This window comes from Ruegeria sp. CK3 (genome assembly GCF_056536565.1).
Map to the genome: position 1 here is coordinate 54,466 of NZ_JBQFPV010000004.1, position 230,686 is coordinate 285,151.

The following is a 230,686-nucleotide window of genomic DNA, read 5'->3' on the forward strand; positions in this document are numbered from 1 at the left end:
AGTATTTGCGCTCCGGAACCGAGTAGCGTCCCCGCGAGCGTGACCGGGCCGTTTACTGCTTTTGTATTCAATAACGTCATAGTCTTTGCCTTTTGCCCAAAATCTCGGGTCGTTTGTTGGTGCTTTCGGTTTGCCAAGATGTTCGGTCGGCAGCATCGTCAATCGCCATTCCGGCGATAGCGCATTGCCTTCGATGCCCTTTCTGTGTCGTTGGGTGCATACGATCCACCCCTTGGCCTGCAAGTCTGCCAATGCTGTGGCTGCTGTCTTCGGGGCAACACCCATCTCTGCTGCTAGTGTCCGGGTGGACAGCGCGACAACGCCATTGTTATTGAATTTCAGCCTCTTGCCTTCATAGCGACATCGGACTTTGAGATGCATGTATGCTGCTTGTGCCGTGGAGCTTAGGGCCTTCCACGCGGGTAGTCGGGTGTCTTCTTTAATCCATTTGGCGAATTGGTCGGTTCGGTTCTCATTATGTTTGTCACGCCCCATGGTGATGATCCTGACCGAGGTATATTGAAGGCGCGATAGACGGTAGCGCAGAATTTCCAGATCGCAGGTTTGCGTTCTTGGGACATGAAATTGAGTGGTCAAATGCGACCAATGCAGCGCCTGTTTTAGCGTGCCACAGGCGTGCAAGCGCATCGCGGGTCATGAAGTACCCTATTGCCTTCCATCGTGTTCCAGCACGCTCGTTTTGTGGCGTTATGCGTCTTTGGATGATCCACTGAATTCGGTCGGAGCATTCAATGATCCGAAACTTACCTAGTCGCTCTATCTCGAAGGCGTAGTGTTCACTGCTTTCGGCAAAATCGTAACGTGGGGGCGCAAGAATTCTTCCGGTGAACCCGGGTGCAATCTCTGTTTTCATTTGTGGGGCCTTTGGGCTTTGCCCATTTGCCGGGAAGATGGTAAGTTCAGACAGCTACACAGAACGGCCTCTTCCCGGACAACTGGGTGAGGTCGTTTCTATTTCTGATCGTTGAGTTGTTCGTCCTTGGGAGAGAATTCGAAAGAACAAAGCTTGGTTCGTTCAATTCGGCCATCAGAATACCGCGCTTCCTGAACGAAGGTCGCGTGCTGTTTCAAATGTTTTCGAATTTCTTGCGTTACGGGAATTCGTTCGCCGTTCTTGAACATGATCGGCTCTGACATGTCTGGGCTGATTGGCTTGAGAGTATAAGTTCGACCATATTTGAGGGTTGCTGTTTCAAGCATTGTTTTTCTCATCGTTGAAGGAAGTGATGCGCCCGCCGAGTGCGGATGCTAGTTGATTGCAGCGCTGGGCGCGGGTTACTTCACGCGCCGATGCGATTTCGCTCGTAGGAAGACCCCAGCGTTCGAACATAGATACGGATCGTGTTTCGTCCTTGGCCAGTTCGCTTTTGACAGACCTAAATGGCCGCTGGTTCGTGCCACCCTGTACGAGGGATACGAAACTTGGTTCCGGATCAGTCAATGCGCGTGCTGTGATTTCGTTGGCGCGCGGAATACGTTTCATGCTGTCGCGCCTCGTTGTTTAGTGTTTTCCCACGCTTCAATTTCTGATAGCCGCCAACGAGTGCAGCGCTCCGAAAGCTTAAACGGTCTGGGGAATGTCGGGTCGTGTTTGAGCCAATGCCAAATCGTGCCCCGATGAACATTCAATCGCTGAGCGACATTCTTATCGCTAAGTAACACTTCTAATTTTTGTATCATTGTCGCCTCGCTGGGTGATACGTCGTGTGTTGTCGTATTGACCAGAAAGTCGATAGGATCAGCAATTTGTAGAATTGGTGAAATTAGCAGATTGGCCTCCGGACCTGTAAGCAGGCACTACCTCAATGGCACTCAACTACTTATAGCGGACAGTCGGCAAACTCGGGCTTTGACCGAGTTGCAAACTTAGCCGCCAACGGCGCGCACCGCGGAACGGCTGTAGGGGGGGTCAGCCGTACTGAAAGGTTTGATTTACTAGATGCTGGAGCCATGTGCATCGCGCAATGGGCTGTAGTTACAAGTGGTTCAGCTTTTGGTAGTGCATCTTGCGGAAATGCATCTTATTGCTGAACGACAACAAGTGAATGCGGGAAAGCACCAAACATGGTATTGTCAGTTCTCGGTCGATGGGAAAACGAAACCGGTTTTCGCGACTACTTAGCGAAGCATCTCGAAGCGCTTGAGCCCGGTTTAACATTGGTTGATGTTGAGCATTCCTTACCAAATGCCGTAGGCTCAGGCGGAAGAGTGGATATCTTAGCAACCGACGCGTTGCAAAACTATGTTTGCATAGAAGTTAAACGCAGTGACAATAGTGCGCGAGCGACACTGAATGAGCTTAGCAAATACCTGACTCTTTTTTGTCAGGAATATGATGTTCAAAAAGAACGGGTGCGCTGCATTCTAGTGTCCACGCACTGGCATGAAGCTCTCCTGCCTTTGTCGACTTTTGCAGAAATTTGCGGCGCGGATGTTAGCGGCTACAAGGCCGCCATCAAAAAGGGTGAGGTTTGCTTCGAGCGCCAAGAATTGAAGCAAATCACATTTTCTCCCCAGATCAGCCCAGAAGTTTGTGTGAAGTATTTCGAAGACGAACCCGCGCGAAACAAGTATTTGAGTCGTGTAAAGGAGCGCGCAGCAAAGCTGCCGTTTATACGCATCGCTCTGCTCTGCCTTAATCCTATACCCGGATCAAAGTACGTAGATCATGTGATTATCGCGTACATTTGGAAAATTCCTTGCGAATTTTATCTAGATCTTGAGCAAGTAATTGGCGAAAAGATCGGTTGGCTCCAACCGTACGCACATCCAGATGCCAAAGCAGAAACTGACGCAACTTACTGGATTCTGAATAAGGGCGACAATCTCTCAACGTATTATTCATCTTCTGCAGAGTTTGGCACACCTGAAAAAGTGACAAACCTTTTGAAAAAGTTCGAATTCGATAGCATTAAGAAGGTTGGAAGATGGTCGACTCAAGATCTTATTAACACTGATGAAAAGCTCCTTTCCCAAATGGTGAGCTTTTCGCCGATGCAGGGTGGTGCGAAGCAAAACAATTATCAATACGCTGCAATAGCAAAGCCTCAAAACAAAATGGGTTTCGCGCGTGAAGTTTCTGATTTCCTCGATTTCTTGTCATTTTCAGAAGTTTTTAGGTCTGCGGCCAAAGATTTTCTGGAATCGCAGCGATCTTCAAAAGTTGAAGTTGTCTTTACGGCTAACCGAGGTCGCAACGCTTTTATGGACCTCTACCTATCAATTCGACGCGGAAATTCGCACCTTGGTTCTTTTTCGATCATAGTGTCCGTTGACGGAACCCCAATTAGTGGGTTGGCCGGTGGTTACTTTTGGGATGGGAAAACATTTCCGCAAGACGCAAAAAGTAACATGGAAGCTGCATTTGGAAGTACCTTTTTTGCAGTTTCGCAGGCTTTTAGCACAGCAAAGTGGGATGCAAATCATGACACGATGGAAATACATGGATTGATCCCGGTAGTTTACGAATTGTCGGAGAGCCAGCCAACGCTAATAGCACGTGGAGGCAAGATCGATTCAGAGGTCCGCTCATTTATTGAATTTGCGACGTTCAATGAAGGTTACCTCATAGACCTTGCAGAAATCATTGAGGGAATTTCTGATCTTGGCAGTCAGGACTTGTGACTTTGAAGTGCGTAAAGTTCCAAAAATTGAAAGACTAAATCACTTCCTCCCAGTCTGCAAAATTGATGAAAAAATGAAGAGTAGGACCTTGGCTGCGAAGCTAACTAAGCTCTCCGGGTTCTCCTACGTCGTCTAACGAGTTACGTCTGATGGCAGCTTTGTCCTGAGCTTCCACCGTAGCGGCATTGAAACTAGCGTAATTCAAATGCGCTAGGAGGATTGTCTGAGCCGCATTTGTTCAGCTTCGGCAAAGAAAACATAAGTTGGATCGGGTCGAAAATCTGTGCGCTGGACTGACGGGCTGGCGTCACGCCTTAGCGCGATATCACCAATGTAGTGAATTGTTCCTGTCAGCGATTTGCATCGCCGCCCCTGACATTTTTCGGTTTTGATACCTAAGCCTAGGCCGGCTTTCTACCGGCAACCTTCAGTCGCTCTCTATCTTCAACTGGAAGGCTTTTAAGTACAGCATTCATAATTGCACGAAGTCCGCTGTTTTCTGGCGGCATTCCAGGATATCCAAGAAATTCGGCGAGCATTGGTTTTCCAAACTTTAGTTTCTCCGGTTCCCTTAGGCTGAGGTAATGTGCAGAGGCTTGTTGTACGAGTCGATTAAATTTTTCACTGTCGCGCTTCGGCGTTGGCAGAGGATTCAACAGCTTCTTTAGTTTATGGCTAGCTTCCCAGTCGAATTTACTCTTCGTAACCCAACCTGAACCGAGTGATTTTGCAGGGTACTGAAAGACAAAAACTGCTCCGCCGAAGCTGTGCAATTGGTTCCAGATTTGATTGCAATATTCCCGGCTGTCGGAGTCAGGGCACAGATCGAAGCGGGGGTGGTCACGAACTATCCATTTGCCGGGCTCTAGAAAAACTTGATTGTTGCGCCTGTTATTCCCAAATTCGACAAAACCAAGAACGTCTTTGTTGCTGACACACGCCTTAGGCGCGACCGCTGCATCTTCAACTAGCAACAGTCGCATCGGAGAATAAAGGCCGCTTCCCCTGGAAGCCGGTATCAATGAGTTATTATGATACAAGAATACTCCATTTTCGTTTTCATCATTGAAAACAAGCATTTCAAGCAAATGGATAGCAACTCCACGAGCAATGCTAAACAGATCGGGCGTGTCATAGATTAAGCGGAGACGGGGTTCTAATTCAGCTAGCTTTTCGGCGCTAGTTTGACTTTCCCAATGCCATTTCGGACGCTTTCCAAACGGCTTTAGTTTCGCAAGATTCTTGTCTGCTAGAACGATCCTCTGCATGTTCCTTTCAAGTTCAAAAAGAGGTACGCAGCCTTTCGGGAGTGTCATGTCAGTGGTCCCAAAGTGATGATCTTGTTCTCATGTTGATTTCCGATCAAAAAGTCAGCCCAAGCATCCATCATGGTTCGCCGTTTCTCCAACATATCTCCTCTCCGGTAAGCAGCCTCGACACTATTGTTGATCTTATGTGCTAAAGCGACTTCAGCCATATCGCCGGGAAAGTTTGTGTATTCGGACACCCAATCTCGAAAAGTGCTGCGCAATCCGTGAGGGACCGCGGGTCGTTTGGTCACACGGTCTGTGAAACCCGGGCCGTCTTGTTTCAGATCTCTTTCATGCAAACGTTTCATTGCGGCGCTTAATGTCATATCCGACATTTGGCCGCCTTTAGGGGCAGGAAACACCAAGTCACTATCCGAGAACCGCGGAATGGCGCGCAGCAGTTCCATAGCAGTCTTGGAGAGTGGAACTCGATGCTCACGCTTCATCTTTGTTCGATCTGCCGGGATGATCCACATTCCGGCAGCCAAATCCAATTCACTCCATCGCGCACCTCGCACTTCTTGCGAGCGGGTCGCCGTTAAGGTGAGGAACTCCAGCGCGCGGCTACCAAGCCCTTCTCTATTTTGAAGATCGGAAAGCCAGCGCTGCGCATCCTCGATCTTCAGTGCGGGTTGATTGTAGGTGTTCGCGATTTTCGAAGGGGCAGGGAGCAGCTCTTTCAGATTGTTCGCCCAACGCGCCGGATTATCGCCAGACCGATGCCCTGCAACGGTGGCCCATGACAGGACTGCTTCGATGCGTCCCCGCAGGCGCGAAGCAGTTTCAGTCTTTGTTCGCCATATCGGTTCGAGAACGCGCAAAACATCTTGAACGGTGATGTCATCCACGAGCATGGCGCCAAGTTCAGGCACGGCATGAGTGGTCAGAGTATTTCTCCATTGTTGCCGGTGTTTCGCGTTCTTGTAGGCATCTAGTTTTGCGTCCAAATACCGGTCTACCGCATCTGCAAAAGACAGGCCCCTGCGCTGGGCCGCGACCAGAGCAGCTTTCTGGGCCTTTCTTTCTTCAACCGGATCAATGCCGTTTTGAATTTTGTCTTTTTGTTCGCGCGCGATTTCACGAGCTTTGGCAAGGGGAACGTTGGGATAGCCGCCGAGACCAATTTCGCGGCGTCGGTCGCCGACAGTAGTGCGCAGCAACCACGTTTTGCCGTTGTTTGGGGTGATTTGCAGGAGAAGCCCACTTACGCCACCAACGGCGACGTTCATGTTGAGCGATTTGCCGTTGCGGGAAGTTCTTCCATCATGCTGCATCCGTTTGACATCAAGCGCAGACAGTTCCTTCGATACGCGCGGCATACCACACCCCCCTACTTACCCGCCTAAAATTATGCTATTTTGTACTACAACTTTAGACGTCGTGCGACATAAATGTTGTATGTTTTCCGAATAACCTGCTGGAAAAATGCTATTTAATGCTACGGGTCACAACATTATCATGGCGGTTCCTCGGTCCGCCATTTGGTAAATCAAGCAATTTAAAATATTATAAAAAATGCATTGCCGGTTTTCTACCTGCCAAGTCACTTGCTATGCGGGTTACTGGTGTCAGGGCTTTTAAACTGACGCCAACCTTGACAGCAGCTTGTAACGGCACCTGACTTTTTTCGAAATCGCCGCTATGCCCGAGGCGCGGACAAAGCAGCCTAATGCTGGCGCAGCGGACTATGGGGCCGCGCGCCCGTCAGATCATGGACTATGTCCCGTCAATGCAGCGCGGTTTCCCGAAAGCGGACGTTCAAGCCTGCCAAATCGGCGCAATTCAAATCCGGCCGTGTGCCGCGCGAGTGTCGAGCGTTTGGGTCGCGGAAGACGCGGATCTTGATGGTCACAGACTGAATGTCGGCTCTTGGCACTGTTGCGTTTGACCTTCCTAAAGGGCAATTAACAACTGGCGGTCTGATACGAGGAAACTCACAATGCCGGAAAATATTCTTATTCTATCTTCTTTTTTCCGACAAGAATTGCATGTTCCCGCTCTATAACCCTTTCCCAATCGCCTCGCGCTTTCAGACCGGTCGATGAATCTCCCATCAGCGAAGTAACCATCAATCTTCCACGCGCTTTCGCTTCTTCTTTCGAAAACCCGGCCTGTTCAAACATCCAGGCGGCGAATTGGAAGCGCTTGCCGATGGTTCTTTGATATGATTCTTCCACCTTTTCATCGGTATTCGCCCAAACTGAGACAGCGTGATCCGGTAAGGCGGCGTCCTCTTCTATGACCTTTTTCATAAGAAGAAGAATGCGGGCTTCCGGGGGACCGCCAAAAGTCTTTGCCTGTGCGATCACTTTGTCAGTCAGTTCCTGCTCCCAATATCTGAGAACCTCATCCAAAAGCTCACGGACGTTCTTGAAATGCCAGTAGAAGCTACCGCTTGTCAGGTTCAGTCGCTTTGCCATTGGCACGACTTTTATCGCGGAAACGCCACCCTCGTTGAGGACTTCGTAGGCCAGCAATATCCAGTCTTCCTTGGTCGCGGCGTTTTTGGGTGAGGCTCGGGTGACAGTTTCTGACATTCAGATTATAGCATTCATTATTTGACATAGAGTAGTCTATGGCCGTACCGTAGACAAGTCTATGGACAACTGGGAGTTCACGACATCGTGCTCTCAGAAACGCCATGCAGAAAAGGGGGGATCAATGAAAAGCATTATGAATTCCACGACTGGCGCACTATTGGCTTTGGGTTTGTCGTTGGCTGGCACCGCTTCAGCGCAAAACGCGCTTCCGACTGGTCGAACTGCTTCTGCAATTGAAAATGGTGTTTATCCCGCGTCATACTTTCCCAACACTGAAATTCTTGGCGCGGATGAAATGCGTATCACTGCACTGGGAACGGGTATGCCTAACCAAACCAAGGCAGCCGTTTCGATCTCATTTTATGTTGAACTAGGGAATGGAGACGTTTTCCTGTTTGACGTGGGCACGGGTGCAACTGGAAACTTGTTTTCGTTGCGACCGGATTTTGCAAAAATCGACAAGGTCTTCTTCAGCCATTTGCATGTTGATCACGTTGGAGACTTCATGGGCCTCCACGTTGGGGGGTGGCTTTCAGGCAGATATACCCCGCTCCGCATCTTCGGCCCGTCCGGATCAGAAGATGAACTGGGCACTAAAGCATATGTTGATGGCATGTCCAAAGCTTACGCCTGGGACTTGGCCACGCGAACGGGCGCGCTGCCGGATGATGGCGCCAAGCTTGAAGTCACTGAATTCGATTACATGCAGGAAAACGAGATCGTATATCAGGAGAACGACGTCACGATCCGGTCTTGGCCTGCTATCCACAGCTTAGATGGCTCGGTAAGTTATTCTCTGGAATGGAATGGACTGAAATACGTCTTTGGCGGAGATACCTACCCAAACAAATGGTATGTGGAATATGCCAAAGGAGCGGACATCGCTTCTCACGAGGCGTTTCTTCCACCTGACGCTTTGGCCCCGTATTTTGGCTGGGACATGAAACAGGCGACCTATGTAGCGACGCGCGTTCATACCGAACCTGCGGCCTTTGGCAAAGTGATGTCTGCGGTCGAACCGCGTATGGCCCTCGGATATCACTCTGTTCTTTCACCCGAAAATTATCAGGCGATTTTGGAAGGCGTCCGTTCGACTTACGATGGACCGCTCACACTCGCGCGAGATCTACAGGTGATCAACGTGACCAGGGACCAGATCGTTGTTCGGGAAGCGAGTGTTGATGAATACGCGCTGCCACCCGCTGTGAGCGACGAGTACATCAATGCCCCGCGTTCAAAAGAAAAAGAGCCGTCCGACAAAGTCAATGCGGGAAAATGGGAGGGTTACACGCCACCGCCAATGCCGGATAATTAACCTTCAGGGGTGAACAAAATTCCGATTTGGCAGTATCTGTACCGACTATTCCTGATGCTGAGCCTGATGGGCTCAAGTGCACAGGCCGTTTCGGCGGATGTCGTTCTGACTAACGGATCAGAAGTCGCCCCCAATATCGCTGTCCTGCATGTCAAAGATGATGGGGTCTACGTCGACCTTGAAATCTATGTCGAAGATATTCCATTGTTTGCGGAAATGTTGCCAATAGGATGGTCATCAGATTTCGTCGGAGGTGAGCCGGAGGCTGAACAAGATACCAATCAAGGTTATGCGCAAGCCGAAGGCCGGGCGCTGTCGATTGTTGGAAGCGACGAACGGGCCCTAAACGCTGATATCAGAAAGGTGGAATACCGAACGCGCATAAACCGGGCCTCGCCGCTTGCAGGTCAGCGCGATCCATTCTCGGGTCAAATTGTTCCCAGCCCGCCCAAAGATCCGCGTGTTCTCTTCGTCGAACTGTTCTTTCCGTTTCAAAACTCAGTTCCCAAGGAGCTGACTATAGTGCCTCCATCGCGGGATGGCGAACCACTGGTAACTATCGGGATGCAGGTTTTTGACCGTGAGGTTCCGGTCACGGATTTCAGCTTCTTGTCAAAGCCGACAGAGTTAAAGATTCACTGGCCTGATCCGTGGGATAGCCGCTTTTCTGCTGAAAGCCTGAATCGAAAAGCGCAGGACGGGACCTCCACTTTTCTTTACATCGAACCCCGTGAAGTTCGGCATGAGACGTTGATCCGCTTGCGTGAACTGGCGCCTTGGATTGGTGAAACTTTCGAAGTGGGGCAAACGCTTTCGCCACAGCATAGCGCCTTGATCGTAAATCAGGCGGCGTCCTTTTTGGCTTCTCGTAACCCGGTATCAATTGATGGCAAATTAGTCCAACCGTCAAACGCTACAGCAAAACTTCTGGAGCTCACATCGCAGGGTTTTCAGGTTGTCCAGCCTGGAAAGCAAGTGTCTGTGAACAATGCGTTTATCGGAGCCATCCTGTCTTTCTCTTCGTCGGACCTTCCCGATCAGGTAACGGTCACATGGGATATGTTTGACGAGGAAATTTCCCGCGTTGCGACCATTTCAAACGATATCGCCGGGCCATTCTTTGGAGCTGTGACACCAGCAGACCCTCAGTTTCATTGGCAGAACCACTTGCTCCAATACGAAAGAGCATCTGTTACTCAGATTCCAGTTGAGCAGCAGACACGGCAGAACCCGGCAATGACTTTAATCTCCGGGGTGATCAGTGCCGCCTCACTTGGTTTTTTCCTGCTGTGCAAGGGCAAAGTTGCAAAGCGCGTAAGTTGCGTAACCGTTATTGTCGCTGCTTCGGCAACCCTGGCATTTTCGGGATATTTGCTGGAATTACCGTGGAATAAGCCCGAGCCCCCTGAGCCGCAGGTTGCGGAAGATATACTGCGCTCAATGGTCGATAACTTGAGCACGGTGACTCTGGAAGTTTCGCCGGCCGCAAGAAAGTCAGAGCTGGCACATATTGTGTCGGAAGCGTCTCTGGGTGACATCGCAACAGAGGTTGAACGTGGGCTCGCGATCCGAACGCCAGGAGGTAGTCTTGCTACGGTTACTGATATCAGCGAACTGGAATTAGAGCGCATTAACCCAACCCTCACACCGGGTGGATTTAGCACTCTGGCCAAATGGACAGTGAAAGCACAAGGCGGTCATTGGGGGCACGCCCATATGCGCGCCGTTACGTTTCGGGTGCTGGCGGAGGTCATACCTGAGTCAGGCCATTGGAAGCTGGATGGATTAACTGTAATCGAGGCTCGCGATCCAAATGCATGAGCGTTTAAGACCAAAGGTTTTTGCTTTAGGCGCTCTGTTTGTCGGTGTGCTTTTGTCACTGACGCTATCAGCCTCGGCGCATTTTTTGCTTAACCTCAACGTTCGAATTTCGCATGTCGAGCATTCCGAAGACGGTCTACGTATCTACATGCGCACGCCCATGCCTTATCTGGTTGCAGATAAGGTCGGTGATCAGAATGGTGATGCCTTGCCGGAAGCTGCACCATTCACGACCAATGCCATGAGCGACGGCCAGTTGGTCCACTTTGTCGACTGGCAGGCTGCCTTGAGCGATCCCAATGGGCTGGGGCAATTCGCCGAAGATGGACTACATCTGTTGGTCGACAATCAGCGCTTAAGAGGAACAGTTAAGTCCGTTCGCTTGCATCGAGTTGGAAATGAGCCCGGATTTGCAACTTTGGCCGAAGCTCAACAGGCCGTGGAAACCGAAACGGCCCTCATGCCACCGCTTTTTGTTGGTGACACAGTTGTCGATCTCGTCCTGCATTATGACACTTACAGTCCCATCCAATCGTATAGCATTGCGAACGTGCTGGACCCCGGCTTGCCGGATCAGGACCAAACGGCCAACCTCATTCTCGACTACGCGTCAGACACACCTCAGATATTCCGATTTCGGGGTCTGATGGCTGAACCATTGGTTGTTCAGCAACAAGGATACGGAGGATTCCTCAGTTTCGTCTGGGAAGGCATACGACATATCCTCGAAGGGTTGGATCATGTTTTGTTTGTTGTGTGTTTGGTCATTGGAGCGCAGACCCTCAGGGCGCTCTTGCTGCGTGCAACCGGTTTTACCGTTGGGCATAGCGTGACCCTGTCGCTGGGGTTTTTCGGGTTTGTGCCATCGGGCGCGTGGTTTGTTCCTGCCGTCGAAACTGGGATCGCGCTTTCTATCATATTTGCAGCCGTCGCAGCGTTTATGAGTTTTAAGGACAATGCGCGCTCTGAAGTCACGATGGTGCTTCTGACAACGCTGATTGGCCTCTTGCACGGGCTTGGGTTTAGCTTTGTGTTGCACAAGATCTTGCAGGTCACATCTCCAAACATCTGGCAAAGCCTGCTTGCTTTCAATCTTGGCGTCGAGCTTGGCCAGGTCGCCATTATTCTTGCGCTCTGGCCTGCCTTGATAGTGTGTCGGCGCGTGAACTCCAGTTTGTGGATGTCCCTACGAGTGGGCCTAGCCGGTGGATGTGCGGCTATCGCCTGCTTTTGGACCTTTCAGCGAGTTGCCGAAGTTTATTCCACGCTGACTTAAGTTTATTGCAATGGTGCGTGCCGTGATGGTTGACTGAGAGAAATGCTGACATTCGGCTGTTCCGCAGCGTTAGACAGATTGGGCAAGAAGCAGTTGGTCAGCCCGGTTTGTGCTTGGGCAACTTCTGGAAGACAGAGTTCAGCACGTTGGGCCAAGCCGATGAAATCGCCGGATCATCTCGATTTTCTCAACTTCTGCTTTCGGCGCTGGATTTAATCTCGACGCGCTGCATCGACGCGCGTCCGCTCAGAGCCCGAATTGACCGATGCTGCGGTTTGAACAGAGGTCCGCTTCAAGTAAGACGCAGAAGCTACCGTGAGCGGTCCTTCGATTTGCCAAACCTGTTCAGGACGTTGCGTGTGATCTGTTCGACTTGGTCGTCCTGCCGGATCAGGCCCGCGACCCATTCGCAGGTCGCAGCGGTGAATATCTCGCCCTTGCCACGCGGCCACGAGATGATCATTCCGTTGCCGCGTTTGCAGGCGTCCAAGGTTTCGGGCGTGACCTCTCCGAAGAGCACCTGCGCTTTGAACGCCGCATCCGCTGACCCGATGTAGAGCGTTTCACCCCAAATACCGTGATCGGCCTCGATATTGGTTGCGAGCCCCATTGCGAGGATGTCGATCTCCGGCACGGCACCATCCGTGCAGGTCGGAAAGGGCAACCCATCCTCGAAACGGTAGTCCAGCCCGTCAACCTCGTAGCCGAAAATCCGCGATCGCGCGCCCAGCGCGTCCCCATAACCGAGCCCGGCTCCGTCAAAGGCCCAATGATCGGACCGGTAAATCGTAAAGCCACCCGTACCGCCGCCAACACAGTTGCCAAGTCCGGCATAGACGCCGCGCAGGGCGTTAACACCGAAGGTCAACGCGCCGGGACGGTTCACTGGGTTCACCTCGAACGCACCCGTGACAAGGTGCTCTTGATCAGTCCCCATCAAAGGGTCCTGATCTGCGATATACTTGTAGCAGACCTGTGTGCGGCCTTCGTCCTCGATCCGGGTCTGCCACAGGAAATTCCCGGCAAACCGCGCGACATGCCCCCCGGAATCGACATAGACATCGACAGCATCGCGCATGTCCGCGCTCCAGTATTCATCGTGGCCAACGAAAACGGCACAGGCATAGCGGTTCAGAAGAGCAGGGTCGCGGTGCAGATCGTGCTGTGTGACCATGTCGAATGCATATCCCTCAGCCTCGGCCCAACGGGCGAAATGACGTTCGTAGCTTGCCCAGCCGGCTGAGGCGTATTTCTTGGAATAGCCATAGGCATAGGCCCACTCCATGTAGGGATAGCGCACCATCTCGTCAGGCTTGGTCGGCTGTTCGCGCAACGCACGCGGTGCGCCCTCGGGCAGTTTGCAGAACCCTCGCGTCCATGGCCTCTGTGTGGAGACGATGGGTGAAAAAGCATCGCCATTCGGCCCTGTGATACCCTCATAGTGATTGGACCCGCCCCAGCAATTATAGGCTAGCCAGGTGCCCGTTGCACAAACCAAAACATAGGGCGGTGGCGCAGCATCTGGCGCGGTTCTGATTAGAATGACATGGTGTTCTTCAACCACATCATCGCCCTTCCGGGCGCGAAAAGTGACCAGATAACCGCCGGGTGCCCAATCATCGGGGATGGTGAAGGCATAGGCCTCGGGCCAGCCACAGCCCTTGACCGAGCAATCTTTGGGCGTTGGATGATGCACCCCCGGAAGGCCGCTCTTGGTCAGTAGTGGCTCATAGAGTTGCCCGTCGCGGCCGATCTCAAGCTCCCATTCCGTTGCCGTGGTGGACACGTGCAGCGCAACGCGGTCCCCGGGTGTATAGCTCATTTCTGGGGTGTAGCCCCATATTTCCAGAACCGCCTCGTCACGCGCCGGGCCGATATAGTAGTTATCAAGGATATGGCGCGCCTTTGCACGGGTACGCGGCGTGGTCGCCGGTCCGGGGTGGTCCTGTGTCATATGTCTACTCCGGCAAATACTTGTCCGACCAGCTTTCGGCAGCTGCGCCATTTTCGATCATGTGCCCGATTTCCTCGTTCGTATAGCCTAGCCGTGCGAGGATTTCGCGCGTGTCCTGCCCGTATTTCGGAGCAGGTCCGGGGATCGTGATCGAGGCTTTCTCGGGCCGCACCGCATTGGGCGCGACAAGGTCGACCCACCTCCCCATCGGATGCTGATTATGGCGCACCGCGCGGAAAGTCGCCTTGGATATGTCGATCCTGCCGTCGCTTTCGAACTGCAGGCCTGCGTCGCGCGTGTCATGGAGGGAACCAAGAGGCGTGATACCCACCGAGCCGGCGGCAAAGACGCGCATCCAGTCTGTCACCGGTTTTTGCGCAAACCGCTCGGCAAGGGCGGCTTCCAATTCGGTGTCATCCTTTCCGACGAGATCGGACAGATCAGACACCCGTTTAAGGGCCGCTTCCCGCTCTGTCGGGGCAGCAAAGAACATCCAGCCATCGGCGGCGGCATAACAGCGATAGAACGGCCCCCAACCTCGCACCTCGCGTCCTGAAGGCTCGTCGAACGCTGGACGCCCTTCGAAATCATACATGAATTGCGCCTGTATCATTTCACCTGCAGCGGCCAGTGAGGCGCGGGCAACACCACCTTTGCCGGTAACCCTTAACCGTTCCAGCGCCGCTCCGAGAGCCACGCAGGCACAATGCCCGGTCAGCGCGTCGATCGTACCGAAATGAGCGTGCTCCTCGGGTGTCTTAGGGCCACCACCAAAGCGGGTCATCACACCTGTCGCGGCTTGCGCGAGGTCGTCATAGCCAAGGTGATCCGATTTCGGCCCCCGACGCGGTCCGCCCCACGCATCAAGCTGCACCAGAATGAGACGCGGGTTGATTTCCTTCAGTCGCGCTTCGCTCAGGCCCAGTGCATCACGTTGTTGATCGGTGCCGTTCATGGTTATCACATCGGCCCGCGCCACCATTCGCCAAAGCGCCTCTTGCCCCTGTTCCGAGTGCAGATCGAGCAACACGCTTTTCTTGCCTCGCTGCGCATGCAGCCCGAACACCACCGCATTCCATGGATCCACCGAAGGCCGTACAGGCTGTACCAGTGTGACCTGCGCCCCGAACCGCACCAGTGTAGACCCGATGGTCGGCCCAGCAATAACGTTGGTCAGATCCAGCACCTTCAGCTCGTCAAGCCAGAGGCCTTTGCCGTCGCCGCCCACGGGCATTCGCGGCGTCTCTGCAAGAACACCGCTCAGCGCATCGCGAAAGTCGTCCCGCTGTGGCCCTGCGGTTTTATCCATTGCGCCTGGATCATCGGCTAGCCAAGCGACGTTGCCCATCTGCCGCATCTGCCCGTGGTGGGGATCGTCAAGCGCGACCACCAGCCCCGAGGTCAACGCATGAGGGTCGGACAGCCATTCGGCCGTGCTGCGTTGCGCTGTGGCCGGAGCCTTAGCCGCTCCGAAAAGTTCTTCCCATTCATGCGCGGGACGGGTCAGGAAGGCTGCTTTCATCGCATCAGCCAGTCGTCTACGATCGCCTACCCCCACCGGATAGTTGCGCAAAGCCCATTCCGCGGGCCAATCCGCCTGATCAACATAGACATCGAAATCCGGCAGTTCTTTCAAAAGATCGCCAAGACCGAGAACCTCCAGCACTCTTTGGGGATGGTTCACGATCGAGCAGGATACGATGTAAAACCCTCGTCCATCTGCACAGGTATAGGTGCGATAGAACGGATCAAGAAATTCGGAGAGCTCGGCAAAGTTCAGGTTGTTGGGTAGGCCTTCGCGCGCGCGCCGCTCCAACTCCAACTCACGCGGAGATTTGTAGCGCTCGGGGTAGCCCTCGATCTGTTCGCAATTGTAAACCAGCCCCTCCAGCAGGGCAGACGCAAGCGGTACTTCGATGTGGTCGCCTCCCATCCGGGGCCGCGCGGCCAACGCAAATAGGACCGACATCGCGCCGAATGCGGCACCATAGGCCGAGGCCAATCCCAGCGGAGTAAAGGAAGGATTGATCCCCATCAGACGACGATTCAACCCCATGTCGGTAAATTGCCCAGTGCGCGCCGCGATCACCGCCTCCCAGGCTGCCAATCCGGCGAGTTCGGGATCGGTCGACGCAAATCCGGGAAGCGAAAGCGAGACGATGTCGGCGTTCACCTGCCTGAGCGCCTCCGGCCCAAGCCCCAGCCGCTCCATCACGCCGGGACGGAAGTTCTCGATCACTACGTCAGCGCGGCGAACCAGATCTAGCGCTGTACCGCGCCCGTTGGCTGTCTTGAGATCAAGCGTCAGCGCACGCTTGCCACGCGATAACATGTCGAAAGCGGGGTCCTGCCACCTGGGTCCACCTGGCGGATCAATGCGGATCACCTCGGCCCCGAGATCGGCCAGCATCATCCCGACCAACGGCCCGGCCAGAAAATGCCCAAAATCAAGGACACGAATGTGGGAAAGCGGGCGGTTCTGCATGGTTACTGGATCCTGTTCCGACGGTTTACCTCTACAAATCTATGAAATTGTCTGGGCATGTTTCATATTCATCCTGCCAAAAATGAGATCAGTTCCGCCAATGCGTTCCATCCACGTCTCTGTTTTCCTGTGCAATGCCTTTTCCAATATGGTGCTTGCATGCCTGCTTGAACCGTTGCGGGTGGTGCGCGATCAAACCGGTGCAGATAACAAAGTGCTCTCGATACTCATATGTGAGGTAACGAGCGACTGGACTTCTATTGTTACATTTTGACTAATTAAGGGTATGAAAGTACGTCTCCATATCGGCGTTGCGACGTTATTCACGTTCCTCACGTTAGCCGTAACAACAATGCTTGTTGCCATTCTATATTTTGGCAACAAAGAGCTCGCCATTCGTACCGCGAAAGAGTGGATGACCGAGGCCAGAAGCCAGTCAGTCGATGAGATGCTAACCGTGATACGCGGAGCGGGAAGTGTCGTATCTTCTGCATCTGTCTTTCTTTCTAAATTTACGGACTATGCTGGCTCAAGTGCAGGTTTGGACGTGCTCTATTCGCAGATGCAAGGCAATGAGCACTACTATGGCTTGTATTTTGGCGAGGAAGAATCCGGAGACTTTTTTCAGAATATTAACCTCCCAAAACATTGGAAAACATTTGGAACGAGCGCCTTGCCTGTGCCGGAAGGAGTAGATCGCGTTCAACGGATAATTTCCGAGCAATTTGGCGAGCGCGTCGAGACTTACTTTTGGTCGGATGGCCGTTCGCTGGCCACACCATTTCTAAGTGGAACCACTGTCTACGATCCTCGAACACGTCCTTGGTATCGCGGGGCGTTGGAGCAAAGCGGCGTTTACGTATCGCCGCTTTATCAATTCGAGAGCACAGGGCGTCTAGGTGCAACGTTCTCAAAAACCGTGGTTGACGACGAAGGTAAATTGCTTGGCGTAGTTGCGCTCGACATCACAATATCGGCACTTTCGCAAATTCTAGATGATATCAGGATTGGCGATCATGGTTTGGTTTTCATGCTAGATCGCGAAGGTCGCCTGCTTTCCTACACCAGCACGCGATCCGAAGGTGGAGAGCCGCGCTTCGTGAGTACCAATACGAACGAGTTAATTGAAGGTCGTAGCCAAATTATTGACAGCGTCATTGATAGATGGCGAACCAGTCAGCAGGATTTTTTTCGCATAGCTCCAGCATCCGATGAAAGAAACTATATCGCATCCGTGATGCCCATCCCTGAAGTCTTCGGTGCCCAACCCACGCTCGGGCTCATAGTGCCGGAAGATGAGTTTATAGGAGAAATTAAAAGAAACACGACTCGTGCCATGCAAATCGGCGTACTTGCTTTGGTTCTGGCTGTCTCATTTACCTTTGTTGTCGCCCGTCTGTTGAGCAAAAACCTCGTGCGCGTGGCAACGGAAGCCAGAAAAGTCAGTAACTTTGAGCTAAGTGAGAACTTGAACCTGAAATCAAATATTCAGGAAGTCGCCGAACTCGGAGCAGCCGTTGCAAGTATGAAAGCTGGCTTGTCGAGTTTCGGTGCGTTCGTACCGAAGGAACTGGTGCGCTCTATCCTTTCAAAAGCAGAGAGAATTAGCGTTGGCGGAGAGTCGCGCGACGTGACACTTATGTTCGCCGACCTCAAAGGCTTTACGCGCCAAACCGAGGGGCTTGAACCCGAAGTTCTGATGCCTGCCTTGTCCGAGTATTTCGAAGCAATGGAAAAAGAGATATCCAGTAATCAGGGTACCGTGGATAAGTATATCGGCGATGCCATTATGGCTCTATGGAATGCTCCACTCGATGATACTGATCACCCTGTTCATGCTTGCCGAGCGGCTTTGGCATGTTTGCAGGCTGAGGCGAAACTCAATTCTGATAATGAAGCGTTACCATTACGTCCGTTGCATACACGTTTCGGCCTACACACCGGTCGTGTAGTGGTCGGCAACGTTGGGTCTCTTTCAAGGTTGCAATACACTGCGCTCGGTGCTGCGGTTAATTTTGCTTCCAGACTGGAAGGGTTGAACAAAGTTTACGGCACAAGAATTCTCGTATCGTCAGATGTGGCTGTTCACGTCGAGAGCAAGTTCGTGCTGCGCGAAATTGACTTTGTCGTGCCTGCCGGGACTAGTTTTCCTAGTCGCATCTTTGAACTGGTAGCGGAAAAAGATGATGAGAGTGGTATTTTGGTGAGCGCAGCCAAAAAACGCGAACTCGAAGAATGGCGTGCATGCTATGACTTGTATCAGTCTGGAAAATGGACTGAAGCATCAGACGCCTTAAAGAGGCATCGAGAAATCGCAGCTAACAAGCTTCTTGTAGATGTCTTTATCGAACGCTGCGGCAGTTTTGCGTTTGAAGCTCCGGCCGATTGGGATGGCGTTTACCGTTTCGAGAAGAAATAAATGAGAAGCATCGTAAACTCTCGCCCCGATGGACCAGAGACCAGTCATTCACTCACAATCAAACCGGACCAGTCAAATCAGGCCAACCGAAAATGGGCATTGTATTAATGCCGGCGTATGTCGCCTTCGAACCCAATCCTACCGCCTCGGCGATTTTGCGAGCACGGTAGATACGGTGCGCGTCTTTCTACTTCTTGTGATCGCGATTGCGCCCAGCACTAAGGCACATGCAAAAGCTTGAGGAAAAGAGATGGCTTCGCCAAAAGCAAGATATCCCACGGCAAACATTGTGGGCAATTCGATGCTTCCGACGACCGCAGTTTGGGAAGCCCCAATAACAGGTGAGCATATCGTGTAAATAAGCTGGGGCACGAAAGCAGTAACCAGTCCAATACCAACAATGAAAAGCCAATCGGACTGTTCCCTTGGGAGAAGCTCTCCAACCTCAGCACCAAGTATAAGCGGCCCGAGGCCCAGTACAGACCCCAGAGAAACTGACGCGATACGTGCCAACGGCGCAATCCGTGACAACCTGTGTACCAGGACGCAAATTCCGAAGCCAAACCCAAATGGGGCGGCAAGGGATAGCAGCAGCGTTGGTAGGTATTCCGCAGCCACTGACGCAGGCGAGCCAGCAATGACAGCTGCCACCACAATCAGACCAGCGGCCAACATGGCGCGTCGCGTGGGTGCATCGCCAAATACAGCCCAAGCAATAACTAAGGTGAACACCGGATAGGTCATGTAAAGCACACCCACTGTCGATGCGGGCAACTTCTCCAGCGCCGCTACATATCCTATCCAACCAAGCCCCATTACGGCGCCAGCGGAAAGACCCCAAGTGATCTCTCGCCATGCTTTTCGGTGCACGATGAGAACCGGAAGCAGAAGAAGAGCCGCAATAATGTAGCGGTAGAATGCGACCGCATAGGGTGCAACGCCCTGTTCGGTCAGGCTGCGGCTGAAGTAGGGAACCAGGCCGAAACAGATTGAAGCAAAAAGAACACCAATAACCGCAAATGCGTAAGGGATTGGCGATCGATTTCTCACGGATGTCGTTACCATAATCTGGAGCTTCAGCGACGCTCGCGGTTCGTTGTTCCGGATTGTTCAGTTATAGGTTGCGCGCTTCGGTTTTTGGTAGATACCCACGCTGCCTTCCAAGATACATGCCCTACGCCCACAACCAGGATTTAAGTTAAGCTGACCCAAGCCGCATTCCTTGAAGAACTCTGCACGCATGCGGCTACAAACTTAACACCATTTAGCCCGTCATAAACCGTTGGATAAACAACCGACGCATCAGGCGAACTCCCATTTCGGAAAGCTTGGATCGCCTCAGCAGCCTCTCCATAGATATTGGCGAAACCTTCAAGATATCCCTCGGGATGACCCGGAGGGACTCTGCTCAACCGATTGGCAGCATCACCAGCTCCGGCTCCATTTCGGGTGATCAGGCGCTTGGGTTCGTTGTATGGTGTGAACCAAAGGTAATTGGGATCTTCTTGGGCCCACTCCAGCCCACCTTTTTCGCCGTAGACCCGCAACCGAAGTGCGTTTTCATTTCCGGGAGCCACCTGAGAAGACCACAGCATACCTCGCGCTCCGCCCTCGAAGCGAAGCAAGACGTGGGCGTTGTCATCGACTTTGCGCCCCGGCACAAAGGCCTGCAAGTCCGCCGCCAGGCTTTCCGCTGTCAGCCCGGTTACAAAGCAGGCAAGGTTGTAGGCATGGGTTCCGATGTCACCGGTCGATCCGCCCGCGCCCGAGCGTTCGGGATCAGTTCGCCACTCAGCCTGTTTGAAATCCTGCTGCTCGGTTAGCCAGTCCTGCGGGTACTCAACCTGAACCACACGAACCTTGCCAATTTCGCCGTTGGCAACCATTTCACGCGCCTGCCGAACCATGGGATAGCCCGTGTAATTGTGGGTCAAAATGAATAGGGCGTTCGCGCTTTCTGCTGCTTTGACCAGCTTCTTTGCATCCGTAAGGGTCGAGGTGAGTGGCTTGTCACAAATGACATGAATACCGCGTTTCAGGAACTCACGCGCGGCGGCATAGTGAACGTGATTTGGCGTGACGATTGAGACCGCCTCTATCCCAGATTTCAGCCGGGCTTCCCTAATCGCCATTTGTTTGAAGTCTTCATAGACCCGTTCGAGGCCGAGTGCCTGACCACTTTCAATGGATTTCTCTGGCGTCGAAGACAAAGCACCGGCAACCAGCTCGAACTTGTCGTCCAATCGAGCCGCGATGCGATGAACGCCGCCAATGAAGGCGTCGTTTCCGCCGCCAACCATGCCAAGGCGAATGCGTCTTGAGGTTTCTTCACTGCGTCCTGTGACCATCACTCAATCCCCAGCATTTTACGATTGGCGGCTTCGTCTGCGCCACCATCAGCGAAATCATCAAAGGCTTTCTCGGTCACACGGATGATGTGATCTGACACGAACTGAGCACCTTCACGCGCACCATCCTCGGGGTGTTTGAGACAGCATTCCCATTCGACCACAGCCCAACCATCAAAGTCATTCGCGGCCATTTTTGAAAACACAGCCCCGAAATCCACCTGACCATCGCCCAGTGAACGGAACCGTCCGGCCCGATCGACCCAGCTTTGATATCCGGAATAAACACCCTGCCGTCCGGTCGGGTTAAACTCGGCATCTTTGACATGGAACATCCTGATCCGATCTTTGTAGATGTCGATATTGTCCAGATAGTCGAGACATTGCAGCACGTAGTGTGACGGGTCGTATAGCATGCAGGCCCGTGGGTGATTTCCCGTCCGTTCCAGAAACATCTCGTACGTCACACCATCGTGGAGGTCCTCTCCGGGGTGGATTTCATAGCAAACATCAACTTCGCAGTCTTCGGCGTGATCAAGGATTGGCACCCAACGACGCGCAAGCTCATCAAACGCCGTTTCAATCAAGCCGGCAGGGCGTTGCGGCCAAGGATAGACATAGGGCCATGCTAGCGCGCCAGAGAATGTTGCATGTGCGGAAATACCCAGGTTTTTTGACGCTGACAGAGCCTTTTTGACCTGATCCACTGCCCATTCTTGCCGGGCTTTCGGGTTCCCGCGAACGCTTTCGGCAGCAAAGCCATCAAACGCGCTGTCATAGGCTGGGTGAACGGCCACAAGCTGGCCTTGAAGATGCGTTGAAAGTTCGGTGACTTCGACGCCATTCTCCGTAGCTTTGCCTTTGAAGTCATCGCAATAACCGGTACTGGACGCGGCTTGTTCCAAGTCGAATAACCGACCGTCCCAACTGGGGACCTGAACGCCCTTGTATCCACAATCAGCCGCCCATTTGGTGATCGCGTCCCACGAATTGAACGGTGCTTCGTCCCCCGCAAATTGTGCAAGAAACAAAGCTGGACCTTTGATCGTCTTCATAAAATTTCCTCCCCAAAACCTAAGCCTCTACGGCGGTAAATTATCCTTCAGATAGATGTCGATACGGATACGTTCCTGCGCTTTGTTGAATGGAACCTTGTCCTTAGTTGCGCGCAATAGTCGGACGGCAGAACGAACAATATGCCCGGTGTCTTGCGAGATTAAGGCGTCAAATGTGCCAAGCCTAAGCGCCTCACGACTGAGCGGAGTAAGCTCATGCGCTATGATCACCAGATCTTTGCTGAACCTGTTCTCCGAAAGAAATTGTATCAGGCCGGCATTGCCCGCTGCTGACGAGTATATTCCAACCAGATCCGGATAGGTTTCAAAGATCTCGGGCATCATCTTGTAAATCAGATCAGGGTCATCCCGGCCTTCGACAGATGCCACAACTTGGAGGTGCGGAAACTCCTCGGCCACAACAATATCAAAGCCTTGGCGACGTTCCAGGTGGTCACGCGCCAAACGGGATCCTGTAAGAACCAAGACCTTGCCGTCGCGATGAACAAATCGTCCCATCAGCTGAGCGGCGGTTCGTCCAGCCGAAACGTTATCGATTCCCACAAAATGGTCTCGCTCAGAGCTGGGCAAGTCAGACACCAACGCAACCACCGGAACGCCTTTGTCCCTGAGCCTTTTGACAGCATCGCGAACAGAAGGCGTTTCGGGCCCAAAAACGGCGACTCCGTCTACATCCAAACTGTCGACAGCATCCAGAATGTTGACGATATCTTGCGGCTCAAACGGCGCGACCTTCTGTATCGCAATGCGGGTCCGCTCGATAAATTGGTCACGGGATTGTTCTGCGATCTGACTGCTGATTGCCTCCACAAACTCGTTGTCAGTGTCCGGCAGAACAAAGAGGAAGTTGTAAACTCGGTTTCGCGCAAGGTTGGCCGCGGCCGTATCGCGAACATACCCCAGCTCATCAATTGCCTTTTGCACTTTCTGTACGGTTACGGCCCGCACGCCGGGGCGTCTGTTCAAGACCCGGTCAACAGTCGCGAGACTGACGCCCGCGACGCGCGCGAGGTCATTGACGGTTGGCTTTTTCACCAATTCTAGTTTTTGTTTTTGGTCTTCCACGTGTTCTTCAGCCCTCAATCTCCCGTGCCAAACCTTCAAACAACAAAGCAACAGCCTCAGCACCGGGATCGTTATGTCCAACTAGGTTTTCTTCGGGAACATAGGCTGCCCGGCCCGCCTTCGCACGACGAATATTCGCGGTGTTGTTCGCGCCTTCGCGGGCAGCCTCGGCCGCGTGTGTCAGACCAGATGGCAGTGCGGCAAGTGCCGGTGCCAGGGCGTCAATCATTGTCCTGTCACCGACCTTGGCACCCCCGACCTGGCTGACGCGGTTCAGGCCCTCGACAAGGGATTTAGGCACGGAGGCTCCGCTTGCACAGGCATCCCCGGCTGCGTTGAAAAAGATCGCAAGAATCACACCGGACGACCCACCCATTGTCTGGCTCAGTTCGTTGCCCAACGCCGGAAACAGCTGTGTCAGATCAGCCAGCGGCATCCGGTCGAGGCTGCCCTGTAACGCCCGAGCGGCGGTCGCCAATGTGCTTCCTGTATCACCATCCCCGGATTTTGCGTCCAGCTCGTTCAGTGTTTTCTCGGCGTTGATGAGGAGGTCGGACAACCGGGTGATCGTTTCCTTTGTTGCGGGATTGTTCGAAGGAATTGGATCGATTGGGGTCAGGCCATCAGGCAATGGTGCTACTTTGATCGGGTCGATGGAATTGACCCCGGGCCATGCAGCTAGATCAACGGGTGCTTCAAGCGCTGACAAATCGCCTTGATCTACGGGCAGAATGGAAACCGAAAACCCGTGCATATCCAGCGACGTCATCATGGGTGCCGGGCCAATGATATGGTGGGCAACACCAGTTTCGGACAACGCATGCGTGAGGACGGCCATTTCCAGCGGAGTTGTAGAACCCAGGTTGTTGACCAGTGCCACGCAGTCCCCATCGCCCACTCTTTGCTTCAGCTTCTCCACCACTGTGGACATGGCCGATACCGCATTTGAGAACTCGACTTGCTGTACGCCGGGCTCACCATGGATACCCAAGCCGAGCTCTGCTTTTCCGGGTGCGATCCTGTCTTCTTTTGGAGAACCCGGAACGGTACAGGTGTCCAGGCTCATACCGATGCTGACAACCTTTGCTATGGTGCTTCTTGCTGCTTTGGTAACGGTGTCAAGGTCAGCACCGTTTTCAGCAAGCGCTCCGGCGATTTTGTGAACAAACAACGTACCCGCCACGCCGCGTGGTTGCGGAAGGTCGGGCAGGGCGATGTCATCGTCGACAACGACCATCTCGACCTTGCGACCCAAAGCGCGGGCGCGTTCCGCCGCCAGTCCAAAGTTCAACCGATCGCCGGTGTAATTCTTGACGATCAGCAGGCACCCGGCCTCACCCGTGACCGCAAGGATACCGGCCAAAACTGCCTCGACCGAGGGTGAGGCGAACACTTCACCGCACACCGCTGCCGTCAACATACCAGCGCCAACAAAACCGGCATGGGCGGGTTCGTGACCAGATCCTCCTCCGGACACCAGGGCGACCTTCGACTTGTCCCAATCCGACCGGTAAACAACCTTGATATGCGGATAGCCGTCCAGCCGGGTAAGCTGACCGCCAGAGGAAGCCAGAAGACCGTCTATCGCCTCTGTCACCAGGGTTTCTTTTGTGTTGAGGAACTGGGCCATGCTTTTGCTCCTTAGTTCACGCGCGTGCCGGACGCGTCAAAATACAACGGGTTATTGGGACGGATTTTTATAATCTTTCCAGATGGGTAGTCCTGATGGACATCAATCAGGGTCACAACCGGGTGACCATTCAGGTCCAGGTGTAGCCGTGTTTGATCTCCCAGATGCTCGGCGCGTATCACACGAGCCTCGCTGCCTTCGCCTTCAATGATGTTTTCCGGGCGAAGACCAATCTGCGGGCCTTTGTGATCGCCTCCGAACAACTCAGACGGCAGGATGTTGATCCGCGGCAGACCCAACCGGCTGGCGACATAAACACTGCCAGGGTTTTCATAGATATCCCGGGGTGTTCCGTATTGAACCAGTTTTCCGTTTTCCAACACGCCAATATGCGTCGCCATTGTCATGGCTTCGACCTGATCGTGGGTCACGTAGAGCAAGGTTGACCCCAGATCGGCCTGAATCCTCTTCAACTCGACCCGCAGATCCGCCCGTAGCTTGGCATCCAAAGAGCTGAGCGGTTCGTCCATCAGGAAGATCTGTGGATCGCGCACCAGTGCCCGTCCGATCGACACACGCTGCATTTCACCGCCTGACAGTTCGGTGGCTTTGTTGTCCAGTTTGTGCGGAATCTGCAGGATCTCCGAGACTTCGTTGACCTTCCTCGTGATCTGATCCTCTGGCGTCTTCAGGATCGGCGACCGCAGAGGGAAGGACAGGTTCTCACGCACCGTCATATGCGGGTACAGCGAGTATTGCTGGAAGACCATCGCCACATCGCGCTGGGCAGGTGTATCTAGTCCAACGTCACGCCCGGCAATGCGCACTGTTCCTGAATCCAGTTTCTCAAGTCCGGAAATCAACCTCAGCGTCGTTGTTTTCCCAGCACCTGTCGGGCCCAACAACACCACAAAGGCCCCGTTGGGGATCGTCATTGAGATATCATCCACCGCTTTTAAGTCGCCAAATGATTTCGAGATATTCTCTAAAACGACTTCAGCCATTGCTTAGTACCTCGTCGTTCAGAGCGGACCTCAAAGCGCGCCCAGTAGACTTTTCAAACAGGGTTACTGCGGGGGAGCGAAACTCCAATCCCACTGTCTCGCCGGGATTAACGGTCTCGCGGGCATCAATCCGGGCTTTCAGCTCTCCGTTCGGGCTTTGCAGCGTCACGATCTGGGTGGTTCCTAAGTATTCTGCGGCCAGGACCTTGGCCCTGTAGGCGCTCGCATCCGACAGAAAAACATGCTCGGGGCGAACACCGAAAACCAAGTCTCCTTCTGCCCCTTCCATCAGTTTGGGCACGGCTTCGTCATGGCCATTCAATCGAACCATTTCCGAGCCAGGTTCGACCTTTCCTTGAAACGGCAAGAAGTTCATCGAAGGCGATCCGATGAAGTCCGCAACGAACATCGTAGCTGGTTTGTCGTAGATTTCCTGAGGTGTGCCGAATTGCTCGATCACAGCGTTGTTCATCACCACGATCTTGTCGCCCATTTGCATGGCCTCCAGCTGATCATGCGTGACGTAAACAGTCGTTGCGCCCATGCGATCATGAAGCGCGCGGAGTTCTTCGGCCATATGCTCACGAAACTCGGCATCCAAGGCACCCAGCGGTTCGTCCATCATGAACGCCTTGGGTTCGCGAACAATCGCGCGACCCAGCGCCACGCGCTGCCTGTCGCCGCCTGATAGTCCACCTACCGGGCTATCGAGTATATCGTTGATGCCCAGAATTCCCGCGACTTCCTCGACTTTGGCTTTGACAGCAGCACGCGGCATACCCTGCGATATCAGCGGATAACTGATATTCTTGCGTACGTTCATGTGCGGGTACAGCGCGAACATCTGGAACACGAAGGCAATGTCCCGCTCTGACGGCGGGCGCTGGCTGATCTCTTCGCCGTCCAGATAAATCTCACCCGACGTTGGAAGCTCCAACCCTGCGATCATACGCAGGGTCGTGGTTTTTCCGCATCCGGACGGGCCCAGCAGCATGAAGAACTCGCCGTCCTCAATCGTGAACGAACTTTCGCGGACAGCCGTGAAATCGCCGAACATCTTCTTTACGTTTTTAACTACGATCTGGGCCATTTCTACTCCGGGAAATGACTGACGATGATGAACATGACGGTTCCGATCAGCGTGACGATGAAAGAGTAGGTGAAGGCCCAAAGGACAAAGGGTTGCATCAGCATGAAGACACCCAGTGCAATCAGGATGGTTGCAACCATCTCCCATGGGCCGCGGCGGAGCCGTAGTAATCCGGTCAGAAACTCGCTCATTTGCGTACGGCTCCGAATGTGATCCCTCGCAGCAAGTGTTTGCGCATCAGGATGGTGAAGATCATGACAGGGATCAGGAAGATCGTGGCACCTGCTGCCACCGCGGGCCAGTCCAAGCCGCCAATACCGATAATCGTCGGAATGAACGGAGGTGCAGTCTGCGCATTCGCGGATGTCAGCAGCACGGCAAACGCGTATTCATTCCAGGCGAAGATCAGGCAGAAGATCGCAGTTGACGCGATGCCTGTGGCGGCTTGCGGCAGCACCACTTTGTAGAAGGCCTGAAACCTCGTGTAGCCATCTATGAGGGCGGCTTCTTCGTACTCTCTTGGGATTTCGTCGATGAACCCTTTCAGCAACCAAACCGCCAGGGAGATATTCACGCCCGTGTAAAGCAGGATCATCCCGAGATGCGTGTCGCTTAAACCGAGGTTTCTGAACATCAGGAAGATAGGGATAGCAACCGCGACCGGGGGCATCATCCTCGTACTCAGGATGAAGAATAGAAGGTCATCCTTAAGCGGGACCTTGAACCTGCTGAAGGCATAGGCGGCCAGCGTACCAAGGAAGATACTCAGGAAGGTTGAGCCAAATCCGATGATAACCGAATTCATAAAGCGCTCGCCGAACTTGGACGGCCCGACAATCACCATGTCGTACTGGCGGACAATCTCATCGGCCCAGTTCTGTGGTGGGTTCGCTTCCAGAAACTCCTGCGTCTGCCGTGTGCGCGTGGTGAAGAGGTTGACGTAGCCTTCAAGCGTTGGGTCAAAGACCACTTTAGGCGGGTAGCTGATCGCATCGGCCGGAGACTTGAATCCAGTCAGCAAGATCCACACCAGCGGTATCATCGTGATCAGCGCATAAGTAATGACTAGGAAGCCTGCGATCCATTTGGACCGGTTGGAGGGTTCAGTGACGGAAAAACTGCTCATCTCTGCTTCACCTTGTTCAGGGCTTTGACGTAGATCGACGCAAGGCCGAACACGGTGACGAAAAGGATGATCGCATAGGCTGACGCATAGCCCGTACGCCATTTTTCAAAGGCTTCGCGTTTCAGGTTGATCGAAGTGAGTTCCGTCACAGACCCCGGCCCACCACCGGTGAGCTGAACCACCAGGTCGAACATCTTGAAGTTCTCGATCCCTCGAAACAGCACAGCGAGCATCAGGAACGGCAGCACCATCGGGATGGTAATCGTAAAGAACTGTCGTAGCTTGCTGGCCCTGTCGATCTCAGCCGCCTCGTAGATGTAGTCGGGAATACTGCGTAGACCGGCCAGACAGATCAGCATTACGAAGGGGGTCCACATCCAGGTGTCGACAATCACAATCGCCCATGGGGCCAACGTGACGGATCCCAGCATTTCAAAGCTCGATGGGTCCTTGCCGGTAAACCAGGACACGATGTAGTTAAACAGGCCGATCTGAGGCTGGTACAGGAACTTCCAGAAGTTCCCGACAACCGCCGGAGACAGCATCATCGGCAACACGATAATTGTGGTCCAAAGATCGTTGCCCTTGAATTTCTTGTTGATCAGCCACGCCAGAGCAAACCCGATCAGGACCTGGAAAAAGATCGTCCAGAACAGGAAATGCGCCGTCGCCTGCATGTTCAGCCAGGTGTCCGAGTCCGTCAGGATACGCTCGTAATTCCTGAGACCGACATCTTTGACTTCGCGCCCGATCCGATTGGCCTTGTAGTTGGTAAAGCTCAGTTGGATGGTCCAAATCAACGGAAAGATGTTGATCGCCAGCAATAGAAAAATCGTTGGGGAGATGAATATCCAGGCGATCGCGCGGTCGGATAATCCCCGGATTTTTCGCGCAACTCGCTCGGGCGTTGCCTGCGCAACGCGATCTACGGTCCTGTCAGACATCTCTTTGCCAGTTCTTGTTGGTGTAGGACTCACGGGTGAAGGTGGAGCGGGATTGCACCCGCTCCGGCCTGTGTCCGGATTACAGCTTGCCTTCGTCTTCGAAGACTTCCGTCCAATCTTCGATCAGAAGATCCAACGCTTCCTGAGCTGTACCTTGGTCAGCAACCACGTAGTCGTGGATGCGTTTCTGCATTGCCAGCAAAAGTTCCGCATAAGCAGGCTCTTGCCAGAAATCCTGCACACCGCCCATTGCTTCTAGGAAGTCTCCGGCGAAAGGCTGGCTGTCCACGAAACCGGGATCTTCCAGCACCGAGTTGTGCGCCGAGTAGCCGCCTAGCTCCCACCATTTGGCCTGCACTTCTGGCTGCGCGAACCACTTGATGTACTCAAGTGCAGCGTCCTGTTTGTCAGAGTAGCTGACAACCGAGATACCTTGTCCGCCCAGTGTCGAACCAGCCTGATTTTGGGGTGGGTTCACGAAGAAGTCGATCTTGTCACCGCCGGTATTGGGATCGGCATAGAGACCTGGGAAGAACGCAAACCAGTTCATGGCCATGGCGACCTGACCGGACTTAAAGGCGTCCAGGCTCTCACCCATGTAAGAGTTGGTATATCCCGGAGGCGTCGCCGTTTCGTAGAATTCCTTGTAGAACTCCAGAGCTTCAACCGCTTCGGGTGAGTTTACCGCACCTTCCATGTCATATGAGCCCGGGGTGTTTTCGTATTTGAAGCCCCAAGGATACAGCGCTCCGGTGACACCCATGGTGATCCCTTCCGAGCCGCGCTCGGTAAAGATTGCTGCCCCATAGACGGTCTTGCCGTCGATCTCACGACCTTGGAAGAACTGAGCGATCTGCAGCAGCTCTTTCTGAGACTGTGGCTCACGCAGGTCCTGACCAGTCGCTTCTTTGTATGCGGCTTGGATGTCGGGGTTCTCGAACCAGTCCTTGCGATAGAACCAGCCGTTTGCATCGCCCATCGCAGGCAGCGCGTAGTAGTTTGGTGTGCCCTTGGGCCAGGTCGAGTAAGCGTAAACAGTGGCCGGCGCGAAATCGTCCATGCTGATACCTTCAGCATCGAAGAACTCGTTCAGCTGGACATAATGACCATTCTCAGCGCCACCGCCGATCCATTGGCTGTCACCAATCAGCAGGTCGCAGAGCTTCCCCCCCGAGTTCAGCTCGTTCAGCATCCGGTCCGCAAAATTTGGCCAGGGAACAAACTCGAAGTTCATTGTGTGGCCGGATTCTGCTTCGAATTCTTTTGATAGCTCAACAAGCGCGTTGGCCGGGTCCCATGCAGCCCAACAAAGCGTCAGATCTTCAGCATTTGCCTTGGTAGAAAGAGTAGTAGCGGCAAGGACTATTGCGCTGGCCGAGGCCAGTTTTGTGTAAGTCATCCATTCCTCCCTTTTTGCGCCGTCAATCGAGGATGTGCGAATCGCGGCATACTTCCAAGGCTATTTGAGGTACGCACCTCAAGTCCAGAATTTTTTGAGGTTCGTACCTCAAATAGTCAAAGAAGGTTGTTAACATCGCTTTTTAGTTATTGATTTTATTTATTTTACTTATTTGCGTTGATGCGCATGTATTTTTGACAGTTAGGATTTTTGAGGCCCTGTTGATCAAAATTGGTACAGACCGCAATCGCTGCAATGATGTGTCCAGCAGGTTTAGCGAACACGCTTTTGAAGCACTCACTGATTATTTGGTCGATACCATTGAGAATTGGAGATAGCGTCAAACAGCACGGACCACTGGGGATCGTGCATAACTCGTTTGGTCAGGTGCAGACGTATGAACACGCTCTCTATCGTCAGTTTAAACCGGTACCCAATTAAGGGTTTGAGTGCCGAGTCCATGCACACCGTGACGCTGCGAGCAGGAGAAGGGATTCCTGGTGATCGCCTGTTCGGATTCGCGCGCTACAACTCCGGTTTCGATGCGCAGAACCCTCAGCCACTGCCGAAAGATCGATTTGTTGTTCTGTTGAATGAGGCTGCACTGGCAGGTGTTAAGACGAATTTTGATACTGAGACCCAAACTCTAAAGATCAAAGCAAGCGGCAAAACACACAGCTTTAATATGCAAGCACCAGAAGATCGGATGAATGCGGCAAGTTTCCTGTCTTCAGAGATCGATTTAAAAGATCCCGAACCGCCAAATTTCGTTTCGTCTGCTCCTCATCGGTTTACAGATGTGTCTGTCGTCTCACCTAAAATGATGAATGCGATATCCGTTTTGAATCTGACGTCGGTGGAAAAATTGGGTGAACAACTGAACGCGGAAATCCACCCAGCACGCTTCCGGGCGAATATAGAGATAGAAGGCTTACTCCCGTTTTCTGAGCTGGACGCAGTTGGATCAGTTCTTAGATTCGGCGATGTCGAGTTCAAGATACTCTCGCGTACTAAAAGGTGTGCAGCCACTGAAGTGAACCCGGATACGGCCGAGCGGGACTTGAAGATACCCTATCTAATTCGGAAGTTGATGGGCCATATGGACATGGGTGTCTACGTTGCGGTGGCTAAAGGCGGAACGCTGAGCATAGGCCAGACAGGGCAAGTGTTAATTTGAATATTGTTCTCCCTGTCAAAGTGGCAGTCCCGTGCGTTTTGTCCCGCGCTCTCTCAAATTATCTGTGTCTACTCTTTCGCAGTCGTTTTCTTGCTCGCCCAGTGTAGCCGATGTAGCTCTCTCGAAAAACGATGCTCCAATTGAAGCATGTTTTGGAACGAACCTAGAAGATTTACTAACAACGTTGTTTGCGGACTATTCTTACTTCTTCTTAGGCTTGAAAGGAAGGATGAGCCTATGTGCGCTAGCCACGCGTTAGAAGGTCTTTGTGTCGTCAATGGTAATTTTGTTGGGCCCGAGTCAACTCAGTCGGTAAAAAGGCGAAAGCTTAGATGTCACCGAAAGGGAAATCTATGTGTCGCCCCGCATAGTTGCTCAACTTCACACGAACCTGACCCGACCGTTGTAGTTGGACCAGAAAAGCGATGAACCCTCGGCATCAGATGGCACCCTAAGTCAATTTTTTGAACGAAGTTGGATCTAGAGCTGCGGATAGTTTTCTGAAGCTCGAGTTTGGTCTCATATTTTTAGTAATCAGCAAGTCGTCATTTGCGGCCCATAAGGGACTTATTCATCAAAAGATCGCGTTGTGTTGCACCTGTTCACAGACCTTCTTGGTTGGGTGTCACTTGGCGAATTATCCAATGGTTTTAGTGACGCGCCCTGCGAGATCCCGCTCGGGGACTACTGCAATCCGAATGAAGCGCACACTTGGACGTATGTTCACGCGTCTGTCCTTGCGTTTCTTGGATCAGTGCAGTCTGTTGGTTTCTGAACATTTGGGGAGTACTTTCTCAATGCTTAGACACGTCCTGATTGCGGTATTTTCAGTTGCCCTACTCTCCATCGCTTCGTCTGGAGTCGCCGAGACAATGCATGTGAAGACCACTGTAACCTACCGGGAACGGATCGCGCTGCCGCCTGACGCCGTTTTGGAAGTCGAACTTCTTGATACCTCGCGTGCAGATGCACCTTCGGTTCGGCTGTCTTCCCAGAGGTTCAAACTCATTGGTGTCCCCAGAACAATTGAAATTGCCTACGACACAGGTCTCATTATTGACCGCCATACCTACACAGTGGCTGCCAGGATCATTTCCGATGGTCACGTGATGTTTCGTTCAACGACGGCGACACCTGTGCTGACCCATGGCGCACCAGATTCTGCTGAACTCGTTCTAGAGATGATGCCAAGGAGAGCGGGCAGCAACGTTGCTGACCAATCGATCTACGATACCGCTTGGGAAGTTTACGAGATCGCAGGGCGTATGCTCATTGCTGAGGACCCTCCCTCCCTGACAATTGACCAAGATGGCCAGTTTGGCCTGTACGGAGGGTGTAACAGGTTTACAGGAACTCTCGACGCAGCCAATGGTAAGTTCAGCATGCCGGACAACTTCGCGGGAACGAAGATGGCGTGCCCTGAGGAGCGAGAAAAGCTTGAGGAAGATATGATCAAAGCCTTGTCCGCTGCAGTGGGCTACGTGACAAACGGAACAAACCTGACGCTCAACAACGCAGCGGGTGTCACGGTTCTACGTCTGCGCAAAATGCCAGAATAGGCAACTGCGCCTTTCGAAGCGAGCTGGGGCAATCCTCCGCCTTGTTCTAGCGACAATCAACGAGAACCATAGGCGGAAATTCCGAGTGGATCATAGACGTTAGACTGCGTCGTTTGCGAGTGATCGTGGTAGTGGGCCTTACTTCGTGCGTGGCGTAGTGACGCCATCAGTACACGTTCCGGATTATTGATGAACTGGCTTGCATCGGCTTCGTCATTGTCTTCTCCCGCTGCAGGAGGTGCGGGCTGAAGACGGCCTTCAAGCACAGTGCCCCACACTTTGATATCGGCCAGCGTCAAAGGATCCACAGTTAGCGGATTTTCTTCGAGGATTGTGAAGTTGGCCAGTTTGCCAGGCTCGATGGAACCAATCTCATCCTCCAATTGAAGGGAATAGGCTGCGCCGATGGTGATCCCTTCCAAAGCGTCTTCGGCACTGATGCGCTGGTCCGGACCAACGACGCGACCACTCGTGGATATCCGATTGACAGCAGCCCACATGTATTTCAACGGCTCCGCAGGAGCCATCGGCATGTCCGAGTGCAGCGAGAAGGGGATACCTGCTCGAACGGCATCGCCTAAAGGCACCATGCGCTCTGTGCGCTCGCTACCAACGCTGCCTGCGGCATACCGATCTGCGAGCGTCGGCGTGTAAACGGAATTGCCGCTGACAATCGCGCCAAGACGTTTAATGCGTGCGATCTGATCAGGTTGAGCGTAGCCAAAGTGTACGACGACGGTGCGATGGTCATATCTCGGATTGCGCTGCATGGCTGCTTCGAGGGCATCCAGAAGAATGTCTAGGCCGCCGTCTCCCAGATTGTGAACATGGACCTGAAAGCCTGCGTCCCAATAAAGGTCGAAAACCTGCTTGAAGAGATCGGGTGTCATAATCCATTCACCTTCATGCCCGTCCAGGTAGCCATCGCGCATGATCATCAATTCACTGAAGATCGCTCCATCCAAAAGCAGCTTGACCTGCTTAGGTAGGAACTGGGTTCGGCCTTCGCTCCACGCCAGCATGGCTTCGGTTTCGGACAGTACTTTTTCGGGGCCCTCGGTGTTCAGAAACAAACCGCCAAGCGTCCGACCGTCCGGAATAAAGTAAAAGTTGAAAGGTGTGTCGTCTGGCCCGAACGCTTCTGCCACCAGAGCTTGAGCGTTCTGATCCACAGGGCCAGCTGGCTCTGCAAGGGTCGTTATCCCGCTGCGGTGATAATAGTCCTCTGTGAACTCCAGCGCCTCCATGACCCTTTCGATAGACGCGTAGACCGGAGCAAACTTCTCAAAGAACACATGCTCCCAGAATGCAGCCTCAAGGAAGAGGCCTTTTTCAAGGTTGGCTTGAGACCGGGCCAGTTCGCTTGACCAGCTTTCAATGTATTCTTCGGTGATATCCAGTTGTTCGATGGCCGCCGAGTTGAAGTACATCTCATGGGTGGAGCGCTGCCATACAGCAAGCGGAATGTCGGGGGCCAGTTCGTCCAAAATCGCACGGCTCATGTCCCCGTGCCACAACGCGTGATACCCCCAGACCATCAACGGCCGCCCGCTGCTTGGATCATATGTGTTGATGACCTCGGACAGGCGTTGGCGAAACTCCTCCTCGCTATTGGCAAGAGGCGCGAATCCGGCCGGCGATTGCCAGTCCTCGATGGAAATGATGGCATCCGACATCATCGCAAGCGCGCCCAGAAGCGGGTGTAAATGCTGTTCAATGAACCCAGGCACAATGACTTTGTCTTCAAAACTGCGGTCAATTGCATAGCTACCTTCGGGCAGCCGACCCTCGATACCCTCTACGGTTCCGACGTCGACAATTCGACCGTTTCTAACTGCCACGGCCTCAGCCAACGGGGCGTCCGGATTCATGGTAAGAACTTCTCCACCGACGTAGACAGTTGTGCCGGGAAACTCCGGTAAACGCTCAAAGGCGTCTTGCAAAGAGGGGGACCGTGCAGCGCCTTGAAGCGGCATCAGCGCAAAAGCGAATACTGTGAGAGACTTAAAGAACTTCATTGATGCCTCCGAATGAGATTACGGACATTAAAAAATTGCTTCGATCAGAGCAGGTTGGTCTGCGATGAGTCAACCTAAGCCGTCAGTCTCTAAAAACCGACTAAGCGGTATAAACTTGAAAGCCACTTTCGCGGCCTGCTGTGGTCTCGTGGCAGACATTCGCAGAAATTCACAGAATGACTGCATGCGAACAAAGTGGATATTTCACCAGTTAAGTGAGAGCGGCAGCAATTCTCGAATTCCCGAGAAAACGGACTGTGCTTTGATTCGAAAAACTAAGTTGTTCAGTTCTTTGAAAACCCGATTTCAACACGCTGGCCGCGGCCATACTTCAGTTGCAACTCATTTGGAGCGATAATGCCATGCCAAACACTTCGTTACTTTCAAAGTCCAATTTTCTAGTTTTTGCGCTTATTGGAGGTTTGATTATGCAAAGCCTTGGAACATCTCCTGCACGTGCTGAAGACGACCCATACGCGACGCCGCGAGAAGAATTTTCCATCCGTGACCTGCGAAATGGTTACACGGCCAAGCAAGCCTACGACCTGAGTTCTGAATGGAATTTGCAGAAGTTTCTCGACATCACCGAAGCCGGGGCGTTTTCATACATGAACCTCGCCGAGTTCCTACCGAGTTCGGTCATTCGTCGCGACGGGGCTGTCGCGATGCTTGCGACAAACCTTAACGATGCCATAGGCGCGACGAGTGTTTCAGGCACTGATGGCAATGCCGTCTCGCTCGACGAGATGATTAATGCCGATGATTCCACAGTGCAGGGCGTTATGGTTCTTCACAACGGCGAAATCGCTTACGAGGCCTACCCAGGAATGCGCCGGACGGACAACCACGTCTGGATGTCCAATGCAAAGATCCTGTCGAGCTTGCTGATCGGTCAATTGGAAGATGAGGGTAAGATCGACGTTCAGAAAACGGTTGGCGATTATGTAGATGGCACCAAGGGAAAAGCTTGGGAGAGCATAAAAGTCGTCGACATCCTGAACATGCAGTCTGGTTTGGATTTGGAAGAGAACCCCCTCTCCCGCAAAGGCGATACGCCATATGGGCGTTTTGTCAGGGCTGAGGTTGGTGTTCCGAACGAAGCAGGCGTCCTACAAACGCATAACGAAGCCCTGTTTGCCATACCCAAGCTACGGGAGCCAGCTGAGGCCTTCGAATACTCCTCTGCAAATACACAAATGCTTGGCCTCGTCATCGAAGCCGTTACGAACCAGCGACTTGGTGAAGCGATCACGGAGCGGGTTTGGAGCAAAGCTGGAATGACTGGCGACGCCACCCTTGCGCTGTCACCTCAAGGAAACGGCATCATACACGGTCTGATCAGCAGCCGCTTGATCGACATGGCAAAGATTGGTCTGCTCTACACTCCGAGCTGGGACAAAACAGCGTCAGACCGTATTGTTTCTGAAAAGATGATCGACACGATCCAAACAGCGGGTGTCGCTGAAAACTACATGAAGGGAACGCTTGGACCGCACCTTTCTGAAGCATTCCGTGAACAGCCGATGGCAAACGCATACCAATGGGATGCCGTTTTTGCCGATGGCGATTTTTACAAAAGTGGGATGAATGGCCAAGGCATCTATGTCTCGCCAGGAAAAGACGCCGTCGTGGTTTGGTACGCAACCGGAGGTGCCAGTGTCGACATGGAAGCTTACGCCAGGGCCATTGTGACTTCACTGTAGGTCAGATCACGTACTGGTGTCTCTGGCTGCGGGTCAACAGATTGTCGGTCGTTTGATGACTAGAGCATCCATTCGACCGGCAGCCACCTGACAACGGCCGTCAGGGCACGCTGTAAACCGGTGGTTTCCGGGTCTGCGGTATGGATAATGACTGTCCCATCCTGCTCTTCTTGCAGCCAGATCATCTCGCCGCTTTCGTTGAGTTCGACGCGGTAAGAAAACTCAGGCCTGTTCAATTGCTCCGCAAGCGACGCAGCAATCGTTGGGCTTTCGATCATAAGGCCCATTTCTGTATTTAGTCGCGCGGACCTCGGGTCGAGGTTGTAAGAACCTATAAATATCCGTTCTCCATCCGATCCAAAGACTTTTGCGTGTAGTCCGGACGCCGATCCAGCCAGCATCTCGGGCAGGCTGCGCTCGCGATGCTCACGCCGCAAAGCTCGAAGCTCAAGCAACTCTACACCGCTGTTCAGCAAGTCTTCCCTGTATCGCATATAGGCCGCATGAACTGGCATCACATCCGTGGCATCCAGTGAGTTGGTCAAGACGCGGACCTTCACTCCGGACTTTGCCAACCCTTCCAGAACCTCCGCGCCTCTTTCCCCCGGAATGAAATACGCAGAGACCAAGTCCAATGAGATTTGAGAGGTTTTGGCGAACTCGATAAGTTGTTCGACAATCAGGTCTTCACTTTCGACTTCGCCCAACCCTTTTGACGGGTCGTCGACAAAAAGAGTGACTTCGCTCCACTCGAACTTCAGATCATGTGCTGCTATCCGGTCGGCCAGTTCATTATCCTGAGTTGCCCTTTGATAGCCTGCGCCAACCGCAGTCTGACGTGCGGCGTCTGCCTTTGTTTTCAGACTTTTTTCCGACGGAGGTTCCAAAAAGAGCCCAGCGTCGTAAGCGGAGGCACTATTCCAGTATGCGTCGAAGGATTGCGACACCTCATCCACAATCGGGCCGATAGCGATCGCGTCTACATCCAGGTAGTGCGTTCCCGCACCGTAGTCGAAATAGATGTCACCAATGTTGCGCCCCCCAACTATCGTAGCGACCCCGTCCACAGTCATTGACTTGTTGTGCATCCGCCGGTTCAGGCGACCAAAGTCAAATGCATAGGACAGGAGTTTTGGGTTCCTCAAAGTGAACGGATTGAAAATGCGTACATTTGCATGTGGCAGGGCGTCCAGTTCGGCAAGCAAATCATCCAATCCGGAGATACCGTTATCGTCGACCAGCAATCTGACGCGCACGCCGCGCTCTGCTGCTGCTCTGAGCTCTTCCAGAAGCATCAGGCCGGTAACGTCATCTTGCCAGATGTAGTACTGAGCATCGATTGAGGATGTTGCTTCTCTCGCGAGGATCGCCCGGGCCGCAAAAGCCGCGCGTCCATTGCCCAAAGGCCTTACACCGTCGAGCCCGGGGTTACGCTCAAGAGCGTTTCTAATAGTTGCGCCTAATGGCCCGTCCCAATCTGCATATTGTTTAAACGTTGGCTCAGAAAAATTTTCTTCAGGAAGTGGAAAGGTCCACCTTAACCCGACTATGGTCACTGCCATCAGCGCCACCGAAATCAAACATATTCTGATCAGCCGCATTCAGGGTTCCGTAGTTGGCGCGCGGGATTAGCCTTACAGTTGAGATTGGCCTATCGACTGATAGTTTTTCAAGAGCTTAGGTTAGAGCATAAGATTGAGCATAGACTGGTGTCCACTATGGGCTGGATTTGACCGTTCTTTGCAATTGAGATCGATGCCTTCTGCCAGAAGTAAATGAGTGATGGTGCGTGAGCTTCGCAGGGGAACTGACCACTTAAACAGATATCGCTTCACATAATACGGGTTCAGTGACGATAGTGGTTCGGTATGGTGAGGCATTTCAGCCAATAGTCGTTTGCGCTTGCTTCTGCATCGGGAAACATGCGCACTCTTTCAAGAAACCTGCTGGGTTCCTGGCCCGGCATGATGGGTCTCAACGGCTTCGCCGTCTATTCCATCACCGCGCTTGATCAGCCAACGAGCGGCGTCTCATGCGCTCCCCGTGATTGATGGGTTCGGTTCCTCAACAAGGGCTCTAGTCGGCCGAACCGACCCAGGAAGTAGAGGCCTCGTATTCGATGATTTTTTAAACGCGGATAAGAATACGTCCTTCAGCAAGGCGAAGGAGCCGTTCAGGTAAGGAGCTTTGGCGATTGTTGAGCCGTATCGTGCCTAAGTTGTCAGGCTGCTTTCCAGTTTCGCGCGATCGACTTTAGAGGCATGGCGCTTGTCCATAGGGATGCTCTCAATCGAAACCACATTGGGAACGCCAAACCCAAGCGCAGAACGCTTCCAATCCTCGAGGTACTTTTGTGTTCCCTGGACACAGAGAGTGGGGCCAGCTTTCGTAGTGACAAGCGCGCATCGATCCACGCCCGGCCACTGCTTTGCAGCGACTTCGATCGCAAAGGGGAAAAGCGTACCTGAAGCGACTTCAATTTCGGACCCGATACGCCCCCAAAGCCACAAACGTCCGTCATCATCCAGCGTGCCCGCGTCACCAGTCCGGTGCCAAACAATATCACCTTCCTTGATTTTGTTTTGTTGTGAGTGACGCGGGTCCAAATACCCTTCATTCACATGTGCGCCGGCGACCTGAATCTCATTGTCGCGAATGCGGACCTTGATGTCAGGAACTGGGTCGCCGACGAGCAGCCCCCTCCCAGAAGCCATGTCGCGGTGATCCTCCTCCGAGATGTCGGTGGTATCGAGATGCGCGACCGGTTCAGCCTCAGTCGAGCCGTAGACACACACAACCGACAGCCTGTGTCGGCTTCTCAATGCCTCCACCAGGTTTGGAAACACCGGGCCACCACCGGTGAACACTGTGCGCAACGGCCCTATGTCCTCGGATCGAACCAGCTTTTCGCAGAGAGATGGCGGGATCAGGGCACGGGAGACGTTCTGCGCGTGAATCCACCGTTCCAACTGCGTGGGCGACAGGCGGTCCAGCTTGCTGAGCCTCCAGTTTGGCAAAACACTCGTGCGCCCGGCCGCCAGATTGATCAGGGTGAACACCGGAAAGGCAACCAGGTCGCGCTCGGCCTTGTCGCTGTGGAGGAGGGGTGCGATGGCATCGTACTGTGCCATCAAAAACGCGTGCGAGCGGGGAATGGCTTTGGGCTGATCTGTTGTGCCGGAGGTGAAGGAGATAAGGGCGATATCATCCGGTTGCACCTTGTGCACTGTCGGGGTGATGTGGCCTTCTCCGGGCGTGAGCAAGGGAAGGGGCCAAAGGCTGGGAACCAGAAACTTTAGCAAGGCATACGGGCCCGCCGAACAGAACGCTTTTGGGTTTGTTGTCCGAATGGCATGGCGCAGACCGGCCCGTCCCATGGCTGGTTCCGGCAAGACAACGGTGGCTCCAAGGGACCACAGGGCAGCCAGACTGGCATAGAGGTCTGCGTTGACCGGCATTGCCAACAGCACACGATCCCCTGGTTGGATGCCCTTGCCGTGCCACCGACCCGCCAATTTCTGAACGCGTTTGTATAGGTCCCGAAAACTGATCTGGCACCCCTTGCCGTCCACAATTGCGGTCTGGTTTGGAGCCCGCTCAACCGCAGCGGCGAAATGGGACAATAGGTCAGTCATTCAGCTTGCGCCCAAGCAGGGTATAGCGCCGGAAGATCGTTGCGCCTTCGGCGGCGCTGCGGTCAGCCGAGGTGTTGTCATCATGGATCAGCGCATGAATAGCCGTGTCGTACCCCATGCTGAATGCCGTCTTGTGAAACCTGTGGGCCAAATGCCGCCCAGCTCCCGGTTCGAGACTGGCGTAGGTCTTAAGGATGGCGGATTTCGGATTGGGGCCTTCGGCATAGTTGGGAATGCCGAACAAAAAACCTGCCAATGTCCCGTCTTTGCGGCGTGCAAACAAGATCAGGTCGCGCTTCATCATCGGCACAACCGGCATATACATGGCCAGAAAATCCGCCTCGGATATCGGCTTGTAGAACGCGTTGTTTGAGAACGCCCGGGTTGAGAGTTCAAAGACCTGACGAAAGAGGGCCTCGGGGTCGGTACCGTCCCAGGCCTCCACCACGAAGCTGCTGCTATCCGGCGGTGCGGTCGAAGAAGCGGCCTGCAGTGGCACCCGGGCCGAGAAATACCGGCTGATCTCCGCAAACCCTGCCGACCGGAAAACCTCAGGCTCATGCGGTTTGTTGCTGGGCTCCATCAGGAACGGAGCAGACCTGTCGCTGTCCGAGACAAAGCGGTAGCTGTGCCACGTATCGCCCGACATAGGCCCAATAATGCGGTTTAGGCACGCATCTTGCACCCGCTCTATCCCCTCGCGCAGAATCTCAGCACCGGCCTCAGGTGTTTTGCAGGAAAAATCACCGAAGGTTGCGGTCGGTGCGCCCTCCCAGTTCGGGCCGTTCAGGTAGACGGTCAGTTTTGCATCCGCTGTTTTGATGGTTTCTTTGGTCATGAAACAACACCTGCGCCAAGCGATCCGGCAACGCTCCAAACGTAGTAAAACAAGGGCAGGGCGAGGGCCAACAGCGTGAGACTAAACACTCTGTCTTTTTCGAACCAGTGTGGTCGGGCCAACGGCACTGCGGCTGTGCAAAGGAGTGAAAACAGTACCAAAGCCGTCAGAGGCTCGGCCCAGTTCGACTGTTCGGAATTCTGGGAAACAACCCAAGTCCGTATGGCGAACAAAACAGCTGCAGCAAGCGGTATCGCGATTGGGCTGGAACGCAGCGCCACTGCAATATGCCCCATGGCCAGCCCCATCGAACTTAGTCCAAAAAATGAAATCGCGTCCCATCCTGTTGCATGTCCCATCGCAAGCCAACCAAACCCCAAAAGTCCTAAGGCGGCGATGATATCCAGATCAGGGTACTTGCTGTCGCAAGGAGAAGCAGTGCGCGCCCATCCGTGCGCAGCAAGAACCATAATCGGCAGTACAGTATTCTGCAATTTTGCCGCGGCCAGCAGCAAAAAAACCGCAACAACATACACGCGGGTCGCATGTTTGGTCAGGCCCAGCTTGGTTCCCACCACGCCGAAACTGGCAAGAGCAGCAAAGAACAGGGCAGCCAACAGGGCAAGTTCTGCCAAAGAACTGTGGTAGTGGCCGTTCAGAAAAATCAACAAGCCAAGCGGCAGGAACAGGTTGTCAAACCCGCGCCAACTTTGCGCTTCGACCAATGTGCCAAAACCCGCCACCATAAGGCACAACATCATGATGTTGGATGGCGGGAGTTTCGACATGAACAAGAAGCAAATGATCGCAACCAACAGCGTTACGACAAAAAACACGACTGAGCCTTCCAAGCTCTTGTCGCCGTCTTCCACCACGTAGCGTTTGGTTCCATAGGCGGTCCCGGCCAGCGCAGCGGCGGCATCGGCCAGTGTCAGAACGGCGATTGGCAGGATGTAGAACAGTGTGTTTTCCCCAGCTAGCAGGAAGCAAAGCCCAACCGACAAGGCGAGCAGAAAGTCACCGTAGGACGTACGCTCTACCCCATGCAGGGTCGCGCCCAGACCCGATGAAAAGCGCGGAAGGCGGAGCACCAGCATCACCAGGATTGTGGCTGCAATCAGCATGTAGACCGGCCAGCGATCGGGAAAGAGCCAGGGTAAAAGCAACGCAAAGAGGCCGGTGCTGACATGCATCAGTTTGCGCTGTACTTCTGAACTCAACCCCGCCGTTTTGGCCAGATACCGTATGACCATCATGACGCCGATCAAGGCGACCACGGACCCCGCCGCCAACAGGATCTGCCCAAGAATAGTCACGGCTGAACCTCTTCGACGACGAAATCGGAATAGAAGAATGCCATGTCGCAGGCTTTCTGCTGCATTTCGATGTCGGTCAGGGTTTTGACGCGGTTTAAGTATTTCGACGGAACCCGACGGGGTGCCATCATGTTCCAATAGACCAATCGGGCGCTTGGCTCAGCAGCGGTCAGGATAGAACCGTAGACCTGCGGGAAGGTCTCGGGGGACATGTATTCAAAGATGTCGGACAGGTTGAAACCACTGGCTTTCTCACCGGTCGATACAAAAGCCTCGAGCGACCCAAGGCGGATGTCCAGACGATCCAATCGGGATCGGATCGTCTCATAGTGCTCGGGCCGCCAGGCCATTGGTAGCGCGTCACCGTGATTGCCTTTGAGAATCCAGTGTAGATAGGGGTTTTGCGAGGGATCAGTGGTGACCCCCGCGTGACGGATACGGCGGGCGACATGTTGCGCGGGGCTGCCCTCGACATGGTCGAAGAACGCACTGTCTCGACCCATGCGTCCCATGACGAAACGCGAGAAGAAGAGGTTCAGCAAAAGCCGCCATCGCACCGTGTTGAACTGTTTGTCGAAAAAGGTCTGGCGCTCTGTCGGCGAGCGGGGGGTGAACACCGCTTCAATGGTCCGGCGAGAATGGACGAGCGGTAGCAGCCAGATTCGAAAGATGCGAAAATAACGCTCGAACTTGCCGACACCGCCGATACCATGTTTTTCAACCTCCGGGGTCAGCGCCTTCCAGAAGGCGCGCGTTTCGACATCGGTGGCCCCCAAAACCCGGTTCAGCAGGGCACCCCGTCGCGTACTTGCGCGTGAGCCTGTGAGTTCTATGAATTCGGGATGGGTCAGAACCTGATAGGCCGCGATCCGAAGCCTGAGGCAGGCGATCTGAGCTGGCGACAGGTCCAGAACCACAACACGCTCGGGATCGAGTGTCAGCATCGCAAGCGCATTGTCCCCGGCCGAGCAGATGGACACCAGCGTCTTGCCCGCACACTCACCCAAGGCTGAGGCTAGGACATCTGCGTCCTCCCACAGTTGGGCATAGCGGATATGGTCGAAATCCGCTTTTGTCTCGATCTCGCTGCTACCCATCGCACCGCTCCACTGCGCCGCTTGCCCCGTCTACACGGATCATCTCGCCATCTTCAATCCAGTGCGTGGCGCCTTTCAGGCCGACAACGCAAGGGATGCCCAACTCGCGCGCGACAATGGCCGAATGTGACAACAGCGACCCTCGTTCAACGACGATGGCGGAGGCGTTCGAGAACACGGCAATCCAGCCCGGGTCGGTGTGGCGGGCGACCAGAATGTCTCCGGGGTTCAGGGCTTCGGTGCGCGGGTCACGGATCACACGCGCGCGCGCTTTTATCTGTCCTGCGGAACAACCCGTGCCGTGTTTCACTCGTGCCGTATCTGCCTCGGCTTCCACATCTTCTGACCAGATCGGTGCGATAGCGGGACCACGGATTTCGATACGTTCGGGCGGGTCGGAGCGTCGGGAGGAGGCGTCATACTCATGTTTGCGCCTCGCAATGATGCCTTTCAGGTCGGGTGACAAGCTGAAGCCCTCAACCGCTCCGAGAACTTCTTGAGTTGTCAGGAAGAATACATCCTTTGGTGATGAAAGCAGATCACGGGCAGCGAATTCCCGGCCTATGCCTAAAAACACACGGCGGGCATAGCCGAAGATACGCGTGCGTTCAAAGCGCAGGTTTTCCCGGTCGCGCACGCGCGCCTTGGTCCAGCCCAAAATCCATTTGGCCAAATGCCGTTTGAAGGGGTTTGACGGAAACAGCACCTTCCAGTCCGGCTCAGTACCTTCCTGACGCCCAGTCGTGGGACGTTCGGCGCTGGCTGCAATCGCTAGCAACAGGCTGGTCGGGTCGTCGCGCAGCGGAACGCTTTCCAGTTTGAGTTCCTCCGTACACCGGTCGCCGAACTTCTCAAGAAAGGCATCAATCTCGGCTTCGATCTGGGGGTGTCCGGACAAAACCGACAGTTCCGCACTGGCCTTTAGCGGCTCGGCAAGACCTGCCTGCCGGACCAGTTCTCCCATTCGGGCAATGCGTTGCGCGGGTTCCGCTGAAACGATATCGCCCTGTCCGATCATGAGGTCATTGTGCAGGGTCAACCCGTCCTCGCCCAGCCACTTTTCCAGCAGATTGCGCGAGCCACCAAAGGCAATCATACACAGGAAATCGTTGATCAGCGGCGCATCCCACCTATCCAGCAGGGTGCTTTCAATGCGACGATACTCAGCGGCCAGTTCGGTCGCATTCAAGGCATCCACATCCAGCTCCGCCTGCAAGATGTCGTTCAATCTATGATAAAAATCACGCCGGGTCCGTGGCAGTTGGATGGCTTGCCATATCAGACCGCCCGCAACTTTTGACAGTTTCGCGTAGTCCACAAGCTTGCGCCAGCCGACGGTGGGCGGCGGGGCAAGAGCATCCGTAACCTCACGTGGCATCGGTTCAGAAACGCCCATCATCGTTTCCATGTAGTCGCGGTTTAGCGAAAACCCGGGCAGCATTGCCAGCGCGCGATACCAGTTGATCAAATTGTAGTAGGCGCGCCCGTCCACCCGTCCGAGTAAGTTGTCAAACACGGTTGGATTCCGGGCAACCGTATGCCGGGACACTCCCAAAAGCCTGACGAAAGCGCGATACACCTGAGAATACACATGCAGGGCAAAGGAATAAGTCAGCGGGCTGACGATCCCCGGATAGCTTTCGACGATGTTGGAATTGTCGAAAATGGTCAGGGTCTGATCTGCAAGTGGCGTTGGGCGCAGAGTCGTGGTGATCGGTCGGGCCTGCAGAATATGCAGCCCTTGCGCATCAATCGCCCATTCGATGTCTTGAGGGGAACCGAACAGCGCCTCGGCCTTTCGGGCGAGGGCCGCGATAGATTGTGCCTCGGGCAGGGTCAAATATGCGGGGGTGCCCGGAGCGCTTTCCGGCACGCCATCCGAGCCGATGATCCAGTCTTCTCCGTCCGCTTCGCCTGACACAAGCTGCTCCGCAAGCCCGTCAATGGCCGAGATCACGACCACATTGCGACGACCACTGACCGGATCGGCGGAAAAGGCGACACCGGCCGCTTTGGCATCAATCATGCATTGCACGATGATCGCAGGGGCTTCGGCCTCGCCGCCGGATTTGACCGCCCGGTAAGTCTCAATCGTGGCTGAGAAACCGGATCGCCAGACCTGCTTGGCCGCTGCGATCACATCTTTGCCGGGGACGTTCAAGACCGTATCGAACTGTCCCGCGTGGCTGTGCTCCACACCATCTTCGGACCGGCCGGAACTGCGCACCGCGTAAGGCCCGGGTCCGAGCGTTTCAAGCGCGGCAGTCACAGCCGATTTCAGGTTCTTTTGCGCGATGGGTCCTGATTGCCCCATGCGAAATGCATCATTGAGGATGACAAAGAACGCGGGTGGGGAAAACCCGTGCAGCGCAAGATGCGAAAGGGCCGCCGCTTTCCCTCCGACAACCGAGACATCGGTGGCGTCCGTTTGGGAAACGATGAAACTCATGCAACGGCTCCGATGAGGATGGGTAGAAAACCAGCCGCAGCATAGCAGAAGAACACCCATAGGCCGGATACTGTGTCCATCCTGTTTTGGGCTTTTGCGGTGGGTGTCTGAGTGTAGCGGAGGGCGGCAATTCCGCAGGGCACAAGTGCCAGCGCGCCGATCAGGGCGGTTAGCCAGCCGACTCCGGTGGCGCTGCCTGTGCCGACAAGGAGAGCGTAGGAAACCAGGACGCAGCCGATCCAGATACGCCCCGCCAAACGAGGCCCCCAAAGGCCGGAATAGGTATCGACCCCGGCGATTTCGTTTTCCGGCGCCCACAGCTTGCGCCCGATCTCAAGGACGCAGCCATTCACAAAGGACAGTGCCAGAAATAGCCAAAGCGAGGGCGCTGCCCCGCCTGCTGGCAACCATTCGAGGCCGGTCAGTAACAAATCAATCAAGGGCATGATGGCCATATGGCTGAGCAGGTAAAGAACCGGTCGGGCCTTCAGCCAAACCGGAACGCCGAATTCAACCGTCATTGCTGCGAGCCAGATCCAGACCGCACCCAACAGCCACAAAACGGGAGGGTGCCAGAACCATGCCGCAGCAAGCGCCAGTAGGATCGTCAACAATCCAAGGCTCAGGATTTCGCCCGGCGAGACCAATCCACGTGGGATTGGCCTGTCGGGCCTGTACCGCCGGTCATCCTCGGCGTCCTTGAACTCATCGCAGACCCGCATCTGGAAGAACAACGCCATAGCCAGCACAAAACCGGCGGCAAAGGCGGGCCACTCGGGCAAGGGGCGGTCGGCCAGACGGGCTGACACACAAATGCTGGCTGAGGAGAACACCAGCAGCAGTGGGACGGTTTTCTTTAGCGGAAATCGCTCGGACTGGTAAATCCAGAATCGGTTCTGAATACTCATCTGTGGCGGGCCAGGCTTTCATGGGCGCGGGTGAAATGGCCTGCAGCTATTGCGGCGACAATGGAGATTTCGCCGCAGAGGCATGTGGCTGCGGCCACCTCGGCCAAAGCTGTGCCATTTCCGTTGCCTCTTAGGCCAAGTATGTTCAGCGCCGCTGTCTGACTGGGCAAACCGGTCCCGCCACCGACCGAGCCGACAAGGATGTTAGGAAGTGTCACCGAGCAGAACAGATCGTCGCCTCTAGGTTCCATGCGCGTGACGCCCATTGCGCTTTCGGCAACGCAGGCCGCGTCCTGTCCGGTTGCGATATAGAACGCCGCCAGCCCGTTGGCATAATGTGCCTGCGCGCCGAATTGGCCCGACAAATGCGCCCCCAGATTGGCGACACGGCCATAGTCCAGCATCGCTTCGACCGTGGTCCCCAGCGTCTTCTCGACAATCTCAGCCGGAAGCGTGACCGAGGCGCTGACCTTGCGCCCGCGCCCCGTCACCAACCCCAAAGCCGAGGCCTTTTTGTCGCCCGAGAAATTACCTTCGACATACCAGTCTTCAATCGAGACAGGGCAGCTATCTGCGATGGCGTGGCACAAGGCGTCGGTAGCGATGGTCACCATGTTCTGACCCGCAGCATCCCCTGTGGTATACCGACAAATCAGGAAAACGACGTTGGTGTCGATGAACGGCTCCAGTGAGACAAGCTTGCCATGACGGGTTGTCGCTTCGGCCGCAGATTGGAGAATGTCGACATTTGTCACCACCCAATCCACGAATTGCCCAGCCTTTAGCAGGCTCTCAAATACAAAGGCTGGTGTACGGAGCACACCTTCGTACAGAACGGCAGTGCTGACACCGCCTGAACGGGTGGCGGCGTAAGCGCCCCGGGCGTAAGACGCAACCAGCGCGGCCTCGGTGGTCGCGAGGGGGACATGGAAATCGCCATTTGCGTTCATCCCGTTTAAGCGCAAGGGGCCAATAACCCCGACAGGCAGCTTAACCGTCCCGATGAAATTCTCGATATTGGCACCGTAGATTTCGGCGTCTTCGATGGTCGCCGGATCCGCGATCTGTGCTTGATCGTCTGCGCTGGCTGTGGGCTTCAATTTGCCCCAAAAGCGTTCGACCATCTCTTTGGTCGGCTTGCGGGAGGGGCGCAATGTTGAAAACTCCGCGTCGCTCGGCGCCATCTGCTGGGGTATCTGATCGGCGTCAAAACGCGCTTTAATGCGTTGAAGCATTTCCCGAACGTGAAAAGGAATGACCAAAAGTGTGCTCCAATAGACTTTTCGTACATTTTTTGTGCAGCTAAAAACCGATGCAAGGGCAAGGTATCAGCCGCGGGATCGAAATCCAGCCAAATGTTCGCCGATCAAGTGTTTGATCCCAAGGGGTCTCGCATTCGTCGCAGAGCCCGAAGTATAAGTCTGTCAGGGGAAAGCGGGAGCAAGCCTTCTCCTCGATTTGTGCAACAAAGCCGCATGAATTCGAACTAAAAAACCAGCGGCGTTGTTCAAATTGGTGGATGCACCAACTCGCTTGAAAAATAGGCGTTTCTTCCAGAAGTGCTTACCAAAAAGGACCGAATGACTTGAAAACCCTGAATTGATCGTCAAACTTCTCGCATGAGTGAGTATTTTGATGAAATGTTCAACAGCGATGGATCGCTCAGAGGTCCATACGAAGAGATCGGTCGTTGGTTTGATGCGGAGGATGTATCACGGCTAAGAGCCAAGCAGCGCGAGGCTGAGGAAGTCTTCAGGCTGACGGGCATTACATTTAATGTCTACGGAAAAGCGGAAGCAGAGGAACGGTTGATACCGTTTGATATCGTGCCGCGCGTCATTTCCGCGCGAGAGTGGCAGCGTCTAGAACGCGGTATCGAACAGCGGGTACGCGCAATTAATGCCTTTCTTCACGACATGTATCACCGCCAAGAAATCGTTAGAGCCGGACGCGTACCAGCCGAGATGATCGCCGGAAACGAAGCGTTCCTGCCGCAGATGCTCGGCGTTTCGCCGCCCGGTCAGGTTTATACGCATATCGTCGGCGTTGACCTGGTGCGAACCGGACCAGATGAGTTCTTTGTGCTTGAGGACAACGCGCGCACGCCATCCGGTGTCAGCTATATGCTGGAGAACCGGGAAACGATGCTAAAGATGTTCCCCGAGCTCTTCAGTGCCACAAATGTTCGAAATGTTTCCGACTACCCGCGAAATTTGAGGCGATCTCTTGCAGCCTGCGCACCGGCCTGTGCCGAGGGAGAGCCCACGGTCGCGGTTTTGACCCCCGGTATCTACAACTCAGCCTATTACGAACACGCGTTTCTTGCGGACCAGATGGCTGTGGAATTGGTTGAAGGACACGACTTGAGGGTTGTCGACGGCCGCGTTTGTATGCGCACTACTCGCGGCTACAAGCCTATCGACGTACTGTATCGACGGGTCGATGACGATTTCTTAGACCCGCTGAATTTCAACCCTGATAGCGCGCTGGGCGTTCCCGGCATCCTGGATGTCTACCGCGCGGGGGGCATCACTATTGCGAACGCTCCGGGCACAGGAATTGCGGATGATAAGGCAATCTACTCTTACATGCCTGAAATCGTTGAATTCTACACGGGCGAAAAACCTCTGCTTCAAAATGTACCCACCTGGCGTTGCAGCGATCCAGAGTCTCTGTCCTACGTGCTGGACAACCTGTCCGACCTCGTGGTCAAGGAAGTACATGGGTCTGGCGGTTACGGTATGTTGATTGGCCCTACGGCCAGCAAGAAAGAGATTTCAGCTTTCCGTGAAAAGCTGAAGAAGAGACCCGGGAACTATATTGCTCAGCCGACTTTGTCGCTTTCGACGGTTCCAATTTTTGCGCGCTCGGGGCTCGCACCCAGGCACGTTGATCTGCGCCCCTTTGTTTTGGTGTCCCCAGATGGGGTTAACATCACGCCCGGCGGTTTGACACGCGTGGCGCTGAAGAAAGGATCGCTCGTCGTGAACTCAAGTCAGGGCGGCGGGACCAAAGACACTTGGGTTCTGGAGGACTGACCATGCTGGGAAAAACTGCTGGCGGGTTGTTCTGGATGTCCCGTTACCTCGAACGGGCGGAAAACACGGCGAGGCTGCTTGAAACAGGTCAGAGGATGGCGTTGACCCGTTCCAAGAACTCTGCCGAAGAATGGGGCTCTGTACTGAAAACGGCTGGCGTTTTGTATGGATACCACGCCAAGTACGATGACATTTCAAAAGACAACGCTGTGGATTGGGTGTTGCGCGATGCCGACAACCCATCCTCGATCAAGTCGGTCATCAAACAGGCAAGGAACAACGCACGCCTTGTTCGAACCGCACTTACCCACGATGTTTGGAGCGCGGTAAACGCAAGTTGGATGCAAATTGACGAGGCGATGAAGCGCCGCGTTAATGAGCGCGATTTGCCCGCCATGTTGGAGCTTATTCGCCACCAGGCCGCCCTGGTCCGTGGCGCCACTTTGGGCACCATGCTGCGCAATGATATTTTCGATTTCACCCGCATCGGCACTTTTGTCGAACGGGCCGATAACACGGGGCGCATATTGGACGTGAAGTACTACGTTCTGTTGCCCACGGCGTTCTCAGTCGGCTCGTCACTGGACAACATCCAGTGGGAAAGCATCCTTCGCTCCGTCGGAGCTGGCGGCGGTTATCGAATGACCCACGGTCAGAAAACCCGACCGTCTGACATTGCTGAGTTTTTGATCTTGGATGAGCGGATGCCCCGCAGTCTTCACTTTTGTTGTAGAAAGATTCAAGAAAACCTGTCCTACCTGAAGAAAGACTATGGCTTTGCGGGTCCGTCATGCGCCGCGTCAAATGCACTGTACGAGAAATATCTGGACCAGAAGATATCTGATATCTTTGAGTTGGGGTTGCATGAATACATTCAGGATTTTCTGAAAGATCTCGGTAACTTAAGTCGCCAGATCGAGATTGACTACCGGTTCTATGAGTAGCCCATGAAACTGCACATTCGCCATGAGACACGATACGATTTCGACGCGCCGGTCCCCTTTGGACTGCAGCAGCTTAGGAAAACGCCAAAGTCATTTCGCAATCAGACCATTGAAAACTGGAGCACTGCAGTCATCGGAGGGGTCAAGGAGCTGAGCTTTGAAGACTACCACCGCAACACAGTGGAATTGATCAGTTTCGAAGCAAATACCCAAAGCATTTCCTTGATATCCGAAGGCGTTGTGGCGGTGGAAGACACACATGGTGTCCTGGGACGCCACGAAGGGTCGACACCGCTGTGGCTTTTTAATCGGAGCACGCCTCAGACAACGCCAGGAAAAGGGGTTGCCGACGTGATCGGTGCGCTGCCCCAAGGAGAACCGCTTCAGCAGATACACGCCTTGTCCGAAATTATTCGATCTCGGGTCACCTATGAAGTGGGAAGTTCGCATCCGGGTTGGAGTGCTGAAGAGGCCCTCGCAGCGGGGTGTGGCGTGTGCCAGGACCATGCGCATATTTTCATTGCCTGCGCTCGAAAGATCGGAATGCCTGCGCGCTATGTTTCGGGTTACCTGATGATGAACGAAACCGAGCTGCAGGACGCGACCCATGCCTGGGCCGAAGTGCATTTGGACGGGCTCGGATGGGTGGGATTTGACGTTTCCAACGGAATTTCACCTGATCATCGCTATGTACGCGTCGCAACCGGTCTGGACTATGCCCAAGCTGCGCCGGTAATAGGTAACAGAATTGGGACAGCGGGCGAGCAATTGACAGTACAGTTGCAAGTCGCACAGCAGTAACGGAGAACTTAATGACCTATGCTGTGGGCATGCGGCTGAACCGCGGACTGGTGTTCATGTCCGATACGCGCACGAATGCTGGCGTCGACAATATTTCGACCTTTAACAAGATGTTCAACTGGACGGTGGAAGGTGAGCGGTCGATCACTCTGTTGACCGCAGGCAATCTGGCAACCACTCAGGCCACGGTAAGCCTGCTTGAGGAGCGTACAAAGGCACCGGAAGATCGTTCTCCCTCGATCCTGGAAGCGCCGACAATGTTTCAGGTCGCGCAATTGGTCGCGGCTACGTTGAACGATGTCATCGAAGAGCATGCCCGGTCTGGGCAGCAAGCTGACAGCGCCTTTCACGCAACGCTCATTCTGGGTGGGCAGATTAAGGGCGGGCCGTCCCGATTGTTCCTGATCTACCCAGAAGGCAACTTTATCGAGGCAGGCGACGACACCCCATTCTTTCAGATCGGAGAGACAAAATACGGCCGCCCAATTCTGGTGCGGGCCTACGATCCCGAAATGAGCTTTCCAGAGACCGTGAAACTCTTGCTCGTCAGCTTCGATTCCACGATCAAGGCGAACTTGTCTGTTGGGGCACCGTTGGATCTACTGCTTTACGATGAAGACAGTCTTGAGGCTGGCACGAGGTCCAGGTTTGAGAGTGACGATCAGTACTTTCGAACGATATCGGAAGGTTGGGGCGACGCCCTGAAATCTGCCTTGTCCAAACTTCCAGAATACAAGGCGGTGTCCGAGTGAAATACTCGAACCTCGGCTTAGTCCGCGCCCAGGTCGTTGCGCGATAATAGTTCACGCACTCGCACCAATGTCTGCTGCTGCGTCTTCCGCCGCACCAACTTGAAAGTTGGACGAAATGCCGCAAAGGGCCGTCGGTGTTTTGGGCCGCATGCGCGGTAAAATTGCCCCAAAAACGCGACCTTCACCTTAGAGCTGAGCGATATTCCACACATGTCACCGTCCGGAAGGGGTGCCGTGTCCACGGCTCCAAATGCTGCCCAGAGCGCCACCGGGGGCGGCATTTGATTGACATTTTGGGGATTTTGGCGCAGAATAATATCAAATTTAATTAACATTAAACCTATTTGAAATTTGCATATAACACTTGGTCGCCATTGGTGCAAAGCGTCCTTTTTGGCGCAATTCCCAAGTGAAATCAGCAGAAGTTCATATTTTAATCGGAGGCTTGTTTCAGCTATGCCTAGTCACTTTCAATTTGTTTTCGGTCGTGTCACTCAGAAGGAAAACGGCCAACCCGTACACGGACTACTGGTTAATATTCGCGCCGTTTTTGGCGACGTCTGGCACAAGCGAGATGACTGTAAGATCGACTTGGGGTGTGTATTGACGGCCGCTGATGGCCGATTTGTGCTCACAGTAGATCCGTCAAAAATCCCTGAGGATTGTAAATGCGAAGGCCCCATGGAACTTCGGATGAAGCTGCGCGATCGTGATGGAACGCGCATTCACAAGGCCCGGCTCAAGGTAGAAGACTGTTCCTGTAGCGAAGGCATAAATTTCGACGTTGCCGTTCCGGCAGAAGAACTCATCTGCCACCTGAACCGCCCGTTAAGCTGGGTTGCACCCGACAAGCCATTTTTACCGGACAGTATCTTGGACGACATAGAGGAAGCACTTGAGCTTGCCGATGCCGGGCGGTTGCAGCGAAAGCGCGTGGACCTCTCTGAGTGCGTTCGCCCAACGCTTGCGATCTTCGGCAATGCGCTTGATGACGCATGGCATGTTCTGAAGGGAAATATTGCTGCCAAGGGGCGATTTGTGGATGTGCTCAATGCCCTTTGCGCCACGTCGCCAATGGGTTGTGGCTGCAATGGCGCGTCCGGTGAGGACGCTGGCGGCGTGTTGCAGGACATTTTTGACGAAGATTGCAATAACGACGACTGCAAACCGGTCAAATCCAAAAATGAGTCCGCCTGCTGTTCCGACCATGTCTGTCCGACGGGAAAATCCCTGATTGCCGACGAAGACATGAGCCTGATGGTTTTCGCTGCGATGCATGTGTCCTGCGGTCACCGACCAACAATGGTCAAATATGTCGGCGCGTTGTTGGAGCAACTATGTCGTTTCCAAGTGTTAACCGCGCTACACGAAGCAGCCGTCAACCTGATCTGCAAAAAGCCTCATTCAGAGCGGCACTTTGTTGATCTGTTGGAATACGTGCTGTGTATCTGCACCGATCAGGCCCACTGCGGTCAGGTGCCTTGCTGTCACCTTTGTGTCCGCCAGCCCATTTTGGATTGCATCACAGATGCCTATCGGAACTGGTGCAGTATCGACTGTTACACCGTGACCGAGATCAACCCCGAGCGTGCTTGCCCCGGTGATACTGTCGCTATTTGCGGATGCGGCTTCGGCGATATTGCTGGGAAAGTGCAGTTCACTCAGCATGGAACGATGAATCCCGGCCCGATCGTGGAGCCGACCTCGTGGTCGGACAAACGCATCTGCGTGGTCGTGCCCACCAATGCGGGGTGCGGATTGACGATCATCCCGCCTGCTCAGACCATCAACGTCTGTGATCGTTTTCTGGACTACCGCATAAGCGGAAAGATGTTGGCTGAGTTCGAAGGCACAAGCGCTGATATCCTCAAGTTCATCGTCAAAGGGCATCAAGATGACGACTGTCTGTTGCCTGGCGAGGTCCTCAAAATCCGCTGGAAAGTTTGTGCCGCAGACACTGTGACAGTTCGCATCGTGAACACCGAGACCGGTGCTGTTATTGCACAGATTGCACCGGCCCCTGATCTGGGGCGTTGGGACTTTGATCAAACCGATTTCAATCAGACGACAAAGGTACGTGTCGAAATCGTCGCGACCGGGCAATGCAAACCAGCTACCGTCAGTCAGGGTCTGGACCTCGTTTTCCAGAACCCGCCGGACCTGTCCATCGACGGGATAGAGGTAACGCAGGCGATCCAGTATTACCGTGCCGCCCAGCATCTGACGGATCCGGCTGATCGCGGCCCAGACAACTCGTTGCAACTAGTGGCCAATAAATCGGCTTGGGTTCGGACATATTTGCGCAGCGGGCAGGATCCGAATTTCGACAACGGGCAGCTCGGCAATGTCGGCGGTACCCTTCAAGTGGAACGCCGGGTTGGCGGAGTTTGGTCCACGGTGGCCAGTATCCCTCCGTTCAATGCCCCGATGACGGCCCAGGACAGTTTCTCCAGCTATGACGCAGAGCGCCGCGATATCGATGCGACTCTGAACTTCATCATTCCGGCCAACGTTATGACGGGGCTATTGCGTCTTTCGATCACCGTCTCTTCGCCGGATGATTGCTATGGCGGAAGTGACACAGCCCAACAGCTTGTCGATGTCGACCTTGAGCAAGAGTTGCGCGTTGCAGCCGTCACGATCGGCTATCAAGGCCCACCAATGGGTGGTGGAGCGAATATTACGTTGCCAGCACCTAACGCAGCACAGGTGGCCGCTGACACCAGTTTTGCGCTTCGGGTCTTCCCGGTGGGCAGCACGCCCAACGTGCGGATCATCGACAGTCAGACCACAACACAGGGGCTGACAAACAATATGTTCCCGGCGGGTGGATGCGATCCCAACTGGACACCAATCCTCAATTTCGTGGCCAATGCGCGCACGAATGACGGCAATCAGGGTGACTGGCTTTACTATGGTCTGGTGAATGCGGCGATACCGCGTTCGCATGGCAATACAGGATGCGCCAGCGGCGGAAACGGTGCCGGCCTGTCCAACAATCCGGTCACGCTCGCGCATGAATTGGGCCATCAGGCGGGCTTACCGCATGCCCCATGCGGAGCGGTTGGCACACCGAACGCGAGCTATCCGCTGTACGAACCCTATGATACCGGCATGACAACAACCAATTCCAGCGGCAATACAGTCTATTCAGATGCGAGCATCGGCGAATACGGTCTCGACACAAATGACGGGACCATACACCGACCAGCAAACAGCGAGGATCTGATGGGCTATTGCGGCCCGCGTTGGGTTTCGATCTTTACGCATAACTACATGCTGAACCGCGCCGAATTTGACCCCGTAGCACTGGCAACAGGCGTGTCTGGCGGCAATGCGACAGGGGCAGGTGACATGGAAGTCGACCGGCAAGACCAGATACGTCCATTCGTGACGATTGTCGGGGCGGTTGACAAAGACATGCAAGCATCGGTCGCAAGCCTCGTGCGGGTTCCAACGCGACCCCTAAGAATGTCTGGCGCGCGCACTGATCTTGTCATTCAATTGATCGGCGACAACGACGAGGTTATCTCATCCGCGCCGGTCTTTACAATGGATACGCACGACGCCAATGGTGATGGCTGCGGTTGCGGCGGAGGCGGCAAAAAGGATCCGGCTGAACCGCCCTACAATTTCATTGCTGCAATGGGTGATGTCGACCTCGGAGCTGCAATTCGAATTTGCCAGGGCGATAAGACCCTATGGGAACGCAAACGACCGGCGCGGCCAATTCAAGTAGCATCGGCCGAAGCCAGTATTGGCAAATCTGGTCTAAAGGTTTCCTGGAAAACGAATGGAGCCAAACGAGGCTATGCCCCTGATATTTGGCTGCAATGGTCCGCTGATGGCGAACGCTGGAACGGCCTGACGGTTGGCGTGACGGGCAACTCAGTGGAGATTGACCCAGCCATTATCCCTGCCGACAAAGTCAGGATCAGGGTTCTGGCGCATGACGGCTATTCCACCGCGACGGCCGACACCAAGCCAGTTAAGCTACCTGCGGTCTCGCCCGAGCTTGCCATCATTCATCCCTTGGAGGGTCAGGTGGTGCGCGCAGACAGACCGCTACACCTCTGGGGCACATTCACAGGGCGAACAACAGTAAAACCTGTTGAATGGTATCTGGACGGTAAAAAGGTCGCGAAAGATCTGGATGCTTGGGTCGACGCACTCAAAACGGGTGAGCATGTTGCAGAACTGCGCGCAAAAGGTGCGAACCCAGTAGCCGTCAAATTTTCTACAAGTGCCCGCTAGTTGACCACCTTTGGTGCGCTGCAGAACACAGTGTTCCAATGATCGCATCCATTGCTGACGCCTGAAGCTCGGCGCGCTTTAGAAGTGATTGCAGAGCCTACATGGCATGAGGCAATACGCGCAGTGTGCTGAGGACTGAGAAAAGCGACAAAGACCTCACTTGAGAGTGTCTCATCAAAATCTGCACATCTTGGGCAGGGGAAATGCGCATTCGCCGGTCACATCTGGCGGAATGAAACGTTTGACCGCAGATAACTTGGCTTGGTGCACCTTCGCAACCGCCTCCGCAATTCTTGCAGCGCAGCCTTTGCAATGGCTTGCACAAAGCTGGCTTAGTCCGGCCTACGGATCGTACGGATATATCTATGTTCTGCTGATTTTTGGTTTGGCCGGCGTGAGCGTTCTGAGCGGCCGTCCAAAAGAAGTGGGCTCTCAGATACCTACGATTGCCGTGTTGTTGCTGGCCGCTTTGATCCGATTTCTAGGACAGGTTTTGGCGGTCAATATCCTCAGTGCTTGCGCGCTTGCATTGGATGTTTTCGCGCTGGTTTCGGTATTGCAGCTGCATCGTCGCCCCTTCGCGCTTTCGCCATTCTGGATGGCCACTCTGTTTTTGTTTTCTTTACCAGCCGAGATGGTCTTGCAGCGTACGCTTGGCTTCCCGTTGCAGATGGTTTCGGCGGAATTGTCCTGTCACATGCTTGGCTCTTTGTTTTCAGGTGTCGTTTGCGACGGGGTGCGCATCACTTTGGAACAGAAAGACATTCTGGTGGACTTGCCATGCTCGGGCGCGTCAGGGCTTTTGCTGTCGCTGGCTTTTGTGGTCACTCAGAACGCGATCATGCGTCCTAAACTGTATGTTGGTGGCCTCAGCGTTTTGACCGTGATCGGATGCGCCGCCTTGGGCAATAGCCTGCGCATTTCACTTCTGGCAATCGGGATTACACATGGTCTGGATGTGATGGCCGAACCTTGGCACAGCCTGATCGGCTTGGTAACGCTTGCTCTGACGGTTGCGCCCTTTGCGCTGTTTTATCGGCCCCGCAATGCGGTTGCACGTGCAGGCCGCCCACAATCCAGCCGGATCATCCTGCCGAAATCCATCAAAGCGCTTGGCGGGCTTGCTTGCCTAGTCGGCAGCATTGCCATCGTGTCCCTCAAGGCCAATCCAGTGGATGTTTCGGGCAGTGTGGCAACTCCGAACCTTCCCGCACAAATTCACGGGCATCTTATGCGAAGCGTGCCTCTGACTGCGATGGAGGCACACTACTTCGAAGCCTATGGCGGGCAGGCGCAGAAGGCTCAGTTTGGTCCGCTGGGGCTGAATGTGGTCAGCACGCGCGCACCGCTGCGGCATCTGCATGCACCGGAGATCTGCCTGAGGGGTCTGGGTTACAAGGTTCACTTTCTTGGCACACGCTATGACAGCGTTCCGAGTGCCTACTATCGCGCGATCGGCCCAAATGGGCACGAATGGCTCGTCGCAGTCAGCTACGTCTCACAAAACGGGCACGTCACACCCAGCGTAGGTGAAGCGATTTGGCGCTGGCTGAACGGCTCCGGCGGCACCTGGAGCAGCGTGCAAAGGATTACCCCATGGAGTCTGGACAGCGAGCTTCGCGCCCAACTCGACGCTGCCACGATTGCAGCTCTGGACATTCAAACCATCAAAGGAACGGACATATGATACGCCACTTTGCTTTTCTCTTCTTACTGTGCCCCGGGATTGTCTACGCCCAACCAGAAGACGACGTCGCGGGCCGATTGGTCGGTAGTAGTGCGGCGGGTCAATTGGATCTCCCGCTGCTCAAATCGGACCTTTCCGTTGATATTCAAGGCGATATTGCAACCGTTCAGGTGCAGCAGGTGTTCGTGAACCCATCAGATGATCCAATGTCGGCGGAGTATTTGTTTCCACTGAACCAAAAGGCCGCCGTCTATGCCATGCAGATGCGGGTTGGTGACGAAGTGATTGAGGCTGAGGTTCAGAAAAAGCACGAGGCCGAACAAACCTTTGAAACCGCAAAGCAAGAGGGTAAGGCCGCAGCCCTTTTGACCCAACATCGTCCCAACATGTTCACGCAGAACATTGCTAACCTGATGCCAGGGCAGCCGATCACAGTGACGCTGAGCTATGTGCAGGCGGTTCCAAAGATCGATGGCGGCTATGAGTTGGTGCTGCCACTGGTTGTCGGGCCGCGCTATCAGGGCATGGTGGACTTTGAACCGACTTCCGAGAATGTCGTGCTGTCGGACTTCCACGAAGAAGAGCTGGACGCCTCCGCCGTGGCCGAGATCGATGGCTGGGAGGTTTCCAAGCTGCCCGAGTACCCGCCGGTTCCAGGCCTGACGAACCCAGATACGATTGAACCCGCACGCGTTTCGCTGGCCCTGAACCTGCGTGGCGCGGTCCCCGTTTCCAATCTGACAAGCGCCACCCATGATCTGCAGCTTGATGAGTCCGATGGAATAATCAGTGCCACCTTCAAGGACGGACGCGTGATCGACAACCGTGATCTTGTTCTGCGCTATGAACTTGGCAGCGATCAAACAGCAGCCGGAGTGCTGGCTCATCATGATGAGCGTGGCGGTTTTGTGTCGCTGCTGATCGAACCCCCAAAGGTTCCGCAATTGGATCAAATCACGGCGCGAGAGCTGGTTTTTGTGCTCGATACCTCGGGATCAATGGGCGGCGCACCGCTGGATGCCAGCAAGCGTTTTATGGAGGCTGCGTTGCACGGTTTGCGTCCCGAGGACTATTTTCGCGTGATCAGGTTTTCTTCTGGCGCGTACGAATTCGCATCCCAAGCCGTTCCCGCCACACACGGCAACATCCGGTCTGGTTTGCGCTACGTGCGCGACCTCCGCGCTGGAGGTGGAACCGAAATCGATAACGCAATCCGGCACGCCTTTGCGACGCGGCAACCTGAGAATACACTGCGCATCGTCGTCTTTCTCAGCGATGGCTATATCGGGCGTGAAGCGGATGTATTGCGCACAATCCGGCGCCAGATCGGTGATGCTCGGATCTATGCCTTTGGTGTTGGCACTGCTGTCAATCGCTACCTTTTGGATGGGATGGCCAAAGAAGGTCGCGGCTATGCCCGATATGTCGACCCAACTCAGCGCGCGTCAGATGTTGCTGAAACGCTCGCCCAAGACCTGAAATCGCCGGTACTGACGGACATATCCGTCGATTGGGGCAGGCTGAATGTCACCGACGTAGTTCCCCAGCATATCCCTGACCTTTTCGACGGTGGCTCAATCCGGGTTATGGCTCGATACGAAGGTGGCGGGCCTACGGACATCAAGATCAATGGCTTGGTTCAGGGTCGAGACGCGCAAATGCCATTGTCTCCTAACCTGCCATCGAGGCCCACCGCTGAAGATGATATGCGCCAAGGAACTGCAATCCCATTGACCTGGGCGCGGACGAAAATTGCGGATTTGGACCGCGCGCTGGCGGTTCAGACCGGCAACCCCAGAAAGCTTGAGGCACAGATCACCGATCTTGGGTTGAAGTTCAATCTTCAGACGCAGTTCACCTCATTTGTGGCTGTGTCTAAACAGGTTGTGAATGAAGGCGAGGTACCGGCAAGAGTCACTCCGGTGGTCCTGCCTCAGGTGGCGGGCGTCGGCGCTGCAGCCTATCCCAAAACCGCGTTCAGCGGATCATCCACTCCCGAGCCTCAAGCGATTTTTGGGCTGATCATCCTGGCGGCTTTGGGTGCACTGCGTCTGACCCGAGTTCGGAGGATCACGGCATGAGGCACATACCATACAAATTGCGAACAGATGCCTGGTGGTTGGGGGACGATTTCAAATGGAGCGCACCACGTGTTCAAGCCCCACTTGACCCGGCCAATGGCAGTGTGATCTCTGATCGTGACTTGGGTGAAACTTCGACGGCGGACAGATACCGTGAACAACATTCTAATCGTAGATGATGATGCCCGTATCCGCGATGTCGTACGTTTTGCACTGGAAGATTCCGGTTTTCAAACCACCGAAGCGGGCACTGGTCAGGATGCATTAGAGCTGTTCAGAAAAACCCCGACTGACTTGGTTGTTCTGGATATCGGAATGCCCGAAATGGACGGGTTGGAAACGTGCAAGGAGCTGCGTAAAACTTCAACCGTACCTATCTTGTTTCTGACGGCACGGGATGATGAGATCGACCGCATTCTTGGGTTTCAACTTGGTGGCGATGACTATGTCATTAAGCCTTTCAGCCCGCGCGAGTTGGTACTTCGGATCAAAGCCATTCTCGCGCGCTCGGCAGCCACAAAGGCGCCCGATGGTGTGACGGTTTTTCAGGATCTACGGCTGGATCACAGCGCCCATCGTTGCACCCTAGCGGAAACCGAAATTCAGCTGACCGGGATCGAGTTCTCGGTGCTATCTATCCTCGCCAAGGCACCAAGCAGGGTCTTCGGGCGGTCGCAGCTCATCGAAATGGTCTATGGTCACAACACCTACCTGTCCGGTCGCACAGTTGACAGCCATATTCGCAATATCCGTCAAAAGGCACGGGCGTCGGGCTATCCAGACCTGATCCAGACCGTGCACGGGGTTGGTGTAAAATTGGGCGTTTGTCGGTGCTGACCGTCAAGAAAAAATGGCGGCCTTCGCTCGCACTGGTGATTGCGTTGGTCTGCATCGCATTGGTGACGCTTCCAATCACAAGCGTCCTGGGCGCTCGCTTATCCAGCAACCAGTTCGCGCGTGAAACGGAACGCAGCCTGCTGTCTCAGGCGGTTATCTTTGCCGAGGTGTATGCTGCGGCTTTCTCAGAATTCCAACATACGCCCGATGTTGGCCACAGCTTGTCCGCCGAACAGATCACGCGGCTTGAGCAGGACTTTCATCCCATAGCACCCAGTTTGGACCTGCTTCGCGGTGAGGTTTCACCGCCCAGACCTGATCCGGTTTCAATAGATGAACCTTTGGCTGCGCCATACGCGGCGATGTCTCAAACGTTGTCCCAGTTGGCCATGTCTGCAAAGAAGACGACTCTATCAGGATATGTTTTCACTGATCATTCTGGTCGGGTCATTGCCAGCAGTGGATCCGTCACCGGGTCCTTTCTGCATGTCCCGGAAGTGTCTCAAGCTCTGCAGGGGGAAACCATTTCTGTGTTGCGGCATCGGGACAATCCGTCTGAGAGGCATCTTCTGAATTCGATTAGCAGGGATACGTCATACCGCGTGTTCGTTGCACATCCCGTTGTGTTGGGCAATCGGGTTATTGGCTCCGTTTACCTGTCGCGCACGCCCATGGATCTGAGGAAGTTTCTGTTTCAGGAACGGTTCACACTGGGTTCTGTTGCCGTGTTCATGCTGGTGTCTGCGGTCGGGGTCGGTTGGATGATGTGGCGACTGGTCTCGAAGCCAATTCGCGACCTCAGCAGTCAAAGCCGAGATGTCGCAAACGGGTCGAAGCCAACGCCTGACCCGGTGCCGCACTATGGGGTGAGGGAATTGGCAGATTTGGGCAACAACGTCGTTTCTATGGCCGCAACCTTGTCAGAACGTTCCACAGCGATTGAAACTTACACGAGCCATGTCACACATGAGTTGAAATCGCCGGTCACCGCAATTCTCGGTGCGGCGGAGCTGTTGTCTGAAGGGCCATCTGCTTTAGCCGGTGACCGAAACCAGAAACTGGTTCTCAACATAAAGGAGGAAGGTCTGCGCATGAACGCGCTGCTGGCTCGTCTTCGCGAACTGGCCCGGGCCAGCATTCACACTGACGCGACTCCAACGCCATTGGCGGATATTGTCCAAGCCGCATCAGCCGAGTTTTCAGAGCACGTCATTGAGTGCCACGCGCCTTCCGACACTCGCCTACCATTGTCCAAAGATCAGGGGCACATTGTTCTGCATCATCTTTTGCAAAATGCATTCCAGCACGGGGCAACACGTGTCGACATAACATTTGATGCAGCTTCTAACAGCTTGATTGTCTCTGATGACGGCACGGGAATTTCCCCGCGCAACAGCACACGCATCAGCGAGCCCTTCTTCACGACAAGACGGGATCAAGGAGGTACTGGCTTGGGATTGTCCATTATTTCCGCTGTATTGAAACAAGCAAATGCAGTGATCGAGACAATGAACCCAGAACATGGCGCCAGTTTTCGGATCAGGTTTTGAGCCTCAGTTGAGAGTACTCTTGGCGGGTAAGCTTGGGTTGGTGCCGGCTTTCACAACTTGCTGCACGCTCCACTTTTGCAGATCGGATGACAGCGTTTTACCCAGACTGAAATTTCTACACTATTAGCTGTAGAAGTCGCGCTAACTCCCGTCAAACTTGCGCAACCTTCGGCTCTGTCGCACAAAACTAGGAGATGAGGCTAAAGACTAAACTGCGTTCACAACGACTCTGTTCTGAACGCGGTAGCCATAGGTTCATTTTTATCGCTTCATTCCTGCAGGATAGGTCGGAAAAACAACCTCCACTCGCTGCAGCTTGGGTGAATATCTGAAAATGGTCGAAGAGAGCATAGGAATCCATCGAAATGGCCAAGGCTCTTTCCCAAAAGGCAAAGAGGGAATGGCGTGATCTACGTTTCGAAAATAGTTATTTAGATTTCAAGTTCACCCGAATATTTCAAGAAACTGTTCCGAATGGCTTCATAGAGTCCGCACGACGTCGGGTGTCTAAATTTTTTTGTTCTCAATACAGTAAGTCTCTGTATCTTGGGGAGAAACGACCAGCGTTTGAACCCTGGAGATTTCACAATGGAATTGATTACAGAACAGCTTCGCGCCTTCCCGATTATGGCATTGTTTCTTTGTCTGGGTCTTGGATACGGCGTCGGAAAGTTTCGGGTCGGCAAGTTCGAATTGGGGGGCATTGCGGGCACGTTGTTGGTGGCGGTCTTCATTGGCCAGATCGGTGGTATCAACCTGAGCACCGATGTTCAGAATGTGTTCTTTTCCCTTTTCATATTCATGGTCGGTTACAATGGCGGGCCTCAGTTTTTTGCGGCCTTGAACCGAACTGCGCTGACCAAGCTACTGGCCGCGTTTATGATGACCCTCTGGGGGTTGTTTTTTGTTATCGTTGTTGCTCGGTTGGCGGGCTTGGACAAAGGGCTGGCCGCGGGGTTGGCTGCTGGCGGCCTGACACAATCTGCAATCATTGGCACCGCTGGAAACGCCATCGATCTGCTTGGGCTCGCCGCTGATGAGGCGGAAAAACTGAAAACCAACATCGCAGTAGGATACTCGGTTACTTACATCTTCGGCTCAATCGGCCCGATATTGGCAGTTAGCATCATTCCCATCATCATGCGTGTCGATCTGCGGCAAGAAGCGATTAAGTTGGCTCAGAAACTCGGCGGCGGTGGTCCCAAACTAGAGGAAGGTGAGTTCCTTCCCATGAATCGGTTCGACGCCCGCGCCTATCAAGTAAATGCCGATGCAAGCATTGCCGGAAAGTCCGTCAAGGACATCGAAAGCGGCTATGATGGCGATCTGATCGTAGAACGGTTGCTCCACGATGGCGCTCCTGTAGATCCGACCCCCGAAACGATAGTCAATGCCGGAGACGTTGTGGTTGTCTCCGGCCTCGTCGCGACTTTGACCCAGTTCGAGGGGAGCGCCAGTGGTGAAATCGGAGAGTATCCCCCTGAACTGACGGTTGTGGAGGAACGTCGCAACGTCGTGGTCACCAACCGCAAACTGACCGGTAAAACCTTGGCAGAGCTGCGCGAAGCTCTGACGGCAGATCAAAGGCGCGGTGTTCATATCTCAAAGATCACTCGCATGGGCCATGATGTCCCCGTCCTGCATAACACAGAGATCCATGCAGGTGACGAGATCAGTATTGTCGGTCACAAGGACGACCTGAACCGAGTTGCCAAAGTTGCAGGCTACGTGCCGCCTTCGGCCTCAGTCACCAATTTCATTGCATTGGGGATCGGCGTGGCCATCGGCTATCTGATCGGAGAGATCAGTTTTGTCATCGCGGGAACGAAGGTGGCTTTGGGGTCCGGCCTTGGTTGCCTGGTTACAGGATTGATCATCGGGTACATGCGTATCCGGCAACCCAAGATCGGCGGTATTAATCGTGGGGCCGCGAATTTCCTTCAGAGTTTCGGATTGGCTGTGTTTGTTGGTGTCGTTGGCCTCAATGCAGGCAAACCTGCGCTAGAGGCAATTCAGGAATATGGGATCATACTTCTGCTTTTGGGTGTTGTGGTTACATTGATGCCCATGATCGTGCAGTTCCCGATCAACTACTTCGTCCTGCGTATCAAGAACCCGGTTGAAGCCTGTGCGGTTGTGACCGGATCACGCTCGGGTAATCCCGGTTTTGCGACACTCTTGGAAAAAGCCGGAAACTCGACACCCACACCCGCCTTTACCATGACCTATGCCGTGGCCAATATCTTCCTGACACTCTGGGGGCCGTTGGTTGTGGCTTTTGTTCCGTAGGACAGACCGCACAACAATCAGAGTCCTAGCTTAGAAGGGTGAGATCAGCATGTGTACCAATCATCATGCTGATCCGATGCTTTATGCCGTTGCAGGATATCAACCGTGTAAAGGCAGCCCTTTTGAGGCACGGTAGGCCTGCACGTAGCCTGTGGCCACCGCGCGCACCGCTCTTCCGATCTGGCGATAAGCACTATCATCCAAATTGGCGAACGATACCCGCGCCGACCAGTTCGGCGCGTCAAAGCCCGATCCATTCAGCAACACGATCCCGTGGTCCTGCGCCAGTTTGAAGGATATATCCAGCGGGTGAACATTCTCTTTGATCCACTCGACAACCTCTTCGCCCACGTATTTGCGAAGCCAGAATTCGAAGTCGATAATACCATAGTATTTGTCGAACAGCGAGTTATCGGGAACTTCGATGCCCATCCCGTCGACCAACTCGTCAAAGCGATGCTTCAGAATACCCCAGCAGAATTTCTGATAGGCCTTCTCTTCGTCCATAAGCTCGACCAACGAAAACAAAGTCATCATCACCTGTTGTGGCAGCGACAGACCTGCAGTGTGGTTCAGCGCAACATCGCGGCTGTCGGCGACGATCCGGTCGATGAACTTGAACGAGGATGGATCAGGCGTCAACGTTTCGTACCGTGCGTTGACGACGGCTTTTGTTTCGTCCGGAGCATCCGCAATCATCTTGTCGAAGATGTTGTTCTCAGCCACCAAAATTGCGCCTAAACGCCACCCGGTGCAACCAAAGTACTTGGAGTAGGAATAGACCCCGATGGTGTTCTCAGGCAGATGCCCCAAGATCGACTGAAAGTTTGGAACGAAGGTCCCGTACACGTCGTCAGTCAAAATGATCAGGTCCGGGCGGCGGGTCTTTACGAACTCGACAAGCCGAGCCGAGACTTCGGGGCTGATAGCAACTGAAGATGGATTGCCCGGGTTAACTAGAAAGAGTGCTTTGACTTTCGGGTCGGACAGAATTTCGAAATCTTCGTCGTTGAGTTGAAAGTGATCCTCTTCTTTCGAAGAGACATCCACCGTGTTCAGCCCATAATCTTCAAGGACCGGCATCTCCAGATAGGGTGTGAAAATCGGTGTACCCAACGCAATCGTGTCACCGGCATTCAGCAATCGCTGGTTCTTGAGCGCTTTGAAGATGTAACACATCGCTGCGGTTCCGCCCTCAACTGCGTAGATATCAAACTTCGCATCCGGTCGGTGCCCTGCGCACATCGCCCACATAACGTATTCATGCACAATCGCTTCGTTGTGCTCCATGCACCGGTCGGGCATCGGGTAATGGTCGCCGACGATACCATCGGTCAACTCGAGTACGAAATCGTCTGGCGTAAAGCCAAATTTCTCAATCGCAAAATCAACGACTGCCACCAAAGTGCTCGCACCAGGAGGGCCGTTTCCTTCAACCGATTTGGCGCAATACGTTTTGAGCCGATCATAGCAGCCTGGCCCTTGCGGCATCCCAGCCAGACCGACCTCCGGCTCGTTCCGATGGCGCTGAGCTTCTGTCATGGCGAACTGCCCTAACAGGAAAAATGCCTCCCGTGCTTTGGTGGCGATCCAGTTTGGGTTCCCTCGACCGGCATTTAGGTATGGCAGAGCCATTTGCCGCGCCTCTTTTTGCGCCAACTTGATAAGTTCGTCTTTAATTTGGAAAGGACTTAGGTTTTCAAATTTATGCAGGTTGAGCGATTCTGGCATGACATCAAATCCTTGCGTTAAAACAGATGACGTAGTTCAGCGGATCGCATGCAAGGCAATGTGTCAATGAAAACAACGATAATTGAAGGGGTCAGTGTGCAACCGAGGATTGCGTGGCGTCATTAGAAGCTTTGGCTGCAACCTTTTTTGCAAGGTAGTCAGAGTGATAGAAATTGCGCTGAGGCTCTGAGCTGACATGCCGCGAGAAGTTGCAATGGCCGAATAGGGGACGTCACAATCATTCTGCGTGCGTATGATAAACGCCGCTTTCTGAGGGTCTGTCGAGAAGCGTAGGGTAGCGTGCCACTCTACTGAAAGTCGCTTCACAAAACACCCGGGCTGTGACGTTCTTGTTTACGTTGATGCCCAAGGTTTAATTCTAGGCGAACAGAAGCGTTTGCTCCTAATGGTTCAGAATCTAACCAGAATGCGGTTGTGCCAATGGGAAAGGCGAGTTGATCTGCCGAAACCAATTTCTCTGAAATTCTAAGAAAATTCCAACGAGCCTTGAGCAATCGACTCAAAACTCACGTTCTTCTTGTCGCTTCAAAAGATGTGTCTCAATTAGTTGAAAAGCATATCCTATGTAGACTCTCTGCAGAAATCCGACGGCGGCGATGTCTTCACGCTCCAGTGCTTTGGCCAAGTCAGAGGTCTCTCGCACCAATGAATCGTAGGCAACTACGCCAACAATCTGTTCCATGCGATGCCAGACGCTGGACGACTGGAAATATGCCTGGTTCCAGAATTCGCGCAGAGAGTGGTTTCCGATCAGAGATGTGATCAGGGTCTGTAGGCGTTGGTTCAGTTTTACGTATTCCTGAGAGTCTAGTTGCTCGCGCAGCGCGACGGCTTTTTCATGGATCGAACGCGCTTCTTCGCGGTGGTATTTTGTGACAGTGATCGGCGACAAGGCCCCGATCATCTGGGCAAGCTCCATCCTCATTTCGTAAAGATGGCGGACCCGTTCTGCTGAAAGCTCGATGACAACGGTGCCGACACCATTGCGCGTCTCTACCAATCCAAGATGCCCGATGCGCGCGATGGCATCTCTGACGGGGGTTCTGCTGACTCCGAATTCCTTGGCAAGCGCAGCCTCTTTCAGTTGAGTGCCCGGAGGGTAGTGCGCGAAGCAGATGCGTTCCAAGATTTGTTCTTGGATCTCGTCTACGGTTACCTTTGAGGGCGCCGCAATTCCTGAATCTGCGATAGTCACGGTTCTGATCCCTCTGGGTGCTCTTTGCTGTCATAGACTACCAATCAGTAGTCTCTCAACAACCGACCGTACCCAGCAATTTGGTCATCAACACCCGCTTTACGCAAGACATCCCAGGCCATGGCTTGATTGGAACAAACTACGGGTTTGTTCAGGGCGTCTTCGAGCCGTTCAATGACTTCGAGTGACCGCAACGCACCGCAGCTAATAAACACGGCATCGGCCGCCCCGGAATCGACCGAATGGGCCAACTGTTCGATCACGTCCGGTCGTACACGGATCATGTCGCTGTCTTTTTCCAGCTTCAGACCGCGTATCCTCGTGACGTGGAGGCCTCGTTCTTCAAGATACTGTTTTTCTTTCAGATTCACGTCTTCAAGGTAAGGTGTGCACACCGCGATCTTTTCTGCCGAAAGTGCTTTTAAAGCGCGAATGGCAGAGGTGATCAAAGAGGTCGCGATCGCGTTCGGTGCGCCTTTGCGCAGTTCGCGAAATACGTTTTCTTCTCCTAGGACCAAACTGCCGGACGTGCAGGCATAGCTGATCACATCCAGACTACCATCTGGCAACAAGGTCGACGCGGCGCGTGCCAGGTCAGCCCCGACTGCGGTCAGACTGTCAACTGTGATGCTGTCTGGAATGGCCACCCGGGTGAAATGTGCACCGACGCCTTCTGGCATCAGTTCCATCATATCGTCTTCGATTGTCTGCTCGGTCGCGAGTAGAACGAATCCTATTTTTGCCCGTTTGTGGCGGCCCTCATCGAACATGGATCCTTGATCAATTCTCATAGCCTGCATGCACCTCATTCATTTTGTCGTGAAAATAGTGGGTAAAATTGATTATTGACATTAAGCTGTATACAGGTCAACTGTCCCGCCAGCCTGATTGGGGTTCCTCAAGCACAGGCCGAGATTCGATCAAAGGGAGGTACCTTCGTAAATGCAGGTGTCAAAATTTCTGAAAACTGGGGCTGCCGCGCTCGGCTTTGCCGGGTTCGCCGTGTCCAGTGTATCGGCTCAGGACATCATTCTGGGCCACGTCATGGATCAGGAACACATCTTCCACAAAGTCTCCGAACAGTTCATCGAACGGCTGGACGAGCTTTCTGGTGGAACCATGTCGGTTTCTTATCACCCCGGCGGTGATCTTGGAGATTGGACATCGATCGTTGAGCAGGTCGCTCAAGGCGCTGTTCAGATGACCATGTCGTGGAACCATTCCGAGCTTGATCCGCGCTGGGACGTGTCCGTTCTGGGCTATGTCGCCAACGACTGGGAGTCGGGCAAGGAAGTCTACGGTCCCGGTTCGACAATGAATGAAGTCTACAACGACATCATGAATGACTTGGGCATGGAGTTGCTGGGTACGATCCCGACCGACTTCACCGGTTTCGTTGTGCGCAAAGGCGTTGACGTTCCTCTAGACTTCCCAACCGATGCCGAAGGTTTCAAGATGCGCGTTCCGGGTATGCCCATGGCGATCGAGCGCTACAAGGCAACCGGTTTTTCGGTCGTTCCGATGGCGTTCTCTGAAGTGCATACAGCATTGCAGACCGGTGCCATTGACGGTCGGGCCTACTCGCCGCCCTCCGAGGTTTTGTTGTTTAAGGACGTGCTGAGCGCCTATGTCTTCACGCGCGAAAACTTCGAACACACCTTCTGGACAGCAAACAAAACGTGGTTTGATGGCCTGACAGCGGAGCAGCAAGGCTGGGTGAAAGAGGCGGCCAACGAGGCTGTTACTTGGGCGTGGGAAAACGCCGAGTCCGAAAGCCCCAAGTGGTTCGAGCAGATCGAAGCGGCCGGGATTGAAGTCGTTGAACTGACCCCCGAGCAGCTGGATGCCTACCGCTCAAAGGTTGTCGCCGTCGAATACCCCTACATGGAGGAGATCATCGGCACAGAAGTGATGGGTGCCATCAAGCAGGCGGCCGGCGTGGAATAGCGCCACTTACGAACACGCGCAAAGCCCGCTTTGCGCGTGCTTCCTTATGGGGATGGGAGGGAAAATGACGAAGGATATCTTGCATACGGACAGTCTGGACGATGTCCTGGTGCCATCGCCGATCATACCGGTGCCTGCGCCAGAGGATCGCGATCTGCCTGTCTATCGCGGCCTCGATGGCCTGTACTCGCTGGAATCCAAAGTTGCGTGGCTGTTGCGCGTCATCATGTTTGTCGCAATGCTTGCCCTTGGCCTTGTCATGGCCGCGCAGGTTTTCATGCGATATGTCATTTCGTCTCCGTTCCTCGGTATCGAAGAGCTGGCACCGATGATGGCCTTGTGGATCTACTTCATCGGAATGGCGTATTGCTCGCGCGAGCGTGACCAAATCGAAGGTGGAGTGATGTCGCTGGTCTTTCGAAATCGAAAGACATTGCTTGCCCTGCGTTTGTTCGGGTCGATCCTCTGCTTGGTGGCACTGATCGTCTTTGCCAAATACGCTTGGGATTTTGCGCAGTTCAACATCAACCTGAACCGCAAAAGCTCGTATATGAAATTTCCAAAATACATGTGGGATCTCAGCATGGTCTTCGGCTTCATGCTGATGGGCTTCTACATGCTACTTCAGATCTTTCTCGAAGCCCGTGCGCTGATCACTGGCAAGGGAGGAGAATGACATGACGCTGTTCTTCGTCGCAATCGCAATTGTCATTGTCCTGCTGCTGATCGAGGTGCCCGTCGGCTTTGCCTTCGGCATCGGTGCGCTTGTCTTTGGCACTTTGCAGGGCACAGACATCTCGTTTCATGCCGGGTTTGGCTATTCGCAGGTCAGTGCGTTCTCGCTGCTTGCCATTCCGCTGTTTATCCTGTCGGGCACCCTGATGGGCGCGTCGGGGATATCCGAGCGCCTCCTGGATTTCGTCAATTCCTTCGTCGGGCGAACCAAGGGTGGTCTGGGCGCGGTGACCGTTGTGACCTGTGCGCTGTTCGGCGCGATTTCGGGATCGGCCTCTGCTGCGATTGCAGCCATCGGGAAAATCATGGTCCCGCGCATGATCAAGGAAGGGTATCCGCCGGGCCATGCAACTGCGCTAGTGGCTGTTTCTTCGGTTCTGGCTCTGATGATCCCGCCCAGCATCCCAATGATTGTCTTTGCGATTGCAATCCGCGAGTCAGTGGCCAAGTGTTTTCTTGCAACCATGGGCCCCGGGATCCTGCTGGCCGCGACCTATTGCGCGCTGAATTTCTGGTTTCTGCGCAACAACACGACGATTACAGTTGCAGAGAGACTTTCTTTTTCCGGCACCGTGAAAGAAATCGGCCAAACCGGTAAGCGTGCGAGCCTTGCGATCATCATGCCTGTTATCATTTTGGGCGGCATCTACAGCGGCATCGCCACTCCGACGGAGGCCGGTTCGATGGCTCTGGTCTATACGCTCGCTGTCGGTCTGTTGATCTACCGCACGCTGCCGTTCGACAAATTGTTTGCCTCAACAGTCGAAGCCGCGCGTCTGACCGGCGCGATCCTGATGGTCCTATTCTTCCTGTTCGTCATGAGCCGCGGCATGGTTCTGGCAAAAGTGCCGACCCAGTTTGCCGATCTGTTGCTGACGATATCGGAAAACAAGATTGTTGTCCTGTTGCTGATCAATCTGCTGTTGCTGATCATGGGCATGATTATCGACGACGTATCGGGTGGAGTTCTGGCTGCGATCATTCTTCTGCCTGTAACGCAGAAGATTGGTTTGGATCCGATCCATTTCGCTGCCATTGTCGGTACGAACCTGGGACTGGGCAACATCTCTCCACCTTGCGCACCGCTGCTTTACATGGCCGGGGGCGTCACCCGACAACCCCTGTCAACCTATGTCGGCCCGACCTTGAAGTTCCTGCTGTTGGGTCACCTGCCGATGGTCTTCGTTGTTACCTTCGTGCCGCCGGTCGCTCTCTTCTTGCCGGGTCTCTTAGACTGAGGCGCGAAAACGCCGCCCGCGTGGAAGGTGGGCGGTGTTGAAATTCACAATCGAAATGGCCGCCCGTGCGACAATGACAGGACGGCCTCAGGATCAACCCTGCCATCGGTTTTGGCGTCATGCCGTTGGCTTTTCTTGAAGGATGAAGGCACATGCTTGAACATGCAAAACAAAGAACGATTAAGCTTCAGAGCCGCATGAAGGACGCAGGCATTCAGAAGGCCGTGTTTACCGATGAAAGCTCAATGGCCTATCTGGCAGGTTTCTGGGGCTACCTGGGGATCGAGTTCGGGCGCCCCACGATGTTGGTGGTGGACGCGGATGACTCGCCTGTCGTCATCACGCCGCTGATGGAGTCGGAGATGGTCGCCGCGATGACATGGGTCGAAGACGTGCGCACCTGGGAAGATATCGGACAACGCACATGGGGCCGCGCGCTGGCCGGTGTTTTGGGCGAGAACCCATCCGAGATCTGGGTTGAAAAGGGATCGATCCCTGCAATTGTCCGCAATCATCTGGACGAGACTTATCCGGGCGTTCCTCTCAAGGATATCTCTCCGGTACTGGGCGCGATGCGGACCATCAAGTCACCCTTCGAAATAGAAGTGATGAAACAGGCTGGAGAGATCGCTGGTGCGATGATGCTTGCGGCGCATAATTCCTTGAAAGTAGGCGCACAGGAATACGAGAGCGCGCTGGCGGTAATTGATGCAGGTTCGCGCAAGGCGGCCACTTTCCTGACCGACAAGGGTTGGGACAGCTTCGTCTCGCCCATGATCCACAACCTGCAGATTGTTCAAAGCGGCAAGAATACCTCGATGGTGCATGGTCGTGCCGGTGTGAAAGCTTATGAAAAGTTTGATCCCGTCTATTTCTGCTTCTGCAACATGGCGCAGTTCAAACAGTACAAGCTGGGCTTCGACCGTATGTTCAACATCGGCGAAGTGAAAGACCTAGACCGCGAGGTGCAGCAGGCTGCGATTGACGCACAGCAAGCCGCGATCCACGCGATCCGCCCGGGCGTTCTGGCCGAAGACGTCGCTGCAGCCGCTAACGAAGTCTATCAGGAACGCGGTTATGAAACCGGCTACCGTACCGGTCGATCCATCGGTGTTGCATATCTGGAAGCGCCGGAGCTCAAAGCCGGAGACAAGACAGTTCTGCAGCCGGGCATGACCTTTGCGGTAGACGGCGGCATTTCGGTCGATGGTGTCACTGCAGGTCGGATTGGTGACTCGGTGGTCGTTACGGAAACCGGGTTTGACTACATCACCAACTATCCGCGTGAGATCCTGCTGAGCAAATAAATCAACGGCGGTGGAAACGGTTATGGCAGCAGATTGCCAAATGGTTGAACTATCGCGACTGTTGCTCACGAGCTCGGCGCGCGTATTGCGCGTCGGAAGATTCATCGGAACCTGCGTGGATGGGTAACATGCAAAAACTGAAAAAAGAGACTCTGACAGGTATCTGCAACCAGATGGCCTCGCACGACTGGAGCGATGCGGAAATAGACGAACTTGTAGACCCGAAACTAGGCATCATTACCGGATTTCAGGAGTTGTTGGACGAGTTGGAGGTCCTTCGCAAGATCGACCTTGGCACGATACCTCCGGCCTTGACTGTTCAGAAGCGATAGACAGATGACAAATGAAATAGCGTTTGACACTGTCCGCGGTCTTAAGTCCAGGCTTGATGCCGGTGAAATAACGCCAACTGAACTGGTCGCGGTTTTTGCCGAGCGGATTGCAAGGCACAATGACCGTTCCAAGGCCTTTATCACCGTGACAGATAAATCTGCGCGCCAGGTGGCCAAAGCCCTCACGCGCGACGATTTGGAGCGGGCGCGTTTTGCGGGTATTCCATACGCATCCAAAGATCTTTTCGACATCGAAGGGGTTCTGACATCAGCTGGATCGCGCGTGTTTCATGACAGAATTGCATCGGAGGACGCCTTTGTCATCGCCCGTATGCGAGAGGTAAACGCGCTGAGCCTGGGCAAGACCAATCTTCATGAGTTTGCTTACGGCGCAACCGGCGAAAATGAGGTCTATGGAACCTGCGTGAACGCCTATGACCCAAGCCGACTGGCCGGAGGATCGTCCAGCGGATCAGCGGCAGCGGTGGCCTTCGGCTTGGTCCCTGCCAGCCTGGGCACGGACACTGGCGGATCAGTGCGCGCGCCTGCGGCGTTGAACGGGCTAGTCGGACTGAAACCAACCATTGGCCGAGTGCCGACGACGGGTGTGGTGCCATATTGCTGGACGTTAGATCATGTGGGCATCATGACTCGAGACGTCACAGATTGCGCTGATTTACTCGGGATCATTGCGGGCTACGATCCTCGTGATCCGGGTTCGCAAAACCTTGCGGTCGAAGACTATGCCGCAGCGCTCGATGGCGATATCTCTTGGTTGCGCATCGGCATTCCCACAAATTTCTATTTCGAGCGAACTGATCCAGAAATCTTGACAGCATTGGAAGATGTCAAACGCTTTGTGACTGCGAAGGGCGCGGCATTGATCCCAGTGACCTTTCCGGATCTTGAACATAGCCGCGCCGTGTCTCTCACCGTTCAGATGCCGGAAGCTCTGAGCGCGCATTCGGCCTATTTGCAAGACCGGGGTGAGCTTTATGGGCAGGATTTTCGCGCCGGATTGGCGCTGGGACAGACGCTCCTGGCGGAACACTACATTCGGGCCAAGCGCTTCGTAGAACTCTATCGGCAAGAGACCAACGCGTTGTTTGATGAGGTCGACCTGATCCTGACGCCGGCGACGCCGGAAATTGCGCAAAAGCTGGGAACCGTGAAGACAACCCGTGACGGTGTGGAAGAAGCAGTTGGCAATGCCACTACGCGTTTTACTACCTTCTTTAACATGTCCGGCCATCCTGCGCTGACGATGCCATGTGCAATGCACTCGGAAGGATTGCCGATTGGGTTGCAGCTGGTTGGCAGGTATTTCGAAGAAAGCACGGTTCTTCGTGCCGCCTTTGCCATTGAAAACGACGGGGCGTTCACAATCCCGCGCCCGAATGTAGACGGCTAGGGATGAAACTTCGAACCTTTATCGTCGATGCCTTTTCAGACTGTACGCTCAGCGGAAACCCTGCTGGCGTTTGCCCACTGGATCAATGGCTGCCTGTACAGGTCATGCAATCCATCGCGAGTGAGCTGAACCAATCTGAAACGGTGTTTTTTGTTCCTCGCGCAAATGCGCGCAACCGCGCAGAGCATGCCGAATTCGACATACGTTGGTTCACCCCAACGCGCGAGGTGGATATGATCGGGCACGCGACCCTTGCGGCCGCTCATATCGTGCTCTCCGATCTCGAGGTTGGGTTGGATTCAGTCACCTTCCATTCTGAATCCTCCCGGATGACCGTTCGACGTGGGGATAACGGATTGCGTCTGGATATGCCCGCACTTGTGCCAGAGGTGGTCGATGTCCCCATGGGGCTGATCGAAGCACTTGGGAAGAAGCCCTCGGCTTTGTTGGCCGCAAAGCACTATCTGGCTGTTTTTGAGAGCGAAAATGACATTCTGAGCTGTGCTCCAGATTTTGCTGCTTTGGCAAAACTACCGTTACCCGCAGTGATCATATCGGCGCAAGGGACAGGGGAATTTGATTTCGTTTCACGGTTCTTTGCCCCAGCAAATGGTGTGCCAGAAGATTCCGTATCAGGCGTTTCACATTGCTGTTTGACGCCATACTGGTCTCGGAGACTGGAGAAAAAACATTTGTTGGCTCGTCAGCTTTCTGCGCGAGGTGGAGTCATTGCTTGTGAAGCGGATGGCAACCGCGTCATCCTTGAAGGCGTTGCTGTTACTTCGTTGGAGGGTTTTTTGTTCGCTCAATAGAGCGACTGTCAACCGACCCTGGGCGCCAAACGGACCGCAGAGGCTCTTAGGCACGTTTCTGCCGCGCTGATCGTGCTGGATGGCTTGCGACTTTTGGTGGTTTTGACATATAAGTCGAGATAACCCCCGGGGGGGATATAGAAACGCCGCAGAGGCACTGAAAACGTGAGAGCAGTTCAAAGATATACGCAGAATGCGATGGCAGCTTTACTCTGCCTGTCTTTGATCTTTTGGTCGCTTCAGCCAAACGTGGGCCATGCTCCGACAGTGATTGAAACTGTGCAGGAGCATTTGCAGATCATTGCAGAGCACGGGCATACCCATGGCTTTGAAGAAGATTTGTTGTGGGCGATGCACGGGCACAGTCATGATGGTGCAGATCACGACCACAGCCAAATGGTCATACCGGAACCGGAAAATGCGCTGTCACTGGCCTCGCTCTCAGATGACAGGGCGTTCGACCGAGTGCCGGACGGCCCAACCAAGAACTACGGTATAGACCGGCCTCCGCGCGTGTGAAGTCGCCCCAATCGGGGTTTTCGACTTCACATAACAACGGAGAACATCCATGAATCTAATCTCACGGGGTCTGGACAGGCGCGCGACGCTCCTGCTGGCCCTCACTATAACCAATCTGGCGCTGAGCACGTCTCAGGTGCTGGCTCATAACGTCACGGAAGGCGATGCGGGCTATATCCAGGAAATCTGGGGCGTGAACATCATCCCCTTAATGTATCTTGGCGCCAAACACATGGTCACTGGCTACGATCACATCCTATTCCTGCTTGGCGTCGTGTTCTTTCTCTACCGAGCCAAGGATGTCGGCATCTATGTCAGCCTCTTTGCGATCGGTCACTCGACGACAATGCTGTTGGGCGTTTGGTTCGGCTGGGGTGTAAACGCATATATCGTCGACGCCATAATCGGCCTTTCGGTTGTCTACAAGGCGCTCGACAATCTTGGTGCGTTCCAGCGCTGGTTGGGGTTTCAGCCAAATACCAAAGTAGCGACGCTGGTTTTTGGCCTGTTCCACGGACTGGGTCTGGCGACCAAAATTCTCGACTATGATATCGCTCCCGAAGGGCTTCTTGCCAATCTGTTGGCGTTCAACGTGGGTGTGGAACTTGGCCAGCTTACAGCCCTTGCGATCATCCTTATCGTCATGGGGTTCTGGCGCAAAAGCCCGTACTTCTTCCAGCAAGCTTACAGCGTAAACGTCATCATGATGACCCTCGGGTTCATCCTGATGGGCTATCAGATCACCGGCTATTTTGTCGCCGCGTAACGGAGTTCAGAACATGTTCAACAAAGAAAGACCAAGTCTTGAGGAACTGCCAAGCTCGGCACAGCTTATTCGCTCGACCGTCATTGCAGGTGCGTCTGCCGCTGTGATCCTTGTCACGGTGGTATTGCCGGCCGAATACGGGATCGATCCGACCGGCGTTGGCCGCGTGCTCGGGCTGCAAGAGATGGGCGAGATTAAATCGCAACTTGCGGACGAGGCCGAAGCTGACCGCAATCTCGAAAGCCAGGATCAGTCGAGCCTGATGAACGACGTCCTTGGCCTGTTTGTCGGGTCGGCTCATGCGCAGGAGGCCGAGGTTTGGCAGGACGAAACCAGCTTTATACTGACGCCCGGAGAGTCGGCTGAATGGAAGCTGGTCATGGAAGAAGGCGCGACGGCTGACTACCGCATGGCCGTGACAGGCGGTCGGGTGAACTTCGATCTGCATGGTCACGGTGGCGGTCAGTCGACCACTTATGAGAAAGGCCGCGGGTCGACCGGTGCCGAGGGCACGATTGAAGCGGCCTTTGCCGGTGAACATGGCTGGTTCTGGCGCAACCGAGATTCTGGTGACGTATCAGTGATGGTACAAGTCCGCGGGGACTACAGCGAGATCGTCGACTAAACGAAGTACCCGCCGCGCAGGTTTTCTGCGCGGCGGGCCATTTAGGCAAAGGGAGTTTAGTACTGCATCATATCAATACACTGTCCACGCCCGTCTTGGCGCCGTGTGGCGACGTGGTAGGACGCTGTCGCCAATTTGCTCATCTATTGGCTATGTGTGTCGCGCCCAATATTCACCTTACAGGCCAAGCCCCCCAGGCGCTTCGATGTTCCAAGTTCCAGCGTTCCACCGTAGGCGGCCAATAAATCAACAGAAATAGGCAGCCCCAGTCCTGTTCCTTTTACAGAGGTATCGAGGCGACCGCCGGAACGCAGGACCTCAAGCCGGGCCTCCTCTGGGATTCCGGGTCCGTCGTCCTCGACGCGAAGTTCGATGCCGCTGCCCGTGCGCCTGGCGGTGATTTGGAATGTCGTCCGGCTCCACTTGAGGGCATTGTCGAGGAGGTTCCCGATCACTTCCTCGATGTCCTGTGGGTCTATGCGAACGTGAAGACCAGCCTCGCAATTCGAAACAAGCGTCTTCCCCTCGCGTTCGGCCATCACCGAGAACAACCGGGACAGTCGTTCCACCGAATTCGACAGGTCTGTCCTGGAATGGGTCAACTCTCCGGTGTTTGATGCGCGCATGCGCGCAAGTGAACGGCTAAGCTGGGCGTCAATTCGGGTTAGGGCTTCTTCCGCAGGCTCTGTGTGTGCACCGGCATCCGACAGTTCTGCCAATTCGTTCCGCAAGATAGCCGTCGGTGTTTTGAGGGCATGCGCCAGATCTGCCGCTTGTCTTCTTGAACCTGAGACAATCTCGCGGTTTCGATACAGCAGTTTGTTGAGATCTTCCACCAGGGGAGAAACCTCCTCCGGGTAGTCTTCGGGAGCCAGCTCATCGCCTCGATCCCAACGATGAGCGACATCGGCGCGCAATTTCCGGAGCGGGCCAACAATGGCGGACATCAACAAAAGAGAACTTGCTACTCCGATCAACCCAACCAATCCGAAAACCGGGAGCAGGTATCTTTGTGCAGCGCTGCGTTCGTTGATCAGTTCGCTCCTGCTTTCGGCGACAGTTACGCCCCACTCCGTTCCGTCTTCGAACGTGATCTTTTGATAGACGCTGCGAATGGCTTCGCTATCTGGACCGGAGGTGTTCCAAATGATTGTTTCGTTATTTCCGCGCGGAGGCTCGGCGATCGTTTCATCAAAGAGTGAAGCGGATGTATAGATTGCGCCGGTACTGTCCGTTACTTGCCAATACCGCCCCGAATATGGCGTGCTATACGCAGGATCGAATACCAACTGCCGTAGGGTTTCAGGGTCATCCGTGGTGGCGCTGAGGCCAACAACAACCTGCGTGTGCCGGTCTTGTAGCGTTGCGTCGAACTGCTCCAGAACGCGCGTATTGATGTAGGAAAACACCATCAGCGTACCGACCCCTACGGACAGCGCTCCCGAAGCGATACCTCCGAGTAATGCCCGTTGGCGCAACGAGAGCATTAGGCGGAATCAATCATATAGCCGCGACCCCGGACGGTTGTGATCAAATCGGAGCCCAGTTTTTTGCGCAGGCGGGTCACAAATACTGCAATAGTGTTGGAATCTCGGTCGCCGTCATATTCGTAGATGTGTTCAGACAGCTCAGTACGCGACACCATGCGACCGATGTTGTGCGCCAGATAGGTCAGCACGGCGATCTCCTGCGCGGTCAAATCGACAGGTATGCCCCCAACGGTGACCCGACCATTCCGCGTATCCAGAGAAACCTCACCCATCTCTATCACGGGGTTCAACTGACCGCTCTGACGTCGCAAGATGGCCCGTACCCGTGCCGCCAATTCAGGCATGTGGAACGGCTTGGTCATATAGTCATCCGCGCCGGCATCTAGGCCGTCGACGCGTTCGCTCCAGCCATCTCTGGCCGTCAGGATCAATACCGGGGTTTTGACACCCGCGCTGCGCCATTCGCGCAGGACCGAAATGCCGTCACGCTCAGGCAGGCCGATGTCGAGGATGATCATGTCGTACGGCTCAGTCGACCCCAGATGCAGGGCATCTGTACCATTGTTGGCCACGTCGACCACGCGACCTTCCGCACCCAATAGCTTTTTGACTTGCTCACAAAGCTGGGGTTCGTCTTCAGCAAGGAGTATTCGCATATCCAGAGACTACAGCTAAATCAGCGCGATCTTAACTCTAATTTTTGCCGCCACCGTTGCCGCCACTGTTGCCGCCACCGTTGCCGCCGCCATTGCCGCCACCGTTGCCGCCGCCATTGCCGCCACCGTTGCCGCCACCGTTGCCGCCACCATTGCCGCCACCGTTGCCGCCGCCATTGCCACCGCCGTTGCCGTTGCCGTTTCCATTTCCACCGCCGTTGCCGTTGCCGCCAGCATTGCTTCGACCTGCACTGTTCCCACGGGTGGCAGAGGCGCTCTGACCGTTGTTGCTTTGGGATTTGGTCGAATTGCGTGCGGCTTCGGAAATCTCGCGCCCGGTACTTGAGCGGTTCGAGACGACTGTGCCGGTTTCGGCGTTCACGATCACGCTGACGATCTTTCCGCCCGGCTTTTTGACCAGAATACGATAGTAGATCTTGTCTGTTTTGAATGCGCGCGCATCAACAGGGGTTCCGCCGTATGCTTTCTTCACGCCTTTGATGACACGGTTCAGCCGTATTGCACTGCCTGACAACGTCGCCATGCGCAGTTCAGACTGTTTGAGTTCGCGTGCATCTGCCGCCGCTTGTCCCCCGGACAAGGCGGTTAGCAAAGCTGCAACCACAAAAAACGCTTTGGCCTGCATAACACCCTCAAACACCTTCATTGAAGACTACTAGGCCAGACATGAACCGATGATGAACAAGCAGTTAGCCCTGCGTTCAAGCGACCTCAAGTTAAATCAGTGGCAAGGGCTTTGATTCGACTGCGAGTCATACTGCCGAAACACTGTGGTCAACCTCAGCACGCTGATTGTCGTTGCTGAAGGTTTTGAGGAGATTGAAAATGAAAACCACCAAGTGCGGACTGCTTAAAGCTTCGACGATCGCGATTGCCTTGTTGGGGTCAACGGCCATTGTAGCCAGCGTCGCAGCTCCTGATTTTGCTTATGCCAAGCCGGGTAACGGTAATGGTGGCGGCAATGGCGGTGGAAACGGCAATGGAGGCGGAAACGGTGGTGGTAACGGCGGCGGAAACGGCAACGGCAACGGCGGTGGCAATGGAAACAGCGGCGGCAATGGCAACGGTGCTCAGGGAGATCGCGGAGACAACAGCTCGGCTGGAAATGGTAGCCGTGGCAACGGGGCAGACAAAAGCCGTGGCGGCACCAGAGTCGGGATATTCGGACAAGGGAAAACAAAGTCTCAGTCTGCTCGGTCCGGTACGAAAAAAGGCGGCGGGTTCTCTCTGAAAGATCTGTTCAACGGGAATGGCAAAACTCGCAAAACGGCAACCACCTCAAGGGTTGCCACGACAACCCTTCGAACGCAGAAGGCCAAGGTGCAAAAAACGGTTCGTCAGACTGTCATTGTAGAAGAGTCCAAGCGTCCCGTTTCCCGCACCAAAGGTAATCGTATGGCTGCGCTGCTTGGTGCACACCCGTCCGAGTTGGGCGCACTGAACGCGGCCAATGCAAGTCCAACGGCCCTCGCCAATGCTGCGCCCAATTCGCGGGTTGGCCGAATTGCCACGTACCGCGACACTGTGCTGGCCGGAGAACCCTTGCGCGAGGAACTGGAAGAACAGTTGGAGCTCCTTGAGGGGCTGGAAGAACCAGATCGGACAGTTCAAGAAATCGAGGATGACTTGGAAGTCGCATTGGGTGAGGTTCAAACCAACCGGGACACGGTCGCAGAGCTTGAACAGGCATTGGAGGACGCGGGTGGTAGCGATCCGGATATCGAAGCACAGCTAGAAGATGCCCAAGCTGATTTGGACGCTTCGATTGATGAAGCCCAGACTTTGAATGACGAGAGACAGGCAGCCATTGAATACAACGAAGCTGTTGAAGAGGTGGAAGAGCTGACAGAACTTGTAGAAGAGCAAGATCTGGCTGAACGTGAGGCCCTGGAAGCTGCTGCCAACAAGCCTGTCACCGATGCAGTCGAGGAACAGGTCAAAGCCCTGCTGGGACTGTGACCTGAGGCTTCCCGGCCATCGCCAGCCTCTACTTCAGGATGAACTGAAGGCGGGAGCGTCGATAAGCCTTTCGGATACCAAGTTGGCAGGTCAACCCAGTCGACCTGCTAGGCGCAAACTCTTGATGATTGCGATGCGCAGCAAGAAAATCCCGCCCCAAGTTGGGACGGGATTTATGTTACAATTCCGATGTTTAGGACGAATATCGAGAATTGTCGGGGGGGTCAGCTGGTTTGCCTTCAGAAGTTCTGGTGAGCCTCGGATAGCCGCTTGTTTTTTATGATCTCTGTCAGTGCATTTTCAATAGGAGGGAAGCGGCTATTGCTCGAATTCATCGTGGTTTGCAGGCGCTCTTCAGCAGATTCGCTAGAGGTCCGCATCGCAATTTCAGTGCTGCGATCTTCAGTCATAAAGGCAGGCTTGACCATTTTGTTCCCCTTGTTTTCGTCAAACGATATATGTCTCGTTCGATCCAACTTAGTCAGTATGCCTAAAGTTGTTTGAACCCACTGCGAATACACTGTTCACGTTCGGTTAATGTTGTTTACGAAATAAGAACAAACGATTTGTCCGGTCGTGCGCCTCTTCAATTACCTCATTCCAACTTGACGGTTTGAAAGGTCGTTAGCTGAGTCTGTCGTGCCACCGAACCATCGCGTCATAGTGGTAGACTTCAGCGGTAAGCCAGTCTCCGCCTATTGTATTGGCCAAATCCCGACGGGGATCATAAATGGAAGACGCAGTTAAAGGAGGCAAAAGGATGAAAACGGCTCTAGCAATCACAGCGACGGTGTTCGTAATGCAAACCGGGCCGGTTGCGAGTGCGAGTTTTGACGTCCAGTCTCTTGATCTTAGAAAGACTGTTGGGTCGCACAATGCTATGCAGCCTGTTCTAGTGAAATCAAAAGCAGGACATTGCCCACCGGGCTTGGCCAAAAAAGCAGTTCCGTGCGTCCCCCCCGGACAAGTCAAACGATACCGAGCTGGGGATTACATCTACGATGGCTATGTGCGAATCAACGATCCCTACAGATATGGTCTGAAAAGAAACGGTTACTATGTGCGGGCCGGAAACTATGTCTACGAGGTAGATCGACGAACGAACGAAGTTCTGAACCTGATCGGTGCAATAGCGGATATTCTCAACTGACGGCCAAATGGCGTAAAAAGAAAACTGGGGAGAATCGGCTGATCCGTAGGCCGTCAAGTGCAGCCTTTTCCTGCCATGGGCCAACAACCTCAATTGCTACAATGCGACCCGCCAAAACTTACATTCGTTACAACCGAAAGATTGTGGAGTAGGTTGCGGACGCGGACTAAGCCGTCCTTCGATGTCTGGCGGTGAGCAATTTTGTTGCGCTTTATTGCCAGCAACTAAACCGAGGGAAAGCGCAGTAACGGGCACTACCTGCAGTCGCCGACATGCAGGCAAAGACGTCGCGATCATTCTGCAAAGACAGTACTTTTTCTGATCCGTTGCATTCCATGACGCGTAGTCACTCAATGAATGACTTGGGTGAGGTGTACGGATTTGCAAGTCGTCTGGTTCAAGCGAGATCTCCGTGTTTTGGATCATGCGGCCTTGGCACGCGCGGCCAGAGTTGGCCCCGTGTTGCCGCTATATGTTGTTGAACCTGAACTGTGGCTGCAGCCTGATGCCTCAGAACGGCAATGGAGTTTTGTTTCTGAAACACTTGCGGAATTGCGGGAGGCAACCGCTCAGTTGGGGCAGCCACTCGTCGTTCGTATCGGGACAGTGATTGAGACACTTACGGAGCTGAAAAAAAAGGGATTTCTGGAGGGCTTATGGTCTCACGAGGAGACGGGCAACGATTGGACCTATCGCAGGGATCAAGATGTCGCTGCCTGGTGTCGCGACGCGGGTGTCCCTTGGCATGAGATTCAGAACCACGGTGTTATCCGCCGACTGAAGTCACGAGACGGCTGGGCGAACCATTGGGACGTGCAGATGTCGCAACCTACAGAAAAGGCACCGCAGCTTGCGCCATTGCCCATAGAGCTTGGCGCGCTCCCAAGCAGCAAAGATCTTGGCCTTGCAGGGGCCGTATGTACGGGTCGGCAGAAAGGTGGGCGTCAAGTGGGGCTGGGGCTTTTGAACAGCTTTCTGAACAAAAGGAGCATTGACTACCAACGTGCAATGTCCAGCCCGTTGAGTGGTGCGACGGCATGTTCGCGGCTGTCTCCCTTTATTGCGTGGGGCGCGATCTCTGTTCGCGAAATTGCGCAACAGACGGAAAATGCGCGGCGCACGCTTCCCGCAGGTGCAGGGAAGTGGCAGAAATCGATGCGATCCTTTTCAGCGCGTTTGCACTGGCATTGTCATTTCATTCAAAAGCTGGAGGACGAACCGCAAATAGAGTTCGAAAACCTTCACCCGCTCTATGATGGCTTGCGCCCCAAGGAACCGGATGCGGCGCTTTTGCAAGCCTGGTCAACAGGTGAGACAGGGTATCCTTTCTTGGACGCCTGCATGCGATCTCTGCGCGCGACGGGTTGGTTGAATTTCCGCATGCGGGCAATGGTGATGGCAGTCGCAAGCTATCATTTGTGGCTGCATTGGCGTTCGCCGGGCCTGCATTTGGCCAGGATGTTCACCGACTATGAGCCAGGTATCCATTGGAGTCAGGTCCAGATGCAATCTGGCACAACCGGCATCAACACCATCCGTATTTACAACCCCGTAAAACAAGGCCGGGATCAGGATCCGAACGGCATATTCATTCGTCGGTGGGTGCCAGAACTGGCAGAGATACAGGATGCACATCTGCATGAACCTTGGCATGCGGACAATGCGGGTGCGGTTCTTGACCGAAAATATCCTATGCGCGTGTTTGACCACCTGGCGGCGGCAAAGGCTGCGCGAGAAAAGGTGTGGGCGGTGAGGCGCGGGCCCGAATTTCGCGATCGAGCGCACGCAATCGCCTCCAAACATGCAAGCCGAAAGACTGAACGCTCTCGTAAAAGAAAAGCCAGAACAACGCGGAATGCGGCTCAACTTGACCTACCGTTCGGAGACATCACGTGAAGATGCGCAAGAAGGCGGATTTGCCGCAAAAGATCTGTCCAGTCTGCCAACGTCCCTTCGTGTGGCGTAAGAAATGGGAGAAGGTCTGGGATGATGTCAAATACTGCTCGAAACGCTGCAAGGCTGCCGCATGACTTTGGAAGTTCCTGTGGCGGATAACGCTTTTGAACAGCAGCAGTTCGAACCTACGCGCGCCTCAGGCCTGAGGCGTCTGGAGCAATTTTTACCCCGCGCTGGACGCGACTATGCGCAAAGTCGAAATTATGACTTTGGCCCCAATCGACGCGGCAATGTATCGACTCTCTCGCCCTGGCTACGACACCGCTTGCTAACTGAGGAAGAGGTTCTGTCACGCGTTCTGTCCGCACATGGTGAAAAGCTTGCCGACAAGTTCATTCACGAAGTGTTTTGGCGCACGTATTTCAAAGGCTGGTTGGAGCAACGGCCAAGTGTTTGGTTTAGCTACCAAAGAAACTTGGTGGCACAATTGGAGCGTTTGGAAAACGATGCAACATTGAATGCGGCGTATCGGGATGCTGTCTCAGGACATACGGGTATCGAGTGTTTTGATCACTGGATGCGCGAGTTAAACGCGACAGGGTATCTTCATAACCACGTGAGGATGTGGGTGGCCTCCATTTGGATTTTCACGCTCAGACTCCCCTGGGAACTGGGCGCAGATGTCTTCATGCGCCACCTCGTAGACGGCGATCCGGCATCAAATACGCTAAGTTGGCGTTGGGTGGCGGGTCTCCACACAAAGGGAAAAACCTATCTCGCGCGCGCCGACAATATCGCGAAATACACCGATGGGCGGTTTCAGCCCCAAGGCTTGGCCAACGTCGCTGAGCCGCTGGTTGAGACAGCAGATCATCCACGTATCGAATTCAACCCGCAGTCAGAAAAACCCCTCTCAAAGCCATATCTGCTGCTGGTGACAGAGGAAGACATGTCCGCAGCAGATATCACATTACTTCGCCCCTCAGGTGTGGTCGGTCTGCTTGCCACAGATGGTCGTTCACCGGGTCAGGTCGGTGATTTGCCATCTGCTTTTGTCGAACACGCAATGAATAGCGCACTCTCGCCGTTTGGAGAGATTGGGCAGGCCAAGGATGATTGGTCCGAGCCCCTGATCAGGGCTGCCCAAGCAAACAATGTTGATACGATTGTCACCCCCTATTGTCCCATCGGTCCGACACGCGTGTGCTTGGACCGTGCCGAACCGAAGCTGAACGAGGCCGGCATTCATTTGCGTCGTCTGTTGCGTCCTTACGATGCGCACGCATGGCCGCACGCTAGGGCAGGGTTCTTTGGCTTCAAGAAGAAGATCCCGTCCATAATGCAGGCCCTTAATCTGACTTGCTAGCCGTTTAAACAAAACCGGGAAAACGCCGTGACATACGCCGCAATTGTGCTTCCAAATCAAATTTTTGCAGAACACCCCGCATTTGATATGCCGCTGCAAAAGGTGATCTTGTTTGAAGACCCGTTGTTCTTCGGTGACCCGCAGTATCCCGCCAAAATGCACAAGCAGAAGCTCTGGCTCCATAGGGCGAGCATGGCCCGGTTTCGCCAAGAGCTCGAGATCAAGGGCTTTGATGTGGACCTCTTTGAGTATGAGCCCTCCGCGAAAGCGTGCCTTCATTTGTTCGAACGGCTTTCTCTGGATCAGATTTCTCGGGTCGTGATGGCTGATCCCGTCGATTCAGTTGTTGAAAAGCGTTTAAGTGAGGCATCGCAAGCAACAGGAATTGCGATTGAATTCCTGCCTTCGTCCGGCTTTCTGAACACACGTGCCAGCAATCAGGCATGGTCTGCCGGCCGAAAACGTTGGTTCATGGCGGAATATTACAAAAGCCAGCGACGCCGATTGAACATCTTGCTTGAGAACGATCAGCCCTTGGGCGGCCAGTGGAGTTTCGACGAAGACAATCGCAAAAAGGTTCCAAAAGCCCTGCTACAAAGCTTGCCTTGGATAGATTGGCCGCAGCACGACAGTGTGGACCAAGCGGCGAAAGACAACGTTCTGTCTGAATTTCCCGACGCGCGCGGACATCTCGATACTCTTTATTATCCAACTTCGCACGCGGCTGCACTGGCGTGGCTTCACCAGTTTTTGGAACGGCGTTTCGAGCAGTTCGGTGATTTTGAGGATGCGATTGTTGATGGCGAAAGTTGGCTTTGGCATGCTGTCCTTACACCTGCATTGAACATTGGCTTGATCACGCCACAGCAAGTCATTGACGCAACTCTGGACCATGCCCAGCGTAAGAATACGCCCCTCAACTCTGTAGAGGGGTTTGTCCGTCAGATCATAGGGTGGAGAGAGTTCATGCGCGCCACCTATGAGGACTTGGGCGTACGTATGCGCACAACCAATCATTGGCGTCACAACCGACCAATGCCTTCGTCCTTCTATGACGGCACAACAGGGATAGACCCGATTGACGATACGATCAGACGGATCCTGCATACAGGCTACTGCCACCACATCGAAAGGCTGATGGTTCTAGGCGGGTTTATGTTCTTGTGTGAAATCAAACCAGACGACGTCTACCTGTGGTTCATGGAAATGTTCGTAGACAGCTACGATTGGGTCATGGTTCCAAATGTTTATGCAATGAGTCAAAACGCGGATGGTGGGCTGATCACGACCAAGCCCTATTTTTCAGGATCAAATTACATTCGGAAGATGAGTCATTGGGGCAAAGGCGAATGGGCCGAGATTTGGGACGGCTTATATTGGCGCTTCATTTTCAAACACAAAGACACGCTTTCAAAAAATCCGCGTTGGGCCATGATGTGTCGCACAGGCGATAGGATGTCGCTGGAAACAAAAGAGAAGCATCTGGAAAAGGCCAACTCTTTTCTGGCCGAATTGAACTGAGTGCAACTACGGTTCCGCTCAATGAGGGTTAGGGAAGTTTACGCCCATTGCGTGTCACGATTAGTGTTGCTTTGCCTATGAGGTGGTATAGTCGGTTACCGCTGCTCGGCAACCAACTTGCCAGATTGTGGACAGCCAAGCGGAAAACGCTTCTGCAAACCGCGTATTGCCAGCTAGCTCACCATAATACTGGCTTTGCTCGATCCACAATTTCGGATCGGCCTTGGAGGCCCGAGCAGTGTTTTGCAAATGCTCCCATTGGGGGTCGTTTGGCGCGATCTCCGAGCCATCTTCACGAACGCCTGCGCACATCCGGCACCAGAAGGCTTCGGCCAGTGCCAAACCAGTCAGAGAACGGCCGGAAGCAATGGCATCGCGCAACGAAGGCAGCAAGAACCCGGGATGTCGTGAAGACCCGTCAAATGCCACGCGACGTGTCGTGTCGCGGATGGTGCTGTTTGCAAATCGCTTTTCAACCAATCCAAGATATTCAGTTGGCGTGGTGCCGGGAACGGCTTCGACATAGGGCAAGATCTCTTCTGTCTGAACCTTCTCGAAAAACGCTACGATGTCCGGATCCTGCATGCAGTCTGAAATCGTCGGTACGTTCAGAATTTCCCCAATATTGGCAAGCAGCTGATGACCTCCGTTCAGGATGCGCAGCTTCATCATTTCATATCCGTGAACATCGTGGGTCATCGTAACCCCAGCCTGTTCGAGCGGCGGTCGCCCGGCACAGAAGTCATCCTCGACGACCCATTGACGAAAATTCTCATGCGAGACCGGAGCGCGATCGTCGATTCCAAGCGCCCGACATTGCGAAATGACCTGCTCGGTCGTCGCGGGCACGATGCAATCCACCATCGAGTTCGGGAATGCGCCCTTTTGGGCGATCCAGTCGGCCAGCTCCGTGTCGACCAGACGTGCCAAACCAACAATGCAGGTCTTTAGAATTGCGCCGTTGCCCTGAAGATTGTCGCAGCTAAGCGCCGTAAACGGTTCCAATCCATTCTCACGTCTTTGCCTGTATGCCTCGACCATCGCACCGAATACTGTGCGTGGCTCATGCGGGTTCTTCGCATCGTACCTTATGTCTTCATGATCCAAGTTGAACACGCCGGTGTTGGCATCCAGAAAATAGCCGCCCTCGGTTACAGTCAGGGACACAATTCTGATAGACGGATCAGCCATCCGGCGGATGAGTGCTGCGTTACCTGCCTCAATCGGCAGATAGTCGATCATCGGGCCTATGACCTCTGCGGATATTCCTTGTGGATCCAACTCGATCAACGTGGTCAGGCAATCCTGCGCCAACAGCCTCTCACGCATCTCAGCGTCGTAGCTGCGCACTCCGGCTCCGATAATGCCCCAATCGTAGGCTTGGCCCTGCTGCAAGAGCTGATGAATGTACCACGCCTGGTGGGCGCGGTGGAAATTTCCAAGACCGATATGAACAATGCCCGGCGTCAGCTCCGAACGCTTATAGTTAGGGGTGCCGACAGTCGCTGGGAGGTCTGCAAGCCTGTCTTGCCGCAGCTGGATCAGAGGGTTTGAGTGTGCCACTGGGTTCATCAGCTCATCCAATTTCCACCGTCGACATTGTAGGTTTGTGCAACGATGTATTTTGCCTCGTCCGAGGCGAGAAACACTGCCATGCCTGTCAAGTCTTCGGCCCGGCCCATGCGGCCATAGGGAACGGCAGCGGCCACTTCGCGTTTCTTCTGTCCCGGCAGTTTACCTTCGTGTTTGGCAAAGAACGCATCGACGCCGTCCCAGTGTTCGCCGTCCACCACACCTGGCGCGATCGCGTTCACGTTGATCCCGTGCGCGATCAGGTTCAGGCCCGCAGATTGGGTCAGGGAAATGATCGCGGACTTGCTGGCACAATAGACGGCGACCAGCGGTTCACCGCGCCGCCCGGCTTGCGACGCCATATTGATGATCCGGCCTTTGGTGCCATGTGCGATCATATGGCGCGCGACGGCTTGCATGGTGAACAAGGCACCGGCAACGTTGATGTCAAAGACACGCTCATAGTCCGCGCGCTCAATCTCGACAATCGGGGCGGCGGTGAAGATCGCCGCGTTATTGATCAATACATCGATCGGGCCGAAATGCGATGCCGTGTGGGCAATGGCGCCGTCGATACTCTTTTGGTTCGTCACGTCCATTTCGACGGCCAGAGCGGACGCGCCGATTTCGGCTGCGGCCTGGTGGGCGCGTTCGATGTCGATATCCGCGATGGCAACACGTGCGCCTTCTGCGACATAGGATTTGGCAAAGGCCAGCCCGATGCCGCGCGCGGCCCCGGTGATCAGAGCGATTTTGCCATTCAGACGGGTCATTCGATCCGCAGTCCTTTTTCGTCGAAGCGGTGGATGACGTCGGCCCGTGGCGTCAGGTGAATACGATCCCCGTGACGGAACCCTACCTCGCCATCGGCGCGAACCGTGATCGTCTCGGCCAATCCGGTGTCGTGGACGTGGAAGAAGGTGTCCGAGCCCAGATGCTCTGAGACGCTGACAACCCCGGACCACTCGCCCTCGGTTTCTGAAACAGCGATATGTTCCGGGCGGATGCCGATGGTTTTCGCGCCATGTTTTGCGGCCTCTTCGCCCTCGATGAAGTTCATCTTGGGCGAACCGATAAAGCCCGCGACAAACAGGTTGCGCGGTGTGCGATACAGCTCCAGTGGGCTGCCGACCTGTTCGATTACTCCGGCCTGAAGGACAACGATTTTGTCAGCCATTGTCATGGCTTCGACCTGATCGTGGGTCACGTAGATCATCGTGGTCGCCAGGCGTTCGTGCAGCTCACTGATCTCTAGCCGCATGCCAACGCGAAGTGCCGCGTCGAGGTTTGACAGAGGTTCGTCGAACAGAAACGCCGCTGGTTCTCGCACGATAGCGCGCCCAATGGCGACCCGCTGGCGTTGGCCGCCCGACAGCTGGCCGGGGCGGCGGTCCAGATAGTCGGTCAGGTTTAGAACGCTGGCGGCACCTTCGACGCGTTTGTCGATCTCGGCCTGATCCAGTTTCGCCATCCGCAGGGGAAAGGCGATGTTCTTGCGTACCGTCATGTGGGGGTAGAGAGCATAGGACTGGAACACCATCGCCAGCCCTCGTTTCGCGGGTGGCACATCAGTGGCGTCCGCCCCGTCAATGTCGATAGAGCCCGAGGTGATATCCTCCAACCCAGCGATCAGACGCAGCAGGGTGGATTTTCCGCAGCCCGAGGGGCCGACGAAAACGGTGAACTCGCCATCTTCGATGGTCAGGTCCAGCGGTGGAATGACCTGTACGTCGCCGAAGCTTTTGGTCACGGACTTGAGTTGAATACGTCCCATGTGTCGTGTTCCTTATTTCACAGCGCCGAAAGTCAGGCCGCGGACAAGTTGTTTCTGGCTGAACCAGCCGAGGATCAGGATTGGTGCAATTGCCATGGTCGAGGCCGCGCTGAGCTTGGCAAAGAACAGGCCTTCGGGGCTGGAATAGCTGGCGATGAACGCTGTCAGCGGAGCCGCGTCGACGGCGGTCAGGTTGAGGGTCCAGAACGCCTCGTTCCACGCCAGAATGAAGTTCAGCAAAACGGTCGAGGCGATACCGGGGATGGCCATGGGGGTGAGAACATAGAGAATTTCTTCTTTCAACGTCGCCCCGTCCATCCGTGCGGCTTCCAGGATCTCACCCGGAATTTCGCGAAAATAGGTGTACAGCATCCAGACGATGATCGGCAGGTTGATCAGCATCAGGACGACGACCAGTCCTCCGCGTGTATCTAGCAGGCCCAACCGAATGAACAGCAGGTAGATCGGGTAGAGAACGCCGACCGCAGGCAGCATCTTGGTGGACAGCATCCATAGCAGGATGTCCTTGGTGCGCTTGGACGGCACAAAGGCCATCGCCCAAGCAGCGGGGACGGCGATGATGACGCCCAGAATAGTCGAGCCCCCGGCTATGATGACCGAATTCCACAGGAACCGCATGTAATCGGACCGTTCCTGCACGATGGCGTAGTTTTCCAACGTCCAGTTGAAGTTCAGGAACAGCGGTGGGCTGGCGATCGCCTGTGCCTCGGTCTTGAAGCTGGTCAGGATGGTCCAGAGGATCGGGAAAAAGATCAGCAAACCAACGGCCCAAGCGAGGGCGGTATTCAGCGATTTGCGGCGGGTTGTGACAGCGCGGGCCATGTTCTTACCTCCTCACGCGTCCAGGTTCTTGCCGACGATGCGCATCAAGAAGATCGCAACGATGTTGGCTAAGATGATTGCGTAGACACCTCCGGCTGATCCGAGACCAACATTCTGGCTTTCCAGCACACGCTGGAAGATCAGGTAGGTGAGTGTACGGGTGCCGAATGCGCCGCCGGTGGTCACGAAGATCTCGGCGAAGATCGACAAAAGGAAGATTGTCTGGATCAGGATCACGATGGTGATCGCGCGGCTCAGATGCGGCAGGATGATGTGGTAGAACCGCTTCAGGACCGGCGCGCCGTCCATCTCGGCCGCTTCCAACTGCTCACTGTCCAGCGACTGGATTGCGGTCAGCAAGATGAGGGTCGCAAAAGGCAACCACTGCCATGAGACGATCATGATGATTGAGGTCATCGACGCCTCGGACAACCATGAGATCGGCTCGGCCCCGAAAAAGCGCCACAGATGGGCCAGCAGGCCGTTTACCGGATCCATGAACATGTTCTTCCAGACCAGCGCGGACACAGTGGGCATGACGAAGAAGGGTGCAATCACAAGGATGCGGACAACCCCTTGACCCCACATCGGTTGGTCCAAAAGCATCGCCAGGAGGATGCCCAGGATAACGGTGATGACCAGAACCCCTCCGACGATCACAAGCGTTGCCTGAACCGCGGGCCAGAAGGAGCTGGACGATACGAACCGGACGTAGTTGTCGAAGCCGACCCAGCCCAGATCGCCACCGCGCAGGGGCAGATATTTCTTGAAGGAAAAATACAGCGTCATCGTCAGGGGCACGAGCATCCAGCCAAGCAGCAGGACCACTGCAGGTGCCATCATCAGGCGCGCGACGGATCGGGAATGTTGAGTAGCCATTACGCAAACCCTCTCTGTTCAGGCGTAGCTTAGCCTGCGAGAAAAATGTGGGTTGTGGAAGGGGTGAGCGGGGGGGCAGCTCTTCTGCCCGCCCGCGTGGGAGGATGCCTCAGTACCCTGCGGCTTCCATTTCTTCGGCGGTGAAGGCCTGCGCTTTGGCAAGTGCTTCCTCAACCGTTTGCTGTCCGGCGTAGACTGCCGAGAACTCTTGGCTGACCTGTGTCGCGATACCCGCGAACTCTGGGATCGCAGCGAACTGGATACCAACGTATGGGACAGGTTTGACCGTTGGGTTGTTTGGATCAGCGGACAGGATCGAGTCCAGCGTCATCTTGGCAAACGGAACCTTCTGGTATTCCGGGTTCTCATACAAAGAGGAGCGCGCACCCGGCGGTACATTTGCCCAACCTTCGTTTTCAGCAACCAGCTCAATATAGTCTTTAGACGTTGCCCATTCGATGAACTGCTTGGCTGCGTCTTCTTGCTGTGTACCGGCCGGAATGGCCAGTGCCCAAGCCCAAAGCCAATTGGAGCGTTTGCCCAATCCGGTGTCGGGTGCCAGCGCAAAACCAACGCTGTCCGCGACGGTTGAGTCGTCCGGGTTGGTCACGAATGACGCCGCAACAGTGGCGTCGATCCACATGCCGCATTTGCCTTGCTGGAACAATGACAGGTTCTCATTAAACCCGTTGGTAGCATAGCCTGCCGGACCGGATTCCGTCATCATTTCAACGTAGAAGTTCAGCGTGTCAGACCATTCGGGCTGATCGAACTGGGGCTTCCAATCTTCGTCGAACCAGCGCGCGCCGAAGGAGTTGGACATCGCCGTGATGAACGCGCCGCCTTCACCCCAACCGGCTTTGCCACGTAGGCAGATGCCGTTGATGTCGGCGTCTCTGTCGGTCATCGCCGCCGCTGCTTCTTTGATGAATTGCCAACTAGGCGCCTCGGGCATTTCCATGCCCGCCTTTTCCATCAGGTCAGTACGGTACATGATCATCGAGCTTTCGCCGTAGAACGGCGCCGCATACAGCGTTCCGTCATGGCTTAGACCGCCCGACATCGCCGGCAAAATGTCACCGACGTCGTACTCTTCGGACAGTCCGTCAAGCGGCACCAGCCAGCCATTTGCGCCCCAAATCGGGGTCTCGTACATGCCGATGGTCATGATGTCGAACTGACCACCTTTGGTGGTGATGTCAGTGGTCACGCGCTGGCGCAGTACGTTTTCTTCCAGCGTCACCCATTCGACGTCGATACCCGTCGCTTCGGTGAATTTGTCGGTATAGCCCTGCATCCGGATCATGTCGCCGTTGTTTACTGTGGCGATCGTGATGGATTGTGCGTGGGCCGCGGCCGTCGCGACGAACGTCAAAGCTGTCGCCGCACGAAGTGCGTGTTTCAAGTACATCCCTGTCCTCCCTGAGCTTGGATGCTGTGCAGAAAGACTAGTTCAAGATTTGTCGCGGCGTCAATAAAAACTTTACGCGCGTTAATTTTTGGCGCTATGCGGATTCCCTGAGAACCAATCGTGCCGGGAAGAGGGTTTCTGTCCGCTTCTCAAATTTCCCTCCGTTTTCAATGAGTTCGAAAAGCGTTTCGACACTTCGGGCCGCCACATTGTCATAGTCATGCGCCGCGGTTGTCAGTGAGGGGCATGTGAACTTTGCAAAGGGATGATCGTCGTTCGAGGCCACACGCAGCGCGCAATCCTCTTTCCGCCCGACGCGAATCCCCTGTTCAAAACACGCTGCCAGAAAGCCGATCGCCAATCGGTCATTGCTGCACAAAACCGAATCCGTGCGTAACTTGCGTTCATCCAAAACTTTGAGCGCACCCTGTCGACCAATCTCCTCAAAGGCCCAGCCAGCGCCTTCGATTTTGATCACATGCGGCTCAAAACCCAGGCGCTCCATCACCTCGACATATGCCTTCCGCCGTTTGTTGGCGTTGGGGTTTGCAGGTGTCCGCATTTCGAAGAATGAGGGCGGCTCGCCAGTGCGGGTCATGTATTCCACGGTCTGAGACACAAAGCTGAAATTGTCGGACCCGATAAACGCCGCGCCCAAACCGTCAAGGTTACTGTCGAACAGAACCGTCGGCACACTGGCACAGAATTTCTCGATCGCTGACTTGTCAGAGATACGCCCCAAAGGCGCCAACAACACGCCCGCAGGTTTCAAGGATTGCAAACCGTCCAGGATTTCGTTTTCCAGCTTTTGTTCACCGTGAGCGCTGAAAAGGAACGGACGATACCCGGCTGCAATACAGCTTTGTTCAAGATACCGAGCGATTTCAGCAAAGAACGGATCAGCCAGATAGGGCACGACAATGCCGATATTCTTGGTCAGTTTACGGTTCTGGTTCACCGCATAGATGTTCGGGCGATAGTCAAACCGCTCCAGCGCCTCTTCGATACGCGCTCTTGTCGTTGGGCGAACGCTATCGGGATCGTGGAAGTATTTGGACACAGTGGGCCGCGAGATTCCGCTGAGCGCCGCGAACTCTTCCATATTCTTGATTTTGGTCATGCCAGTCTGCCTGCGGATCACAGCCGCTTTGATCTTATCTTACTTTTACATATTCTTTGCGCGCGCTAAAAAGATCAATAGCCAGTCAAGTTCCGTGTATTTCTGCAGGCGCCGGGTTTGAATGTATCTCGGGATTGATACCAGGACATCGGCGGTTAAGCTTGTTTGATCGAATTTTCGCGACGTCCTCAATGGGGAATACAACGTCTTCGCAACACCCCGGCTGGTCAGAGCAGCACCCAAACCTTTGGTGGAAGGCGACGCTTGATGCGTTGAACCAGCTTTCAGGGCCAATCGCGCTATCAGTGCGGTCGAATGACCTTGTTTCAGTCATTTTCTTTGGGCACGTGGGTCGGTTTTCTACCATCGTAGATAAACGCGTTTCAAACGCATTCGATCTGCTTGAATGTTTGCAGGAACTGGAACTCAGGGCTTTTTCACCTAAGTCGCCCCGCCTAACATTCCATTTTGGTGAAATTGGTGTCGAGCTGAAGATATACTTGGCGGAGGACCGTAGAGAATTTTGGTAGAGAGCCCATACTGGAAGTGCTGTTGTCCAGTATTTCGCCGACGCATAAAATTTCCGCCACCCCACCAGCTGCGTTTTAGACAAAGAAGCGGTCATTGATTAAGAGCGCAGCGAATTTTTAGCGCTAGCGTCCGAATTGCAGAACAAATCGCCTGATGTTGACGCGGCCAAATTCACTGCTGCATTGCTACGCCGAATAGACCGTAGCAATGCGGCACATTTCCCAAGCGTAGACATTAAAGGACGTCAAAGTTCCACGAATATGATCTGCGTCAAGGCGGAAATGCCGAGATTATGTTAAACATCTACAACTCGGGATCGAAAATGAGGTCTCCGAGAAATGCCGCTACTTCTGGCAAATGCTTGAAAGTAAGGAGGCGTGAAATGACAGCCAGAATTCTAAACTCAGCCGCAGCAGTGCTTTTATCGAGCATTGTTTCGCAAGCCGCTGCCGAAATGGATGGCCGTACACTTGCCGATATCTGCACTGACGGGGATGCGCTGCAACTGGGCTATTGTATGGGGTATATGGCCGGATATCGCGAAGGAAGAGACACGACTTGGCACATTGCCCGAACCACAAAAGGTTTGGTAAGCGAGCCATTTGAGAATACAGAAGAGTTTTCTGATCCGCTTCGCTCCGGCAGGTGTGTTTTTCCTAGACTGCCGAACCACCAAATGCGTGACATCGTGGTGAACTATATCTCGGATCACCCTGAGACATGGGGGGAGAGTGCTGGTTCAGCAATCTCAAAAAGCCTTTGGAGCGCGTTTCCCTGTGAAGAAAAAATGTAGCCGTTTTAAAGGCCAACGTGGTCAGCGTCGTGCAGAAGCACATAGTTCATACGTTTAGCGCAAGCCAAACCGATAAACTCATTTCGACCCGCAGTCGCGAATTGCCAATTGCTGCAAAGCGGTCCCTGGACGCTTGCCGGAGTGCTTTGCGCAATTCTGCAAGAATTCGCGGAGATTAAGAAAACAGAATTGTCTGCGCTGGCCGAAAGTCAGCCGGACCTCAATGACAGCAGAGAGTTGTCATCAAATGGTTGTGCCGATGATCCGAATGCTTGTCCGCGACTGCATGTTCCGCAACTAAGACATCCGACACAAATGCAGTGAAAGATCAGTTTCGAGTTGAACCAATTTGGCAGCTTTCGATGACCGCTATCGGGAAATGACGCTGTACCGTACCACTTCCGCATTTTGTGGTGTGGGCGTCGGCACGCTCGCTGCAGCCGCTAAAGGCCGGATTGTTCGCATAGCTGACGACTGTCCAGAAGGCTCCACCGTTTATTCCTGGGTCAGGACAGCTTGCCGTTTTGGCCCAATATTGCCGAAAGCCTGTACCCCTTCTGAGCGAAAGAGTTTCACGAAACTAGAAAGAACCGTATTGTAGGTGACACGGTCAGTCAGGCTGTCACGTCGGAGGTCAAGGATTGGCCGTCCGAAGCTCCAGCCCAGACGCATGGTGTAGGCCGCTTTTTGCAATATACCTTTGAAGCAGGCAGGGCGTCCTAGCCTGCCTGCTTCTCCGGGTATTCAAGCGGTATTATGCGTCTGAGCGCAGGATGACGGGCGTGATCCGCGTGCCTTCGCCCTGAACATAGGCCATCTGAATGATCAACTCGGCCAGAGGTTCCAGATACCGTGCACTCAGCATCGCCCCGCTATCGACCGGGTCATAATTGATGGCACGCACCAACTCGGCCACCGTTTCTTTTGCCCTAGCATCGTCCCCGGCAAGGAACACCTGAGGGCGGATGCCGCCATAGGTCGGATCCGAGTCAACGACATCCGCGAAGATCGCGTTGAAGGCCTTTACGACCGGAACGCCCGGCAGCTTCGACTGGCAAACCTCACCTGCGGATGTGGTATGCCCCAGGGTCAGAGCCATGTAGTCATCGGTCAGGGGGTTGGTGCAGTCGACCACCACCTTGCCTTCCAGCGATCCCAGAGTCTCCAATGTATCGTCCAGCGCCGTGAACGGGACGGCGATGAACACAACCTCGGCGTGTTGAACCAGATCGGTTGCAAGGCCACCTTTTATACCATGTCGGTCCGCAGCCTCGGCCCCCCGTTCGGCATCCCGCGAGCCGATGTGAACCACATGTTCCGTTGCAGAAAACCGGCGCGCAAGCGCGTTGGCGACATTGCCGGTTCCGACGATAAGCAAATTTCTTGAGTTGGGCACGACGACGTTCTTCCCCTTGATAATGTTGCGATTCCGAGGATAGTGGAATCGGTATCATGATGATAATTGTTTTTTGCGCTCTCTTTCAGATTGCAGCGCTTCATGCGGGCGGTTGGTGTGTTTCAGTCGTGCCGTAAGTGCCCGTTGGCAGGGTGAATGGTGAAACAACACGATGGCAATTGATCTCGACGATTGGCTGCGCGCGCTTGGAATGGAGCGCTACATCTCGGCGTTTCATGATCATGATGTGGACGGCAGCCTGCTTCCGACGATTACTGCAGAAGACCTCAGGGATATGGGGATCGCATCGGTTGGCCATCGCCGTCAGTTGCTGAACGCGATTGCCTTGCTGCGCAGCGGGCAGGCGTCGGACCTGGCAAAAGGCCCTTTTGCGGAAAAGGCGGATCGTAGCCACTCGGTCGCGCCGCAACAGCGACGGCAGCTGTCAGTGGTGTTTACGGATCTTGTCGGCTCGACCCAACTGTCCGAACAATTAGATGCAGAAGAGCTTTCGACCCTATTGACCAGCTACAAAAGCGCCGTGACCGAGATCGTCGAGGAGTATGGCGGCTTTGTCGCGCAGTATCTGGGAGATGGCGTTCTGGCCTATTTCGGCTGGCCGCAGGCCTATGATCATGACGCCGAACGGGCGGTCCGATCGGGGCTAAGCATCGCCGACTCGATGCACTTTCTGGGGCGGCCGCATGGGGTTAAGCTGAATTGCCGCATTGGCATCGCAACGGGCAATGTCGTTGTCGGAGACCTGATCCGCAACTCATATATCGAAGAGGATCAGGCCGTCGGGCGCGCGCCCAACCTGGCTGCCCGTATCCAGTTGATGGCAAAACCGGGCACCTTGGCGATCTCGGATGAAACCAAGAAGATTGTCGAAGGCAAATTCGATCTGACCGATCTGGGAAATCACAAATTGAAAGGCTTCCGCGGCGAGGTGCGTATCTGGCGCGTCGAAGGCGCAACGGACGGCCCTACCCCCGATTTCAAGCGTCGGTCAAAAGAAAAGCTGCCGATCATCAATCGCAAGGTTGAACTGGCCCAGTTGGATAGCGCGTGGGAGCGGGTCGAGCAGGGCGTACCGCGGTCGACGCTCATTTCTGGTGAGCCGGGGATCGGTAAGTCTCGACTGGTGGAAGAGTTCGTATCGCATGTGCTTGAGGCCGAGGGCGACGTTCTGCGCTTTCAATGCTCGCCCTTTCACACCAATGACGCCTTGTATCCGGTACTGAACCAAATCTGGTCTATGGTTTTGGGCGGGGGGCAGCTTTCGGCCGAGGACACGGCCCAGCGGCTGGAACAGATTTTTTCGGCTACAACCCTGGATCCGGGCAAGACAGCCTCATTGGCGGACGCCTTGATGCAGTTTCGCGAACACGGGCGCGACACCACGCTGCCGCTTGATGCGCTGGGACGGAAAGAGATGACGTTTCAGGCGCTGATTGCTCTGTTCGAATGGTATGTGCGCGACAAGAAAGTGCTGGTTGTCTTCGAGGACCTTCACTGGATCGACCCGACCACAAAAGAGCTTTTGGGACGGCTGCTTGAGACGTTCAAAGATGAGCAGGTCATGGTGCTGCTGACCGGCAGGCCCGCGTTTCAAACCGCGTGGGAGGTCAATACGCGCATCGAACTGACCCGGCTGTCCAACGAGGAAATCGGTGAGATTGCGGCGCATGTCTACGATCTGAAACCGGTGCCGATGCCGGTGCTGGAATTGATCGCGGATCGGTCCGACGGGGTGCCGCTTTTTGCAGAGGAGCTTTCCAAGTCGTTCATTGAAACCGGGGTCTTTGACCGATCCGATGGGGGCGGCACCTCGATTGATGAGACGGCGGTACCGACCACGCTGAACGAGTTGTTGGTCGCCCGCCTTGATCGTCACCCCGAATCCCGCCGGATACTGCAGACGGCTGCGGCCATTGGTCGGGATTTTTCCTTCGACGTTCTGTCTGCCGTGATTGATGAATCCGATCATGCGCTGTCGGCTCATTTAAACACGTTGGTATCGGCGCAGATTATTGTTCCCGCCCCGGCTGCGGCTCGCAGATACTCATTCCGTCACGCCCTGATGCGCGATGCAGCGTATGAGACCATGCTGCGATCCGTGCGTGCAATGGTGCATGCGCGTATTGCGGCTGTACTTGGTGCGCGGTTTCGCAAAATCACGCCCGCCCATGTTCTGGGCAGCCATTGGGGGTTGTCCGGCAACCATGCGGAAGCAACACGGTGCTTCCAGCAAGCGGCGGAGCAGGCAAGTTCGCGCTACGCGAATACAGAGGCCACGGCCTATTTCAAATCCGCGTTGAACCATCTGGAACAGGTCACCCTTTCGGACGGGTTACACCCCGGCACACTGCCGGAACGTGCCGATCTGCTGGAACAGCTTGGCACCGTCTTGACCTTGGTTCACGACCTTGACGGCGCGGTTGCGGCTTATCGTGAGGCCGTAGGGTTGGTTCAAGACAACCCGCGGAAAACTGCTCGGTTACACCGTCTGACCGGCAATGCCTTGCAACAGGATCGCGCGGGATCACTGGCCGAACTTGCCGCCGCCGAGGCCGCGCTGGATCAAACCGCGTGGCGGGACGACGCCGAGCTGCTGCGGGAGTGGATCGACATCCAGCTTAATACGCTAAACGTTCACTACTGGAGTGGGGACGGCGAAGCGATGTCTCAACTGGCGGCTGGACTGGCGCAGGATGTGGGCAGCATGACCGCCGAACAACGCGCCGAGTATTTCGATCAACTGGTGCTGCGTGACTTAAGAATGTCGCGTTATGATCCGACCGAGGACACGATTGAAACCGCATCGAACTATGTGTCTGCGGCTGAGGAAACTGGTAACCTCGCCATAGTTGCCTCGGCCATGTTTATCCTTGGGTTTGTCAATCTGCACTGCATCCGCCTGCCTCAGGCACAAGAGGCGATGAGCGCTGGTCTGGAGGCCGCGCGCCAATCCGGTCACCGCAAGATCGAGTTGCGCTGCATGACCTATCTATCCCTCGTCTACCGGCGCATGCACAACCCATCCGAGGCCACGCGCCTGTCTCACGAAAGCATTGCGCTGGCGCGGGAACTTCAAATGCATGAATACATCGCATTGGCAACCGCCAACCTGTCGTGGGAGGCTTGGCAGCGCGGCGCAGACAGCACAGCGTGCAAGCTGGCCCGTGACGCGATGGTTCAGTTCGAGAAGACCTCGATTGCTTACCCGTTTGAATGGTCCGCGCTGTTGCCTTTGATTGCATCCAGCCAGACTCAGAAAGACCTGTCAGAAGTACCCAACCTGTGCGCCCGCCTTCTGGACAGCAGCCAGCAAAACCTGCCCGAGACGCTGCGCAATGTCGTGGCAGATATCGCCACCCTGACAGGCTCGGACGACATGCCCCTGATCAAACAGCGCATCGCTGCGTTGATCGACGCTGCACGCTATTCTGGGTTCCTCTAACACGGCTCATTTGCGCAAGAATGCTCCGGCCCGAGGGAAAGCTTGCGGCACCGGGTTCGATTTGCTGTAGTGAACGTGCCTGTATTGAGTGGAGGAGACATAATGTCCGAAAGCGATATTGAGAACTTTAGACACGACCTGATTATTGCAAGCGATGATGGCACAGTGTTGCATATCCCGCGTGAGGTCTGGGACAACAAAGCCTATCAGGTTGATCCTGAGAAGTACCAGAACGACAAGGGCTGGGCCTTGGTGCGAGAGCTTCTGGAATGTGGTGTGAACCTTGCCACCATCCCGCCCAAAGACTTCCTGCCGCCTGACAAGTTCGAACCCGAAGGCACCTGCTATCTGGTCAATATCGACGGGCTGAAACAGAGGCACAAATTCACACGCAGCTAGGATCAGCCCCGCTGAAAGACATGGGGCAGGAGGGGGAAGACCAGCACCGAGCGCCTGCCCACGCGGTTCCGTCCGTACAGGTTCTGGACCGCGTCTTGCCCCATATGAAACGCCTTGGCGTCACCCGGTTGGCCGATCTGACCGACCTGGATTGCATCGGCATTCCCGTCTACACCGCGCATCGTCCGAATGCGCGGTCTCTGGCCGTGACGCAAGGCAAAGGCGCGACCATCGCGGATGCAAAGGTTTCGGCCTTGATGGAGGCGGTCGAGCTCAGCTGCGCTGAAACTCCGGTTTTGCCCCTGCGTTTGGCAAGCGCCGATGACTTGGCGAAGTCGGAAAACGTGATTGATCTTGAGAGTCTGCCCCGGATTTCAGATCACCCTATTTCGCGCGGCAAATCCGTGCTTTGGGCCGAGGGCAAGGCGCTCTCAGATGATCATTCGGTCTGGGTTCCTTACGAGCTGGTCCATATGGATTACACGCTGCCCCTGCAGCCCGGGTTGGGGTGTTTTCTGATGTCGTCGACCGGCCTCGCCTCGGGCAGCAGCGTTGATGAGGCTACCTGTCAGGCTCTGGCCGAAACGCTGGAGCGTGATGCGGTGACTTTGTGGAAGCTCAACCCAAGCAACATGGCGTCCTGCCGGGTCGATCTGCACTCCGTCACAGACCCGACTTGCAAAGCGCTTCTTGACAGGTTCGACGCCGCAGGCGTGGCTTGCGCGATCTGGGACGTGACCTCGGACCTTGGAATTCCCGCATTCTTTGCAACAATCATCGACCGTCAGGATGACACGAGACGTGGCTTGCAGGCGGCCTCGGGGGCAGGGTGCCACCCTGCGCGGGGCATCGCCTTGTCTCGTGCCCTGACCGAAGCGGCGCAAAGTCGGCTGACCCTCATCTCAGGCGCGCGGGATGATCGCACGCGCGACTATTATGAAGCACGGCGTAATGCGGAAACGCTCTGGTCGCAGCGCGCCGAGATCGTTGAGGCGGACACGCCACACCGGTTCGATCGAGTGCCGTTTCATCAGGTCCGCTCCCCTCGTGATAGCCTTGACTGCATGCTGGCCGCGCTAGAACGGGCCGGGCTTGAGGTGCCGGTTGCCGTTGATCTTTCGGTTCCCGACCTGCCCGCAACGGTCATGCGGGTCATTGCGCCGGGGCTTGAAGGTACATCCTACGCGCCCGGATACCGCCCCGGAGCGCGCGCGCGGAAGGTGTCATGAGCCAAGGTGACATCGTCCTCTTTGCCGGTCCTTCCCTGCCGCGCCGGTGTGACGTGGAAGACCGGTTGCCGATCCGGCGTCTTGGGCCTGCGGCGCAGGGCGATCTGCTGAAGGCAGCGCTTGCTCGCCCGCGTGCCATCATCCTGCTGGATGGCTATTTCGAGGCCTTGCCTGCCGTCTACCACAAGGAAATCCTGTGGGCCTTGTCCGAAGGCATCCCCGTCTATGGTGCCGCCTCGATCGGTGCTCTGCGCGCGTGTGAGCTTGGCAGTTTTGGCATGATCGGGGTCGGTGAGATCTTTGAAGCGTTCGCCCAATTCCGGCTTGAGGCGGACGATGAGGTCGCCCTGATCCATGCGCCTGAAGAGGTTGGTTTTGCCAATCTTTCCGAGCCACTGGTGAACATCCGCTGGACTCTAGAAGCCGCTGTCGCCGCGCAGGTTGTTGAGCGGCAGTTGGCGGATGCCCTTGTCGCAGCCGCCCGTCGCAGGTTCTATCCTGATCGCAGCTTTGACAGCCTCCTGGAAGACTGTGCAGCTTTGGACCCGGCCGCCGCAGAACGCCTGAAGCTATGGCTCCCTGAGGGTCGAATTGATCAGAAAAACCGGGATGCTCAGGCCTGTTTGCTGCGTGCCGAGAGCGACTGGCTGAACGACACGCTACCCGACGCGCCAGCTTTCGAGTTTCGGCATACGGATGCGTTCGAAACCCTTCTGACAGGTGTGCTGTCACATAACCCAATTAACGATCCCGAGGTTCTCATACGATGCAAGACCGCCTCCGGTGATCGGTTCGACGCGCTGCGCCTTGCCGCTGAGATCGACGCACTGGCTCTTGCGCTGGACCAGCACTCCGGGCAACCCGTGCCAGGCGAAGACCTTGTGCGTGCAGTATCAGAGTTTCGGCAGCAACACCGCCTGCTTGATCAGCAGGCGCTGCAGCACTGGCTGAGTCGAAACGGCGTGGATATCGACGCCCTGTCCCGGAAGTTGGAAGAAAGCGCGCGGATCGCCCGGGCGCGGCAACAGATTGAGCCCCACCTGAACGACCGCATGCGAGACTTGCTGGTCTTTGCACAGGGGTCGTCACAACCCGGCGACAAAGGCTAGCGCTGACGCCGTTTTCGTTCGACCTTGCGCTTGATTTTGTCCTTCTTGCGCTTGGTGCTCACGGCCTTGCGCCTGGTTGCGCGTCCCTTCGGTCCGCGTCCTCGGGGCAGGGCCTGATCGTCAATGGAAAGCAACTCTAATTCCAAGCCGCCCGTAACAGGCGTTGCCTCGGTCAGGCGCACGGTGACACGTTGCCCAATCGCTATGATCAGACCGGTGTCCGAGCCCATGAGGGTTCCCGCTTCGCGGTCGAAATGGAAGAACTCACGCCCCAGCGATCGGACAGGCACCAGCCCGTCCGCGCCGGTTTCGTCCATCTTCACGAAGGCCCCAAAGCGCGCGATGCCGCTGATCCGGCCCTTGAACTCATTGCCCACACGTTCGCTGAGATAGGCCGCCAAATAGCGGTCAGTCGTGTCGCGTTCAGCCATCATCGAGCGTCGCTCAGTGTCCGAGATATGCGTCGCGGTTTCGTCAAGCCGGGCGATTTCTTCCTCGGTCAGACCGTCATCACCCCAGCCATGGACCGAGATCAGCGCGCGGTGGACGATCAGGTCAGCATAGCGACGAATGGGCGAGGTGAAATGTGCATAGTTCCGTAATGCCAACCCGAAATGACCGAAGTTTTCGGGATTGTAATAGGCCTGCGCCATCGACCGCAGGGTCGTCAGGTTGATCAGTTCCGCATCTTCGGTGCCTGCCGCCGCGTTCAGCAGGGCGTTTAGGTGGCGGGTTTGCAGAACCTGACCCTTGGCAAGGTTCAGGCCAGCGGCTTGGGCCGTTTCACGCAAGCTCTCCAGCTTTTCAGGCGCGGGTTCCTCGTGGACGCGGAACAGCAAGGGGCGACGTTTCGCAATCAGCGTTTCAGCCGCGGCGACATTGGCGAGGATCATGAATTCCTCGATCAGCTTATGCGCATCCAAACGGTCGCGGAAGGCGACGCTGGTCACCTCTCCCGTCTCGGACAGAACGATCTTGCGTTCCGGTAGGTCCAGTTCCAACGGTTGCCGCGCTGCGCGCGCGGTTTTCAGCGCGGCATAGGCGGCGTAGAGCGGTTTCAAAACCGTCTCCAACAGCGGTCCGGTGCGGTCGTTGGGGTTTCCGTCGATGGCCTCCTGCACCTCGGCATAGTACAGCGACGCGGCCGAGCGCATCAGGCCGCGGACGAAGCGATGGCCGATCTTGTTGCCCTCAGCGTCGATCTGCATCCGCACGGCGATACAGGCGCGCGGGACGCCCTCGTGCAGGGAACACAGATCACCGGACAGACGATCCGGCAGCATCGGTACGACGCGATCCGGGAAATAGCTGGAGTTACCGCGTTTGCGTGCTTCGCGATCCAACGCGGTGCCGGGCTGCACATAAGCGGCGACGTCGGCGATGGCGACCCAGATCACATGGCCGCCGGGGTTCTTGGGATCGTCATCGGCATGGGCATAGCAGGCGTCATCATGGTCGCGCGCATCCGAGGGGTCGATGGTCAGCAGCGGCATGTCCCGCAAGTCTTCGCGACCCTTCAGACCAACGGGTTTGGCCTTGTCCGCTTCGGCGATAACCTTGTCGGGAAAATCGTCGGGGATGCCATGTTGATGGATCGCGATCAGCGACACAGCCTTTGGCGCGGACGGGTCGCCCAAACGTTCGACAATACGGGCGCGGGGCAGGCCCATGCGGGATTTGGGTCCCGCCTGTTCGGCCTCGACCAGCTCACCATCTTTCGCCCCATGCACCGCACCTTCGGGCACTTGCCATTCGGTCTGGCTGGCTTTGTCGATGGGAACGATCCGCCCGCCCTCGGCCCCTTTGCGGAACAGGCCCACAATTTTGCGCGGATTGGTCCCGATACGGCGGATCAGGCGGGCCTCGTAATTGTGGTCTTCTTCCTGCACCACGGTCAGACGGGCCAGAATCCGGTCGCCTTCGCCCAAGGCAGGGTCGCTGGCGCGAGTGATCAGCAGAACAATCGGCTCAACCCCTTCCCCATGCCATTCCAATGGCCGCGCGAACAGGTCGCCATCCTCATTGGGGGCCTTCACCTGCAGCACGCTGACCGGAGGCAGACGGTCCGGGTCGCGATAGCTGCGCTTGCGCTTTTCCAGATGTCCTTCGGCCTCAAGCTCCTTGAGGATGCGTTTCAGATCAATCCGATCCGCGCCCTTGATGCCAAAGGCCTTGGCGATATCGCGTTTCGAGGTCAGGGTGGGGTTCGCCGAGATCCAATCCAGGACCTCTTGCTTGGTGGGGATGCGAGTCATGGGTTTGGCCTAGCACGGCGGTGCGACGGCGTCATGACTAAAATCGCAGCCCCCTGAGCCCGTCAGGCGAAGTAGTCTTTCAGGATGCGGGTATAGATCGCCTTGAGTTGTTCGATCTGAGCCACCTCGACGCATTCGTCCACCTGATGCATGGTCCGCCCAACCAACCCGAACTCGACTACCGGACAGTGGTTCTTGACGAACCGCGCGTCGGACGTGCCGCCCGTGGTCGAGAGCTCGGGCGTTACGCCGGTCTCGGCTTTAACGGCGTTAGATACCAGATCGGACAGCGCGCCCGGAGGGGTCAGAAAGCTTTCGCCCGAGATCTTGATCCGGGTCTCAATCTCAACGCCGTAGTCTTGCGCCACCTGATCGGCCTCCTGCAGCAACCAATCGCCGAGGACAGCCCCGGAATGCAGGTCGTTAAAGCGGATATTCACCGCCCCGCTGCATTGCGCCGGGATCACGTTGGTCGCGGCATTGCCAGTGTCGATTGTCACTACGGCCAGCGTAGAGGCATCAAAGTGATCGCTGCCCTGATCCAACTCGTGACTGGCGAGCCGATCCATCAGCCGCGCCATCGCTGGCAGAGGGTTCTTCGCCCGCTGGGGATAGGCCGAATGCCCCTGCACCCCGGTCACCGTAAACCACGCAGTCATTGAGCCGCGACGACCGATCTTGATCATCTCGCCCATATGGTTTGGACAGGTCGGCTCGCCCACCAGACAGACCGACATCCGCTCCTCCGACTGATCCATATAGTCAAGCAGAGCCGTCGTGCCGTCCAGCGCATCGCCTTCCTCATCCCCGGTAATTGTTAGGATGATGGCCCCGTCGGGAGGCGTGTCGCGGACGAAATCAACAGCTGCGGCGGCAAAGGCCGCGACTCCGGACTTCATATCCGTTGTGCCGCGTCCGAACATAACGTCGTCATGTACCTCGGCCCCAAAGGGGGGCTTGGTCCATGCGGCCTCGTCGCCCACCGGAACAACGTCGGTATGGCCGTTGAAACCAAAGCTGCGCGCGTGCCCTTTGTCACCCCAACGGGCGAACAGATTGCAGATGCCACCGCGATCCACCCGCGCGCAGTCAAACCCCGCATCTGACAGCAGATTTTCCAACAAGACCAAAGCCCCCCCTTCAACTGGTGTGACCGATGGGCAACGGATCAAATCCGCTGTCAATTGAACTGCGTCCGTCATTTCGGGCCTCGGGGTTGGGTTTTCGTTCAGGTTACCGCACAGATTCAACGAATTGGCCGGATTGCCAACCCCAATCCGCCAGATTCCCCCGGTAATTCCCACAATGTGTCGAGTTGAGACGCCAATAAAACATGGTGCTTTACCCTGCGGTGACCTTGCTGTTTTGACCTCAATCGCGCTACAGGGCGGCGAAACAGGTAATTTGACCATGAAACGCGCCTTTTACGCATTGATCAGCCTGACTTTCGCCGTTCTCGCACAGCAAAGCCTGGCCCAAACCTTGAACGTCACCACGGTGACCCGCCCACCGTTTTCCTATGTTGAGGACGGTGCCGAGGCTGGTTTTTCCATGGATCTGCTGGCAGCCCTCGCCGAGTCGCTGGAGTGGGAGTACTCCGTCACCCGGGTCGAGGCTTTCGGTGACATGCTGGGGGCCGTGCAGGATGGAACGGCGGATCTTGCGATCGCAAATATCTCGATCACCGCGCTGCGCGAGACGCAGATGGATTTCAGCCAGCCGATCTTCGAGGCCGGGTTGCAGATCATGGTGCCCTCGGATTCGGCGCGCAAGCCGTCGTTGCTGCAGGCGCTGCTGTCGGCCGAGCTGTTCTTTGCCATAGGCCTGGCCTTTGCCATCCTTCTGGGGGGCGGCATGCTGATGTGGGGTTTCGAACGTCGCGCGCAGCCCTATTTCGACCGAAAATTGAACGAGGCATGGTTCCCATCCTTCTGGTGGGCACTGAACTTGGTCGTCAATGGCGGCTTTGAAGAGAGGATGCCCCGTACGCCCTTTGGCCGGATTTTGGGCGTCATACTGGTGGTGTCGTCCCTGTTCATCGTCTCGGTCTTCACCGCCCGGATCACAAGTGTGATGACGGTGGATGCGATCACCGGAAATGTGAACTCGGTCAATGACCTTTACGGCAAGAATGTCGGCACGATCGAGGGATCGACGGCTGCCAGTTTCCTCAACCGGCGCGAGATCGAATACGTAGCCTACCCCGGGCTTGATGAAATGTTGGACGCTTTCAAGGCCGAAGACCTGAACGCCGTCGTTTTCGACGCCCCGGTCCTGTCCTATTTCGCCGCCCATGAGGGTCGCCGTATCGCCACGATGACCGGAGGGATATTCCTGCGCGAAAACTACGGCATAGCCTTCCCGACGGGATCGCCCTTGGTGGAAGAGGTCAATCAGGCGCTGCTGGCTTTGCGCGAAGACGGCACCTATGACGAGATTTACCGCAAATGGTTCGGGTCGCGAAACTAACAGGCTGGCCTCTGGTTTCGCGGGCACAGCTAGCTGAGCGTACAAGCTGAAACGCTACAATTATCGCCTATGGATATCAGTGGTGCGGGTGGAGGGACTTGAACCCCCACGCCTTGCGGCGCCAGAACCTAAATCTGGTGCGTCTACCAATTTCGCCACACCCGCAACCGGACGCTTATGCGTCGGACTGGAGCGCTGGATAGCAAAGCTTTCCCGCCAGCGCGAGGGGTAAAATCCATCCAAAGGCAAGTTTTTGCGCTTGAACAAAACGCCATTGCGATTCGCTGGTATTTGCCAAGCGCTGCGGTATAGTCCGCGAAAGTTGCCAATTTGCAGACCATGCGGTTCGTCGCGAGATAGATGTTTTTGAAGGAGAACCCCATACACGTTGGGGTTGAGGCATTCTTATGAATCGTGCGCCTTAATGGCGCCACATTTGAAACGCCAAAATATCTTATTCGCGTCAAAATAACACCGCCTTGAACGGGCTTCTTGGTCGCGTAGGAGTTAATGAGTCTTTTCTGCCATTTAGGCGCCCTTACGAGTTTTTTTGCTCAACTCCAGTCTCGAGGTTCTTTGCTGTGACCGATCCGAACAACTCCGCTGCCCACGAGCAGGATGCCGTCATCTTTGCACGTGAGAGTTTTCTGGGTGAACTCAAAACCCTGAACCGTGACTACCCCAATACCGGCTTTGGAATTTCACTGCGCACCCATTCGGGTCAGCACTATCTGCTGGCAAACGCGCGGATGCCGCTGCCCGCCAGCAAGTCTGACGGCTTTCCGACCGGGCGTCGTGTGGCCTGCCTGGAAAATGGCGACCGCTTCAGCTCGATCGAGGTTCTGGCAGATTCCGAAGGCTATGAAACCATTACACCACGGGCCGAGGCCGAGATTCTGGGCAACGCCCTGAACCTGATTGCCCGTATCGACACCCTGACCGGGATCCCGGCTCAAGGCGCGGACCACGCGCACCGGATCGCGGCAACAGGAACCGGAGGCTAAACATGGCGCGCAATGACCACCTTTTGTCTGTGGGCAACGAAGCTCTGATGCCGATGACGTCGGCGATGACGTCGTTGTCATCGCAGATCGACCAACTGACAGAGGTGGCGGATGCGCGCTCCTCGGCGCGTCTGGCGACGCTCAAAACGCGGATGGAGAACTTCACCGCCAGCGTGACGATGGTGGGGCAGGTCAAAGCAGGCAAGTCCTCGATCGTTAACATTCTGGCAGGCCGTCCAGCGTTGCTACCGTCGGATGTGAACCCGTGGACTTCGGTGGTTACGACGCTGAACATCAATACGCGCCCGCCGGGTGACACAAAATCCAAGTTCACCTTCTTCGAGCAGGAAGAATGGGACAACCTGATGGTGGGCGGCGGTCGTCTGGGCGAGCTGGCCAACCGCGCCGGTGCGGATGACGAAATGGACGATATCCGCCGCCAGATCGGTGAGATGAAGGCCAAATCAGAAGAACGTCTTGGCAAGCATTTCGACCTGATCCTAGGTCAAAGTCACCAGTACGATTACTTCGACGAAGAGCTGATCCAGCGCTACGTTTGTCTGGGCGATGAGGACGATCCGGATATCGACCCCAAGACCGGGCGGTTCGCCGATGTAACCAAATCGGCCGAGCTTTATATGGACATTCCGCAATACCCGATTGCGCTGAAGCTCTGTGACACGCCCGGTGTGAACGATACCTTCATGGTGCGCGAGCAGATCACGCTGCGCAGCCTGCGCGGGTCCGAGGTTTGTGTTGTCGTGCTGGCCGCAAGCCAGGCGCTGACCACGATGGACATGGCGTTGATGCGGATCATCGCCCAGTTCGAAAACCGTCAGATCGTCCTGTTCGTGAACCGAATTGACGAGCTGGCTGATCCGGTTAACCAGGTGCCCGAGATCCGCGACCGGATTCAGGACACGCTGAAACAGAACAACATCGACGCCAACACGAGTGTTGTCTTCGGCAGCGCCCTCTGGGCCGAGGCGGCCTTGACCGGCAACCCGGATATTCTGACCGAGGAATCGCGCGAGACCCTGAACACCTTCTACCTCGCTGCAGGGTTCGGGGATCAGGCACCGTCGCTTGACAAGATCTGGGCGCTTTCGGGCCTGCCCGATCTGTTACTGGCAATGAACGAACGCATCGCCGAAGGGGCAGGGGCCAGATTGCTGGACCGCGTGCGTCACCGGGCGCGCAACATTGCCAGCCAGATTCGCGCCACCGCAGTCGCAAAGACCCTGTCCGGGGGTGAGGGCGTCGTTCGCGATCTTGACGGCGCGTCGCCTGAAGATGCGATTGCCGCTGTTTCCGCCGAGTATGACAAAAAGGCCGCTGACCTGACCGCCAAGCTACGCGACAAGGTGCTGGAGCGTTTGAACTCGGCCGAGACGAGTTTTGTCAAACGTGCCACCGACTCTCTGATTTCGCATCTTGAACAGAATGGTGAACAGGGTACGTGGCAGTATGATCCTGCCGGGCTGCGGACGCTGCAAAAAGCGGCGTATTTCAGCTTTGCCCGTTCGATGCGCAAGGAAGCCGGCGCGCTCTATTCGGCAGCCGCGGCGGATGTAGAGGCGCTATATCAGAAACTGCTTGGCAATCATCTGGGTGAGTTCAATATCGAAGCCCCGATTGTGCCCCGTGTACCGCCTCCGCTGGGGATCGGTCGCACCATCGCGCTGGACCTGCAAAGCACATGGTGGCGGCGCTGGTGGCAGCGGCGCAAGGGGTTCGAAGCTTATGCATCCGATTACACCCGTCTGATCGCGTCCGAGGCGAACTCGATCACCAAGGATATCGAAGAAAATCAGGTCGCCGCCGTGCTTGAAAACGTGCGGGCCGTCCTGACCGACTTCCTGCGCGAGCAGAAGGAAACCCTGCTGAATATCTCGGCCACGGCCGAGAAGGATGCGGGGCAGAATCCGGCGCTGATGGCGGGTCTGCAATTGCAGAAATCCCGTGATGAGATTCTGGGCAGCATCCTCAAAGATCTAAGCAACGAAGCGGCGTAAGTAGAAAAATGGCAAAAGACATCCAAAACCGTTTCATCACCCCCAAGGCATGGGAGCGTATCGAGCAGTGGTCGCGCCGCAAGCCGGTTTTCGCCCTCATGGGCGAGTTCAGCGCCGGTAAATCGACGCTTATGAATTTTCTGCTGCGCAAGCAGGCCTTGCCGACGCAGGTCACCGCAACCCAACTGCCGCCGGTTTGGTTCAGCTATGGCAACCGCTCGGCTTACGTCAAACGCCATGATGGCAGCACCGAAGATATCTCGCTGGATCAGCTTGAGAGTGTGGGTGTCAACGACGCGCAGTTCATTCGGATTTTCCTTGAGGCCGATATTCTTGAGGCGGTGGATCTGATCGACACGCCCGGTATCTCGGACCCCAAAATCTCGACCGATGTTTGGCAGCGCGCTGTCGGACAGGCCAATGGCGTTCTGTGGTGTACCCATGCGACGCAGGCCTGGCGGGAAACTGAACGTGCGACATGGGTCTCTCTGCCCGAACGGTTGCAGAACAATTCGATCCTGCTGATTACGCGCGCCGATGCGCTGGGCCAGAAGGACCGCCAAAAAGTTCTGCGGCGGGTCAACCGCGAGGCGGGGCATCTGTTCAACCGTTCAATCCTGTTTTCCGCCCGCGATGCGATTACCGCGCGTGACAAAACCGGCGACCCCGAGATGTGGGCGCGCAGCGGTGGTGGCAAGATGATCGACTGCTTCCTTGGGATCACCGAGCAGATCATGGACACCCGCGCCGGCCATCTGTCGCGGTACCAAATTGACAAGAGCCAGTCTGAGGGCCCGCTGGTGCGCCCGACCCGGCCCAAGCGCAAGGACGAGACCGCTGACGTCGCGCCGCTGCAGCTGGTGGATCCGGTTCCTTCGGAGACCCCGGAGGTGGCAGATCAGGACAGGGGCGTAGTCACCAATTTCCCAGTGCGCCCGTCCCGCGTCGAACGACGCTCGGACGAGGTGGAGCGGGAGCGGATCAATGCGGACGAGGCCGAGCGCCTGCGCGCCGAAATGGTCCCGACGCCGGACCCTCAACCCGCCGAGACGGAAGAGGACCAAATGCGGGCCCAGTTCAGAGAAGAGCCCAAAGACCCGCTGGACCTGTCCTCTTTCGCTGATAACGAGGCGGACCTGGACGTGTTCGAATTCTCGGGTGCGGAAGACGAAGATGAGAATGTCTTTGCCGAAGAGGATGAAACACCCAGGCCCGCAAATGATGTGGCTGAGGCAGCGCCTGAGGCTGAGGAATCTGAAGACCTTCTGGAATCGCTCAACAAGACCTTGTCCAACACACCCGAGGTTGTGCCGACGGAGGCCACAGAAGACCAGTCGGATGCGCCCGGGATCGAGGTTTCGGTCTCGTCGATCACGGCATTGATGGCGGAACAGTCGGGAAGCGATGACGACGACTTTGAACCGGAGCCCGAAACCAACGGTCTGGTTGAAGTGCGACTGATGCCGCAGCCCGAACCGGAAGAGGTTGAGGAAGATGCAACCGAACGGCTGCTGGACATCCCCGCAGGTGAGCTTCCCAGCGCAGCCGCAATGTGGCGAGAGCTTGCCGCCGCAGGGGATCTGCCCACAGATGCTGAGGGGCTTCAACGCGCGTTTTTGGCCTTCCTGGCTGAGTTCGACCAGATTGCCCTTGAGCATATCGAAACTCAGGCCAAAGAGGCGATCAGGTCCATTCCCAAAGCCGGGGAACACAGAGGGGCAGAATGGCATGTTCTGTAGCCTTCGCCGACAAGACACGAAGAAGGTCAGGGTCTAGATGTCTATTCAAGTTGCTCTGACCGCTGCTACGGAGACTATACCCGACTGCGTTGCAGCCGGGTATGTCGACATGGAAACGGGGATGTTGCTGGGCACAAGCGTCAAGGACCCTGATGCCTCGGACGTGCTGGACACGCTGGCTTTGGCCGCGGCAAACCTGTTTCAGGGGCGCGGGGTGGTGGCTTTTGAAGCCATGTTGCGTGAAGCAGGTGGGGATACATCTGAAACACCGGGATTTGGGGAAATCGCGGTGTTTTCCGGCGACAGGTTGATCATTTTCCAGCGGACCCGGGAGTATCCCGAACATGTGGTCTGCTACATCTGCAGCAACAGCGCGAATGTAGGGTTGGCGCTTACCAAATCACATCTCAGCTTAGGGCCGGTTGGGGCCGCAGTCTGAACGGGACCAGAGGGGGTCACGGTATGATGGATACGAACATACTCGACATGCTCGACAATATCGGGCGGTCCTCGGTTGCACGTTTGTCGCCTGCCGTCCCGGTCGAGGGCGAGAGCTCGGTTGCGCGCCGTGCTGGTGTGCTGCGCGCTATTCGTGGCACTGTTCTGCCGCGTCGCTTGGAGTTTACCGCGGCCAACGGAGATGTGCTGGCAATCGAGGTTAGCAATGCCCGCGTGACCGATGTGTTCCGCGTCCGATCGGGTATGGTGCCGGATTTTGAAACCGAACCACGCGAAGGGCTGATCGGCAAACTTGCGCAGCTGGTGTCGGACATCGCCGACGCACCAGCGCCGCTGGAATTTGTCTCGCTGAAACCCGATGCCGAGCTTGAGGCCGATGACGTCGGTGTCACGCTTGGCGAAATCGAAATGGCCTGCGCCCGGATTGAACTCCCGGCCGAGCCAATTGTTTCGGTTGTACCGGATGTTGAAGAGCCTGCGTCTCAGGTATCGGATGTGGCGTCGGCCGCGCGGGGGTTCTTTGACAGCTCTGAGCGTTTCGCGCAGGCGCGTGGCCTGATCGACGGGGGTGATCCTCAGTTCGAAGGGGACGCGGCATTGAGCCCCGATGCTGATCTTCTGGCGTGTTTCATGGCGGATTTGACCGGATGGAACGACGATAGCCAGTCCGAGCTGCAGCAACCTCAGCTGATTGTCATGCGTCCTTCTGGGGGCAAGGGGGCTGCCGTGGCGGTGGTGCAGGATCAAGAGCAGACCGCAATTGCCGTGCATGACGCGCGCAAGCTGGGTGCCGTTGTTGGCCTGTGGACCAAACTTTCCGGGGGTGACTCATGAGTGCCTCCCGATCCTTCAAATTTTCCATCAATTCAAACCAGTGTTTCTTGTTACCAGGGTAAAAAGTTATGAGTGAGACCAGTCGCCGCGAGCTTATTCGCATCGCCGAAGACATGAACGAGACAAGCAATGACGAAACCCGTCAGTTCATCTCGCGCATTGTCGGAGACCTTTCGGGGTTGAAACCGTCGATAGCCTTTGTCGGGCAGATCAAGGCGGGAAAATCGCGTTTGATCAATGGCTTCACGGGGCAGGCCGAATACCTGCCCTCGGATGTGAACCCGTGGACAACGGTGATCACCGATATGCATTTCGGCCATCCTTCGGGCCGCACCGAAGGGGCAGAATTCCACTTCTTCGACAATCACCAGTGGCAGGCCTTGATCGCCGAAGGTGAAGAGCTGCGTAACATGTTCCCTGATGAAGAGGACAGCTATAAGCGCGAGATGATAGAAGAGCAGGTCGAGGCGATGAAAACCCGCGCCCGTTTGCGTCTGGGCGACAGTTACGAGCAACTGCTAGGTCAGCACCACGATCTGGAAGACCTGAACTCGGACGATCTGGCCCGCTATGTCTGCGCGGGCGATGATCCGAGCGATAGCGAAACCCACGATCCCGGCTCGGATCGGGGACTTTACAGTGATATCACCCGAAAGGCCGAGGTCTATTTTGACATCGGCCATTTCCCGTTTCCGCTGACAGTTACCGACACGCCGGGCGTCAATGACCCGCTGCTGATCCGCGAGGAAATCTCGCGCCAATACCTCAAGGAATCGGATTTCTTTGTGGTGGTTCTATCCGCACATCAGGCCTTGTCGCGGGCTGACCTAAAGCTGTTCCGCCTGATGCAGGCGCTGGAATTGGGCCAGATCGTCGTCTTCATCAACCGCGTGGATGAGCTGGGCGGCGGGGCCGAGGACGCCGGCAAGGTGCGCAGCGATGTTCTGGACGGTCTGGAACAAGCGCTGGGGAATTCGGACATTGACGTGCTGATGGGCAGTGCCCAATGGGCGCATTATGCGCTGACCGGGGATGAGACCGGCGTCAATCACGATGACGTTCTGGCATGGCTGCGCGCTCATCCCGAGCAGATGAAGCAGTATCTGGACGGTGTGGAAGAGATCAAGCAAGGCCCCGGCCCGATCAGCCGCGAAGGCGTGCTGCGCTTTGCTGCCATGATCGCTTCGGGTCTTCCGGATCTGCGGCGGCATGTGACGCAGGCCTTGGCCGACGGACCGCGCAGCGAACAGCTACGGATGGCGTGGCAGCATTTGAACAGTTTCGCGCAAGGCGAATTGGAAAGGTCGCAGGCCGAGCTGCGCGCGCTGGAGTCCGAGGATGGCTCGACCACAGTCGATCTGGACGAAAACAACAAGACGCTTGGCGAACTCAGGGCGCTTGTTGCCGACAAGACCGAGGTGATGACGCGCGACATGGACGACGTGCTGGCCAATCTGCGCGGCGTCATGGATGACACGGTGGCCGAGGCGGTCTCGGCCGTGGTGCGTGGCCCGGATGGCAATTCGCCTCTGCTGGCGAAAGGTGCTGAGACCGAGCTGAACTTTACCCCTTTGCGCGACCGGATGCGCGAGTTGATTCAGGGGGCCACGCAGGTCGTCCGCCAACGCATGCTGAGCGAGCTTTACGCGATCGACATGCAGGCCAACGCGGCCCTGCGCGCATTGCCCGGATGGCAGGACCCGGTCGACAACCGCATGAACACCAGCGCTGTGCGGTGGTTCCGTCCGGACACGACGGCGCTTACTCGCGGTATTACGGTGGAGTTGCGGGTGAACTGGCTGTCACGCCTGATTTCGCGCAAAAGCGTCGTAACCCGTGCTGAGCGGATGATCGTGCAGGAATTCGAACTGATCGGGGACGATCTGATCGATACGGCTCGTGAAAACATGATGGAGCGGCTGAAAACAGTTCTGGACCACTATGTGGCGCTGTTGGGCGGTTATCTTGAACACCGGACCGGTTCGGGTGAAACTAATGCTCAGGCCGAAGCGCAGGATGCGTTCGATCGGGCCCGTCGCATCGCCGATGAATTGGAAACGGTGTTCGGCCCGGTGCGCACGGATGAAGGACAAGCAAAGGCAGCGGAATGATCGAATTTCCCGGAACCGAACAGGACGTCAGGCAGCTCGAGCGCTTTCTGAACGCAACCGAATCCCTGCCAATGGATTCGGCGCTGGAGGATATGCGCGCGAAGGCTCTCGCCCATGCCGCGCGTCTGTCCAATGCGGTCAATATCGGTTTTGCGGGGGAATTCGGGGCGGGTAAGTCCAGCCTCGCCAATATGCTGGCCGGGGCGGACATTCTGCCCACCGGTCCACAGCATCTGAAGCTGCCCCTTGTGATCGTCGCCTATGCGGACGCACCGGAAACCACCGTTGGCTGGTGGGACAAGGAGCCCAAGACTTACTCAGGGATCGTGCTTGAGAAAGCGGCCGAGGATAAGCCCGACTTCATCTCGGTCGGGTTGAACACGCCCGCGCTGCGTGAGATTTCTCTTTTCGACCTTCCCGGCTCGGGCGCGTTGGATGAGACCTATAAACCAACGCTCGACCTGCTGCGTTTCGTAGACTGCGCCATCTGGTGTACAAACGGCACAAACGCTTGGCGCGAGACCGAACGTCATCTCTGGGCACAGGTCCCGCAGGAATTGCGCGACAACAGTCTGCTGGCCGTTACGCATACCGATTTGCCTCACGTCCGTGATGCTCTGGACCGTGTGCTTGCCCGGTTGAACAAGGAAAAAACAGGCCTTTTCAACGCCGTGGTTCCAATCGGTACGCCTGTCGCCGTGAAAGCCATGGCGCAAGAGCCTGAACCAGATTTTGATCTGTGGGAAAACTGCGGCGGTCAGAATCTGGCCGAGAAGGTGCTCGAGGCGGCTTCCGCTCGTCGGATGCATGACCTGAACGCAGCCCGCAAAGACATTGCCGAGCTGTTTCAGCCATTTCTGGAAACTCTCGCTGGTCCCGAACCAGAGCAGGAGGCCGAAAGTCCCTCGGTTCAAGCTGCGCTTGGATCGGCCCTGCCACCGTTGAACAACCCGATCCTCGAAGACTGGCTGGCCGCGATTGCCAGCATCTATGAGGACCTGCGTGAATCCTCGGATATCGAACCGGCCGCGTTCCTGCAGAGCTGTCAGGAAATCGTCGAAGACTTTGCCGAACGTCTGGAACAGGGCGGCGAGATCGACCCCGATGCGGACTGGATTCCCGGCGAGTTCGAAAAGGCCACCGACCTTCTGCTGCTGCTGCAGTTCGAAAGCGGCGACGCACCTTTGCGTGATGCCATCAGCATTCTGGCGCAGCTGAGCGACAACCTGGCTTGGGCTGGTAGCACTGTGGCGACCGAGCAGTCCAAGACCGGAACCTGACGCTCTCCACCTGGAATTGAGCTGCACTGCGGCGATTCGAGGCCTGTCCAAAATGATTCCCTATTGTTTCGAATTCGTAGACCAACCGCTTGTTTTGGTCGGTTCAGTTTTCGAATTATATATGCGAATTTACCATATCTATGATTGCAAAATGGGTCCAGCACTATATGTTGATTTAGGGGAAATACGATCCATAGTGAAGCCATGAGGCGGCCCCAATAAAGTCAAATTTGAAACGTCTAACCGGACTTAAGTGTCCTGCGGTTGTTTTTGGTTATGAGTTCGCGGGCTGATTGCCCAGTTTTCTGTACCGCGATTTGAGAAATACGGGCGGATTGAAATGAGCCATAACCAGGCTGTCGGTGCATCGCACGACGAACCAAAAATTGAAGGTCTGCAACCCGGAGCCAAGCTCCTGCGGGGGCAGTATGAAATCCTGAGCTATCTCAGCAATGGTGGCTTCGGAATCACCTATCTGGCCCGTGACAGCCTGGAACGGGACGTGGTGATCAAAGAATGTTTCCCCGGCGCGCTCTGCCGTCGCGATGGAGACCTGGTCGAAGCCGCTGATCCCTCCTACTCCGAAGACCTGCGCGCGATCGTGGACCTTTTCATCCAGGAAGCGCGCAACCACGCGCGGCTGGTGCATCCCAACATCGTCGATGTGCATCAGGTGTTCGAGGACAACAACACCGCCTATATCGCCATGGACCTGATCCGCGGGTGCGACCTGCTGGACTACATGGAGAAGCCCGAGAACGAAAGCGGCCCTGACTTCATCGTGCAGGTGACCGAAAAGATGCTGTCGGCGGTCTCGTTCATCCACCAGAGCGGCATGCTGCACCGGGACATTTCCCCTGACAACATCCTGATCGACGAGAATGGCGATCCGGTTCTGATCGACTTTGGCGCTGCGCGCGAGCAGGCGGCGAACAAGTCGGCAGCGCTGTTGACGCTGCGGGTGATCAAGGATGGCTACTCGCCCCATGAATTCTATGTGCGCGGCGCTGAGCAAGGCCCCAGCAGCGACCTCTATGTGCTGGCGGCAACGCTGTATCACGCGATCAGCGGTGAGCGTCCGATTGACGGTCAAAGCCGCCTGAACGCGTTCAATAACGGACAGGAAGACCCCTACACCCCGCTGACCGGACGGTTCGAGGGCTACCCCGAAGGGTTCCTGGAAGCGATCGACAAGGCGATGGAGGTTCACGCCACCGACCGTCTTCAATCGGCGCTGGACTGGTTGCGCATGTTCCGCGGGCCGGGGGTGATGTTCGATACATTCGCCTATCGTCCGGTTTCAGTCATCGTCGGCATGGACCGGGAGGACAAAGAGGCCGAAAAAGCGCGGATCAAGGCCGAAAGCGAAAATGCCGAGGCGGTTGTGACCGCTTTGTTGGCGGGCAATTCCGACATTGTCATGGGCAATGAGGACAAGGCCGAAGAAGATCTGTCCAAGCTCTCGCCCCGCGAGGAGCCAGTGGTTGCCGTTGATACGGTTGTCAAAAGCGGATCGAGCGGCAATGGCAAGCTGTTGGCAGGTGTGGCTGTTGTAGCCATCGCACTAGCCGCAGGTGGATATGTGATGATGTCCGGTGATGCGGACAAAGTCGAGACAGCGGCGGCGGTGACCCCTGCGACGGAAGCGGCGGAACCCGCAACCGCAGCGGTGGAATCCGAAACAGCGGCAGTCGAACCGGCCCAAACAGAAGAGCCTTCACAGGAACTGGAACAAGTCAGCGCTGCAGTGCAGCCTGTTGAGCAGGAGCCGGGTGAAACTGCGGAGACGGTTGCCACAGAAGCAGCCCCCGCAGAAACGGTGACCGAAGAAGCAGCGCCTCAAGAAACAGCAGTCGCGAACGAAGAAACCGCAGCCGCACCCGAAGCAACGGCAGCCGCGCCCGAAGTGACCGCGCCTGAGGCTGAGGCCCCGGCAGCTCCGGTCAATCTGGCCGAGGCTCAGGTGGCGTTCTCGCATTGGGATGTTGAGGTTCCGTTTGATACGTCCCGCCGTCGCGCCTCGACCGGCAACATGTTCTCAATCACGGGTGTGGATGCCAATCAGGATATGTCTGTTATTGGCGAGTGGGTTCAGCGAGGGGCTACCATCTTTACTTTGAATGGCAAGCCGGTACGCGACGATGCCTCCTTTGCGGCACAGGTGCTTGAGAACCTGCAGGTGGATCCCGACGGGTATCTGCGCGTAGCAGCGCGCTACCGTCCTCTGGGTGAGACACGGGCGCAGAATGGTTTGCTCGCTTTGCCTGCATTCCGCTCGATCGGGTTGGAAAACGGCTACGGCTTTAGCGTCAACGGCAATGGGGCCGGTGGCTGGCAGACAGTTGTGACAGAGGTGCCCGAGGGCGCGACGGGCAGCTTGCAAACAGGGGATGTGCTGGTCAGCGAGGCCGAAACGGGTCTTGCGTTCGAAGGACCGGAAAGCCTCGATGCGGTGTTGGCGGAACTGGTGTCGGGCGAACAGCCTCAGGCGCAGTTTGCGGTATCGCGCAACGGTACCGATGCCAACGCAACCATGCCTCTTGCGCAGGAGTGATCAGACCGGTTCGAACGTAATCTGCCAGCGTGTGTTTGCTGAGGGTGGGCCTCGAAAGACAGCCACCCTGACGGGATCCGGCCCGGCGCAGAAAGGTAAAAAGTTTCCTGGTTTCAAGATTGAAGACCGCAGCGCGGACAGTCGCGGTGCGGGTAGCGAAACGGCACAGAATTGTGTGCCAACAAGTTGAAGGTGTCGACACCATGTTCAAATACAAAAGCCCTCTCAGCCGGCTTCTAGAAGGTGCCGGCAAAGCCAAAGAAGAAGAAACGACTGAGGCAGCAGTCCCGGCCGAGGAAAAGCCCGAACCGATTGCGGATTTCAACGCGCTACGCGCGGCGCTGGGCGGCGGCAATCTGGCCTCTGAGGCGTATGAAGAGACTTATGACGAAGAGGATGAGCTGACCGTTGAAGGCGAGATGCCCGAGTTTTCGGATGCCGAGGACGTGGCTGAGGACACTGAGGAAGAGACGTCCATCTTCGCAGAAGAGGCTCCGGTGACCGAAGAGGTGGCTGAGGATATAGCGATTGACGAGCCGGAAGCTGACGAGCAGATCGTGACCCTGCATCTGTCCGAAGACGAGCGGGTCGAAGCGCCGGTTCAGGATGAGGTCGAAGTGGCAGAGCCCGAAGCGATCGAACCTGTCGCAGTCGAACCCACTCCGGAACCGACCGCCGCGCCGGTCGAGCCTGAGGTCGAAGTTCACGAACCGGTGGCGGAAGCCCCCGCACCGCAGGCTGAACCGCAGCCCGAACCCGAGGTGCAGGTCGCATCGGTTGAGCCGACACCGACTCCAGTGCCAACTCCGGCCCCGGCCCCAGCTGAGGACCGCCGTTCGCGTGTAAAGACCACTTTCCTGGGCTTCGAACGCGCAGATACCCACGTACAGGATCTGATCGAAACCGCCGAGCCGGTTGCCAAGACCAAAGCCGCGCAAGAGACCTTCCCGGTGGGTTGGCTGGTTGTTACCCAGGGCCCCGGCCGTGGATCCAGCATCACCCTCACGGAAGGTCTGATGCAGATCGGTCGCAATGATGATCAGGCCATCCAGCTGGATTTCGGCGACACCGGCATCTCGCGCAGCAACCATGCCGTGATTGCCTATGACCCTGAAGATCGCAAATGCTATCTGGGTCACGGCGGCAAGGCCAATCTGGTGCGCCTGAATGGTAAGCCGGTCCTCAGCACCGTGGCGCTGTCCAATGGCGACCTGATCCGCATCAGCGAAACCTCGATCCGTTTCATGGCCTTCTGCGACGAAGGTTTTGATTGGCGGGATTCCTGATAGATGCTCGCGACTCCGGCATATGACGTTGCGCTGATCCTGAACCAGGGTCAGCGGGACACGCAGGAGGATGCTATCGCTGCGCGTATGTTCGACGCGGCGGATGCAGGCTATGTGGTGATTGCTGACGGTATGGGCGGGCATGAGGCCGGTGAGGTCGCCTCAAGCCTCGTTGTCGCTGCCTGGCGCGAGGCGTTGGACACCGAGCTGGAAAGCGACACCCTGTCAGAACGCGCGGCGATAGATGCGCTGCCATTGGCGGCGATGCAGGCCAACGCATTGATTTCGAACCGCAATGAAGAACAGGGCGAAGGCTGCAACATGGGGTCCACCTTGCTGGGCACCTTGCTGTTGGGGCAGCGTCTGTTCTGGATTTCGATTGGCGACAGCCCGCTCTACCTGTTTCGGGACGGCGCGCTGATGCAGATCAACGAAGACCACTCGATGGGGCCGATGATCGACGCGCAGGTTGCTGACGGTACGCTGACCGAAGCGCAGGCGCGGTCTCATCCGGACCGCAATCAGCTAACCTCGGTCATCATGGGCGGTTCGATTCCCAAAGTGGATTGCCCGGAAGATCCGCTGGCAATGACGGCTGCGGACATCCTCATCCTGGGCAGTGATGGCCTGCAGACCCTGACCGATGACGAGCTTCAGGCGGTCGTAGGCAGCCACGCGCAGGCATTGGCGCAAGAAATCGCAGAGGCACTGCAACAGGCAGTGCTGGAGAAGAACAACCCTGATCAAGACAACCTCTCAATCGCAGTCGTGAAACTTGCGAAACAATAATAAGGCAAAGCAACGGGACCCATGAAAAACACATTGATCATATCGAGCCTGGCCCTGGCGGCGGCGACAGGTGCAGCATCCGCGCAAGAGGCGTGCTCGAACTACGAGATTCAGCGCGGCGACAGTCTGCGAGAGCTGGCGATTCAGGTCTATGCGACGGAAGATTTCCGCATCATTTTTGACGCCAACCGCGATGTGATCGGATCCAATCCGAACATCATTCGGGTCGGTGACGTGCTGGCAATGCCCTGCCTTGAAGATATCGGTCGTACTCCGGTTCTAGCTGATACCGAGGCCGAGCGTCTGGCCGCCGAAATGGCTGCCGAGCTGGTCAAAGCTGCCGAAGAGCGCGCAGAACAGGCGATCGCCGAGGCCGAAGCCCGTGTTGCCGCCGCCGAAGCTGAGGCCAAGCAAGTCAGTGAACAGGCCGTGGTTGAAGCCAAAGCCGCCGCGCGCGAGGAAATCGAGGCCGCACGCGCCGAAGGCGCCGCCCTGATCCGCGATGCCGGGACGGGCGAACGCCCCGAGGTGCGTGACCGTCAGGTGCTATTGATCACCGGCGGCGACTATCAGCCCTTCACGGACGAAGCACTGCCACACCGTGGCCTCTATACGCACCTGGTGGAAACCGCGATGCTGCGCGCCGCGCCTGAGCAGGCCTACAAGATTCAGTTCGTAAACGACTGGAACTCGCATCTGGATCTGTTGATGCCGACGCTTGCGTTCGATGGCACTTTCCCCTGGTCGCGTCCGAATTGCGAAGAACCCGCGGCGCTGTCCGAAAACGACCGCAACCGCTGTGAGACCTACAACTTCTCGAACCCGTTCTACGAAGTGGTCGACACGTTCTTCGCCCGCGAAGGCACAAGCTATGTCGAAGCGCTCAGCTACGCTGATTTCGCCGGAACGACGATCTGCCGCCCCGAAGGTTGGTCGCTGTCACATATGGATGCGGTCAGCCTGTACGAGCCGATCATCACCTTGCTGCGCCCGGAATCGCCGGACGAGTGCTTTGAAGCAGTGATGACGGGCGAGGCCGACATTGTCGCAATCGAAGCGCACCTGGCCGACGGAGCCATTGGTCGCCTTGGTTACGAACACCGCATTGTCGAGAACCCGAATTTGGCGGCGATCAAGTCGCTGAATGTCATGACGCACAAGGACAACCCGGACGGAGAAGCGATTCTGGAAACGCTCAACAAGGGTCTGGCGATCATGCAGCAATCCGGCGAATGGCGAGACATCGTCTCATCCGCTCTTCGCTATCAAATGGAAAACGGCTGAAAAAACTGAAAAGCCATCTCAAATTTTATCTGGAGAAAACACCGAATGCCCAACTTCACGCTCCATAATGTTGCGTTGACAACCGCTGCCGTATTGACGGTCAGTGCCGGAGCCGCTGCCGCCCAACAAGCCTGTACGAATTATACCGTACAGGACGGCGATACCATGGCGTCCATCGCGCTGACCGCGTATGGCACGTCCAACTACCAGCCGATCTTCAACGCGAACCGCGATGCGATTAGCAACCCCAACGCGCTGGATCCCGGGCTGTCTCTGGTCCTGCCTTGTGAGGACGGAAACCTGCCAAACGGTCAGAGCGCAAGCGACATCATCGCGGCACAGCAGGAACGTTTTGCAAACTCTGCGCAGAGCAGTGCGTTCAAACGGCCGATCAAACTGGTGACCGGCAATGGCTGGGCTCCGTTCGCGGATGAAACCCTGAACGGTGGCGGGTTCATCACCCGTCTGGGCACCACAACACTGCAGCGTGGTGGCAATAACGAGCAATTCTCGATCAGCTTCGTGGATGACTGGAACTCGCATATCGAAACCCTGCTGCCGCTGGGTGCGTTCGACGTGTCTATGGCCTGGAACATCCCCGACTGCACCAACCGCAGCTATGAATGGTCATGGGAGACCGAGGTCCGCTGCACGCAGTTCCACGCCTCGGCTCCGGTCTATGACATCGTGTTCGGTTTCTACAGCGTGCCCGAGGGCAAATACGCCGGAGCCACCAGCTTTGACGACCTGCACGGCGCCACGGTCTGCCGTATGGAAGGCTGGCCTCTGCACGATCTGGAGCAAGAAGGTTTGCTGCGCGACGATACCATGACGGTTGTGCAGCCCGCCACCGCACGGGAATGCCTGGATGCGGTCATCACCGGAACGGCTGACATCGCCACGTTCGAATTGCAGCTGTTCGCAGACGCCATGAGCGAAATGGGCCTGAATGCCAACGACCTGGTCGAGAACCCCTATGTCTCGACCCTGTCGTCCCTTCGCTTCATCACTCACCGGTCCAATCCTCAGGGTCAAAGATACCTTGCCCTGATGAACAAGGGCCTCAACGAAATGCGTGAAACCGGGGAATGGTACGCCATCATCTCGGATAGCCTGAATGAGCACAACGAAAGACTGCTAGACGCAATCAACTGAAACCTCATCTCCACATTCCAACTTATGGGAGGAATAAAAAATGCTAAGAGAAAAACTCAATACCAAAGTGATGACGGCAACCGCCGTCCTCACACTCTCCGCAGGTGCTGCAGCAGCGCAGGAAGCCTGTTCCAACTACACCGTGCAGGACGGCGACACGATGGCAACCATCGCCATCGCAGCCTATGGCACATCGAACTATCAGCCGATCTTCAACGCGAACCGCAACGAGATCACCAACCCCAATTCGCTAGAGCCCGGCTTGGTCCTGGCTCTGCCGTGTGAGGATGGTAGCCTGCCCAACGGTCAGTCGGCACAGGAAATCATCGCGGCAGAAGAACAGCGTGCGGCCAGCGTGAAACGGTCGAACGTCTATGCACCGCCGATCAAACTGGTTGCGGGCAACGGCTGGGAACCGTTCACGACAGAATCTCTGAGCGGTGGCGGCATCATGACCCGTCTGGCAACGACCAGCCTGCAGCGTGCCGGCAACAGCCGCGACTTCTCGGTCAGCTTCGTGGATGACTGGTCCTCGCACCTGGACACTCTGCTGCCGTTGGGCGCATTCGACATCTCGATCGCCTGGACGCTGCCCGACTGTACAAACCGTTCCTATGAGTGGTCTGAGGCAACCGAAGCCCGCTGCACGCAGTTCGTGGCGTCTGTTCCGATCTACGACGTTGTTGGTGGCTTCTTCACGCTGCCCGAAAGCGAATACGCCGCCGCAACAGAGTTTTCGGATCTCGAAGGCGCAACCCTTTGCCGTATGGCGGGTTGGAGCATGGTTGTTCTGGAAGAAGTTGGCCTGAACGGCAAAAATCTGAACCTGATTCATCCCAACTCAGCGCGTGAATGCCTGGATGCCGTTCTCACCGGCACAGCAGACGTTGCTGCATTCGAGGTTGAGCTGTTTGCCTCAACCATGAATGACATGGGTTTGACATCGGACGATATCGTCGAGAACCCCTATGTTTCGACTCTCTCGTCGATGAGCTTCATGGCTCACCGTTCAAACCCGTTTGCCCGCGAATACATCGCAATGATGAACAAAGGTTTGAACGAGATGCGCCAGTCCGGCGAGTGGTACGCGATCATCTCGGACACGCTGCGCGAGCAGAACGAAAAGCTGAACGCCGGTTCGAACTGATCCCTCGGTTCAACTGACGCGGAAGGGCCGGTTGTTTCAGCCGGCCCTTTTTCTTGTCATGGGGACAAATCCGGTGTTTGAATTCGATATGTTCGGCACGACCGCGCCAGCGGTCCGAACGCTCTGACTTTCCACAGGACTGACCCATGATCCAAGACAACCCCGCGCTTATTGGTGCCATTCGCGACAGGTTCGCCCATGTCGACACGTGCCCTTTTCAGGGCGAACGCATTTTCTTTGAGAATGCAGGCGGCGCCCTGACGTTGAAATCGGTAGCTGAGACCTCGGCTTTCTATGCGGCGATCCCGGACAATCCGGGCCGTATCAACCCTGCGGGGCAGGGTACGCAGAATGTGATCAACAAGGCCAAACAGGATCTGGGCGTGTTCATGAACGCCTCAGGCGGCCAGTTCTTTGCAGGCGAAAGCGGCACCGAGCTGTTGTTCCGCTTGATCCGTACCGCATGTTTGGCCGCACCCAAAGGGGCCAAAGTGATCGGGTCCTCCATTGAGCACCCAGCCACCCGCAGCGCCGCACGCCGCTGGGCCGAGATTGCAGGGCTCGACTATGTGAACGTGCCGCATGACAACGATACCGGTCTGGTCACGCCTCAGGACTACACCGCACTTATGACCCCGGATGTGGCGGTGGCGACGATCCTGCATGCCTCACCTGTTACCGGCATGGGTATGGATGTGGCCGCGATCTCGGCCGCGATCCGGGCGGTTGCGCCGGATTGCATGATCATTGTCGACGGCATCCAGCACGCGGCCCACGGGCAGCTCGATCTGGATGCCTACAACGTCGATGGCTATGCGATCTCACCCTACAAAGTGTTCTCGCGACATGGATACGGAATTGCGTGGATCTCTGACCGGCTGACCCATACGCCGCACGACATGCTGATCGACGCACCCGCGACAGGGTGGGAGTTCGGCACCCGCGACACAGGTTCCTATGCGACGGTGTCGGATGTGGTGTCCTATTTCGACTGGCTGGGTGGGGAAGTATCGGAAGAGACCGACCCGCGCGCGCGGATCGAGGCTGCGGGTCGTGCTATTCACACCTATGAAACCCATCTGACCAACACCGCAATCAACGGCACCGGAAACCTGCCAGGTTTGCGCGATATGGATCACGTCACCATTCTGGCCGGGGCCGACAACCCGGCGCGAGAGGGGCTAGTATCGATTGTGGTCAAAGGCAAGGCATCCGAAGATGTGGTCGAGACGCTGAATCATCACGGCATCCGAACCCATACGCGCAAGGCCGACCATTATTCGGGCAATGTGCTGGGGCCATTGGGGCTATCGGACTGCATCCGCATTTCCTTCTGTCACTACAATACGGAACAGGAAATCGCACGCCTCTTGGCCGCCGTCAAAGAGCTTGGGGAAGACGCGTAGCGCTAAAGTCTCTGCCCGTCCTCGCCAAAGGTGAGGACGTTTGCCTGATCGAACGCGATCCCTGTCTGCGCACCCGGTTCAACCCTGTGTTGGCCGAAGGCGCGGATGGTGAAGGGTTTTCCGGTTCCGATATCGACCATGATATTCGTATCGGCGCCCAGGTTTTCCACATGCACCACGGTGCCGGATAGAGCTCCGCTCTCGGAATGAGTGGCGTATTCAGGGCGGATACCGAAATAGGTGCCCTTTGGGCCGCCGATCATATCCGCCGGGACAAAATTCATGGCGGGGGAGCCGATGAACTCGGCGACGAAGCGGTTGGCGGGGTTGTTATACAGCTCCATCGGGCTGCCGATCTGCTCCACACGCCCGTCCCGCAGGACCACGATCTTGTCGGCGAGTGTCATCGCCTCGGTCTGATCATGGGTCACGTAGATCATGCTGGCGTCAATCTGGCGATGCAGATTGGCAATCTCGACTCGTGTGTTCAGGCGCAGGGCGGCGTCCAAATTGGATAGTGGTTCATCAAACAGGAACAGTTTCGGGTTGCGCACAATCGCGCGCCCGATGGCTACACGTTGCCGCTGGCCGCCTGACAGCTCGGCAGGGCGACGCTCGAGGTACTCCTCAAGCGACAGCATCCGGCTGGCCTCGGAAATGCGGCGCGAGATTTCATCCTTCGGGTGCCCGGCCTGTTTTAGCCCAAGCGCCATATTTCCCCGCACGGTAAGATGCGGATAGAGCGCGTAGGATTGGAACACCATCGCAAGCCCACGTTTCGCCGGGGGCACGGTATTGACCTGCTCACCGTCGATTTCGACCGTGCCTGAGGTTGCATCCTCCAACCCCGCAATCACCCGCAACAAGGTCGATTTTCCGCAGCCCGAGGGACCAACGAAGACCACGAATTCGTTCTCCTCGACGGTCAGGTCGATGTTCTTCAGCACCTTAACCGGCCCGAAGGATTTACACACTTTGCTCAGCTTCAGGGCGGTCACGTCACGCCTCCTTCAAGTCAACCGGCTGTCCGGTTCGAATGCTTTCATCGGCCGCCAGACAGATCCGCAGGGATTGCACCGCGTCGCTCATGTGGCGGGTCAGGTCGATATCCTCGGCGATGGCGCGCAGTATATAGGCTTGCTCTGCATCGCACAGCTCCTGATGGCCCGGTTCGCCGTCCATTTCGATCAGACTGTCCCCATCCGGGCGATGCACCAGAATGCCGCCCACTTTGGTGTGCCCGTCCACATCGTCCGAGGCACCCTTGTTGCCTTCGGTGATCGAAACGGCCCCGTTGGGTGAGACGATGTCTTTTACGAAGAATGCGGTTTCGGACATCATTGGGCCCCATCCGGCCTCGTACCAGCCGACTGAGCCGTCCTCGAACACCACCTGGAACTGACCGTAATTGTACATATCCGGTGCGATCTCGTCCGACAGGCGCAGGCCCATGCCATTTACCCGAACGGGCAGGGCGTCGGTGATCTGGCACATCACATCCACATAGTGGACGCCACAATCTACGATCGGCGAGGTGGTCTGCATCAGCGCCTTGTGCGTCTCCCATGTCGGGCCGGTGGATTGCTGGTTCAGGTTCAGGCGGAACACATAGGGGCCGCCCAGATCGCGCGCCTCAGAGATCAAACGCATCCACGAGGGGTGGTGGCGCAGGATATAGCCGATCACCAGCTTGCGTCCCGTTTCTACCGCTTTGGCGACAACGCGGCGCGCATCCTCGACCGTGGTGGCCAGAGGTTTTTCGACAAACACATGCGCGCCAGCCTCCATCACAGCGCAGGCATAATCAGCGTGGCTGTCGGAATAGGTCGCGATAACCACCAGATCAGGCGCGGTTTCGACCAAAGCGGTGTGGAAGTCCGAGAAGGCGGGGTAGCCCTGCAACTCCGACTGATCGACCTGGCCAGAGCGATTGACCAACCCAACAATCTGCGCGTCGGGATGATGGTGATGCGCCAGCGCGTGGCTGAGGCCCATATTGCCCAGACCTGCGATAAGGACTCGGATCATTTAACCGCCCCCGAAGTGATGCCGCGGATCAATTGCCGCGAGAAGATGACATAGAGAACCATGACCGGCAGGATCGCCATGCTGAGCGCGGACAGAACAGCGTTCCAGTCGGTGACAAACTGCCCGATGAAGACCTGACTGCCCAGCGTCAGTGTCTTGGTTTCCTCGGCTGGGGCCAGGATCAGTGGGAACCACAGATCGTTCCAGATCGGGATCATGTTGAACACCGCCACCGTCGCCATGGCTGGACGCACAAGCGGCAGAACCAGACGGAAGAAGATCGTGTATTCGCTGAGACCGTCAATACGGCCTGCGTTTTTCAGATCGTCGCTGACCTGCCGCATGAACTCGGACAAGATAAAGACGGCCAGTGGCAGGCCCTGCGCGGTGTAGACCAAGATCAGGGCCATCAGCGTGTTCACCAACCCGGTCGCGACCATCATCTCGAGGATGGCGACCGTGCCGATACGGATCGGGATCATGATGCCCAAGGCCAGATAGAGGCCCATCAGGGTATTGCCGCGAAAGCGGTATTCGCTCAGGGCAAAGGCCGCCATTGCGCCGAACAGCAGGATGAAGAACAGCGACACCACCGTGACGATCATCGAGTTCTGGAAGTAGAGGAAGAAATCCCCCTGTTTCATCACGGTCTGATAGCCGATCATCGAGAATGTCTCGGCATCCGGCAGGGCCAGCGGTTCACGAAAGATCGCCTTGCGGGACTTGAAGCTGTTGATCACGATCACGAAGACCGGGAACAGCGAGATCAGGGTGTACAGGATCAGCGCGCCATGCATGGCGGCGATATTGAACGGGTTTCTGCGGGCTTTGTTCATCTTGCTACCCTCAGAACTGATACCGGCGGATGCGGGTCTGGATCAGGAACAGATAGACGCAGACGCCAGTCAGAATGATCGCAAACATCCCCGTCGCGATGGCTGAGCCCATATGCGGATCGCCCAGCTGCAACTGGAACCCGAAGAATGTGCGGTACATGAAGGTGCCCAGAATGTCGGTCGAGAAATCGGGACCTGCCAGCGCACCTTGGGCGGCATAGATCAGGTCAAACGCGTTGAAATTCCCCACGAAGGTCAGGATCGAGATGATGCCGATCGACGGCAGGATCAGCGGCAGTTTGATCTTCCAGAAGGCGGCCATACCGGTGATGCCTTCGACCTCGGCGGCCTCAAGGATTTCTTCTGGGATTGAAAGCAGGGCGGCATAGATCAGCATCATCGGGATACCGACAAACTGCCAGACTGACACGAGCGCCAGGGTGGTCAGGGCATAATCCTCTTTCCCCAACCACGGAGCATAGAGGGATTTCAGGCCAACAGCGGCCAGCATGTCCGGCGCAATGCCCCAGATCGGCGACAGGATCAGTTTCCAGGCAAAGCCAACGATCACGAAAGACAGGATTGTCGGAATGAAGATGGCCGAGCGGTAGAAAGCGGCAAACCTCAGCCGCGGGTGGCTGAGCATGGCGGCCAGAGCGATGCCGATCGGGTTCTGCACCAGCATGTGAATGAAGAAAAACCAGAAGTTGTTACCTAACGCATTCCAGAACGCATCCGACCATAAGGGATCGCCAAAAAGCGTGCGGAAATTGTCCAGACCGACAAAAACGCGGGATTGGTCAACCTCGGTATAAAGCGCCAGCCGCAGCGTGTTGAACAGCGGCAGGATCATTACGGCGGTGTAAACCAGCACGGCGGGCGCAAGGAACACCACTATGTGCCATTTGATCCGGCTGTTGCCCATCTTATGCCTCGACTGTTCTGGGTGGGTCCGGCCCGAAGGCCGGACCCGTTGGTTTCGTGAGTGGTTATTGGTGCGGTGCGTACCAGGAGGCGAGGCCATCCTGCAGGCGCTGCCCAGCGTCCTCGGGGCTTTCTTCGCCCTTGATGACCTGAGCCGAGGCGTTCCAGGTCTCGTTCTCAAGGTTCGGCGTGCCGCGCGACAGGATCTGGTAGGTCGAGCGGATGGTCGAGCCACACTCGCCACGCCAGCTTACGAACTCCTGCGCCAGTGGGTCATCCATCGCGACGTCAAAGCTGGACAGCGAGAAGAAGCCGGGCAGGGCGTTGGCGTAGATGGTTGCGAACTCTTCCGAGCCAACCCAATCCAGGAAGGTGCGCGCGGCCTCAGCGTTGGGCGAGGCTGCGTTCAGGCCGATGGCGATATCGGTGTGATCCGAGATATAGCACTCATCGCCTGCATTCTGGACCGGAGGCTTAAACGCACCCATTTCGAAATCGGCCAGATTGTTGAAACCGCTGATCTCCCAGCTGCCAGCGGGATAGACGGCTGCGCGGCCCAGAGTGAACAGGTTCTGGCTGTCCGGATAGGTCTGGGCTTCGAACCCATCGCCCATATAGTCACCCCATTTCGCCAATTGGCGATAGGGTGCGACCCATGCTTCATCCGTCAGCTTCTGTGAGCCTTCGATCAGAGCCAGACGCCCCTCTTCACCCTTCCAGTAGTTCGGGCCGATATTGTTGTAGCCCATGGTTGCCGCTTCCCACTGGTCATTGGTGCCCATGGCCATCGGGATATAGGTGCCGTCCTCTTTGATCTTGTCGAGCGCCGCGAAGAACTCAGCCTCGGTTGTGGGCACGTCGATGCCCAGCTCGTTGAAGGCGTCCTTGTTGTAGATAAAACCGTGAATGACCGAGGCCATGGGAACGCAGAAGGTCGCCGCACCATCATCGGTCTGCCATGCAGATTTCGCAACGTCCGAGAAATTGGCCATGCCGCCCAGATCGGACAGATCCGTCAGGTGACCGGCCTCATAAAGACCAAGCGAAGTGTCAAACGGACGGCAGGTGATCAGGTCTCCGGCCGACCCGGCATCCAGTTTGGCGTTCAGGGCGGCGTTGTATTCTGCAGGGGCCGAAGGCGTGAATCGAATCTTGATATCCGGGTTCTGTGCCTCAAACGCGGGGATGATCTTTTCCTGCCACAGGGCCAGATCGTCATTGCGCCAGCTTTCGATAGTCAGAACCGTTTCGGCATATGCGGCGCCTGCAAGGGCCGACGACGCCAGCAAAACGGCGCTTAGTGATACTTTCTTCATGGTCTTTTCTCCCTTGGTATTTTGTTTGGTTTTAAAGTTGTTTCAGCGCTGGGCGCAGGTTGCCATCGGATTGCGCCAAAAGCGCCTCGGCCCGCTTCGGGCTTTCGGCGCCTGCGGCCAGCAAGATTGCCTGTTTCACGTTGCCGGACGCGCGGGTCAGTGCATCACTGGCCTGATCTGCCGGGACCCCGGCGATTTTTCCAACGATCCCTTCGGCGCGTTGGCGCAGTTTGTGATTGTCGGCGATGACGTTGATCATCATCCCGTCATGCACATGCCCAAGGCGGATACCCATCAGCGTGGACATCATATTCAAAGCCACCTTCTGCGCCGTCGCGGCCCCAAGGCGCGTGGAGCCTGCGATGGGTTCGGGCGGCGTGTTCAGATGGACAGCGCAGTCTGCGCAGGCGAATAGCGGTGCCTCTACGTTGTTGGCGATCCCGATGACTTTGGCACCCTGCGCGCGCGCATGGCGCGCGAATTCGACGGCGTAGGGTGTGCTGCCACTGGCCGAAACGGCGATCACAGCGTCACCCTGCTGCACATTGGCCGTCGCTGTTTGCGCTGCTGTTTCGTCATCTTCGGTATGACCGGGCATCGCCGCGCCCTGTGGTATCCCGCCCGCCATGCAGATTGCTATGGACTCAGGCGAAAGGCCGAATGTCCCGGACAGTTCAGCTCCGTCCGCCAGTCCCATTAGGCCCGAGGAACCGGCCGCAGCGTAGTAAATCTTGCCGCCCTGACGCACCGTATCCGTAAGAATAGCAGCCCCCTCTGAGAGGGCATCCAAGCAACCGTCAAGCCTACCCAATGCTGCCTTCTGCGCCTCAAGCAGATAGTCAAGGATGTCGACATCTGGCCGCAGGTCAAGCCCTTCGACCTCGTCGCGCAGCATTTCGGTTTGCGGCAGCATTTGATTCCTCCCCAGATGAGAGTAATACCTATATAATACCTTTTGTCTACCTCTCGTTGGGAAAATATGACAAAAACCCCTGATATGGCCAATAATTCTCAATTTACATAAGCCGAGGTCTTTTTTTTCTGCAAAAGGTATCTTAAAGGTATCTATATGGATGAGTCCTTCCAATACCTGATTGCAATCGACGGCGGTGGCACAAAATGCCGGTTCGCGATGGTCACACCTGACGGTCGGGTCGAGGTGACATTGGGTAGTGCCAATGCCTTCTCGGATCGACAGAAGGCGCTGCGCACTCTCGATGAGGGGCTGCAGGCCTTGGCCGATAAGGCGCAATTGCCCCGAGCACATCTGGCCGAGATTCCGACCTACGCGGGGCTGGCTGGGGTGACGGATGCCGTTGCGGCGTCGGAGGTTGCGCGCAGTCTGCCCTCGCGGATCGTCGAGGTCGAAGATGACCGAAGATCGGCGGTTGTGGGCGCGTTGGGCGCGCAGGACGGTTCTGTGATCGGCGTTGGAACGGGATCCTTTCTGGCCCGTCAGGCCGATGGGCGAACGCAGTTTATTGGCGGCTACGGGGCTTTGATCGGCGATCAGGCCTCGGGCAACTGGTTAGGCGTTCAGCTGCTTCGACGCGTTCTATTGGCGATGGACGGCATTCAACCCCACAGCGCGCTGACCCGAAAAATCAGCGCGGAATACGACGACGATCCCGTGCAAGTCGTTGCGTTTGTTGGTCTGGCGAACCCCTCTGATTTCGCAGGCCTCGCTCCCGAGATCATCGCGGCTGCGGCTGGTGGCGATCCCGTAGCGCGAGATCTGTTGCAAAGCGGCGCCGACTATCTGGCGCAGGGGCTGCGCGCCCTCGGTCACACCGACGGATCGCCCATCTGCATGATCGGCGGGGTCGCACCGCACTATGCAGACTATCTGCCGCTTCACATGCAGGCCTGCCTGACCGAAGCTAAGGGCTCACCGCTTGACGGTGCCCTCATTTTGGCGCGTCACCTGGCCGAGCGGGCAAAGGTAGGGGCGGGCTGATGAGCGACACGATCGAGACATTCCTGAAACCTGCCGATTGGCTGCAGGAGGCGACAGGCCCCCTTTATGTAAGGTTGCGCAAGCGGCTTGAGCAAAGCATCGAGGCCGGGGTTCTGGCCGAAAGCGCCCCGCTACCGGGCGAGCGTGAGATGGCCCATCTGACGGGCCTCTCCCGTGTCACCGTCCGGCGCGCGCTGCAGGATTTGGTCGAGCGTGGCATCATCGTGCAGCGTCAGGGCTCGGGCAGTTTCGTGGCGGACGGAACGCCTCGGGTCGAACAATCGCTGTCTCTGCTGACCTCCTTTACCGAAGACATGACCCGTCGGGGGCTGGATTCGACCAGTGAGTGGTTGGAGCGGGGCATCCACACACCCTCACCGGAAGAGGTTATGGCGCTGGCCCTGTCCTCAGGCGAAGAGGTGGCGCGGCTGTCGCGTCTGCGTATGGCCAATGACAGGCCAATGGCGATTGAGCACGCGGCCCTGCCGGTCGATATCCTGCCGCATCCTGAAGGCGTAACATCCTCGCTCTACGAGGTGCTGGAACGCGACGGCAACCGCCCGGTGCGCGCCATGCAGCGGATTTCAGCGATCAACCTTGAGGCCAACGATGCTGCCGTTCTGGGGGTCGAGCCAGGCGTGGCCGGGCTGCGGATCGTGCGGACCTCGTTCCTGTCCAATCGACGGGTGGTGGAATTCACCCGCTCTGTCTATCGCGGTGACGCCTACGATTTTGTGGCCGAATTGCGCCTTGCAAACAGCTAGGAAAGCACATGCAACAGCAGATCACCCGGATGCGCCGGGAAATCGATGAGATACCCGAAGCGGTCGAACGGCTGCTCAGCCGGGGTCAAAAGGACATTGCGTCCACGGCCGAGGTCGCCCGGACCCTTGATCCCGCCTTTCTAACGAGCGTGGCGCGGGGGTCTTCAGATCACGTCTGCACCTATCTCAAATATGCATCAGAAATCCTGTTGGGCCTGCCGGTGGCCTCGGTTGGTCCTTCTGTCGCGTCGATCTACAACGCGCCGCTCCGGCTGCAAAACAGCTTGTGTCTGGCCGTGTCTCAGTCCGGGCAAAGCCCGGATATCCTGGCGATGGTACGCAGCGCGGCTCGTGATGGCGCGCTGACCATCGGGTTGACAAATGATGCGGCCTCTCCGCTGGCGGCATCCTGCGCCCATACGATTGATATTCAGGCGGGCCCGGAACTGAGTGTAGCCGCGACCAAGACATTTGTGTCCTCGGCCGTGGCAGGCCTGTGGGTCTTGGCTGAATGGGCGCGGGATGAGGCGCTTTTGGCGGCCATTCGCGGCTTGCCAGAACGGCTGGCGCAGGCTGCGCGTATCGACTGGCCTGAGGTTCGGGCCGCGATTGGGGCAAACCCGTCGCTGTTCACGCTTGGGCGCGGGCAAGTGCTGGCCATGTCCAACGAGGCCGCGTTGAAGTTCAAAGAGACCTGCCAGTTGCACGCGGAGAGCTATTCTTCGGCCGAAGTGCTGCATGGGCCGGTCTCGATTGTCGAAGAAGGGTTTCCTGTCCTCAGCTTTGCGGCTGCCGATGCTGCAGAATCCGCGCTGTCCGAGGTCGCCGACGCGATCAGCGCCAAAGGGGCCCGCGTTTTTGCGACCACGACCAAGGTCAAATCTGCGTCGCCGGTCGAACATGTCCGCACGCTACACCCGCTGACCGACGCGCTGAGCCTGATCGTTTCGTTCTACTCCATGGTCGAGGTTTTCGCCGCCTCGCGCGGCATTGACCCGGATGCCCCCCGGCACCTCAAGAAGGTGACGGAGACGGTATGACGGAGACGACCCACGCCCTCATCGGAGCGGGTATTCTGACGCCGGACGGCATCGTGAAAGACCACGCGCTGTTGCATCGGGGTGGGCGGGTTGATGGCGTCGTTCCCATGTCGGAACTTGGCTCTGGGCATGTGCCAGTCGCGCTGGAGGGTGGACTTCTCGCGCCGGGTTTCGTCGATCTGCAGGTCAATGGTGGCGGCGGGGTGATGTTCAACAATCAGCCGGATGTTGATGCGCTGAAGATCATGGCCAAGGCCCATGCGCAGATCGGGGCGACCTCGATCCTGCCGACCTTGATCACGGATTCGCCCGAGGTCACCGCAAACGCCATCTCGGCCGCGATTGAGGCCGTGCGGCAAGGCGTTCCGGGCATCTTGGGTTTGCATCTGGAAGGGCCGCATCTGGCCGTCTCCCGCAAAGGCGCGCATGACGCTGCCTTTATCCGCCCGATGGAAGATGCGGACGTCGCGGTCCTGCTTGAGGCCGCGGCTCAATTGCCGGTGCTGAAAGTGACACTGGCACCCGAAAGCGTCTCAAACGCCCAGATTGAAGTGCTGACGGCGGCGGGTGTGTTGGTTTCTTTGGGGCACACCGATGCCAGCTATGAGGTCTGCGTTGCTGCCGCAAAGGCCGGCGCGCGCTGTGTAACGCATCTGTTCAATGCGCAAAGCCAGATGCAAGGACGCGCGCCGGGAACCGTTGGCGCGGCATTGGCCGAGGGGAAATTCTCGGCAGGATTGATCGCGGACATGATACACGTTCATCCCGCCATGATCCGCAATGCGCTGAACGCCAAGCAGGGGCCGGGTGAGATCTTTTTGGTCAGCGATGCCATGGCGACGGCAGGGTCGGATATCCGCGTGTTTGAACTCAACGGCCGCGAAATCCACCGGGAGGACAATCGCCTGACGCTGGCCGACGGAACGCTGGCAGGCGCGCATCTGGAGTTGCTGCAAGCGGCGCGGAATCTTACCGAGCAGGTCGGTGTGCCGTTTGCTAAGGCCCTGCAGATGGCCAGCCTTGTGCCCGCGAACTTGATCGGCAATCGTCAGATCGGACGTCTGACCAGAGGCGCGCTGGCACATGTCCTGCATATCGGCCCTGAGGAGGACCTGCTGGCTGTCTGGCAGGACGGGCAGAAAATCCGCGGCTGACGCTGTCGGCGGAACCACTCTGCGTGCTTTGAAAATCGCCCATTTTGCGCTATCCTGAGCCAGAGCAGTAATCAGGAAAAATCGGAATGCGTAAATGCATAGGCGGCGTCATGACCGCCGCATTGTGGGCATCCATGATGCAGGCAGGTTCAGCAGAAACTTCCAAAAGGTCAGAAAATCGACTTTTGGACAATGCGATACAACTGGCCTCGGCGGACGTGGTGGTCTCCCTCCGGCCGGTGCCGCGACCCTCGGCTGAGGCCGTTCGGGTGTCGGTAGAAGGCAATGCCCGCTTTCAGGCATGGCTCGGCGCGTTTCAGCGGCGGGCGGTGGCGCAGGGGATCACTCAGCAGACATTGGATCACGCACTGGCCGGGCTGAGCTATGACCAAAAGGTCATCAAACGGGATCGCAATCAGGCCGAGTTCTCAAAGCCGATCTGGGAATATCTGGACGCGGCCGTCTCGGGCACGCGCATCTCCAATGGTAGCGCTGCCTTGGACCGGCATCGGAAAGTCCTGCGGCAGATCGAGGCGCAGTATGGTGTCGAAAAAGAGGTTGTGGCCGCCATTTGGGGCCTCGAGACCTCCTTCGGGTCCTATCGTGGCAGCAACCAGACGATCCGTTCGCTGGCGACATTGGCTTTTGATGCCCGCCGTGCTTCGTTTTTCGAGACCCAGTTGATTGCCGCTTTGCGGATCATTCAGGCCGGGGATGTAAGTGCGGGTCGTATGGTGGGCAGCTGGGCTGGCGCAATGGGGCACACGCAATTCATGCCGACCTCGTATCTGGACCACGCGGTTGATTTCGATGGCGACGGGCGGCGCGACATCTGGTCGGAAGATCCGACAGACGCGCTTGCCTCGGCTGCCGCTTATCTTGCCCGGCACGGGTGGACCAAGGGGCAACCCTGGGGCGTCGAGGTGCGGCTACCCCATGGATTCGACTATGCGACGGCCAAGCGGGATTACACTCTGATGCCATCTGACTGGGCGGCGCGTGGTGTGGTCGGGCTGGATGGCAAACCGGTGCGAGACCATGGACGGGCGGCGATCTTGCTGCCGGCGGGCGGGCAGGGCGTTGCGCTGATGATCTTCAACAATTTCAGCGTGATCGAGGCGTACAATGGCGCGGATGCCTATGTTATCGGCATCGGCCACCTATCGGATCGTCTGAGCGGAGATGCTCCGTTTCAGGCCAGTTGGCCGCGCGGCGACCGCGTGCTGAGTTTTACCGAGAAGAAGGAATTGCAAACGCGGTTGACGCAGGCCGGGTTTGATACTCAGGGTATAGATGGGCGCACCGGGCCGAATACGGTGAATGCGGTGCGGGCCTATCAGCTGGCTCAAGGACTGCTGCCAGATGGCTATGCGTCCATTCGTTTGCTTGAGCGGTTGAGGTAGGGGAAGGGGGCTCTGCCCCCGCCGCCTATTGGCGTCTCCCCCGGGATATTTTCAGCCAGATGAAGGGCGGATCAGGAGGCCGCTTTCATCAGGCCCTGTGCGATGATCTCGGCTTGTGCTTCGTCTAGGGACTTGTGGATGCGTACGAACATCTCGTCGATGTCCGCCGTAGTAAGGATCAGAGGCGGAGAGATGATCATCCGGTCGCCCACATGCCGCATGATCAGGTTGTTGGCAAAGCAGCGGTCGCGGCAGATATAGCCCACCGTGCCGGGGGCCGAGGCGAATTTGGCGCGGCTGGCTTTGTCGGGGGTAAGCGCGATCGACGCCATCATGCCGACGATCTTGGCCTCGCCCACCAGCGGGTGATCGGCCAGCGCCTCCCATTTCTGTTTCAGGTAGGGGGCGGCTACGTCGCGGACATGCTCGACGATCTTTTCCTCTTCGAGGATGCGCAGGTTTTCCAGAGCAACAGCAGCCGCGACCGGGTGGCCGGAATAGGTGTAGCCGTGGTTGAATTCCGTGCCGCCGATCACTTCGGCGATCTCGTCATTGACGATGGAGCCTCCGATAGGCGCGTAGCCCGAGCTGAGGCCCTTGGCGATGGTCATGATATGCGGCTTGATACCAACTGTTTGCGATCCGAACCAGTTGCCGGTACGGCCAAAGCCACAGATCACTTCATCGGCGATCAGCAGGATGTCGTATTTGTCGCAAATGCGCTGGATTTCGGGCCAGTAGGTATCGGGCGCAACGATCACGCCGCCTGCGCCTTGTACGGGCTCGGCGATGAAGGCCGCGACGCGATCTTCGCCGAGTTCCTGGATGGCGTCCTCCAACTCGCGTGCACGGGCGAGGCCGAACTCTTCGGGCGATATGTCACCGCCTTCGGCCCACCAGTTGGGTTGATTGATATGGTGGATGTTCGGGATCGGAATACCGCCCTGTGCGTGCATTCCGGCCATTCCGCCCAGCGAGGCAGAGCCCACCGACGAGCCATGATATGCATTGTGCCGGCTGATGATGATGTTCTTGTCGGGCTGGCCTTTTTCGGCCCAATAAGTGCGCACCAGACGGATGTTGGTGTCGTTCGCCTCGGACCCGCCAGCGGCGAAGAACACGTGGTTCAGATCGCCTGGGGCAAGCTCGGCCAGTTTGTTGGCCAGTGCAATTGCAGGCACGTGGGTCGTTTTGAAGAAGGTGTTGTAGTACGGAAGCTCGCGCATTTGGCGGGCGGCGGCGTCGGCCAGCTCATCGCGCCCGTAGCCGATATTAACGCACCACAGGCCGGCCATTGCGTCCAGGATCTGTTCGCCTTCGCTGTCTGTCAGGTAGACGCCATTGGCGCGGGTGATAACGCGCGCGCCCTCTTTCCCCAGCGCTCCGTTGGCAGAGAACGGGTGCATGTGGTGGGCGGCATCCAGCGCCTGCAATTCAGCGGTGGGCATGTGGTTTGTGATCGTGGACATCCGAAAGACTCCTGCAACGGTGGTTGCGAGTCACAATATGATCAAATTATTTCCTGTCAATCGAATCGGTGTTTTCTAGATGTCCGAGGCAGACTCGATCATCAGTTCCATGCCTTGCTCGATATCCTGAGCGGTCGCTTTCGCCACTTTTTCCGCATCCCCGGCGCGCAGCCCTGCGATGATATCCTTATGGCGATCAGGCAGGCTTTGAGTGCCGAAGCGGCCGCAGACCACACGTAAGGATGGCCCGAATCGAAGCCACAGACGCTCGGCCAGATCGCTCAGAACGGGCGCATCGGCATGTGCATATAGCGTTTCGTGGAATCTGTGGTTGAGATGCAGGTAGCCGTGAACGTCACCATCCGCGATCATCTGGTCCAATTGCTGGTCGATAGATTCCAGTTGATCAACGTCGCTGGCGGACATTTTGGCGGTGGATCGCCTTGAAAGCTCTGATTCTATGGCAATTCTGGCGAAGATCACCTGCTCAACATCACCGCTGGACAACAACGGCACACTGACCCTGCGATTGCCCTGAAACACTAATGCGCCGTCCGAGATCAGACGTCGAATCGCCTCGCGCACGGGGGTCATGCCGACGCCGAGCGAATCAGTAAGGCCCTGAATAGTGACGGGCTGACCTGGGACCAGCTCGCCGAACATGATCATGGATTTCAGGGTGTGGTAGACCTGTTCGTGCGCGGGCCGTTTCCCGGCGTCAATATTGGGCTTTGGTGCCTTATTTTTGATCAAATCCAATTGGTTTGCCTTGTCTCGATGGGTGCCGACTTGCCGGGCTGTTGACCTTTTGGAACCATAGTTCAGAAAGTCGAAAAACGCAAAACTTGATCAAATCCAAAAAAACGGGACAATACCCACCATAATCGCAGGGAGAACAAAAATGATGTTCAAGACGCTGACACTGACAGCGGTTCTCGCATTGGGGACTTCGGCGGCCTTCGCCGAAGAGGTGCGAGTCTATAACTGGTCGGACTATATCGACGAGGAGCTTCTAACGAAGTTCGAGGAAGAGACAGGGCTGACCCTGATCTACGACGTGTTCGACAGCAACGAGTTGCTGGAGACCAAGATGCTGGCCGGTGGGTCGGGCTATGATGTCGTGGTGCCCTCGGGTACGTTCCTTCAGCGCCAGATTCAGGCCGGAGCGTTCCGAGAACTGGATACAGCTCAGCTGTCCAATGCTGGCAACCTTTGGGATGTCATCCAAGAGCGTACTGCCGGATACGACCCGAACAATGCTTATTCGATCAACTACATGTGGGGCACCACGGGCATTGGTGTGAATGTCGGGAAGGTGAAAGAAGCGCTTGGGGATGACGTTGCGCTGAACAGCATGGATTTGGTGCTGAAACCCGAAAATATGGAAAAACTGGCCGAGTGCGGAGTGCATTTCCTGGATGCCCCCGCCGAAATGATCCCGATGACGTTGCAATATCTGGGTGAGGACCCGGATAGCCATGACCCGGACGTCATCAAGAAGGTCGAGGAAGTTCTGACCGGCGTGCGCCCCTATATCCAGAAATTCCACAGCTCGGAATACATCAACGCGCTGGCCAATGGCGATATCTGCGTTGCAGTTGGTTGGTCGGGTGACATTCTGCAGGCCCGTGACCGTGCGGCCGAGGCCGACAACGGCGTTGAGATCGAATACCACCCCTTCGCCGAAGGCTCGCTTATGTGGTTCGACCAGATGGCTATTCCGGCGGACGCTCCGAACCCGGAAGGCGCGCATAAGTTCCTGAACTTCATCCTTGATGCCAACAACATGGCGGCGGCGTCGAACTATGTGTACTACGCCAACGGCAACAAGGCCTCGCAAGAGTTCCTTGAGGAAGACGTGATCGGTGATCCGGCGATCTATCCGGATGATGCGACGATGCAAAACCTCTACATCACGACGCCTTACCCGGCAAAAACGCAGCGGGTTGTGACCCGTATGTGGACCAAGATCAAATCGGGCACCTGATCCGATTTCGCGTAAGGCGGCGGGGATCGCCTTGCGCCCACTTCCAGATTGTCGAACGGGGGCCGTTTTGAACTCTGACGTCTTTGCGCCGTGGGATGACCCGCAGGCGAAACCCTTGATCCAATTCCAGAATGTCACCAAACGGTTTGGAGATTTCACGGCCATAGACAATCTGTCTCTGGACATTTTCGAGAAAGAATTCTTTGCCCTGCTCGGTCCGTCGGGTTGCGGCAAGACCACGATGATGCGGATGCTGGCGGGGTTCGAAACGCCGACCGAAGGGCACATCATTTTGGGCGGTCAGGACATTGACCCGATCCCACCCAACAAACGCGCAGTGAACATGATGTTCCAGTCCTACGCGCTGTTTCCGCATCTCAGCATCTGGGAAAACATCGCCTTCGGTCTGCGCCGGGACAACATGCCCAAGCATGACCTTGAGGACCGGGTGGAAGAGATGCTGCGCCTGACCCGGCTCGAGCAGTTTGCACGCCGTAAGCCACATCAGATCTCGGGCGGTCAACGGCAACGGGTCGCGCTGGCGCGGTCGCTGGCGAAGGCGCCTAAGCTGTTGCTTTTGGACGAACCTCTGGGTGCGTTGGACAAGAAACTGCGACAGGACACGCAGTTCGAACTGATGGATATTCAGGAGAAGACCGGCACGACCTTTGTGATCGTTACCCACGATCAGGAGGAAGCCATGACCGTCGCCAGCCGCGTGGCGGTAATGGATCAAGGTCGCTTGATGCAGGTCGCCACGCCCGATCGCATCTATGAAAACCCGAACTCGGTCTATGTCGCTGACTTTATCGGCGACGTAAACATCATCGAAGGCCACGCCACCGCGAATGGTGAGGAAACCTATCGGATCGACTGGGCCGAAGGGCAGGCTCCGCTGACGGCAACCTCGGCGAACGGCTTCTCGGAGGGTCAGGCCTGCCATCTGGCGATCCGGCCCGAGAAGGTGACGATCTCAACCGACCGCCCTGCCGAGGCAATCAATGCCGTGCAGGGCAAGGTGTTGGATATCGCTTATCTGGGCAACCTCTCGACCTACCATGTCGAATTGCCGAACGGCACGATCATCAAGGCGCAGACGGCCAATACCCGCCGCATCTCGCGCCGGTCATTCACATGGGAAGACCCGGTCTGGCTGTCCTGGACAGCGACGGCTGCGGTCCTGTTGGCAAGCTGATGCGTCGCGCGCTGCTGATTGCAGTTCCTTATGTCTGGCTGTTGGCGCTGTTTTTGGTGCCGTTTTTCATTGTCCTGAAAATTTCACTCTCGGACACGGAACTGGCGATCCCGCCTTACACGCCGACCCTGGACCTGTCGCAGGGCTGGGCAGGGATCAAGGATTTCTTCAGCCAGCTGGATTTTGAGAATTTCGTCTGGCTGACCGAGGATGACCTATATTGGAAGGCCTACCTGTCCAGCCTGAAGATCGCGGTCATCTCAACCTTTCTGACGCTGCTGGTGGGATACCCGATTGCCTATGGCATGGCGCGCGCGCCGGCTGAATGGCGACCGACACTGATGATGCTGGTGATACTGCCGTTCTGGACCTCATTCCTGATCCGCGTCTACGCGTGGATGGGGATCCTTTCGAACGAAGGGTATCTAAACCAGCTTCTGCTGTGGACGGGTATCATCTCGACCCCGCTGACGATTCTGAACACCAATACGGCTGTCTATATCGGGATCGTCTACACCTATCTGCCGTTCATGATCCTGCCGATCTATTCGTCGTTGGAGCGCATGGATGAGTCACTGATCGAAGCCGCCGAGGATCTGGGGTGTTCGCGCCTCCAGGCCTTCTGGCTGGTAACGATCCCCTTGTCGCGCCCCGGCATCATTGCGGGCTGTTTCCTTGTGATGATCCCGGTGATCGGTGAGTTTGTGATCCCCTCGCTTCTCGGCGGCTCGGGCACCCTGATGATCGGTAAGGTCCTGTGGGAGGAGTTCTTCTCAAACCGTGACTGGCCGGTGGCAAGTGCTGTAGCAGTGGTACTGCTGCTGATCCTCGTAGTGCCGATTGTGCTGTTCCAGCGCAACCAGCAGAAACAGGCGGAGGCCGAGAAATGAACAGATTAAGCTGGTTCAACACGGTTTCCCTGACGCTAGGGTTCGCGTTCCTGTACATCCCGATGATCATCCTGATCATCTTCAGCTTCAACGAAAGCAAGCTGGTCACGGTCTGGGCTGGGTTCTCGACCAAATGGTACGGAGAGTTGGCTCAGAACGAAGCGTTTCTGGACGCGGCATGGGTGACGATCCGGGTGGCGGTGTTCTCATCGACGCTGGCAACCATTCTGGGTACCGCCGCGGCCTATGTCCTGGTACGCGGAGGGCGCTTCTTTGGCCGCACCCTGTTCTCAGGAATGATCTATGCGCCGCTGGTCATGCCAGAGGTGATCACCGGCCTGTCCCTGTTGCTGCTCTTCATCGGCATCGGATTGGACCGGGGGATTCTGACCATCGTTCTGGCCCATACGACCTTTTCGATGTGCTTTGTGTCGGTCGTTGTCTCCTCGCGTCTTGTGACCTTTGACCAGTCGCTGGAAGAGGCCGCCTTGGACCTTGGCTGCTCACCCGCGCAAGCGTTTCGTCTAGTGACCCTGCCGATCATCGCGCCGGCGGTGATCTCAGGCTGGCTGCTGGCGTTTACTCTGTCTCTGGATGATCTGGTGATCGCGTCCTTTACTTCGGGCCCGTCTGCCACGACCTTGCCGATCAAAATCTTTTCGGCCGTGCGGCTTGGTGTCAGCCCTGAGATTAACGCGCTGTCGACCCTCATGATCGCGGTTGTGACTATCGGCGTCATCACCGCCTCATTGGTCACTAAGCGTGCCATGATGCGGCAAAAGCAGGATGAGATGGCCGCCGTGCGCGCCGAATGAAACGGATATTTCCAGACTACACCTATGGTGATGGACCAAGGCAGGGGTGCTGGTGGGACGAAACGATCGCCGCCCCCGCCTGGCCTGAACAGCAGGGTGATTTGCAGGTTGATGTTGCCATCATCGGCGGCGGCTTCACAGGAGCTTCGGCCGCACTGCATCTGGCGGATGCTACCGTGTCCGTCGCAGTGTGTGAAGCCGAAACACCCGGTTGGGGAGCTTCGGGACGCAATGGTGGGTTCTGCTGTCTGGGGGGATCAAAACTCAGCTACAAGGCCATGTGTCGTCGCTATGGTGAGGCTTCGGCGCAAGCCTATTCCGAGGCTGAAAGCGACGCGGTGCAACTCGTCGAAAGCCTCCTGGACCGCTACGGGATCGACGTGGATCGGCACTCAAAAGGTGAGACGCAACTGGCTCATTCACGCCGAGCGATGGAGGCGCTCCGGCGCAATGCCGATGAGAACGGCATACTGCATGAAGCTGCTGATCTACCCGGTCTGGGCCTGAACGGGCCGTTTCACGGTGGGTACACAACTCCTGTTGGGTTCGGCCTGAATCCTCGGAAATACCTTTTTGGTTTAACCCAAGCCGCGCAGGCGCAAGGCGCAGTGTTTTTTCAGAACAGCCCCGTTCTGAGCATTGAGAAGACCGCGTCAGGCTTTGCTGTTCAAACACCAAAAGGCCAAATCCGAGCCGACAAGGTCTTGGTCTGCACCAATGGGTACTCCAGCGAAGATATCCCGTCCTGGATGTCGGCTCGTTACATGCCTGCCCAATCCACGGTGCTGGTCACTCGTCCTCTGACGCCGGGCGAGAAGGAGGCGCAGGGTTGGACCTCGGATCAGATGTCCTACGATACGCGCAATCTCTTGCACTATTTTCGTCTGATGCCGGATGGTCGGTTCCTGTTTGGCATGCGGGGCGGGCTGCTGTCCTCACCCAAATCCGAGGCAGCGATCCGCACGCAGGTGCAACGCGACTTCAAGCGAATGTTCCCGGCGTGGTCCGAGGTAGACGTCACTCATATCTGGTCGGGCATGGTATGCATGTCGCGCGATCTGGTGCCTTTTGTCGGGCTTGTTCCTGAACAGATCGGGATGTTCGCGGGCTTTGCCTATCACGGCAACGGAGTCGCCATGGGCACCTATAGTGGCCGGGCCTTGGCGCGGTTGGCGCTCGGCCAGACCAGTGGTTTGCCAAAACTCATGTCCAAGACCGCGCGGCGCTTTCCTTTGGGCCGGTGGCGGCGCGTGCTGATGCCGCCCGCCTATGCCGCCATGGGGTTGGCCGATCTGTGATCCACTGCAAATGGCTTTGCAGAAACACCCCATCGGCACTTGAGGCCTGCGTGAAAATACTGGAACGTGTGGCAGACCCCATGAAACCCGACCGGAGGGCAGAAGATGAAAATAGGCGGTGTTCACTACCACTCGATCTGGCGCGACGCTGAAAGCGGCGATGTCAGGATCATCGACCAGCGCTGGCTGCCGCACGATTTCCGGATCGCCACGTTGTCCTCGCTGGCCGAGTTTGAGGCCGCAATCCGCGAGATGTGGGTGCGTGGCGCGCCTCTGATCGGGGCGACCGCTGCCTATGGTATGGCGGATGCGATGTCCCGCGACCCGTCGGATCAGAACTTTGAACATTCAGCTTCGGTTCTGAACGCGACCCGGCCAACGGCGGTGAACCTGAACTGGGCGTTGCAGCGCTGCCGGGAGGCCTTGCTGCCCCTGCCGCCCGATCAACGCGCCGCCGCGGCCTGGGCGCTGGCGGATGATATCTGCGAAGAGGATATCGAGATCAATCGCCGGATCGGAGAACATGGGCTTGCTTTGATCCGCGACATCGCCGCCCGCAAACCCTCGGGTGAGCCGGTGCGATTGTTGACCCATTGCAATGCCGGGTGGCTGGCCACCGTGGATTGGGGCACTGCGACCAGCCCAATGTATCAGGCGCATAACGCTGGTTTGCCGATCCATGTCTGGGTCGATGAAACACGACCCCGGAACCAGGGGGCCTTGACTGCGTGGGAGCTGGGCGAACATGGCATCAGCCATCAATACATCGTCGACAATGCCGGCGGTCATTTGATGCAGCATGGTCTGGTCGATCTGGTGATCACCGGGACGGATCGAACAACCTCGATCGGCGATGTCTGCAACAAGATCGGCACCTATCTGAAAGCCCTGGCCGCACATGACAACAACGTGCCGTTCTATGTGGCCTTGCCCTCACCCACTATCGATTGGACGCTTCGGGACGGGGTCGCCGAAATCCCGATCGAGGACCGACCGGACCGCGAAATCTCGCATGTGTTCGGTATGACAGAGGACGGCATCGGTGAGGTTTGCGTGATCCCCGAAGGCTCGGATGTGGGCAACCCGGCCTTTGACGTCACGCCGAACCGTCTCGTCACCGGCTTGATCACCGAGCGGGGCGTCTGCGAAGCCAGCGCCGAAGGTCTGGCGGCCATGTTCCCTGAAAAGGTTGGCCAAGCCGCCTGAGCGCAGAAAGACAAGGATACAAAAGACATGATCGAAAACATGTACAAGGCGCAGGCCGCCGCAGACTGGCGTGCGGCTGCCGGCGCCGATCCGGCTGATCAGGAATTGGCAGAGCGGGTCTACACTTCGCGCCTCATCGGTCAGAACCCGGATCTGCTGATGCATGGCGGTGGCAATACCTCGGTCAAGCTAGAGCGCCCCGATTTGTTCGGCGAGCTGCGGCCGGTTCTGCACGTCAAAGGCTCGGGCTGGGATCTGGACACGATCGAAGCGCCCGGACTGCCCGGTGTCTGGCAAGAGCCACTGTTGAAGTTACGCGCACTCGATAAGCTGTCGGATGAAGACATGGTGAACTATCAGCGCTCAAGCCTGCTGAATTCTGCCTCGCCCAACCCGTCGGTCGAAACATTGCTGCATGCCTTCCTGCCGCATAAATATGTCGATCACACCCACGCCACTCCGTTTCTGATCCTCGCCGACTTGCCCAATGCCGAGGAGGTCTGTCGCGAGATTTTCGGCGACCGGCTGGGGATCGTGCCTTACATCATGCCCGGATTCAGCCTCGCGAAGGCGGCGGCGGATGTGTATGACGCCAATCCTGATGTTGAGGGGCTGTTGCTGCTTAAACATGGTCATTTCGCCTTTGGCACCACCGCGCAGGAAAGCTATGACAAGATCGTTCAGCATACCAATGAGGTCGCGGCCTATCTCGGCCTGACCGAACTGACGCCAATTGGTGAACGTCTGCCTGCCAACGGGCTGGATATTTTGCCCGTCTTGCGCGGTGTGATCGCCGAGGTCACGGCGGATCGGGACGGCGCAATGCCCGTCTTTGATCTAAGAAATGGCCCCGCGACACATGCGTTTATGGCGCGGGCCGATGTGGATGCGCTGGCGACTCGCGGCATGGCCTCACCGGATCACGTTTTGCGTACCAAGGGCTGGCCGCTGGTGCTGAAACAGGCGGACCTAACCGACCGAGAGAGCATCAAGGCCAAGGTCGAAGCCTTCGCTGTGGATTACCGCGCCTATTTCGACCGTCAGGCCCCTCAGGCCGCGGAACCCAAGACCATGCTGACCCCTGACCCGAAACATGCGTGGATCGAAGGGATCGGTGTTCTGGGGATTGGGGTGAACGCCAAGGCAGCCTCAGCCTCGGCTGATCTTGCTGAACAGAACATCCGCGTGCGCGCCGTCGCGGAAGATGCGGGCGGCTTCTATCCGATTGGCGAAAAGGACATGTTCGATTGCGAATATTGGTCGTTGGAGCAAGCAAAGCTGGGTAAAGGCACCCCACCGCCGTTTCAGGGCCGGGTCGTCATGGTGACCGGCGGGGCAGGCGCGATTGGTCTGGCAACCGCCAAAGCCTTTGCCGCCAAGGGGGCGAATGTCGTTCTGGTGGATCGGGATCAAGAGGCTCTGGATGTCGCTCTGTCCCAGTTGGGTCGCTGGCATGCGGTCTGCGCGCTCGACATCACACAGCCTGACGCTGCCGATACAGCGATGGCGGCTGCGGTCGCGGCCTTTGGAGGGCTAGATATTCTGGTGTCCAATGCGGGCACGGCCACTGGGGGCGCTCTGGTCGAGCTAGAGGATGATGCCTTCCGCGCGGCTTTTGAGTTGAACTTTTTCGCGCATAAGGCCTTTGCTACCACCGCTGCCAAGCTGATGCAGGATCAGGGGCGGGGTGGGCAGATCCTGTTCAACATCTCGAAACAGGCGGTCAATCCTGGTCGCAACCTTGGGGCCTATGGAACCCCCAAAGCCGCGACGATGTTCCTGATGCGGCAACTGGCGCTGGAACTGGCGGGGTCTGGTATTCGGGTCAATGGGGTCAATGCTGACAAGATCAGATCAGGCCTGCTGACGTATGCGTTCATCAAGGAACGCGCCGCCGCGCGGGGCGTTAGCGAAGAGGTCTATATGGGCGGCAATCTTCTGGGCCGTGAGGTCGAGGCGCATCATGTCGCCGAAGGCTTTGTCAATCTGGCTTTGATGGAGCGTACCACGGGACACGTCATCACGGTCGATGGTGGTAATACCGAAGCCGAACTGCGCTAGCTTCGCCCGCTGAAAACACCTGCGCGCGACCGTTGAACGGCCGCGCGTAGGAAAAACGTGTCCAATGCGGCGTTAGAAATGCGCCGATTGAGAGGCCGGGTTTTTCGCAACCGGCGGGGCGAATTTGGTCAGGTCGATCCCTTCAACCGAGGCTTTGTATTCCTCGATCGTGGGCGTCCGGCCCAGAATGGCCGACAGGACAACAACCGGGGTCGAGGCCAGCAGCGATTCACCCTTCTTGTCTGGCGCATCTGCCACGACGCGGCCCTGGAACAGGCGGGTCGATGTGGCCAGAACCGTGTCGCCCTTGGCGGCCTTTTCCTGGTTGCCCATGCACAGGTTGCAGCCGGGACGTTCGAGATACAGAATGTTCTCGTACTCAGTCCGCGCCTTTTCTTTCGGGAACAGGTCATCGAATTCGAAGCCTGAGTACTTCTCAAGTACTTCCCAGTCGCCTTCTTCCTTCAACTCGTCGATGATGTTGTAGGTCGGGGCTGCGACGACCAGTGGGGCCTGGAACTCGACCTTGCCGGTTTCCTTTTCGAGGTTCTTCAACATCTGGGCCACGATCTTGATGTCGCCCTTGTGCACCATGCACGAGCCGACAAAGCCCAGGTCCACATGCTTTTCAGCATTGTAGTACGAGATCGGGCGGATCGTGTCGTGGGTATAGCGTTTCGAGACGTCGGCGTTGTTGACATCCGGGTCGGCGATCATCGGTTCAACGATCTGGTCCAGATTGACGACAACCTCGGCGAAATATTTTGCGTTGTCATCGGGGCGCAGCGCTGGCTTTTCGCCCGACTTGATCTCGGCAATGCGCGCATCGGCGATGTTGATCAGCTTTTGCAGCATGCCGTTCTCATGCTCCATGCCTTTGTCGATCATGATCTGGATGCGCGACTTGGCCAGTTCCAGCGAACCGATCAAGGTCTCGTCATTCGAAATACAGACCGAAGCCTTGGCCTTCATCTCAGCCGTCCAGTCAGTGAATGTAAAGGCCTGGTCGGCCAGCAGCGTGCCTATGTGAACTTCAATCACGCGGCCTTGGAACACGTTGTCGCCGTGCTGTTCCAGCATCTGTGCCTGGGTGGCATGTACGACATCGCGGAAATCCATATGCTCGGCCATCTTGCCCTTGAAGGTCACCTTGACAGATTCAGGGATCGGCATCGAGGCCTCACCCGTGGCCAGCGCCAGCGCCACGGTACCCGAGTCGGCCCCGAAGGCCACGCCTTTGGACATGCGGGTGTGGCTGTCGCCGCCGATGATGACCGACCAGTCATCCACGGTGATGTCGTTCAGTACTTTGTGGATCACATCCGTCATCGAATGGTAAACGCCCTTCGGGTCACGACCGGTGACAAGGCCAAAGTCATTCATGAACTTCATCAGGCGGGGGGTGTTGGCCTGCGCCTTAGCATCCCACACCGAGGCCGTGTGACAGCCAGACTGATACGCCCCGTCAACGATAGGCGAGACAACCGTTGCCGCCATCGCCTCAAGCTCTTGCATGGTCATCAGGCCGGTTGTGTCCTGTGAGCCGACGATGTTGACCTTGACGCGCACGTCCGATCCGGCATGCAGGGTCTTGCCGGGTGTGGTCCCAACGGCGTTCTTATTGAAGATCTTTTCAACCGCTGTCAGGCCCTGACCCTCGTGGCTGATTTCCTTCGACGGAGCAAAGACCAGCGGTGCTTCGACGCCCAGTGCCTCGGCAGCGAATGTCTGCAGTTTCTTACCAAAGACGATGGCGTAGGAACCGCCTGCCTTCATGAACTCGACTTTTTGCGGCGTGAAGGACGAGTTCACGTCGACCAGCTCTTCCCCATCTTCGCTCAGCAGTTTGTGGTCTTTGGTGTTGATCTTCAGAACCGTACCAGTGGCAACCGAGTACTTCTCTTCCAGGATCGGGTTGCCGTCATTGTTGAGGATTGCGTTACCATCCTCATCGACCTTTTTGACCCAGTTCTTCAGGTCCAGCCCTATGCCGCCGGTCACGCCGACGGTGGTCAGGAAGATCGGCGAAATGCCGTTGGTGCCTGCAACGATGGGGGCGTAGTTGACGAAGGGCACATAGGGGCTGGCTTGTTTGCCGGTCCACAGCGCCACGTTGTTCACACCCGACATACGGGACGAGCCCACGCCCATGGTGCCTTTTTCAGCGATCAGCATGACGCGCTTGCCGGGGTGCTTCAGCTTGAGCGCTTCGATCTCTTGTTGCGCGGTCTCGGAAATCAGGCATTTACCGTGCAATTCGCGATCCGCGCGCGAGTGTGCCTGATTGCCGGGCGACAGCAGGTCGGTCGAGATGTCACCTTCGGCGGCGACATAGGTGACGACTTCGATCTCTTCGTCGATGTCGGGCAGTTTGGTAAAGAACTCGGCCTTGGCGTAGCTTTCAAGGACGTCTTTCGCGACGGCATTGCCTGCATCGAACGCAGCTTTCAGCCGGTCGGTATCCGCGTCATACAGGAAGACCTGAGTCTTCAGCACCTCAGCCGCTTTGCCCGCAATCGCTACATCGTCACCCAAAGCCAGATCCAGCAGAACCTTGACCGAGGGGCCGCCTTTCATGTGCGACAGCAGCTCGAATGCGAAATCCTGCGAGATTTCCTCGACATCGGCCTGACCCAGAATGATCTCTTTCAGAAACGCGGCCTTCTCACCTGCGGCGCTGGTTGTGCCGGGCAGGGTGTTGTAGATGAAGAAATGCAGCGAGTCCGCGCGATGTTCATTCTGAGGGTCGCGGATTTGGTCGATGATCTCTTTTGTCAGGGCGCCGTCGTCGACGGGTTTGGGGTTCAACCCCTGCGCTTTGCGTGTTTCGATCTCGGCAAGGTAATCAGTATACAGGCTCATGGCTATCCCGACGTATTGGCGTTAGAAGGTGCTTGAGTTCCCGGTCTCAGACATGGATCTGACGCCCGGATATGCTCTTTGTATGCGGCGGTATACTAAATCAGCAGGGATTGCAAGTCGCGACACTGGGACAGGTTGCCCCAGGCGTGATGTGTTATTCCCGGAACGCCCGCGTGAAGTAGTCGGTCAACGGCTTGGTCAGGTAGGACAGCGGAGTGCGCTCATCCGTTTTGATCATTGCCTCCACCGGCATGCCCGGCAGAAGAGTTTGCCCATTCAGGCGATCCAGCTGACCGTCATCAGGGACCAGTTCAGCCCGATAGAAGGTAAAGCCTGTGCCCTCGTCGGTGAATGTGTCCGCTGAGACATTGATAACATGGCCATCCAGTTCCGGGGTTTCCCGCTGGTTGAAACTGGGAAAGCGCAGGGCGACCTCTTGCCCACGAAACAGTTGGTCCACATGGATCGCATCGACCTTGGCTGCCACAAGAAGCGGCGTATCCTGAGGCACCACATACATCATCTGTTCAGCCGGTTGGATGACCGACTGCAGGGCGAAAACCTGACTGTCATAAACGGTTCCTGAAACGGGCGCGCGGATATCCAGACGCGAGAGGCGCTCGGTCAGCGATAGGCGTCGTTCAGCAAGCTCGGCAATGCGCGTTTGCGCGTCACGCAGCGTTGTGATCGCTTCTTCCCGGCGGGTCGCGTTCAGCTCCAATATCTGGATCTCAGTCGAGGCGATTTGCCCCGTCAACCGAGCGATTGTCGCCTCGAGCCGTCCGATGGCGCCGGTCAGGTTGGCCTCTTCCCGTTGCAAGGCCGAGACGCGGCTGGCTTGTGTCAAGCCCCGCTGAAGCAGGCTTTCCTGATCCTTGAGCTCTTCGCTTATCAGTTCCACTTGTTTTTGGGCGGCGGTTAACTGTGCCTGTGTGCCGTCGATTTCGTTTTCGATCTGGGTTTTCTGACGAGTCAATTGCTCAGTCTGTTGCGTCAACGTCTCGTTGCGGGCGTCAAACAAGCGCTGCTGACCTGCGATCAGATCGTCTGGGATGTTTTCGCGTTGCTGTACCTCTCGCAGCTTTGCCGCCAGTTCCTCGGAGGTTGCCCCATCGCGTTCCGCTTCCAACCGGGCCTGACGGCTGAGCAGTTCGAACAATTGCGACTCGACTACCGTTTTCTCTGAGGCCAGAAACGTATCGTCGAGACGTAATAGTAGATCGCCGCTTTCCACTAGATCCCCGTCGCGCACAAAAATCTCGCCAACGACCCCGCCATCGGGATGCTCTACCACCTGACGGTTGCTTTGCACCTCGATCACACCTTGTGAGATGATCGCACCAGCCAGTTGGGTCCGAACGCTCCAGATGCCGATGCCCACAACAAGGATGAGCAGCGCAATAAAGCCCACGGTTGCTGGGAAGGTTATGCGCCAACTGCGGCGCGCAGGAGGGTTGCTCATTTCTCACCCACTTTATTGAGGTGTCGTTTGATCGCACCGGCATTCTGAACCATCGAGCCCAGAACTTCGTCCCGGCTGCCTGCTTTTACGATCTGGCCTTTCTCGACCACGATCAGGTCATCACATTCGGAAATCGCCTGCGGGCGGTGCGTCATGATAATCGCGGCCTTGCCACTTTTCTTGAGGCTGCGCACCGCGCGATTCAACGCCTCGGTACCGTCGGCATCCAGGGCCGAGTTCGGCTCGTCCAGGATCAGCAGAACAGGATCACCATAGAGCGCTCGGGCAAGCGCGATCCGTTGTTTCTGACCGCCGGACAACTGGCTGTCATTTCCTTCCAGGAAGGTGTCATAACCCTTCTCCAAAGACATGATCAGCTCATGTGCGTTGGCCTTTTTGGCGGCGGCGACAACAGCGGCGTCATCGGGTCGTTGCGACATCCGGGCGATGTTCTCTGTCACGGTTCCGTTAAACAGCGTGACCTGCTGCGGCAGGTAGCCGATGTAGTGGCCCAGATCATCTGCGGCATATTGGTCCAGTGTCGCGCCACCCAAGCGAATCTCACCCGCTGCGGGGGTCAGCAGACCCAAAAGCGCCTTGGCCAGAGTCGTCTTGCCCGAGCCACTTTTGCCGATCACACCCAGCGCCTTGCCGGGTTCCAATAGCAGCGAGGCATTGCGCAGGGTTGGCTTTTGAACGCCGGGCGGAATAACCGTCAGACCTTTTGCGACGAGACGCGCCTCGGGCACGGGCAGCTTGGTTTTGGTCTGCTCGGGTGGGGTTTCATCGAGGAAGGTGCCAAGACGGGACCACGCGGTTCGGGCGTTTTCGATCAGCCCCCATTGGCCCACCGCCATTTCCACAGGTGCCAAAGCGCGGCCCAGCAGGATCGAACCGGCGATCATGGCCCCGGCGGTCATCTCGTTGCGCAACACCAGCCAAGCGCCAAGCGCTAGCATCGCGGATTGTAGGAACAGGCGAAGCGATTTCGTCAAAGACGTGAAACTTCCGGTCCAGTCACTGGCCGAGATACTCTGCGACAAAGCGTTGCTGCGTTGTGACAACCAGCGCTGCGCAACGTCGCCCTGCATACCTTGCGACCGAACAACCTCGGCAGCTTGCCGCGCTTGTTCCGCAAAGGCATTGGCCCGGCCTGAGGCAACCTGCGCCTCGGCCACCTTCTGTTTGGTCAGGATCTGGTTGAGCAATGCGATGACGATGAGCAAGCTTCCACCAGCAACCGCCAGCCAGCCGAGCAGTGGGTGAAACAGAAAGATCGCGGCCAGAAAAACGGGCGTCCACGGGATATCCATAACGGCGAGGAAAACGGGCGACGCGCAAAGCGACCGAACGGCCTCCAGATCGCGCAAGGCCGTTGCTGGTGCCGAACGTATCTGTGGATACAGTGCCCGCCGGATGGTTCCGTCAAAAACTCTCTCGTCCAGTGAGGATTGGAATTTGGCCCCGAACCGCGCCACAATCCGGCCGCGCGCGTAATCCAGCATGGCCATCAGGCCGTAGAGCAGCCCAACCAGCAGAAACAGCGCTGTAAGCGTCTCGACCGAGCGCGAACTGAGAACCCGGTCATAGACCTGCAGCATAAACAGCGGCCCGGTCAGCATCAGCAGGTTGACGAAGATGCTGAATAGAAACGCGACACCCAGAAACGATACGCTCTGGTTGCGCACGCTCTGAAGCTCTCGCCTCGGGTTGGGCGGTTTGCGGTTTGTCTGTTTCAAATCAATGTCCCCGACACGATGTCCAGCCTGATGCGGCTACGTTTTTTTTACCGCGAACCGAGTCTCGAAGAAAGAGAAAGGGTATGCAACTCGATCGTCACAGAACCAGCGAAATCCGGCCAAACGGCCAAAATCTGGCCGGTTCCCGTCGGGTCCAGCAATCCAATTAGGCATTGCAAGTTTCAGAATGATTTGGATTATCAAGGGCACGTTGATCGCGCTTCGTCGATCACCCGCCATCCGTGCGGGTTAAAAAGAATTGGGGAGATTACAATGAAAGTGAAACACTTGCTGGTAGCAGCCAGTGCCATGGCCCTATTGGCTGGCACTGCCTCTGCGGAAACGCTGCGCTGGGCACGCGCAGGCGACTCGCTGACGATGGACCCGCATGCGCAAAACGAGGGTCCGACCTCAGCCATGGCGCATCAGATCATGGAAACGCTGGTGATGCGCGACCATTCCGGGGCGCTTGTGCCGTCGCTGGCGACCGAGTGGGCCCCGTCTGAGGAAAACCCTAACGTCTGGGTGTTCAAGCTGCGTGAAGGTGTGACCTTCCATGACGGCGCCGAGTTCGACAGCGAAGACGTTGTCTTCTCGCTCAACCGCGCGATGACGCCGGATTCGGACTACAAAGAGCTGCTCGCCTCGGTCAAAGAAGTGCGCGCGCCGGACAAATACACGGTTGAGATCGAAACCGACGGTCCGAACCCGATCATGCCCAACAACCTGACCAACATGTTCATGATGGACAAGGCCTGGGCCGAGGCGAACAACGCCGTGAAGGTGCAGGACTATGAAGGGGGCGAGGACACATTCGCCGCCAAGAACGCCAACGGCACTGGCCCCTACAAGCTGGTCAGCCGTGAACCCGATGTGAAAACCGTCCTAACCGCGAACGAGAACTACTGGGGCAAGGATGAGTTCCCCCTGGAAGTGACCGAGATCATCTATACCCCGATCCAGAACGCCGCGACCCGGGTTGCTGCTTTGCTATCGGGTGAGGTCGACTTTATTCAGGACGTTCCGGTACAGGATCTGGCCCGCGTTGCGGATACCGATGGTCTGGACGTGCGGACCGCGCCTCAGAACCGGGTGATCTTCTTCGGCATGAACATGGGTGATGCCGATCTGGGCTCGGACAACGTGGACGGGAAGAACCCGCTGGCCGACGTACGTGTGCGTCAGGCGATGTCCAAGGCCATCAACCGGGATGCCATCAAGCAGGTCGTTATGCGTGGCCAGTCGGCCCCTGCTGGCATGATCGCACCGCCTTTCGTGAACGGTTGGGATGAGGGCATGGACAGCTCCTCCACGACCGATATCGAAGGCGCCAAGGCCCTGATGGCCGAGGCTGGATATCCGGATGGGTTCTCGATCACGCTGAACTGCCCCAACGACCGCTATGTCAACGACGAAGCGATCTGTCAGGCTGCCGTTGGCATGCTGGCGCAGATTGGTGTCACGGTGAATCTGGATGCCAAACCCAAAGCGCAGCATTTCCCGTTGCTTTCGAACCTTGAGACCGACTTCTACATGCTGGGCTGGGGCGTTCCGACCTACGACTCCGAGTATATTTTCAACTTCCTTGTTCACACCAAGGGTGAGAAATACGGCTCGTGGAATGCGACCCGCTACAACAACCCGGAACTGGATGCCAAGATCCAGGGGCTGGCCTCTGAAACGGACCTTCCGAAGCGCGACGCGCAGATCGCCGAGATCTGGCAAGTGGTGCAGGACGATCAGCTGTATATCCCGATTCACCATCAGGTGCTGAACTGGGGTATGAAGTCGAATGTCGGCACAATCGTTGAGCCGGAAGATTCGCCGAAGATCAAATACTTCACCATGAACTAAGGTTCAGGGTGCAAGACAGGGCAGGGCGCAGACCAGCGCCCTGTCATTTGGTGTTTCACGACTGTTCACCCAAAACAGAGAGGTATCGCCATGACCTTCAAGGCAACGGCCATCGGTTTGGCCTTTTTAGCCGCAAGTGCTGCTCAGGCAGCCGAATTCAAATGGGCCTCGACCACCGATCCACAGACCATGGACCCGCACGCCGTCAACTCGGCCGCTGTTCTTGGGTTCCTCAACAATGTCTACGAAGGACTGGTCCGCCGCGGCAAGGACATGAGCGTCGAGCCTGCTTTGGCCACCAGTTGGGAACCGATTGGAGACGGCGAAGGCTGGCGGTTCAAGCTGCGCGAGGGCGTGACGTTCCACGATGGTAGCACATTCGACGCGCAGGACGTTCTTTTCAGCTATCAACGCGCCTCGGATGAGGTCTCGGATACCCGCAGCTGGTTTGCACCGATCAGCGAGGTCAAGGTGGTCGATGACTATACCGTCGATTTCATGACCACTGCACCCAACCCGTTGTTCCCGTCGTCCATTGCCAATTGGATGATCATGGATCAGGGCTGGGCTGAGGCAAACGAGGCCGCTCTGCCCGACAAGGAAACCGGGAACTACGCGACGCTGAATGCCAACGGCACCGGTGCGTTTAAGATCACCGCGCGCGAGCCCGGTCTGCGCACCGTTCTGGAACCTTTTGAAGGTTGGTGGGGTGAGGCAGAGCACAACATTGCCCGCGCCGAATTCAACCCGATCCAGAACTCTGCTACCGCTGTAGCGGCTTTGCTGTCCGGCGATGTAGATATGATTGAGCCCGTTCCGATTCAGGACGTGGCGCGCCTTCAGGGTAATGATGAGGTCGAGGTCATTCAGGGGATTGAGGCCCGTGTGATTATGCTGGGCTTTGATCACCAAGCCGAGGCGCTGAAATACACCGACGATGCTGGCGAACCGAATCCGTTCAGGGATGCGCGCGTGCGTCAGGCCGTGGCGCATGCGGTGAACGTCGATGCCATCCTCGCCACGATCATGCGCGGCAATGCCGAGGCGGCCTCGCAACTTGTCAGCCCAGCGATGAGCGGTTACTCGGCGGCCAATGCAGAGCGCCCCGCCTATGATGTCGAGGCCGCAAAGACCTTGCTGGCCGAGGCCGGATACGCGGATGGGTTTTCGTTCGGCCTCAAATGCCCCAATGACCGCTATCTGAATGACGAGGCCGTCTGTCAGGCGATTGTCAGCATGCTCGCGCAGATCGGCCTAACAGCCGAACTGGACGCGATGCCGGTGCGCAACTACTGGCCCGAGCTGCGCGAAGACAATTACGACATGTATTTGCTGGGCTGGAGCCCGGGCACGTTCGACGCCGAACACCCCGTGCGCTTTCTGGTCGCGACACCCAACGAAGAGAAAAAGCTGGGCAGTTGGAATTTCGGAGGCTTCTCGAACGCGCGTGTAGATGAACTACTGCCGCAGATTCAATCCGAACTGGATGAAGGCGCCCGTCAGGCCATGCTGGACGAGGTCACCAGCATCATTCAGGATGAGCAGGTCTATGTCCCGATGTATGTGCAACCTTTGGTTTGGGGTACGCGCAGCAATATCGAGTTGACCCAACGGCCGGATAACTTCTTCATCCTGCGGTGGGTGACCGTAAACTGAAAACGTTGTTCAAGGGGCCGGGTCGTTCTGGCCCCTGTTTCGTTAGCGGTATCTTGACCATTTGGTCAGACGCGGCTTAGACAGGCCGATCAACCGGGGATTCTGAATGTTCGCATATATTGTTCGAAGGATGTTCCAATCCGTGATCGTTTTGCTGGTCGTGGGTCTGGTCGCGTTCTCGATGTTTCGTTTTGTCGGCGATCCGATCGACAACATGCTGGGTCAGGAACGCACACAGGCCGATATCGACCGGCTGAGGACGGAACTGGGCCTCGATCAGCCGTTTGTCGTGCAATACGCCAAGTTCCTGCAAGGCGCGGTTCAGGGCAATTTCGGCGTGTCCTACCGTCAGGGCCGTCCGGTCTCGACCATCATAGCCGAACGTGCGCCCGCGACGCTGGAGCTGGCCTTCGTGTCAGGCTTTCTCGCCATCACCATGGGCATCGCGCTGGGCGTCTTCACCGCGATCCGACGACAAGGGGTTGCGGCGAATATCATCATGACAGTCAGCCTGATCGGGGTCTCTCTGCCCACCTTCCTGATCGGGATATTGCTGATCTACATCTTCTCAGTCGAACTTGACCTCTTACCGAGTTTCGGCAGGGGTGAGACGGTCATGATAGGGGGCTGGTCAACCGGGTTTCTGACCACCTCGGGCCTGAAGGCACTGATCCTGCCCGCGATTACGCTGGGCCTGTATCAGATGACCTTGATCATGCGTCTGGTGCGGTCCGAGATGCTTGAGGTCCTGCGCGCCGACTACGTCCGTTTCGCCCGCGCCCGAGGGCTGTCGGACAGGGTGATCAACTTCCGCCACGCGCTGAAAAACACGCTGGTGCCGGTGATTACGATCACAGGTCTGCAACTGGGCTCGATTATCGCCTTTGCCATCATCACCGAGACCGTGTTCCAATGGCCTGGTGTCGGACTGCTGTTCATCAATGCGATCCAATTCGTCGATATTCCCGTCATGGCCGCCTATCTGATGCTGATCTCGGTCATGTTCGTGACGATCAACCTGATTGTCGATCTTCTCTACTATGCCATTGACCCGCGCCTGCGTGTCGACGCGAGGGCCACATGACCGATACGATCGAAACTCCGCAACCCGCCTCCAAGTCGCGCTTTACCAAAGCGTGGGACAGCGATTTCGCATGGTCCTTCAGGCATTCGCCCGTGGCTGTCATCGCCTCGGCCGTTGTCCTGATCCTCGTGCTCTGCGCCATTTTCGCGCCCTTGATCGCACCTTACAATCCATTCGACCCGGCGACGCTGAACCTGATGAACGGCTTCACACCGCCGGGAACACCGAATGCGTTTACGCAGGAGACCTTCCTGCTGGGTACGGATGATCAGGGCCGAGATGTGTTCTCGACCATCCTCTACGGGCTGCGCATTTCCTTGTTCGTGGGGGCTGCCGCCGTATTGCTGGCTCTGATCATCGGAGTCGTTCTGGGGCTGGTCGCGGCCTATTTTGGCGGCTGGGTTGAGACGCTGATCATGCGGATCGCCGACGTTCAGCTGACCTTTCCGGCCATTCTGGTCGCTATGTTGATCTTTGGCATTGCCAAGGGCGTGACCCCGCCGGAATATCGGGATGAAATGGCGATCTATGTGCTGATCATCGCCATCGCACTGTCCGACTGGGTGCAGTTTGCGCGCGTCGTCCGCGGGGCGGCGCTGGTCGAGAAGAACAAGGAATATGTGCAGGCTGCGCGGCTAATCGGTCGCGGTTCGATCCCGATTATGTTCCGTCACATCTTGCCCAATGTCCTCAGCCCGGTTCTGGTCATCGCGACCATCTCGCTGGCATTGGCCATCATCGCCGAGGCGACGCTGAGCTTTCTTGGTGTCGGCGCGCCTCCAACCCAACCGTCGCTGGGAACGCTGATCCGTATCGGGCAGGGGTTCCTGTTCTCAGGAGAGTGGTGGATTCTGTTCTTCCCCGCCTGCACCCTTCTGGCCCTCGCGCTGTCCGTGAACCTGCTGGGTGACTGGTTGCGCGATGCGCTGAACCCAAAACTACGGTGATTTCATGAGCCTTCTGACCATCCAAGACCTCACCGTTGAATTCCCGACCCGCCGCAAGCTGTTCACTGCGGTGGATCATGCAGACCTGTCGGTCGAGCCTGGTGAAATCCACGGTTTAGTGGGCGAATCCGGTGCAGGCAAATCCACTATCGGCGCTGCTGTCATGGGACTGCTGGAACGTCCCGGACGGATCGCCAGCGGCCAGATCAAGCTAGGTGGCGAACAGATCAGTGGCCTGGACGCCGAGGCGATGCGTGGCCTGCGCGGCAAGAAGATCTCGATGATCTTTCAGGACCCGCTGACCTCTCTGAACCCTTTGTTCACGGTCCGAGAGCAACTGACCGAAACCATTCTGGCCCATCTGGGCTGCACGGACGCCGAGGCCAATCAACGCGCCCGCGACCTGATTGACCGGGTAGGGATTCCGGACCCGGATACGCGGCTGGACCAATATCCGCACCAATTCTCAGGCGGGATGCGCCAACGGGTAGTGATCGCCTTGGCGCTGTGTACCGAACCGGATGTGATCATCGCGGATGAGCCGACAACGGCGCTGGATGTCTCGGTTCAGGCGCAGATTCTGGACCTGATCAAGGAATTGGCGCGGGAACGGCAGGTCGGTGTTATTCTGATCACCCATGACATGGGCGTCATTGCTGATACGACCGACCGCGTGACCGTCATGTATGCTGGCAAGGTTGTCGAAACCGGAACAACCGCGCAGGTGATGGGGCAGCCGCAGCACGAATACACGCGGTCGCTGATCGCGGCGGTGCCACGGCCGACTCTCAAGCTGCACCGATTCCCGCAGATCAGCTATGGCGGGCGTGAGACGCGCTTTGCGATCGAGGATATGGCGCGCCATTGGCCGAAAGTGGACAATGACACGTCCAAGCCCGTGTTCGAAATTCGCAACCTGACCAAACGCTTCCTGCAACGGCGCGGTCTTTTGCCTTGGGATCGGACCTATTTCACCGCCGTCGATGACGTGAGCTTTGATATCCGTGCGGGCGAGGTTTTCGGTGTGGTGGGTGAATCCGGCTCGGGCAAGTCCACTGTGGCGCGGATGATTGCAGGATTGTACCCGGTCGATGGCGGCTCGATCACGTTTGACGGGCAGTTGGTCAGCGATCTGGGCGACAAAGCTGTGCAGGATGCTTATCGCAAGAACATCCAAATGATCTTTCAGGATCCCTATTCCTCGCTAAACCCCAGAATGCGCGTGGACGAGATCGTGGCAGAACCGATCCGTCACCACCGCCTCATGAGCGGTTCAGACGTCAAGTGTCGGGTGGATGAGCTGTTGGATCAGGTCGGGCTGGGTTCGGAAGCGGGCTTGAAATACCCGCATGAGTTCTCGGGCGGGCAGCGTCAGCGTATCTCCATCGCGCGCGCCTTGGCGACGCAGCCTCGGTTCCTGATCTGTGATGAGCCGACCAGTGCGCTTGACGTCTCGATCCAGGCGCAGATCCTGAACATCCTGAAGGACCTGCAAGAGCATCTGGGCCTGACGATGCTGTTCATCAGCCACGATCTGCCTGTGGTGCGTCAGATGTGTGACCGCGTTGCCGTGATGAAGGCAGGGCAGATGGTCGAGATCCAAGAGACCGATGCCCTGTTTGCCAATCCGCAGACGGACTACGCCAAGGAACTATTGCACCTAATGCCGCGACTTGATGATCTGTCGACAGAAGGACTGGGCGTTTAAGTCTTGGTTTTTGGATCCACATAAGTCCAGCGATAGGCGGGCGGGGTCGGTCCCTTGTTTCGGCCACCTTGCTCCATCTGCTCCCATGCGTGAGTCAGGATGCCGACAGAACGGGACAGGCAAAACAGCCCTCGCGCCAAAGGTGGGGCAAAGCCTAACTCGGCATAGATCACTGCCGTCGCACCATCGATATTCATGGGTACGGGTTTGCCTTTGCGATGGGCCAGCTCGGCCTCAATCGCCTGCCCGATCCGCATGAAATCACCGCTGCATGCCCCTTGATCGACGGCTTCGGCGACCAGCGCCATCAGGCGCGGGGCGCGAGGATCGGTCGGGGTGTGAAAGCGATGGCCAAAACCCGGCAGAATCTTTCCGTGAGTGGTGATCCAGGCGTCCAATGCTTCCCCAAGATCGCCCGAATGTCCTGCAACAAAGTGATAGAGCTGCACCGCCTGCTCTCCGGCCCCGCCATGCACATCGCCCAGCATGTTGACCGCGCTGGCCATCGCGTTGTTCAGGGGCAGACCGCAGGTCACGGCCATTCTGGCGGCAGCGATTGAGGGCGCTTGCGGGCCGTGATCGACCGCCGCAACCAAAGCTGCTTCGAACAAACGGGCTTGGGCGTCGGTCGGTTTCTCGCCGCGCAGTATGAACCAGATCATTTCGGCGAAACTCAGATTGCCGATCAAATCCTGGATTGGCTCTCCACGCAGGTGTATCCGGCCAGGCTCCATGTCGATGATCGAGGTTTGCCACCAATCGGATACATCGCTCATATGATGCCCTCCTTTTTCAAGGCGTCGATCTCATCCTGCGACAGCCCGAGTTCAGACCAGATTGCGGAATTGTCTGCGCCCAATTCCGGCGGTGCAGTCCCAGGATGTTTGCGCGAGCCGTCCATGACAATAGGGCTGCCAGCGAGCTGTAGGTCTTCACCGTGAAGGTCCAGCGTACCGATCAAACCCCGCCCAGATAATTGCGGGTCGTCGAGCGCATCGGAGACGGTTAGAACCTGCCCGGTGGGCACTCCAATATCATTCAACTCTCGCACCCATTCCTTTGCAGGTCGCGTGGTCAGCGTGCGCTCCAATTCCGTGCGCAAGGCGTGACGGTTGGTCTTGCGATCTTCTCGTGTTGTGTAGGCTGGATCGTCCAGAAGGTCGTCCCGGCCCAGATGCTGAGCCAGCGCCTGCCATTGTTCATCGCGGTTGGCGGCAATGTTGATCGGGCTGTCTGCAGTGGCAAAGGTGCCCGAGGGGGCCGAGGTTGTGTTCTCGTTCCCATGCGCGGCAGGCGTGACGCCCCCGATCAGGTGGTTCGAGACGACCCAACCCATTGTAGAAATCACCGCCTCGGTCATTGCGACGTCCAGAAACGCGCCACGCGGGGTCGTATTCAGGGCGGATGAGATGGCGAATGCTGCGGTCAGGCCGCCAACTGTATCCGCCAGAGGGTAGCCAACACGATAAGGGGCCGTGTCTGGCGCGCCGGTGATCGACATGACACCGCTGACCCCCTGAACGATCTGATCATAGGCCGGATCATCGCGGCGCGGTCCGTCCTGCCCAAAGCCACTGATTGCGCAGTAGATCAGTCGCGGGTTTTCAGCTTTCAGGATTTCATAGCCCAGACCTAATCGATCCATAACGCCGGGCCTGAAATTTTCGACCAGAACATCGGCGGTGCGGACAAGCTTTTTCAGCAACGCTTTGCCCCGGTCGGATTTCATGTCCAGCGTGACAGATTTTTTAGCAGCGTTTTGCGCCAGGAAGCTGATCCCCATGCCAGCTTTGTTGCGATCAGGGTCGGCGCCCAAAACACGGGCTAGATCGCCCGAGCCGGGGCGTTCGACCTTGATCACCTCGGCGCCCATCAGCGCCAGCTGATAGCAGCAATAGGGGCCGGCGAGCACGTTCGTCAGATCCAGAACGCGGATGCCGGCCAGAGGGTCAGTCCCCATCCGCAATCCCCGCGGCCCGTGCCCGCGCACGGCGCGCACGGTAGCTCGGCAGCAGCACCAGAAGGACGGCGATCACCAGCAGGCCTAGGGTCATCGGGCGTTCCCAGATGAAAGCGATACCGTCATAGAGCTGCATCGAGCGGGCAAAGTTGTCCTCCATCATTCCGCCAAGGATGAACCCGATCAGAAGCGGGGCGAGGGGGTAATCGGCGAATTTCAATGCGGTGGCGCAGATGCCGAAGCCGACGAGGAGCAGAAGCTCGGTTGCGTTGTTCTGGCCGATATAGGCGCCCATCAGGGTGAAGAACAGGATGAACGGGATCAGGAAATTGCGCGGTACGGCCAGCACTTTGGCGATGTAGGGGATCAGCGGCAGGTTCAGGATCAGCAGCACCAGGTTGCCGATGAACATCGACATGATGACGGCCCAGAAGATCTGAGGCTCATCCACCATCAGGCGCGGGCCGGGTGTCACGTTCAGCGCGATCAGAGCGCCCAGCAGGATGGCCGTCGTGCCCGACCCCGGGATGCCCAGCGTTAGCAGTGGTACGAATGACCCGGTACAGGCCGCGTTGTTGGCAGATTCCGGTGCGGCCAGACCTTTGATCGAGCCTTTGCCAAACTCTTCCTGTTCCTGCTTCGGTGCAATATTGCGTTCGACCGCGTAGCCAAGGAAGCTGGCAATTGTCGCCCCAGCCCCAGGCAAGACGCCGATGAAAAAGCCCTGAACTGACTGACGGCCAATGACGGGTGCAATTGCTTTCGCTTCGTCCTTGGTTATGCGCAGGTCTTTGATTTCTCCGTCGTCGCCTTTCAGGTCTTTGGGCTTCAGTACCAGAAATAGCGCCTCGGGCAGGGCGAACATGGCCATGGCCAGTGTAATGAAGCCGAAGCCCGATTGCAGGTCCATGATCCCCATGGTGAAGCGGGGCAGGTTGAACAAAGCGCCTTCGCCGACAGTTGCCATGATCAGGCCGAGGATTGTCATGATCATTGCTTTGGCGACCTGACCCGACCCTGCAAAGGCCGCGATGGCGGACAAGCCTACGACCATAAGGGCAAAGTACTCGGCCGAATGGAAAAGCAACGCGACTGAGGACAGTGCTGGCGCGAAGACCATCAACAGAATGGCGCCAAGCGTGCCACCCGCGAAGCTGGCAATGGCCGCGATGGTCAGCGCCTTACCGGCCTTGCCTTGCCGCGCCATTGGGTAGCCATCGAAACTTGAGGCCACGGTACCCGCAACCCCCGGTGCGTTCAGTAGAATGGAAGAGGTCGATCCGCCGAAAATCGCGCCATAATAGACGCCTGCCAGCAGGATCAGGGCCGCGGACGGATCGCCCATTGAAATTGCGACCGGGATCATGATGGCGATGATCGACATCGGGCCAAGGCCTGGAAGCATGCCGATGAAGGTGCCGATCAGACAGCCGGCGATGACCATCAGTAGGTTTTGGATTGAGAATGCCGTTTGCAGGCCGATCAGAAGTCCTTCAAGCATGTCAGCCTCCGAAAATGCCCGGCAGGGGGCGCATATAGATGCCAAGGACTCCCTGAACCAGATACCAGACCGCGCCTGTAGCGATGAAGGCGACCGGCAGCATGATGTGCCACTTGCGCTCGCCCAGAATGAAAGAGCCGAGGATCAGGAAGGCAGAAGTTGAGATCAGAAAGCCGACGGGCCGCAGGCACAGGGCGTAGATCACCATAAGGGCCAGCAGCATCAAAGCTTGATCAAGGTGGTAGTCACCTAGTCTGCGATAGTCGATATCGGCCGCTTTGGGCTCGGATTTCTCAAACCCCAGCAGGATGATCGTGCAGGCGATGATGCCCAGAACAGACAGCACTTTGGGGAAGGTGCTTGGCCAAATAGGGTTGCGCTGCATGAAGGGGGGCAGGCTGCCATCCATCGTAAACCAGGCGGCGTAGCCATAGGCCAGACAGACCCCAAGCAAAACAAGCGCGATCCAGCGATCCAGCGACATGACATCCCCTCCCTCGTGTTTTTTGTTGATTGTGGCAGAGCGGGCGGGCCGCTCTGCCGTGAGTGGTGCTTAGAGGAAGCCCAGTTTTTTCATCAGATCGCTGATCTGCTGCTCTTGCTGCTCGAGGAAGGTCGAGAAATCGTCGCCCGAGTTGTGGATGTTCACCCAACCATTGCGCGCGCGCACTTCTTCCCACTCGGGGGTGTCATACATCTTGGCGATGGCGTCCTGGTAGGCGGCCAGCTTGTCTTCGGGCAGGCCGGGCGCTGCGAAGAAACCGCGCCAGTTGACGAAGGTGGTGTCGATGCCCTGTTCTTTCATGGTCTGTGCGTCGGGCGCTGCGTCTACACGCTCATCCGCAGTCACACCGATGATTTTCACCTCGCCTGCATTGGCCAAATCAACCGCTTCCGAGAAGCCGGTGGAAAGCGCTGCGATCTCACCCGACAGCAAGGCTGCCATGGCTTTGCCGCCTGCATCATAAGGAATGTACTTGACGCCAAGCGCGTCCTTACCCGCTGCTTCCATCACCATGGCCGCAACCAGATGGTCCATACCGCCCGGAACCGAGCCGCCGCCGATTGCTGTTGCACCCGGGTCCGCGTCGTAGGCGGCCAGCAAGTCCGCCATCGAATTGATCGGGCTGTCCTTACCGACAACAATGGCCGCGTAGTCGCCGATTGTGCCCGAGACCAGCGTCAGGTCGCGGAAGTTGTGCGGGAAAACACCCGTCAGTGAGCGGATCACGATGGGCGTCGAGTTCACCATCAGCGTGCCATGGTTGCTGTCGGCGTTTTCGATCAGGTAGCCAATGGCTTTACCGCCGCCGCCGCCCGACATGTTCTCGTAGGAAGCGGTGCCGACAAGACCTGCCTTGGTTAGCGCCTCTCCGGTGCCGCGTGCAGTGCCGTCCCAGCCGCCGCCTGCGCCGCCGGGGATCAGGAAGTGGATGCTGTCCACGACCTCGTGGCCGTCAGCCAGAACAGGTCCCGCAAGACCAACAGCGGCCACAGCCGCGATTAGGGCGCGACGGCCCAGTTTGAAAGTTGTCATGATGTCCTCCCATTTGACAACTGGCCGCTTGGCGGCACAGATTGAGATCAAGAAAACACATCAACCTGACATCAACCTGTCATGCGTGAAAATACTGCGAACGCCTCATGAAATTCCTGCTGGTCGAAGACAATATGGACCTCGCGAACGCTATCGGTTCGCGGATGCGACTGGACGGCCATGTCGTTGATCATGCTGCAACTTTGGACGATGCGACCGCGTTCGTCGAGGCTGAGGAATATGACCTGATCCTGTTGGACATCATGCTGCCCGATGGGGATGGGCGCGATTTCCTCAAACGCCACCGTGCAAGTCATCTGGACACACCTGTCATCGTTTTGACCGCGCGCAGCCAAGTCTCGGATCGAATCGGGTCGCTGGATCTGGGGGCCGACGACTATGTCACCAAGCCCTTTGATCACGCAGAGCTTGAGGCCCGCTGCCGCGCCGTTTTGCGCCGCAAATCTGGGATCGCTAAATCAACCATCGAGATCGGCGGTATCGTCTTCGACCCGGTTGCCGGTCACCTGATTGTCGGCGGCGAGACTCTGTCGCTGCGCAATCGGGAACTGCGCCTGTTGGAGTTCTTCATCAATGCGCCCGGTCAGGTGTTCTCGAAACAAAAACTGGCGGACAGGCTGTTTTCCTACGATGACGATGTCTCGGACAATGCTATCGAGGTGTATGTCGCCCGCCTGCGCAAACATCTCGAGCGTTCGGAGTTGAAAATTACCACGTTGCGTGGCCTGGGCTACAGGCTGGATCATGTCAGCTAGCCCCGCGGTTTCAGGATCTCTTCGTAATCGTCTGGTGCTGACCCTGATTGGCGGCGCGGCCATTCTGGCGTTGCTTTTGTTCTTTACAGTGCGCAGTTATGCCGCTCGCGTCGCGCAGCAAGGGCAGGACAATATTCTTGGTGCCTCCGTCACCTCGATCCTCGATGCCGTCGCTCTGCGGGACGGAGAGCTTGAGGTCGACATCCCCTACGCCGCCTTCTCGATGCTAAGTACGCCGTCGGATGATCGGGTGTTTTACGCCATCTTTCAGGACGGAGAACTGTTGTCCGGCTACGACGATCTTTCAGCCACGAATGGAACGCCCAATGGCGAATGGGTTTTTCAATCGGGCGAGGTGCGCGGAGAGAGCATTCGCCAGGTCAGCGCCAGCCGCACTCTCGTGGGTTTGGGAACCCGGACCGAAGTCGAAGTGGCCCTTGGTCAAACGCAAGACGCATTAGCCGAAACCCTCAGGCAGATTTCACGAAACGCGGCGTATTTGGGGATAGGTTTCTTCACGCTGGTCGCCGGGTTATCGTTCTGGGCAACGTCTGCCACCATCGGGCAGTTGAACAAGCTGACGACGTCGGTGACACGTCGGGGCCCACAAGATCTCAGCCCATTCAGAAAACCGGTGCCGCGGGAAATGGCCCCGCTTGTGTCGTCGCTGAACTCTTTGATGGGGCGTTTGGATCAGTCGCTCAGCCAGTCCGAGGATTTCATAGCCGAGGCGGCACACCGGGTTCGGACGCCATTGGCAACGGTTCGGTCTTATGCGGACGCGACGTTGCAACGCGTTGAAAAGGAAGAGAATCGAGAGGCTTTGCGCTCGATGGTGCGAGCAATTGACGAAAGCTCTCGGGCGGCGGGGCAATTGCTGGATCATGCGATGATCACCTTTCGCGCCGATCATCTGGAGCGGGAAGAGATTGATCTAGTCGCTCTCGTCCGCGATCTGGTTCAACGCCTCACGCCCATTGCCGAGATGAAGGACCTTTCCCTGACCTTGGTCGGAGACCCCGTTGTGACCTATTCCGGCGATCCGATCCTGATCCAGAATGCCGTGCGCAACATGGTCGACAACGCGCTGAAATATGCCCCCGCCGAAAGCGTGGTCGAGATCGAGGTCTCGCAAGGGGCGCAAGCGCAGATCAGCGTGAGCGATCAGGGGCCGGGCTTTCCGCCAAGTGAAATCGACACACTCACCCGGCGGTTCGAGCGTGGGAAGAATGCGGCCGGGACCATTGGCTCGGGGCTTGGCCTGACCATCGTTCAGGATGTCGCAAAGGCCCATGGCGGCGATCTGATCCTGACCAACCGGAAAGGTACAGGCGCATGCGTTACCTTATTGCTTTGATCGTCACACTTTTGGCCTCAGCCTGCGTGGCCGAGGAGTGGGAGGACCAGCGGGTGTTCAACGCCGCCGCTGAAGGCCCGCGTTTGCGTATCATCTCCAGCACCGACACCGCGCTTTTCGCGCCGTTGATCGAGGGGTTCCTGACGCAAAATCCAGATGTCTCCGTCGAGTATCTGGTGACGGGAACCGCCGATCTGAATGCGCGTGTGCGGGCTGCGCCTGAGGCGTTTGATGTTGTCATTTCCAGCGCGATGGATCTGCAGCTGAAGCTTGCGAATGATGGGTTTGCAATGCCTTTGAAGGATATGCCGGGCGCGGAATGGGCCCAGTGGCATGACAGCCTGTTTGCCTTTACCCAGGAGCCGGCGGCCATCGTTATCAACCGTGCGGCCTTCGCAGGGTATCCCGTTCCGCAAACCCGGCAGGAACTGATCGAGGCCCTGCGCGCGCGCCCCGAAGCCTTCCGTGGGAAAGTCGGTACCTATGATGTCCGCCAATCTGGCTTGGGCTATTTGTTCGCCACGCAAGATGCTCGCGCCTCCGAGACCTTTTGGCGTCTGATGGAAGTCATGGGCGGGCTGGACCTGCGTCTGTATTGCTGCTCGGGCGACATGATTGACGATCTGACAAGTGGCTCGATCGCGGTGGCCTACAACGTGCTTGGTAGCTACGCAACGGCACGGGTTGAAGGCAAAGAGGCGCTCAAGGTCATTCTGCCCAGCGATTTTCAGACAACCATGATGCGAACGGCAATGGTGGTTAAAAACACGCGATATCCTGCTGTCGCCAAGGCGTTTGTCCGCAACCTGATCGTTGCAGTGCCTGAGCTGGCACCTTTGCCCTTGCTCACCTCACAGCAGGCACAGGAGGCCGCAGTTATCACGCTGGAGCCCGCTTTGTTGACCTATCTCGACACGCTCAAACGCAGGAAATTCCTGACGGCCTGGGAAGACGCCGTCATTCAGAAATAGCGCGATCCTCAAGGGCCTTTAGCTCAAGCTGCAGGCCTTTTTCATAGTCTGTTGATCCGTTCTCAAATCGCCACAGGCAATAGGCTGCCATTCGCCACGCATACCACGGACGTAGTGCTTCGTAGCGGGCAACTGTTTCGGGGTCGCCATACTCAGTCAGGAATCGCGCGTGCTCATCTGGGTTCAGCTGAACGCCGCGATACAGATGCTGCATGGCAGGCGATAGAAAAAGGGCCAGATCCTCGCAGGGATCGCCAATCACCGGGCATTGCCAGTCGATCAGGGTTAGGCTTGACCCGTCCACCAGAATGTTCCCGGCCACAGGGTCGCCGTGGATCAGGCACGTTCTTTTTGTTGGCGGCACAGGGTCCTCAGGCCGCATCGCGGTGACGCGATCTTTAAAGCCAGAGGAACACAACGCCAAGAGCTCAGCCCCGTGGCGAGCCAGATCAGCGCTGCCGTTTCGTCCTGTAGGTAGCGGCAAATCGACCGTTGCGCCATGCAATCTGCGCAGCAAAGAGGCGACCTGAGCCGTGTCATTTTCCCACGGGCGACCCGGCGCGTGATCGTACAGAACCCAGGCGTCGCCCTGATGTTGCCCCGTTGCCCGCAACCGGGGTACAAACCCGTCCTGCTCAAACGCGCGCAGACACAGCGCTTCGAGGCGGGCGTCATTGCGGAACATGGGGTTGCGCAGTTTGGTTCGGTAAAGCTTCAATACCGTGTCGCCACTCTCCCCCAGAACCTTCCACACCATATTGGTCCGACCCCCAAATAAAGGTTCGAACCGCACGGATCCCGTGATCAGCCCGCGCGTGCGCAGCTGGTCAATCAGGTCTGATGGAGGCGCGTTGACATGGGACAGGGGACGTACCGCTCAGCAAGGGAATCGTGATTTGCCAAGGTTTGGACTGCCAGCCCGACCAGATCAAGCGCCTGTTCGGATCGCCGTCACCTCATCCGAGCGGACAGTGGCCCCACTTTGCAGGGACAGATGCACCGTCCCATCAGCGACTTGGGCCTCAACCACGCGGTTGTAGCTGGCGGCCAGACGTTGCGATAACAGCTCGTCATCCCTGTAGCTCTCCAACGTGGCGGAATACGTGCCTTGTCCCAGCGGGTTGCCCGAAGCGTCGGTTCCGGCCCAGAGGAATTCAGTGTCTGTGTGGTTGACCGGAATGCGGTCGATCACGGTACCGGTTGAATTGCGGATCACCATGATGGCTTCATCGCTTGTTGCGTCGGCCTGAGCAAATAAGGTGACCGGTTGGCCTTCGAATCGAAAGGCTGAAGCGGATCGAACATCAACGCCCACCCAATTCGACAGCTCACTCAGCTTTTGTCCACCCAAGGCCGTGCTCAGGGAAGACAACAAGTCATTGGTCTGAACCTGCTGTTCAACCATCGAGAATTGAGCCAGCTGAGACGCGTATTCCGCGGAATCCATAGGCTCCAGAGGGTCCTGGTTCCGTGCTTGTGCGGTGAGCATCAGCAGAAAGGTCTCAAAATCTGAGGTCAGCTTGGACGCTTGTGATGCGGCCGAGGTCGGGGTCTGTGCTGCCGTCTGGGCGGAACTTGTAGGAGTGATCATTGGTCAAAGCCTCATATCAATGCCACGGCCCGAGAGATTTCGGGGAATGACCGGAGCGTTCGGCGTATCCGATTCAGCCGAATGGGAAGGGCCATAGTCGCTTGCCTTCGGGTTTGCGGTATCATCCTGCGCATCGTCCGATGTGCTTAGGTCAAACGAGATATCGCCATATCCAAGGCTTTGGAATTCGGCCTCCAACACGGCAAGATATCGGCGCATCAGGTCCAGTGTTTCAGGGCGCTCGGCGGCTATGGTTAGAACCATCCCATCCTCGCGACCGTTGAGCGTGATGGAAACCCGCCCCAGTTCCTCGGGGCTGAGCGCGATCTCGATCGTACCGGAACCCGCCCGAACCTGAATCGCCGCTGCCATCTGTCCGGCGATGGCTCGGGTGATCTCAGCCTTGGCAGCCTGCGTTGCGGGCTGCGCAAGTGAAGCCGAGTCGCGGACGTTTTGAAACAGCGGTTCTTCGCGCGTGGCAATCACACCATCAGTTTCACGAATCTCCGTGGCGGTTTCGGCATCTGCGTTCCGCACGGACGCCATCACCTGCATCTGTGCAAGGGTCGGTGTTGATCTGGGGGGCGGAGGCGCAGTTGGTGTCGCATTTGTCTGGGGTGCAACCGTTGTTTCAGCGGGTAACGCCGAAGCGGAAGGTTGTGCACGCTCAGTTGGAACAGGCTGCCCATCAATCGGCTTCGCAGGCAAGACCTGACCGTCCTTTACCTTGGCCGAATCCAGTTGGTTCGTGTTGGGTTGTGGCTGCGTAGGTGAACTGCGCGTGTTTTCGACCTCGGGGCGTTGCGGAGCCGCAATCGAAACCTGGTGTATTGCGCCCGAATCGGTCTTTGGCGCCTCTATACCCTCGAGTTTCGACGGAATAGGCGCAGTTTCAGACCTCAGCGGTACCTGCGTCGCGCTCGGTACGGGCAGTGCGGCCAGGTCCTCAAACACCTGTTCTTCAGGAGTGTCGGGCTTGACCGGCAGGGGGTCTGCGAGACCCTCTTCGAATGCAGGATCCTCGGGCGTGATGTCCTGCTCAACGGCGGTTTCATCCTCGGCTACAACCTCGGATTCAGGCTGCGACGTCTCTTCCTCCAGAACATCCTGAAAGCGCGTAGACGTCTCCGATGGGGTTTCGCGCGTCCCCGCTTTCGTGGCCACGGTTTGCGTGGGTGTCATCAGCGTAAGAGGGTTGGGCATTTTGCTCCGGCTCCGTCGTGGTTGACCGTCAAACTGCCCAAAGGAGGTTACGTTTATTTTAACCGCTTTCGTCTTTGATCAAGAAAGTTCGATGCAATTTTCGGAGAAGCCGATGAATATTCCTCCCCTCCAGTCGATGCCGTCGCCGCCTTCTACCCAAGACCGCCTGCAAGCCGCTGCGGTCGAACTTGAGGCAGCGTTTCTGGCCGAAATGCTGAAATCCGCAGGTTTGGGCAAAGCACGCGATTCGTTCGGTGGCGGCGCCGGAGAAGATCAGTTCTCATCCTTTCTTGTGCAGCAACAGGCCCGGCAAATGGCGCAATCCGGCGGCGTTGGCTTGTCCGAACTTCTGTTCCAATCCTTGATGGAGAATTCCGATGACACATGAACCCAACCTTCTGATCAAATCACTGGAAGAGGTTCTTGATCTTGAGCGCGCCGCGCTTGTGGACGGTGATCTTGAGCGACTCAATCATATGGTCCCTGAAAAAGAGAAACTGATTGGTGCGATCAACGATCTTCAGGTGCTGAGCAGCGATGATCTACTTCGCGTCCATAAAAAAGTGGAACGCAATCAAGCGCTTCTGAACAGCGCGGCCGAAGGGATTCGCGCGGTTGCCAGCCGCATGGCAGAGCTGCGCCGCGTGCGGCGGGAATTCAGCACTTATGGGGCCGACGGGCAACGCAACGGCTTTGCCGTGCGGAGCCAGGTAAAGCTTGAAAAACGCGCATAGGGCCGGAGTTGATTCAAATCCAAAATTATGAGTTGGGCCGCTTTAGCACTCCGTTAGGGGATCGAGGTCAAAGGTGGTGCTGCACCTGAAACATCGGGTGGCGCGACGGGCCGGACGGCGCGTCGCACAGGTCAGAAAGACACCAAAGCCCGCTTGTCTAGCGGGGTGATCTTGGGCGCTGAAGCCCTAACGCAAAAGGATGGAATTATGTCCAGTATTCTGACAAACAACGGCGCGATGGTTGCGCTGCAGACCCTGAAATCGGTCAACAAAAACCTCGAGATGACCCAGAACGCTATCTCGACCGGCAAGGATGTCGCAACAGCAAAAGACAACTCGGCCGTCTGGGCGATTTCCAAAGTGATGGAATCGGACGTCAAAGGCTTCAACGCGATCAAAGACAGCCTTTCGCTGGGTGAATCGACGGTTGCCGTCGCACGGAACGCGTCAGAAACTGTCACCGACCTTCTGACCCAGATGAAGGAAAAGATCGTCGCGGCGCAGGAAGACAACGTGGATCGTGGCAAGATCAACGATGATGTAACTGCGCTGAAGAACCAGATCACTTCGGTCGTGGGGGCTGCCCAATTCAATGGGTTGAACCTTGTTGATGGTTCGGCTGGCTCGGCGTCTATTTTGGCCTCTTTGGATCGGGACAACACTGGTGCTGTGACGGCTTCTTCCATAACGGTAGCGGGTCAGAACCTGTCGACTGGTGGCTACACCTCAGCGGCGGTATTCGACGGCTCGACCGGCTCGTCGACAGCCAATGACCGCGTCGGAGCCACCATTGCCGCTGGTGCTACATCGGCAACCGCACTGGTGACCGATGAGTCCAGTGGTGCCTTCGCGGCGGGCGATAAGGTGGTTGTCGCTATTGATGATCAAGTTGTGTCCTACACCGTGTCTGCGGCAGATGCGGCAGCCACCACAACCGGTGACCTTGTTGCCGTTGGTTTGAAAGCCAAGATCGAAGAATTAGGCATAACTGGTCTGACCGTTGACTACGACTCGGGCACGGCAGGCACTCTGTCCGTTACGAATGGCACGGGTTCAGACGTTTCGTTCTCTGCTCAGTACGTGAACGCAGGCTCGGGTGGTCTGGGAGCGCTGACTGGCATTGACGTGTCGACCGGTCCGGGGGCAACCGCCGCGCTGGCGGCCGTTGAATCGCTGATCGACACCTCGATCGACGCTTCGGCCGCCTTCGGTTCGGCCCAAGGTCGGATCGAGACCCAGAAAGAGTTTATTTCGAACCTGACTGACTCGTTCAAATCGGGCATCGGCTCTCTGGTGGACGCCAATATGGAAGAAACCTCGGCCCGGTTGCAGGCGCTGCAGGTGCAACAGCAGCTGGCCACCCAGTCGCTGTCGATTGCCAACCAGGCGCCGCAGTCGATCCTGTCTCTGTTCCGCTAAATCCGGAACCTGGCCGGGGCGTGAATACCGCGCCCCGGTCGTGACTGCCTGAAGACGGCCTATTGGAAGGATTTCAAGTGACACCGCAAAGCTACGCTCAACGCGCTTATGCGCAATCTGCCGCTCCGACCCGCACGCCGCGGGATACTGAGTATGAGGCGATCTCGAAAATCACTCACCGGCTCAAGACAGCAGCGGCCCGGAAGGCAACGGATTTTTCTGGATTTGTTCAGGCACTGCATGAAAATCGGCGGCTGTGGACCGCTCTGGCGAGCGGCGTGGCGGACTCAGACAACTCGCTTCCGAAGGACCTGCGCGCGCGGATTTTCTACCTGGCCGAGTTTACGGAGCAGCACAGCGCACAGGTTTTGGGGAACACTGCGACGGTAGAACCTTTGCTGGAGATCAACATGGCGGTTTTGCGCGGTCTACGACACATGAGGGCCGCCGGATGAGTGGCCTGGTCCTGAAACTTGCCCCGAAAGAGAGGGTGTTGATCAATGGTGTAGTGATCGAAAATGGAGACCGCCGCAGCCGGTTTTCGATCATGACGCCGCAAGCCAACGTTTTGCGTCTGCGCGATGCGATCCACCCGGACGAAGTCACAACACCTGTGCGCCGCGTTTGCTATGCTGCTCAATTGGTATTGTCTGGAGATATGGAGCCTGATCAGGCGCGCCAGCAATTGCTGCGAAGGGTCGAGGAACTGAGCCAGGTGTTCACGGATTCAGACAGTCGGCGTGTCCTGAGCGAAGCGACTGAAGCGCTGGTGGCCGAGCAATACTATAAATGTCTCAAATCTCTCCGCTCTTTGCTGCCACGGGAAGAGCGGCTGATGGCGTACCAACAATGACGTTCCAGCCTGTCATACCCTCTGGAGGCATTGTCGGCTGGCGTTTTTTGCAGCGGACCTATGACGCACAGCTGGAGAGCTTTACGAACTCCAGCGTCAACCAGAGGGACAGGCAGTATTTTCTGGAAAACATAAGCAAGGTTCAATCCGCCGAAGACCTTGTGTCGGATCGTCGGTTGCTACAGGTTGCTTTGGGCGCTTTCGGGTTGGAAGAGGACATCAACAATCGGTTCTTCATCCAAAAGATATTGGAGGATGGAACCAAAGCCGATGATGCCCTGTCCAACCGATTGTCCGACAAACGGTATCGCGAGTTTTCTCAAGCGTTCGGTTTTGGCCCCGGAGAGGTGCGCAAGACCGGTCTGATCACGAATATGGAGCAGATCGCCGAAGACAATCTGGTGTCCCGTTTCGAAGTTTCCGTGGGTGAGACGAATGAGACAATGCGGATTTCCCTCTACGCGCAACATGCGCTTGGTGAACTGGCTGCCGGTGACAGCAGCGCGGACACAAAATGGTTCGACTTGATGGGCTTGCCACCCTTGCGTAGCATGATGGAGACTGCGCTTGGCCTGCCATCCTCGTCTTCGCAGCTCGATCTGGACAGGCAGCTTAAGGTGTTCAAGGACCGTTTGTCGGGCTTAACTGGATCGGATGATCTGGCCCAATTCACAGAGCCTGAAGCTATTCAGAAACTGACGGATACGTATCTGGCTCGCAGTCAGATCGCGCAGTTGCAAAGCACAATATCACCGGCGCAGACCGCTTTGATTTTGTTGGGTGCGGGCTAGAGTTGGTGCTTTTTGCACCAAGCGTCAGGGTGGTGGAATGGGACCCAATCTAGCCTGCGCATCATATGGTCGAACCAGATCAAACACAGCGAGTTTGACAAACCGCCAAGGTCAAGCTGGATCACCGACCTCAACATCAGCCGCCGTTCGCAGGGCAAAACACGTGACTGGCTGGGACACGTTGCGCAGTTTGATATCGCCGAGCGGGATTGCATTGCAGCATGCGGGCTCAATGTCTTGCGACACGACAATGCGGTACCCGGTCGACTTGCTATGCTCACCCAAACGCGCCGCGACGTTGGCGGCTTGTCCGATAACGGTGAAATCCAACCGTTCACGCGAGCCGACATTGCCATAGGTCACCCGGCCATAGGACACGCCGATCGAGCAGTCGCAGTGGATATCAGGATCCTCCGAACGCAGTTCGGCGAGCTTTTCGACGATTTCTGTTGCCGCCTGTTGGGCATTCGCGCGGGCCTGCGCGGGTTCCTCACCCGCTGGGAAAACGGCCAGAACGGCGTCGCCGATGAATTTCAGAACCTCGCCCCCGTTTTTATCCACGATACCCGAGACCGTCTCAAAGAACTCATTCAGCAGATTGATATAGGCATCCCGGCTAAGGCTTTCCTCCAGGCTGGTCGAGTTGCGCAAATCGCAGAACATGATGGCTGCATCAATCTCATCCCCGTCGCCGCGCCGGATCTCTCCGCCCAGCACGCGCGCGCCTGAGCGTTTGCCGACATAGGTTTCCAGCAGAACTTGCGCATTTTCGCGCTGCATAAACACCTCGTAAAAACGGGCGATCACGGCGGAGCATTCGAACACCAGCCCTAGGTTCTCAGTCGTGAACCCATCGGGATGATCGCAGCTGAGCGTTAGTACGTTTGTTCGACCGTCCGAGAAGGGCAGCGGCATGGCGACATAGTCCGTGGCCCCTTTGGCCCGTAGATCCTCGATGATGGGAAAGCTGTTATGCGGGTTTTCGTCATTTACCCTTTGGCGCACGCCGCCCAATCCGTTCGAGACATGGCGCAAAGGGCTGTTGATGAATGCGGGGTGGTCGTAGATTTCATAGGTGGGCGCGCGGGTCAGGATCTCATCCTCACCCTTTTCCCAAATGAAGTGTTTGCCTGCGATCAGGGGGTGCAAGGACCATGCCAGAATGCTGAGGCGCTGGATCGCTATCCCGTGTTCCAGCATCTTTTCGGCCAACGCCTTGGTGAACGCTTCTGGTGTAGCCGACAGGGACGCCCCACGCATCAGCCAGTCGATCAGCGGACCGCTGATATTGGTGTTTTCGGTGTCGCGTAGTTGGTTCTTGCCCAGGTCGATATCCGTATAGGCACTGGGCATGAACCCAATATGCCCCCGAATTGCAGCACTCTCTGGCAGGGCGTCATCATAGGCCCATACCGAATTGGACAAGCGATCTCCGGGCAGATTTATATCGTGATAGGTGGCGGTTCCTTTGAAAGGGCAAAAGGTCTGCAGGCCGGTTTCACCGCTCAGGTCGACGCAAACATCCGCACGCGGGACGTAGATCGTCGGCGGCAGCCGGGTTTCATACATCACCTTGGCATTCCGGCTTTCGGCCAACAGGATGCCATCGCGAAAAACCGCGACCCTGTCGGACAGATGTTCTACCGAGATATCATAGCCGTTGGATTTTGGTGTGGTGTGGACGTTCATCGCCATCCCTCCCTTGCCCGGGGTCTCTATAGAATGGGCGTTTTGGTCGGGCATTCCAAGAGGGGCGCGGATTCTAAACCATCTGGATGACGTCTTTTTCGATCGAAAGCATATAGCCCTTCTTGGCGATATTCTTGACCAGCAACTCACTGACCATCTGATTGCCCAAGGCGTCGCGCAGCCGTTTGATACGGGTAGCGCCTGCGGCCTCGTCACAATCGGCAGCATCGCGCCCCGATATCGTCGCCTCGATCTGCGCGCCTGACAGGACCTCATCATCCAATCGGGATTCCGCCAGCACCGAGAGGGTCTCCATCGCCGCTGGGGTCAGTTTGAAATCCATGTTGTTCAGGTAGACGGTGTTCTCCTCGCGACTGATCAGCAGGGATGTCACCTGAATGCCGGTGCGTTCGATCTGTGCCATGCGCCGGTTCAGTAGTGCAAGCATCACCAGAAACACGAGGGCCGAGATCATCATTGCGCATGCAAAAACCAGCAGCACGTAAATCACCATGCGATAGCTGGAAAGCGTATCGGCAAAGGCCGTTCCCGATTGGGCCAGAATCTCAAGCAACCGGATTTCGGTTTGTGAGGTCAGATCTGCCTCGACAAACAACCGTTCGACGCGGGCGTTGAATGCGTTGGCATCGGGCAGTGTCCAGAACAGGAACAGCGCGGCGGTGATCAGGATCACGACAATGGCGGCAATGCCCAGACCGACAAGGCGCACGCCCGAGCGTCGCGCCTCAGAAACGGAGATAGAATTTTCCGGCATTGGCCTTCCTTTGATCCAACCCTTCCGGCCCGAAGACGGACTGGACATTCAGCAGGGTCCACCCTGAACCGCTGAGGCGCTGGGCGACTTCACTCGTTGCCTGACCCTTGTCGCAGGACGAAACCTGCATCACGCCGTAGTGCAGGCGCAGCGGGTTGTCCTGTTTGGCCTTGTAGTCGGCATAACATTCCGCGGCCAAAGCCACCGGAGCCACCGATATCAGCGCAACTGCGACCAGAGAAGAGAAGATCTGTTTCATAAGCTGCATCCTGCGCATGGCTTGGACTGATATTCAATGACCAAAGGGGTTTGCAGCGCCTGATATCCAATAACACGGGGCCGATATTGCTTGTCTGAGGGGGGTGGACCCAGTGTTGAGGCATCAAAGACGCGGTCCATCACGGGGTCGCCAAAATCTCGGAAAGGACAGGCATCATGCATAGGAAATTCATCGCTCTGATCATCGCGACGGCTATGGCGATTACCTGCGTATCGGCCTCAAAGGCGCGTGCTGCGGATACGGGGGATATCCTCGGGGGGCTGGCCGCGATCGCGATCATTGGCGCAGGGGTGCATTACTATAACAAGGAAAAGCGCAAGGATCGTGAGAAGGCAGCGCGGCAATACAACCACGTGCAAACTGTGCCTCAGGTCAAACATCCCAAGGTGAAGCCATTGCCCAGACACGTGGCACGCTATGACCTGCCACAACGCTGCCTACGCCAGCATGACAATTATGGGCAGCGTCCGCTGCTAGGAACAAACTGCCTCAACAAACACTACAAACATGCCAACAGCCTGCCGCAAGAGTGCAAGGTCGGTTTTTGGAATGGCAACAAGGTAAAGCGGGCGTATGAACCTGCATGCCTGCGCCATCACGGATACCGCGTTGTTTACAAGTAACACGGTCGAGCAGGAGCGGTGCAAAACAGCACCGCGCTGAGAGAGGGTGGCGCAAGCTGCCCTCTCTTTTTTGTTGCGGTGGCTGTGAAATCGCGGTTTTCCCAAGGGATGAAAAAACCGACTTTTGAAATCGAACAGGGGCTGCAGGCACAGGGCCGTATCCGAATTGCTGGCGTGGATGAGGTCGGGCGCGGCCCGTTGGCCGGACCCGTGGTTGCGGCCGCCGTGATCCTGAACCCAGACGATATTCCCCAGGGGCTGAACGATTCCAAGAAGCTCTCGCTCAAGCGACGCACAGCTTTGGAGGCAGAGTTGCGAGACCGGGCCGAGATCGCCGTGGCAGAGGCCTCGGTCGCCGAGATCGATGAGCTCAATATCCTGCGCGCCTCGCATCTGGCCATGGTGCGCGCGGTGCAGGCGCTGGATCCGGCACCCGATTACCTTCTGATCGACGGGAATATGATTCCCAATGACCTGCAGATCCCGTCCGAGGCCGTGATCAAGGGGGATGGCAAATCTGTGTCGATTGCGGCGGCTTCGATCATCGCGAAAAACTGGCGCGATCAGCTGATGGTGGATTTAGCGCAACAGCATCCCGGCTACGGCTGGGAGGCAAACGCCGGATATCCGACAAAACAGCACCGCGAGGCGCTGCAAAATCTTGGCGTGACCCCACATCATAGGCGTTCGTTCAAGACGGTACACAATATCTTGTATCAAGAGTAAATCGTAAGTCGCTGATTCAAAAAAGAAATTGACGGCGAATCGTCTTTGACTCATCCTTGTCTCAACCAAATGAGCGCAAAAGCGCCGTGGATACTTGAGGCAGTGATATGACAACGACCACCAAAAAGGGCGCAAAAGCGCTCCCTTTAAACACGATTCTATCTGGGGACTGCATCGATGTGATGAACAGTCTGCCCGAGGCGTCGGTTGATCTGATCTTTGCGGATCCGCCCTATAATTTGCAGCTGAAAGGCCAGTTGCATCGCCCCGATAACAGCCAGGTGGATGCGGTTGACGATCACTGGGATCAATTCTCAAGCTTTGGTGCTTATGACCAGTTCACGCGTGAGTGGCTGAAGGCGGCGCATCGTCTGCTGAAACCCAATGGCGCGATCTGGGTGATTGGCTCGTACCACAACATCTTCCGCGTGGGTTCGGCCCTGCAGGACGCGGGATACTGGATTCTGAACGACGTCGTATGGCGCAAGTCGAACCCGATGCCGAATTTCCGCGGCAAGCGGTTCACCAATGCGCATGAGACGATGATCTGGGCGTCGAAGCGCGAAGGCGCGAAATACACGTTCAACTACGAAGCTCTGAAAGCGCTGAACGAGGGCGTACAGATGCGCAGTGACTGGGTTTTGCCGATCTGCACCGGGCATGAGCGCCTGAAGGACGAAAACGGCGACAAGGCGCATCCGACACAGAAGCCCGAGTCTCTGCTGCACCGCGTTCTGATTGGCTCGACCAATCCGGGCGATGTGATTTTGGATCCTTTCTTTGGCACCGGCACAACGGGTGCCGTCGCCAAGATGCTAGGCCGTGAGTTCATCGGTATTGAGCGCGAAGAAAGCTATCGCAAAGTAGCCGAGAAGCGCATCTCGAAGGTGCGCAAATTCGACCGCGAGGCGCTAGAGGTCAGCGCCAGCAAACGCGCCGAACCGCGTGTACCTTTCGGCCAATTGGTCGAACGTGGGATGCTGCGCCCGGGCGAAGAGCTTTACTCGATGAACCAGCGCCACAAAGCCAAGGTTCGCGCGGATGGAACATTGGTTGGCGACAATGTCAAAGGCTCGATCCATCAGGTTGGCGCACATCTTGAGAATGCCCCTTCCTGCAACGGCTGGACCTATTGGTGCTTCAAGCGCGATGGCAAAACGGTGCCGATCGATGTGCTTCGCCAGCAGATCCGGGCCGAGATGCACAACTGATATCACGAAAACCGCCGGTGCCTGTGGCCTGACACAAGGCACTACGCCTTGCCCCGCCGTTCTCGGCGGGGTCTTTTGTTTTCCGGTCATAGGTGATTGCATGGGCGCGTCGCCAGCACCGCCTCAGAGGTTCCTGTCATGAGCGAGATAACTGCCAGCCCATCCAGACTGGAACGGTTCGCCGTCACACAGCCGGATGTTGTGGATCTGGACAACAAATACACCGAAGCCGCAATGCAACGGCACAAGCAGGAGGGTCTGGAACTGGCCGTCCGCGCCCGGTGGATCGCCATGGCTTTGACCGGGGTTTTGTTGATCTTTCTGAACCCGCAATGGGAGGTTCTTTGGTATCATTTCATCCTGCTTCTCATCTGCGCCAATGGCTGGTTGATCCGGCGCGCAGGGCGGGTTGGGCAATCGCGGACCGAGCTTTTGCTGATCTTTGTCGATCTCCTGATCATGACGCTTGGGATGATTGTGCCGAACCCATTCAGTGATGATGTGCGGCCGTTGGCGATGCAGTACCGGTTCGATAATTTTCAGTATTTTTTCATCATCCTAGCTGCCGGTACACTGGCCTATTCGTGGCGTACGGTTGTCGCGATTGGCTCCTGGACAGCACTGATTTGGACGGCGGGTTGGATCATTGCCTGGTGGGTGGCCACGCCGATACCGGGGATCAGCCAGAAGGTGGCCGCGGCTCTGCAGGGCTATCCGGACGTCGCTGAGCTGTTGGATCCTAACAGTTTCGATATCCCGCAGCGTATTCAGCAGGTGATCGTGTTCGTCATGGTTGCGGTGACGCTTGGTGTTTCAATGCGACGGCTAAATCGCTTGTTGATGAGCAATGCAGGGCTAGAGCGGGAGCGGGCGAATCTATCGCGTTACTTCTCGCCCAATGTGGTCGATGAGCTCAGCCAGAACGACGAGCCGCTTAAACAGGTGCGCAAGGCGGATATCGCGGTGCTGTTTATCGACATTGTGGGCTTCACGAAATTTGCAGCCGGACGGGACCCTTATGAGGTAATTGAGGTGTTGCGCGGGTTTCATGCTCGGATGGAGGCCGAAGTGTTCCGTCATCATGGCACGCTGGACAAATATCTGGGGGACGGGCTTATGGCAACGTTTGGCACTCCGGTCGCAACGCCTTTGGACGCGAGCAATGCGCTGGGCTGCGCGCGTGCAATGGTTGGCGTCATCGACGATTGGAACCAAGAGCGGCTTCGCGCGGGGGAGCATGATATCCATGTCGGGATCGGCGTGCATTTTGGTTCGGTCGTTCTGGGGGATATCGGGGCCAACCGGTTGGAATTTGCTGTGATTGGAGATGCGGTGAATGTCTCGGCCAAGTTGGAGGCGATAACCCGTGATTTTAACGCCCGGATCGTGGTCAGTGACGCGTTGCGGGAGCAGGCATTGCGCGAGAATCCGAATGGCGGAGCGTTGATGGATGGGTTTCAGAAACGCCAGGGCCAGACCGTTCGCGGAGTTGAAACCCCTATGGATATCTGGGTTTTGTGAACGGCTCCCGCCTGTTTGGGCAGCATCAAAGATGCAGCCCCTCAAGTTGGGCCGGGCAGCGCGCGGTGCGCGCTGCTGTCACGCCCTTGGGCCTGGGTTCAGTGCTTTGTTGTAGGGGTGCCAGTCGGTGATCTCGGGGTAGTAGTGCCGCCGCCAAGCGCGGACGCGAGGGTTCATGACGCGGCGCCACAAGGGCGGGATCATCGCGGCGACGGTCATGACCGGGTAGCCGTAGGGCAGTTGCGGTGCGTCTTCCTGCGCGTGGTTCTGCAGCAGCGGGAAGCGACGATTGGGTTTGTAGTGGTGATCCGAGTGCCGCTGCAGGTTGATCAGTAGCCAGTTCGACGCTTTTTGCGAGGCGTTCCATGAATGCCGAGGCAGAACGTGTTCGTATTTGCCCTCGCCCAAGTGTTTTCGCGTCAGGCCGTAGTGTTCCACGTAGTTGACCAGCTCTAACTGCCAGATTGCGACGCCCGCTTGCAGTAGGAATAGGGCGAGGCCGGGCCATCCTCCGATCAGGGCGGCGAGGATCAGCATGCCGGTTTGCAGCGCCCAGTAGCGCCAGAACGGGTTAGAGCGGTCAGTCCAGAGGCGGTCCTTGCGGGCCAGCTTGTTGCGCTCGGCCCGGAAGGCCGAGATCAGACATTGCAGCAGGACGCGGGGGTAGAAGCGGTGGAAGCCTTCGTTGTAGCGCGCCGTTACAGGGTCGCGCGGGGTGCCGACGTGACGGTGATGGACCAACAGATGCTCGGACCGGAAATGAGAATACAAGACCATCGCGAGAAGGAGATCGCCCAGCCAACGTTCGGACCGGGATTTCTGGTGCATCAGCTCGTGGCTGTAGTTGATCCCGATCGTGCCTGAAATGACCCCCATACCGAAGAACAGCCCGATTTTCGACCAGCTCGACAGGTGATCGCTATGGTTTGCGTACCAGATCAGGCCAAACAGCGTGACGAATTGGACAGGCGCCCAGAGCTTGGTCAGCAGGATATACCAATGCAGCGCGTCATCGGGCGTTTCAGGGTCGGCGTTTTGCAGGTTTAGGCCGGTCAGGCGGTCCAAAACCGCAAAGGCCCACCATGTGGAGAGCGGGATCAGCAAAACCCACCAACCCCCTGCAAAGGCCGTTGCCCAGATCAGCGGGATCAGCAAGAAGGACACCCAATAGGGCAAGGCAGCTTGCCAGCGCGAGAGGGTTTGAGTCGCGATCATCCATGATGCTCCGAATAGGCAGGTGAACCCTAGCCGGACAGACCGGGCTTGCCCAGCGGGCTTATTGATCCTGCCACAGGTCGTAGGCTTTGCGCATCACTGTCGGCAGGTCGCTGGGTTTGAAGTCATGCTTGGGCAATAGGGTCAGCCCGTCGGGTTCGGTGCCCTCGGGCAGCGGTGCGGTCCAGATCCGCAACACCAGATGGAAATGCGTGAATGTATGGCGCACCTCGCCGTTCAGCGCGCGCCACTCTGCCGAAAACGGCGGGGCCTCGGGCGGGGTCTCGGACCAGTCCGAGCCGGGCCAGCCCAACATACCACCCAGCAGACCCTTGTCGGGGCGGCGTTCCAGCAGGAACGCTCCGTTTGGGTGTTGCGCGATGTAGACATGGCCGAATCGCGTGGGTTTGGGCTTTTTGGGCGACTTCTTCGGCAGCTCAGGTTGCGTGCCTGCAGCGCGGGCAAGGCAGGGGGTCTGCACGGGGCAGATTCCACAGGCCGGGGATTTGGGTGTGCAGATTGTGGCTCCCAGATCCATTACGGCCTGCGCGTAGTCTCCGGGGCGCAGCTCTGGTGTCAGTGCGGCTGCTCTCTCCTTCAGAACAGGTTTTGATCCGGGCAACGGGTCGTGAATATCGTAAAGCCGTGCCATCACCCGCTCGACATTGCCATCCAGCACAGTTTCGGGCCGGTCAAACGCAATGGCCGAGATCGCGGCGGCGGTATAGGGGCCTATACCCGGCAGGTCCAACAGCGCGTCATAGGTGTCGGGGAACCGTCCGTTGTGCTTATCCGCCACTACACGGGCGCATTTCAGCAGGTTGCGGGCGCGGGCGTAGTAGCCGAGGCCTGCCCATTCCCCCATGACCTGATCATCGGGGGCGGCAGCCAGCGCCTGCACGGTCGGCCAGCGCGTGGTGAAGCGGGTGAAATAGTCCCGGACGGCGGCGACGGTTGTCTGTTGCAGCATGACCTCGGACAGCCAGACCCGGTAAGGGTCCGGCACCACGCCTGCGGCGCGATCGGCAGGGCCGACACGCCATGGCATCTCACGCGCGTGGCGGTCATACCAGTCGAGCAATTCAGCGCTCAGGTTAAATTCGGGGCTGTCACGCAAGTTTTATCTATCTCACTGTCGGGTTTCGCTGGCGCCTGCTGGCCTGCCTACTACAATAGCGGTGCAGGAGTTGGAAACCAGATGCAGCGCAGACGTTCTTCGACCCGCGGGTTCAAACGCACCGCGACATTGCTGAACGATCAGATCAGGCGCGCCGGCGAAAGCCGGGGCTTTGCCGTTTCGCGCCTTCTGACCCACTGGGCCGAGATCGTGGGCCAAGACACTGCCGCCATCGCAAGACCCGTGAATGTGGGCTATGGCAGGAACGGGATGGGGGCGACCCTGACCGTGCTGACAACCGGGCCGCAGGCCCCCATGCTGGAAATGCAGAAAGAACAACTGCGCGGCAAGGTGAACGCCGTTTACGGCTACAATGCGATCAGCCGAGTGCGCATCACTCAGACCGCTCCGACCGGATTTGCCGAGGGGCAGGCCAGTTTCGAGCATAAGCCGAAACAAGCGAAACCAGAGATCAAACCTGAAATCATGGCCGAAGCGGGCAGAGTCTCGCAGGATGTACATGATGAAGATTTACGTGCGGCCCTTGAACGTTTGGGCCGCAACGTTTTATCCAAGCAGAAACGCTGAGAAAGGGCTGAGAATGAGCCGTATTGCAACCGTAATCTGTGCGGCTGTCGCCGTAGCCGCTGGTGGCTATTGGATGACAGCTTCGAACGCGACCTCCGTCAATCCTCTGGTCGGCAGCGCCATTGCGCAAGAAGCCAATCTCGACACCTCTACGATTGTTGAGATGGTGCAGGGGGCCGAGGATGCGCCGGTCGAGATCATCGAGTATGCCTCCTATACCTGTCCGCATTGCGCCACCTTCCATCAGGGGGCGTATAAGCAGCTGAAGAAGGACTTCATCGACACCGGCAAGGTCAAGTTCATCTATCGTGAGGTCTACTTTGACCGCTATGGCCTGTGGGCGTCGATGGTTGCGCGCTGCGCAGGGCCCGAGAAGTTCTTTGGCATTACCGATCTGATCTATCAGGGCCAGTCCGAATGGACCCGAGCCGGTGGTCCAACGGAGATCGTGGATGAGCTGCGCAAGATCGGCCGTCTGGCGGGTATCGACAATGACCAGCTTGAGGCCTGCCTACAGGACGGCACACGCGCCCAGACACTGGTGGCGTGGTATCAGGAAAATGCCGAGCGTGATGACGTGACGGGCACCCCGTCCTTTGTTGTGAACGGCAAGAAGGTTTCGAACCAGTCCTATGAGGACTTCAAGAAGCTGATCGAAGACGAATTGGGCAGCTAATTGCCTATTGGTCGGCCTGTTCTCGGGCCGACCATTTCCGTCACTTAGGAGATGGGGCCGCTTTCAGGATCATCTCTTTGACCTGCTCGGGGTCGTTCACTTGCAGTCTGACGGGCAGGGTGACGACCTTGTTGCGGAAAGCTTGCGGCAGGCGCACTGCGTCTTTTTCTGTCGTCACCATCTGAGCGCCAAGCAGGCGCGCCTCGTTTTCAAGCCGGGTCATCAGAGCCGGGGTTAGCGGTTGATGATCGTCGAGTGCCTCGGCACGCAAAAGCTCAGCCCCTTGCTGGCGCAGGGTCTGGAAGAACTTCTCGGGATGGCCGATCCCGGCAAAGGCCAGAACCCGCGATCCAGCCCAGTCCATGCCGGTTTGCAACGGCGCGACGACGCCCGTTGCACAAGGCACCGTTAGCTTGTGGCCCCATTGCGCGGCGAAGTCTTCTTGCGCTTGCGTATCGCCCAATGACAGAACCAAATCGGCGCGTTTCAAGCCGACCTCTACGGGTTCACGCAGAGGACCGGCTGGCAGGCACAGGCCGTTGCCGAATCCGCGCTGGGCGTCCACTACGATGATCGAGAAATCCTTAGCGACCGCCGGATTTTGGAAGCCATCATCCAGAACGATTGCGCTTGCGCCCGCCTGGGCCGCGGCGCGCGCACCTGCGGCACGGTCCTTGGCGACCCAGACCTCGGCGAACATGGCCAGCAGAAGCGGCTCATCCCCGACCTGCGCGGCGCTGTGTTTGGTGGGGTCAACCCGAACAGGGCCTTCCAGCGACCCGCCATGGCCGCGCGTGACGACATGCGGCTCGTGCCAGGCGTTGCGCAGCTGTTCCAGTACCCAGATCACCGTGGGGGTCTTGCCGGTTCCGCCGGCATTCAGGTTGCCGATGCAAATCACTGGCACACCCGGATTCACTCCGGGATCCGAGCTGACCCGGCGCGCAGTGGCCGCCGCGTAAAGCCGCCCCAATGGGCTGAGTAGTCGTGCGCGCAGCGCCGGGCGCGCGGGGTCCGAGTTCCAGAAGTCAGGGGCGCGCATCGTGGTTACTCCGCTGGTCCAGAAGGTCCTGCAGCATGTCGACTAGCCGCTCGGCCTGAGGTGCCCCTTCGGTGATCGCCTGCCATCCCGCCAGCGCCATCCCCGCCGCGCGATCCGGGGCCAGAAGGGCGACGACCGCATCTCCAAGCTCGGTCGCGGTTTTGACCGGATGGGCGGCACCGGCCTCGGCAAGGCGGGCATAGACCGTCTGATATATATCGATATGAGGGCCATAGATAACCGCCGATCCCAGCGCGACAGCATCCAGCGGATCCTGCCCACCTGCACCGCGTTCCAGCGAGCTGGCCATGAAGGACACCGGTGAAACGCGTTGCCAAAGGCCAAGATCTTCGGGCTCAGAGCTCACAATCACTTGCGTTGTGTCCTCGATAGGGCCGCCGTCATCCCAACTGGAACAGCGCAGATCCATGGTTTCAAGCCGCCGCTGCAGCGGCGCGGCCTCGGCCCGATCCGCCACGTGCAAGATCAGCGCCAATCGCGGCAGAATGCGCAGCGCTTGCCGATGGGCACTGAGGACCGAGATGAACTCTTTCGCCTGAACCCGCGCCGCCAGCCAGACCGGACGTCCAGCGAGGGCGTGGTTGGTCTCGATCAATTCGTCCTCGGGCCAGGGGTGCGGGTTCGGACTGAACTGCAGTGGGGGCGCCTTGCGCACTTTGGAGGAAGCAACCCCCATCCGCCGGATCTGGCGGGCCGTTTCGTCGGTGGTGGTGAGGATATGCTCGAAGCAATCGAACGTATATCTGCTGATATCCGGCAGCCACCGCGCATTGCGGGACAAGACGACATCCAACTGCGCCTCGATCAGAAGCATCGGGATTTTGCGCTCTTCCGCGCGGGTAATGATGCTGGGCATCAATCCCCCTCCGACCCAAAGACCCAGATCGGGTGTCCAATGGTCCAGAAAAGCCCGCGCTGCGCCGGTTTGTTCGGCGGGTAGGTTGACCATGGGAAAGGGGCTTCCGGTCCAGCGGCTCAGGTCGACCTCTGGCGGGGCGCTCAGCAGAATCGACAGGCCGGGTCGGGCCTGTTGCAGTCTGAGGCAAAAGTCACTGATCGCACGCAAGCGGTCGCGGGTTGCGATGTGAACCCAGACAAGCTCTCCGTTCGGGCGGGGCTGATCCGGTCGGATGCTTTGCTGTGCACCTCCCCAGGACAGGACTCGGTAGGCCGCAAGACTCAGAGATCGCGGTTTGCTCATGGGGCGATGCCAGGGCCGTTCGGGTCAAGCCGGGACGAAAGCTGGTTGTGGATGTCCTGCGCCGCGGCCAGAACGCCGTTTAGCCGAGGCTGCGCGTTGTTGAACCGCAGGGGCTGGCCTGCGCGGTCGGTGCACATTCCTCCGGCCTCGCGAATAATCAGGTCGCCCGCCGCGATATCCCATTCCCAACTAGGTCGTAGGGTCAACATGCCGTCAAATCGCCCCTCGCCGACCAGGGCCATGCGATAGGCCAGCGACGGGCGATAGGCACGGTCAAACTCCGGCACGTCACTATCGCGCCAATGGTGGCTGTTCATGTTGGGCTTGGCGGCAAGAATTGTGGCGGCCCCGAGCGCCGAAGCCCCCGAAGCGCGGATTGGCGCACCGTTCAGAGTGGCCCCCTGACCTTTCGCCGCCGCATAGAACAGGTCTCGAAGGGGCAGGTAGATCACGGCGGCGGTGACTTCTCCGTGCTCAGCAACGGCCAACGAATGTGCCCAGGTGCGCGAGCCTTCGGCAAAGCTGCGGGTGCCGTCAATCGGGTCGATAATGAAGGCGCGGTCCCGCGACAGGCGCTCCGGGCTATCCTCGGTCTCTTCGCTGAGCCAGCCATAGTCGGGCCGCGCCGTCGGCAGCATCCGTTCGAGCATGTCGTTGACGGCCAGATCGGCCTCGGTCACCGGTCCGGCACCGTCTGGCTTGTCCCAACGCTGGGCCTGCGCGCCCGAGAAACGGGTTGCGATCTCTCCGGCCTTGCGTGCGGCGTCGATCAGGAGTGGCAGGTCAGTTGCCGGCAAGGGTCATCCCTTCGATCAGCACCGAGGGCACAACGCGCGACAGATAAGGGCGCGCGTCATTGGCCGGGATGATCCGTTTCAGCATGTCGCACAGGTTGCCCGCGATGGTGCATTCATTGACTGGATGCGTAATTTCACCATTCTCGACCCAAAAGCCAGAGGCCCCGCGCGAGTAATCCCCCGTATTGGGGTTGATCGTCGATCCGATCATCGAGGTGACCAGCAACCCGGTTCCCATATCGCGCATCAGATCCGCGCGGCTTTGGGTGCCCTGGGTCAAGCTGAGGTTCCAGTTACTTGGCGAGGGCGGCCCCGAGACACCGCGCGCTGCATTGCCTGTTGAGGTCATGCCAAGCTTGCGGGCGCTGGCCAGATCCAGCGTCCATCCGGTCAGCACTCCGTTCTCGACAATTGCCCGGCGGCGCGTTGCCAGCCCTTCGGCGTCAAACGGGCGTGAGCCTGAGATACGTGGGCGGTGCGGGTCTTCGATCAGTGACAGATGCTCCGGCAATACCTGTTCGCCCAGACAATCCTGCAGCCACGACGCCCCGCGCGCGATCGCCGCGCCGTTGCTGGCGGCCAGCAAGTGCCCGATCAGTGAGGATGAAATGCGCTCGTCAAACAGTACCGGAAAACTACCCGTTGCGGGCTGGCGCGCGCCAACCTGTTCGACCGCGCGTTCTCCGGCCTTGCGTCCGATCTCCTCGGCGTCCCGCAGGTCGGCTTGGAAGGTGCGGCTGTCGCCGTCATAGTCCCGCTCCATCCCGGTGCCTTCGCCCGAGATCGCAACGCAGGATGTTGACCGGCTGCTGCGCGCATACCCGCCCGAAAACCCGTTGGTGGCCGCCAGATGCACTCGGTGGGTGCCATAGCCCGCCGCCGCATCCGAGACTTGCGATACGCCGGATACGGCCAAAGCGGCGGCCTCAGCCGCCAGCGCATCTTGCATCAGCGCTTCGGCAGAGGGTTCCGGGGAGGGGTCAAATAGCTCAAGCGCGTCGAGGTCCCAGCCGCCCGTCAATTCCTCGCTGGCCGCAAGACCGGTGAAAGGGTCCTCAGGCGCTTCGCGCGCCATGGCGACGGCCCTTTCGGCCATGGCCATCAGCGTTTCGGGACGGCTGTCCGAGCTTGAAACAATGGCCTGTTGCTTTCCCAGAAATACCCGAAGCCCCAGATCGGTGCCTTCTGAGCGTTCCGCATGTTCCAGCGCGCGGCCACGTACCTCGACCGAAACGGATGATCCGTCGATCACGATGGCATCTGCCGCCTCGGCCCCGGCGAGGCGTGCGGCGTCAAGCAATTGCTGGCTTATTTCTTCTGGTGTGCGGGTCATGCGGCCTCCGGATGTGTTGCCAAGGACCTAGCCTTGCACCGCGCCTCTCGCAAGACCCTGACGGTATTGTGTGGGAGGGCCGATCACCTGCGGCCCTCCTGGATAGCATTACTTAATGCGCTGACCATTGGCCAGAATCTGACCGTCTTCAGAGAATTCGATTGTCGAATTCAGCGTGTCGGGTTCATCGCCCGGAACAGCCATCATGCCCATCATCATGCGCGCACCCAAGGCGTCGTTGTCGGACATCAGGCCCATGCCGATCAGTTTGTCGATCAGCGCGTTGGCCCCAACCAATTGCAGGTTCGCAACGCCAGTCGGAATGGGCATGCCGAATTCGTCGAGGTTCTCGTTGTCCAACGTGAAATCACCATCCCCGGTCAAGCGCGCGCCAACCATCGAGACCAGCAATTCGTTGATTTTCAGCGAATGCAGCTCGGCAGGGACTTCACCTTCTTCTTCAAGCGCAGCGGCCTGTTCCGAATCGAAGATGTTCAACAGAACTTTCGCCGTGCCGGTCGTGTCCAGCGCAATGGTGGCAGGATCGCGTGGCAGGTTGCCCGCCGGGTCGAAAATGCTCCAGAGGACATCAGACATGGTGAAATCGGTCAGGTTCAAGCCAAAGGCGAAGGGCGCGGCTTCCTCCGATTCCTGCACCGGGATGTCCAGGTTCAGACCCGCCTTCGCCATCGCGATCTCGATGGGAAAGGGCAGGTCACCGGTCGTCACTGCCAGTTTCGCGTCATTCTGTTCAAGGTCATAGGCCACACGTTCGCCATCTACGCTGGCCTCAAGTCGGCCACCTTGCGACGAGCTTGCCATGGTGAATTGCTCACCTTCGCTAACGCCGCTGATGTCTGTCTTGCCCGAGCCATAGGCGACCATGCCGGAAAAGGCGAAGCCTGCGTCATACAATGCCTGCGGATCAGCCAGATCGAACCCAGAGGGCAGGACACTGTCGCCGCTGGATGTCAGGCCGTTCAGTACCCCGTCAATCAACCCCGATTCCCCGGTTTCAGGGTCTTTGAAGCTAAACTTATAGGCCATTTGGTCGGCGTCGAGCGTCTGCGTGATCTCGCGATTGTCGCCGATCAGCATGCGCGATGTGCCAGCCATACCCGTAAATTCGATACCACCTTCCAGCGCATCTTCGGGAATTGGCTCGTCTCCGCCCTCGATCGAATCCAACACAATCCCGAGGGCTGCCGCCGAGTAGTCATAGGTCATGTCGGACGGATCACCTGACACAACCATTTCCAAATCTGTCTGGCTGTAGGTCAGGTTTGCTGTGAACTGTTCATCTTCGACGCCGCCCGAAATGACCATCGGAAAGCTTCCGGGGAAGCCGACATTGACGGTGCCATCGCCGTTTTCAGTCAACGTGACCTCGGGCATGGTCATCTGGAACTGTCCGTCCTCTTCGGGGAAGTCCATGGACAGTGTCATATCGTTGATGGTCATGACATCGCCAGCGCTGCTGGGTTCGCCCTCGACCGTGTAACCTACGGACCGGAAATACTCTTGCCAGTCGTTCCAGACGTCATTTGCAGTCAGGTCGGCATATGCACCTTGGGTTGCGACGGCATAGGCCAGAGCCGCGCCACAGCTGCGGCGGATGAAAACAGACATAAGTTAACCCTTCTTGTTCAATTTGCGCGCATGGTCGGGCTTGTGGCAAGCATCGTCAAGGGGGCAAGGGCTGGACCCTTTCCCCGTTTCCGCGTTACGCCTGTAGCCAAAGGTCAGCCCAAGACGTGAGGAGCGTTAAATGCAGGGAAAAACAGTACTCATAACAGGGGCCAGCCGCGGAATCGGTGCCGAGGCCGCGCGCGTGTTTGCCGCAGCTGGTGCGAATGTCGCGCTGGTGGCCCGCAGTCATGATCAGATTGACGCGCTTGCGGCCGCTTTGGGAGACAATGCGATGGCGCTGGCCTGTGACGTCAGCGATTTCGCGCAGGTCGAACAAGCGGTGGCCGATTGCGTCGCGCGTTTCGGCGGTTTGGACGTTCTGATCGGCAATGCCGGAGTGATCGAGCCGATCTTTCACCTATCGAACGCTGATGTCAGTGCGTGGAGCCAGGCCATAGACATCAACCTCAAGGGTGTTTTCTACGGTATGCGGGCCGCTCTGCCGGTGATGCGGGCCGCAGGTGGAGGGACGGTTCTGACCGTTTCGTCAGGCGCTGCCTCGAACCCGGTTGAGGCATGGAGCCACTATTGCGCCTCGAAAGCCGGTGCGAAGATGCTGACGGAATGCCTGCATCTGGAAGAGGCTCATAATGGCATCCGCGCCATGGGCCTGTCACCGGGCACAGTGGCAACTGACATGCAGCGTGTCATCAAGGCCAGCGGCATCAACCCTGTCAGCCAGCTAGACTGGGATGTTCACATCCCGGCGGATTGGCCCGCAAAGGCACTGCTGTGGATGTGTTCTTCGGACGCCGACGAATATTTGGGGGCCGAGATTTCCCTGCGCCAAGACGATATTCGCCAAAGGATCGGCCTGACGTGATTGAACTGACTAAGGAAGACGGATTGTGGACCGTCACGATCAACAATCCGGGCAAGGCCAACGCACTGACCGGCGCGATGCTGACCGAGTTGGCCGAAATTTCCGAGGCCGCTACTGAGGCGCGCGCCCTGATCCTGACCGGCGCGGGCAAGGTCTTCAGCGCTGGTGCTGATCTGGAGGAAGCCCGCGCAGGGCTTGCGACCTCGGACGTCTGGGAGCGGTTGTCAGGTGCAATCGCGGCACTGCCATGCCTGACCGTTGCTGCATTGAACGGAACGCTGGCGGGCGGTGCAAACGGCATGGTCTTGGCCTGCGACCTGCGAATCGCGGTGCCTTCGGCCAAGTTCTTCTATCCGGTGATGAAGCTGGGCTTTCTGCCACAGCCCTCCGACCCCAAGCGCATGGCCGCTTTGATCGGGCCGGCGCGCACCAAGCTGATTCTGATGTCGGGCCAGAAGATCTCGGCAGAGGAGGCGTATGCGTTCGGTCTGGTGGATCGCATCGTCTCGCCGGACGAGCTAATGCCGACGGCGCGCGAGCTGGTTGCCGACAGTCTGGCGGCCAAACCGGAGATCGCAGCAGGGATTGCAGAGCTTTGTCGCTGAGATTGTCCGCAGTCAGGCTGCGCGTCGCTGATCCGGCTCGACTGGCCGGGTTCTATCGGGATGTTTTGGGTATGTCCGTGCAGGAAATCGGCGCATCCCGGCGTGTAGGATACGCTGGAGAGGATGCTGATCTGCTGCTGCTACCGGGAGGCAGGGGGTATTCCCACGATCAGGGACATCGCTATTGGAAGATCGGGATCACTCTGCCCGATGTCGATCTGGCAACTGAGGCGCTGCGGGCCAAGGGCTATGCTGTCAGCGAACCGCGCCAGTTCCTCGATATCGGGTATATGGCGCATCTCAGCGATCCCGAAGGCTTTGTGATCGAGCTTTTGCAGCATGACTTTGAAGGCAACCGCCCTGAAAATTCCGCCGACCCTGCGGCCCCGCTTGCCGGGGCGCGAGTGGGTCAGATCACCTTGCGCACAGGGGATGTCGCCGCCGAGGATGTGTTCTGTCGCGCTCAGGGTATGAAGCTTCTGTCGATGCAGGATGTGGCGGCCTATGGGTTTGACCTGCATTTCTATGCCTTCACGCATGAGGCTCCGCCCGATCCCGACCTTTGGGCGGTCGAGAATCGCGAATGGCTCTGGAAACGCCCCTACACGGCGCTCGAGTTCCAGCATGTGCAAGGAGCCCAATTCGCGCCTGTTCCCGACTATCAGGGGATCGAGGTTCAGGGTCTGCCCGCCGCACTTTCGGATGCGTTTGGCGATCCGGTTCTGCCTGACTGATCAGCGCCCGCGCCGTTTACCCGGAACTTTCGACCGGAAATCGGGCGGGCGTTTGCGCACCCAGTTCAGGAACTTCTCAAGCCTTGGATGGGCGCGCAGGGCCTTGACCGTGTTGAAGCTGCGCGCCAACTCTGCCTCGGACAGGGTGGCGTGGACCTCTTTGTGGCAGATCTGGTGCAGCAGAACGGTTGGTCCGCCCTTGCCTCCTTTGAGTTTTGGGATCAGATGATGCAGGCTGCCGCCGCCATCGGGAATGGGGCGGTCGCAAAGCGGGCAGATCGGATTGCTGTTCGTCATGGTTGGGAATGATGCGCCTGCGGGCGGCGAAGGCAAGAGGGCGAAGATGGCGCAGGCAGTGGTGATCGGGGCAGGACCGGCCGGGTTGATGGCGACCGAGCAGCTTGCCCTTGCCGGTCACTCGGTTCTGGTGGCCGAAGCCAAGCCCTCGGTCGCGCGCAAGTTCCTGATGGCCGGAAAGTCGGGTCTGAACCTGACCAAGGATGAGCCCCTTGAGGCACTGATCCAATCGTATGAAGAAGCCGCAGACTGGTTGCGCCCGATGCTGGCCGAGTTCGACGCGCAGGCCGTGCAGAACTGGGCGCGCGAATTGGGGCAAGAGCTTTTCACCGGCTCAACAGGCCGTGTTTTTCCGACCGTTATGAAAGCCTCACCCTTGCTGCGTGCATGGTTGGCACGTCTTGCGGATAGCGGTGTCGAGATCCGAACCCGCTGGCGATGGACAGGTTGGGAGGGCGGCGCGCTGGTTTTTGAAACCCCGGATGGCCCTCAACATCAGCAGTCCGAAGCAACTGTGCTTGCCATGGGCGGGGCCAGCTGGGCACGGTTGGGCTCGGACGGGGCCTGGGCGCCATGGCTGGCAGAGAAAGGCGTGCAGCTCGCACCGTTTGCACCCGCAAATGCTGGGCTTTTGATCGACTGGTCGGATCACATGACTGCGCATTTCGGCGCCCCGATCAAAGGGGTCGCGCTGCAAGCCGGACCCCAGCGCACACGGGGCGAGGCGGTGATCTCGGCCCGCGGGTTGGAAGGCGGGGGTATCTACACCATCTGCAAGCCCGCGCGAGAGGGCGCGCCCCTGACGATTGACCTGACGCCTGACCTGCCTGTCTCAGAAGTGGCCGCACGCTTGGCAAAACCGCGCGGCAAGATGAGCTTGTCCAATCATCTGCGCAAGGCTTTGAAACTGGGGCCAGTGCGCACCGCGTTGCTGATGGAGTTCGCCAGGCCCCTTCCAGACGCACCCGACGACGTGGCCGCGTTGATCAAAGCCCTGCCCATCCGCCATGCGGGATTGCGCCCGATGGATGAGGCGATCTCAACCGCCGGAGGCATCACACACGCTGCCGTGACCGACGGATTGATGTTGAGCGCGATGCCCGGCGTATTCTGCGCCGGTGAGATGTTGGATTGGGAAGCACCCACCGGCGGCTACCTTCTCACGGCCTGTCTGGCCACGGGGCGCTGGGCAGGAAGGTCGGCGGGCGACTGGCTGAACCGCTAACGCGACCGGGCCAGCATCGCCAGCCGGATCATCGCGCGTTCGACCAATGCCATCGCGGGGGCCGTTTGCCCGGCCGAGCGCAGCGACAGGTCGGTATCTGTCAGCACTGTCAGCGCCGTCTGCAGCTTTGGCGCACCCCATCCTTGAGCTTGTCGCAAAATGCGGTCGCGTCGTTTGCCATAGACCGGCGGGCGCAGTTTGCCGATCCCTTGCGCCGCCCCGCCGGGGTCGGAAGCACAGGCATAAAGCGTACGGAAATGCCGGGTTGCGCCGATACACAGCGTCACCCCATTGGTGCCCTGAGCTTGCAGGCGACGGATCAGCGGGCCGATCTCTCCGGCGCGGCCTTCGGCGACCACGTTCAATACATCATCCAGCGCCGCCTCGGTCGAGCGGGGCGCGCAGGCTTCGATATCTTCCAGGCTGAGTTCGCTCTCGTCGCCACGTTTATAAAGCGACAGCTTCTCAACCGTTTGGGTGAAATCACCGGGGCTGAGGCTAATCGCCAACTCTCCCAGCGCCGACATCGCATCGCGCGGGATGTTCTTCAAGCCGGCTTGCGTCAGAATCCGTTCAACCTCGGCCCGAGAGGGCGGATCGTCGTAGATGCCCACCGCATAAGCTGCCGGATGCGCTTCGAAGGCCTTGCGAATTTTCGAGCTGGCTTTCAGCTGGCCCGCCGTCACGATGATCTGAGCATCTTCGGGGGTCCAATCCTCAAGTGCGGCAAGGATCGAGGGGGCGGCGGTATCGGTCGCCTCTTCGACGAACACCGCGCGGGGGCCGGGGAAAAATCCAACCGCCTTGACCGCGTCCAGCAATAACGCCGGGTCGCCGCGCAGATCGCTGCCGGGCATCCGGGTCAGGCGCATTTCTTCTTCGGCGTTTGCCCCAAGCAGCGCGGTCAGCACTTGCTGGCGCTTCAAAGCCACGCGCATGGTATCGGCGCCGTAGATCAACAACCCGGTTTTGTCCGCGTCCGGTCTGGCAAAATACCCGTCAGCCTCGCGCGGGCTCAACTTCATGAGGTCAGGCCCGGCGTCGCATAGAGGCGATTGACGATCTGGTCGGACAGAATCACCATCAAGCGCTCTCGGGCGTCGCGCTCATCCGCCAGGGTCGAAACGCTGGAACCTGCCGCCGAGTAACCTACGAAATCCGTGACGGCTCCCGAGGCCAGAATCTGCCCGGTTTCATTCGATTTCAGCGTGTATTCGGCGCGCCCGTCTACAGATAAGCGGTTGATTTCATTGGTGGACGTGATCGCAGCAGCCTGGACGGCGGTCTCAACACGGACATCCAGACGGTAGGCATTTCCTGAAGTCGCGCTGCGCCCCAGCTTTTGTTCGAGGTTCTGAACCAGCAGGTAACTCTCGACCGTGTTCGGGGCCGATACCTCAACCTTGCCAAACAGTTCCGACCCCGCCCCACCGGGCGCATAGATCGGTTCAAACCCGCAGGCGGCCCCAAGAAAACAGGCAGCCAGCGGGGCAAACAAAAAACTTCTGCGGTTAAATGACGACATTCACGATCCGGCCCGGAACAACAATCACCTTCTTCGGCGCGGCTCCCTCCAGCGCCTTTTGCACAGCTTCGGTGTTGAGCGCGATTTTTTCAACCTCATCCTTGGGCATATCCTTAGGCACGCTGATTTCCGCGCGGCGTTTGCCGTTGATCTGGATCGGCAAGGTGATGGTGTCATCGACCAGCATCGCCTCATCCGCGACCGGCCAAGCAGCTGTTGCCACAAGACCCTCACCACCCAGCAGCTGCCAGAGTTCCTCGGACAGGTGCGGCGTCATCGGCGACATCAACTGTGCCAAAGTCTTAGCGGCTTCGCGCTTGGCCTCGGTCCCTGCTTTCGACTTCGCCAGAGTGTTGGTGAAGGCATAAAGCTTGGCGATCGAGGCGTTGAAGCCAAAGGATTCGACTCCGCCCGAAACATCATGGATCGCTTTGTGCATCTCGCGCAGCAGGGTTTCGTCTTCTCCATTGCCCGGAACGTCCGACTCGGCGATCTCGGAGGCGATGCGATGTACACGGCTAAGGTGCTTGAACGCGGCCTCGGCTCCGGAAGCTGTCCATTCCACGTCCCGCTCGGGTGGCGAATCGGACAGGACGAACCAACGGGCGGTATCTGCGCCGAAGGCCGAGATGATGCTGACCGGGTCCACGACGTTTTTCTTGGATTTCGACATCTTGGCCGAAGGGATGATCTCGACCTTGGTGCCATCGGCCAATTTACCGTCGGTCACGTCCTCGGGCAGGTGATAGACCGGGCGGCCGTTAGCGTCGCGGGTCTGGTAGATCTCATGCGTGACCATGCCTTGGGTGAAGAGCGCGTTGAACGGCTCAATGGCCTTTTTTGGCAGGTGGCCGGTGATTTGCATCGCCCGGGCGAAGAAGCGGGAATAGAGCAGGTGCAGAATCGCATGCTCAATACCGCCGATATACTGGTCGACATTCATCCAGTACTCGGCCTCAGCCAGATCGGTCGGGGTTTCCGCGCGTGGGGCAGTGAAGCGCGCGTAGTACCAAGACGAATCGACGAACGTATCCATCGTATCGGTTTCACGCTTGGCCGGTGCGCCACAGGACGGGCAGGGCGTGTCCCTCCAGCTGGGGTGGCGGTCCAGCGGATTGCCGGGGATCGAGAAGTCGATGGCTTTGCCGTTGCCGTCATCATAGGGCAGCGCGATCGGCAGATTCTCTTTCTTTTCAGGCACCGTGCCGCATTTTTCGCAGTGAACCACGGGAATCGGGCAACCCCAGTAGCGCTGGCGGCTCAGACCCCAGTCGCGCAGACGGAATTTGGTGACACCTTCGCCCCAACCGGCTTTTTCGGCGAAATCGACGGTGGCGTTGATGGCCTCTTCGCCGGTTGCCTCGGTCAGACCCGCAAAATGGTTGACCCAGCGGACTTTCTCGGTTTTTGGCGGAACGAATGCGAGCTTGTCGACCGGAGACTCATCATCCAGCGCAAAGAACGTATCGACCACGGGCAGGCCGTATTTGCGGCAGAAATCTAGATCGCGCTGATCATGAGCCGGGCAGGCGAAGATCGCGCCGGTGCCGTAGTCCATCAGGATGAAGTTTGCGATCCAAACCGGCAATTCCCAATTCGGATCCAGCGGGTGTTTGACCTTGATGCCAGTGTCGTAGCCCAGCTTCTCGGCCGTCTCGATCGCTTCTTCGGTGGTGCCACCTTTGCGGCATTCAGAAACGAATTCAGCGACTTCTGGGTTTTCAGCCTCAAGCTGTTTGGCAATCGGATGATCCGGCGAGATGCCGACAAAAGACGCACCCAGCAGTGTGTCGGGGCGAGTCGTGTATACGGTGATCGGCTCACCATCGTCCGTTCGTTCAAAGCCAAATTGCAAGCCACGCGACTTGCCGATCCAGTTCTCCTGCATCAGTCGGACTTTGGCGGGCCAGTTTTCAAGCGTGTCCAAGGCGTCCAGCAGTTCCTCAGAATAGTCCGAGATCTTGAAGAACCATTGCGTCAGCTCGCGCCGTTCCACCAGCGCGCCCGAGCGCCAGCCGCGCCCGTTTTCGACCTGCTCGTTGGCCAGAACGGTCATATCGACCGGGTCCCAGTTCACAACGGCGTTCTTACGGTAAACCAGCCCGGCCGCGAGCATATCGAGGAACAGCGCCTGCTGCTGGCCATAATATTCCGGGTCACAGGTGGCGAATTCGCGCGACCAGTCGATCGACAGGCCCAGAGGTTTCATCTGCCCGCGCATGTCGGCGATGTTGCCATAGGTCCAGTCTTTGGGATGGCCGCCGATCGCCATCGCGGCGTTTTCGGCCGGCATACCGAACGCGTCCCACCCCATCGGGTGCAGGACGTTATGGCCGGTCGCCAGCTTGTGACGCGCGATAACGTCGCCCATCGTGTAGTTGCGCACATGCCCCATATGGATTCGGCCGGACGGGTAGGGGAACATCTCAAGCACGTAGTATTTCGGCTTGTCCGCCGTGTGGTCGGCGGTGAAGATTCCGGCCTTGTCCCAGGCCTCTTGCCATTTTGCTTCGATTTCACTGGCCGAGTAGCGCGACATCATGCGGTCCTTCGTAACTGAAAACGCCGGGTAGGAACCCGGCGTGGTCTTTAGAGCGATTTTGATCGGGTTGCTAGAACTTGTTGTCTGCAATCCGCAGCTGTCTTGCACGCGAGAGGATCGCATCCTCGACCGCGCGGGTGGTTGCGGCGCTGACCGGAGAGCCCCCGCTGGACTGCAGCGCAACCGAAAGAGAGCGCGCCGCAAGCGCGGGGTCACTTATATGTACGGTGGCGCGGTATTGCCGCCCACCGCCCGGTGGGGTGCCGTAACCCGTTACGATTACACCGGTAAAGGGATCAACCTCTTGCACGGGCAGGAAATTCAGAACATCCAGCGACGCCGCCCATAGGTAACGGTTTACGTTTGTAGTCTGCTCGGCATTGTTGGGGCCGAAGATATCCCAGATCGACGTGCGTTCGGGATCATCAAGCTCGCGCTCATCTGTGCGAGTGCTGTTCGAGGTAAGTAGGTCCGGGTTGGTGACGGCGCTGCGATTCTGTCCGCATGCTGCAAGAGTGGCGGTCAGAAAGATCAAACCCAAAGTCGTCGGCAAGCGCATCGTCGGTCGGTCCTGTTTCGCTATAATTGCGGTCATTGGAAGCTACTCCTAGCCAAGGACCCTTTGCGCAACAAGCCTATTCTTATCAAATCCCACTATATCCGCGTGACAGGGCGGTGATCAGGACTGTGGCATCCTTGCACCAATCCAACTTCAATGCGGTCCCGGTATTTAGGCCAACCTTGCACAAAGGGGGGGAAAAGAGCGAAACGATGTCCGTGCTGAGACATATGCTTTGCATGTGTCGAGTAGATAAAACTTTTTGAAACCGAGGGAAACAAGATGAAAAAAGTTCTCTTCGCAACGACGGCGCTGGTAGCGACCGCAGGCGTTGCAGCAGCTGAAGTTAACTTCAGCGGTTACGGCCGTTTTGGTCTGGGTTACGTTGAAGATCGTAGCCGCACCGTAACTGCTACCGGTCCTGGCGCCGATGGCCTGAACGGAACCGCTGACGACGTAAGCGCGTCCGGTTCGATCGAATCCGATGACGTTATCCTGGTCTCGCGCTTCCGTCTGAACATTGACGGCATCGCAGAAACCGATGGCGGCGTTCGCTTCGAAGGTCGTATCCGTGTACAGGCTGACGACGATGGCCAAGGTGAAGCTGGTACAGCTCAGCTGAACGGCGCACGTTACTCGGTTATCTTCGGTGGTCTGCGTGTTGACGCTGGCAACATCGCCGGTTCGTTTGACAACCTTGCAAACTACTACGGCTACGAAGTTGGTCTGGAAACATTCCTGGGTCAGTACTCGGGTGTTGACTATAGCTTTGCGACCTACAGCTCGTCGGGCGCAGGCGTAAACGGCGTCTTCTTCCAGTACGCTGTTGGTGACTTCGCATTCGGCGCGTCGTACGACCAAGCCGCATCGATCACTTCGACTGGTACAGCGGGTAGCCCCGACCTCGTTCTGACCGAAGAAGATGCAGACCGTTGGGACATCAGCGCGACCTACACCTTCGACAACATCACTGCCGCTTTGGCTTACGGTCAGACCGACGGTGGTTCGGGTGACGACCCAAGCCTGCTCGTTTTCACCTTGGGTGCTGAGTTTGGTGACTTCGCAGGTACTCTGTTTGTTGCAGACGATAACACCGAAGTAGATGCCACCGACGGCACTGCATACGGTCTGTCGGTTGCCTACAACGTTGGCGCTGCGACCACCATCCAGTTCGTCTACGGTGACGGTTCGGCTGATGGCGATACCCGCAACGTTGGTATCGGCGCTCACTACGACCTGGGTGGCGGTGTATCGCTGCGCGGTGGTATCGGCCAGATCAAAGAAGGTGACGCAGACAGCTTTGTCCGCGCCGACTTTGGTGCCCAGTTCAACTTCTAAGTTGATCTGAACCACACGGTTCTAGGGCGGGTCTTCGGACCCGCCCTTTTCTTTTGCGCCGACATGGTGTTTGTCTCGCTGCAAACCAGATTTGAGGATCATCATGTCGCTGTCAGAGATTTCCGCCCGTATCGCAAAAGCCGAAGCCAAAGCAGGCCGGGCTGCCGGGTCGGTGAAGCTGATCGCCGTATCCAAGGTACAGCCAAACGAGCGTGTGCGGGATGTGCTGGAACAGGGTCATCGGTGCTTTGGCGAGAACCGTGTGCAGGAAGCGGCCGGTAAATGGCCCGCGTTCAAGGAGCAATTCGCCGGCATTGATCTACACTTGATCGGCCCGCTTCAAACAAACAAAGCCCGTCAGGCGATGGAGCTTTGCGATGCCATCCACTCGGTCGATCGCCCGAAACTGGCGAAGACTCTGGCACGGTTGGCACAGGAGTTGGGGTCCTGTCCGGACCTGTTCATCCAGGTCAATACGGGGGAAGAGGAACAAAAGGCGGGTATCCTTCCCGCAGATGCGGATGGGTTCATTGCAGAATGCCGGGCGCTGGACCTGCCCATACGCGGTCTGATGTGCATCCCGCCGGTCGAGGAAGAACCCGCGCTGCATTTTGCATTGCTGGCGAAGATTGCCGCTCGCAATGACCTCGAGGGTCTTTCGATGGGCATGAGCGGCGATTTCGAACAGGCGATTGCGCTAGGGGCCACCCATGTGCGTGTCGGATCGGCCATTTTTGGCGAACGGGTCAGACCTCAGGAATGATCAGGCGGGTGCCGGGCGTGACCCGCTCGGCTATCCAGCGCAGGTGATCGCGCCGGAAGGCGACACAGCCCTCGGTCGGATAACCCGGTCTCCGCCATTGGTGCAGGAAGATGGCAGAGCCTTTGTCCGGCACCGCATTCGGCCAGTTCCAATCGGTCAGCAGCACCAAGTCATAGAGAGGGTCCGCGCGGCGCAACCGTTCATGGCTGAACGGATAGGGCGCGGTGACCAGGTGGTTATAACGACAGTCCTTCGAATCGTCTGACCACAGGTCTTGCGCGCCGATCGGAATGGCCCATGACGTGGGGGCCGTGATCCGGTCCGCGCGGTAGAGCATGCCGACAATGCGATGAACACCGACCGGCGTGGCGCCATCGCCTTCGCATTTACTAGTACTCCGCCCGCCATTCCCGATTGAGCAGGGAAAGGACCGCCCCCGGAAACGAATGCCCCGCGGGGTCAGCACCAAATCTGCGGGTGTCACAGCAAATGCCCGGATTTCGCGGCCTTGGTCTCAAGATATCCGCGGTTGTGGGCGGTTTCCCCGACTTTCAGCGGAACCCGCTCGGCGACGGCGATCCCTGTGCGCTCCATCATGGCGATCTTCGCGGGGTTGTTGGTCAGCAACCGGACCGAGCTGAAGCCCAGCGATTTCAGAATATCCGACCCGAGGCGGAAATCGCGCTCGTCATCTTCAAACCCAAGGCGGTGGTTGGCTTCGACCGTGTCAAAGCCCTGATCCTGCAGGAAATAAGCGCGCATCTTGTTGGCCAGCCCGATTCCGCGCCCTTCCTGATTCAGATAGAGCAACACGCCGGCGCCCTCGGCACCCATCTGAGCCAGCGCGCCGCGCAGCTGAGGGCCGCAGTCGCATTTCAGACTGCCCATGATGTCGCCTGTAAAACACGCAGAATGAAGCCGCGCCAAGACGGGCTTGCTGCGATCCGGTCGCCCGACCTCGACCGCGTAATGCTCTTCCCCGCCGTCTTCGGGGCGGAAAACGTGCAACCGACCGGCCTCGGACACCTCCATCGGCAAGCGCGCGGCGACAACCGGGTGCAGGGCGCTGCGATCTGCCAGATGCGGCGCGGCCCGGGAGTGATCTATGCAAGTCAAACCGTGGGTTGCCACGAAATTACGACCGTCTTCGACCGGCAGCACCACGGCGGCAGGCAGCAATCGGGCGGATTTGGCCAGCGCGATAGCAATGCGGTGCAGATTGGCATTGCCTTGCCTCTCGGTCATCAGGGGGCCTTTCATCGGCGCATTCAGATCGTCCGATGGGTCCGCCACGGCCTGAACCCATGCCATGTCTGCATCTGCAGGGATCAACACCCGCGCCAGATCGCCATCGTAAGCGCGTGCTTTTAGGGTTTCCGCCCGTCGCCCGGTGATCGCAACCACAGGTGCCCCACCCAAGCTGCGCAGATCGGCCAGTCGCTGGGGCGTGATCGTCTCGGCCGAGATGGCCAGAACGCTGCCGCCATTGTCATCCACCAGCACGATTGGCACGCCCATCCGCAGGTCAGCCCGCGCGCGCGCCAGCAATTCGGTGATATCGGGGATGAGACTCATCTATGTTACCCTATAACGTTCGACCCTTTTCCTAGCGCTTTCGGCTGGAATTGTGAAACATTTCCGCTGCGTCTGACACGAAGGCGTGAGACGGTTGCAGTAAATCTTGTTGATTGCATATTCCACACGCAAGTGATGGGAAAGGCTTTGGAGGACCCAAGAATGGCTCAGCTCAAGAAAATCCTGTTGGTGGATGATGACGAGGACCTGCGCGAGGCGCTCAGCGAGCAACTTGTGATGACCGAGGATTTCGACGTGTTCGAAGCCTCTGACGGAGCGTCCGCGATGGAGCGTGCGCGTGAAGCGATCTATGACCTCGTGATTCTGGATGTGGGTCTTCCCGACACGGACGGTCGCGAGCTGTGCCGCCTGATGCGCAAACAGGGCGTCAAAAGCCCGATCCTGATGCTGACGGGCCATGACAGCGATGCGGACACGATCCTGGGTTTGGATGCCGGTGCCAATGACTATGTCCCCAAGCCGTTCAAATTCCCGGTTCTGCTGGCCCGCATTCGCGCCCAACTGCGCCAGCATGAACAGTCCGAAGATGCCGTATTCGTACTTGGCCCCTATACGTTCAAGCCTGCAATGAAGATGCTGATCACTGAGGAAGACCGGAAAATCCGTCTGACCGAGAAGGAAACCAACATCCTCAAGTTCCTCTACCGCTCGACCGATGGTGTGGTGGCGCGCGACGTCCTGCTGCATGAGGTCTGGGGCTACAACGCGGGTGTTACGACCCACACGCTCGAGACGCACATCTACCGCCTGCGTCAGAAGATCGAGCCTGATCCGTCAAATGCTCGCCTTTTGGTCACAGAGTCAGGTGGATATCGACTGGTATCTTGATCCGAGGTGGATTGATTTGGATCAAAGTGATACCCTGAACTCATAATTAGGTTACTCCCAACCCGTGCATGTCCGGGTAATGACATGTACCTCCCTGTTGGACTGCCGGGCCTGATGGCCCGGCTTTTTTTTGTAGGGAGTGTGAGTTTAGAAGGTCCGCCTTGAGCCCATTAAAGACATCAAAGTATGGTCTTTCCTTGTATCGACCGACTAGCTGTGTAGATATTACTCGGCGTCCAGCTGGGATATTGACCACATGCGAAATCTGTGAGTTGTGATGAACCAATTTGATGAATTGCTTCCGGGGCAGCAGGTTACGCAAGTATGCTACGTCCACGACTATCTACAGATCGTTTTTGGAGATATATGCTTGACTATAAACAATAACTACGAGTTCATTGGAGGTGAAGGTAAAGACTTTATAGATGAGATAATTGAAAAGACCCAAACTTCTGACGTTGCCTTCACACTAGTTTTTATAAGTGGCCGAAAGCTTCAAGTTGGGATTGCGGATGAAGATTACCGCAGCCCAGAAGCAATGGTTCTTACGTCCGAAGAAACCCCTGTGATTGTTTGGAACTAGCGTCCCCCTTTAGTCCGCTTAACTGCCATTCGGCTAACGAAGTTTTTCGGCAGCCTTTTCACGTGGCACCCGGTTCTATGTCGCGCTAATCTCCGCCCAACCACGATAAAGGAACCACCCCATGCCCTTCACCCTTGCCACCTGGAACATCAATTCGGTCCGCCTGCGCGAGCCTATTGTGCTGAAACTGCTGCAGGAAGAAGCTCCGGATGTGCTGTGTCTGCAGGAATGCAAGTCTCCGGTTGAAAAGATTCCGACCGAAGGATTTGCGGAGCTGGGTTATACTCACATGGTGGCCCGTGGGCAGAAGGGATACAACGGTGTCGCCATTCTGTCGCGCATCCCAATGGAGGAGGTAGGCGAAAAGGATTTCGCCAGTCTCGGCCATGCACGTCACATCGCCGCGCGGTTGGAAAATGGCGTCACCATCCAGAACTTCTACGTCCCTGCAGGCGGGGATGTGCCGGATCGTGAGGTGAATGAGAAGTTCGGGCAAAAGCTCGACTACCTCAGCGATATGCGCGACTGGTTCCACGCCCAAAAACCCGAGAAGTCCATTCTGGTCGGTGATCTGAACATCGCCCCGCGCGAGGATGATGTCTGGTCGCACAAACAACTGCTCAAGGTCGTCTCGCACACGCCGATCGAGGTTGAGGCATTGGCCGAAACACAAGACGCGGGCGGTTGGGTGGATATCACCCGGCAGGATATCCCGGAAGGGCAGCTCTATAGCTGGTGGTCCTACCGGGCGCGCGATTGGGACGCAGCCGACAAGGGGCGGCGGCTGGATCACGTTTGGGCCACGCCGGATATCTCGAACGCGGGGCATTCAAGCCGGGTCCTGCGCGACGCGCGCGGGTGGGAAAAACCAAGCGACCACGCCCCGGTTTTCGCCAGTTTCGACCTTTAGTTCCGCAACTCGGCCCTTGGTTTCTGTAGCAAGTGACTGCATATAGGGCGCACGTTTGAACCGGAGAGTGAATGCCATGGACCTTCTGAGCGGCGCGGAAAGCACCTCAGCCACCGATCTGATCAAGGACAGCAGCGAAGCCACCTTTATGGAAGATGTGGTCGAGGCGTCGCAGGAAATTCCGGTGATAGTGGATTTCTGGGCACCTTGGTGCGGCCCGTGCAAGACACTTGGACCCGCGCTTGAAGAGGCGGTGACCGCGGCCAAAGGCGCAGTCAAGATGGTCAAGATCAACGTGGACGAGGCGCAGATGATTGCGTCTCAGATGCGCATCCAGTCGATCCCGACCGTCTATGCGTTCTTCAAGGGTCAGCCGGTGGACGGCTTTCAAGGCGCTTTGCCGGGTTCCGAGATCAAGGCCTTTATCGACCGCGTGATCGAGGCTGCCGGTGGTGAAAGTCCCGGTGGTCAACTGGAGGACGCCGTGCAGGCGGCCGAAGAGATGCTGGCTGAAGGTGCAGCCGTAGATGCGGCGCAAACATTTGCCGCGATTCTGGGCGAAGACCCCAACCATGCCGCTGCCTATGGTGGTCTGGTGCGTGCGCATATTGCCTCGGATGATCTGGAACAGGCCGAGGCGATCCTGAACGGTGCGCCCGCCGAGATTTCCAACGCGCCGGAACTCGAAGCTGCCCATGCCCAGTTGGAGCTGGCCAAGCAGGCGGCGGATGTGGGCCCGGTGGCCGAGTTGACCGCAGCCGTTGAGGCCGATCCCGACAATCATCAGGCTCGGTTCGATCTGGCGCAGGCCCTGCACGCCAATGGCGATGTTGAAGAGGCCGTGACACAGCTGTTGGAGCTGTTCCGCCGCGATCGCGAGTGGAACGAGGGCGCTGCCAAAACGCAGTTGTTCACGATCTTCGATGCGCTCAAGCCCAACGATCCGATTGTTCTGAACGGGCGGCGCAAACTCAGCTCGATGATATTTGCCTAATTTCGGATCAGAGCTAGACTCGGGTCTATGATTCATCCCGCCGACTTGCCGGATACGATATCCGTGTTTCCACTGCCCGGGGCGCTGCTGCTGCCTCGGTCGCGACTGCCGTTGCACATCTTCGAGCCGCGCTACCTTCAGATGCTGGACGATGCCCTGAAAACAAAGGAGCGGCTGATCGGAATGGTTCAGCCGAACCCCTCGCTGAACGATGAAACAAAGCTGCATCGGATCGGTTGCGCCGGTCGCGTCACGCAATTCTCCGAGACTGAGGATGGCCGCTATCTGATCACCCTGACCGGCGTGTCTCGGTTCCGTATCAAGTCCGAACTGGACGCCTTCACACCTTATCGCCGGTGCGAAGTGTCCTGGGATGGGTTTGACCGCGATCTTGGCAAGGCCGAGAAGGACGACGTTTTCGACCGCAGCCGCTTTCTGAACCTGCTGGAACGCTTCTTCGACTCGCGTGATCTGTCGACGGATTGGGATTCGCTGAAAGAAGCAGATGATGAGCTCTTGGTAAATTCGCTGTCGATGCTGATGGATTTCGATCCGGAGGACAAACAGGCTCTGTTAGAGGCCCCTTGTCTACGCACAAGGCGTGAGACGCTGGTGACATTGATCGAATTCGCGCTGCGGGGCGGATCAAACGAGGAAAAACTGCAATGAGCGAGCCTGAACACGCTTTTGACCGCCACATGCTTGAGGCGCTGATTTGCCCTCAGACGCATACGACGCTTCACTATGATGCGGATAAGCAGGAACTGGTGTCAAAGGCCGCGGGTCTGGCCTTTCCGATCCGCAACGGCATCCCCGTGATGCTGGTCGATGAGGCGCGCGCGCTGGACTGAGCGGTTCTGAGCGCTCACGAATGCTCTAGATTACCCGTCCTTGCAAGAGCTTCGGCAGGTCGCCGGTCAACCCGGCGGCCTCGCGGACAAAGCCTCGGCGCAGGCCGGGCAGGGATCCGACAATGCCCATCCCGATGTCCCGCCCAAGGCGCAGCAGCGGGTTGTCATTCGAAAACAGCTTGTTGAACACATCGGTCGCCATCGCCAGCGAGGCTGTGTCGAACCGCCGCCATTCCTGATAGCGCTCCAGCACCAGAACCGAGCCGATATCCTCGCCGCGCCGTCCGGCCAAGGTCAGCACTTCCGCCAAAGCACCCACGTCCCGGAGCCCGGCATTCAGGCCCTGGCCTGCAATGGGGTGCATTCCGTGGGCGGCGTCGCCAACAAGGGCCAGGCGATCCGAGATGAAGGAATTGGCGATGGTCAGGTTCAGCGGATAGGTAAAGCGGTCGCCCTGCAGGCGGATGTCGCCCAGAAAATCTCCGAACCGAGGGCGCAAGACCTGCAGGTAATCGGCCTCGGTCAGGGCGTTGATGCGCTGTGCTGCTTCGGTGCGTTCGCTCCAGACGATCGAGCTACGATTGCCTGTCAGTGGCAGGATCGCAAGCGGGCCGGGGGGCATGAAGAACTGATGGGCAATGCCGTGATGCGGCAGGGCGTGTTCAATCGCGCAGACAAGGGCAGTCTGGCCGTAATCCCAGCCGGTACGCTTGATCCCTGCGCGGGACGCGGTTCCGCTGCTGCGCCCGTCGCAGCCTACGATCAGATGACCCTCAACACTCGCACCATCATCCAGCGTCAACGTCACGCCGGTTGCATCGACCTGTTGCGAAACGACCGTTCTGCCGTTGATCTGTGTGATCGCTTTGTCTTGCGCCATCGCCTCAAGAAACGCGCGGCGCAGGTGGCGATCTTCGACCATGTAGCCCATCGGGCCTTCCTCGATCTCGGTATGGTCGAAATGCATGAAAAAGGGTGACGGCCCGATACCCGCATGGCCATCGGTTACCTTGATCTCAAGCATGGGCTGGGCATGTTCCTCGACCCGCTCCCACACACCGATTGCGTCAAGCAACCGCTTGGACGCCAGCGCCAGCGCATAAGACCGCCCGTCGAATGCCGCGTTCTTGCGGACCTTTTCGCCCAACGTGTCAATCACGCAAACAGAATGCCCGGTTTGCGCCAGTGCCAATGCAAGGGCCGCGCCGTTCAGGCCTCCGCCCACGATCAGGATTTTCGATGCCTGTGTCATGCCCTGCAATATGCGCGCCCTTTCGGGATTGTCCATGTGCGGTCCTGTCGCTACCGTCCCAGAAAGTCAGACGCAAGGAGGGGTGTAATGCAGGAATGGCTAACCATGACGGCCTGTGATTTGGGTCGTGGGATCGGGAAGGGGCAAATCGACCCCGTCGAATTGACCGAGACCTATCTGGCCGCCATTGACGCCCATCCCCACCGCGACCGTATCTATGCGCGCGTCACCCATGATCGTGCCCGGTCTGAGGCAAAAGCCGCGAAAGAGCGCGCTACCTTGGGCTTGCGTCGATCCTTGCTGGATGGCGTGCCGATCAGCTGGAAGGATCTGTTCGACACGGCTGGTATCGGAACTGAGGCGGGCTCGGCCTTGTTGAAGGGGCGCGTGCCGGACGCGGATGCTGTGGTCTTACGCAACGCAACGGCCATGGGTACCGTATGCCTCGGCAAAACCCACATGAGCGAGCTGGCATTTTCAGGGCTTGGTCTGAACCCGATCACGTACACCCCGCCCTGTGTGGACGATGAGGATGCCGTACCGGGAGGATCATCCTCGGGTGCCGGGGCCTCGGTGGCTTGGGGGCTGGCGGCCTGCGGGATTGGCTCGGACACGGGCGGGTCGGTGCGCATACCGGCGGCTTGGAACAATCTGGTGGGGCTGAAGACCACGGCTGGACGGCTCAGCCTCGAAGGGGTCGTGCCGCTCTGTCTGCGGTTCGATACGGTTGGCCCTCTGGCGCGTTCCGTCGAAGACGCCGCGCATATGCTGGCCTTGCTGGAAGGCGGCACACCTGCGGATCTGCGTGGTGCCAGCCTGAAAGGCCGCCGCTTTGCCGAGTTGCAAAACGTCGCCAAGGACGACCTGCGCGATGCGCCGCGACAGGCCTTCGACGATGCGCTGGACCGTTTGCGCGATGCCGGGGCCGAGATCGTGCCGCTGGAGGTGCCTGAACTGCACGATGCAATGGCGCTTTCGGGTGTGCTCTACACGACTGAGGCCTACGGGCTGTGGAAAGACGTCATCGAAGCCAACCCCGAGGCGATGTATCCTGAGATTCTTGAACGGTTTCGCACAGGCAAGGACGTGTCAGGTTCCGACTATGTGGCCGCATGGTCCAGGCTCAAGGCCTGCCGCGCGGCGTGGGATGCGGCGACCGCCGGGTTTGATGCGGTTTTGGCGCCAACGTCACCCATCCTGCCACCCAACCTGGAACGGCTCCTCAGCGATCACGACTACTACGTGACCGAGAATCTGCTGGCCCTGCGCAACACGCGTATCGGCAATCTGATGGGGCTTGCGGCGCTGACCCTGCCGACCGGAACTGCGGGCTGTGGCTTGATGATGCTGGGCTATCCCGGCTCGGAAGAAGCACTGCTTCGGTTGGGTTCCGCGGCGGAAACCGCATTGGCGTGAATGCCACAATCCCCTGATTCGGAACCTCTTTGTCTGGACGGGGCGGTGTCCGATCTATAATCTGCCAATCAAACGGGGCGAAAACGATCCCGATATTGAGGCAGTAGATATGAATTTCCCCGAGCGGTTTTCGAACCTACCGGAATACGCATTCCCGCGTCTGCGCACCCTGTTGGACCATCATCAACCGGGCGGAGACGTGATTCACATGACCATCGGCGCGCCGATGCATGATTTCCCCGCTTGGGTCACAGACGTCATCACAGAAAACGCGGCCGGGTTTCAGGGCTATCCCCCGAATGAAGGCTCGCCCGAGCTGCGAGGTTCGATCACCAACTGGATCAAGCGCCGCTACGGCGTGACGATGGACCCCGATACCAATGTGATGGCCCTGAACGGCACGCGTGAGGGGCTGTACAATGCGGCGATGGCGCTGTGCCCTGAACAGAAGAACGGGCGAGATCCCATCATTCTGTGTCCGAACCCCTTTTATCAGGTCTATATGGTCGCCTCGATCTCGGTCCGGGCGCAGCCCTATTTCGTATCCGCCACCGCGGCGACCGGCCATTTGCCGGACTATACCAGCCTGTCTGAGGATGTGCTGAACCGGACGGTTGCCGCCTATATCTGCTCGCCTGCGAACCCGCAGGGGGCTGTCGCCTCGCGCGACTATTGGGCCGAGTTGATCGGGTTGGCCGAGAAATACGATTTCCGCATTTTCGCCGATGAGTGCTATTCCGAGATATACCGCGATGAGGCCCCAACTGGTGCCCTGACCGTCGCACAAGAGCTGGGCGCTGATCCTGAGCGGGTCCTTCTGTTCAACTCTCTGTCGAAACGGTCGAATTTGGCCGGGCTGCGCTCGGGCCTGATTGCGGGCGGTCCGGACAGTATCAAACGGGTCAAACAGCTGCGCAACTATGCGGGTGCGCCGTTGCCGCTGCCGCTACAGGCTGCCGCTGCGCGCGTCTGGGCCGACGAGACTCACGTGGTCGAGAACCGCGCGCTCTATCAGGAAAAATATGCCATCGCGGATGAGGTCTTCTCGGGCCTGCAGGGCTACATGCCGCCCGAGGCCGGGTTTTTCCTGTGGCTGCCCGTCGAGAACGGCGAAGAAACAGCGTTGAAGCTGTGGCAGGAGACCGGCGTTCGGGTCCTGCCGGGTGCATATCTTTCTCAAGGAGATCCGGGGCAAAACCCGGGCGAGCAATTTATCCGGGCCGCTTTGGTGGCTCCAAAAAAAGAGTTGCAGCAGGGGCTAATCAAGCTTCGTGACTGCATCTATTCGTGAGGTACGAGGGCAAAATGGCATCATTGAACGCGCGCAACCGCGATCCATTACTGGACAGCACGACTCAGGCCGCGATTGAGCGGCGTACCAAGGAACTGATCGGGATCGCTCTGATTCTGTTGGGGCTGGCCGCTGCGGCAATGATCTGGTCCTACACACCGGAAGATCCGAACTGGATGGTCTCGACCGACGCGCCAGTGCAGAACTGGATGGGCCGGATCGGTGCCTCGATCGCTGCGCCGTTGTTCATGATCGTTGGCTGGGGCAGCTGGGGGATCGCGCTGGTTCTGATCGGTTGGGGTGTGCGTTTCGCCGGTCATTTCGGCGAAGATCGCGCCGTGGCGCGGCTGATTTTTGCGCCGATCTGGATCGCCATCGTCTCGGTTTACGCCGCCACTCTGGTTCCGGGCGAGGTCTGGCGCGCGACCCATAGCTATGGGTTGGGCGGACTGTTTGGCGACACCGTCATGGGGGCCTTTTTGACCCTTCTGCCGATCTCCTCCCACTTCCTCGTCAAGCTGATGTCGCTGGCCATGGCCGTCGGAATGCTGGCGCTAGGCATCTTTGTTCTGGGCTTCACCAAAGTTGATGTCGCGCGTGGAACGCGGGCGTTCCTGCTTGGGCTGGTCATGTCTTACGACATGCTGATGAACCTATTGGGTCGGGGTGCCTCGGCCACGGTACAGTCTGCGCGAGAGCGTCGTGAGCAATGGAAAGAAAACCGCGCCGCGCGGATCGAGCCCGTTTTCGACGACGAGATCGCATTCGAAGACCCAATCTTCGAAGAGGTCGAGGAAGAACCCGAACCCGCCCCCAAAACCGGCCTGCTGGCCCGGATGCCAGCGCTGATCCGTCGCCCCGAGCCGCTGCCAGAGCCTGAATTGGTCGAAGCCATGCCCGTGCAGGGTTTTGATGAAATGCCGGGTGAAGATCGTATCCGCTCGAAGATTTCGGCCGCTGTGCGCAATCGTAAGGTGGCGACGGGCGAGATGGCCCCTGAACATGACCCCAACCTGCCCCTGACCAAGGGCCGCGGTCGCGGGCCGGACCCGCTGATCTTCAATCCCAGAGGGGCGGGTGAACTGCCGCCCGAGCCGCCCATGACCGCTGCTGGCCTGCCGCCCGAACCTGTTTTGTCGGCTGAGCCGACGTGGCAAGACACGGCGCATGACTATCAGCCCGAACCCGACTATGTGCCCGAGGCGAACTACATGCCCGAGGATGACTACGCCGCCCATGCCTACGACGATGACGCGGTATTCGAAGATACGGCGACACCTGAGCCCGTTGTGCCACAGCGCCCAGCCGTGAAGATCCCAGTGGCCGAGCCGCGCAAGCCTGTTGTTGCCCAACCCGTCCGACGCACTCCGCCGCCATCCCGTCGGGCGCAGGCCGAGGCGCAGCCGACCCTGTCCTTCGAAGAACGGCATTCCGATTTCGAACTGCCCCCCTTGGGCCTGTTGTCCAACCCGGCCAGCATTCAGCGTCATCACCTGAGTGACGAGGCGCTGGAAGAAAACGCGCGGATGCTGGAGAACGTGCTAGACGACTACGGCGTGAAAGGTGAGATCGTCAGCGTCCGCCCTGGTCCGGTGGTCACCATGTACGAGCTGGAACCCGCGCCGGGTCTGAAAGCGAGCCGGGTGATTGGTCTGGCCGACGATATCGCGCGATCGATGTCGGCGCTGTCGGCTCGTGTTTCGACCTTGCCGGGCCGCTCGGTGATCGGGATCGAACTGCCCAATGAAAACCGCGAGATGGTGGTGCTGCGTGAAATCCTCGCCAGCCGTGATTTCGGGGATGGCAACCATGCGCTGCCTCTGGCGCTGGGTAAGGATATCGGCGGTGAGTCCGTTGTGGCGAACCTGGCCAAGATGCCTCACCTGCTGATCGCGGGTACGACCGGCTCGGGTAAGTCTGTGGCGATCAACACCATGATCCTGTCGCTGCTTTACAAGCTGTCGCCGGACGAATGCCGCCTGATCATGATCGACCCCAAGATGCTGGAACTGTCGGTTTATGATGGCATTCCGCATCTGCTGTCCCCCGTTGTGACCGACCCGAAAAAGGCGGTTGTGGCTCTGAAATGGGTCGTGGGCGAGATGGAGGATCGCTATCGCAAGATGTCCAAAATGGGTGTCCGTAACATCGCCGGCTACAACGGTCGCGTGAAGGACGCGCTGGCCAAGGGCGAGATGTTCAGCCGCACGGTCCAGACGGGCTTTGACGATGAAACCGGCGAGCCTACTTTTGAGACGGAAGAGTTCGCGCCCGAGGCGATGCCCTATATCGTTGTTATCGTCGACGAGATGGCCGACCTGATGATGGTCGCGGGCAAAGAGATCGAAGCCTGCATTCAGCGACTGGCGCAGATGGCGCGTGCCTCGGGTATTCACCTGATCATGGCGACGCAGCGCCCTTCGGTTGACGTGATCACCGGTACGATCAAGGCGAACTTCCCGACCCGGATCTCGTTCCAGGTGACCTCAAAGGTCGACAGCCGCACCATTCTGGGCGAGATGGGCGCCGAGCAACTGCTGGGGCAGGGTGACATGCTGTATATGGCGGGTGGCGCCAAGATTACCCGCTGCCACGGCCCGTTTGTGTCGGACGAAGAGGTCGAAGAAATCGTCAACCATCTGAAGCAATTCGGTCCGCCCGATTACATGAGCGGTGTGGTCGATGGCCCGGCTGAGGAAAAAGCCGATAACATCGACGCCGTATTGGGTTTGAGCACCGGTGGCAACACCAACGGCGAAGACGCGCTTTACGATCAGGCGGTGGCGATTGTGATAAAGGATCGCAAATGCTCGACCTCTTACATCCAGCGGAAACTTGCCATCGGCTACAACAAGGCCGCCCGTCTGGTCGAACAGATGGAGGACGAAGGCGTTGTTTCGGCGGCAAATCACGTCGGTAAGCGGGAAATCCTCGTCCCAGAGCAGTAGGATATTTAATAACAAGGGCAGAAGCCTTATCTGAGTCGTATGAAACAGATTGCTTTTGCCCTTGCTTTGACACTGGCCGCGCCTGCCGCATGGGCGGCGGACAAGCTGCCGCTGTCGGAGATCTCCAATTATCTGAACAAGATGAAAACGGTTCAGACCAGCTTTACCCAAGTAAACGATGATGGTTCGCTCAGTACCGGCAAGCTATGGATTCAACGGCCCGGTAAGATGCGGTTCGAATATGATCCGCCCGACAGTGCTGTTGTTCTTGCGCGTTCGGGGAGTGTTCAGATCTTTGATCCGAAATCCAACCAGCCGCCCGAACAATACCCGCTAAAACGGACGCCTCTGTCACTTGTGCTGGCTCGGAACGTGAATCTGGGGCAGGCCAATATGGTCGTTGGTCACGACTTTGACGGGACCGCAACCGTTGTGACGGCACAGGATCCTAAAAACCCCGAGTCCGGGCGGATTGAGCTGATGTTTACGGACAACCCCGTCGAGCTGCGGAAATGGGTGATCCACGATAATGCAGGCAGTCAAACCACGGTTCTTCTGGGGGAACTGACCGAGGGCGGACGCCTCGATCAGAGCTTGTTCTCGAACAGCAAACGGGTCGGGTCTAGCGACCGCTGACCCGCCCAAGTCAGTAGCGGCAGCTGGCCAGCTGAGCTTGATACAGGTTGGCCCGTGCATCGACATCGCTGGCCACATTCAATAGCCAGGATTTCTGGTTGTAGCTGCCGCGCGCATAGCCTGTATGACCTTCGTGATAGGCCAGATACTGGTTGCGCGTGTCGCCCAGGTTGATGCCGTTCCGCTCGTAGGTTTTGTTCATGTACCAGCCGATGAAATCGGACGCGTCGCGAATTCGGTCCCGCTTGGCGCGGCGTTTTCCGGTTTCACGCTGGTATTCTTCCCACGTGCCGTCCAGAGCCTGGCTGTAGCCAAAGGCGCTGCTCTGCCGACCCATCGGGATCACGCCCAGCACATAGCGGTGAGGGGTGCGCGCATCATGACGATAGCGGCTTTCCTGATAGATCGTCGCCATCTGAACGTGAACGGGGACACCCCATTTCCGCTCGGTTTTTTTGAAGGCTTTGATGTAGTCAGGTTTCTCGCGCGCAATGCTGCACGCGTCATTTAGTCTGCTGGGTGGCTGTTTAGACCCGCCACCACAGGATGCCAAAAGCAGCACCCCTAGGAGTACGAATAGAATTCTGCTCATGTGCCTCGTGCCTTTTTTCAGGCATTCTAGCGCAGATTGAGCGCTGAGGAAATCACAATCGTTACAGAACGATAGCCAAAACACCCGGTAACGCGGCGACAGACAGCACCGTTGAGACCATAACCATGCCTGCTACGGCGTCTGCGTCGGCCTCAAACCGCTCGGCCAGCAGGTATGAAGTGACAGCGACCGGGGTACACATTTGCAAGACCAGAACACCGAATGCGATGGTTTCAAGCCCGAAGAGGATGGCAACGCCCCATCCGAGGGCAAAGCAGACCACCAGCTTGAGAAGCGACAGCCAAATGGCCTGGCGAAGACTGCGAGAGGTCAGGCGCGCGATCGCAACTCCGACGGTCACAAGCATCATCGGAACAGCCATTTGCCCCAGCAAATCCAAGGTGTTGGTTAGGAACAGAGGCGTTTCCCAGTCTTGCCACAAGAACAGCGCCCCCAGCAGCGTGGCCCAGACCATGGGCTGACGGATGACCTGTCCGAAAGCGCCTTTGCCCGCGACCAGATAGATCCCGTAGGTAAAGGAAAACAGCGCGGTCACGGCCAGAAAGATCACGGCATATCCCAAACCGGCCTGACCAAATGCAAAGATGCATAGGGGAAGGCCCAAATTGCCGGTGTTTCCGAAGATCAGCGGCGAAAGGTAGGTGCGTTGCTCAAGCTTTAGCACCTTTACAATGATCCAGAACACGACCGCGAGAACCAGATTGGCCGCAATGGTGGCCAGAGTGAACCTTGACAGGTCACCACCCGGAATTTCGGTCTGCATCAAGGCCACGAAAATCAGGCTGGGGACTGCCAGCGTCATTGCAAAACGCGTCACAAACTGTAGGCGGTATTCAAAGCCAAGCTTGACCCAGACAAAGCCGATTGCTGACAAAAGGAACACGGGTGCCGCAATTTCGAACACTGTCAGTAAGAGGTTCACAGACTGTTTCCCTTAATTTCACATCAATGATTGGCTTTTCTGCCCGGAAAGAGGTAGTAACCTCTTTGGGGGCTGAAACAATGCTAAAGACACATGCCAAGTACGGCCTGGGACAAGTTGTGCGACATAAGAAACATCCCTTCCGAGGGGTGATTTTTGACGTGGATCCAGAGTTTTCAAATACCGAGGAATGGTACGAAGCCATCCCAGAAGACAGTCGGCCGATCAAGGATCAGCCGTTCTATCACCTGTTGGCTGAGAACGATCAATCCTTCTATGTTGCTTATGTTTCAGAACAAAATCTGATCGAGGACCGATCGGGTGAGCCGGTTGAGCATCCCGACATCCCTAACATGTTCGGCCCATTCGAAGATGGATCCTACCCGCTGCACTTCCATCTGAACTGAGCGGGGCGGCGCGCCTGCGCGTTGATCAATACCCCAACGCGCAACCGTCCTTTCTGGGGTCACTAGCCCCCTCCAAAACACCGTCTTCACGGATTCGTATGGCCTGTGCGCCACCCAGTGGAGTTTCTGGGACCTCCACAGTGTGACCCATTTCGCTTAATTGTTGAGCAACCGCTTCGGGGAACCCGCGCTCGAGCTTCAGGATGCCTCCGTCGGCGAAGGCACGGGGGGCGTTGATGGCCTCTTGCAGGTCAAAACCGAAATCCATCAGGTTTGACACGAACCGCGCATGTCCTGTGGGTTGATACGCCCCACCCATGACGCCGAAGGGCATCATCACGCGGTTGTTCTCGGCCAGCATGCCGGGAATGATCGTGTGCATCGGGCGTTTGCCGCCACCCAGCTCATTTGGGTGCCCGGCTTGCAGGGTGAAGCCTGCGCCGCGGTTTTGCAGCAAGATGCCGTATTTCTCGGATGCGATCCCCGAGCCGAAACTGTGGAAGATCGAATAGATCAACGACACGGTCATCTGATCGCGGTCGACGACTGTAATGTAGACGGTGTCCTTGTGGATCGCTTCGGTCAGCGGGGCGGCAGCGGGCATAGCCTGTTTCGGATCAATCAAAGCCGCGAGGGATGCGGCGATGTCTTTGTCCAAAAACCGCTCGGCCCGCGCCATATGATCGGGATCTGCGATGAAGCGGTTGCGTGCGTCATAGGCCAGTTTCGTAGCTTCGGCCTCGATGTGGACCCGTTCCGCGCCCAATGGGTTCATGCTGGCAAGGTCAAAATGCTTGAGGATATTCAGTAGCAAAATCGCCGTTGCGCCTTGGCCGTTGGGGGGATGCTCGACCAGATCAACGCCCTGATAGGTGCCGCGCATCGGATCGGAGGGGGTGCATTGGGTCGATTGGAAATCCTCGGCGGTGTGGAGGCCCCCCAAGGCGGAAAGGGCGGCGATCATATCCTCCGCGATTTCACCAGAATAGAAGGCATCCCGGCCATCCTTTGCCGCCCGTCGTAGAACCTCGGCCTGTTTTGGCGCTCGAAAGACCTGACCTGTCTTGGGTACTTGCCCCTGTATCAAATAGTGATCCCGCGCGGCCCCCTGAAGGGTCGGTTCGCCATTGCGCCAGTCGAAAGAAACGCGTGGAGCAACCGGCACACCCCGTTCCGCATAGTGAATGGCCGGTTGCAGAATGGCATCCAGCCCCAGTAGGCCTTCGGTTTGGCTTAGATGACAGAACGCGTCGACCGCGCCCGGTATTGTAACTGCGTCTGGGCTGGTCAGAGGCACCAAGGTCAAGCCTCGATCCCGCAGTGTGCTGGCTTGCGCAGCAGCAGGTGCCCGGCCTGAGCCATTCAACGCTCGGATCTGGTTTTCCCCCGCGCGATTGTAGAGGACAAAGCAATCGCCCCCCAATCCGGTCATCTGCGGCTCGCAAATCCCCAGCAAGACGGCCCCGGCAATGGCTGCATCCATGGCATTGCCACCGCGTTCCAGAATGTCGACGGCGGTTTTCGCCGCGAGGGGGTGCGACGTCGCACACATCCCGTTTGTGGCCAAAACTTCGGACCGGCCCGGCTTGTGTAAATCCCGCATCATCATCCCCTTACGTTGAACACCGCGAACCTATCGCGCAGGGAATGATTGTCCAGTTCTTCAATGAGGGTAGAGAGGTTCCTCGGCGCCGTTCACTGGGTGGGGGCTGTGACACTTGGCGCCGAGGGAAGCTATCTGAGCTACGGTGACATGTTTGACAGTCGTTTGGGGCGGCGTGATGGTTCGAAAAAGGCCTTATTGTGGCTATTTCGCGTCAAATACTCTGGTTCATTCGGGCATTGGGACGTCAAACCGCAATGACAAAATATTACAACCATCGCGACGCTCATACCGAATCTCGTTGGTCAGTTCGTGAACAAGATACCACCCGAAGCCCCCTTCTGGCAGGTCCTGCAGGCTGGTCTCAACTGAGGCCGGGGTCCCATCCGGAGGTTTGCAGCCGGGCAGCGGACGCCCCGTATCCGATATCAGAATGTCCAGCTGGTTTTGCTCCAACCGGCAACAGACCTGCACTTTGGCGGGTTCAATGCCAGAATAGGCATGCTCGACGACGTTGTTGATCGCTTCCGCCAAGGCAATCTTCACGTCGTCCGCTTTTTCGACAGGCAAGCCGTGTCGGGCCAGGCCTGCGCTCAATTCCGCAATGCCAGTACTGGCTTCCGCTTCAATCGCCGGAAAGCTCAGGTGCAGGCAGGTTTGATCACTGGACGGCGTTACACACATCTACGTTGGCCGCGTTACTCTGCTTGCGCCGACAGCGCGTCGTCCAGGGAATCGTACAACCTGAAAACGGTGTCCATTCGCGTTAAGCGAAACACTTTTTCGACCACGGGTTGCAGCCCGGCCAGATCCAGCCGGCGCTCGTTTCCAACTTGTTTCATCGAGGCGACGATGGCCCCCAATCCGCTTGAATCAATGAATTCCACGCCCGCCAGATCCAGAACGATGCGAGCTGCGTCGGTTTCTATTTCGCGGCGCATGTCTTCCTTGAACTGGATCGCGATGGCTGCATCTATCCGTTCCGAATGAACGGTAATGATTTGCGCCGCGTCGGTTGTTGTGCTGGTCAGCCCCATGATTGACCGCCCTTTTCAGCTGAAATTACGTCGTAGAAATACGCTAGACGGCAAATCTTACCATTCGGTATTCAAGTTCCGACAAGAGGAGGGATTTCCAATGAAAGACGTAGTGATCGCAGGCGCGGCCCGCACACCTATGGGTGGGTTCCAGGGCATGTTCGATGGAGTTCCCGCTGCCGAACTTGGTGGAACCGCGATTCGCGCCGCCTTGCAGCAGGCGGGCGCGGAAACTGTCGACGAAGTCCTGATGGGCTGTGTGCTTCCGGCGGGGCAAGGGCAGGCCCCAGCACGTCAGGCGGGATTTGCTGCGGGGTTGGGCGAAGAGGTGCCCGCCACGACCCTCAACAAGATGTGCGGTTCTGGTATGAAGGCCGCCATGATCGCGTTTGATCAGATCGCTTTGGGCCACACAGATACCATGATCGCGGGCGGGATGGAGAGTATGACAAACGCGCCCTACATGCTGCCCAAGATGCGCGGTGGTGCGCGGATCGGGCATGGGCAGGTCGTAGACCATATGTTTCTGGACGGGCTTGAAGATGCCTATGACAAAGGCCGCCTGATGGGAACGTTTGCCGAAGACTGCGCTGAGACCTATCAGTTCACCCGTGAGGCGCAGGATGAATACGCGCTGCAATCCCTCTCGAACGCGCTGGCCGCTCAGGACAGTGGCGCATTTGATGGGGAAATCGCAGCGGTCACGGTGCAAACCCGCAAGGGGGCGTTGGTGCTTGAGGCAGATGAGCAACCCAAATCCGCCCGACCCGAGAAAATCTCGACGCTGAAACCAGCCTTCCGTCAGGATGGCACGGTGACGGCGGCCAATTCCTCTTCCATTTCTGACGGAGCGGCCGCTCTCGTTCTGGCCTCTGCAGACGCCGCCCAAGCACAAGGTCTAACCGTCCGCGCGCGCATCTTGGGCCACGCCAGCCATGCGCAAGCACCGGGCCTGTTCACAACCGCTCCGGTTCCAGCGGCGCAAAAGCTGTTGGATCGTCTAGGCTGGACCAAAGATGATGTGGACCTGTGGGAGGTGAATGAGGCGTTCGCCGTGGTTCCAATGGCCTTCATGCACGAAATGGGCCTGCCGCGCGACAAGGTCAACGTCAATGGCGGAGCCTGCGCCCTCGGCCACCCAATCGGTGCATCTGGCGCTCGGATCATGGTCACCCTTCTGAACGCGCTGGAAAAACGCGGCCTGAAACGCGGGATCGCAGCCATCTGCATCGGCGGCGGAGAAGGAACGGCAATCGCCATCGAACGCAATTGACCCTTCATCTTTTTGCAAATACTCCGGGGGTGAATTGAGCCTTTGGCTCAAGAGGGGGCAGCGCCCCAAAACCCGGATCGGAGCAGTGCCAACATGACCGTCGACTATGACACCCTCGCCAAAACAATCGCCTCGCTGACCGAAGGCGAAACCGATCAGATCTCCCTGATGGCGACAATTGCTTGCGAGGTGCATCACGCCGATAGTCGCTTTGACTGGACGGGGTTCTACCGCGTCACCGAACCGGGCCTGCTGAAAATCGGCCCCTATCAAGGCGGTCACGGCTGTCTGGTCATCCCGTTCGAGCGCGGCGTATGCGGCGCAGCCGCGCGCACGGGTGAGGTGCATCTGGTTCCGGATGTGGATGACTTTCCGGGTCATATCGCCTGCGCATCTTCCACAAGGTCAGAGCTTGTTTTGCCGGTACGCGATGCCTCGGGCGCAGTTATTGCCGTGTTTGACATCGATAGCGACCAGCCGGATGCTTTCACGGATGTTGACGCGTCCGAACTGACCAAAATTCTTCAAATCGTGTTCTCCGCCTAGCGGCAACCCTAACTAAATCCTTGTGGATCTTGGATTTGGTCGCTGACCTACAATTTGCCGTGAAAAAGCGCTTTGAAATTTCACGGAACTGAGGCATCGTGAAAAACGTAACAGGAATTTCACGAGAATCGGAGTCTGGCTTTGAACACGCAAACCCCTCAGCGCGCGACGCTCGGAGCGGACTTGCGGGCCTTGCGCAAGGCAAGAGGTTTGACGCTGACTGAAATCGCCGACCGCCTGAACCGCTCGGTCGGCTGGCTGAGTCAGGTCGAGCGGGACATGTCCGACCCTTCAATCTCGGACCTGCGTCAGATCGCGGAATGCCTGGGCGTTCCCATGTCGATGCTGTTTTCGCATTCCGCAGCCCCGGTCGAGGAGCAGGGCTATGTGGTCCGCGCCGTGTCACGACGCCCGATGGGTTCAGGCGAGGAAGGCTTGATCGAGGAACTTCTGTCGCCAGACCTGACCGATGATTTCGAGATGGTGCATTCCACCTTTGAGCCCCGATCCAAAATGCAAAAACCCGCGGACCGACCAACGCAGGAGGTCGGCTATATCATCTCGGGTCAACTGGACCTGACGATCGGCGTGCGGCACTTCACGGTCGGGCCGGGCGACAGTTTCCGCATCAAGCACGAACCCTATCAATGGGCAAACCCCTATGATGAGCCCGCCGTGGCCATCTGGGTCATTGCACCACCGGTATACTGATGAGCTTTGAGGCCTGGACCATATTCGCGCTGTTCTGGGTGGTGTTCGTCACCACTCCGGGCCCGAATGCGGTCAATTGTATCTCAAACGGTATGAGCTTACCCTTCCCGAAGGCGATGCTTGGGGTGCTTGCGATCCTCACACAGGCCAGTGCGTTTTTAGTCTTGTCGGCGCTGGGCATAACGGCATTGATCGCAGCCTCACCTACCGCGTTTTTCATCGCCAAACTGATCGGGGCGGGGTTTCTGATCTGGGTGGGCATTCGCGGATGGATCAACGCAAAACGGCCAGCGCCTGCCACTGAACGCCCGGCGCGGCATGTCTATCTGCATGCGCTGGCGGTGGCGACAATCAATCCAAAAAGCGTTGCTGGTTATCTGGCGGCCTTTTCGCAATTCGTGCAGCCCGACGTACCGATTTGGCAGCAGATGGGGGTGATCATGCCGACCGCTCTGATCATCACGACGCTTAGCTATACCGGCTTCACTCTGCTTGGCGCCCTGATGGGCAAGGCGGCATTGGGGGCTGTGTTCAATATCTGGGTCCGCCGGATCATGGCGACCTGTTTCATCATCTATGGCGTGTTGCTGGGTGCCAGCTCTGCGCCCGCAGCAAGGGGGTAGCTATATGAAGACGGGATCCTGCCTTTGCGGCAAAGTTGCGTTTACGATTGACGGAGACCTCTCGCCGCCCTCTGCCTGCCATTGCGGTCAGTGCCGCAAACAATCGGGTCATGTCTGGTCATCGACATGGACGCATCAGGACAACCTGAGCTTCACCGCCAGTGACACGCTGCGTTGGTTCCGCGCCTCAGAGACCGCCCGGCGCGGGTTCTGCAGCGAATGCGGCTCATTCCTGTTCTGGCAGCACAATGAAGAAGACACGATTTCGATCTCGATGGGGGCGCTCAGCGCACCGACGGGCCTGAAACTCTCAAAGCACATCTTTGTCGCGGACAAAGGTGACTACTACGACATCTCAGACGATCTGCCCCAGCGGGCACAGTAACAGAGGATCAAAACACATGAGTGATTTTCCAACCAAGGCCCGTGTGGTCATCATCGGTGGCGGCGTTGTCGGCTGCTCATCCTTGTATCATCTGGCGAAAAAAGGCTGGACGGACTGCGTTCTGCTGGAAAAGAACGAACTGACTGCGGGGTCTACATGGCACGCGGCGGGCAACGTGCCGACCTTCTCGACTTCGTGGGCGATCATGAACATGCAGCGCTATTCGACCGAGCTGTATTCGCGTCTGGCCGAAGAAGTCGACTATCCCATGAACTACCACGTCTCGGGGTCGATCCGTCTTGCGCATAGCAAAGAGCGCATGCAGGAATTCGAACGCGCGATGTCGATGGGCCTGTACCAGGGCATACCGATGGAGATGTGGACCCCGGAGCAGGCGAAAGAACGCTACCCGTTCCTTGAAACCCATGATCTTGAGGGCGTGCTGTACGACCCGACCGATGGTGACATCGACCCGGCGCAGCTGACACAAGCCTTCGCCAAAGGCGCGCGTGATCTGGGCCAAAAAATCATCCGCTTCTGCCCGGCCACCGATGTAACGCAGCACGATGACGGCACTTGGACCGTTCACACCGAAAAGGGCGACATCGCCTGCGACTATGTTGTCAACGCGGCCGGATACTACGCGCAGCGCATCGGTGAGATGTTCAAACCCTATGGCGGCCGCATGGTGCCCGCCATGGTCATGAGCCACCAGTATCTGCTGACCGATGAAGTCCCCGAGGTTGAAGCATGGTCGAAGGAGAACGGTGGCAAACTGCCTCTGCTGCGCGACGTGGATATCTCATACTACCTGCGTCAGGAAAAGAACGGCTTCAACCTTGGCCCCTACGAGCCCAACTGTAAGGGCGAGTGGATGACCGAAGACGATCCGATGCCCGAGGATTTCAGCTTCCAGCTTTGGAACGACGATCTGGACCGGATTGAGGACATCATCACCGACGCGATGGAACGGGTTCCGCTGATGGCAACCTCGGGGGTTGGTCGCGTGATCAACGGCCCGATCCCTTACGCGCCGGACGGTCTGCCGATGATCGGCCCAATGCCCGGTGTGAAGAACGCATTTGAAGCGCACAGCTTTACCTTCGGCATCGCGCAAGGTGGTGGTGCAGGCAAAGTACTGGCCGAATGGATCGTTGATGGCCACACCGAATGGGATATGTGGGCCGTCGATCCGCGCCGCTACACCGACTACACAGATCAGGACTACTGCAACCAGAAGGGCATGGAGGTCTACGGCAACGAATACGCCATGCACTTCCCGCACCACGAATGGCCTGCTGCGCGCGACAAGAAGCTGTCGCCAGTCCATGCCAAGGTCAAAGAACTCGGCGGTGTCATGGGGGCCTATAACGGCTGGGAACGTGCCAACTGGTTTGCCAAGCCGGGCGACGACACCTCGCTGGAAGCAACGCATACATGGGGCCGCTCCGGCCCGTGGGAGCAGCGCATCAAGGAAGAGTGCGAAGCCGTACGAGACAATTGCGGCGTGCTGGACCTGCCGGGCTTCTCGCGTTTCATGGTCAAAGGTGAAGGCGCTGCCGAAGCTCTGCGTGGCCTGATCACCGGTGGTCTGCCCAAAATTGGCCGCATCAACCTCGTCTACATTTCGGACGACCGTGGCCGTATCCTGACCGAGATGTCCTGTATCCGACTAGGCGAGGATGAGTTCGTGATGATCACGGCCGCTACCGCGCAGTGGCACGACCGCGACATCCTGATGTCAGCAATGCCAGAAAGTGTTTCGGTCGAGGACGTCACTACCACTCGTGACACGCTGATAGTGACCGGCCCGAAATCGCGCGAGATTCTCTCGGGCCTCAGCAATGCGGATCTGTCCACCGGCTGGCTGACGCATCAATCCGCGACCGTGGCGGGCAAACCGGCCTTCCTGATCCGCGTCTCCTTCGCCGGAGAGCTGGGGTGGGAGGTTCACGCCCTCAACGAAGACATGCCGGCGATCTACGAAGCGATCCTCGACGCGGGTGCGACCCCGTTCGGCATGTACGCCCTGAACTCGCTGCGTATCGAGAAAGGCTACCGTGCGTGGAAGGGCGATCTGTCGACCGACTACTCGCTGCTGGAAGGCGGGCTGGAGCGGTTCGTCAAACTGGATAAACCGCAGAACTTCCCCGGCAAGTCCGCAATCCTGAACGAAAAGCAACAGGGTGTGAAGAAATCCTTTGTCACGCTGACAGTGGACGCAGGCGATTGCGACGCGCCTTACATGTCTTGCATCTGGCAGGGCGATCAGATCGTGGGCGAGACGACCTCGGGCGCATGGGGCTATCGTGTTGGCAAGTCTATCGCGCTGGGCATGGTCAAGACCGAGGTCGCAAACCCGGGCACAGAGCTTGAGGTTGAGATCTACGGCCAGAAGTACCGGGCTGTGGTGCAGGAAGACCAGCCGCTCTGGGATCCCGCCAACGAGCGTCTGCGCGCCTGATCCCTTTGGGGATTGCCAAATTGGCACAAAACTCCAAGCTGGGGCCCATGGCGGGCCCCAGTCTGCCTTTCACCAAAGTCCAAATCGGAAGGCTGAAATGACGATCCCTGCACATATGTCCGGCGTTTACCTCACTCATCACGGCGGGCCGGAGGCTTTGCAGTGGCGCGAGGATATTCCCGTTCCAACGCCCGGTCCCGGGCAGGTTCTGGTCCGCGTCGCAGCTGCCGGGGTCAACAACACCGATATCAATACGCGGGTCGGGTGGTACTCTTCGGACGTGACCGGGGCCACCGATGACGTCGATCAGGATATCGATGCCGGAGGGTGGGGCGGCGCGCTTCAATTCCCTCGAATTCAAGGCGGCGACCTGTGCGGCATTGTCGAAGCAGCCGGTCCGGGTTCAGGGTTTCAACCCGGTCAGCGCGTGACCTGCCCGATCAATCTGCCGCGCCCGCGACCTGGCCATCCACAGGGGTTTATTGCCTTAGGCTCTGAGATTGATGGCGCCTTTGCCCAATACTGTCTGGTCGAAGCGAATGATCTCTACGATGTCTCTGCCTCGCCATTGTCAGATACCGAGATCGCGGCCATTCCCTGCGCCTTTGGCACGGCCGAGAACCTTTTGACCCGCGCCGGGGTCACCGCTGGCCACAAGGTGCTGATCACGGGCGCTTCGGGCGGTGTCGGTCTGGCGGCGGTGCAACTGGCTCGCCTGCGCGGCGCGTCCGTCTGGGGCATAACCGGTGCCGCCAAGGCCGAGGTTGTGAAATCCCAAGGCGCGGTTGAGACCTTTGATCGCGATGCTGCGTTACCTGCAGACATGTTCGACGTCGCGATTGACGTGGTTGGAGGCCCTAAATGGGCGCGCCTCGTGCTGGCCCTGAAACCCGGCGGGCACTACGCTGTATCAGGTGCGATTGCAGGCCCGATGGTGCAGGCCGATCTGCGCGACATCTACCTGCGCGATATTACCATTCACGGCTGCACTCACCAATCGCCTGAGGTGTTTGGCCGTCTGGCTGAGCTGATGAATGCCGGTCGGATCAAGCCTTTGATTTCCCGCACCTATCCCCTAAGGGATATTGCTAAGGCACAAGAGGATTTCCAATCCAAAGCGTTGCCGGGGAAATTGGTGCTGATCCCGTAA

200 protein-coding genes and 1 tRNA gene (1 of these 201 cut by a window edge) are annotated in these 230,686 nt (G+C 57.2%); 110 read left to right on the forward strand and 91 right to left on the reverse strand.

All coding sequences use genetic code 11. The features are described from left to right. The 4 genes from ACR0C3_RS06265 to ACR0C3_RS06280 all read right to left on the reverse strand — a co-directional run. Positions 1–648: the 5' portion of a hypothetical protein gene (locus tag ACR0C3_RS06265; protein ID WP_480757736.1), read on the reverse strand. 36 nt of this gene lie to the left of the window's left edge; only the first 648 of its 684 coding nucleotides appear in the window; it begins with the start codon at positions 646–648; its stop codon lies off the left edge, out of view. A gap of 324 nt (positions 649–972) precedes the next feature. Next, entirely contained in the window at positions 973–1,221 is a 249-nt protein-coding gene (locus ACR0C3_RS06270; RefSeq protein WP_480757738.1) for a hypothetical protein, read from the reverse strand. Beyond that, positions 1,214–1,504 (reverse strand): hypothetical protein, encoded by a 291-nt coding sequence (locus tag ACR0C3_RS06275; protein WP_480757739.1) that lies wholly within the window; start codon positions 1,502–1,504, stop codon positions 1,214–1,216. The genes ACR0C3_RS06270 and ACR0C3_RS06275 overlap by 8 nt, the downstream gene beginning before the upstream one ends. Next, positions 1,501–1,701 carry a helix-turn-helix transcriptional regulator gene (locus ACR0C3_RS06280; RefSeq protein ID WP_480757740.1) on the reverse strand — a complete coding sequence of 67 codons (201 nt, stop codon included), beginning with the start codon at positions 1,699–1,701 and terminating at the stop codon, positions 1,501–1,503. Before ACR0C3_RS06280 ends, ACR0C3_RS06275 begins: the two co-directional genes overlap by 4 nt. A gap of 384 nt (positions 1,702–2,085) precedes the next feature. Here ACR0C3_RS06280 and ACR0C3_RS06285 point away from each other — a divergent pair, with 384 nt between their 5' ends. Then, on the forward strand, positions 2,086–3,645 hold the full coding sequence (locus tag ACR0C3_RS06285; RefSeq protein ID WP_480757742.1) for an endonuclease NucS domain-containing protein: 1,560 nt from the start codon (positions 2,086–2,088) through the stop codon (positions 3,643–3,645). A gap of 401 nt (positions 3,646–4,046) precedes the next feature. Here the strand turns inward: ACR0C3_RS06285 and ACR0C3_RS06290 are convergent, their stop codons facing one another. The 3 genes from ACR0C3_RS06290 to ACR0C3_RS06300 all read right to left on the reverse strand — a co-directional run bounded on the left by ACR0C3_RS06290 (position 4,047) and on the right by ACR0C3_RS06300 (position 7,492). Then, positions 4,047–4,913 carry a hypothetical protein gene (locus ACR0C3_RS06290; protein WP_480757744.1) on the reverse strand — a complete coding sequence of 289 codons (867 nt, stop codon included), beginning with the start codon at positions 4,911–4,913 and terminating at the stop codon, positions 4,047–4,049. Positions 4,914–4,957: 44 nt separating this feature from the next. Then, on the reverse strand, positions 4,958–6,274 hold the full coding sequence (locus ACR0C3_RS06295) for a tyrosine-type recombinase/integrase (RefSeq protein ID WP_480757745.1): 1,317 nt from the start codon (positions 6,272–6,274) through the stop codon (positions 4,958–4,960). Positions 6,275–6,910: 636 nt separating this feature from the next. Continuing rightward, entirely contained in the window at positions 6,911–7,492 is a 582-nt protein-coding gene (locus tag ACR0C3_RS06300; protein ID WP_480757747.1) for a TetR/AcrR family transcriptional regulator, read from the reverse strand. 124 nt (positions 7,493–7,616) lie between these two features. Here ACR0C3_RS06300 and gntH point away from each other — a divergent pair, with 124 nt between their 5' ends. Genes gntH through ACR0C3_RS06315 form a run of 3 tightly spaced genes read left to right on the forward strand, consistent with a single transcriptional unit; the run spans position 7,617 to position 11,907 of the window. Beyond that, a complete protein-coding gene (gene gntH, locus ACR0C3_RS06305) occupies positions 7,617–8,810 on the forward strand; it encodes a guanitoxin biosynthesis MBL fold metallo-hydrolase GntH (RefSeq protein ID WP_480757749.1) in 1,194 nt (397 codons plus the stop codon). 9 nt (positions 8,811–8,819) lie between these two features. Further along, positions 8,820–10,631 carry a hypothetical protein gene (locus ACR0C3_RS06310; protein WP_480757750.1) on the forward strand — a complete coding sequence of 604 codons (1,812 nt, stop codon included), beginning with the start codon at positions 8,820–8,822 and terminating at the stop codon, positions 10,629–10,631. Further along, on the forward strand, positions 10,624–11,907 hold the full coding sequence (locus tag ACR0C3_RS06315) for a HupE/UreJ family protein (protein ID WP_480757752.1): 1,284 nt from the start codon (positions 10,624–10,626) through the stop codon (positions 11,905–11,907). The genes ACR0C3_RS06310 and ACR0C3_RS06315 overlap by 8 nt, the downstream gene beginning before the upstream one ends. 310 nt (positions 11,908–12,217) lie before the next feature. On the opposite strand, the gene ACR0C3_RS06320 is transcribed toward ACR0C3_RS06315, so the two are convergent. Together ACR0C3_RS06320 and ACR0C3_RS06325 are read right to left on the reverse strand one after the other, a co-directional pair. Beyond that, on the reverse strand, positions 12,218–13,861 hold the full coding sequence (locus ACR0C3_RS06320) for a N,N-dimethylformamidase beta subunit family domain-containing protein (protein WP_480757753.1): 1,644 nt from the start codon (positions 13,859–13,861) through the stop codon (positions 12,218–12,220). A 4-nt stretch (positions 13,862–13,865) separates the two neighbouring features. Further along, on the reverse strand, positions 13,866–16,346 hold the full coding sequence (locus tag ACR0C3_RS06325; protein ID WP_480757755.1) for a CoA transferase: 2,481 nt from the start codon (positions 16,344–16,346) through the stop codon (positions 13,866–13,868). A gap of 286 nt (positions 16,347–16,632) precedes the next feature. Between ACR0C3_RS06325 and ACR0C3_RS06330 the strand changes: the two genes are divergently transcribed. Continuing rightward, on the forward strand, positions 16,633–18,765 hold the full coding sequence (locus tag ACR0C3_RS06330; RefSeq protein WP_480757756.1) for an adenylate/guanylate cyclase domain-containing protein: 2,133 nt from the start codon (positions 16,633–16,635) through the stop codon (positions 18,763–18,765). Between the two features lie 138 nt (positions 18,766–18,903). On the opposite strand, the gene ACR0C3_RS06335 is transcribed toward ACR0C3_RS06330, so the two are convergent. The 11 genes from ACR0C3_RS06335 to ACR0C3_RS06385 form a co-directional block, all read right to left on the reverse strand. Then, complete coding sequence (locus ACR0C3_RS06335) at positions 18,904–19,830, reverse strand: DMT family transporter (protein ID WP_170690875.1); 927 nt, start codon at positions 19,828–19,830, stop codon at positions 18,904–18,906. A gap of 128 nt (positions 19,831–19,958) precedes the next feature. Continuing rightward, entirely contained in the window at positions 19,959–21,113 is a 1,155-nt protein-coding gene (locus ACR0C3_RS06340) for a Gfo/Idh/MocA family protein (RefSeq protein WP_480757758.1), read from the reverse strand. Then, complete coding sequence (locus ACR0C3_RS06345; protein WP_480757760.1) at positions 21,113–22,168, reverse strand: sugar phosphate isomerase/epimerase family protein; 1,056 nt, start codon at positions 22,166–22,168, stop codon at positions 21,113–21,115. Before ACR0C3_RS06345 ends, ACR0C3_RS06340 begins: the two co-directional genes overlap by 1 nt. Positions 22,169–22,195: 27 nt before the next feature. Then, the gene (locus ACR0C3_RS06350) at positions 22,196–23,224 is read right to left on the reverse strand and encodes a LacI family DNA-binding transcriptional regulator (protein ID WP_480757761.1); all 1,029 of its coding nucleotides are present in this window, start codon (positions 23,222–23,224) and stop codon (positions 22,196–22,198) included. Between the two features lie 37 nt (positions 23,225–23,261). Beyond that, positions 23,262–24,884, reverse strand: coding sequence for a dihydroxyacetone kinase subunit DhaK (locus ACR0C3_RS06355; RefSeq protein WP_480757763.1), 1,623 nt, complete (start codon positions 24,882–24,884; stop codon positions 23,262–23,264). A gap of 11 nt (positions 24,885–24,895) precedes the next feature. Then, the gene (locus ACR0C3_RS06360; RefSeq protein ID WP_480757765.1) at positions 24,896–25,888 is read right to left on the reverse strand and encodes an ABC transporter ATP-binding protein; all 993 of its coding nucleotides are present in this window, start codon (positions 25,886–25,888) and stop codon (positions 24,896–24,898) included. Continuing rightward, positions 25,881–26,978 carry an ABC transporter ATP-binding protein gene (locus ACR0C3_RS06365; protein WP_480757766.1) on the reverse strand — a complete coding sequence of 366 codons (1,098 nt, stop codon included), beginning with the start codon at positions 26,976–26,978 and terminating at the stop codon, positions 25,881–25,883. The genes ACR0C3_RS06360 and ACR0C3_RS06365 overlap by 8 nt, the downstream gene beginning before the upstream one ends. Positions 26,979–26,980: 2 nt before the next feature. Further along, complete coding sequence (locus ACR0C3_RS06370) at positions 26,981–27,169, reverse strand: hypothetical protein (protein ID WP_155150119.1); 189 nt, start codon at positions 27,167–27,169, stop codon at positions 26,981–26,983. Beyond that, positions 27,166–28,104, reverse strand: coding sequence for a carbohydrate ABC transporter permease (locus tag ACR0C3_RS06375; RefSeq protein WP_010442361.1), 939 nt, complete (start codon positions 28,102–28,104; stop codon positions 27,166–27,168). Before ACR0C3_RS06375 ends, ACR0C3_RS06370 begins: the two co-directional genes overlap by 4 nt. Then, a complete protein-coding gene (locus tag ACR0C3_RS06380; RefSeq protein ID WP_155150124.1) occupies positions 28,101–29,048 on the reverse strand; it encodes a carbohydrate ABC transporter permease in 948 nt (315 codons plus the stop codon). The genes ACR0C3_RS06375 and ACR0C3_RS06380 overlap by 4 nt, the downstream gene beginning before the upstream one ends. Before the next feature lie 79 nt (positions 29,049–29,127). Then, the gene (locus ACR0C3_RS06385) at positions 29,128–30,447 is read right to left on the reverse strand and encodes an ABC transporter substrate-binding protein (RefSeq protein WP_170375848.1); all 1,320 of its coding nucleotides are present in this window, start codon (positions 30,445–30,447) and stop codon (positions 29,128–29,130) included. A gap of 397 nt (positions 30,448–30,844) precedes the next feature. On the opposite strand from ACR0C3_RS06385, the gene ACR0C3_RS06390 reads away from it, so the two are divergent. Both ACR0C3_RS06390 and ACR0C3_RS06395 read left to right on the forward strand, forming a co-directional pair. Continuing rightward, entirely contained in the window at positions 30,845–31,624 is a 780-nt protein-coding gene (locus ACR0C3_RS06390; protein ID WP_480757767.1) for an MOSC domain-containing protein, read from the forward strand. Between the two features lie 698 nt (positions 31,625–32,322). Continuing rightward, complete coding sequence (locus ACR0C3_RS06395) at positions 32,323–33,183, forward strand: YbaY family lipoprotein (protein WP_480757768.1); 861 nt, start codon at positions 32,323–32,325, stop codon at positions 33,181–33,183. 56 nt (positions 33,184–33,239) lie between these two features. On the opposite strand, the gene ACR0C3_RS06400 is transcribed toward ACR0C3_RS06395, so the two are convergent. After that, on the reverse strand, positions 33,240–35,201 hold the full coding sequence (locus tag ACR0C3_RS06400) for an amidohydrolase (protein ID WP_480757769.1): 1,962 nt from the start codon (positions 35,199–35,201) through the stop codon (positions 33,240–33,242). Positions 35,202–35,563: 362 nt separating this feature from the next. Here ACR0C3_RS06400 and ACR0C3_RS06405 point away from each other — a divergent pair, with 362 nt between their 5' ends. Next, positions 35,564–36,904 (forward strand): serine hydrolase domain-containing protein, encoded by a 1,341-nt coding sequence (locus ACR0C3_RS06405; RefSeq protein ID WP_480757770.1) that lies wholly within the window; start codon positions 35,564–35,566, stop codon positions 36,902–36,904. A 59-nt stretch (positions 36,905–36,963) separates the two neighbouring features. On the opposite strand, the gene ACR0C3_RS06410 is transcribed toward ACR0C3_RS06405, so the two are convergent. From ACR0C3_RS06410 to ACR0C3_RS06445, 8 genes are all read right to left on the reverse strand, one after another. Continuing rightward, a complete protein-coding gene (locus tag ACR0C3_RS06410; protein ID WP_480757771.1) occupies positions 36,964–38,505 on the reverse strand; it encodes a phospholipase D-like domain-containing protein in 1,542 nt (513 codons plus the stop codon). Positions 38,506–39,117: 612 nt separating this feature from the next. After that, positions 39,118–40,539, reverse strand: a complete 1,422-nt coding sequence (locus ACR0C3_RS06415; RefSeq protein ID WP_480757772.1) for an AMP-binding protein — start codon at positions 40,537–40,539, stop codon at positions 39,118–39,120. Then, positions 40,532–41,377 carry a hypothetical protein gene (locus ACR0C3_RS06420; RefSeq protein ID WP_480757773.1) on the reverse strand — a complete coding sequence of 282 codons (846 nt, stop codon included), beginning with the start codon at positions 41,375–41,377 and terminating at the stop codon, positions 40,532–40,534. Before ACR0C3_RS06420 ends, ACR0C3_RS06415 begins: the two co-directional genes overlap by 8 nt. Continuing rightward, on the reverse strand, positions 41,374–42,693 hold the full coding sequence (locus ACR0C3_RS06425; RefSeq protein WP_480757774.1) for a hypothetical protein: 1,320 nt from the start codon (positions 42,691–42,693) through the stop codon (positions 41,374–41,376). The genes ACR0C3_RS06420 and ACR0C3_RS06425 overlap by 4 nt, the downstream gene beginning before the upstream one ends. Then, positions 42,690–43,790, reverse strand: coding sequence for a BtaA family protein (locus ACR0C3_RS06430; protein WP_480757775.1), 1,101 nt, complete (start codon positions 43,788–43,790; stop codon positions 42,690–42,692). Before ACR0C3_RS06430 ends, ACR0C3_RS06425 begins: the two co-directional genes overlap by 4 nt. Beyond that, positions 43,783–46,239 carry a PEP/pyruvate-binding domain-containing protein gene (locus ACR0C3_RS06435; RefSeq protein WP_480757776.1) on the reverse strand — a complete coding sequence of 819 codons (2,457 nt, stop codon included), beginning with the start codon at positions 46,237–46,239 and terminating at the stop codon, positions 43,783–43,785. Before ACR0C3_RS06435 ends, ACR0C3_RS06430 begins: the two co-directional genes overlap by 8 nt. Next, on the reverse strand, positions 46,236–47,147 hold the full coding sequence (locus ACR0C3_RS06440; RefSeq protein ID WP_480757777.1) for a UbiA family prenyltransferase: 912 nt from the start codon (positions 47,145–47,147) through the stop codon (positions 46,236–46,238). The genes ACR0C3_RS06435 and ACR0C3_RS06440 overlap by 4 nt, the downstream gene beginning before the upstream one ends. Next, positions 47,144–48,331, reverse strand: a complete 1,188-nt coding sequence (locus ACR0C3_RS06445; protein WP_480757778.1) for a hydroxymethylglutaryl-CoA reductase — start codon at positions 48,329–48,331, stop codon at positions 47,144–47,146. The genes ACR0C3_RS06440 and ACR0C3_RS06445 overlap by 4 nt, the downstream gene beginning before the upstream one ends. 435 nt (positions 48,332–48,766) lie before the next feature. Between ACR0C3_RS06445 and ACR0C3_RS06450 the strand changes: the two genes are divergently transcribed. The 4 genes from ACR0C3_RS06450 to ACR0C3_RS06465 are packed head-to-tail and all read left to right on the forward strand — an operon-like array spanning position 48,767 to position 52,682. After that, positions 48,767–50,185: a circularly permuted type 2 ATP-grasp protein gene (locus ACR0C3_RS06450; protein WP_480757779.1), complete on the forward strand. Its 1,419-nt coding sequence runs from the start codon at positions 48,767–48,769 to the stop codon at positions 50,183–50,185. A 2-nt stretch (positions 50,186–50,187) separates the two neighbouring features. Next, on the forward strand, positions 50,188–51,129 hold the full coding sequence (locus ACR0C3_RS06455) for an alpha-E domain-containing protein (RefSeq protein WP_480757780.1): 942 nt from the start codon (positions 50,188–50,190) through the stop codon (positions 51,127–51,129). A gap of 3 nt (positions 51,130–51,132) precedes the next feature. After that, entirely contained in the window at positions 51,133–51,930 is a 798-nt protein-coding gene (locus ACR0C3_RS06460; RefSeq protein ID WP_480757781.1) for a transglutaminase family protein, read from the forward strand. An 11-nt stretch (positions 51,931–51,941) separates the two neighbouring features. Then, entirely contained in the window at positions 51,942–52,682 is a 741-nt protein-coding gene (locus ACR0C3_RS06465; RefSeq protein WP_480757782.1) for a proteasome-type protease, read from the forward strand. Between the two features lie 645 nt (positions 52,683–53,327). Here ACR0C3_RS06465 and ACR0C3_RS06470 read toward each other — a convergent pair. Both ACR0C3_RS06470 and ACR0C3_RS06475 read right to left on the reverse strand, forming a co-directional pair. After that, positions 53,328–53,498, reverse strand: coding sequence for a hypothetical protein (locus tag ACR0C3_RS06470; protein WP_480757783.1), 171 nt, complete (start codon positions 53,496–53,498; stop codon positions 53,328–53,330). A gap of 42 nt (positions 53,499–53,540) precedes the next feature. After that, positions 53,541–53,960, reverse strand: coding sequence for a hypothetical protein (locus ACR0C3_RS06475; RefSeq protein WP_480757784.1), 420 nt, complete (start codon positions 53,958–53,960; stop codon positions 53,541–53,543). Between ACR0C3_RS06475 and ACR0C3_RS06480 the strand changes: the two genes are divergently transcribed. From ACR0C3_RS06480 to aspT, 6 genes are all read left to right on the forward strand, one after another. Next, entirely contained in the window at positions 53,931–56,936 is a 3,006-nt protein-coding gene (locus tag ACR0C3_RS06480) for a hypothetical protein (RefSeq protein WP_480757785.1), read from the forward strand. The genes ACR0C3_RS06475 and ACR0C3_RS06480 overlap by 30 nt on opposite strands. A 232-nt stretch (positions 56,937–57,168) precedes the next feature. Continuing rightward, positions 57,169–58,623, forward strand: coding sequence for an exosortase T (gene xrtT, locus ACR0C3_RS06485; RefSeq protein WP_480757786.1), 1,455 nt, complete (start codon positions 57,169–57,171; stop codon positions 58,621–58,623). Between the two features lie 104 nt (positions 58,624–58,727). Next, the gene (locus ACR0C3_RS06490; RefSeq protein ID WP_480757787.1) at positions 58,728–60,704 is read left to right on the forward strand and encodes a VIT and vWA domain-containing protein; all 1,977 of its coding nucleotides are present in this window, start codon (positions 58,728–58,730) and stop codon (positions 60,702–60,704) included. 153 nt (positions 60,705–60,857) lie between these two features. After that, complete coding sequence (locus ACR0C3_RS06495) at positions 60,858–61,541, forward strand: response regulator transcription factor (protein ID WP_480757788.1); 684 nt, start codon at positions 60,858–60,860, stop codon at positions 61,539–61,541. Next, a complete protein-coding gene (locus ACR0C3_RS06500) occupies positions 61,535–63,091 on the forward strand; it encodes an ATP-binding protein (protein ID WP_480757942.1) in 1,557 nt (518 codons plus the stop codon). The genes ACR0C3_RS06495 and ACR0C3_RS06500 overlap by 7 nt, the downstream gene beginning before the upstream one ends. 588 nt (positions 63,092–63,679) lie before the next feature. After that, complete coding sequence (aspT, locus tag ACR0C3_RS06505) at positions 63,680–65,380, forward strand: aspartate-alanine antiporter (RefSeq protein ID WP_480757789.1); 1,701 nt, start codon at positions 63,680–63,682, stop codon at positions 65,378–65,380. A 99-nt stretch (positions 65,381–65,479) separates the two neighbouring features. On the opposite strand, the gene ACR0C3_RS06510 is transcribed toward aspT, so the two are convergent. From ACR0C3_RS06510 to ACR0C3_RS06520, 3 genes are all read right to left on the reverse strand, one after another. Next, positions 65,480–67,111, reverse strand: coding sequence for a bifunctional aspartate transaminase/aspartate 4-decarboxylase (locus ACR0C3_RS06510; RefSeq protein ID WP_480757790.1), 1,632 nt, complete (start codon positions 67,109–67,111; stop codon positions 65,480–65,482). A 520-nt stretch (positions 67,112–67,631) separates the two neighbouring features. After that, positions 67,632–68,327 (reverse strand): GntR family transcriptional regulator, encoded by a 696-nt coding sequence (locus ACR0C3_RS06515; protein ID WP_480757791.1) that lies wholly within the window; start codon positions 68,325–68,327, stop codon positions 67,632–67,634. 44 nt (positions 68,328–68,371) lie between these two features. Next, entirely contained in the window at positions 68,372–69,097 is a 726-nt protein-coding gene (locus tag ACR0C3_RS06520) for a maleate cis-trans isomerase family protein (protein WP_480757792.1), read from the reverse strand. Positions 69,098–69,269: 172 nt separating this feature from the next. Here ACR0C3_RS06520 and dctP point away from each other — a divergent pair, with 172 nt between their 5' ends. From dctP to ACR0C3_RS06570, 10 genes are all read left to right on the forward strand, one after another. Continuing rightward, on the forward strand, positions 69,270–70,274 hold the full coding sequence (dctP, locus tag ACR0C3_RS06525) for a TRAP transporter substrate-binding protein DctP (RefSeq protein WP_480757793.1): 1,005 nt from the start codon (positions 69,270–69,272) through the stop codon (positions 70,272–70,274). 64 nt (positions 70,275–70,338) lie between these two features. Further along, entirely contained in the window at positions 70,339–70,950 is a 612-nt protein-coding gene (locus tag ACR0C3_RS06530; RefSeq protein WP_480757794.1) for a TRAP transporter small permease, read from the forward strand. A gap of 1 nt (position 70,951) precedes the next feature. Beyond that, positions 70,952–72,247, forward strand: coding sequence for a TRAP transporter large permease (locus ACR0C3_RS06535; RefSeq protein ID WP_480757795.1), 1,296 nt, complete (start codon positions 70,952–70,954; stop codon positions 72,245–72,247). 152 nt (positions 72,248–72,399) lie between these two features. Next, a complete protein-coding gene (locus tag ACR0C3_RS06540; RefSeq protein ID WP_480757796.1) occupies positions 72,400–73,554 on the forward strand; it encodes a M24 family metallopeptidase in 1,155 nt (384 codons plus the stop codon). A 128-nt stretch (positions 73,555–73,682) separates the two neighbouring features. Further along, positions 73,683–73,886 carry a hypothetical protein gene (locus ACR0C3_RS06545; protein ID WP_170471590.1) on the forward strand — a complete coding sequence of 68 codons (204 nt, stop codon included), beginning with the start codon at positions 73,683–73,685 and terminating at the stop codon, positions 73,884–73,886. Positions 73,887–73,890: 4 nt separating this feature from the next. Next, a complete protein-coding gene (locus ACR0C3_RS06550) occupies positions 73,891–75,297 on the forward strand; it encodes an amidase (protein ID WP_480757797.1) in 1,407 nt (468 codons plus the stop codon). A 2-nt stretch (positions 75,298–75,299) separates the two neighbouring features. Beyond that, positions 75,300–76,109 carry a PhzF family phenazine biosynthesis protein gene (locus tag ACR0C3_RS06555; RefSeq protein WP_480757798.1) on the forward strand — a complete coding sequence of 270 codons (810 nt, stop codon included), beginning with the start codon at positions 75,300–75,302 and terminating at the stop codon, positions 76,107–76,109. A gap of 198 nt (positions 76,110–76,307) precedes the next feature. Next, positions 76,308–76,628 (forward strand): hypothetical protein, encoded by a 321-nt coding sequence (locus ACR0C3_RS06560; protein ID WP_170666240.1) that lies wholly within the window; start codon positions 76,308–76,310, stop codon positions 76,626–76,628. A 49-nt stretch (positions 76,629–76,677) separates the two neighbouring features. Next, on the forward strand, positions 76,678–77,394 hold the full coding sequence (locus tag ACR0C3_RS06565; RefSeq protein WP_480757799.1) for a HupE/UreJ family protein: 717 nt from the start codon (positions 76,678–76,680) through the stop codon (positions 77,392–77,394). A 13-nt stretch (positions 77,395–77,407) separates the two neighbouring features. Beyond that, positions 77,408–78,019: a transmembrane anchor protein gene (locus tag ACR0C3_RS06570; RefSeq protein ID WP_480757800.1), complete on the forward strand. Its 612-nt coding sequence runs from the start codon at positions 77,408–77,410 to the stop codon at positions 78,017–78,019. Between the two features lie 143 nt (positions 78,020–78,162). Here ACR0C3_RS06570 and ACR0C3_RS06575 read toward each other — a convergent pair whose 3' ends face one another. From ACR0C3_RS06575 to ACR0C3_RS06585, 3 genes are all read right to left on the reverse strand, one after another. Further along, positions 78,163–79,431, reverse strand: coding sequence for a sensor histidine kinase (locus tag ACR0C3_RS06575; RefSeq protein WP_480757801.1), 1,269 nt, complete (start codon positions 79,429–79,431; stop codon positions 78,163–78,165). 74 nt (positions 79,432–79,505) lie between these two features. Then, a complete protein-coding gene (locus ACR0C3_RS06580; RefSeq protein WP_170375774.1) occupies positions 79,506–80,165 on the reverse strand; it encodes a response regulator transcription factor in 660 nt (219 codons plus the stop codon). Between the two features lie 37 nt (positions 80,166–80,202). Continuing rightward, positions 80,203–80,832: a PepSY domain-containing protein gene (locus ACR0C3_RS06585; RefSeq protein ID WP_480757802.1), complete on the reverse strand. Its 630-nt coding sequence runs from the start codon at positions 80,830–80,832 to the stop codon at positions 80,203–80,205. A gap of 179 nt (positions 80,833–81,011) precedes the next feature. Between ACR0C3_RS06585 and ACR0C3_RS06590 the strand changes: the two genes are divergently transcribed. Next, positions 81,012–82,145 carry a hypothetical protein gene (locus ACR0C3_RS06590; protein ID WP_480757803.1) on the forward strand — a complete coding sequence of 378 codons (1,134 nt, stop codon included), beginning with the start codon at positions 81,012–81,014 and terminating at the stop codon, positions 82,143–82,145. Between the two features lie 239 nt (positions 82,146–82,384). Here ACR0C3_RS06590 and ACR0C3_RS06595 read toward each other — a convergent pair whose 3' ends face one another. After that, entirely contained in the window at positions 82,385–82,573 is a 189-nt protein-coding gene (locus ACR0C3_RS06595; protein ID WP_170638051.1) for a hypothetical protein, read from the reverse strand. A 302-nt stretch (positions 82,574–82,875) separates the two neighbouring features. Here ACR0C3_RS06595 and ACR0C3_RS06600 point away from each other — a divergent pair, with 302 nt between their 5' ends. From ACR0C3_RS06600 to ACR0C3_RS06620, 5 genes are all read left to right on the forward strand, one after another. After that, complete coding sequence (locus ACR0C3_RS06600) at positions 82,876–83,295, forward strand: hypothetical protein (RefSeq protein ID WP_480757804.1); 420 nt, start codon at positions 82,876–82,878, stop codon at positions 83,293–83,295. Positions 83,296–83,652: 357 nt separating this feature from the next. Continuing rightward, positions 83,653–85,191 carry a cryptochrome/deoxyribodipyrimidine photo-lyase family protein gene (locus ACR0C3_RS06605; protein WP_480757805.1) on the forward strand — a complete coding sequence of 513 codons (1,539 nt, stop codon included), beginning with the start codon at positions 83,653–83,655 and terminating at the stop codon, positions 85,189–85,191. Positions 85,192–85,193: 2 nt separating this feature from the next. Next, positions 85,194–85,325 carry a DUF2256 domain-containing protein gene (locus ACR0C3_RS06610; protein WP_170552600.1) on the forward strand — a complete coding sequence of 44 codons (132 nt, stop codon included), beginning with the start codon at positions 85,194–85,196 and terminating at the stop codon, positions 85,323–85,325. Continuing rightward, positions 85,322–86,557: an FAD-binding domain-containing protein gene (locus ACR0C3_RS06615; protein ID WP_480757806.1), complete on the forward strand. Its 1,236-nt coding sequence runs from the start codon at positions 85,322–85,324 to the stop codon at positions 86,555–86,557. Before ACR0C3_RS06610 ends, ACR0C3_RS06615 begins: the two co-directional genes overlap by 4 nt. 27 nt (positions 86,558–86,584) lie before the next feature. Continuing rightward, positions 86,585–88,078, forward strand: coding sequence for a cryptochrome/photolyase family protein (locus ACR0C3_RS06620; protein WP_480757807.1), 1,494 nt, complete (start codon positions 86,585–86,587; stop codon positions 88,076–88,078). Positions 88,079–88,153: 75 nt separating this feature from the next. Here the strand turns inward: ACR0C3_RS06620 and ACR0C3_RS06625 are convergent, their stop codons facing one another. The 7 genes from ACR0C3_RS06625 to ACR0C3_RS06655 form a co-directional block, all read right to left on the reverse strand. Continuing rightward, positions 88,154–89,650, reverse strand: coding sequence for a mannitol dehydrogenase family protein (locus tag ACR0C3_RS06625; protein ID WP_480757808.1), 1,497 nt, complete (start codon positions 89,648–89,650; stop codon positions 88,154–88,156). Beyond that, positions 89,650–90,423 (reverse strand): L-iditol 2-dehydrogenase, encoded by a 774-nt coding sequence (locus ACR0C3_RS06630; RefSeq protein WP_480757809.1) that lies wholly within the window; start codon positions 90,421–90,423, stop codon positions 89,650–89,652. Before ACR0C3_RS06630 ends, ACR0C3_RS06625 begins: the two co-directional genes overlap by 1 nt. Next, positions 90,420–91,424 (reverse strand): ABC transporter ATP-binding protein, encoded by a 1,005-nt coding sequence (locus tag ACR0C3_RS06635; RefSeq protein ID WP_170375758.1) that lies wholly within the window; start codon positions 91,422–91,424, stop codon positions 90,420–90,422. Before ACR0C3_RS06635 ends, ACR0C3_RS06630 begins: the two co-directional genes overlap by 4 nt. A 12-nt stretch (positions 91,425–91,436) precedes the next feature. Continuing rightward, complete coding sequence (locus tag ACR0C3_RS06640; protein ID WP_068333782.1) at positions 91,437–92,267, reverse strand: carbohydrate ABC transporter permease; 831 nt, start codon at positions 92,265–92,267, stop codon at positions 91,437–91,439. Between the two features lie 12 nt (positions 92,268–92,279). Next, the gene (locus tag ACR0C3_RS06645) at positions 92,280–93,146 is read right to left on the reverse strand and encodes a carbohydrate ABC transporter permease (protein ID WP_170375757.1); all 867 of its coding nucleotides are present in this window, start codon (positions 93,144–93,146) and stop codon (positions 92,280–92,282) included. Between the two features lie 109 nt (positions 93,147–93,255). Continuing rightward, complete coding sequence (locus ACR0C3_RS06650) at positions 93,256–94,557, reverse strand: ABC transporter substrate-binding protein (protein ID WP_170471559.1); 1,302 nt, start codon at positions 94,555–94,557, stop codon at positions 93,256–93,258. Between the two features lie 94 nt (positions 94,558–94,651). Continuing rightward, complete coding sequence (locus tag ACR0C3_RS06655) at positions 94,652–95,677, reverse strand: LacI family DNA-binding transcriptional regulator (protein WP_170375753.1); 1,026 nt, start codon at positions 95,675–95,677, stop codon at positions 94,652–94,654. 913 nt (positions 95,678–96,590) lie between these two features. Between ACR0C3_RS06655 and ACR0C3_RS06660 the strand changes: the two genes are divergently transcribed. After that, entirely contained in the window at positions 96,591–97,001 is a 411-nt protein-coding gene (locus ACR0C3_RS06660) for a Rap1a/Tai family immunity protein (RefSeq protein ID WP_480757810.1), read from the forward strand. Positions 97,002–97,755: 754 nt separating this feature from the next. Here the strand turns inward: ACR0C3_RS06660 and ACR0C3_RS06665 are convergent. After that, positions 97,756–98,397 (reverse strand): NADPH-dependent F420 reductase, encoded by a 642-nt coding sequence (locus ACR0C3_RS06665; RefSeq protein WP_480757811.1) that lies wholly within the window; start codon positions 98,395–98,397, stop codon positions 97,756–97,758. Between the two features lie 172 nt (positions 98,398–98,569). On the opposite strand from ACR0C3_RS06665, the gene ACR0C3_RS06670 reads away from it, so the two are divergent. From ACR0C3_RS06670 to ACR0C3_RS06685, 4 genes are all read left to right on the forward strand, one after another. Continuing rightward, positions 98,570–101,860: an adenylate/guanylate cyclase domain-containing protein gene (locus ACR0C3_RS06670; RefSeq protein WP_480757812.1), complete on the forward strand. Its 3,291-nt coding sequence runs from the start codon at positions 98,570–98,572 to the stop codon at positions 101,858–101,860. A 102-nt stretch (positions 101,861–101,962) separates the two neighbouring features. Next, the gene (locus tag ACR0C3_RS06675; protein WP_419739375.1) at positions 101,963–102,259 is read left to right on the forward strand and encodes a hypothetical protein; all 297 of its coding nucleotides are present in this window, start codon (positions 101,963–101,965) and stop codon (positions 102,257–102,259) included. Positions 102,260–102,279: 20 nt separating this feature from the next. Next, on the forward strand, positions 102,280–103,488 hold the full coding sequence (locus ACR0C3_RS06680) for a YcaO-like family protein (RefSeq protein ID WP_480757813.1): 1,209 nt from the start codon (positions 102,280–102,282) through the stop codon (positions 103,486–103,488). Then, on the forward strand, positions 103,485–104,597 hold the full coding sequence (locus tag ACR0C3_RS06685) for a TfuA-like protein (RefSeq protein WP_480757814.1): 1,113 nt from the start codon (positions 103,485–103,487) through the stop codon (positions 104,595–104,597). Before ACR0C3_RS06680 ends, ACR0C3_RS06685 begins: the two co-directional genes overlap by 4 nt. Here the strand turns inward: ACR0C3_RS06685 and rnr are convergent. Beyond that, entirely contained in the window at positions 104,594–106,852 is a 2,259-nt protein-coding gene (gene rnr, locus ACR0C3_RS06690; RefSeq protein WP_480757815.1) for a ribonuclease R, read from the reverse strand. The genes ACR0C3_RS06685 and rnr overlap by 4 nt on opposite strands. A 62-nt stretch (positions 106,853–106,914) precedes the next feature. Then, positions 106,915–108,054 (reverse strand): succinyl-diaminopimelate desuccinylase, encoded by a 1,140-nt coding sequence (gene dapE, locus ACR0C3_RS06695; protein ID WP_480757816.1) that lies wholly within the window; start codon positions 108,052–108,054, stop codon positions 106,915–106,917. A gap of 208 nt (positions 108,055–108,262) precedes the next feature. On the opposite strand from dapE, the gene ACR0C3_RS06700 reads away from it, so the two are divergent. Then, a complete protein-coding gene (locus tag ACR0C3_RS06700; RefSeq protein ID WP_480757817.1) occupies positions 108,263–109,321 on the forward strand; it encodes a transporter substrate-binding domain-containing protein in 1,059 nt (352 codons plus the stop codon). A gap of 80 nt (positions 109,322–109,401) precedes the next feature. Here the strand turns inward: ACR0C3_RS06700 and ACR0C3_RS06705 are convergent. Further along, positions 109,402–109,486, reverse strand: a tRNA-Leu gene (locus ACR0C3_RS06705). Between the two features lie 416 nt (positions 109,487–109,902). Here ACR0C3_RS06705 and ACR0C3_RS06710 point away from each other — a divergent pair. From ACR0C3_RS06710 to ACR0C3_RS06775, 14 genes are all read left to right on the forward strand, one after another. Beyond that, the gene (locus ACR0C3_RS06710; protein ID WP_170459901.1) at positions 109,903–110,325 is read left to right on the forward strand and encodes a hypothetical protein; all 423 of its coding nucleotides are present in this window, start codon (positions 109,903–109,905) and stop codon (positions 110,323–110,325) included. 2 nt (positions 110,326–110,327) lie between these two features. After that, positions 110,328–112,340, forward strand: coding sequence for a dynamin family protein (locus ACR0C3_RS06715; protein ID WP_480757818.1), 2,013 nt, complete (start codon positions 110,328–110,330; stop codon positions 112,338–112,340). A gap of 8 nt (positions 112,341–112,348) precedes the next feature. Continuing rightward, positions 112,349–114,079: a dynamin family protein gene (locus ACR0C3_RS06720; RefSeq protein ID WP_480757819.1), complete on the forward strand. Its 1,731-nt coding sequence runs from the start codon at positions 112,349–112,351 to the stop codon at positions 114,077–114,079. A gap of 37 nt (positions 114,080–114,116) precedes the next feature. Next, positions 114,117–114,518, forward strand: a complete 402-nt coding sequence (locus ACR0C3_RS06725; RefSeq protein ID WP_480757820.1) for a hypothetical protein — start codon at positions 114,117–114,119, stop codon at positions 114,516–114,518. A 23-nt stretch (positions 114,519–114,541) separates the two neighbouring features. Then, on the forward strand, positions 114,542–115,372 hold the full coding sequence (locus ACR0C3_RS06730) for a hypothetical protein (protein WP_480757821.1): 831 nt from the start codon (positions 114,542–114,544) through the stop codon (positions 115,370–115,372). A gap of 68 nt (positions 115,373–115,440) precedes the next feature. After that, positions 115,441–117,483: a dynamin family protein gene (locus ACR0C3_RS06735; protein WP_480757822.1), complete on the forward strand. Its 2,043-nt coding sequence runs from the start codon at positions 115,441–115,443 to the stop codon at positions 117,481–117,483. Then, positions 117,480–118,763, forward strand: coding sequence for a dynamin family protein (locus ACR0C3_RS06740; RefSeq protein WP_480757823.1), 1,284 nt, complete (start codon positions 117,480–117,482; stop codon positions 118,761–118,763). Before ACR0C3_RS06735 ends, ACR0C3_RS06740 begins: the two co-directional genes overlap by 4 nt. 340 nt (positions 118,764–119,103) lie before the next feature. Further along, positions 119,104–121,317: a serine/threonine-protein kinase gene (locus ACR0C3_RS06745; protein WP_480757824.1), complete on the forward strand. Its 2,214-nt coding sequence runs from the start codon at positions 119,104–119,106 to the stop codon at positions 121,315–121,317. Between the two features lie 203 nt (positions 121,318–121,520). Further along, the gene (locus ACR0C3_RS06750) at positions 121,521–122,603 is read left to right on the forward strand and encodes an FHA domain-containing protein (RefSeq protein ID WP_480757825.1); all 1,083 of its coding nucleotides are present in this window, start codon (positions 121,521–121,523) and stop codon (positions 122,601–122,603) included. Positions 122,604–122,606: 3 nt separating this feature from the next. Continuing rightward, positions 122,607–123,392 carry a PP2C family protein-serine/threonine phosphatase gene (locus tag ACR0C3_RS06755; protein WP_480757826.1) on the forward strand — a complete coding sequence of 262 codons (786 nt, stop codon included), beginning with the start codon at positions 122,607–122,609 and terminating at the stop codon, positions 123,390–123,392. A gap of 21 nt (positions 123,393–123,413) precedes the next feature. Further along, positions 123,414–124,676 (forward strand): transporter substrate-binding domain-containing protein, encoded by a 1,263-nt coding sequence (locus ACR0C3_RS06760; RefSeq protein ID WP_170375717.1) that lies wholly within the window; start codon positions 123,414–123,416, stop codon positions 124,674–124,676. Between the two features lie 45 nt (positions 124,677–124,721). Further along, on the forward strand, positions 124,722–125,831 hold the full coding sequence (locus ACR0C3_RS06765; RefSeq protein WP_480757827.1) for a LysM peptidoglycan-binding domain-containing protein: 1,110 nt from the start codon (positions 124,722–124,724) through the stop codon (positions 125,829–125,831). 40 nt (positions 125,832–125,871) lie between these two features. Beyond that, entirely contained in the window at positions 125,872–126,978 is a 1,107-nt protein-coding gene (locus tag ACR0C3_RS06770; protein WP_170471522.1) for a LysM peptidoglycan-binding domain-containing protein, read from the forward strand. 146 nt (positions 126,979–127,124) lie between these two features. Continuing rightward, positions 127,125–128,384 (forward strand): aminotransferase class V-fold PLP-dependent enzyme, encoded by a 1,260-nt coding sequence (locus ACR0C3_RS06775; protein WP_480757828.1) that lies wholly within the window; start codon positions 127,125–127,127, stop codon positions 128,382–128,384. A gap of 2 nt (positions 128,385–128,386) precedes the next feature. On the opposite strand, the gene ACR0C3_RS06780 is transcribed toward ACR0C3_RS06775, so the two are convergent. From ACR0C3_RS06780 to ACR0C3_RS06805, 6 genes are all read right to left on the reverse strand, one after another. Next, positions 128,387–129,382, reverse strand: a complete 996-nt coding sequence (locus ACR0C3_RS06780; RefSeq protein ID WP_480757829.1) for an ABC transporter ATP-binding protein — start codon at positions 129,380–129,382, stop codon at positions 128,387–128,389. Between the two features lies 1 nt (position 129,383). After that, positions 129,384–130,412 (reverse strand): Gfo/Idh/MocA family protein, encoded by a 1,029-nt coding sequence (locus tag ACR0C3_RS06785; RefSeq protein WP_480757830.1) that lies wholly within the window; start codon positions 130,410–130,412, stop codon positions 129,384–129,386. Beyond that, positions 130,409–131,248: a carbohydrate ABC transporter permease gene (locus ACR0C3_RS06790; RefSeq protein WP_480757831.1), complete on the reverse strand. Its 840-nt coding sequence runs from the start codon at positions 131,246–131,248 to the stop codon at positions 130,409–130,411. The genes ACR0C3_RS06785 and ACR0C3_RS06790 overlap by 4 nt, the downstream gene beginning before the upstream one ends. A 10-nt stretch (positions 131,249–131,258) precedes the next feature. Continuing rightward, the gene (locus ACR0C3_RS06795; RefSeq protein WP_480757832.1) at positions 131,259–132,173 is read right to left on the reverse strand and encodes a carbohydrate ABC transporter permease; all 915 of its coding nucleotides are present in this window, start codon (positions 132,171–132,173) and stop codon (positions 131,259–131,261) included. Between the two features lie 64 nt (positions 132,174–132,237). Next, the gene (locus tag ACR0C3_RS06800) at positions 132,238–133,488 is read right to left on the reverse strand and encodes an ABC transporter substrate-binding protein (protein ID WP_480757833.1); all 1,251 of its coding nucleotides are present in this window, start codon (positions 133,486–133,488) and stop codon (positions 132,238–132,240) included. A gap of 31 nt (positions 133,489–133,519) precedes the next feature. Next, complete coding sequence (locus ACR0C3_RS06805; RefSeq protein ID WP_480757834.1) at positions 133,520–134,401, reverse strand: N-acetylmuramic acid 6-phosphate etherase; 882 nt, start codon at positions 134,399–134,401, stop codon at positions 133,520–133,522. A gap of 156 nt (positions 134,402–134,557) precedes the next feature. On the opposite strand from ACR0C3_RS06805, the gene ACR0C3_RS06810 reads away from it, so the two are divergent. The 5 genes from ACR0C3_RS06810 (at position 134,558) to ACR0C3_RS06830 (ending at position 139,806) form a co-directional block, all read left to right on the forward strand. After that, a complete protein-coding gene (locus ACR0C3_RS06810) occupies positions 134,558–135,445 on the forward strand; it encodes a glucosamine kinase nucleotide-binding domain-containing protein (protein WP_480757835.1) in 888 nt (295 codons plus the stop codon). Next, positions 135,445–136,209, forward strand: coding sequence for a GntR family transcriptional regulator (locus ACR0C3_RS06815; RefSeq protein WP_480757836.1), 765 nt, complete (start codon positions 135,445–135,447; stop codon positions 136,207–136,209). Before ACR0C3_RS06810 ends, ACR0C3_RS06815 begins: the two co-directional genes overlap by 1 nt. An 8-nt stretch (positions 136,210–136,217) precedes the next feature. Next, positions 136,218–137,249 (forward strand): SIS domain-containing protein, encoded by a 1,032-nt coding sequence (locus ACR0C3_RS06820; protein ID WP_480757837.1) that lies wholly within the window; start codon positions 136,218–136,220, stop codon positions 137,247–137,249. Further along, complete coding sequence (gene nagA, locus ACR0C3_RS06825) at positions 137,246–138,403, forward strand: N-acetylglucosamine-6-phosphate deacetylase (RefSeq protein WP_480757838.1); 1,158 nt, start codon at positions 137,246–137,248, stop codon at positions 138,401–138,403. The genes ACR0C3_RS06820 and nagA overlap by 4 nt, the downstream gene beginning before the upstream one ends. Before the next feature lie 86 nt (positions 138,404–138,489). Further along, the gene (locus ACR0C3_RS06830; RefSeq protein WP_480757839.1) at positions 138,490–139,806 is read left to right on the forward strand and encodes a lytic murein transglycosylase; all 1,317 of its coding nucleotides are present in this window, start codon (positions 138,490–138,492) and stop codon (positions 139,804–139,806) included. A gap of 71 nt (positions 139,807–139,877) precedes the next feature. On the opposite strand, the gene ACR0C3_RS06835 is transcribed toward ACR0C3_RS06830, so the two are convergent. Both ACR0C3_RS06835 and ACR0C3_RS06840 read right to left on the reverse strand, forming a co-directional pair. Beyond that, positions 139,878–141,275 carry an aspartate aminotransferase family protein gene (locus tag ACR0C3_RS06835; protein WP_480757840.1) on the reverse strand — a complete coding sequence of 466 codons (1,398 nt, stop codon included), beginning with the start codon at positions 141,273–141,275 and terminating at the stop codon, positions 139,878–139,880. A gap of 75 nt (positions 141,276–141,350) precedes the next feature. Then, positions 141,351–142,034 carry a GntR family transcriptional regulator gene (locus ACR0C3_RS06840; protein WP_170661606.1) on the reverse strand — a complete coding sequence of 228 codons (684 nt, stop codon included), beginning with the start codon at positions 142,032–142,034 and terminating at the stop codon, positions 141,351–141,353. 142 nt (positions 142,035–142,176) lie between these two features. On the opposite strand from ACR0C3_RS06840, the gene ACR0C3_RS06845 reads away from it, so the two are divergent. The 7 genes from ACR0C3_RS06845 to ACR0C3_RS06875 all read left to right on the forward strand — a co-directional run bounded on the left by ACR0C3_RS06845 (position 142,177) and on the right by ACR0C3_RS06875 (position 150,727). After that, complete coding sequence (locus tag ACR0C3_RS06845; protein ID WP_170375682.1) at positions 142,177–143,262, forward strand: polyamine ABC transporter substrate-binding protein; 1,086 nt, start codon at positions 142,177–142,179, stop codon at positions 143,260–143,262. A gap of 67 nt (positions 143,263–143,329) precedes the next feature. Further along, on the forward strand, positions 143,330–144,457 hold the full coding sequence (locus tag ACR0C3_RS06850; protein WP_170375680.1) for an ABC transporter ATP-binding protein: 1,128 nt from the start codon (positions 143,330–143,332) through the stop codon (positions 144,455–144,457). After that, the gene (locus ACR0C3_RS06855) at positions 144,457–145,347 is read left to right on the forward strand and encodes an ABC transporter permease subunit (protein WP_170376046.1); all 891 of its coding nucleotides are present in this window, start codon (positions 144,457–144,459) and stop codon (positions 145,345–145,347) included. The genes ACR0C3_RS06850 and ACR0C3_RS06855 overlap by 1 nt, the downstream gene beginning before the upstream one ends. Next, positions 145,344–146,162, forward strand: coding sequence for an ABC transporter permease (locus ACR0C3_RS06860; protein ID WP_170375678.1), 819 nt, complete (start codon positions 145,344–145,346; stop codon positions 146,160–146,162). The genes ACR0C3_RS06855 and ACR0C3_RS06860 overlap by 4 nt, the downstream gene beginning before the upstream one ends. Next, positions 146,159–147,460 (forward strand): NAD(P)/FAD-dependent oxidoreductase, encoded by a 1,302-nt coding sequence (locus ACR0C3_RS06865; RefSeq protein WP_480757841.1) that lies wholly within the window; start codon positions 146,159–146,161, stop codon positions 147,458–147,460. Before ACR0C3_RS06860 ends, ACR0C3_RS06865 begins: the two co-directional genes overlap by 4 nt. 105 nt (positions 147,461–147,565) lie before the next feature. After that, positions 147,566–148,666: an S-methyl-5-thioribose-1-phosphate isomerase gene (gene mtnA, locus ACR0C3_RS06870; RefSeq protein WP_480757842.1), complete on the forward strand. Its 1,101-nt coding sequence runs from the start codon at positions 147,566–147,568 to the stop codon at positions 148,664–148,666. A gap of 27 nt (positions 148,667–148,693) precedes the next feature. Further along, complete coding sequence (locus ACR0C3_RS06875) at positions 148,694–150,727, forward strand: bifunctional aldolase/short-chain dehydrogenase (RefSeq protein ID WP_480757843.1); 2,034 nt, start codon at positions 148,694–148,696, stop codon at positions 150,725–150,727. Between the two features lie 72 nt (positions 150,728–150,799). Here ACR0C3_RS06875 and ACR0C3_RS06880 read toward each other — a convergent pair whose 3' ends face one another. The 3 genes from ACR0C3_RS06880 to ACR0C3_RS06890 form a co-directional block, all read right to left on the reverse strand. After that, entirely contained in the window at positions 150,800–153,589 is a 2,790-nt protein-coding gene (locus tag ACR0C3_RS06880; protein WP_480757844.1) for a bifunctional aconitate hydratase 2/2-methylisocitrate dehydratase, read from the reverse strand. 154 nt (positions 153,590–153,743) lie between these two features. Then, positions 153,744–155,051: an HlyD family type I secretion periplasmic adaptor subunit gene (locus ACR0C3_RS06885; RefSeq protein WP_480757845.1), complete on the reverse strand. Its 1,308-nt coding sequence runs from the start codon at positions 155,049–155,051 to the stop codon at positions 153,744–153,746. Further along, entirely contained in the window at positions 155,048–156,790 is a 1,743-nt protein-coding gene (locus ACR0C3_RS06890) for a type I secretion system permease/ATPase (protein ID WP_480757846.1), read from the reverse strand. The genes ACR0C3_RS06885 and ACR0C3_RS06890 overlap by 4 nt, the downstream gene beginning before the upstream one ends. Before the next feature lie 273 nt (positions 156,791–157,063). Between ACR0C3_RS06890 and ACR0C3_RS06895 the strand changes: the two genes are divergently transcribed. The 5 genes from ACR0C3_RS06895 to ACR0C3_RS06915 all read left to right on the forward strand — a co-directional run bounded on the left by ACR0C3_RS06895 (position 157,064) and on the right by ACR0C3_RS06915 (position 164,039). Beyond that, positions 157,064–158,644, forward strand: coding sequence for an ABC transporter substrate-binding protein (locus ACR0C3_RS06895; protein WP_170375664.1), 1,581 nt, complete (start codon positions 157,064–157,066; stop codon positions 158,642–158,644). A gap of 90 nt (positions 158,645–158,734) precedes the next feature. After that, positions 158,735–160,300 (forward strand): ABC transporter substrate-binding protein, encoded by a 1,566-nt coding sequence (locus ACR0C3_RS06900; RefSeq protein ID WP_480757847.1) that lies wholly within the window; start codon positions 158,735–158,737, stop codon positions 160,298–160,300. 106 nt (positions 160,301–160,406) lie between these two features. Further along, positions 160,407–161,384 carry an ABC transporter permease gene (locus tag ACR0C3_RS06905; protein WP_170375660.1) on the forward strand — a complete coding sequence of 326 codons (978 nt, stop codon included), beginning with the start codon at positions 160,407–160,409 and terminating at the stop codon, positions 161,382–161,384. Beyond that, entirely contained in the window at positions 161,381–162,331 is a 951-nt protein-coding gene (locus tag ACR0C3_RS06910; RefSeq protein ID WP_480757848.1) for an ABC transporter permease, read from the forward strand. Before ACR0C3_RS06905 ends, ACR0C3_RS06910 begins: the two co-directional genes overlap by 4 nt. A gap of 4 nt (positions 162,332–162,335) precedes the next feature. Next, the gene (locus ACR0C3_RS06915) at positions 162,336–164,039 is read left to right on the forward strand and encodes an ABC transporter ATP-binding protein (protein ID WP_480757849.1); all 1,704 of its coding nucleotides are present in this window, start codon (positions 162,336–162,338) and stop codon (positions 164,037–164,039) included. Here the strand turns inward: ACR0C3_RS06915 and ACR0C3_RS06920 are convergent. From ACR0C3_RS06920 to ACR0C3_RS06940, 5 genes are all read right to left on the reverse strand, one after another. Continuing rightward, positions 164,036–164,815, reverse strand: a complete 780-nt coding sequence (locus tag ACR0C3_RS06920) for a citryl-CoA lyase (RefSeq protein WP_480757850.1) — start codon at positions 164,813–164,815, stop codon at positions 164,036–164,038. The two genes, ACR0C3_RS06915 and ACR0C3_RS06920, sit on opposite strands and share 4 nt — an antisense overlap. Further along, complete coding sequence (locus ACR0C3_RS06925) at positions 164,812–165,999, reverse strand: CaiB/BaiF CoA transferase family protein (RefSeq protein WP_480757851.1); 1,188 nt, start codon at positions 165,997–165,999, stop codon at positions 164,812–164,814. Before ACR0C3_RS06925 ends, ACR0C3_RS06920 begins: the two co-directional genes overlap by 4 nt. Then, on the reverse strand, positions 165,989–167,500 hold the full coding sequence (locus ACR0C3_RS06930; RefSeq protein ID WP_170471470.1) for a tripartite tricarboxylate transporter permease: 1,512 nt from the start codon (positions 167,498–167,500) through the stop codon (positions 165,989–165,991). The genes ACR0C3_RS06925 and ACR0C3_RS06930 overlap by 11 nt, the downstream gene beginning before the upstream one ends. 1 nt (position 167,501) lies before the next feature. Beyond that, positions 167,502–167,984 carry a tripartite tricarboxylate transporter TctB family protein gene (locus ACR0C3_RS06935; RefSeq protein ID WP_480757852.1) on the reverse strand — a complete coding sequence of 161 codons (483 nt, stop codon included), beginning with the start codon at positions 167,982–167,984 and terminating at the stop codon, positions 167,502–167,504. Between the two features lie 69 nt (positions 167,985–168,053). Then, on the reverse strand, positions 168,054–169,037 hold the full coding sequence (locus ACR0C3_RS06940) for a tripartite tricarboxylate transporter substrate binding protein (protein WP_170375647.1): 984 nt from the start codon (positions 169,035–169,037) through the stop codon (positions 168,054–168,056). Between the two features lie 107 nt (positions 169,038–169,144). Between ACR0C3_RS06940 and ACR0C3_RS06945 the strand changes: the two genes are divergently transcribed. Genes ACR0C3_RS06945 through ACR0C3_RS06955 form a run of 3 tightly spaced genes read left to right on the forward strand, consistent with a single transcriptional unit; the run spans position 169,145 to position 172,141 of the window. Further along, positions 169,145–169,813, forward strand: a complete 669-nt coding sequence (locus ACR0C3_RS06945; protein WP_170460004.1) for a response regulator transcription factor — start codon at positions 169,145–169,147, stop codon at positions 169,811–169,813. Continuing rightward, a complete protein-coding gene (locus ACR0C3_RS06950; RefSeq protein ID WP_170690725.1) occupies positions 169,803–171,170 on the forward strand; it encodes a sensor histidine kinase in 1,368 nt (455 codons plus the stop codon). Before ACR0C3_RS06945 ends, ACR0C3_RS06950 begins: the two co-directional genes overlap by 11 nt. Beyond that, entirely contained in the window at positions 171,149–172,141 is a 993-nt protein-coding gene (locus ACR0C3_RS06955; protein WP_480757853.1) for an ABC transporter substrate-binding protein, read from the forward strand. Before ACR0C3_RS06950 ends, ACR0C3_RS06955 begins: the two co-directional genes overlap by 22 nt. Here ACR0C3_RS06955 and ACR0C3_RS06960 read toward each other — a convergent pair. The 3 genes from ACR0C3_RS06960 to ACR0C3_RS06970 all read right to left on the reverse strand — a co-directional run bounded on the left by ACR0C3_RS06960 (position 172,128) and on the right by ACR0C3_RS06970 (position 174,935). Beyond that, positions 172,128–172,934, reverse strand: a complete 807-nt coding sequence (locus tag ACR0C3_RS06960; protein ID WP_480757854.1) for a phosphotransferase family protein — start codon at positions 172,932–172,934, stop codon at positions 172,128–172,130. The genes ACR0C3_RS06955 and ACR0C3_RS06960 overlap by 14 nt on opposite strands. 135 nt (positions 172,935–173,069) lie before the next feature. Then, on the reverse strand, positions 173,070–173,732 hold the full coding sequence (locus tag ACR0C3_RS06965) for a flagellar hook capping FlgD N-terminal domain-containing protein (RefSeq protein WP_480757855.1): 663 nt from the start codon (positions 173,730–173,732) through the stop codon (positions 173,070–173,072). A 3-nt stretch (positions 173,733–173,735) separates the two neighbouring features. After that, positions 173,736–174,935 carry a flagellar hook-length control protein FliK gene (locus ACR0C3_RS06970; RefSeq protein WP_480757856.1) on the reverse strand — a complete coding sequence of 400 codons (1,200 nt, stop codon included), beginning with the start codon at positions 174,933–174,935 and terminating at the stop codon, positions 173,736–173,738. 112 nt (positions 174,936–175,047) lie between these two features. Here ACR0C3_RS06970 and ACR0C3_RS06975 point away from each other — a divergent pair, with 112 nt between their 5' ends. The 6 genes from ACR0C3_RS06975 (at position 175,048) to ACR0C3_RS07000 (ending at position 178,732) form a co-directional block, all read left to right on the forward strand. Continuing rightward, positions 175,048–175,323, forward strand: coding sequence for a rod-binding protein (locus tag ACR0C3_RS06975; protein WP_170460014.1), 276 nt, complete (start codon positions 175,048–175,050; stop codon positions 175,321–175,323). Continuing rightward, positions 175,313–175,669: a flagellar biosynthesis protein FlgN gene (locus tag ACR0C3_RS06980; RefSeq protein ID WP_480757857.1), complete on the forward strand. Its 357-nt coding sequence runs from the start codon at positions 175,313–175,315 to the stop codon at positions 175,667–175,669. The genes ACR0C3_RS06975 and ACR0C3_RS06980 overlap by 11 nt, the downstream gene beginning before the upstream one ends. A 207-nt stretch (positions 175,670–175,876) precedes the next feature. After that, entirely contained in the window at positions 175,877–177,088 is a 1,212-nt protein-coding gene (locus ACR0C3_RS06985) for a flagellin (RefSeq protein WP_170375639.1), read from the forward strand. A 77-nt stretch (positions 177,089–177,165) separates the two neighbouring features. Then, entirely contained in the window at positions 177,166–177,543 is a 378-nt protein-coding gene (flaF, locus tag ACR0C3_RS06990; RefSeq protein ID WP_480757858.1) for a flagellar biosynthesis regulator FlaF, read from the forward strand. Next, positions 177,540–177,941, forward strand: a complete 402-nt coding sequence (gene flbT, locus ACR0C3_RS06995) for a flagellar biosynthesis repressor FlbT (RefSeq protein WP_170375637.1) — start codon at positions 177,540–177,542, stop codon at positions 177,939–177,941. The genes flaF and flbT overlap by 4 nt, the downstream gene beginning before the upstream one ends. Next, a complete protein-coding gene (locus ACR0C3_RS07000) occupies positions 177,938–178,732 on the forward strand; it encodes a DUF1217 domain-containing protein (protein ID WP_480757859.1) in 795 nt (264 codons plus the stop codon). Before flbT ends, ACR0C3_RS07000 begins: the two co-directional genes overlap by 4 nt. Positions 178,733–178,843: 111 nt before the next feature. Here the strand turns inward: ACR0C3_RS07000 and ACR0C3_RS07005 are convergent, their stop codons facing one another. From ACR0C3_RS07005 to ACR0C3_RS07015, 3 genes are all read right to left on the reverse strand, one after another. Then, positions 178,844–180,421 carry a DUF427 domain-containing protein gene (locus tag ACR0C3_RS07005; protein ID WP_480757860.1) on the reverse strand — a complete coding sequence of 526 codons (1,578 nt, stop codon included), beginning with the start codon at positions 180,419–180,421 and terminating at the stop codon, positions 178,844–178,846. A 73-nt stretch (positions 180,422–180,494) separates the two neighbouring features. Continuing rightward, on the reverse strand, positions 180,495–181,196 hold the full coding sequence (locus ACR0C3_RS07010) for a winged helix-turn-helix domain-containing protein (RefSeq protein WP_170460025.1): 702 nt from the start codon (positions 181,194–181,196) through the stop codon (positions 180,495–180,497). Next, positions 181,168–181,455, reverse strand: a complete 288-nt coding sequence (locus ACR0C3_RS07015; protein ID WP_170460027.1) for a hypothetical protein — start codon at positions 181,453–181,455, stop codon at positions 181,168–181,170. The genes ACR0C3_RS07010 and ACR0C3_RS07015 overlap by 29 nt, the downstream gene beginning before the upstream one ends. A gap of 176 nt (positions 181,456–181,631) precedes the next feature. Between ACR0C3_RS07015 and ACR0C3_RS07020 the strand changes: the two genes are divergently transcribed. From ACR0C3_RS07020 to ACR0C3_RS07035, 4 genes are all read left to right on the forward strand, one after another. Continuing rightward, positions 181,632–182,099: a hypothetical protein gene (locus ACR0C3_RS07020; RefSeq protein ID WP_480757861.1), complete on the forward strand. Its 468-nt coding sequence runs from the start codon at positions 181,632–181,634 to the stop codon at positions 182,097–182,099. Between the two features lie 108 nt (positions 182,100–182,207). Beyond that, complete coding sequence (locus tag ACR0C3_RS07025) at positions 182,208–182,825, forward strand: ribonuclease HII (RefSeq protein WP_480757862.1); 618 nt, start codon at positions 182,208–182,210, stop codon at positions 182,823–182,825. Positions 182,826–182,932: 107 nt separating this feature from the next. Further along, a complete protein-coding gene (locus ACR0C3_RS07030) occupies positions 182,933–184,036 on the forward strand; it encodes a site-specific DNA-methyltransferase (RefSeq protein WP_170471442.1) in 1,104 nt (367 codons plus the stop codon). A gap of 138 nt (positions 184,037–184,174) precedes the next feature. Further along, positions 184,175–185,557, forward strand: coding sequence for an adenylate/guanylate cyclase domain-containing protein (locus tag ACR0C3_RS07035; RefSeq protein ID WP_480757863.1), 1,383 nt, complete (start codon positions 184,175–184,177; stop codon positions 185,555–185,557). 78 nt (positions 185,558–185,635) lie between these two features. Here ACR0C3_RS07035 and ACR0C3_RS07040 read toward each other — a convergent pair whose 3' ends face one another. Together ACR0C3_RS07040 and mutY are read right to left on the reverse strand one after the other, a co-directional pair. Beyond that, a complete protein-coding gene (locus ACR0C3_RS07040; protein WP_480757864.1) occupies positions 185,636–186,772 on the reverse strand; it encodes an alkane 1-monooxygenase in 1,137 nt (378 codons plus the stop codon). 61 nt (positions 186,773–186,833) lie between these two features. Continuing rightward, the gene (gene mutY / locus ACR0C3_RS07045) at positions 186,834–187,889 is read right to left on the reverse strand and encodes an A/G-specific adenine glycosylase (protein ID WP_480757865.1); all 1,056 of its coding nucleotides are present in this window, start codon (positions 187,887–187,889) and stop codon (positions 186,834–186,836) included. Positions 187,890–187,970: 81 nt separating this feature from the next. On the opposite strand from mutY, the gene ACR0C3_RS07050 reads away from it, so the two are divergent. Next, positions 187,971–188,477: a DciA family protein gene (locus tag ACR0C3_RS07050; protein ID WP_170642621.1), complete on the forward strand. Its 507-nt coding sequence runs from the start codon at positions 187,971–187,973 to the stop codon at positions 188,475–188,477. A gap of 13 nt (positions 188,478–188,490) precedes the next feature. Further along, positions 188,491–189,153 carry a DsbA family protein gene (locus ACR0C3_RS07055; RefSeq protein ID WP_425083595.1) on the forward strand — a complete coding sequence of 221 codons (663 nt, stop codon included), beginning with the start codon at positions 188,491–188,493 and terminating at the stop codon, positions 189,151–189,153. A 40-nt stretch (positions 189,154–189,193) separates the two neighbouring features. Here the strand turns inward: ACR0C3_RS07055 and lpxK are convergent, their stop codons facing one another. From lpxK to ACR0C3_RS07080, 5 genes are all read right to left on the reverse strand, one after another. Continuing rightward, positions 189,194–190,195, reverse strand: a complete 1,002-nt coding sequence (gene lpxK, locus ACR0C3_RS07060; protein WP_480757866.1) for a tetraacyldisaccharide 4'-kinase — start codon at positions 190,193–190,195, stop codon at positions 189,194–189,196. Continuing rightward, a complete protein-coding gene (locus ACR0C3_RS07065) occupies positions 190,182–191,417 on the reverse strand; it encodes a 3-deoxy-D-manno-octulosonic acid transferase (RefSeq protein WP_480757867.1) in 1,236 nt (411 codons plus the stop codon). Before ACR0C3_RS07065 ends, lpxK begins: the two co-directional genes overlap by 14 nt. Beyond that, the gene (locus ACR0C3_RS07070; RefSeq protein ID WP_480757868.1) at positions 191,414–192,214 is read right to left on the reverse strand and encodes a 3'(2'),5'-bisphosphate nucleotidase CysQ; all 801 of its coding nucleotides are present in this window, start codon (positions 192,212–192,214) and stop codon (positions 191,414–191,416) included. The genes ACR0C3_RS07065 and ACR0C3_RS07070 overlap by 4 nt, the downstream gene beginning before the upstream one ends. Then, complete coding sequence (locus tag ACR0C3_RS07075) at positions 192,201–193,547, reverse strand: TldD/PmbA family protein (RefSeq protein ID WP_480757869.1); 1,347 nt, start codon at positions 193,545–193,547, stop codon at positions 192,201–192,203. The genes ACR0C3_RS07070 and ACR0C3_RS07075 overlap by 14 nt, the downstream gene beginning before the upstream one ends. 108 nt (positions 193,548–193,655) lie before the next feature. Then, entirely contained in the window at positions 193,656–195,176 is a 1,521-nt protein-coding gene (locus ACR0C3_RS07080) for a DUF2125 domain-containing protein (protein ID WP_480757870.1), read from the reverse strand. A gap of 139 nt (positions 195,177–195,315) precedes the next feature. Here ACR0C3_RS07080 and ACR0C3_RS07085 point away from each other — a divergent pair, with 139 nt between their 5' ends. The 3 genes from ACR0C3_RS07085 to ACR0C3_RS07095 are packed head-to-tail and all read left to right on the forward strand — an operon-like array spanning position 195,316 to position 197,398. Then, on the forward strand, positions 195,316–196,059 hold the full coding sequence (locus tag ACR0C3_RS07085) for an SDR family oxidoreductase (RefSeq protein WP_170375609.1): 744 nt from the start codon (positions 195,316–195,318) through the stop codon (positions 196,057–196,059). Then, the gene (locus ACR0C3_RS07090) at positions 196,056–196,664 is read left to right on the forward strand and encodes an enoyl-CoA hydratase/isomerase family protein (protein ID WP_480757871.1); all 609 of its coding nucleotides are present in this window, start codon (positions 196,056–196,058) and stop codon (positions 196,662–196,664) included. Before ACR0C3_RS07085 ends, ACR0C3_RS07090 begins: the two co-directional genes overlap by 4 nt. A gap of 2 nt (positions 196,665–196,666) precedes the next feature. Continuing rightward, positions 196,667–197,398, forward strand: coding sequence for a VOC family protein (locus ACR0C3_RS07095; protein ID WP_480757872.1), 732 nt, complete (start codon positions 196,667–196,669; stop codon positions 197,396–197,398). Here the strand turns inward: ACR0C3_RS07095 and ACR0C3_RS07100 are convergent, their stop codons facing one another. After that, entirely contained in the window at positions 197,399–197,695 is a 297-nt protein-coding gene (locus ACR0C3_RS07100; RefSeq protein ID WP_480757873.1) for an HNH endonuclease, read from the reverse strand. A 46-nt stretch (positions 197,696–197,741) separates the two neighbouring features. Here ACR0C3_RS07100 and ACR0C3_RS07105 point away from each other — a divergent pair, with 46 nt between their 5' ends. Then, a complete protein-coding gene (locus ACR0C3_RS07105) occupies positions 197,742–198,920 on the forward strand; it encodes a TIGR03862 family flavoprotein (RefSeq protein WP_480757874.1) in 1,179 nt (392 codons plus the stop codon). Here ACR0C3_RS07105 and holA read toward each other — a convergent pair. From holA to ACR0C3_RS07125, 4 genes are all read right to left on the reverse strand, one after another. Next, on the reverse strand, positions 198,917–199,945 hold the full coding sequence (gene holA, locus ACR0C3_RS07110; RefSeq protein ID WP_480757875.1) for a DNA polymerase III subunit delta: 1,029 nt from the start codon (positions 199,943–199,945) through the stop codon (positions 198,917–198,919). The two genes, ACR0C3_RS07105 and holA, sit on opposite strands and share 4 nt — an antisense overlap. Next, entirely contained in the window at positions 199,942–200,445 is a 504-nt protein-coding gene (gene lptE, locus ACR0C3_RS07115; RefSeq protein WP_170690694.1) for an LPS assembly lipoprotein LptE, read from the reverse strand. Before lptE ends, holA begins: the two co-directional genes overlap by 4 nt. Continuing rightward, on the reverse strand, positions 200,432–202,984 hold the full coding sequence (gene leuS, locus ACR0C3_RS07120; protein ID WP_480757876.1) for a leucine--tRNA ligase: 2,553 nt from the start codon (positions 202,982–202,984) through the stop codon (positions 200,432–200,434). Before leuS ends, lptE begins: the two co-directional genes overlap by 14 nt. 73 nt (positions 202,985–203,057) lie before the next feature. Further along, positions 203,058–203,546: a DUF3576 domain-containing protein gene (locus tag ACR0C3_RS07125; RefSeq protein ID WP_170376039.1), complete on the reverse strand. Its 489-nt coding sequence runs from the start codon at positions 203,544–203,546 to the stop codon at positions 203,058–203,060. Positions 203,547–203,828: 282 nt separating this feature from the next. Here ACR0C3_RS07125 and ACR0C3_RS07130 point away from each other — a divergent pair, with 282 nt between their 5' ends. Further along, on the forward strand, positions 203,829–204,884 hold the full coding sequence (locus ACR0C3_RS07130; RefSeq protein ID WP_480757877.1) for a porin: 1,056 nt from the start codon (positions 203,829–203,831) through the stop codon (positions 204,882–204,884). 103 nt (positions 204,885–204,987) lie between these two features. Beyond that, positions 204,988–205,647: a YggS family pyridoxal phosphate-dependent enzyme gene (locus ACR0C3_RS07135; protein ID WP_480757878.1), complete on the forward strand. Its 660-nt coding sequence runs from the start codon at positions 204,988–204,990 to the stop codon at positions 205,645–205,647. On the opposite strand, the gene ACR0C3_RS07140 is transcribed toward ACR0C3_RS07135, so the two are convergent. Continuing rightward, on the reverse strand, positions 205,631–206,131 hold the full coding sequence (locus ACR0C3_RS07140; RefSeq protein ID WP_480757879.1) for a L,D-transpeptidase family protein: 501 nt from the start codon (positions 206,129–206,131) through the stop codon (positions 205,631–205,633). The two genes, ACR0C3_RS07135 and ACR0C3_RS07140, sit on opposite strands and share 17 nt — an antisense overlap. Beyond that, on the reverse strand, positions 206,128–207,222 hold the full coding sequence (gene ribA / locus ACR0C3_RS07145) for a GTP cyclohydrolase II (protein ID WP_170661563.1): 1,095 nt from the start codon (positions 207,220–207,222) through the stop codon (positions 206,128–206,130). Before ribA ends, ACR0C3_RS07140 begins: the two co-directional genes overlap by 4 nt. Before the next feature lie 162 nt (positions 207,223–207,384). On the opposite strand from ribA, the gene ACR0C3_RS07150 reads away from it, so the two are divergent. The 6 genes from ACR0C3_RS07150 (at position 207,385) to ACR0C3_RS07175 (ending at position 211,409) form a co-directional block, all read left to right on the forward strand. After that, entirely contained in the window at positions 207,385–208,071 is a 687-nt protein-coding gene (locus tag ACR0C3_RS07150) for a response regulator transcription factor (RefSeq protein WP_170375588.1), read from the forward strand. 277 nt (positions 208,072–208,348) lie between these two features. Further along, a complete protein-coding gene (locus tag ACR0C3_RS07155) occupies positions 208,349–208,654 on the forward strand; it encodes a hypothetical protein (protein ID WP_480757880.1) in 306 nt (101 codons plus the stop codon). A gap of 121 nt (positions 208,655–208,775) precedes the next feature. Then, positions 208,776–209,564, forward strand: a complete 789-nt coding sequence (locus ACR0C3_RS07160; protein WP_480757881.1) for an exodeoxyribonuclease III — start codon at positions 208,776–208,778, stop codon at positions 209,562–209,564. 76 nt (positions 209,565–209,640) lie between these two features. Further along, positions 209,641–210,558, forward strand: coding sequence for a thioredoxin (trxA, locus tag ACR0C3_RS07165; protein WP_480757882.1), 918 nt, complete (start codon positions 209,641–209,643; stop codon positions 210,556–210,558). Positions 210,559–210,585: 27 nt separating this feature from the next. Beyond that, a complete protein-coding gene (locus tag ACR0C3_RS07170) occupies positions 210,586–211,227 on the forward strand; it encodes an LON peptidase substrate-binding domain-containing protein (protein WP_480757883.1) in 642 nt (213 codons plus the stop codon). Continuing rightward, positions 211,224–211,409, forward strand: a complete 186-nt coding sequence (locus ACR0C3_RS07175) for a Trm112 family protein (protein ID WP_170460087.1) — start codon at positions 211,224–211,226, stop codon at positions 211,407–211,409. The genes ACR0C3_RS07170 and ACR0C3_RS07175 overlap by 4 nt, the downstream gene beginning before the upstream one ends. A gap of 25 nt (positions 211,410–211,434) precedes the next feature. On the opposite strand, the gene ACR0C3_RS07180 is transcribed toward ACR0C3_RS07175, so the two are convergent. Continuing rightward, entirely contained in the window at positions 211,435–212,661 is a 1,227-nt protein-coding gene (locus ACR0C3_RS07180; protein ID WP_480757884.1) for an FAD-dependent monooxygenase, read from the reverse strand. 87 nt (positions 212,662–212,748) lie between these two features. On the opposite strand from ACR0C3_RS07180, the gene ACR0C3_RS07185 reads away from it, so the two are divergent. The 4 genes from ACR0C3_RS07185 (at position 212,749) to ACR0C3_RS07200 (ending at position 218,952) form a co-directional block, all read left to right on the forward strand. Next, positions 212,749–214,077 carry an amidase gene (locus ACR0C3_RS07185; RefSeq protein WP_480757885.1) on the forward strand — a complete coding sequence of 443 codons (1,329 nt, stop codon included), beginning with the start codon at positions 212,749–212,751 and terminating at the stop codon, positions 214,075–214,077. Positions 214,078–214,186: 109 nt separating this feature from the next. After that, the gene (locus tag ACR0C3_RS07190; protein ID WP_480757886.1) at positions 214,187–215,368 is read left to right on the forward strand and encodes an aminotransferase class I/II-fold pyridoxal phosphate-dependent enzyme; all 1,182 of its coding nucleotides are present in this window, start codon (positions 214,187–214,189) and stop codon (positions 215,366–215,368) included. Between the two features lie 14 nt (positions 215,369–215,382). Beyond that, positions 215,383–218,316, forward strand: coding sequence for a DNA translocase FtsK (locus ACR0C3_RS07195; protein WP_480757887.1), 2,934 nt, complete (start codon positions 215,383–215,385; stop codon positions 218,314–218,316). A 39-nt stretch (positions 218,317–218,355) separates the two neighbouring features. Beyond that, positions 218,356–218,952 (forward strand): outer membrane lipoprotein carrier protein LolA, encoded by a 597-nt coding sequence (locus tag ACR0C3_RS07200; RefSeq protein ID WP_170375561.1) that lies wholly within the window; start codon positions 218,356–218,358, stop codon positions 218,950–218,952. Between the two features lie 10 nt (positions 218,953–218,962). Here ACR0C3_RS07200 and ACR0C3_RS07205 read toward each other — a convergent pair whose 3' ends face one another. Then, the gene (locus tag ACR0C3_RS07205) at positions 218,963–219,544 is read right to left on the reverse strand and encodes a transglycosylase SLT domain-containing protein (protein WP_170375559.1); all 582 of its coding nucleotides are present in this window, start codon (positions 219,542–219,544) and stop codon (positions 218,963–218,965) included. A 61-nt stretch (positions 219,545–219,605) separates the two neighbouring features. Then, on the reverse strand, positions 219,606–220,487 hold the full coding sequence (locus tag ACR0C3_RS07210; RefSeq protein ID WP_480757888.1) for an AEC family transporter: 882 nt from the start codon (positions 220,485–220,487) through the stop codon (positions 219,606–219,608). 80 nt (positions 220,488–220,567) lie between these two features. On the opposite strand from ACR0C3_RS07210, the gene hspQ reads away from it, so the two are divergent. Then, the gene (hspQ, locus tag ACR0C3_RS07215) at positions 220,568–220,894 is read left to right on the forward strand and encodes a heat shock protein HspQ (protein WP_170375556.1); all 327 of its coding nucleotides are present in this window, start codon (positions 220,568–220,570) and stop codon (positions 220,892–220,894) included. 25 nt (positions 220,895–220,919) lie between these two features. Here the strand turns inward: hspQ and ggt are convergent, their stop codons facing one another. From ggt to ACR0C3_RS07230, 3 genes are all read right to left on the reverse strand, one after another. Continuing rightward, entirely contained in the window at positions 220,920–222,497 is a 1,578-nt protein-coding gene (ggt, locus tag ACR0C3_RS07220; RefSeq protein WP_480757889.1) for a gamma-glutamyltransferase, read from the reverse strand. Positions 222,498–222,725: 228 nt separating this feature from the next. Then, complete coding sequence (locus ACR0C3_RS07225) at positions 222,726–223,181, reverse strand: ATP-binding protein (RefSeq protein ID WP_480757890.1); 456 nt, start codon at positions 223,179–223,181, stop codon at positions 222,726–222,728. A gap of 14 nt (positions 223,182–223,195) precedes the next feature. Then, the gene (locus ACR0C3_RS07230; RefSeq protein WP_480757891.1) at positions 223,196–223,534 is read right to left on the reverse strand and encodes an STAS domain-containing protein; all 339 of its coding nucleotides are present in this window, start codon (positions 223,532–223,534) and stop codon (positions 223,196–223,198) included. A 100-nt stretch (positions 223,535–223,634) separates the two neighbouring features. On the opposite strand from ACR0C3_RS07230, the gene ACR0C3_RS07235 reads away from it, so the two are divergent. The 7 genes from ACR0C3_RS07235 to ACR0C3_RS07265 all read left to right on the forward strand — a co-directional run bounded on the left by ACR0C3_RS07235 (position 223,635) and on the right by ACR0C3_RS07265 (position 230,686). After that, positions 223,635–224,807, forward strand: a complete 1,173-nt coding sequence (locus tag ACR0C3_RS07235) for a thiolase family protein (RefSeq protein ID WP_480757892.1) — start codon at positions 223,635–223,637, stop codon at positions 224,805–224,807. A gap of 93 nt (positions 224,808–224,900) precedes the next feature. Further along, entirely contained in the window at positions 224,901–225,353 is a 453-nt protein-coding gene (locus ACR0C3_RS07240; RefSeq protein WP_480757893.1) for a GAF domain-containing protein, read from the forward strand. Between the two features lie 141 nt (positions 225,354–225,494). Then, positions 225,495–226,064, forward strand: a complete 570-nt coding sequence (locus ACR0C3_RS07245; RefSeq protein WP_170690663.1) for an XRE family transcriptional regulator — start codon at positions 225,495–225,497, stop codon at positions 226,062–226,064. Next, complete coding sequence (locus ACR0C3_RS07250) at positions 226,064–226,687, forward strand: LysE family translocator (RefSeq protein ID WP_480757894.1); 624 nt, start codon at positions 226,064–226,066, stop codon at positions 226,685–226,687. Before ACR0C3_RS07245 ends, ACR0C3_RS07250 begins: the two co-directional genes overlap by 1 nt. A 4-nt stretch (positions 226,688–226,691) precedes the next feature. After that, positions 226,692–227,072, forward strand: a complete 381-nt coding sequence (locus ACR0C3_RS07255) for a GFA family protein (protein WP_480757895.1) — start codon at positions 226,692–226,694, stop codon at positions 227,070–227,072. Between the two features lie 16 nt (positions 227,073–227,088). Then, entirely contained in the window at positions 227,089–229,536 is a 2,448-nt protein-coding gene (locus ACR0C3_RS07260) for a GcvT family protein (RefSeq protein ID WP_480757896.1), read from the forward strand. A 97-nt stretch (positions 229,537–229,633) separates the two neighbouring features. Next, on the forward strand, positions 229,634–230,686 hold the full coding sequence (locus ACR0C3_RS07265) for an alcohol dehydrogenase family protein (protein WP_170690658.1): 1,053 nt from the start codon (positions 229,634–229,636) through the stop codon (positions 230,684–230,686).

Excerpts from the sequence above, each read along its gene's own strand:
- ACR0C3_RS06270 (WP_480757738.1), bottom strand. The coding sequence starts at position 1,221 with ATGCTTGAAACAGCAACCCTCAAATATGGTCGAACTTATACTCTCAAG.
- ACR0C3_RS06275 (WP_480757739.1), bottom strand. The coding sequence starts at position 1,504 with ATGAAACGTATTCCGCGCGCCAACGAAATCACAGCACGCGCATTGACT.
- ACR0C3_RS06280 (WP_480757740.1), bottom strand. The coding sequence starts at position 1,701 with ATGATACAAAAATTAGAAGTGTTACTTAGCGATAAGAATGTCGCTCAG.
- ACR0C3_RS06285 (WP_480757742.1), top strand. The coding sequence starts at position 2,086 with ATGGTATTGTCAGTTCTCGGTCGATGGGAAAACGAAACCGGTTTTCGC.
- ACR0C3_RS06290 (WP_480757744.1), bottom strand. The coding sequence starts at position 4,913 with ATGCAGAGGATCGTTCTAGCAGACAAGAATCTTGCGAAACTAAAGCCG.
- ACR0C3_RS06295 (WP_480757745.1), bottom strand. The coding sequence starts at position 6,274 with ATGCCGCGCGTATCGAAGGAACTGTCTGCGCTTGATGTCAAACGGATG.
- ACR0C3_RS06300 (WP_480757747.1), bottom strand. The coding sequence starts at position 7,492 with ATGTCAGAAACTGTCACCCGAGCCTCACCCAAAAACGCCGCGACCAAG.
- gntH (WP_480757749.1), top strand. The coding sequence starts at position 7,617 with ATGAAAAGCATTATGAATTCCACGACTGGCGCACTATTGGCTTTGGGT.
- ACR0C3_RS06315 (WP_480757752.1), top strand. The coding sequence starts at position 10,624 with ATGCATGAGCGTTTAAGACCAAAGGTTTTTGCTTTAGGCGCTCTGTTT.
- ACR0C3_RS06320 (WP_480757753.1), bottom strand. The coding sequence starts at position 13,861 with ATGACACAGGACCACCCCGGACCGGCGACCACGCCGCGTACCCGTGCA.
- ACR0C3_RS06325 (WP_480757755.1), bottom strand. The coding sequence starts at position 16,346 with ATGCAGAACCGCCCGCTTTCCCACATTCGTGTCCTTGATTTTGGGCAT.
- ACR0C3_RS06330 (WP_480757756.1), top strand. The coding sequence starts at position 16,633 with ATGAAAGTACGTCTCCATATCGGCGTTGCGACGTTATTCACGTTCCTC.
- ACR0C3_RS06335 (WP_170690875.1), bottom strand. The coding sequence starts at position 19,830 with ATGGTAACGACATCCGTGAGAAATCGATCGCCAATCCCTTACGCATTT.
- ACR0C3_RS06340 (WP_480757758.1), bottom strand. The coding sequence starts at position 21,113 with ATGGTCACAGGACGCAGTGAAGAAACCTCAAGACGCATTCGCCTTGGC.
- ACR0C3_RS06345 (WP_480757760.1), bottom strand. The coding sequence starts at position 22,168 with ATGAAGACGATCAAAGGTCCAGCTTTGTTTCTTGCACAATTTGCGGGG.
- ACR0C3_RS06355 (WP_480757763.1), bottom strand. The coding sequence starts at position 24,884 with ATGGCCCAGTTCCTCAACACAAAAGAAACCCTGGTGACAGAGGCGATA.
- ACR0C3_RS06360 (WP_480757765.1), bottom strand. The coding sequence starts at position 25,888 with ATGGCTGAAGTCGTTTTAGAGAATATCTCGAAATCATTTGGCGACTTA.
- ACR0C3_RS06365 (WP_480757766.1), bottom strand. The coding sequence starts at position 26,978 with ATGGCCCAGATCGTAGTTAAAAACGTAAAGAAGATGTTCGGCGATTTC.
- ACR0C3_RS06370 (WP_155150119.1), bottom strand. The coding sequence starts at position 27,169 with ATGAGCGAGTTTCTGACCGGATTACTACGGCTCCGCCGCGGCCCATGG.
- ACR0C3_RS06375 (WP_010442361.1), bottom strand. The coding sequence starts at position 28,104 with ATGAGCAGTTTTTCCGTCACTGAACCCTCCAACCGGTCCAAATGGATC.
- ACR0C3_RS06380 (WP_155150124.1), bottom strand. The coding sequence starts at position 29,048 with ATGTCTGACAGGACCGTAGATCGCGTTGCGCAGGCAACGCCCGAGCGA.
- ACR0C3_RS06385 (WP_170375848.1), bottom strand. The coding sequence starts at position 30,447 with ATGACTTACACAAAACTGGCCTCGGCCAGCGCAATAGTCCTTGCCGCT.
- ACR0C3_RS06390 (WP_480757767.1), top strand. The coding sequence starts at position 30,845 with ATGAACACGCTCTCTATCGTCAGTTTAAACCGGTACCCAATTAAGGGT.
- ACR0C3_RS06395 (WP_480757768.1), top strand. The coding sequence starts at position 32,323 with ATGAAGCGCACACTTGGACGTATGTTCACGCGTCTGTCCTTGCGTTTC.
- ACR0C3_RS06400 (WP_480757769.1), bottom strand. The coding sequence starts at position 35,201 with ATGAAGTTCTTTAAGTCTCTCACAGTATTCGCTTTTGCGCTGATGCCG.
- ACR0C3_RS06405 (WP_480757770.1), top strand. The coding sequence starts at position 35,564 with ATGCCAAACACTTCGTTACTTTCAAAGTCCAATTTTCTAGTTTTTGCG.
- ACR0C3_RS06410 (WP_480757771.1), bottom strand. The coding sequence starts at position 38,505 with ATGCGGCTGATCAGAATATGTTTGATTTCGGTGGCGCTGATGGCAGTG.
- ACR0C3_RS06415 (WP_480757772.1), bottom strand. The coding sequence starts at position 40,539 with ATGACTGACCTATTGTCCCATTTCGCCGCTGCGGTTGAGCGGGCTCCA.
- ACR0C3_RS06420 (WP_480757773.1), bottom strand. The coding sequence starts at position 41,377 with ATGACCAAAGAAACCATCAAAACAGCGGATGCAAAACTGACCGTCTAC.
- ACR0C3_RS06430 (WP_480757775.1), bottom strand. The coding sequence starts at position 43,790 with ATGGGTAGCAGCGAGATCGAGACAAAAGCGGATTTCGACCATATCCGC.
- ACR0C3_RS06435 (WP_480757776.1), bottom strand. The coding sequence starts at position 46,239 with ATGAGTTTCATCGTTTCCCAAACGGACGCCACCGATGTCTCGGTTGTC.
- ACR0C3_RS06440 (WP_480757777.1), bottom strand. The coding sequence starts at position 47,147 with ATGAGTATTCAGAACCGATTCTGGATTTACCAGTCCGAGCGATTTCCG.
- ACR0C3_RS06445 (WP_480757778.1), bottom strand. The coding sequence starts at position 48,331 with ATGGCGCCGAGCGACGCGGAGTTTTCAACATTGCGCCCCTCCCGCAAG.
- ACR0C3_RS06450 (WP_480757779.1), top strand. The coding sequence starts at position 48,767 with ATGAGTGAGTATTTTGATGAAATGTTCAACAGCGATGGATCGCTCAGA.
- ACR0C3_RS06455 (WP_480757780.1), top strand. The coding sequence starts at position 50,188 with ATGCTGGGAAAAACTGCTGGCGGGTTGTTCTGGATGTCCCGTTACCTC.
- ACR0C3_RS06460 (WP_480757781.1), top strand. The coding sequence starts at position 51,133 with ATGAAACTGCACATTCGCCATGAGACACGATACGATTTCGACGCGCCG.
- ACR0C3_RS06465 (WP_480757782.1), top strand. The coding sequence starts at position 51,942 with ATGACCTATGCTGTGGGCATGCGGCTGAACCGCGGACTGGTGTTCATG.
- ACR0C3_RS06480 (WP_480757785.1), top strand. The coding sequence starts at position 53,931 with ATGAGCCTGATGGTTTTCGCTGCGATGCATGTGTCCTGCGGTCACCGA.
- ACR0C3_RS06475 (WP_480757784.1), bottom strand. The coding sequence starts at position 53,960 with ATGCATCGCAGCGAAAACCATCAGGCTCATGTCTTCGTCGGCAATCAG.
- xrtT (WP_480757786.1), top strand. The coding sequence starts at position 57,169 with ATGAAACGTTTGACCGCAGATAACTTGGCTTGGTGCACCTTCGCAACC.
- aspT (WP_480757789.1), top strand. The coding sequence starts at position 63,680 with ATGGAATTGATTACAGAACAGCTTCGCGCCTTCCCGATTATGGCATTG.
- ACR0C3_RS06510 (WP_480757790.1), bottom strand. The coding sequence starts at position 67,111 with ATGCCAGAATCGCTCAACCTGCATAAATTTGAAAACCTAAGTCCTTTC.
- ACR0C3_RS06520 (WP_480757792.1), bottom strand. The coding sequence starts at position 69,097 with ATGTTCGATGAGGGCCGCCACAAACGGGCAAAAATAGGATTCGTTCTA.
- dctP (WP_480757793.1), top strand. The coding sequence starts at position 69,270 with ATGCAGGTGTCAAAATTTCTGAAAACTGGGGCTGCCGCGCTCGGCTTT.
- ACR0C3_RS06530 (WP_480757794.1), top strand. The coding sequence starts at position 70,339 with ATGACGAAGGATATCTTGCATACGGACAGTCTGGACGATGTCCTGGTG.
- ACR0C3_RS06535 (WP_480757795.1), top strand. The coding sequence starts at position 70,952 with ATGACGCTGTTCTTCGTCGCAATCGCAATTGTCATTGTCCTGCTGCTG.
- ACR0C3_RS06540 (WP_480757796.1), top strand. The coding sequence starts at position 72,400 with ATGCTTGAACATGCAAAACAAAGAACGATTAAGCTTCAGAGCCGCATG.
- ACR0C3_RS06545 (WP_170471590.1), top strand. The coding sequence starts at position 73,683 with ATGCAAAAACTGAAAAAAGAGACTCTGACAGGTATCTGCAACCAGATG.
- ACR0C3_RS06550 (WP_480757797.1), top strand. The coding sequence starts at position 73,891 with ATGACAAATGAAATAGCGTTTGACACTGTCCGCGGTCTTAAGTCCAGG.
- ACR0C3_RS06555 (WP_480757798.1), top strand. The coding sequence starts at position 75,300 with ATGAAACTTCGAACCTTTATCGTCGATGCCTTTTCAGACTGTACGCTC.
- ACR0C3_RS06560 (WP_170666240.1), top strand. The coding sequence starts at position 76,308 with ATGGCAGCTTTACTCTGCCTGTCTTTGATCTTTTGGTCGCTTCAGCCA.
- ACR0C3_RS06565 (WP_480757799.1), top strand. The coding sequence starts at position 76,678 with ATGAATCTAATCTCACGGGGTCTGGACAGGCGCGCGACGCTCCTGCTG.
- ACR0C3_RS06570 (WP_480757800.1), top strand. The coding sequence starts at position 77,408 with ATGTTCAACAAAGAAAGACCAAGTCTTGAGGAACTGCCAAGCTCGGCA.
- ACR0C3_RS06575 (WP_480757801.1), bottom strand. The coding sequence starts at position 79,431 with ATGGTGTTTTCCTACATCAATACGCGCGTTCTGGAGCAGTTCGACGCA.
- ACR0C3_RS06580 (WP_170375774.1), bottom strand. The coding sequence starts at position 80,165 with ATGCGAATACTCCTTGCTGAAGACGAACCCCAGCTTTGTGAGCAAGTC.
- ACR0C3_RS06585 (WP_480757802.1), bottom strand. The coding sequence starts at position 80,832 with ATGAAGGTGTTTGAGGGTGTTATGCAGGCCAAAGCGTTTTTTGTGGTT.
- ACR0C3_RS06590 (WP_480757803.1), top strand. The coding sequence starts at position 81,012 with ATGAAAACCACCAAGTGCGGACTGCTTAAAGCTTCGACGATCGCGATT.
- ACR0C3_RS06595 (WP_170638051.1), bottom strand. The coding sequence starts at position 82,573 with ATGGTCAAGCCTGCCTTTATGACTGAAGATCGCAGCACTGAAATTGCG.
- ACR0C3_RS06600 (WP_480757804.1), top strand. The coding sequence starts at position 82,876 with ATGGAAGACGCAGTTAAAGGAGGCAAAAGGATGAAAACGGCTCTAGCA.
- ACR0C3_RS06605 (WP_480757805.1), top strand. The coding sequence starts at position 83,653 with ATGACTTGGGTGAGGTGTACGGATTTGCAAGTCGTCTGGTTCAAGCGA.
- ACR0C3_RS06610 (WP_170552600.1), top strand. The coding sequence starts at position 85,194 with ATGCGCAAGAAGGCGGATTTGCCGCAAAAGATCTGTCCAGTCTGCCAA.
- ACR0C3_RS06615 (WP_480757806.1), top strand. The coding sequence starts at position 85,322 with ATGACTTTGGAAGTTCCTGTGGCGGATAACGCTTTTGAACAGCAGCAG.
- ACR0C3_RS06625 (WP_480757808.1), bottom strand. The coding sequence starts at position 89,650 with ATGAACCCAGTGGCACACTCAAACCCTCTGATCCAGCTGCGGCAAGAC.
- ACR0C3_RS06630 (WP_480757809.1), bottom strand. The coding sequence starts at position 90,423 with ATGACCCGTCTGAATGGCAAAATCGCTCTGATCACCGGGGCCGCGCGC.
- ACR0C3_RS06635 (WP_170375758.1), bottom strand. The coding sequence starts at position 91,424 with ATGGGACGTATTCAACTCAAGTCCGTGACCAAAAGCTTCGGCGACGTA.
- ACR0C3_RS06640 (WP_068333782.1), bottom strand. The coding sequence starts at position 92,267 with ATGGCCCGCGCTGTCACAACCCGCCGCAAATCGCTGAATACCGCCCTC.
- ACR0C3_RS06645 (WP_170375757.1), bottom strand. The coding sequence starts at position 93,146 with ATGGCTACTCAACATTCCCGATCCGTCGCGCGCCTGATGATGGCACCT.
- ACR0C3_RS06650 (WP_170471559.1), bottom strand. The coding sequence starts at position 94,557 with ATGTACTTGAAACACGCACTTCGTGCGGCGACAGCTTTGACGTTCGTC.
- ACR0C3_RS06655 (WP_170375753.1), bottom strand. The coding sequence starts at position 95,677 with ATGACCAAAATCAAGAATATGGAAGAGTTCGCGGCGCTCAGCGGAATC.
- ACR0C3_RS06660 (WP_480757810.1), top strand. The coding sequence starts at position 96,591 with ATGACAGCCAGAATTCTAAACTCAGCCGCAGCAGTGCTTTTATCGAGC.
- ACR0C3_RS06670 (WP_480757812.1), top strand. The coding sequence starts at position 98,570 with ATGGCAATTGATCTCGACGATTGGCTGCGCGCGCTTGGAATGGAGCGC.
- ACR0C3_RS06675 (WP_419739375.1), top strand. The coding sequence starts at position 101,963 with ATGTCCGAAAGCGATATTGAGAACTTTAGACACGACCTGATTATTGCA.
- ACR0C3_RS06680 (WP_480757813.1), top strand. The coding sequence starts at position 102,280 with ATGGGGCAGGAGGGGGAAGACCAGCACCGAGCGCCTGCCCACGCGGTT.
- ACR0C3_RS06685 (WP_480757814.1), top strand. The coding sequence starts at position 103,485 with ATGAGCCAAGGTGACATCGTCCTCTTTGCCGGTCCTTCCCTGCCGCGC.
- rnr (WP_480757815.1), bottom strand. The coding sequence starts at position 106,852 with ATGACTCGCATCCCCACCAAGCAAGAGGTCCTGGATTGGATCTCGGCG.
- dapE (WP_480757816.1), bottom strand. The coding sequence starts at position 108,054 with ATGACGGACGCAGTTCAATTGACAGCGGATTTGATCCGTTGCCCATCG.
- ACR0C3_RS06700 (WP_480757817.1), top strand. The coding sequence starts at position 108,263 with ATGAAACGCGCCTTTTACGCATTGATCAGCCTGACTTTCGCCGTTCTC.
- ACR0C3_RS06715 (WP_480757818.1), top strand. The coding sequence starts at position 110,328 with ATGGCGCGCAATGACCACCTTTTGTCTGTGGGCAACGAAGCTCTGATG.
- ACR0C3_RS06720 (WP_480757819.1), top strand. The coding sequence starts at position 112,349 with ATGGCAAAAGACATCCAAAACCGTTTCATCACCCCCAAGGCATGGGAG.
- ACR0C3_RS06725 (WP_480757820.1), top strand. The coding sequence starts at position 114,117 with ATGTCTATTCAAGTTGCTCTGACCGCTGCTACGGAGACTATACCCGAC.
- ACR0C3_RS06730 (WP_480757821.1), top strand. The coding sequence starts at position 114,542 with ATGATGGATACGAACATACTCGACATGCTCGACAATATCGGGCGGTCC.
- ACR0C3_RS06735 (WP_480757822.1), top strand. The coding sequence starts at position 115,441 with ATGAGTGAGACCAGTCGCCGCGAGCTTATTCGCATCGCCGAAGACATG.
- ACR0C3_RS06740 (WP_480757823.1), top strand. The coding sequence starts at position 117,480 with ATGATCGAATTTCCCGGAACCGAACAGGACGTCAGGCAGCTCGAGCGC.
- ACR0C3_RS06745 (WP_480757824.1), top strand. The coding sequence starts at position 119,104 with ATGAGCCATAACCAGGCTGTCGGTGCATCGCACGACGAACCAAAAATT.
- ACR0C3_RS06750 (WP_480757825.1), top strand. The coding sequence starts at position 121,521 with ATGTTCAAATACAAAAGCCCTCTCAGCCGGCTTCTAGAAGGTGCCGGC.
- ACR0C3_RS06755 (WP_480757826.1), top strand. The coding sequence starts at position 122,607 with ATGCTCGCGACTCCGGCATATGACGTTGCGCTGATCCTGAACCAGGGT.
- ACR0C3_RS06760 (WP_170375717.1), top strand. The coding sequence starts at position 123,414 with ATGAAAAACACATTGATCATATCGAGCCTGGCCCTGGCGGCGGCGACA.
- ACR0C3_RS06765 (WP_480757827.1), top strand. The coding sequence starts at position 124,722 with ATGCCCAACTTCACGCTCCATAATGTTGCGTTGACAACCGCTGCCGTA.
- ACR0C3_RS06770 (WP_170471522.1), top strand. The coding sequence starts at position 125,872 with ATGCTAAGAGAAAAACTCAATACCAAAGTGATGACGGCAACCGCCGTC.
- ACR0C3_RS06775 (WP_480757828.1), top strand. The coding sequence starts at position 127,125 with ATGATCCAAGACAACCCCGCGCTTATTGGTGCCATTCGCGACAGGTTC.
- ACR0C3_RS06785 (WP_480757830.1), bottom strand. The coding sequence starts at position 130,412 with ATGATCCGAGTCCTTATCGCAGGTCTGGGCAATATGGGCCTCAGCCAC.
- ACR0C3_RS06790 (WP_480757831.1), bottom strand. The coding sequence starts at position 131,248 with ATGAACAAAGCCCGCAGAAACCCGTTCAATATCGCCGCCATGCATGGC.
- ACR0C3_RS06795 (WP_480757832.1), bottom strand. The coding sequence starts at position 132,173 with ATGGGCAACAGCCGGATCAAATGGCACATAGTGGTGTTCCTTGCGCCC.
- ACR0C3_RS06800 (WP_480757833.1), bottom strand. The coding sequence starts at position 133,488 with ATGAAGAAAGTATCACTAAGCGCCGTTTTGCTGGCGTCGTCGGCCCTT.
- ACR0C3_RS06805 (WP_480757834.1), bottom strand. The coding sequence starts at position 134,401 with ATGCTGCCGCAAACCGAAATGCTGCGCGACGAGGTCGAAGGGCTTGAC.
- ACR0C3_RS06810 (WP_480757835.1), top strand. The coding sequence starts at position 134,558 with ATGGATGAGTCCTTCCAATACCTGATTGCAATCGACGGCGGTGGCACA.
- ACR0C3_RS06815 (WP_480757836.1), top strand. The coding sequence starts at position 135,445 with ATGAGCGACACGATCGAGACATTCCTGAAACCTGCCGATTGGCTGCAG.
- ACR0C3_RS06820 (WP_480757837.1), top strand. The coding sequence starts at position 136,218 with ATGCAACAGCAGATCACCCGGATGCGCCGGGAAATCGATGAGATACCC.
- nagA (WP_480757838.1), top strand. The coding sequence starts at position 137,246 with ATGACGGAGACGACCCACGCCCTCATCGGAGCGGGTATTCTGACGCCG.
- ACR0C3_RS06830 (WP_480757839.1), top strand. The coding sequence starts at position 138,490 with ATGCGTAAATGCATAGGCGGCGTCATGACCGCCGCATTGTGGGCATCC.
- ACR0C3_RS06835 (WP_480757840.1), bottom strand. The coding sequence starts at position 141,275 with ATGTCCACGATCACAAACCACATGCCCACCGCTGAATTGCAGGCGCTG.
- ACR0C3_RS06845 (WP_170375682.1), top strand. The coding sequence starts at position 142,177 with ATGATGTTCAAGACGCTGACACTGACAGCGGTTCTCGCATTGGGGACT.
- ACR0C3_RS06855 (WP_170376046.1), top strand. The coding sequence starts at position 144,457 with ATGCGTCGCGCGCTGCTGATTGCAGTTCCTTATGTCTGGCTGTTGGCG.
- ACR0C3_RS06860 (WP_170375678.1), top strand. The coding sequence starts at position 145,344 with ATGAACAGATTAAGCTGGTTCAACACGGTTTCCCTGACGCTAGGGTTC.
- ACR0C3_RS06865 (WP_480757841.1), top strand. The coding sequence starts at position 146,159 with ATGAAACGGATATTTCCAGACTACACCTATGGTGATGGACCAAGGCAG.
- mtnA (WP_480757842.1), top strand. The coding sequence starts at position 147,566 with ATGAAAATAGGCGGTGTTCACTACCACTCGATCTGGCGCGACGCTGAA.
- ACR0C3_RS06875 (WP_480757843.1), top strand. The coding sequence starts at position 148,694 with ATGATCGAAAACATGTACAAGGCGCAGGCCGCCGCAGACTGGCGTGCG.
- ACR0C3_RS06880 (WP_480757844.1), bottom strand. The coding sequence starts at position 153,589 with ATGAGCCTGTATACTGATTACCTTGCCGAGATCGAAACACGCAAAGCG.
- ACR0C3_RS06885 (WP_480757845.1), bottom strand. The coding sequence starts at position 155,051 with ATGAGCAACCCTCCTGCGCGCCGCAGTTGGCGCATAACCTTCCCAGCA.
- ACR0C3_RS06895 (WP_170375664.1), top strand. The coding sequence starts at position 157,064 with ATGAAAGTGAAACACTTGCTGGTAGCAGCCAGTGCCATGGCCCTATTG.
- ACR0C3_RS06900 (WP_480757847.1), top strand. The coding sequence starts at position 158,735 with ATGACCTTCAAGGCAACGGCCATCGGTTTGGCCTTTTTAGCCGCAAGT.
- ACR0C3_RS06905 (WP_170375660.1), top strand. The coding sequence starts at position 160,407 with ATGTTCGCATATATTGTTCGAAGGATGTTCCAATCCGTGATCGTTTTG.
- ACR0C3_RS06910 (WP_480757848.1), top strand. The coding sequence starts at position 161,381 with ATGACCGATACGATCGAAACTCCGCAACCCGCCTCCAAGTCGCGCTTT.
- ACR0C3_RS06915 (WP_480757849.1), top strand. The coding sequence starts at position 162,336 with ATGAGCCTTCTGACCATCCAAGACCTCACCGTTGAATTCCCGACCCGC.
- ACR0C3_RS06920 (WP_480757850.1), bottom strand. The coding sequence starts at position 164,815 with ATGAGCGATGTATCCGATTGGTGGCAAACCTCGATCATCGACATGGAG.
- ACR0C3_RS06925 (WP_480757851.1), bottom strand. The coding sequence starts at position 165,999 with ATGGGGACTGACCCTCTGGCCGGCATCCGCGTTCTGGATCTGACGAAC.
- ACR0C3_RS06930 (WP_170471470.1), bottom strand. The coding sequence starts at position 167,500 with ATGCTTGAAGGACTTCTGATCGGCCTGCAAACGGCATTCTCAATCCAA.
- ACR0C3_RS06935 (WP_480757852.1), bottom strand. The coding sequence starts at position 167,984 with ATGTCGCTGGATCGCTGGATCGCGCTTGTTTTGCTTGGGGTCTGTCTG.
- ACR0C3_RS06940 (WP_170375647.1), bottom strand. The coding sequence starts at position 169,037 with ATGACAACTTTCAAACTGGGCCGTCGCGCCCTAATCGCGGCTGTGGCC.
- ACR0C3_RS06945 (WP_170460004.1), top strand. The coding sequence starts at position 169,145 with ATGAAATTCCTGCTGGTCGAAGACAATATGGACCTCGCGAACGCTATC.
- ACR0C3_RS06950 (WP_170690725.1), top strand. The coding sequence starts at position 169,803 with ATGTCAGCTAGCCCCGCGGTTTCAGGATCTCTTCGTAATCGTCTGGTG.
- ACR0C3_RS06955 (WP_480757853.1), top strand. The coding sequence starts at position 171,149 with ATGCGTTACCTTATTGCTTTGATCGTCACACTTTTGGCCTCAGCCTGC.
- ACR0C3_RS06965 (WP_480757855.1), bottom strand. The coding sequence starts at position 173,732 with ATGATCACTCCTACAAGTTCCGCCCAGACGGCAGCACAGACCCCGACC.
- ACR0C3_RS06970 (WP_480757856.1), bottom strand. The coding sequence starts at position 174,935 with ATGCCCAACCCTCTTACGCTGATGACACCCACGCAAACCGTGGCCACG.
- ACR0C3_RS06975 (WP_170460014.1), top strand. The coding sequence starts at position 175,048 with ATGAATATTCCTCCCCTCCAGTCGATGCCGTCGCCGCCTTCTACCCAA.
- ACR0C3_RS06980 (WP_480757857.1), top strand. The coding sequence starts at position 175,313 with ATGACACATGAACCCAACCTTCTGATCAAATCACTGGAAGAGGTTCTT.
- ACR0C3_RS06985 (WP_170375639.1), top strand. The coding sequence starts at position 175,877 with ATGTCCAGTATTCTGACAAACAACGGCGCGATGGTTGCGCTGCAGACC.
- flbT (WP_170375637.1), top strand. The coding sequence starts at position 177,540 with ATGAGTGGCCTGGTCCTGAAACTTGCCCCGAAAGAGAGGGTGTTGATC.
- ACR0C3_RS07000 (WP_480757859.1), top strand. The coding sequence starts at position 177,938 with ATGACGTTCCAGCCTGTCATACCCTCTGGAGGCATTGTCGGCTGGCGT.
- ACR0C3_RS07005 (WP_480757860.1), bottom strand. The coding sequence starts at position 180,421 with ATGAACGTCCACACCACACCAAAATCCAACGGCTATGATATCTCGGTA.
- ACR0C3_RS07010 (WP_170460025.1), bottom strand. The coding sequence starts at position 181,196 with ATGCCGGAAAATTCTATCTCCGTTTCTGAGGCGCGACGCTCGGGCGTG.
- ACR0C3_RS07015 (WP_170460027.1), bottom strand. The coding sequence starts at position 181,455 with ATGAAACAGATCTTCTCTTCTCTGGTCGCAGTTGCGCTGATATCGGTG.
- ACR0C3_RS07020 (WP_480757861.1), top strand. The coding sequence starts at position 181,632 with ATGCATAGGAAATTCATCGCTCTGATCATCGCGACGGCTATGGCGATT.
- ACR0C3_RS07025 (WP_480757862.1), top strand. The coding sequence starts at position 182,208 with ATGAAAAAACCGACTTTTGAAATCGAACAGGGGCTGCAGGCACAGGGC.
- ACR0C3_RS07030 (WP_170471442.1), top strand. The coding sequence starts at position 182,933 with ATGACAACGACCACCAAAAAGGGCGCAAAAGCGCTCCCTTTAAACACG.
- ACR0C3_RS07035 (WP_480757863.1), top strand. The coding sequence starts at position 184,175 with ATGAGCGAGATAACTGCCAGCCCATCCAGACTGGAACGGTTCGCCGTC.
- ACR0C3_RS07040 (WP_480757864.1), bottom strand. The coding sequence starts at position 186,772 with ATGATCGCGACTCAAACCCTCTCGCGCTGGCAAGCTGCCTTGCCCTAT.
- ACR0C3_RS07050 (WP_170642621.1), top strand. The coding sequence starts at position 187,971 with ATGCAGCGCAGACGTTCTTCGACCCGCGGGTTCAAACGCACCGCGACA.
- ACR0C3_RS07055 (WP_425083595.1), top strand. The coding sequence starts at position 188,491 with ATGAGCCGTATTGCAACCGTAATCTGTGCGGCTGTCGCCGTAGCCGCT.
- lpxK (WP_480757866.1), bottom strand. The coding sequence starts at position 190,195 with ATGCGCGCCCCTGACTTCTGGAACTCGGACCCCGCGCGCCCGGCGCTG.
- ACR0C3_RS07065 (WP_480757867.1), bottom strand. The coding sequence starts at position 191,417 with ATGAGCAAACCGCGATCTCTGAGTCTTGCGGCCTACCGAGTCCTGTCC.
- ACR0C3_RS07075 (WP_480757869.1), bottom strand. The coding sequence starts at position 193,547 with ATGACCCGCACACCAGAAGAAATAAGCCAGCAATTGCTTGACGCCGCA.
- ACR0C3_RS07080 (WP_480757870.1), bottom strand. The coding sequence starts at position 195,176 with ATGTCTGTTTTCATCCGCCGCAGCTGTGGCGCGGCTCTGGCCTATGCC.
- ACR0C3_RS07085 (WP_170375609.1), top strand. The coding sequence starts at position 195,316 with ATGCAGGGAAAAACAGTACTCATAACAGGGGCCAGCCGCGGAATCGGT.
- ACR0C3_RS07100 (WP_480757873.1), bottom strand. The coding sequence starts at position 197,695 with ATGACGAACAGCAATCCGATCTGCCCGCTTTGCGACCGCCCCATTCCC.
- ACR0C3_RS07105 (WP_480757874.1), top strand. The coding sequence starts at position 197,742 with ATGGCGCAGGCAGTGGTGATCGGGGCAGGACCGGCCGGGTTGATGGCG.
- holA (WP_480757875.1), bottom strand. The coding sequence starts at position 199,945 with ATGAAGTTGAGCCCGCGCGAGGCTGACGGGTATTTTGCCAGACCGGAC.
- lptE (WP_170690694.1), bottom strand. The coding sequence starts at position 200,445 with ATGTCGTCATTTAACCGCAGAAGTTTTTTGTTTGCCCCGCTGGCTGCC.
- leuS (WP_480757876.1), bottom strand. The coding sequence starts at position 202,984 with ATGTCGCGCTACTCGGCCAGTGAAATCGAAGCAAAATGGCAAGAGGCC.
- ACR0C3_RS07125 (WP_170376039.1), bottom strand. The coding sequence starts at position 203,546 with ATGCGCTTGCCGACGACTTTGGGTTTGATCTTTCTGACCGCCACTCTT.
- ACR0C3_RS07130 (WP_480757877.1), top strand. The coding sequence starts at position 203,829 with ATGAAAAAAGTTCTCTTCGCAACGACGGCGCTGGTAGCGACCGCAGGC.
- ACR0C3_RS07135 (WP_480757878.1), top strand. The coding sequence starts at position 204,988 with ATGTCGCTGTCAGAGATTTCCGCCCGTATCGCAAAAGCCGAAGCCAAA.
- ribA (WP_170661563.1), bottom strand. The coding sequence starts at position 207,222 with ATGAGTCTCATCCCCGATATCACCGAATTGCTGGCGCGCGCGCGGGCT.
- ACR0C3_RS07150 (WP_170375588.1), top strand. The coding sequence starts at position 207,385 with ATGGCTCAGCTCAAGAAAATCCTGTTGGTGGATGATGACGAGGACCTG.
- ACR0C3_RS07155 (WP_480757880.1), top strand. The coding sequence starts at position 208,349 with ATGAACCAATTTGATGAATTGCTTCCGGGGCAGCAGGTTACGCAAGTA.
- ACR0C3_RS07160 (WP_480757881.1), top strand. The coding sequence starts at position 208,776 with ATGCCCTTCACCCTTGCCACCTGGAACATCAATTCGGTCCGCCTGCGC.
- trxA (WP_480757882.1), top strand. The coding sequence starts at position 209,641 with ATGGACCTTCTGAGCGGCGCGGAAAGCACCTCAGCCACCGATCTGATC.
- ACR0C3_RS07170 (WP_480757883.1), top strand. The coding sequence starts at position 210,586 with ATGATTCATCCCGCCGACTTGCCGGATACGATATCCGTGTTTCCACTG.
- ACR0C3_RS07175 (WP_170460087.1), top strand. The coding sequence starts at position 211,224 with ATGAGCGAGCCTGAACACGCTTTTGACCGCCACATGCTTGAGGCGCTG.
- ACR0C3_RS07180 (WP_480757884.1), bottom strand. The coding sequence starts at position 212,661 with ATGACACAGGCATCGAAAATCCTGATCGTGGGCGGAGGCCTGAACGGC.
- ACR0C3_RS07185 (WP_480757885.1), top strand. The coding sequence starts at position 212,749 with ATGCAGGAATGGCTAACCATGACGGCCTGTGATTTGGGTCGTGGGATC.
- ACR0C3_RS07190 (WP_480757886.1), top strand. The coding sequence starts at position 214,187 with ATGAATTTCCCCGAGCGGTTTTCGAACCTACCGGAATACGCATTCCCG.
- ACR0C3_RS07195 (WP_480757887.1), top strand. The coding sequence starts at position 215,383 with ATGGCATCATTGAACGCGCGCAACCGCGATCCATTACTGGACAGCACG.
- ACR0C3_RS07200 (WP_170375561.1), top strand. The coding sequence starts at position 218,356 with ATGAAACAGATTGCTTTTGCCCTTGCTTTGACACTGGCCGCGCCTGCC.
- ACR0C3_RS07205 (WP_170375559.1), bottom strand. The coding sequence starts at position 219,544 with ATGAGCAGAATTCTATTCGTACTCCTAGGGGTGCTGCTTTTGGCATCC.
- hspQ (WP_170375556.1), top strand. The coding sequence starts at position 220,568 with ATGCTAAAGACACATGCCAAGTACGGCCTGGGACAAGTTGTGCGACAT.
- ggt (WP_480757889.1), bottom strand. The coding sequence starts at position 222,497 with ATGCGGGATTTACACAAGCCGGGCCGGTCCGAAGTTTTGGCCACAAAC.
- ACR0C3_RS07225 (WP_480757890.1), bottom strand. The coding sequence starts at position 223,181 with ATGTGTGTAACGCCGTCCAGTGATCAAACCTGCCTGCACCTGAGCTTT.
- ACR0C3_RS07230 (WP_480757891.1), bottom strand. The coding sequence starts at position 223,534 with ATGGGGCTGACCAGCACAACAACCGACGCGGCGCAAATCATTACCGTT.
- ACR0C3_RS07235 (WP_480757892.1), top strand. The coding sequence starts at position 223,635 with ATGAAAGACGTAGTGATCGCAGGCGCGGCCCGCACACCTATGGGTGGG.
- ACR0C3_RS07240 (WP_480757893.1), top strand. The coding sequence starts at position 224,901 with ATGACCGTCGACTATGACACCCTCGCCAAAACAATCGCCTCGCTGACC.
- ACR0C3_RS07250 (WP_480757894.1), top strand. The coding sequence starts at position 226,064 with ATGAGCTTTGAGGCCTGGACCATATTCGCGCTGTTCTGGGTGGTGTTC.
- ACR0C3_RS07255 (WP_480757895.1), top strand. The coding sequence starts at position 226,692 with ATGAAGACGGGATCCTGCCTTTGCGGCAAAGTTGCGTTTACGATTGAC.
- ACR0C3_RS07260 (WP_480757896.1), top strand. The coding sequence starts at position 227,089 with ATGAGTGATTTTCCAACCAAGGCCCGTGTGGTCATCATCGGTGGCGGC.
- ACR0C3_RS07265 (WP_170690658.1), top strand. The coding sequence starts at position 229,634 with ATGACGATCCCTGCACATATGTCCGGCGTTTACCTCACTCATCACGGC.